Annotated in this window: 210 protein-coding genes, 1 tRNA gene, 2 other RNA genes and 2 pseudogenes (1 of these 215 cut by a window edge); 120 read left to right on the top strand and 95 right to left on the bottom strand. The window is 50.8% G+C overall.

What is annotated here, in order from left to right; all coding sequences use genetic code 11:
* Positions 1-77: 77 nt before the first annotated feature.
* The 5 genes from C0081_RS01930 to C0081_RS01910 all read right to left on the bottom strand — a co-directional run bounded on the left by C0081_RS01930 (position 78) and on the right by C0081_RS01910 (position 4,283).
* Complete coding sequence (locus C0081_RS01930; RefSeq protein WP_101532097.1) at positions 78-662, bottom strand: DoxX family protein; 585 nt, start codon at positions 660-662, stop codon at positions 78-80.
* Between the two features lie 33 nt (positions 663-695).
* Entirely contained in the window at positions 696-1,508 is an 813-nt protein-coding gene (locus tag C0081_RS01925) for an HvfC/BufC N-terminal domain-containing protein (RefSeq protein WP_180966715.1), read from the bottom strand.
* Complete coding sequence (gene bufB, locus C0081_RS01920) at positions 1,498-2,391, bottom strand: MNIO family bufferin maturase (protein WP_245417827.1); 894 nt, start codon at positions 2,389-2,391, stop codon at positions 1,498-1,500. The genes C0081_RS01925 and bufB overlap by 11 nt, the downstream gene beginning before the upstream one ends.
* A gap of 46 nt (positions 2,392-2,437) precedes the next feature.
* On the bottom strand, positions 2,438-2,737 hold the full coding sequence (locus tag C0081_RS01915) for a BufA1 family periplasmic bufferin-type metallophore (protein WP_180966714.1): 300 nt from the start codon (positions 2,735-2,737) through the stop codon (positions 2,438-2,440).
* Between the two features lie 634 nt (positions 2,738-3,371).
* Positions 3,372-4,283, bottom strand: coding sequence for an N-formylglutamate amidohydrolase (locus C0081_RS01910; protein ID WP_101532096.1), 912 nt, complete (start codon positions 4,281-4,283; stop codon positions 3,372-3,374).
* A 291-nt stretch (positions 4,284-4,574) separates the two neighbouring features.
* Here C0081_RS01910 and cpdR point away from each other — a divergent pair, with 291 nt between their 5' ends.
* From cpdR to C0081_RS01890, 4 genes and pseudogenes are all read left to right on the top strand, one after another.
* Positions 4,575-4,934, top strand: a complete 360-nt coding sequence (cpdR, locus tag C0081_RS01905; protein WP_101532095.1) for a cell cycle two-component system response regulator CpdR — start codon at positions 4,575-4,577, stop codon at positions 4,932-4,934.
* Between the two features lie 159 nt (positions 4,935-5,093).
* Positions 5,094-5,168: transfer RNA gene (locus C0081_RS01900), tRNA-Val, on the top strand.
* 212 nt (positions 5,169-5,380) lie between these two features.
* A pseudogene (locus C0081_RS23800) lies at positions 5,381-5,645 on the top strand (transposase); the annotation flags it as partial.
* Between the two features lie 29 nt (positions 5,646-5,674).
* Positions 5,675-6,067, top strand: coding sequence for an IS3 family transposase (locus C0081_RS01890; protein ID WP_101532093.1), 393 nt, complete (start codon positions 5,675-5,677; stop codon positions 6,065-6,067).
* Positions 6,068-6,113: 46 nt separating this feature from the next.
* On the opposite strand, the gene C0081_RS23150 is transcribed toward C0081_RS01890, so the two are convergent.
* Positions 6,114-6,275: a hypothetical protein gene (locus C0081_RS23150; RefSeq protein ID WP_180966713.1), complete on the bottom strand. Its 162-nt coding sequence runs from the start codon at positions 6,273-6,275 to the stop codon at positions 6,114-6,116.
* Positions 6,276-6,870: 595 nt separating this feature from the next.
* Between C0081_RS23150 and C0081_RS01885 the strand changes: the two genes are divergently transcribed.
* Entirely contained in the window at positions 6,871-7,080 is a 210-nt protein-coding gene (locus tag C0081_RS01885; RefSeq protein WP_101532092.1) for a helix-turn-helix domain-containing protein, read from the top strand.
* A 248-nt stretch (positions 7,081-7,328) separates the two neighbouring features.
* Here the strand turns inward: C0081_RS01885 and C0081_RS01880 are convergent, their stop codons facing one another.
* Positions 7,329-8,393: a helix-turn-helix transcriptional regulator gene (locus C0081_RS01880; RefSeq protein ID WP_101532091.1), complete on the bottom strand. Its 1,065-nt coding sequence runs from the start codon at positions 8,391-8,393 to the stop codon at positions 7,329-7,331.
* A 237-nt stretch (positions 8,394-8,630) separates the two neighbouring features.
* On the opposite strand from C0081_RS01880, the gene C0081_RS01875 reads away from it, so the two are divergent.
* The 4 genes from C0081_RS01875 to C0081_RS23345 all read left to right on the top strand — a co-directional run bounded on the left by C0081_RS01875 (position 8,631) and on the right by C0081_RS23345 (position 11,713).
* Positions 8,631-9,800 (top strand): SH3 domain-containing protein, encoded by a 1,170-nt coding sequence (locus C0081_RS01875; protein ID WP_180966712.1) that lies wholly within the window; start codon positions 8,631-8,633, stop codon positions 9,798-9,800.
* Between the two features lie 233 nt (positions 9,801-10,033).
* Complete coding sequence (locus C0081_RS01870; protein WP_101532089.1) at positions 10,034-10,312, top strand: hypothetical protein; 279 nt, start codon at positions 10,034-10,036, stop codon at positions 10,310-10,312.
* Between the two features lie 252 nt (positions 10,313-10,564).
* On the top strand, positions 10,565-10,993 hold the full coding sequence (locus tag C0081_RS23145) for a hypothetical protein (protein ID WP_180966711.1): 429 nt from the start codon (positions 10,565-10,567) through the stop codon (positions 10,991-10,993).
* 543 nt (positions 10,994-11,536) lie between these two features.
* Complete coding sequence (locus C0081_RS23345) at positions 11,537-11,713, top strand: DDE-type integrase/transposase/recombinase (protein WP_210200358.1); 177 nt, start codon at positions 11,537-11,539, stop codon at positions 11,711-11,713.
* Between the two features lie 299 nt (positions 11,714-12,012).
* On the opposite strand, the pseudogene C0081_RS23795 reads toward C0081_RS23345, so the two are convergent.
* Positions 12,013-12,410, bottom strand: a pseudogene (locus C0081_RS23795) (IS5/IS1182 family transposase); the annotation flags it as partial.
* A 199-nt stretch (positions 12,411-12,609) separates the two neighbouring features.
* Positions 12,610-13,989, bottom strand: a complete 1,380-nt coding sequence (locus C0081_RS01840; RefSeq protein ID WP_210200357.1) for an SLC13 family permease — start codon at positions 13,987-13,989, stop codon at positions 12,610-12,612.
* Between the two features lie 70 nt (positions 13,990-14,059).
* Here C0081_RS01840 and C0081_RS01835 point away from each other — a divergent pair, with 70 nt between their 5' ends.
* The 3 genes from C0081_RS01835 (at position 14,060) to C0081_RS01825 (ending at position 17,020) form a co-directional block, all read left to right on the top strand.
* A complete protein-coding gene (locus tag C0081_RS01835; protein ID WP_101532084.1) occupies positions 14,060-14,884 on the top strand; it encodes a helix-turn-helix domain-containing protein in 825 nt (274 codons plus the stop codon).
* Positions 14,885-15,191: 307 nt separating this feature from the next.
* A complete protein-coding gene (locus C0081_RS01830; RefSeq protein ID WP_180966710.1) occupies positions 15,192-16,391 on the top strand; it encodes an Lcl C-terminal domain-containing protein in 1,200 nt (399 codons plus the stop codon).
* Positions 16,392-16,474: 83 nt separating this feature from the next.
* Entirely contained in the window at positions 16,475-17,020 is a 546-nt protein-coding gene (locus tag C0081_RS01825) for an RICIN domain-containing protein (protein WP_101532082.1), read from the top strand.
* Positions 17,021-17,425: 405 nt separating this feature from the next.
* Here the strand turns inward: C0081_RS01825 and C0081_RS01815 are convergent, their stop codons facing one another.
* The 3 genes from C0081_RS01815 to C0081_RS01805 all read right to left on the bottom strand — a co-directional run bounded on the left by C0081_RS01815 (position 17,426) and on the right by C0081_RS01805 (position 19,512).
* Complete coding sequence (locus tag C0081_RS01815) at positions 17,426-18,271, bottom strand: NAD(P)H-binding protein (protein WP_101532080.1); 846 nt, start codon at positions 18,269-18,271, stop codon at positions 17,426-17,428.
* Positions 18,272-18,298: 27 nt separating this feature from the next.
* Positions 18,299-19,135, bottom strand: a complete 837-nt coding sequence (locus tag C0081_RS01810) for a glutathione S-transferase family protein (RefSeq protein ID WP_101532079.1) — start codon at positions 19,133-19,135, stop codon at positions 18,299-18,301.
* A 68-nt stretch (positions 19,136-19,203) separates the two neighbouring features.
* Entirely contained in the window at positions 19,204-19,512 is a 309-nt protein-coding gene (locus C0081_RS01805) for a DUF2218 domain-containing protein (protein ID WP_101532078.1), read from the bottom strand.
* Between C0081_RS01805 and C0081_RS01800 the strand changes: the two genes are divergently transcribed.
* Together C0081_RS01800 and C0081_RS01795 are read left to right on the top strand one after the other, a co-directional pair.
* Entirely contained in the window at positions 19,469-20,500 is a 1,032-nt protein-coding gene (locus C0081_RS01800) for a LysR family transcriptional regulator (protein WP_101532077.1), read from the top strand. The two genes, C0081_RS01805 and C0081_RS01800, sit on opposite strands and share 44 nt — an antisense overlap.
* A gap of 82 nt (positions 20,501-20,582) precedes the next feature.
* Positions 20,583-21,140: an SIS domain-containing protein gene (locus C0081_RS01795; RefSeq protein ID WP_101532076.1), complete on the top strand. Its 558-nt coding sequence runs from the start codon at positions 20,583-20,585 to the stop codon at positions 21,138-21,140.
* Positions 21,141-21,464: 324 nt separating this feature from the next.
* On the opposite strand, the gene C0081_RS01790 is transcribed toward C0081_RS01795, so the two are convergent.
* From C0081_RS01790 to C0081_RS01765, 6 genes are all read right to left on the bottom strand, one after another.
* Complete coding sequence (locus C0081_RS01790) at positions 21,465-22,451, bottom strand: polysaccharide pyruvyl transferase family protein (RefSeq protein WP_101532075.1); 987 nt, start codon at positions 22,449-22,451, stop codon at positions 21,465-21,467.
* Positions 22,442-23,155 (bottom strand): glycosyltransferase family 29 protein, encoded by a 714-nt coding sequence (locus C0081_RS01785; protein WP_180966708.1) that lies wholly within the window; start codon positions 23,153-23,155, stop codon positions 22,442-22,444. The genes C0081_RS01790 and C0081_RS01785 overlap by 10 nt, the downstream gene beginning before the upstream one ends.
* The gene (locus C0081_RS01780) at positions 23,152-23,922 is read right to left on the bottom strand and encodes a hypothetical protein (RefSeq protein ID WP_146006382.1); all 771 of its coding nucleotides are present in this window, start codon (positions 23,920-23,922) and stop codon (positions 23,152-23,154) included. Before C0081_RS01780 ends, C0081_RS01785 begins: the two co-directional genes overlap by 4 nt.
* Positions 23,923-23,929: 7 nt before the next feature.
* Positions 23,930-25,021 carry a glycosyltransferase family 4 protein gene (locus C0081_RS01775; protein ID WP_101532072.1) on the bottom strand — a complete coding sequence of 364 codons (1,092 nt, stop codon included), beginning with the start codon at positions 25,019-25,021 and terminating at the stop codon, positions 23,930-23,932.
* Positions 25,022-25,499: 478 nt separating this feature from the next.
* Positions 25,500-26,207: a type 1 glutamine amidotransferase gene (locus C0081_RS01770; RefSeq protein WP_101532071.1), complete on the bottom strand. Its 708-nt coding sequence runs from the start codon at positions 26,205-26,207 to the stop codon at positions 25,500-25,502.
* A gap of 65 nt (positions 26,208-26,272) precedes the next feature.
* Complete coding sequence (locus C0081_RS01765; RefSeq protein ID WP_101532070.1) at positions 26,273-27,274, bottom strand: permease; 1,002 nt, start codon at positions 27,272-27,274, stop codon at positions 26,273-26,275.
* A 440-nt stretch (positions 27,275-27,714) separates the two neighbouring features.
* On the opposite strand from C0081_RS01765, the gene C0081_RS01755 reads away from it, so the two are divergent.
* Positions 27,715-28,104: an ArsR/SmtB family transcription factor gene (locus C0081_RS01755; RefSeq protein WP_101532068.1), complete on the top strand. Its 390-nt coding sequence runs from the start codon at positions 27,715-27,717 to the stop codon at positions 28,102-28,104.
* Positions 28,105-28,497: 393 nt separating this feature from the next.
* Positions 28,498-29,196, top strand: a complete 699-nt coding sequence (locus tag C0081_RS01750) for a GntR family transcriptional regulator (protein WP_210200356.1) — start codon at positions 28,498-28,500, stop codon at positions 29,194-29,196.
* A 215-nt stretch (positions 29,197-29,411) separates the two neighbouring features.
* On the opposite strand, the gene C0081_RS01745 is transcribed toward C0081_RS01750, so the two are convergent.
* A complete protein-coding gene (locus C0081_RS01745; protein ID WP_101532067.1) occupies positions 29,412-29,795 on the bottom strand; it encodes a YciI family protein in 384 nt (127 codons plus the stop codon).
* A gap of 103 nt (positions 29,796-29,898) precedes the next feature.
* On the opposite strand from C0081_RS01745, the gene C0081_RS01740 reads away from it, so the two are divergent.
* From C0081_RS01740 to C0081_RS01715, 6 genes are all read left to right on the top strand, one after another.
* Positions 29,899-30,780, top strand: coding sequence for a fumarylacetoacetate hydrolase family protein (locus C0081_RS01740; protein ID WP_101532066.1), 882 nt, complete (start codon positions 29,899-29,901; stop codon positions 30,778-30,780).
* The gene (locus C0081_RS01735; RefSeq protein ID WP_101532065.1) at positions 30,777-31,442 is read left to right on the top strand and encodes a malonic semialdehyde reductase; all 666 of its coding nucleotides are present in this window, start codon (positions 30,777-30,779) and stop codon (positions 31,440-31,442) included. Before C0081_RS01740 ends, C0081_RS01735 begins: the two co-directional genes overlap by 4 nt.
* Before the next feature lie 197 nt (positions 31,443-31,639).
* A complete protein-coding gene (locus C0081_RS01730; protein WP_101532346.1) occupies positions 31,640-32,716 on the top strand; it encodes a C4-dicarboxylate TRAP transporter substrate-binding protein in 1,077 nt (358 codons plus the stop codon).
* An 18-nt stretch (positions 32,717-32,734) separates the two neighbouring features.
* Positions 32,735-33,292 carry a TRAP transporter small permease subunit gene (locus C0081_RS01725; RefSeq protein WP_101532064.1) on the top strand — a complete coding sequence of 186 codons (558 nt, stop codon included), beginning with the start codon at positions 32,735-32,737 and terminating at the stop codon, positions 33,290-33,292.
* Positions 33,289-34,596 carry a TRAP transporter large permease gene (locus C0081_RS01720; protein WP_101532063.1) on the top strand — a complete coding sequence of 436 codons (1,308 nt, stop codon included), beginning with the start codon at positions 33,289-33,291 and terminating at the stop codon, positions 34,594-34,596. Before C0081_RS01725 ends, C0081_RS01720 begins: the two co-directional genes overlap by 4 nt.
* 9 nt (positions 34,597-34,605) lie before the next feature.
* The gene (locus C0081_RS01715; RefSeq protein ID WP_101532062.1) at positions 34,606-35,472 is read left to right on the top strand and encodes a dioxygenase family protein; all 867 of its coding nucleotides are present in this window, start codon (positions 34,606-34,608) and stop codon (positions 35,470-35,472) included.
* Positions 35,473-36,687: 1,215 nt separating this feature from the next.
* On the opposite strand, the gene C0081_RS01705 is transcribed toward C0081_RS01715, so the two are convergent.
* Both C0081_RS01705 and C0081_RS01700 read right to left on the bottom strand, forming a co-directional pair.
* Positions 36,688-37,002: a hypothetical protein gene (locus C0081_RS01705; protein WP_101532060.1), complete on the bottom strand. Its 315-nt coding sequence runs from the start codon at positions 37,000-37,002 to the stop codon at positions 36,688-36,690.
* A 136-nt stretch (positions 37,003-37,138) separates the two neighbouring features.
* Positions 37,139-38,467 carry an anaerobic C4-dicarboxylate transporter gene (locus tag C0081_RS01700; RefSeq protein WP_101532059.1) on the bottom strand — a complete coding sequence of 443 codons (1,329 nt, stop codon included), beginning with the start codon at positions 38,465-38,467 and terminating at the stop codon, positions 37,139-37,141.
* 544 nt (positions 38,468-39,011) lie between these two features.
* Here C0081_RS01700 and ykgO point away from each other — a divergent pair.
* A complete protein-coding gene (ykgO, locus tag C0081_RS01695; RefSeq protein WP_097153051.1) occupies positions 39,012-39,137 on the top strand; it encodes a type B 50S ribosomal protein L36 in 126 nt (41 codons plus the stop codon).
* Between the two features lie 202 nt (positions 39,138-39,339).
* On the opposite strand, the gene pyk is transcribed toward ykgO, so the two are convergent.
* Both pyk and C0081_RS01685 read right to left on the bottom strand, forming a co-directional pair.
* Positions 39,340-40,782: a pyruvate kinase gene (pyk, locus tag C0081_RS01690; protein ID WP_101532058.1), complete on the bottom strand. Its 1,443-nt coding sequence runs from the start codon at positions 40,780-40,782 to the stop codon at positions 39,340-39,342.
* A 10-nt stretch (positions 40,783-40,792) separates the two neighbouring features.
* Positions 40,793-41,251 carry a DUF1036 domain-containing protein gene (locus C0081_RS01685; RefSeq protein WP_101532057.1) on the bottom strand — a complete coding sequence of 153 codons (459 nt, stop codon included), beginning with the start codon at positions 41,249-41,251 and terminating at the stop codon, positions 40,793-40,795.
* A gap of 494 nt (positions 41,252-41,745) precedes the next feature.
* Here C0081_RS01685 and C0081_RS01680 point away from each other — a divergent pair, with 494 nt between their 5' ends.
* The 5 genes from C0081_RS01680 (at position 41,746) to metH (ending at position 48,371) form a co-directional block, all read left to right on the top strand.
* Positions 41,746-42,042, top strand: a complete 297-nt coding sequence (locus tag C0081_RS01680; protein ID WP_101532056.1) for a DUF1244 domain-containing protein — start codon at positions 41,746-41,748, stop codon at positions 42,040-42,042.
* A gap of 146 nt (positions 42,043-42,188) precedes the next feature.
* Positions 42,189-42,446, top strand: a complete 258-nt coding sequence (locus C0081_RS01675; protein WP_101532055.1) for a DUF2312 domain-containing protein — start codon at positions 42,189-42,191, stop codon at positions 42,444-42,446.
* Between the two features lie 180 nt (positions 42,447-42,626).
* Complete coding sequence (locus tag C0081_RS01670) at positions 42,627-43,607, top strand: ArsR/SmtB family transcription factor (protein ID WP_101532054.1); 981 nt, start codon at positions 42,627-42,629, stop codon at positions 43,605-43,607.
* 94 nt (positions 43,608-43,701) lie between these two features.
* Positions 43,702-44,601 (top strand): methylenetetrahydrofolate reductase [NAD(P)H], encoded by a 900-nt coding sequence (gene metF, locus C0081_RS01665; RefSeq protein ID WP_101532053.1) that lies wholly within the window; start codon positions 43,702-43,704, stop codon positions 44,599-44,601.
* Positions 44,602-44,672: 71 nt separating this feature from the next.
* Positions 44,673-48,371, top strand: coding sequence for a methionine synthase (gene metH / locus C0081_RS01660; RefSeq protein ID WP_101532052.1), 3,699 nt, complete (start codon positions 44,673-44,675; stop codon positions 48,369-48,371).
* Positions 48,372-48,983: 612 nt separating this feature from the next.
* Here metH and C0081_RS01655 read toward each other — a convergent pair.
* Positions 48,984-50,282 (bottom strand): amidase, encoded by a 1,299-nt coding sequence (locus tag C0081_RS01655; RefSeq protein WP_180966707.1) that lies wholly within the window; start codon positions 50,280-50,282, stop codon positions 48,984-48,986.
* A gap of 77 nt (positions 50,283-50,359) precedes the next feature.
* Here C0081_RS01655 and C0081_RS01650 point away from each other — a divergent pair, with 77 nt between their 5' ends.
* From C0081_RS01650 to C0081_RS01640, 3 genes are all read left to right on the top strand, one after another.
* Complete coding sequence (locus C0081_RS01650; RefSeq protein ID WP_101532050.1) at positions 50,360-51,061, top strand: extensin-like domain-containing protein; 702 nt, start codon at positions 50,360-50,362, stop codon at positions 51,059-51,061.
* A gap of 115 nt (positions 51,062-51,176) precedes the next feature.
* On the top strand, positions 51,177-51,887 hold the full coding sequence (locus C0081_RS01645) for a molecular chaperone DjiA (RefSeq protein ID WP_101532049.1): 711 nt from the start codon (positions 51,177-51,179) through the stop codon (positions 51,885-51,887).
* 108 nt (positions 51,888-51,995) lie between these two features.
* Positions 51,996-52,739 carry an N-acetylmuramoyl-L-alanine amidase gene (locus C0081_RS01640; protein ID WP_180966738.1) on the top strand — a complete coding sequence of 248 codons (744 nt, stop codon included), beginning with the start codon at positions 51,996-51,998 and terminating at the stop codon, positions 52,737-52,739.
* Positions 52,740-52,808: 69 nt separating this feature from the next.
* Here the strand turns inward: C0081_RS01640 and C0081_RS01635 are convergent, their stop codons facing one another.
* From C0081_RS01635 to C0081_RS01625, 3 genes are all read right to left on the bottom strand, one after another.
* A complete protein-coding gene (locus tag C0081_RS01635) occupies positions 52,809-53,237 on the bottom strand; it encodes a glyoxalase superfamily protein (RefSeq protein ID WP_101532047.1) in 429 nt (142 codons plus the stop codon).
* Entirely contained in the window at positions 53,234-54,658 is a 1,425-nt protein-coding gene (locus tag C0081_RS01630; protein WP_101532046.1) for an MATE family efflux transporter, read from the bottom strand. The genes C0081_RS01635 and C0081_RS01630 overlap by 4 nt, the downstream gene beginning before the upstream one ends.
* Positions 54,659-54,879: 221 nt before the next feature.
* Positions 54,880-55,554, bottom strand: a complete 675-nt coding sequence (locus tag C0081_RS01625; protein ID WP_101532045.1) for a pyridoxamine 5'-phosphate oxidase family protein — start codon at positions 55,552-55,554, stop codon at positions 54,880-54,882.
* A 134-nt stretch (positions 55,555-55,688) separates the two neighbouring features.
* Here C0081_RS01625 and pdxR point away from each other — a divergent pair, with 134 nt between their 5' ends.
* From pdxR to ligA, 22 genes are all read left to right on the top strand, one after another.
* Positions 55,689-57,203, top strand: a complete 1,515-nt coding sequence (gene pdxR / locus C0081_RS01620) for a MocR-like pyridoxine biosynthesis transcription factor PdxR (RefSeq protein ID WP_180966706.1) — start codon at positions 55,689-55,691, stop codon at positions 57,201-57,203.
* A 32-nt stretch (positions 57,204-57,235) separates the two neighbouring features.
* Positions 57,236-57,623: RNase P RNA component class A (gene rnpB, locus C0081_RS01615), an RNA gene on the top strand.
* Between the two features lie 415 nt (positions 57,624-58,038).
* A complete protein-coding gene (locus C0081_RS01610) occupies positions 58,039-58,509 on the top strand; it encodes a division/cell wall cluster transcriptional repressor MraZ (RefSeq protein WP_101532043.1) in 471 nt (156 codons plus the stop codon).
* Positions 58,506-59,540, top strand: a complete 1,035-nt coding sequence (gene rsmH / locus C0081_RS01605) for a 16S rRNA (cytosine(1402)-N(4))-methyltransferase RsmH (protein WP_101532042.1) — start codon at positions 58,506-58,508, stop codon at positions 59,538-59,540. The genes C0081_RS01610 and rsmH overlap by 4 nt, the downstream gene beginning before the upstream one ends.
* A complete protein-coding gene (ftsL, locus tag C0081_RS01600; protein WP_101532041.1) occupies positions 59,537-59,908 on the top strand; it encodes a cell division protein FtsL in 372 nt (123 codons plus the stop codon). The genes rsmH and ftsL overlap by 4 nt, the downstream gene beginning before the upstream one ends.
* A gap of 10 nt (positions 59,909-59,918) precedes the next feature.
* Positions 59,919-61,640: a peptidoglycan D,D-transpeptidase FtsI family protein gene (locus C0081_RS01595; protein WP_210200355.1), complete on the top strand. Its 1,722-nt coding sequence runs from the start codon at positions 59,919-59,921 to the stop codon at positions 61,638-61,640.
* Between the two features lie 48 nt (positions 61,641-61,688).
* Positions 61,689-63,185, top strand: a complete 1,497-nt coding sequence (locus C0081_RS01590) for a UDP-N-acetylmuramoyl-L-alanyl-D-glutamate--2,6-diaminopimelate ligase (protein ID WP_101532040.1) — start codon at positions 61,689-61,691, stop codon at positions 63,183-63,185.
* On the top strand, positions 63,182-64,585 hold the full coding sequence (locus C0081_RS01585; protein WP_101532039.1) for a UDP-N-acetylmuramoylalanyl-D-glutamyl-2,6-diaminopimelate--D-alanyl-D-alanine ligase: 1,404 nt from the start codon (positions 63,182-63,184) through the stop codon (positions 64,583-64,585). The genes C0081_RS01590 and C0081_RS01585 overlap by 4 nt, the downstream gene beginning before the upstream one ends.
* A gap of 45 nt (positions 64,586-64,630) precedes the next feature.
* A complete protein-coding gene (gene mraY / locus C0081_RS01580; RefSeq protein WP_101532038.1) occupies positions 64,631-65,716 on the top strand; it encodes a phospho-N-acetylmuramoyl-pentapeptide-transferase in 1,086 nt (361 codons plus the stop codon).
* A gap of 73 nt (positions 65,717-65,789) precedes the next feature.
* Positions 65,790-67,217 (top strand): UDP-N-acetylmuramoyl-L-alanine--D-glutamate ligase, encoded by a 1,428-nt coding sequence (gene murD, locus C0081_RS01575; protein WP_101532037.1) that lies wholly within the window; start codon positions 65,790-65,792, stop codon positions 67,215-67,217.
* Positions 67,214-68,356, top strand: a complete 1,143-nt coding sequence (ftsW, locus tag C0081_RS01570) for a putative lipid II flippase FtsW (RefSeq protein ID WP_101532036.1) — start codon at positions 67,214-67,216, stop codon at positions 68,354-68,356. Before murD ends, ftsW begins: the two co-directional genes overlap by 4 nt.
* A 45-nt stretch (positions 68,357-68,401) precedes the next feature.
* Positions 68,402-69,508 (top strand): undecaprenyldiphospho-muramoylpentapeptide beta-N-acetylglucosaminyltransferase, encoded by a 1,107-nt coding sequence (gene murG, locus C0081_RS01565; RefSeq protein WP_101532035.1) that lies wholly within the window; start codon positions 68,402-68,404, stop codon positions 69,506-69,508.
* Positions 69,505-70,914 (top strand): UDP-N-acetylmuramate--L-alanine ligase, encoded by a 1,410-nt coding sequence (gene murC, locus C0081_RS01560; protein WP_101532034.1) that lies wholly within the window; start codon positions 69,505-69,507, stop codon positions 70,912-70,914. Before murG ends, murC begins: the two co-directional genes overlap by 4 nt.
* A gap of 1 nt (position 70,915) precedes the next feature.
* A complete protein-coding gene (gene murB / locus C0081_RS01555; RefSeq protein ID WP_101532033.1) occupies positions 70,916-71,872 on the top strand; it encodes a UDP-N-acetylmuramate dehydrogenase in 957 nt (318 codons plus the stop codon).
* 306 nt (positions 71,873-72,178) lie between these two features.
* Positions 72,179-73,102: a D-alanine--D-alanine ligase gene (locus C0081_RS01550; RefSeq protein WP_101532032.1), complete on the top strand. Its 924-nt coding sequence runs from the start codon at positions 72,179-72,181 to the stop codon at positions 73,100-73,102.
* Positions 73,099-74,022 carry a cell division protein FtsQ/DivIB gene (locus tag C0081_RS01545; protein WP_101532031.1) on the top strand — a complete coding sequence of 308 codons (924 nt, stop codon included), beginning with the start codon at positions 73,099-73,101 and terminating at the stop codon, positions 74,020-74,022. Before C0081_RS01550 ends, C0081_RS01545 begins: the two co-directional genes overlap by 4 nt.
* A gap of 26 nt (positions 74,023-74,048) precedes the next feature.
* Entirely contained in the window at positions 74,049-75,344 is a 1,296-nt protein-coding gene (gene ftsA / locus C0081_RS01540; protein ID WP_180966704.1) for a cell division protein FtsA, read from the top strand.
* Between the two features lie 203 nt (positions 75,345-75,547).
* Positions 75,548-77,509: a cell division protein FtsZ gene (ftsZ, locus tag C0081_RS01535; RefSeq protein ID WP_101532029.1), complete on the top strand. Its 1,962-nt coding sequence runs from the start codon at positions 75,548-75,550 to the stop codon at positions 77,507-77,509.
* Between the two features lie 297 nt (positions 77,510-77,806).
* Positions 77,807-78,772: a UDP-3-O-acyl-N-acetylglucosamine deacetylase gene (lpxC, locus tag C0081_RS01530; protein ID WP_101532344.1), complete on the top strand. Its 966-nt coding sequence runs from the start codon at positions 77,807-77,809 to the stop codon at positions 78,770-78,772.
* A gap of 287 nt (positions 78,773-79,059) precedes the next feature.
* Entirely contained in the window at positions 79,060-79,878 is an 819-nt protein-coding gene (locus C0081_RS01525) for an outer membrane protein assembly factor BamD (protein WP_101532028.1), read from the top strand.
* 189 nt (positions 79,879-80,067) lie between these two features.
* Positions 80,068-81,747: a DNA repair protein RecN gene (gene recN / locus C0081_RS01520; RefSeq protein ID WP_101532027.1), complete on the top strand. Its 1,680-nt coding sequence runs from the start codon at positions 80,068-80,070 to the stop codon at positions 81,745-81,747.
* 3 nt (positions 81,748-81,750) lie between these two features.
* Positions 81,751-83,871 (top strand): NAD-dependent DNA ligase LigA, encoded by a 2,121-nt coding sequence (ligA, locus tag C0081_RS01515; RefSeq protein ID WP_245417826.1) that lies wholly within the window; start codon positions 81,751-81,753, stop codon positions 83,869-83,871.
* 26 nt (positions 83,872-83,897) lie between these two features.
* Here ligA and C0081_RS01510 read toward each other — a convergent pair whose 3' ends face one another.
* Positions 83,898-85,718, bottom strand: coding sequence for an aminopeptidase P family protein (locus tag C0081_RS01510; protein ID WP_101532026.1), 1,821 nt, complete (start codon positions 85,716-85,718; stop codon positions 83,898-83,900).
* 345 nt (positions 85,719-86,063) lie between these two features.
* On the opposite strand from C0081_RS01510, the gene C0081_RS23640 reads away from it, so the two are divergent.
* Together C0081_RS23640 and C0081_RS23140 are read left to right on the top strand one after the other, a co-directional pair.
* The gene (locus tag C0081_RS23640; protein ID WP_280952853.1) at positions 86,064-86,198 is read left to right on the top strand and encodes a hypothetical protein; all 135 of its coding nucleotides are present in this window, start codon (positions 86,064-86,066) and stop codon (positions 86,196-86,198) included.
* 275 nt (positions 86,199-86,473) lie between these two features.
* Complete coding sequence (locus tag C0081_RS23140; protein ID WP_180966703.1) at positions 86,474-86,641, top strand: hypothetical protein; 168 nt, start codon at positions 86,474-86,476, stop codon at positions 86,639-86,641.
* Positions 86,642-86,791: 150 nt separating this feature from the next.
* On the opposite strand, the gene C0081_RS01505 is transcribed toward C0081_RS23140, so the two are convergent.
* From C0081_RS01505 to C0081_RS01495, 3 genes are all read right to left on the bottom strand, one after another.
* Entirely contained in the window at positions 86,792-87,661 is an 870-nt protein-coding gene (locus C0081_RS01505; protein ID WP_101532025.1) for a 50S ribosomal protein L11 methyltransferase, read from the bottom strand.
* 178 nt (positions 87,662-87,839) lie between these two features.
* The gene (locus C0081_RS01500) at positions 87,840-90,179 is read right to left on the bottom strand and encodes an ATP-dependent helicase (protein ID WP_245417840.1); all 2,340 of its coding nucleotides are present in this window, start codon (positions 90,177-90,179) and stop codon (positions 87,840-87,842) included.
* A gap of 182 nt (positions 90,180-90,361) precedes the next feature.
* Positions 90,362-91,990: a chloride channel protein gene (locus tag C0081_RS01495; RefSeq protein ID WP_101532023.1), complete on the bottom strand. Its 1,629-nt coding sequence runs from the start codon at positions 91,988-91,990 to the stop codon at positions 90,362-90,364.
* A gap of 227 nt (positions 91,991-92,217) precedes the next feature.
* Between C0081_RS01495 and C0081_RS01490 the strand changes: the two genes are divergently transcribed.
* Positions 92,218-93,633 (top strand): FAD-binding oxidoreductase, encoded by a 1,416-nt coding sequence (locus tag C0081_RS01490; protein ID WP_101532022.1) that lies wholly within the window; start codon positions 92,218-92,220, stop codon positions 93,631-93,633.
* A 208-nt stretch (positions 93,634-93,841) separates the two neighbouring features.
* Positions 93,842-98,083, top strand: a complete 4,242-nt coding sequence (locus C0081_RS01485) for an AsmA family protein (protein WP_101532021.1) — start codon at positions 93,842-93,844, stop codon at positions 98,081-98,083.
* Here the strand turns inward: C0081_RS01485 and C0081_RS01480 are convergent.
* From C0081_RS01480 to ssrA, 4 genes are all read right to left on the bottom strand, one after another.
* Positions 98,067-98,315: a ribbon-helix-helix domain-containing protein gene (locus tag C0081_RS01480; protein WP_101532020.1), complete on the bottom strand. Its 249-nt coding sequence runs from the start codon at positions 98,313-98,315 to the stop codon at positions 98,067-98,069. The genes C0081_RS01485 and C0081_RS01480 overlap by 17 nt on opposite strands.
* A 12-nt stretch (positions 98,316-98,327) precedes the next feature.
* Complete coding sequence (locus C0081_RS01475; RefSeq protein ID WP_101532019.1) at positions 98,328-98,528, bottom strand: DUF4169 family protein; 201 nt, start codon at positions 98,526-98,528, stop codon at positions 98,328-98,330.
* Between the two features lie 44 nt (positions 98,529-98,572).
* Positions 98,573-99,148, bottom strand: a complete 576-nt coding sequence (locus C0081_RS01470; RefSeq protein ID WP_101532018.1) for an SspB family protein — start codon at positions 99,146-99,148, stop codon at positions 98,573-98,575.
* A gap of 129 nt (positions 99,149-99,277) precedes the next feature.
* Positions 99,278-99,648: a transfer-messenger RNA gene (gene ssrA, locus C0081_RS01465) on the bottom strand.
* A 306-nt stretch (positions 99,649-99,954) separates the two neighbouring features.
* On the opposite strand from ssrA, the gene C0081_RS01460 reads away from it, so the two are divergent.
* On the top strand, positions 99,955-100,788 hold the full coding sequence (locus C0081_RS01460) for a thymidylate synthase (protein WP_101532017.1): 834 nt from the start codon (positions 99,955-99,957) through the stop codon (positions 100,786-100,788).
* An 85-nt stretch (positions 100,789-100,873) separates the two neighbouring features.
* On the opposite strand, the gene fliQ (C0081_RS01455) is transcribed toward C0081_RS01460, so the two are convergent.
* The 24 genes from fliQ (C0081_RS01455) to C0081_RS01340 form a co-directional block, all read right to left on the bottom strand.
* On the bottom strand, positions 100,874-101,140 hold the full coding sequence (gene fliQ, locus C0081_RS01455; protein ID WP_101532016.1) for a flagellar biosynthesis protein FliQ: 267 nt from the start codon (positions 101,138-101,140) through the stop codon (positions 100,874-100,876).
* Positions 101,140-101,544 (bottom strand): flagellar hook assembly protein FlgD, encoded by a 405-nt coding sequence (flgD, locus tag C0081_RS01450; protein ID WP_101532015.1) that lies wholly within the window; start codon positions 101,542-101,544, stop codon positions 101,140-101,142. Before flgD ends, fliQ (C0081_RS01455) begins: the two co-directional genes overlap by 1 nt.
* A gap of 59 nt (positions 101,545-101,603) precedes the next feature.
* Positions 101,604-102,059 carry a flagellar biosynthesis repressor FlbT gene (gene flbT, locus C0081_RS01445; RefSeq protein WP_101532014.1) on the bottom strand — a complete coding sequence of 152 codons (456 nt, stop codon included), beginning with the start codon at positions 102,057-102,059 and terminating at the stop codon, positions 101,604-101,606.
* Positions 102,056-102,406: a flagellar biosynthesis regulator FlaF gene (gene flaF, locus C0081_RS01440; protein WP_180966702.1), complete on the bottom strand. Its 351-nt coding sequence runs from the start codon at positions 102,404-102,406 to the stop codon at positions 102,056-102,058. Before flaF (C0081_RS01440) ends, flbT (C0081_RS01445) begins: the two co-directional genes overlap by 4 nt.
* Before the next feature lie 65 nt (positions 102,407-102,471).
* Positions 102,472-103,521 carry a flagellar hook-associated family protein gene (locus C0081_RS01435; protein WP_101532012.1) on the bottom strand — a complete coding sequence of 350 codons (1,050 nt, stop codon included), beginning with the start codon at positions 103,519-103,521 and terminating at the stop codon, positions 102,472-102,474.
* 3 nt (positions 103,522-103,524) lie between these two features.
* Positions 103,525-105,012 carry a flagellar hook-associated protein FlgK gene (gene flgK / locus C0081_RS01430; protein ID WP_101532011.1) on the bottom strand — a complete coding sequence of 496 codons (1,488 nt, stop codon included), beginning with the start codon at positions 105,010-105,012 and terminating at the stop codon, positions 103,525-103,527.
* Between the two features lie 76 nt (positions 105,013-105,088).
* Entirely contained in the window at positions 105,089-106,396 is a 1,308-nt protein-coding gene (locus C0081_RS01425) for a flagellar hook protein FlgE (RefSeq protein ID WP_101532010.1), read from the bottom strand.
* Between the two features lie 248 nt (positions 106,397-106,644).
* Positions 106,645-107,112 carry a transglycosylase SLT domain-containing protein gene (locus C0081_RS01420; protein ID WP_101532009.1) on the bottom strand — a complete coding sequence of 156 codons (468 nt, stop codon included), beginning with the start codon at positions 107,110-107,112 and terminating at the stop codon, positions 106,645-106,647.
* Between the two features lie 70 nt (positions 107,113-107,182).
* Positions 107,183-108,508: a flagellar hook-length control protein FliK gene (locus tag C0081_RS01415; protein ID WP_101532008.1), complete on the bottom strand. Its 1,326-nt coding sequence runs from the start codon at positions 108,506-108,508 to the stop codon at positions 107,183-107,185.
* Positions 108,505-109,821 carry a chemotaxis protein gene (locus C0081_RS01410; protein WP_180966700.1) on the bottom strand — a complete coding sequence of 439 codons (1,317 nt, stop codon included), beginning with the start codon at positions 109,819-109,821 and terminating at the stop codon, positions 108,505-108,507. The genes C0081_RS01415 and C0081_RS01410 overlap by 4 nt, the downstream gene beginning before the upstream one ends.
* A 59-nt stretch (positions 109,822-109,880) precedes the next feature.
* A complete protein-coding gene (locus tag C0081_RS01405) occupies positions 109,881-111,233 on the bottom strand; it encodes a MotB family protein (protein ID WP_101532006.1) in 1,353 nt (450 codons plus the stop codon).
* Positions 111,226-111,936, bottom strand: coding sequence for a RasGAP domain-containing protein (locus C0081_RS01400; RefSeq protein WP_101532005.1), 711 nt, complete (start codon positions 111,934-111,936; stop codon positions 111,226-111,228). The genes C0081_RS01405 and C0081_RS01400 overlap by 8 nt, the downstream gene beginning before the upstream one ends.
* Positions 111,936-113,570, bottom strand: coding sequence for a flagellar basal-body MS-ring/collar protein FliF (gene fliF, locus C0081_RS01395; RefSeq protein ID WP_101532004.1), 1,635 nt, complete (start codon positions 113,568-113,570; stop codon positions 111,936-111,938). The genes C0081_RS01400 and fliF overlap by 1 nt, the downstream gene beginning before the upstream one ends.
* Before the next feature lie 188 nt (positions 113,571-113,758).
* Positions 113,759-114,688, bottom strand: a complete 930-nt coding sequence (locus tag C0081_RS01390) for a flagellin N-terminal helical domain-containing protein (RefSeq protein ID WP_101532342.1) — start codon at positions 114,686-114,688, stop codon at positions 113,759-113,761.
* Between the two features lie 240 nt (positions 114,689-114,928).
* On the bottom strand, positions 114,929-115,294 hold the full coding sequence (locus tag C0081_RS01385) for a hypothetical protein (protein ID WP_146006380.1): 366 nt from the start codon (positions 115,292-115,294) through the stop codon (positions 114,929-114,931).
* A 46-nt stretch (positions 115,295-115,340) separates the two neighbouring features.
* Positions 115,341-116,093 carry a flagellar biosynthetic protein FliR gene (locus C0081_RS01380; protein ID WP_101532002.1) on the bottom strand — a complete coding sequence of 251 codons (753 nt, stop codon included), beginning with the start codon at positions 116,091-116,093 and terminating at the stop codon, positions 115,341-115,343.
* Positions 116,094-116,099: 6 nt separating this feature from the next.
* The gene (flhA, locus tag C0081_RS01375) at positions 116,100-118,193 is read right to left on the bottom strand and encodes a flagellar biosynthesis protein FlhA (RefSeq protein ID WP_101532001.1); all 2,094 of its coding nucleotides are present in this window, start codon (positions 118,191-118,193) and stop codon (positions 116,100-116,102) included.
* Positions 118,194-118,325: 132 nt separating this feature from the next.
* Complete coding sequence (locus C0081_RS01370) at positions 118,326-118,781, bottom strand: hypothetical protein (RefSeq protein ID WP_101532000.1); 456 nt, start codon at positions 118,779-118,781, stop codon at positions 118,326-118,328.
* Positions 118,782-118,784: 3 nt separating this feature from the next.
* Positions 118,785-119,240, bottom strand: a complete 456-nt coding sequence (locus C0081_RS01365; RefSeq protein WP_101531999.1) for a hypothetical protein — start codon at positions 119,238-119,240, stop codon at positions 118,785-118,787.
* A 13-nt stretch (positions 119,241-119,253) separates the two neighbouring features.
* The gene (locus C0081_RS01360) at positions 119,254-119,718 is read right to left on the bottom strand and encodes a rod-binding protein (RefSeq protein WP_101531998.1); all 465 of its coding nucleotides are present in this window, start codon (positions 119,716-119,718) and stop codon (positions 119,254-119,256) included.
* 87 nt (positions 119,719-119,805) lie between these two features.
* Positions 119,806-121,239 (bottom strand): flagellar protein export ATPase FliI, encoded by a 1,434-nt coding sequence (gene fliI, locus C0081_RS01355; protein ID WP_101531997.1) that lies wholly within the window; start codon positions 121,237-121,239, stop codon positions 119,806-119,808.
* A gap of 3 nt (positions 121,240-121,242) precedes the next feature.
* On the bottom strand, positions 121,243-121,857 hold the full coding sequence (locus C0081_RS01350) for a hypothetical protein (protein WP_101531996.1): 615 nt from the start codon (positions 121,855-121,857) through the stop codon (positions 121,243-121,245).
* Positions 121,854-122,579 carry a flagellar basal-body rod protein FlgF gene (gene flgF, locus C0081_RS01345; protein ID WP_101531995.1) on the bottom strand — a complete coding sequence of 242 codons (726 nt, stop codon included), beginning with the start codon at positions 122,577-122,579 and terminating at the stop codon, positions 121,854-121,856. The genes C0081_RS01350 and flgF overlap by 4 nt, the downstream gene beginning before the upstream one ends.
* The gene (locus C0081_RS01340) at positions 122,579-123,361 is read right to left on the bottom strand and encodes a DUF1217 domain-containing protein (RefSeq protein ID WP_101531994.1); all 783 of its coding nucleotides are present in this window, start codon (positions 123,359-123,361) and stop codon (positions 122,579-122,581) included. Before C0081_RS01340 ends, flgF begins: the two co-directional genes overlap by 1 nt.
* A 217-nt stretch (positions 123,362-123,578) precedes the next feature.
* Between C0081_RS01340 and motA the strand changes: the two genes are divergently transcribed.
* The 23 genes from motA (at position 123,579) to C0081_RS01225 (ending at position 143,035) form a co-directional block, all read left to right on the top strand.
* Positions 123,579-124,487: a flagellar motor stator protein MotA gene (gene motA / locus C0081_RS01335; RefSeq protein WP_101531993.1), complete on the top strand. Its 909-nt coding sequence runs from the start codon at positions 123,579-123,581 to the stop codon at positions 124,485-124,487.
* 4 nt (positions 124,488-124,491) lie between these two features.
* A complete protein-coding gene (locus tag C0081_RS01330) occupies positions 124,492-125,418 on the top strand; it encodes a flagellar motor switch protein FliM (RefSeq protein ID WP_101531992.1) in 927 nt (308 codons plus the stop codon).
* A complete protein-coding gene (locus C0081_RS01325) occupies positions 125,399-125,881 on the top strand; it encodes a hypothetical protein (RefSeq protein ID WP_101531991.1) in 483 nt (160 codons plus the stop codon). The genes C0081_RS01330 and C0081_RS01325 overlap by 20 nt, the downstream gene beginning before the upstream one ends.
* A gap of 40 nt (positions 125,882-125,921) precedes the next feature.
* On the top strand, positions 125,922-126,344 hold the full coding sequence (gene fliN, locus C0081_RS01320; RefSeq protein WP_245417825.1) for a flagellar motor switch protein FliN: 423 nt from the start codon (positions 125,922-125,924) through the stop codon (positions 126,342-126,344).
* Positions 126,345-126,444: 100 nt separating this feature from the next.
* Complete coding sequence (locus C0081_RS01315) at positions 126,445-127,497, top strand: flagellar motor switch protein FliG (protein WP_101531990.1); 1,053 nt, start codon at positions 126,445-126,447, stop codon at positions 127,495-127,497.
* A gap of 47 nt (positions 127,498-127,544) precedes the next feature.
* Entirely contained in the window at positions 127,545-128,639 is a 1,095-nt protein-coding gene (flhB, locus tag C0081_RS01310; RefSeq protein WP_101531989.1) for a flagellar biosynthesis protein FlhB, read from the top strand.
* Positions 128,632-129,132 (top strand): hypothetical protein, encoded by a 501-nt coding sequence (locus tag C0081_RS01305; protein WP_101531988.1) that lies wholly within the window; start codon positions 128,632-128,634, stop codon positions 129,130-129,132. Before flhB (C0081_RS01310) ends, C0081_RS01305 begins: the two co-directional genes overlap by 8 nt.
* A 160-nt stretch (positions 129,133-129,292) precedes the next feature.
* Positions 129,293-129,868 carry a MotE family protein gene (locus tag C0081_RS01300; RefSeq protein WP_101531987.1) on the top strand — a complete coding sequence of 192 codons (576 nt, stop codon included), beginning with the start codon at positions 129,293-129,295 and terminating at the stop codon, positions 129,866-129,868.
* Complete coding sequence (flgH, locus tag C0081_RS01295) at positions 129,865-130,581, top strand: flagellar basal body L-ring protein FlgH (protein ID WP_180966699.1); 717 nt, start codon at positions 129,865-129,867, stop codon at positions 130,579-130,581. Before C0081_RS01300 ends, flgH (C0081_RS01295) begins: the two co-directional genes overlap by 4 nt.
* Before the next feature lie 50 nt (positions 130,582-130,631).
* Complete coding sequence (locus tag C0081_RS01290; protein ID WP_101531986.1) at positions 130,632-131,138, top strand: flagellar basal body-associated FliL family protein; 507 nt, start codon at positions 130,632-130,634, stop codon at positions 131,136-131,138.
* Positions 131,139-131,173: 35 nt separating this feature from the next.
* Positions 131,174-131,878 carry a flagellar type III secretion system pore protein FliP gene (gene fliP / locus C0081_RS01285; protein WP_101532339.1) on the top strand — a complete coding sequence of 235 codons (705 nt, stop codon included), beginning with the start codon at positions 131,174-131,176 and terminating at the stop codon, positions 131,876-131,878.
* Between the two features lie 260 nt (positions 131,879-132,138).
* A complete protein-coding gene (gene flgB, locus C0081_RS01280; RefSeq protein WP_101531985.1) occupies positions 132,139-132,522 on the top strand; it encodes a flagellar basal body rod protein FlgB in 384 nt (127 codons plus the stop codon).
* A complete protein-coding gene (gene flgC, locus C0081_RS01275) occupies positions 132,522-132,941 on the top strand; it encodes a flagellar basal body rod protein FlgC (protein WP_101532338.1) in 420 nt (139 codons plus the stop codon). The genes flgB (C0081_RS01280) and flgC (C0081_RS01275) overlap by 1 nt, the downstream gene beginning before the upstream one ends.
* Entirely contained in the window at positions 132,941-133,288 is a 348-nt protein-coding gene (gene fliE / locus C0081_RS01270) for a flagellar hook-basal body complex protein FliE (RefSeq protein WP_101531984.1), read from the top strand. Before flgC (C0081_RS01275) ends, fliE (C0081_RS01270) begins: the two co-directional genes overlap by 1 nt.
* 57 nt (positions 133,289-133,345) lie before the next feature.
* Positions 133,346-134,134, top strand: a complete 789-nt coding sequence (gene flgG, locus C0081_RS01265; protein WP_101531983.1) for a flagellar basal-body rod protein FlgG — start codon at positions 133,346-133,348, stop codon at positions 134,132-134,134.
* Positions 134,134-134,658, top strand: a complete 525-nt coding sequence (gene flgA / locus C0081_RS01260; RefSeq protein ID WP_101531982.1) for a flagellar basal body P-ring formation chaperone FlgA — start codon at positions 134,134-134,136, stop codon at positions 134,656-134,658. Before flgG (C0081_RS01265) ends, flgA (C0081_RS01260) begins: the two co-directional genes overlap by 1 nt.
* Positions 134,659-134,661: 3 nt before the next feature.
* Entirely contained in the window at positions 134,662-135,774 is a 1,113-nt protein-coding gene (gene flgI / locus C0081_RS01255; RefSeq protein WP_101531981.1) for a flagellar basal body P-ring protein FlgI, read from the top strand.
* A gap of 983 nt (positions 135,775-136,757) precedes the next feature.
* Positions 136,758-137,444, top strand: a complete 687-nt coding sequence (locus C0081_RS01250) for a response regulator transcription factor (RefSeq protein ID WP_101531980.1) — start codon at positions 136,758-136,760, stop codon at positions 137,442-137,444.
* Positions 137,445-138,005: 561 nt separating this feature from the next.
* The gene (locus C0081_RS01245) at positions 138,006-138,536 is read left to right on the top strand and encodes a dihydrofolate reductase (RefSeq protein ID WP_101531979.1); all 531 of its coding nucleotides are present in this window, start codon (positions 138,006-138,008) and stop codon (positions 138,534-138,536) included.
* A gap of 506 nt (positions 138,537-139,042) precedes the next feature.
* Positions 139,043-140,179 carry an FtsH protease activity modulator HflK gene (gene hflK, locus C0081_RS01240; protein WP_101531978.1) on the top strand — a complete coding sequence of 379 codons (1,137 nt, stop codon included), beginning with the start codon at positions 139,043-139,045 and terminating at the stop codon, positions 140,177-140,179.
* Positions 140,180-140,181: 2 nt separating this feature from the next.
* Positions 140,182-141,063: a protease modulator HflC gene (hflC, locus tag C0081_RS01235; RefSeq protein ID WP_101531977.1), complete on the top strand. Its 882-nt coding sequence runs from the start codon at positions 140,182-140,184 to the stop codon at positions 141,061-141,063.
* A 71-nt stretch (positions 141,064-141,134) separates the two neighbouring features.
* Positions 141,135-141,320: a DUF2065 domain-containing protein gene (locus tag C0081_RS01230; RefSeq protein ID WP_101531976.1), complete on the top strand. Its 186-nt coding sequence runs from the start codon at positions 141,135-141,137 to the stop codon at positions 141,318-141,320.
* A 152-nt stretch (positions 141,321-141,472) separates the two neighbouring features.
* Complete coding sequence (locus C0081_RS01225; RefSeq protein ID WP_245417824.1) at positions 141,473-143,035, top strand: Do family serine endopeptidase; 1,563 nt, start codon at positions 141,473-141,475, stop codon at positions 143,033-143,035.
* A 68-nt stretch (positions 143,036-143,103) separates the two neighbouring features.
* On the opposite strand, the gene serB is transcribed toward C0081_RS01225, so the two are convergent.
* Positions 143,104-143,997 (bottom strand): phosphoserine phosphatase SerB, encoded by an 894-nt coding sequence (serB, locus tag C0081_RS01220; RefSeq protein ID WP_101531975.1) that lies wholly within the window; start codon positions 143,995-143,997, stop codon positions 143,104-143,106.
* Positions 143,998-144,051: 54 nt separating this feature from the next.
* Between serB and miaA the strand changes: the two genes are divergently transcribed.
* The 7 genes from miaA (at position 144,052) to C0081_RS01180 (ending at position 151,602) form a co-directional block, all read left to right on the top strand.
* Positions 144,052-145,002 (top strand): tRNA (adenosine(37)-N6)-dimethylallyltransferase MiaA, encoded by a 951-nt coding sequence (gene miaA, locus C0081_RS01215; RefSeq protein ID WP_245417823.1) that lies wholly within the window; start codon positions 144,052-144,054, stop codon positions 145,000-145,002.
* 309 nt (positions 145,003-145,311) lie between these two features.
* Positions 145,312-147,069, top strand: coding sequence for an acetolactate synthase 3 large subunit (locus C0081_RS01210; protein ID WP_180966737.1), 1,758 nt, complete (start codon positions 145,312-145,314; stop codon positions 147,067-147,069).
* 86 nt (positions 147,070-147,155) lie between these two features.
* Positions 147,156-147,698, top strand: a complete 543-nt coding sequence (gene ilvN, locus C0081_RS01205) for an acetolactate synthase small subunit (RefSeq protein ID WP_101531972.1) — start codon at positions 147,156-147,158, stop codon at positions 147,696-147,698.
* A gap of 40 nt (positions 147,699-147,738) precedes the next feature.
* Complete coding sequence (locus C0081_RS01200) at positions 147,739-148,482, top strand: pyridoxine 5'-phosphate synthase (protein WP_101531971.1); 744 nt, start codon at positions 147,739-147,741, stop codon at positions 148,480-148,482.
* A 248-nt stretch (positions 148,483-148,730) separates the two neighbouring features.
* Positions 148,731-149,750: a ketol-acid reductoisomerase gene (gene ilvC / locus C0081_RS01190; protein WP_101531969.1), complete on the top strand. Its 1,020-nt coding sequence runs from the start codon at positions 148,731-148,733 to the stop codon at positions 149,748-149,750.
* Positions 149,751-149,937: 187 nt separating this feature from the next.
* The gene (locus C0081_RS01185) at positions 149,938-150,873 is read left to right on the top strand and encodes a PhzF family phenazine biosynthesis protein (protein WP_101531968.1); all 936 of its coding nucleotides are present in this window, start codon (positions 149,938-149,940) and stop codon (positions 150,871-150,873) included.
* A gap of 63 nt (positions 150,874-150,936) precedes the next feature.
* The gene (locus C0081_RS01180; RefSeq protein ID WP_101531967.1) at positions 150,937-151,602 is read left to right on the top strand and encodes an Asp/Glu racemase; all 666 of its coding nucleotides are present in this window, start codon (positions 150,937-150,939) and stop codon (positions 151,600-151,602) included.
* Positions 151,603-151,711: 109 nt separating this feature from the next.
* Here the strand turns inward: C0081_RS01180 and C0081_RS01175 are convergent, their stop codons facing one another.
* The gene (locus C0081_RS01175) at positions 151,712-153,400 is read right to left on the bottom strand and encodes a methyl-accepting chemotaxis protein (protein WP_180966697.1); all 1,689 of its coding nucleotides are present in this window, start codon (positions 153,398-153,400) and stop codon (positions 151,712-151,714) included.
* Positions 153,401-154,023: 623 nt separating this feature from the next.
* On the opposite strand from C0081_RS01175, the gene C0081_RS01170 reads away from it, so the two are divergent.
* The gene (locus C0081_RS01170; RefSeq protein ID WP_101531965.1) at positions 154,024-155,571 is read left to right on the top strand and encodes a 2-isopropylmalate synthase; all 1,548 of its coding nucleotides are present in this window, start codon (positions 154,024-154,026) and stop codon (positions 155,569-155,571) included.
* 179 nt (positions 155,572-155,750) lie between these two features.
* Entirely contained in the window at positions 155,751-155,987 is a 237-nt protein-coding gene (locus C0081_RS01165) for an HP1242/YdcH family protein (RefSeq protein WP_101531964.1), read from the top strand.
* A gap of 78 nt (positions 155,988-156,065) precedes the next feature.
* Here C0081_RS01165 and C0081_RS01160 read toward each other — a convergent pair whose 3' ends face one another.
* A complete protein-coding gene (locus tag C0081_RS01160) occupies positions 156,066-156,983 on the bottom strand; it encodes a DMT family transporter (protein ID WP_180966696.1) in 918 nt (305 codons plus the stop codon).
* 473 nt (positions 156,984-157,456) lie between these two features.
* On the opposite strand from C0081_RS01160, the gene C0081_RS01150 reads away from it, so the two are divergent.
* Positions 157,457-158,362 carry a DMT family transporter gene (locus C0081_RS01150; protein WP_180966695.1) on the top strand — a complete coding sequence of 302 codons (906 nt, stop codon included), beginning with the start codon at positions 157,457-157,459 and terminating at the stop codon, positions 158,360-158,362.
* A gap of 50 nt (positions 158,363-158,412) precedes the next feature.
* Here the strand turns inward: C0081_RS01150 and C0081_RS01145 are convergent, their stop codons facing one another.
* Complete coding sequence (locus C0081_RS01145; RefSeq protein WP_210200354.1) at positions 158,413-158,820, bottom strand: hypothetical protein; 408 nt, start codon at positions 158,818-158,820, stop codon at positions 158,413-158,415.
* 481 nt (positions 158,821-159,301) lie between these two features.
* On the opposite strand from C0081_RS01145, the gene C0081_RS01135 reads away from it, so the two are divergent.
* From C0081_RS01135 to C0081_RS01125, 3 genes are all read left to right on the top strand, one after another.
* Positions 159,302-160,582, top strand: coding sequence for an OmpP1/FadL family transporter (locus C0081_RS01135; protein WP_101531959.1), 1,281 nt, complete (start codon positions 159,302-159,304; stop codon positions 160,580-160,582).
* A gap of 213 nt (positions 160,583-160,795) precedes the next feature.
* Positions 160,796-161,605 carry a UDP-2,3-diacylglucosamine diphosphatase gene (locus C0081_RS01130; protein ID WP_101531958.1) on the top strand — a complete coding sequence of 270 codons (810 nt, stop codon included), beginning with the start codon at positions 160,796-160,798 and terminating at the stop codon, positions 161,603-161,605.
* On the top strand, positions 161,602-162,597 hold the full coding sequence (locus tag C0081_RS01125; protein WP_101531957.1) for a glycosyltransferase family 4 protein: 996 nt from the start codon (positions 161,602-161,604) through the stop codon (positions 162,595-162,597). Before C0081_RS01130 ends, C0081_RS01125 begins: the two co-directional genes overlap by 4 nt.
* Before the next feature lie 72 nt (positions 162,598-162,669).
* On the opposite strand, the gene C0081_RS01120 is transcribed toward C0081_RS01125, so the two are convergent.
* The 5 genes from C0081_RS01120 to C0081_RS01100 form a co-directional block, all read right to left on the bottom strand.
* Positions 162,670-163,413 (bottom strand): ABC-type transport auxiliary lipoprotein family protein, encoded by a 744-nt coding sequence (locus C0081_RS01120; protein WP_180966694.1) that lies wholly within the window; start codon positions 163,411-163,413, stop codon positions 162,670-162,672.
* A 65-nt stretch (positions 163,414-163,478) separates the two neighbouring features.
* Positions 163,479-164,876 carry an MlaD family protein gene (locus C0081_RS01115; RefSeq protein WP_101531955.1) on the bottom strand — a complete coding sequence of 466 codons (1,398 nt, stop codon included), beginning with the start codon at positions 164,874-164,876 and terminating at the stop codon, positions 163,479-163,481.
* 3 nt (positions 164,877-164,879) lie between these two features.
* Complete coding sequence (locus C0081_RS01110) at positions 164,880-165,692, bottom strand: ABC transporter ATP-binding protein (protein ID WP_101531954.1); 813 nt, start codon at positions 165,690-165,692, stop codon at positions 164,880-164,882.
* Between the two features lie 10 nt (positions 165,693-165,702).
* Positions 165,703-166,869, bottom strand: a complete 1,167-nt coding sequence (locus C0081_RS01105) for an MlaE family ABC transporter permease (RefSeq protein WP_101531953.1) — start codon at positions 166,867-166,869, stop codon at positions 165,703-165,705.
* Between the two features lie 185 nt (positions 166,870-167,054).
* The gene (locus C0081_RS01100) at positions 167,055-168,260 is read right to left on the bottom strand and encodes an MFS transporter (RefSeq protein WP_101531952.1); all 1,206 of its coding nucleotides are present in this window, start codon (positions 168,258-168,260) and stop codon (positions 167,055-167,057) included.
* A gap of 131 nt (positions 168,261-168,391) precedes the next feature.
* Here C0081_RS01100 and C0081_RS01095 point away from each other — a divergent pair, with 131 nt between their 5' ends.
* Positions 168,392-169,612: a protein phosphatase CheZ gene (locus tag C0081_RS01095; protein WP_180966693.1), complete on the top strand. Its 1,221-nt coding sequence runs from the start codon at positions 168,392-168,394 to the stop codon at positions 169,610-169,612.
* A 108-nt stretch (positions 169,613-169,720) separates the two neighbouring features.
* On the opposite strand, the gene C0081_RS01090 is transcribed toward C0081_RS01095, so the two are convergent.
* Complete coding sequence (locus C0081_RS01090) at positions 169,721-174,841, bottom strand: apolipoprotein A-IV repeat region-like domain-containing protein (RefSeq protein WP_101531950.1); 5,121 nt, start codon at positions 174,839-174,841, stop codon at positions 169,721-169,723.
* Positions 174,842-175,403: 562 nt separating this feature from the next.
* Here C0081_RS01090 and C0081_RS01085 point away from each other — a divergent pair.
* From C0081_RS01085 to C0081_RS01075, 3 genes are all read left to right on the top strand, one after another.
* Entirely contained in the window at positions 175,404-175,724 is a 321-nt protein-coding gene (locus tag C0081_RS01085; protein ID WP_101531949.1) for an Hpt domain-containing protein, read from the top strand.
* 111 nt (positions 175,725-175,835) lie between these two features.
* Entirely contained in the window at positions 175,836-176,156 is a 321-nt protein-coding gene (locus C0081_RS01080; RefSeq protein ID WP_101531948.1) for a 2Fe-2S iron-sulfur cluster-binding protein, read from the top strand.
* A gap of 223 nt (positions 176,157-176,379) precedes the next feature.
* Positions 176,380-177,027, top strand: coding sequence for a class I SAM-dependent methyltransferase (locus C0081_RS01075; RefSeq protein WP_101531947.1), 648 nt, complete (start codon positions 176,380-176,382; stop codon positions 177,025-177,027).
* Between the two features lie 17 nt (positions 177,028-177,044).
* Here the strand turns inward: C0081_RS01075 and C0081_RS01070 are convergent, their stop codons facing one another.
* The 5 genes from C0081_RS01070 to C0081_RS01050 all read right to left on the bottom strand — a co-directional run bounded on the left by C0081_RS01070 (position 177,045) and on the right by C0081_RS01050 (position 183,076).
* Positions 177,045-178,256, bottom strand: coding sequence for an MFS transporter (locus tag C0081_RS01070; RefSeq protein ID WP_210200353.1), 1,212 nt, complete (start codon positions 178,254-178,256; stop codon positions 177,045-177,047).
* Between the two features lie 124 nt (positions 178,257-178,380).
* Complete coding sequence (locus tag C0081_RS01065) at positions 178,381-179,559, bottom strand: vWA domain-containing protein (RefSeq protein WP_101531946.1); 1,179 nt, start codon at positions 179,557-179,559, stop codon at positions 178,381-178,383.
* 147 nt (positions 179,560-179,706) lie between these two features.
* Entirely contained in the window at positions 179,707-180,816 is a 1,110-nt protein-coding gene (locus C0081_RS01060; protein WP_101531945.1) for a YcjF family protein, read from the bottom strand.
* A complete protein-coding gene (locus C0081_RS01055) occupies positions 180,813-182,357 on the bottom strand; it encodes a YcjX family GTP-binding protein (protein WP_101531944.1) in 1,545 nt (514 codons plus the stop codon). The genes C0081_RS01060 and C0081_RS01055 overlap by 4 nt, the downstream gene beginning before the upstream one ends.
* 149 nt (positions 182,358-182,506) lie before the next feature.
* Entirely contained in the window at positions 182,507-183,076 is a 570-nt protein-coding gene (locus C0081_RS01050) for a SixA phosphatase family protein (protein WP_180966692.1), read from the bottom strand.
* A gap of 198 nt (positions 183,077-183,274) precedes the next feature.
* On the opposite strand from C0081_RS01050, the gene C0081_RS01045 reads away from it, so the two are divergent.
* Positions 183,275-184,567 carry an NAD(P)/FAD-dependent oxidoreductase gene (locus C0081_RS01045; protein WP_101531942.1) on the top strand — a complete coding sequence of 431 codons (1,293 nt, stop codon included), beginning with the start codon at positions 183,275-183,277 and terminating at the stop codon, positions 184,565-184,567.
* Between the two features lie 40 nt (positions 184,568-184,607).
* Here C0081_RS01045 and C0081_RS01040 read toward each other — a convergent pair whose 3' ends face one another.
* Complete coding sequence (locus tag C0081_RS01040; protein WP_101532334.1) at positions 184,608-185,450, bottom strand: AAA family ATPase; 843 nt, start codon at positions 185,448-185,450, stop codon at positions 184,608-184,610.
* 340 nt (positions 185,451-185,790) lie between these two features.
* On the opposite strand from C0081_RS01040, the gene C0081_RS01035 reads away from it, so the two are divergent.
* The 3 genes from C0081_RS01035 (at position 185,791) to C0081_RS01025 (ending at position 190,608) form a co-directional block, all read left to right on the top strand.
* Complete coding sequence (locus tag C0081_RS01035) at positions 185,791-187,167, top strand: flagellar hook protein FlgE (protein WP_101531941.1); 1,377 nt, start codon at positions 185,791-185,793, stop codon at positions 187,165-187,167.
* A gap of 68 nt (positions 187,168-187,235) precedes the next feature.
* Positions 187,236-189,092 (top strand): flagellar hook-associated protein FlgK, encoded by a 1,857-nt coding sequence (gene flgK / locus C0081_RS01030; protein WP_101531940.1) that lies wholly within the window; start codon positions 187,236-187,238, stop codon positions 189,090-189,092.
* Between the two features lie 16 nt (positions 189,093-189,108).
* Complete coding sequence (locus C0081_RS01025) at positions 189,109-190,608, top strand: hypothetical protein (protein WP_101531939.1); 1,500 nt, start codon at positions 189,109-189,111, stop codon at positions 190,606-190,608.
* A gap of 180 nt (positions 190,609-190,788) precedes the next feature.
* On the opposite strand, the gene flaF (C0081_RS01020) is transcribed toward C0081_RS01025, so the two are convergent.
* From flaF (C0081_RS01020) to C0081_RS00980, 9 genes are all read right to left on the bottom strand, one after another.
* Positions 190,789-191,157, bottom strand: coding sequence for a flagellar biosynthesis regulator FlaF (gene flaF / locus C0081_RS01020; protein WP_101531938.1), 369 nt, complete (start codon positions 191,155-191,157; stop codon positions 190,789-190,791).
* The gene (flbT, locus tag C0081_RS01015) at positions 191,114-191,533 is read right to left on the bottom strand and encodes a flagellar biosynthesis repressor FlbT (RefSeq protein WP_101532333.1); all 420 of its coding nucleotides are present in this window, start codon (positions 191,531-191,533) and stop codon (positions 191,114-191,116) included. The genes flaF (C0081_RS01020) and flbT (C0081_RS01015) overlap by 44 nt, the downstream gene beginning before the upstream one ends.
* A gap of 265 nt (positions 191,534-191,798) precedes the next feature.
* Positions 191,799-193,187 carry a flagellin N-terminal helical domain-containing protein gene (locus C0081_RS01010; protein ID WP_101531937.1) on the bottom strand — a complete coding sequence of 463 codons (1,389 nt, stop codon included), beginning with the start codon at positions 193,185-193,187 and terminating at the stop codon, positions 191,799-191,801.
* 297 nt (positions 193,188-193,484) lie between these two features.
* Positions 193,485-194,867, bottom strand: coding sequence for a flagellin N-terminal helical domain-containing protein (locus C0081_RS01005; protein WP_180966691.1), 1,383 nt, complete (start codon positions 194,865-194,867; stop codon positions 193,485-193,487).
* A 442-nt stretch (positions 194,868-195,309) separates the two neighbouring features.
* Positions 195,310-195,696 (bottom strand): hypothetical protein, encoded by a 387-nt coding sequence (locus C0081_RS01000; protein WP_101531935.1) that lies wholly within the window; start codon positions 195,694-195,696, stop codon positions 195,310-195,312.
* 160 nt (positions 195,697-195,856) lie between these two features.
* Complete coding sequence (locus C0081_RS00995; protein WP_101531934.1) at positions 195,857-197,782, bottom strand: tetratricopeptide repeat protein; 1,926 nt, start codon at positions 197,780-197,782, stop codon at positions 195,857-195,859.
* A gap of 56 nt (positions 197,783-197,838) precedes the next feature.
* A complete protein-coding gene (locus C0081_RS00990) occupies positions 197,839-198,345 on the bottom strand; it encodes a hypothetical protein (RefSeq protein WP_101531933.1) in 507 nt (168 codons plus the stop codon).
* A gap of 1 nt (position 198,346) precedes the next feature.
* Complete coding sequence (locus C0081_RS00985; protein ID WP_101531932.1) at positions 198,347-198,649, bottom strand: rod-binding protein; 303 nt, start codon at positions 198,647-198,649, stop codon at positions 198,347-198,349.
* Positions 198,649-199,758 carry a flagellar basal body P-ring protein FlgI gene (locus C0081_RS00980; RefSeq protein WP_101531931.1) on the bottom strand — a complete coding sequence of 370 codons (1,110 nt, stop codon included), beginning with the start codon at positions 199,756-199,758 and terminating at the stop codon, positions 198,649-198,651. The genes C0081_RS00985 and C0081_RS00980 overlap by 1 nt, the downstream gene beginning before the upstream one ends.
* A 308-nt stretch (positions 199,759-200,066) precedes the next feature.
* On the opposite strand from C0081_RS00980, the gene C0081_RS00975 reads away from it, so the two are divergent.
* Entirely contained in the window at positions 200,067-200,501 is a 435-nt protein-coding gene (locus C0081_RS00975) for a flagellar assembly protein FliX (RefSeq protein ID WP_180966690.1), read from the top strand.
* A 143-nt stretch (positions 200,502-200,644) separates the two neighbouring features.
* Positions 200,645-201,061 (top strand): RNA polymerase-binding protein DksA, encoded by a 417-nt coding sequence (gene dksA, locus C0081_RS00970; protein ID WP_101532332.1) that lies wholly within the window; start codon positions 200,645-200,647, stop codon positions 201,059-201,061.
* A gap of 220 nt (positions 201,062-201,281) precedes the next feature.
* On the opposite strand, the gene flgH (C0081_RS00965) is transcribed toward dksA, so the two are convergent.
* From flgH (C0081_RS00965) to C0081_RS00950, 4 genes are read right to left on the bottom strand one after another with little or no spacing between them, the layout of a single operon-like run.
* On the bottom strand, positions 201,282-202,034 hold the full coding sequence (gene flgH / locus C0081_RS00965; RefSeq protein WP_101531929.1) for a flagellar basal body L-ring protein FlgH: 753 nt from the start codon (positions 202,032-202,034) through the stop codon (positions 201,282-201,284).
* A complete protein-coding gene (gene flgA / locus C0081_RS00960; protein WP_101531928.1) occupies positions 202,034-203,071 on the bottom strand; it encodes a flagellar basal body P-ring formation chaperone FlgA in 1,038 nt (345 codons plus the stop codon). Before flgA (C0081_RS00960) ends, flgH (C0081_RS00965) begins: the two co-directional genes overlap by 1 nt.
* Before the next feature lie 10 nt (positions 203,072-203,081).
* Positions 203,082-203,867, bottom strand: a complete 786-nt coding sequence (gene flgG, locus C0081_RS00955; protein WP_101531927.1) for a flagellar basal-body rod protein FlgG — start codon at positions 203,865-203,867, stop codon at positions 203,082-203,084.
* Positions 203,868-203,894: 27 nt separating this feature from the next.
* Positions 203,895-204,635, bottom strand: coding sequence for a flagellar hook-basal body complex protein (locus tag C0081_RS00950; protein WP_180966689.1), 741 nt, complete (start codon positions 204,633-204,635; stop codon positions 203,895-203,897).
* A 279-nt stretch (positions 204,636-204,914) separates the two neighbouring features.
* Between C0081_RS00950 and C0081_RS00945 the strand changes: the two genes are divergently transcribed.
* The 5 genes from C0081_RS00945 (at position 204,915) to C0081_RS00925 (ending at position 211,892) form a co-directional block, all read left to right on the top strand.
* Positions 204,915-205,424, top strand: a complete 510-nt coding sequence (locus C0081_RS00945) for a flagellar basal body-associated FliL family protein (protein ID WP_101531925.1) — start codon at positions 204,915-204,917, stop codon at positions 205,422-205,424.
* Between the two features lie 8 nt (positions 205,425-205,432).
* Positions 205,433-206,602 (top strand): flagellar motor switch protein FliM, encoded by a 1,170-nt coding sequence (gene fliM, locus C0081_RS00940; RefSeq protein WP_101531924.1) that lies wholly within the window; start codon positions 205,433-205,435, stop codon positions 206,600-206,602.
* Positions 206,603-207,157, top strand: a complete 555-nt coding sequence (locus C0081_RS00935; RefSeq protein ID WP_101531923.1) for a DUF6468 domain-containing protein — start codon at positions 206,603-206,605, stop codon at positions 207,155-207,157.
* Complete coding sequence (locus C0081_RS00930; protein WP_101531922.1) at positions 207,154-207,873, top strand: MotE family protein; 720 nt, start codon at positions 207,154-207,156, stop codon at positions 207,871-207,873. The genes C0081_RS00935 and C0081_RS00930 overlap by 4 nt, the downstream gene beginning before the upstream one ends.
* 149 nt (positions 207,874-208,022) lie before the next feature.
* Positions 208,023-211,892: a tetratricopeptide repeat protein gene (locus C0081_RS00925; RefSeq protein WP_101531921.1), complete on the top strand. Its 3,870-nt coding sequence runs from the start codon at positions 208,023-208,025 to the stop codon at positions 211,890-211,892.
* Positions 211,893-211,927: 35 nt separating this feature from the next.
* Here C0081_RS00925 and fliP (C0081_RS00920) read toward each other — a convergent pair whose 3' ends face one another.
* Both fliP (C0081_RS00920) and C0081_RS00915 read right to left on the bottom strand, forming a co-directional pair.
* Positions 211,928-212,671: a flagellar type III secretion system pore protein FliP gene (gene fliP / locus C0081_RS00920; protein WP_101532331.1), complete on the bottom strand. Its 744-nt coding sequence runs from the start codon at positions 212,669-212,671 to the stop codon at positions 211,928-211,930.
* 77 nt (positions 212,672-212,748) lie between these two features.
* A complete protein-coding gene (locus tag C0081_RS00915; RefSeq protein ID WP_101531920.1) occupies positions 212,749-213,915 on the bottom strand; it encodes a flagellar biosynthetic protein FliO in 1,167 nt (388 codons plus the stop codon).
* Positions 213,916-214,251: 336 nt separating this feature from the next.
* On the opposite strand from C0081_RS00915, the gene flgB (C0081_RS00905) reads away from it, so the two are divergent.
* The 7 genes from flgB (C0081_RS00905) to cckA all read left to right on the top strand — a co-directional run bounded on the left by flgB (C0081_RS00905) (position 214,252) and on the right by cckA (position 220,530).
* Positions 214,252-214,629, top strand: a complete 378-nt coding sequence (gene flgB / locus C0081_RS00905; protein ID WP_425349440.1) for a flagellar basal body rod protein FlgB — start codon at positions 214,252-214,254, stop codon at positions 214,627-214,629.
* Between the two features lie 51 nt (positions 214,630-214,680).
* On the top strand, positions 214,681-215,091 hold the full coding sequence (gene flgC, locus C0081_RS00900; protein ID WP_101531917.1) for a flagellar basal body rod protein FlgC: 411 nt from the start codon (positions 214,681-214,683) through the stop codon (positions 215,089-215,091).
* 62 nt (positions 215,092-215,153) lie between these two features.
* Positions 215,154-215,474, top strand: a complete 321-nt coding sequence (gene fliE / locus C0081_RS00895; protein ID WP_101531916.1) for a flagellar hook-basal body complex protein FliE — start codon at positions 215,154-215,156, stop codon at positions 215,472-215,474.
* A 73-nt stretch (positions 215,475-215,547) separates the two neighbouring features.
* Positions 215,548-215,811 (top strand): flagellar biosynthesis protein FliQ, encoded by a 264-nt coding sequence (fliQ, locus tag C0081_RS00890; protein ID WP_101531915.1) that lies wholly within the window; start codon positions 215,548-215,550, stop codon positions 215,809-215,811.
* 34 nt (positions 215,812-215,845) lie between these two features.
* Entirely contained in the window at positions 215,846-216,607 is a 762-nt protein-coding gene (gene fliR, locus C0081_RS00885; protein WP_101531914.1) for a flagellar biosynthetic protein FliR, read from the top strand.
* Positions 216,608-216,741: 134 nt separating this feature from the next.
* On the top strand, positions 216,742-217,824 hold the full coding sequence (flhB, locus tag C0081_RS00880; RefSeq protein WP_101531913.1) for a flagellar biosynthesis protein FlhB: 1,083 nt from the start codon (positions 216,742-216,744) through the stop codon (positions 217,822-217,824).
* A 72-nt stretch (positions 217,825-217,896) separates the two neighbouring features.
* On the top strand, positions 217,897-220,530 hold the full coding sequence (gene cckA / locus C0081_RS00875) for a cell cycle histidine kinase CckA (protein WP_245417822.1): 2,634 nt from the start codon (positions 217,897-217,899) through the stop codon (positions 220,528-220,530).
* An 84-nt stretch (positions 220,531-220,614) separates the two neighbouring features.
* Here the strand turns inward: cckA and C0081_RS00870 are convergent, their stop codons facing one another.
* The 3 genes from C0081_RS00870 to C0081_RS00860 form a co-directional block, all read right to left on the bottom strand.
* Positions 220,615-221,538, bottom strand: coding sequence for a pseudouridine-5'-phosphate glycosidase (locus C0081_RS00870; protein ID WP_101531912.1), 924 nt, complete (start codon positions 221,536-221,538; stop codon positions 220,615-220,617).
* 59 nt (positions 221,539-221,597) lie between these two features.
* A complete protein-coding gene (locus C0081_RS00865; RefSeq protein ID WP_101531911.1) occupies positions 221,598-222,524 on the bottom strand; it encodes a carbohydrate kinase family protein in 927 nt (308 codons plus the stop codon).
* 171 nt (positions 222,525-222,695) lie between these two features.
* Complete coding sequence (locus tag C0081_RS00860; protein ID WP_101531910.1) at positions 222,696-224,198, bottom strand: CoA-acylating methylmalonate-semialdehyde dehydrogenase; 1,503 nt, start codon at positions 224,196-224,198, stop codon at positions 222,696-222,698.
* A 144-nt stretch (positions 224,199-224,342) separates the two neighbouring features.
* Between C0081_RS00860 and C0081_RS00855 the strand changes: the two genes are divergently transcribed.
* The 4 genes from C0081_RS00855 to C0081_RS00840 all read left to right on the top strand — a co-directional run bounded on the left by C0081_RS00855 (position 224,343) and on the right by C0081_RS00840 (position 229,272).
* Positions 224,343-225,224: a LysR family transcriptional regulator gene (locus C0081_RS00855; protein ID WP_101531909.1), complete on the top strand. Its 882-nt coding sequence runs from the start codon at positions 224,343-224,345 to the stop codon at positions 225,222-225,224.
* Between the two features lie 163 nt (positions 225,225-225,387).
* Complete coding sequence (locus tag C0081_RS00850; RefSeq protein ID WP_180966687.1) at positions 225,388-225,915, top strand: CBS domain-containing protein; 528 nt, start codon at positions 225,388-225,390, stop codon at positions 225,913-225,915.
* 74 nt (positions 225,916-225,989) lie between these two features.
* Positions 225,990-227,417 carry a cryptochrome/photolyase family protein gene (locus C0081_RS00845; RefSeq protein WP_101531907.1) on the top strand — a complete coding sequence of 476 codons (1,428 nt, stop codon included), beginning with the start codon at positions 225,990-225,992 and terminating at the stop codon, positions 227,415-227,417.
* Between the two features lie 178 nt (positions 227,418-227,595).
* Positions 227,596-229,272: an AMP-binding protein gene (locus C0081_RS00840; protein ID WP_101531906.1), complete on the top strand. Its 1,677-nt coding sequence runs from the start codon at positions 227,596-227,598 to the stop codon at positions 229,270-229,272.
* Positions 229,273-229,353: 81 nt separating this feature from the next.
* Here the strand turns inward: C0081_RS00840 and C0081_RS00835 are convergent, their stop codons facing one another.
* Together C0081_RS00835 and C0081_RS00830 are read right to left on the bottom strand one after the other, a co-directional pair.
* Entirely contained in the window at positions 229,354-230,415 is a 1,062-nt protein-coding gene (locus tag C0081_RS00835) for an ABC transporter ATP-binding protein (protein WP_101531905.1), read from the bottom strand.
* 64 nt (positions 230,416-230,479) lie between these two features.
* Positions 230,480-230,686, bottom strand: partial view of an IclR family transcriptional regulator gene (locus tag C0081_RS00830; protein WP_101532329.1) — the 3' end only. 597 nt of this gene lie beyond the right edge of the window; only the last 207 of its 804 coding nucleotides appear in the window; its start codon lies off the right edge, out of view — the gene reads right to left on this strand; it ends in the stop codon at positions 230,480-230,482.

Genomic DNA, 230,686 nt, shown 5'->3' with positions numbered 1-230,686 from the left:
GGTTCCTTGAGGCGGGACTGTAATTGTGTCCATACCACAGTCTTCTCGCTTCAAGGTCAAGTCTGAATTGTCGCGTTTCAGACTTGCTGCTCTGTCTGGCTTTTGACCCAGCGCCTCAGCAGATGGTCGAAGGAAAGTTTGCCAGGGCCTTTGACGATCAAAAACAACAAGGGAAAGAGCCACAGCAGACGCTGGTCGAGGATTTCGGAATTGTGTATTCGGTCAAACATCCGGCCAATGGTTGATGCATCAACCGCATGGAAATTTATATCAACAAAAGTCATGACCAAGATGAAGCCAATGAAGGCAACGGAGGCAAGGCGTGTTCCTAGCCCTAGGAAAATAAGCACTGGAAGGATAAATTCTGCTGCAGTGCCTAGAATCACAATAAGGGTCCAGGGGAAAAATGCGATCTGGCTTGCGTCGTAGCCAACAGCCTCGATGATTGGTGGCAGAATTTGCGCATAAGCCCCGACACTGGGATTGAAAATGCCGAATATCCCGTCGCCGATTTTGGTCAAAGCCGAATTGAAAAAATAAAACATCAAAACACTGGAAAAAATAAATCGGGCCGTTAATCCCAAAAACCATCCATCGAGTAGGCGCGACAAGCCATCAAATAGGCTGCTATGAAGGTGGTTCAGGGACTGAATTAAACGCATTTTTTCCTGCCTTTGGCGCGTGTGGTTATTGTTTTATGGATTATTCAAATGGACATTGGCTAAGGCGCCTGTTTCGAGTAGGCCACCAAGATTTTGGGAAAAATTGAATGCGCTGTCCGCTTTTGCCGCCTGAGTTGCGGCTTCTCCCAGGCTTTTGCCATCACTCAGCGCCTTGATAAACGCGTAACCGCCAGCAGGCAAAGAGATGACGGTAACGTCCCATTGGGGCCGCGTGATCAAAATGTCTTCCGGGTGATCTGTGAGGTTTGCCATCACCCCTGCGGGATCTTCCTGTTTATGCGCGGCCCAAATGCTATAGGCCGCATGGCTGCAAGACAATAGCTGACAAGCGGGGTGCATATCGAAGGTTAGGTCGGCCAAATGCTCGGGGTCGATGGTTTGCAAATTTTCTGGTGCAAGCGGCGCGTTGTCTTTTGCGTTGTAGGCGATAAGCCATGCAAACTCCAGCCTCGCAACATCACCCAAATAAGGCAGAGCGCTGACTGGTTCGAATGTATCCATAAATCCACCAAACCCCGCGCCATAATGGGCTAGTATCGCTGATTGTGGTGGATGTGCTGTCACAAATTCACGCGCCATTGCGCGGAAGAATTCTTCTCCCACCATCGCGAGAATGGTTGGATAGGTCGCCATAAGGGATTCGCTCAGACTCACGACAACATTGTTGCGATAGACCCCGAACCGCTTTTGTGCTTTTTTTGCCGTGGACGGACCAACAACATCTCCAGGCAGTGGGGCGTCTGGTTTCAACAGTGCGCTTGAGAAGGCCTCTTGCGATCGGTTGAGTGCTTTGTTGTCTTGAGTGGTTGGTAGCTTATCCTGCATTACGAAGGTCCGCCTTGGCTGTCGCGGCTTGTAGCTTTGTATCGGCGCGCATTGCTTCAGCGAAGAGCACATCCCAATGGGGAATGTTGGTGTCCCATTCGACAAGAGTGGGCACGGCCCCCGCGCGATCCAGTGCATGATCGTAAAGGGTCCAAACCGCGTCTGCGACTTCGCGGTCGTGCGCGTCGATCAGCAGGGGCTCACCTTCATCGTCTTCATCGCGTGCAAAACCGGCCAGATGAATTTCTCCGACATGCTCGACAGGAAAAGCATCGAGATAGGCAATAGGATCGTAATTCTGGTTGGTCGCCGACACATAGACATTATTGCAATCGAGCAGCAAGCCACAGCCGGTGCGCTCTACAAGGCGTTCCAGAAAGGCGATTTCGGACATGGTTGAGCTATCAAAGGCGACATAGACTGACGGGTTTTCAATCAGGACCTGCCGGTCTAAATGTTCTTGCAACTGGCTTACATGCTCTATCACACGGTCCAGACTGTCCTGACGGTAGGGAACAGGCAATAGATCATTAAAAAAAATCTCGTCATGGCTAGACCAAGCCAAATGCTCTGAAAAAAGACCCGGATTGTAGCGTTTGTTGAGAGCTTTGAGCCGTTCTATGTGGTCGAGCTTCAGTGGTTGATCTGCACCAATTGAAGCGCCCACCCCGTGCAGGGAAAGTGGATATCGAGAGGCAATTTCGGTCAGGTAACGGTGTGGTGGACCGCCTTCGCCCATATAGTTTTCGGGATGAACCTCAAACCAGCCGATGTCGGGATTTGTATCAAGGATTGTTTGATAGTGGGCTGCCTTGAGGCCGACCCCGGCGCGTGCCGGGATCGGTTTGGTAGCCAAGGCAGACATCTGATTGGATGATGTCATGAGGCTTTCCTCTTTATCTTTGCTCTGGGGGAGCGTGATCGCTGGATTATGACATGATCTCGGTGAGGCTGCCCATGCCATTTGGTGTTTTCATGGTGGTGCAGGTGCCTTTAGGGACCAGTTTCCATGCATTGCCCTGATAATCAGACGTGGATGTGCCCGCGCATGTGGTGCCGGCGCCAGCTTTACAATCGTTCTGGCCTTTAAGAGCAACACCGTAGCATTTTTCTTTTTCAGCAGCGTGTGCGCCTTCGGTGGTCAGTGCTGTCATTGCGCCTGCAGAAATAACGGTTGCAACTGCACCAGCGATAACTGCTGCGGAAAAGGATTTGGTGTTATTGGACATGAGAGTCTCCTAGGTGATGTTTTTTTAAACTGGCTCCGAGCGGGTGATGCCGTCAGCGGATGAGATGATAGTGTCTGCATTCCTGATAAATAGGAAATAAAATGGGCGTGACGTTCTGTACACTTTCGCTCACCGATGTGTGAGGTTGGAGTGTGCAGCCAATGATTGCGCGGCAAAACTATTAATCGAAATGCGGGGCAGGATTTGATCAAAAGGTCAATAATTAGGCAAAAAATAGATTATTGAAATTTAGCCCAAATATTATGCACAGGTATTTTGTTGTAAATTGGTGTGTTTGAGTTTTGTATATTACTCAATTATTTCAATAGTTTGTGTTTGTTTGTAGCGTTCCTGAAAACCTCCCTCGGGCGGGTTCGTTCGCGCGTTAGGGACGGAGATGGCGCTGCTGGTATTGAAAAATGGCCGTTGCGATGTCATTGTTGCGGTGCGGTATTATATCGTCGCCCTCACCGGGCGTTTCCTCCTTAGACTTCAAAGGCCGCTGATGCGGCCTTTTTTTTTGACATAAAGAAGGCGGGCATTCGTTGGGATTTGCCGGTAGTAAGGGGGCTGGTGGTTGTGATTGTCCGGCAGTCAACTGTATTGGCAAGGGGAGGGAGCCGAACTGGGGTCGTTATTCCGCTGCTGCGGCTGAAGGCAACATGGCATCGCTGGCGCTTTGCATCAATAGTTCTGTGAAGGTCCCAAACAATGTCACCAGCTCTTCAAAATGTGCAACCGGGGTTAATGTGTCTTCATCCATGTAGAGGCTTCGGTCAATTTCGATTTGCAACGCATGCAGTCCTTTGATTGGGCGGCCATAATGCTGGGTGATAAAGCCGCCCGCATAAGGGCGGTTCATGTCAACTTTGAAACCAAGATGGGTCAAGATGCCTTTGGCAGCACTTGTCAGGGACGCGTGGCAGCTGGTGCCATAGCGATCACCCAGAATAATGTCCGGCCGGATGCTGGGGTTGGCGTTGCGCAACACGCGCGATGGCATGGAGTGGCAATCGATCAGGCAGGCATAACCAAACTCCACGTGCGTCATAGCCATTTGGCGACGTAGGGCTTGATGATAGGGTTTGTAAAGACTGTCTATCCTGTCGAGACCCTCTTGCAGGCCGAGTTTCTCGCGATAGATTTCCTTCCGCTCTGAGACGATCCGAGCAATGGTGCCCAATCCGCTGCCTACGCGTGCGCCCGAGCTCTTGGCATAAGAGGGAAGGGGCTCTTTGAACATGGTTGGGTCAAGCTCATAGGGCTCGCGGTTTAGGTCGAGATAGGCTCGGGGGAAGTTGGCGGCCATTAGCGGGGCGCCGCATTCGGGGGCCTTGGAAAATAGTTTGTCGACAAAAGCATCTTCCGAGCTGCGTAGCTCGGCTTCGGTCAGACGGCTGGATTGACGGAATTCTTGCGTGTAGCAGCGTCCTGAGTGAGGTGCGTTGAATAGAAACGGAGCAAGGTGCTGCTCAGGCAGTTCAATCCGAAACGGGTCTTGCAGGATGTCAGTCGGTTTAAACGTCACGGATTTCAACTCGTTCATTTGGTTTTAAGGCCAGATTCGGGCTTGGCGCTTACGCGGCGGCGGTTTCTTGTCGACCTTGCTTCTCTCTTGTCGTAATATTGTAATGCTATAATATCGAAAATGGGAGTTCAACTTCCTAACAAATTTGTGGACCTTGCGAAATAGACTGAGGAGTAACTATCCACTTTTCGTCGAGTTCACCGGATCTTTACCCCTGTCTGTGTTTAATGCCGGATCAGTTAAACCCGGATTTCGGGTATAAGGCCAATTGGATTTATTCGCCCGTGATGGGCTGGAGACCGATGAGACATGTCGCAAATTTTGCTCGCTGAAGATGATAATGATATGCGCCGATTTCTGGCGCGCGCCTTGCAAAATGCAGGGTATGAGGTCGTCTCGTTTGACAATGGAAAAAGCGCCTATGATCGGTTGCGTGAAGAACCTTTCACGCTGTTGTTGACAGATATCGTCATGCCCGAGATGGATGGTATCGAATTGGCGCGTCGTGCAACCGAGCTAGACCCGGATCTAAAGGTGATGTTTATCACCGGTTTTGCCGCTGTTGCGCTCAACCCTGATTCTCAAGCACCAAAAGACGCAAAAGTCTTGTCTAAGCCTTTCCACTTGCGCGATCTTGTCAATGAAGTGGGTAAGATGTTGGTGGCCTAATGGCGGGTTATTCGGCTTGATATTCAATATTCGCTATTGTTTTTCACAGATTTGCAGCCCCATTGGGGCTGTTCGGTAAAAGGGGGTTGCATTCCTTTTGCCAGAGCGTTAGAAGCCTTTCACCGCAAGGGGTTATTGAATAGAATAATCCAACAGGATGGGCGTATAGCTCAGCGGGAGAGCACTTCGTTGACATCGAAGGGGTCACTGGTTCAATCCCAGTTACGCCCACCATCCTTTTCCTAAATAAATCAACGGCTTAACTTTCTAGATAACGGCGTTTGCGGAGCGGTCGCTGGTTCAAGTGAACCGGTATCCACGAGCTGAAAATCAATTTCAAGAGAAGACGCGGCGCCTTTTAAAATCTCTGGACTAAACTTGTGACCTGCGCCCCAAAAACTCGTCCATAATTTGATAGAGTCCGTCCCAACCAATGGAGACGGATAATGAAGCGTTCGCGTTTTTCAGAAGAACAAATCATAGGCATGATCAAGAAACAGGAAACTGGGATGCCGACAGCGGAAGTTTGCCGCAAACACGGGATCAGTTCGGCGTCCTTTTCCAAGTACAAAGCCAAGTATGGCGGTATGCTCTCTCAGTGATGCAAGCATCACCTGCCGGGTAACAGATGTATCTGATGCCCGTAAGCTGAAGGCGCTCGAAGAAGAGAACAGCAAGTTCAAGAAACTTTTAGCCCAACAGATGCTGGATATGCCGTGTAGAAGGATAGCGCTTCAAAAATGGTAACGCCTGTCGGCAAGCGAGAAGCTGTGGCTCATGCCTGCAAGGAGCATGGTGTCAGCCATCCACTGCCCGGCAGGCGGTTACACCGCCGAGAGGGGCGGGGGTGTGCCATTCTTCCAATCGATCGGTCCAGTGTTCGCTACAAGAACACTGGGGGTGATGACGCTGATCTTCGTGAAGCCATCAAGGCGGAGGCGGCCAAACGCCGCCGCTTTGGATATCGAAAGATTGCTGTCATGTTGGCTCGGCAAGGCATTCATATGAACCTTAAGAAGCTTAGAAGACTTTATCGGGAAGAGAAGCTAGAAGTTCGCAAATGCCCCTCTCGGCGGCGCTCCGCTTGCCTGCCGGTCAATGGGCGGCCGCTAACGTGTTCTGGCTATCATTGATGACTTCTCACGAGAGTGCCTGACGTTGGTTGCTGATACATCTTTGTCAGGCTACCGGGTAGCTCGCGAACAGGACAACCTGATCTTGCAGAGAAGCAAGCCCAAAACCATCGTCAGCGACAACGGCTATCAGGACTTCATGGCGCGCTTTCGAAATGTCAATAGCCACCAAAATTGCATCATTATGTGCCATATTGGGCTTGGTCATAGTCGGTCTCCTTTAAAGTGTAGATTGTCGTAAACCCACTATAGAGACCCGAGGCCCGGCTATGACCACCAGCTCCGCAATTGGGGAGCTACGCAGGTTGTCATAGCCTACTTAGAGACTTCTTTCCGAAGGTGTTATGGAACGGAATTCACCTCACCGGCAGCGCTCGAGAGGAGTGCTTAAACGAGGCCTTGTTTTCTTCGCTGGTGCACGTCAGAACATATATCCTTTGTCTCTGTTTGCTTCGATCAATGAAACGACCGCGTACATATCCTTTTCGCTGTTAACTGGCTCAATTGATGTTTCAATAATGCTGGGATGGCGATCTTTGAGTTTTTCTTATGCCTCTGCGTGGCAGCGTTTTGTGGCGATGTCTTTGACATCCGGAAAGAAATGTAAATCAAACCAATTTCTGCATAAAACTTTACGAAGTTGCTCCTGAGTAATGCATAGAGTGTTTTCATAGTTCTATCGCTCTCCGATTTGGACGAGTCGGATACGAGTGCTGATTGACGAGCGGAGAATATTCGGATTTCGAATGCTGTGTAGACTACAGTCCGTGGGAATATAATCGCAATGCGACCTTTATGTCCGTATGGACGATATACAGAATATACTGGCTCGAAATGTGCACCAGGCTCGCCAAGAGAAGGGGACTTCTCAAGAGGATTTGGCGGGCCTTACGGGCATTGATCGAACCTATGTGTCAGGAATAGAGAGGGGCATTCGCAACCCATCCATCAAGATCGTGGCTAAGATTGCGGACGTCCTGAGAATTGCCCCATCTGATCTTCTCGTCCTCTAAAATGACGGTGCTCACGCACAGCACTCTTAACTTTGGCCGCGGCTGTGGTCGGAATGCTGACTTGACGTAGTGCAGCATGACTTTTGATCACGTCAGTATTGCTGCCACTTACAGTGTCTTGTTCACGGGATTTGCATCGGTAACATTTAGAATGGGAAGCAGACCTTCGCTGTGCCGATCGCGAAGGAAGGGTGCCGTGAATTGCCATGCGAGCCGCAGATGAATGGCTCGCTAGCGGCTTCCGGGATCTAGAGCCCCCCATAGAGGGCGATGAGTTCCACTTGGCTATTCACATTGGTTTTTTCATAAATCCCTTTTAGGCGTTGACGAACGCTGGTCGATTTGAGGCTCATAATCTCGGCAATCATGGCGGGGGTTTTGCCAGATGCCAGCAAATCAACGGTCACGATCTCGCCTTCCGATAAGCCATAACCGTCACGCAGTTTCTTCTGCTTGACAGCACTGGTATCGCTGCATTCAGTGCGAATTGCGCAAACTTTGAAAGGCATAAAGAAATGTCTCAATTTAGGAGGGGCTTGGATAATCAGGATGTTATAAAGTTTGTTTTGGGCACGGAATTGATAAGCCCTGCTCAGCGACAAGCTCGCATCACTGGTGCAAACCTCGGCTAGTTCCTGGTGCAAAGAGCTGCTCATTTCATCGGGAAGAAGCGACGACAATTGATGCTGTTTTTTTATAGAACCGGCAGTGTCAATATCGATGCATTGCTCCCCGCCTCCATCAAAAATGAACACTTCAGAACCTGTCCCTTTAAAGAACTGGGCAAACTTTGCAATGCGTTGATAGGCGATTTTTTCAGCAGTCGCAATCGCTTGTTCGAACAGCGGCCGAACCTCTAGGATTAATGCTTTCTCAGCGTCAGATATTGGTGGGTGATCATTGTCGAAATGCAGCATAAGCCCCCAATAACCATTCGGCGTCAAAAGCCGTATTGCGATTAACACACCAAAATCGTGTCGAAACAAAAACTCCTTATAAAACGGGGTCTCCGCTTTGATCTCACGACTGTCAAAGATGTCGTCGTCGGTCGCATACCCCCGCTCAATCATCAACGGCATCACTTGCTCACGCGGGTCTTTCATGTGCCAGCCACCAGCTATGTATTCGGGCAAGGTTGCTCCCAGGCTGGTTGAACAAGACATCCAGACACCTCTGAATGAGGGATTTGTCGGAACAAGTATCGCGCCTAGGGCACCAAACAGATCAACGACGCAATTACAGACCTGATCCCAGTGTTGTGCGTCTTGCGTTGCCAAAGTCAGCAGGTTTTTCAACTCTTCAATTTGGCGCATCTTATCCTGTTTTCCTTAAGTCACGGCGAAGTCACACCTCACCATCATGATTTGGCAACCCCTGCGTACACTCACTGCAAGCAGGAGGTCTTGCACGACAAATCATTCCAACTTCGCAATTAATTCGCCTTAACTACCATATGGCACTTGGAGACGTCATTGCTTCCAAATAACAATTTTCCCTTATAAAATTTTGTGATGGGCGCGCATAATCTGACTTCAGAGAAACAATTTCTAATGATCCAAGTATTCAAACTTCTCGCTGTCATTGCGGCATTAACGGTGGCAAGCACCTGCATAACAACGAATGCTTCTGCACAAGGCAGAATGGTCGAATTCAAGCAAGTGGTAGGCATCGCTCAAAACGACAGCCTCAACATTCGCAGCGGGCCCGGGCACAAATTTGCAGACGTCGGCGACATCAGCAATGGCGCCATTCTCAAAGTGTTGGGATATGACCCCTCTGGTCGCTGGGCCAAACTGCGCCGGACGGGACGGGATGTTTGGGTTTCCAGTAAATTTTTAGCCGATATCCAGACCAATCCAAACACCAGTCCAAAACCCAATGCCCATCGACTCGGGGCCCATGTGGTTACAGGTATCTCGGCCAACGATCCCGACAGTGGGCTAAATGTGCGCTCCAAACCAGGCCGCTCCGGTCGCGTCAAAGCAATTCTTCAATTGAGCACACCGGTGGATGTCGACCGGATGAGCGCCGATGGAAAATGGTCCTTCATCCGCGGTTCCTTCGGCAAAGGCTGGGTGCAGAGTAAGCACTTGGTCAAAGCCTTGCCAAACAACGTCTCAGGCAATGGGCAAACAAGGCAGCAACCCACACAATCCAGTCAGGATGATCAAGGCTGGCACCTGCCTGCGGTTTACAGTGTGCCCGGCGTTGCACAAGGCGACAAGTTGTGGGTTCGCAATCAACCAAATACAAAATCTGCACCTGTCAACAATTTGGCTCCCGGAGCCGCTGTCTCTGTCTTGGCATGGCTCAGCAACGGTTGGGCTAAAGTCACAGTTGGTCAAAATACAGGTTATGTTAATGGAGGCTTTCTGCAACGCGGAAGCGGGCAGCAAATGCAAAACGGGTTCCCACTGGGGCTGATTTGTGCCGGCACAGAGCCATTTTGGTTGCTGGGCTTCAACACAAATCAAACAATAACGTTCAAACAAGCTGATCGCTCCAAACCAAGGGTCTCAAACCTTCAGATGACGGCACCTTCCAACAGCCCAGACGGATATCCCTACAGTTTTCGCGCTGCGCGTTTTTCCGGTTTATTGGACCAAAGAATTTGCTCAGATGGAATGTCGGATACCAAATATGGCTGGAGCCTGAAGCTTTCGCGCAACCGTCCCAACGGTACCTCTACAATAGTTTACGGATGCTGCAGACTGCGCTAGATGGCAAGCAGTAATGGAAATGGCGGGCTGAGCTGGCCCCTAGGCATGCTCGTGAATTTAGCACTCAAAATAATGAAGTGCGGTGTGAACCGATTGGCCTCTCGTCGCGACCAACGAATGGGCGCGAATAAATTCAATATTGGGGGCATAGATCAAGAACCCAACCCGGAATAAATCCGCGCCAACTCGGTTCGAACTATTTTCCTACAAGCGCATTTTTGAAAGGCAAATTTATGAAATTTACCAAACAGGCAATTCTGACGTGGATCGCCACTTCTACCCTCTGCATGACCTTGCCGGTAAGCACAAATGCGGCGGGCATCCAAGCCGGAGTGAGCAGCAAGGATGAGTGGTGTGGCCCTTGCAAAATGGTCGACGGCACAAATCAGACTGATCCAATCGTTGAAGAAAAAGTCCGCAGGCGCAAAGCTAAAAAGATTGTAATACTGCCTGACCCAAGAGCCAGAAGCACTGACTTGAAGATCGAAAGCACTCGCGGCAAAAACAATTAGGCCTCCTCGTTTTGTAATGACCATCTCACAATATGAGTTCTATCATGCGAATAAATCTATTCATGCTTATGATGCTTATGATGCTTTTGTCATGGCACACAGCTTGGGCGCAGATCCCACCCTCCGGTGCTGTCAGAGGAAAGTGGCTTGCGACGGGCGGGACGGTGACTTTTCCTCGTCGGATGATAAAACTCTCTCCATTTCGCACTTTCGAAACCAGCTCTGAGATCATTCGATTGGCTGTGATGATGTATGCCCGGTTTCCACGCCATCATCGCAACTGCTCAAAAATTACTTTCGATTATCTATGACACCCTCAAAAATGTTGGATATTTGAAAATTTCCCCACTTTTGAAATTAAACAAAATCAATGTCCTACTGGACAGCCATTATAGGAGAATAAGTATGAGAATTATGAATTCAAAAGCCATCGTGGGCGCAGGTGCTATCATACTGCTATTTACTGGTACATCTTTTGCGACAAAGTGGGATGATTACAAGGCAGCATGTAGAAGCAGCGGAGGCAGCCCTGGCGTCCATGAGGACGGTTCGTTTGGTTGTCATATGGGTTCAATGGCTAAACTACCTAAAGATTTTAAAGTTGAAGAAGTGTTGAAGAAGAAACCCATAAGAAAAGTACTTAAAGTGCCTGTAGAAAAAAGTCCGGTGCTAAAAAAATAATAAATTAAATCGGGAGAGTCTGATTGTTTGTGTATCTGTCCTGGCCATACGAGTTATGGTCGGGGCAGTGCCATGTTAAAAAATAAAGTCGCGCGAAACTGGTGAGCGCGACCAGGTCAGGCTGCCGCTATCTTTGTTTGCTATAGACGCATTGCTTTCTTGCGAAACTGGGTGCTGTCAGATGAACGTGGCTTGAGATGGGCATGCGGTGATTTACCCTCTAATGATGACAAAATGCTCTCCATTTCGCGCTTTCAAAACCAGCCCTGAGATCATTCGGTTGGCTGTGATGATGTATGTCCGGTTTCCAGTTTCTCTTCGGAATGTTGAGGATCTCTTGCATGAACGAGGCATCGGCGTGTGCCATGAAACCATTCTATTTTGGCGGAACAGGTTCGGTCCAATATTTGCGTCAGAGATCCGGAAGAAACGTGTTGAAGGATCGCGGCCTTGGCCACAATGGCAGCGTCATTTGGACGAGGTATTCGTCAAAATCAACGGTCAAACGCACTTTTGTGGCGGGCCGCTGATCACGAGGGCTAAGTGTTAGAATCCTATGTCACCAAGCGTCGCGATCGCAAGGCTGCGTTGGAATTCCTCAAGAAAACCATGAAACGTCATGGGCGCCCGCTTTCGATAGTAACAGACAAGTTAGGATCCTACGGCGTAGCGATGAAGGAGATCGGCAACTTCGTCGTTGGCCCCATTGGGACCTCGTAATCTCAGTCGCCTGAGACCCAATATACGTTTGAGATGGGCAAACAACATCTCAACCTTATTTCGCAGTTTGCATGAGATGGCATAGTCTTCGGTTTCGGCTATGTCACGCGCCATCTGGCGCCCCCCCTTCATATTTTGAACGCAGAAGCCTGCGCGGTGTCCCCTTTGGGCAACATTGTTGCTTGATGCTGCAGGCTTCGCTGTTTGCTTATGCTGCGCCATATTTGACAAAGTCGGGGTCCTTCTGGTCGGGGCGAATGGTTTGGAACTTTCTGCGACTTCTAAGCAGTTGCTTGCCTGCCGCGCAATGTATGACCGGAATATGCAGTGTCAGCGATCAAACGCTCTGGCCAAAGGCCAAACCGCTCATGCCGCGCGTTCAATCATGGTGCGCGTGGCATAGGTCTCTCCGGTTCGAACCGAGCGGCTGGCTTGAACATCAACAATGATCGCATGGTCTGTATCGATCAGATAATTGTTTGAATAGGCAAAGAAAGCTGGCCCATGATGAGCAGCAGTCTATTACCGGCAGGCGATTGCTTGCAATCGCTGAAAGGCATTGGCTTGATGGGTCTGAATGCGAGGTGAGTTTGGAAACAACCTCTGTTGCCGCGCCGAAAGCCTCATCATCTAGGGTAAAGAGATAGTCTTTGACCGCGCGGGAGGCCGTCTCCGGATTGATCCTGTCTCGGTCCCATCATCACGTTCACCCTCCGTCTCATTGGAAGATTGAATCAGCACTCTCGCCGCATTGCAACATTAGTTTTTCAACAAAAGGGCGGAAATCTGCAATTTTCTGCAGTTTGATCCAAAGCCGTCAGTGGTTGAAGTGATGATTTGCAGGTGCTCGCATTCAGCCATGCTAAACTACCTGCATGAGTAATTAGGATTTCACATCAAATCATGCCGAGCAATTTCCACCAAAGAAAGTCGATTGGCGCCAGAATGAGGATCGTGATTGCACATAGGGCTAAGGTCACCTTCATGAGCGGACGAATTGCTTCTCCTGCAAGCCCCATAGCGATGATGAAGGGGCCAACCTGATAAGGAAAGACAACTGTCGAGAAGCCGATCACTTGCGCCATTAGAACAGCTTCAAGAGAAAATCCGCTGGCAGTTGCAAATTCCGAGGCCAGTGGTGTCAATACGGCAGGAACGCCAGGCATTGTGGTGAAAATCGATGTGCCAGCACCAATCAATGTGAGCGACATGAAGTTGCGGAAATCGTTGCCAGCTTCCATGGGTAACCATTCAAAGGCCTCGCGCGCGATGATGTCCCCCAGACCGCTTGCATTGACCACAACGCCGAGGGCTAGAGCTCCTGCAATAAAGAATAAGGTACCAGCATCGATGGCCTTCTTGAAGGCAGGGGGGGGAATGAAGCCGAACTGCGGCACCATCAGCACAAATGCAGTTGCCAGTCCGATCCAAGCGGGATTAATGCCGTGTAACTGATCGGTGGACCACATGACCAAGGTCATCAACAGGATGGTGAGAAGCACAAGTTGTTTCCTGCCTGACGTTTGTTTCTTCTCCTGTTTTGTATCATGCACAGTCGAAAGCTTTGCCGGGAAGAAATAAAGCACCAATCCAACAATCACGGCCGACTTGAGAATACCGAGCACCGGATAATGCAAAAGCAAATAGTCGGTATAGCCGAAATGCAGACCAAAAAGCTGGTCTGCCAATCCCGACATCACGATATTGGGAATATTTGAGGGCAGAATTGCAAAGCTTGGCATGTTGGTACCAATAGCGATGAGTACTGCAATACCGGTGCGCCCGGGGGTGCCTGGTTTTAATCCAAGCACTTCGGCCAGTGCCATACCAATGGGTATCATCACGGCAGCACGCCCCACTGAAGAGGGCATGATGAAGCCAAGCGCCATTGAAAGCAGCATAAGCCCGCCAATCAATATCGGATAGCTTTTTGACAGATAAATTCGTGCAAATTCACCGATCCGCGCACCAAGGCCTGAATTGGTGATGGCGGCCCCGATAACAAAACCGGCAACGATCAACCACATTGCCGATGAGGTGAAGCCAGAAAAGACGATATCAGGTGTGCTTAAGCCTCCCAGAAGCAGAGCTGTGAAAAAGAAAGTCGAGGCAACATAACCAGGAACCAGCCCTGTGCCCCAAAGGCTGAGCGTGACCAGAACAATGCCAAAAATTGCGGCTTGATCTGAGGCCATGCCATTGGGCATTGCCAAGGCGGCCCATGTGGCACACAACAGGGTTACAATCACAATGGCTGGCTTGAAAAAATGAGCCAAGAAGGCCTCCTTTGACAGATCTCTCTTTGTCTTTGAGGTAGCAAGTCGCAGCAGATTGTGCGAGAACGACATGATGCCAAATTATGTCGATTTTCCGCCAATTGCAAAAAACCTTTCAGCTCCTCCTTCTTTCCTTGGTGAATCCGGTGATCTGGACCAGCCAATCGTGGCTTGGGCTGGCCATCTGGACAACAGCGTGCCCCTAGGTCCATGCAATCACCCGTGGGCCCATCTGGTTTTCTGTTTTGATGGGGGAATGCGGGTTGAGATTGGTGATGATCGATGGTTCATCCCCGACCGCCACGGTATTTGGATTCCACCAGAGACCCAGTGCCAGATAACCACGACCAGTCTGATAGAATTCCAGTCTTTTTACATCCATTCCCGCTATGCCGCTAATGTTGATATGCCGGAGCAACCAACAGTGGTGCGCGCCACTCCTTTGATCCGCGGCATTGCTCGCCGCTTGGCACCACAAGCCAAAGGCCTCCTCACAATGCCGGAACGGCAGCGTCTTGAATGGGTTGCTCTGGATGAGATCCCGCGATTGGAACAGTCTGATCTGTGCCTTCCTGGCGCACGAGATCCACGCGTGGCGGCTGCTATCACGCACTTGCTCTCAGATCCGGCGAATGCGGGCAATCTCGCGCGTTTGGCCGATCAAATTGGCACAAGTGAGCGAACCTTGGGGCGGCTGTTTCAAACCGAAACGGGATTGAACTGGCGCGAATGGCGAGACAGGATGCGCTTTCTTCTGGCTCTGGAAGGCCTGCAGAAAGGATTGAACAGCAAATCTCTGGCCGTCCGATTGGGATATTCCTCACCTAGCGCCTTTACCGCTGCATTCCGCCGTCGAGCTGGCATGTCACCGTCACAATGGCGCAGGCATAATTAGCGCTAAAGCAAAGAGTGCGAAGCGCCGAGTGACAGGATATATCTGGCCCAGATGGTGATGCTTCCGTTTTTCCATGCAATTGGACTGCGGGGTGTTAATACTCTTTATGTGCCGCTTTATTCGAACCTGAAAAAGGTACGAGATTAGCGGGGTGAGCGATTTTACCAAGATTTCTGCCAATCTTTCCTAGATATCATGTGGCGTTTGAGCGCACGTGATCCACCAATTCTACCGCCATCGCACTGCCGACAATTGCCCGAATGATTTTGTATGAAAGCGTGATATGGCACGAAACGAGGAAAGAAATATGAGACCAACCCCAATCGCACACCTTGCTTTGTCCCTTTTGCTTAGCGTTAGTGCATCCCGTTTTGCTTCGGCCGCTGAGCTGACTTACCCCATCGTCGATACCATGCAGGACAAATGCTATGACCTTTCGGTCAATGTTATCGACTGTCCCGCTGAAGGTGAGGCGCTGTACGGTCAGAATGCACAATACCCATATCTCGCCTCTTCCTACCAAGACAATGGGGACAAAACGGTCACGGATCTCAATACCAAATTACTGTGGCAGAAGACGCCGGATTATTCAAAATATCCATTCTATGAGGCAGATGCCTATTGTGCCTCGCTCGATTTGGGTGGACGTTCTGATTGGCGCCTTCCTACCCTTAAGGAGCTTTACTCTCTGGTGGATTCCCGCGGAGAACTGCTTAAGCCTGATGAAGGTGGCAAACCGCGGCCCTATCTTGATACAGAAGCCTTCGATTTTGAATATCCAAATCCGCCCTATACCGGCCAATATTGGTCTAGTACCCGCTATGTTAAAGGTCCCATCATCAATGATGAGATCGAAGGCGCATTCGGCATGAATTTTGCCGACGGCCACATCAAGGGATACCCGACCGGTGTCAGCTTTATCGATGGATCCGAGCTCGAGAATAAAGGCCCTGGAGGCGATGGCAAATATGTGCGCTGCGTTGCTGGTACTCCGAATGTCTATGGCGTCAACGACTATGTCAACAATGGCGATGGTACGGTGACAGACAAGGCAACCGCGCGCATGTGGCAGCAGGCTGATGATGGGGCTGCACGCGAATGGTCAAGTGCTCTTGCCTATTGCGAAGGCCTGGATCTTGCTGGTCATACCGATTGGCGTTTGCCAAATACCAAGGAGCTTCATTCCATCGTGGATTACGACAAGACGGAATTTCCGGCCATCAACACCGAGTTTTTTCCCCAGTCCGATGATAGCTCAGCATTCTGGACTTCCACCAACTTTGGTGACTTCAAAAACCACGCTGTCTACATTGCTTTCGGTAAGGCTCTGTCTCGCGCGCCCGACGTGGCAGAATATACCGATTGGCATGGTGCAGGTGCCCAACGCTCAACCTTCAAAACGAGCAAGGATTCTGGTCTCAGCGACGATGGCGCACTCTGTTCAGAGAATGCTTGTGACTATGCGCCAGCAGCTAATCTGGTTCGCTGCGTACGTTATGTCCAGTGACATGCAAATCGGCAAAACAGCCTTCCCTATTGTGAGGGCTGTTTTGCCGATATCGGAACTGACTTTGAACACCGGAGACTCAAATGAAAAACAAATTCTCCCGTTTGACGGCCTTTATCCTTGCCACAGGCATTGCCGCATCAACCGTGCTCGCAGATGATGTTGAAGTCACATTAAAAGATGACCTTGATGGTATGCTCAACGGCTATTGTCTGGACATTTCTGGCGGTGGTGATGGGGTTGATCCGTCCAAGGGACTGCAGTCCCACACCTGTTACAGCTACCGCGGCAGTTTGGGCGAGGATCAAGTCGTTGATTCTGAAAAACTCGCCAAGGGAACCATCTATCTGCCCCGCTTTGAAGTCTGCGCAACCATGACTGGCCTGGAAGCAGGAGCAACTGTCGCATTGAAGGCCTGTGATGGTGGCGCATTGCAAAGCTTTGACTTTACCGATGAAGGCTTGATCAAACCAGCTTCCACACCAGATATGTGTCTGACTCCAGGCAAAGAAACCCGACTTGGCCGAGGGGGGACCTCTCAGCATCAGATCAAGAGCCTGACCTTGCAGTCGTGTACCGATGCAATGGCCCCCTATCAGCTTTGGCATACTCGGAGTAAAGACGATTAAAAATGAGGCGTTAAACCAAAGCTGAAAACGGAACGGGACAGTGGCACGCTCCGTTCATTTGCAGTGATATGTTGGGATGCCTTCAGATCAGCGACTTGCATCGCAGACAATGTTGATTTGTTTATTCACCCACAGTCCCTTGTATCAAAATGCTGCATCTTGCATGAGCTGCTGGTTACAGAAAGCTGCAATGCTGCATATTTGTTGTGATCTGGTAAGTCCCAAGCGCACCAAGGGGCCTAAATGCCCAAGTGCGGCACAGCATCCAACGCGGCCTGCTCGCCCAAAAGACGAAGCGGTGGTTAAGCTGAGATCTTGAACGTGATCATGATCATGATCATGGCCCCAAAACATCTGGCTGTTCTAAGTTGCAGGATGTCTTTTCGTGGCAGTCAGATTGTCGCGCTACACCGATATCGAACGGAAATAAGCTTCCCAGCTCTGATGTGGTCTGCCGACCACCGCCTCAAAATTGCTTGGCTTGTTATAAATCCCTAAACGAATGCCTTCATAGATACCACCGATGATCGGACCTATGAACGCACCGAGTTCTGACGTGCGGTCGGCAATGAATTCGTCAGAGGTCATCTCGCGGTAGCTAAGGGTCGTTTTGAAGGCGCTGTTGAGGTAGCCGGCAAGTTGGATTTGGGTGATTGGTGTGCCGTAAAGATTAACGGTCCGGCCGTTGCTGTCGTTGCTGGTCAAAAGGCGTGCATAGGCATGGGCCAATTCGGAGCGGGTTGTGTAGCCGCATTTGCCATCGCCGGCACTGTTGGCGATCTCGCCTTTCGCCTTGTAGCTATCGATATAGTCTACGTCTGGCTCGATATAAATTCCGTTGCGCCCGATTGCAAAGTCGAGACCACTTGCACGCACGTCGGCCTCGGTCTGGCGGTTGCTTTGCACGACTGGGGAAAAGGCTGTGCCTTCCTCAACCCCTTGAATGCTCGTATAGACGATCTTTTGGACACCTGCCGATTTCGCGGCCTCGATCACGTTTCTGTGCTGCTGGATGCGGGCCTCGGGCGCATCCATTCCAGACACGAGCAAAAGGGTATCGACATCCGTTAGCGACGCACGTAGCTGTTCGGGTTGGCCATAGTCACCAAGACGCACCTCGATACCGAGGTCTTGAGCATTAGCGGGGGTTCTAGCGAGGCCAACAACAGCTTCACTCTCAGGCATTGCAATCAATTTGCGGACGATTTCGCCGCCCAATAGGCCGGATACGGCAGTCACTGCGATTGTCATGGAAATCTCCTGTTATCAATTTTCGATTTAGTTCTGGGGATGAGTGTGAGGCCGAGCCGTTGTCCACTTGCGAAAGGTCCGCATAATTTTGATGCCTGCACGTAGTGCCCATCCGGGAATTTTCGGCATCCAGTTCGAGATCGCTGCTTTATAAGCGGGACGTCTTTCTTGGCGCTTGGCCCATGCAATGATCGCTGGATAGGGGGCAAAATCGAAACCGAGCGTATCCAGCACAACATATTGTGGAAGCCACGCGATATCAGCAATGCTTTGTGCGTCTCCGACGAGATACTTGTGGTCCTCAAGGCGGGACTCCATCTTTCTAAAGGCATCGACAATCATCTCACGCGCCGCCTCGACCTCTTCCTTGCTAAATCCGTCGAGCGATTTTTGATGGAATGTGACAAGCTCTTTGTCGGGCTGGACCTCAGCATAATGGGCCATGTCTGATCGCCTTTTGGTGGCGCCGACAGTGCTGCTGTAGACCCAGGTTTTGATCGCCTTTATGTGCATAGATACGGCCAGATCGAACCATTTATTTGCTTCCGCAGCGAGGGTCTGATCGGTGGGGACAAGCGCGGGTTCAGGGAATTTTTCTTCCAAATACGCAAGGATGTCATCCGATTCTGTCACCGGAACACCATCATGTATGATTGAGGGAACCAACCCTTTGGGATTGATCGCCAGATACCAGTCCTGAATATTTTCTTGTTGGCCTAGATTGATCTCATGAGAGACCCACTCAAGCCCCTTTTCCTCAAGTGCTAGGCGAACACGCATGGAGCAGTTAGACATGCCTGCGTGATATAAGTGAATACCTTTGAGCGACGTGATGTCAGGGTTGTTGGTTGCAAGGATTGGCATGAGTCTCTTCCTGTTCAGATCATGTTAGTGCGTTTGGAGATGAAAGTGTCGTGATCAGGGTTTTGAGTTTAGGCAGTATCTATCGAAGATGTTGGGTAGGGGTGCCAAACAATTGTCGGGTTTTCGCGAAACGCGAAGCGCTCTAGATGGCTGGCAATTACACGAGTGGTTTTGGTCAGATCAGGCTGGGTGTCAGCTAACACTGTCATATCCAAGGCTGTATCGTCGGCTGAAAGGGCGCAAGTCCCGAAAGGGAATTTGATTTTCCCAGATTGCGGGTCAAACTGAACTTCAACTTTGTGTCCGAAGTGTTTGCAAAGTTGTTGCAAGTAGATGCTTGCGCGCGTGGTCGTGACATTTGCGGTGCTTTTGAACATTGCTGTCGCCTTTCTGTTGAACCTAGAAATAGACAGAAGTTGCCTTTTTGATTACCCTGTAATTCGAGAAATCATTTTTACAGGAATTAGAAAGATGATCGATGATTACCGTAGCCTCGCCGTGTTTGTTGCGATTGCCGATACAGGCAGTCTGAGTGCGGCTGGACGTCGGTTGAAGCTCTCAACCTCTGTCATCAGTCATCATCTCTCACGGCTGGAAAAAAGCCAGGGTGTGACTTTGTTTTTTCGATCAACGCGATCAATGTCGTTAACACCAGAAGGGCATCTTGCTCTTGACCCCGCCCGGCGCATGATGGCCGCTGGCGAAGAGGCGCTTGATGCGATCAATGCGGGCAATGAGGAACCTGTGGGTGCGCTGCACGTCGCGATGCCTGCCTTTGATGAACAAAGCCGCCTGCATTATACGCTGTGGGACTTTGCCAAGAGGCACCCGATGGTTGCAATATCGCTTCATTGCAGCGACGCTCCGGCTGATCTGGTGAAGGATGGGTTTGATCTGGCTATCCGTTTGGGGACTATGCGCAGCAGCAGTCTGAAAAGTCGACGTATCGCAGATTTTAAACGGCTTTTAGTGGCCTCGCCCGATTACCTTGCCGGGTGTGCGCCGATTGGGAGTCCGCAAGACCTGGTCGAGCATGATTTCATCGCAGTCACGCAAATTCCATCAATGATGACGCTGGAGCGTGCAGGGAAATCCTTTAGTTTTGAACCCACAAACATGCGTGTCGAGGTCAATACAGTAAATGCAGCCAAGGCCGCCGTGCTGGCCGGACTCGGCATTTGGCACCTCCCGCTCGGAGAGATTGAAAAGGACGTTGCCGAGGGGCGTTTGATACACGTGCTACCAGATTGGAACCTGCCTGTACTTGGCATTTACGCAGTTTGGCCCGACATCGGCCCGCAAAAGTCGCTAACTCGCCGCCTCATCGATCATTTCCTCGAGAACCGCACAGAACTGATGCTTTGATCTAGGCAAGCATGCGTCCTTATATCGAGGTGCTTGGAAAATGTGTAGCGTAGCTCTATCTGCCACATGAATAGGGAGAAACATGGTGAGGTATTTCGCGGAGAAAGCAATCTCAGAATTGAGTCATTCGATTTTGAATATTGATCCAGGTGCGGTCGATGCTGCGTGTAAGGCAATAGCATCTGCCAATAATATTGTGCTTTACGGCTGCGGTAGAGAGGCACTCCAAATCCGCGGATTTGCGATGCGATTGCACCATCTCGGGTGCTCCGTTTCAATGCAAGGAGACATTTCTGCGCCGCCGTTAGGGGAAGGGGACTTGTTTATTGCATCCGCAGGTCCAGGAGAACTTTCAATCGTATCGGCGTTAATGACTGTAGCTCATGAAGCCGGTGCTGATATTTTGTTCTTAACAGCGCAACCAGAGACGGCTTCCGCCCGACTTGCGAGTCTCGTCTTGCCTATTTCGGCGCAGACCATGGCCGATGACTTGGACAAAACAGATGCATCTGTCCTGCCTATGGGATCTCTATATGAGGGCGCCATGTTCATTCTTTTCGAAGTGATGGTCCTCATGCTCAAAAAACGCATTGGAGTAGATGCCGAAACCATGCGCGCTCGGCATACAAATATGGAGTGATGTGGGGAAGACAGTCGCTAAACCAAGCCACACCCACGGCAAGCTTACAGCTCGTCGTGGACCATCTGGCTAAGTCGCAAGTGGGGGAGTGTAAGCTTACCTAGTTGGTTGCATAATATGCGTTCAAAGGAGCGGCACAATGCGGTGGCAGGCCCGGGCTAAACCGATTGCTGCGTGGCACTCTGTTGCGCAAGGTTCACACCAAGAGATAACAAAAGAAAGCCTTTGATCATTACAGCCAGAAGGGCGTTAAGTTTTGAAATTTACAAGTAATAACAGCGAGAAGGTGCGCCCTTTGTTAAAGATTAGGCATGGGCGGGACCTTTAGCCTTGATGTGCAATTGTGACAAATTGGTCAAATTGGCTCCGTGCTTTTTCTATGTAAGCATTGATCATGGCCAATTCATCAACGCTGAAAGCAACATCACCATATATGGTTGTTTTGCTGATTTCTGTCAGAATGCGCTCTTGTCCGAGTCCGATATCATCAAGCATCCGTGAAATTTTGGGTATGTTGGACTCAATACCCAAAAAGGGTGTTCTGGTCATTAGGGAAATGCACACTCCATGAAACCTGCCCGTAATATGCTGGCTCGATTTGGATATGGCATCGATATAATCGGCATGTTGTTTTTTATAATTCCCTTGCCCTGAAAGTCTATTTGCGATCAGGCGGGATATGGTGCTGGTGCTGACATTGATGCGTCTTTTCAGACCGGTTCTTCCCGGAATGATGCGGATTGGCGACGACATGATGGGAAGAAAATCGGTATTGTCGGCTTGAGACCATGCCATTAGCTGCTCCGTAATGTCATCGATAACGGAATCGCCGCATATTGTTCCTTGTCTATTGGCTGTTGGCTGCGGCGAAAAGGGTTTCAGGAGCGACAGGTCCGGCATCCATGGGACCTCTTTACCAATCAAACGCGATATGTCATTGGCGCTCTGGCTGTCTCGTGTAAAAATCGCTCTGAACTTCGTAAGATATGCCGCCCATTCAGGGGGATTGTTGTAATAAGAGCTATTGATTAGATAGGTCGGCCGGTTGGTCAGATTGACAATCTGGAGCAGCCTTTCACCATAATTGGATTCATCGTGAAGCGTGCCTTCGCCATTGATGATAATCAAATCAAATTCATTGAGAGTTCGTGATAAGTCACGGTTCTTCCAGAATTTACAGCGGGTCGGAAAGCGCTTTGTTACTGAAATATTGTTCCGGCTCAATCCGGATAGCAAATTATTGACGACCAAATTACAGCCATGGTGATTCTCGTCACTTGTGTCGTTGAATAGGCAAGCCTTCAGATGCATATAGTGACCCTTGTATCCCGTTTGGCTCGTTCTGTGATGACCGCTTCTTCAGCGCTGAAATTATGCGGTGTTGTGGTTGCTGTGTGGTCGCCGCTGGTTGAGTTCGATTTGAAAAAATCAAAGCCATAGAGGGTGAGCATTTCGCAGTCTGATTCAATAGCGAGATGGAACATCATGAAGCCGGTCGATGGTCGGGCTAGCCCGGAACCAACACATATGCTGCGATATTCCTCTGCTGTGAGCAGGTGAGAGGAAAACTGTCTTTGGACCATCCAGAACGGCAAATATTTGCGATTTTGTGAAAACCAAAGTGCTCGTGAGGCGTTTCTTTGTTGAATCATCTCCAGATCGACATGCTGGCTAAGTGCAAACCAGTCTGTTTTTGTTCCATGGCTATCCGCCGCTTTTAAAACAGCGCGATTGCACCGAATGACGATGTCATGGCTATCAATCTGGCTGCCATATTTTTGCAGGGTCAGGGATTGGGCATTTCCCACCAGTGCGACTTTTTTCCCTTTTAGTGTTTGCAATGCATCAGCTGCGTTTGGCAGTGGGCTGATAGCCAATGACAACCGGGCCCATAACGCTTGGATTTTACTCGGCCTTGGTCGCCTGCGTGGGGGGATGGGGATCCTGTCGATCAGTTCGGTATGAGGTCGATTGCGGTTGCCAATGTCGGGAGGACTGGAGTTTTGATGGTTCATTGCCATTTCTTTTCATTGAGCAGAGCCGTTGCAAACGGTAGACGCGGGATGGCGTTCAGATTGCCGCCGATTCCACAATTGAATATTTGTCGGCCTTCAGCTGAAAAACGCTGATGGAGAATGCCAAACTCAGCATCAGTGTGGGCAATTGAGCTGCGTTTGTTTTTTGTCTCTTCATGAGCCTCAAGTGTTCGGTCTTTTTCACTCATCTCATAGGCATATTCATTGCCTTGCTGGTAGGTGAGATCACAGCCAATCACGTAGATCGTTTGAAAACCGAGATAGAAGCAGATTTGGGCTGCAAAGGACAAGACACTGGAATCATTTCCTATTCCCAGACGCATATCAGGTTGAAAGCCACGCTTCAGAATGCCGCCGTTGCGATAGGGTACCCAGGTTTTTTTATAAGTCAGATCGGAATTGGCAGAGGGATGTTGCTTCAAGAAACGCTTGCGATAAAAGCCATGGCCTATTTCATAATCGTTCCATGATTTGTAATTTTGGCCAAAGCAATCAATGTCGGAGACAATATGAAACGGGATAGGTCTGCCTTTGAATAATCTAATTCCGTTGTTCACGGCAACAAAGGGCAGTTCGGCTTTAGACAAGGCGTCGAGAGGTAGCAGATTCAAGGACGGTGCATTGCCTACAAGGAAGACGGACTTTCCGCTGTAGAGATTCTGCAGCTGGCTTGTTTTTGTGCTGGGCTGAATATCCAGCTGCATAGCGACTTGCTCGACCAAATTTCGAATGTCTCTAAAAGTCATGTTGCTATCAAGCCGCCAGCGTTAGATGTTTTTTGTTCATTGCTTTCACATAGATTTCATCTATCTGGGCGGCTTTCTTCTTGATGTCGAACAAGCTGCATGCGCGTTGTCGGCCAACCATTCCCAATCTGGTAATCTCATCTTTCTGACTGATCAGTTTCTGCAATGCGTCGGTGATCGACTGAATGGAAGTCGGAGTGATCGCTATGCCTATGTCGCCGGCTATTTCGCGGATTCCCCCCCTCATGGACGTGACCAATGCGGCACCACTGGCTAGACTTTCAAGGGCTGTACGCCCGAAAGGCTCATTGAAAATGGAGGGAACAATAGAGACCGAAGAGGCGTCAAATTCCTGCATGACTTGCCCGTGGGATAGGTCAAATTTGAGAGAAGCTTGTTCGGGATTAATGTTAGAAAATGCCTGTTGTATTGCGGCCAGATAGCTTTCGCTCATCCCAAGAGTGCTGAGTACGAAACTGGCTTTCCAGTCCCGATTTTGGTTCACAATGTTTGCTACTGCCTGGATCGCTTCAAGGGCGCCCTTTTCAGGCACAGCGCGCCCGGCAAACAAGATTTTTTGGGTTTTGGACAAGAATGGCTGCCGTTGGCTCACGTCTATTCCGTTATGGACAACATGCGTTTTTTCGCTAAGAGTTGGTTTTCGTTGCAAAAGTATGTTTCTGGAATATTCACTTACAAAGATCGTTTCGTCTATAAATCCGAAATCCATGGTTTCCCGGATGGATTTTATGAATGAGATGTTTTGCGCGGGATTGTTGTGTTTGTGCAGCACAAACGCTTTGTTTTGAAAGTGACTTTTGAGCTTTCTGGCGGTCGGCACATGTTGCTGTACAACGATCACATCCGGATCATATAGCTTCAGTTCCCTGACCAATTGATTGAAGCTGATGCCTTCGCCATGCTTGTGGATTGGCTGAAAAGCCAAGCCTTCAAATGGTGTGTCGATCTCTGCTCCGAAAATTTTGGTATCGGTTTTGAAACGAGAGTTAGAAACGAATTCCTTCACGCACAAATCGATCGCCGTCGCATATTGGGGACCAAAAAACATGTGGCGCGGGAGAATAATAGCAATCTTCATCGGAACCGTGCTCCATCTTTCCTTGCAAATCCAAAGTGGTTGGACAAGAGATAGACAGAGAAATTGCAGCCAGTATGTGCAAAGTGTGTAGGAAATGTGCGGTTAGCATGGCATGGAAAAGGCCACGCAATGTCCTAGGACACAGACAGAACCACGCCATAGGAAAGAACCGAAGGAATAGTTAGGAGAATTTGGTCTTCATTGATGCAAACTGATAATGCCTGCCTCCCAGCCATAAGAGACTGGTGGTGCCGAATTTATGAGTCTGTTGAGCTGCAACGAAGATCTCAAAACTCCTCGGGTTTGGTCTGTTAACGCAGTGTGTATGGCTGGAGGCCCTTCTTCATGGTTCAAACATGCCGCTCTTAGGCGGCGACGCAAAGCTAGAACTCTTGTCCAAGGTGGCATATGTATGAATTTTTTAAATGTGATACTGACATCCAACCGGATAGCAACCATATAGGAGATTACGTTGCTTTTAGGTGTTAGGTGAAAATATGAATTTATTCAAAAATTTATTACAAATAGATCTGTGTTCCTGACTGTTGTTATCTATCAAAGCCTGTTTTATCTCATCTTCTGAAAGACTATCTTTCCTCTGATTTAGTAGTGCCTCAAAAAATGAGTAATTAAATTCAGGATGACCTTGAACCGTTAAAACCTGATTTTGATATTTTGTGATATAATGTGGGCAGAAATCACTTCCGGCAACAATGTCAAAATTTTTGGCTGGCTTGATTACTTGATCTTGATGGATGGCGAGTAACGCCATGGTTTGTCCAACTTTCATTTCACCGAGATCTTGCTTAAAGAAGACATCATAAGTACCCAGTCCCCAACCACGCGCGGATTTTTCAACTTTTCCTCCAAGGGCATGATTGATCAGTTGATGGCCAAAACAGATCCCGATTAGCCTTTTGCGTGCATGAAACGCGTCGCGCACAAACCAAGCAAGCTCGTCAATCCACTCCAAACCGTCGTTTACACCAAAAGGGCTGCCGCCAATAATGTAAACATCACATCGGTCAACCGTATCGGGCAGCTGATGATTTTGGTACATATTCCATTCTAGGGGCCGCTCGTGTAAATTCAGAGCCAATGCTTTCTGCAAACAATCGGAATAGCTGCCGAATTCTTCTAATAAGTTAGTCGGCACGTCGCCGCACAATATAATACCTATTTTCATAGCAGTTTTCACAAGATCATCGTTGAAGAAGGCCTGCCTAAGCAGACCTTCAAAGGGGAGGGGTATTAGAATATATATTGGAAAAGGACGCCGCCAAGAATTGCCGTGGTCAATACCAGAGCAACAAAAGCAATGACTGCTTTTGGTTTTAGCACGGAAGAAACCAATGCAATTTCCGGCAGGCTTGCACCCGTGCCGCCAATGATGAGTGCCATTGCAGGGCCCAAGCCCATGCCTTTTACAATCAAAATATTGAGCAGAGGAATTGCCATTTCAATTCTCAGGTAAAGAGGCACCCCGATAACCGCCGCAATCACGATTGATAGCATGTTGTCGCCGCCAACATATTTCTCCACCAATTCCGATGGTAAATAAGCTGCTGAAAGGCCACTAATCAGTGCCCCTATTAGTACATAGGGTATGATTTTTTTGAATAGGGCGAGGGCAAAGCGAAGGGCATTTTGCGTCTTTGTCGGCTCAGCCATAGTCACTGAAGAGGTGTCGGGACAACCACACCCTGTGTTGACGTTTGCGGTTGTTGGTTCTGTGCAACAAGATACCGCAACGGGCTGTGCTGAACAGGAGGTTGGGGCTGGTGCAGAACAGCTCGGAGCATTTTTTTTCTCTAGTTCTTCTCCGCGTTTAATTTCGTTCCGCCAAGGCGTTTTTGTTATCAGCCAGCCACCAAATATTGCCGCGCTAAAGGTCAGCGCCAGATAGGTAGCTGTGATTTTAAAGCCAAATGTTGCATAGACCATGGCCAGCACAATGAAATTACAAAGGGGTGCTGACAGCAAGAAACTCAGCACGGTGCCTAGAGAAACGCCCATTGTCGCCATGCCCATAGATACAGGGACAACCGACGCGCTGCAGAATGGGGTTAACATGCCAAATAGAGCGCCAAACAGGGGTCCCCACTTTTCATGTTTGGTCAGCTTCTTTTGCAATTTGTCTTGCGGAATATACTCGCGCATAAATCCGGTAAGGATTGAAACGACAGCAATCACAATGACTAATGCGCCACCCACATGGATGAATTCATCCAGTGCAATTGTCAGTTTTTCCATAACAACGAAATCACCTTAATGTTGTGTATTAGTAGGGTCTTATTTTAGATCATGATGCGCATCCTATATACAAGTATGCACAAACGTGCAAGTGTGTAATTATTCAATAAAACATGATATTGCCAGTTTTGACAGCAAGCGGGAATTTGGAGGAACACAAAATGGTAAAGGCAGTTTTGGGCAACCTAAGCAAGTGGTGCGCATACAGTCACATGTTTAAGATATTTTCGATTTTGGTTCATGGAGGGGATATTTCCGACCAAACCCGGACTGGCAGGAACATTGCGCTCCTTGGATTTTTTTGCCCATTTTTTTGGTTCGCCCTTTTCTCCGGGGCTAGCGGGGTTGAATTGGCTTTTCATGCCACTCATTCTGGTATCGTATTCTTGGTTGGTATGGTTATAGTGGTGACCAGTCTACGAAAACGGAAACCGCGCTAAATGGACGAACAATTTCTTGACGCTTTAAAGGCTCTGGCCGAACCTCACCGCTTAAAACTGTGCTGGTTACTCATTCATGTCGACCAAAAAATTACTGTTGCCGAGGCCATGGATGTGACCGGTGAGACGCAATATAACGTCTCTCGCAACTTGAAAATGCTCTATAAAGCTGGGTTGCTGGCGCAGGAAAAACGTGGGAAATGGGTTTATTATACACTCAATCAACAAACAGAGCCTCATTGGAAGTCGTTGGTTCTTTCCGTGCGCCAATTGCCACCGGACGACTTTGGTGACGTATCCAAACGCTGCCAAATTCGTTTGGATATGAGAGTGGATAATGAATGTGTCGTTGGGCCGAATAGTGAAGAGTGGGTGAGCCGAGTTGAGTGATGGATCCTGCGTCCGGTAAATCTGATGGCAAGTGCGCAACTTGCAATGCGCCTTGTTTTCAAATCTGTTTTTTTGCCCTCCTTTGTTGTGAAATAGGGCGGGCAATGGAAATGATTTGAGAACAAGAGTAACTCCATAAGATGGAGTATTTGTGCGAGGCTTTTGCTTGCGACAAAAATCGATTATTATTATATAAAATTATTTAATCGATTATGGTTCGGCGTGTGGGCTGCTGATGATAGTATCTGAGATACAAAAAGATATGCTAAAATTCAGCGATATCTGATGGTTATGGACGAGATGAAGCTGTCGTAGCCCTTTGAAACTCTAAAAATTCAGCTTTCTATTGAATATAATTCTTGAAATTTTCGATATTTTCGATATTTTGATGGAATGAGCGCAAATACATTTTCCCGAACAGTCAATATGCCTACGGCCGGTCGATCGGCAACGCAGAATGCTTATATGGCGCTGTGGCGGATGATTGTCACCGGTGAGCTGAAGCCTGCCGAGCAACTGAAAATCGAGGTGCTTCGCGCCAAACTTGACACTGGTGCCTCTCCCATACGGGAGGCGCTGAGTTTATTGACTTCCGATCAGCTGGTTGAACGGCTTGATCAGAGGGGATTTCGTACCGCCAGTGCCAGCCGAGAGAATTTCGAGGAAATTTTGGGGTTGCGATGCTCGTTGGAGGATATGGCTCTGCGGAAAAGCATCGAACACCGCGATGAAAACTGGGAAGAACAATTGGTTCTCAGCCATCACAGGATGGTGCGTGAATCGCGCGACGACATTGATGCTTTTGAAGATCGGCACAAGGCATTTCATCTGGCTTTGCTGGCCAATTGTGGGTCACCTATCCTTTTGAAATTTTGCAGTCAGCTCTATGACTTGAATATTCGCTATCGTTATTTAGCTGGACGCTCGCTTAATTATCAAAGGCGTGATGTGGCAAGTGAGCATGATGGCATTCTTCAGGCCGCAATCGATGGCGACATTGATTTGGCGTCAGAGCGGCTTGTTAATCATTATCAGCAGACGGGTGCTTTTTTGACAGGGCTTTTGGCCGGGGCATCTAGGCAGCCTGAGTAATCGTCACTCTCTCTTTATATTTAAAGCAGCCGGCAATAGCGATATTGTCGGCTTTGTTGTTTTAGGCTTGGCCTGTCTTGGTGACGTCTGTCTGATAAGTGTCGCGCAAGGTGGGGGGGTGTTTTAATTCAGACAACTCTTTGCTTCGGCTCGAGGTCGTGCAAACAAAGTGCCTGGTTGGTCACTCAGGATCGCGGTGCCCGTCAACGAAATCTTCAATCAAGCTTGATGGTTTTGGTCGACAGGCCCACCGATAGGGACAGCGACCCTTCATTTATCAACCACTTCCGAATGGAATAGTGTCTGGCGTTCGACACATGCATCGGATCACTCTGAGCGAGTTGGTTGGCATGCAACAGCGACGTGGCGCGATAGACAATCATACCTTCGCCTTGCATCTGATCGCCTGTCTCATCGGACAAAGGTCCGGCAAAGGCCAGTAAGCCTGCTTCTTCCAGCTGGCGTTGATAGGCCAAGTGATCGGCCAAATTGGCCTTTACAGCTTGGGGATCATCGCCGGGTATGGAGCGCACGACATATAGCTCCAGTGCGAGGGCGCCGCGTTCTCTTGCTGCATTTCGATAATCATTCCATAGCATCTATAAATACCTCCTATTTTGATGATATCATAAAATAATCGATAATTATTGACAATAGTAAAAATTCCCGCCAATATCGACCAACAAAGACAGGATGGATAGAATGAAATTATTAGTTGGTCACATTGACGGAAAATCTGCGGTCTATGCTGTAAAGGGAGAGGCCGCCAAAAATCTCACCCGATTGATGCCTGAAGTGGGTGGAGATCTGATGCAGTTGATTGCCAATCCTGCTTTGCTTGCGGGCCTCTCATTTGACGGGATTGCGGGCGAAGAAATTGCCGTGAGCCAAATTACGCCGGCATTGCCAGTTGCAAATCCAGGCAAAATTATTTGTCTCGGCCTTAACTATATCGATCACATCAAAGAGGGAGGGTATGAGGTTCCTGACTATCCTGCTCTGTTTATGCGTTCGTTGGATTCATTGATGCCTGCCGGTGCCCCTATGGTGCGTCCTAGCTGTTCGGAAAAACTGGATTATGAAGTCGAGCTGATGCTCATTGTCGGTAAGGGCGGGCGTCATATTGCCGAACAAGAAGCGTTGGGTCATGTCTTTGGTTATACGGTTTTTAATGATGGCTCGGTGCGAGATTATCAACGCAAGACGCATCAATGGACACCGGGAAAGAATTTTGATCAGACAGGTGCGGTGGGGCCTTTTGTGGTCACTCCCGATGAATTGCCTGAAGGGGCGACGGGTCTGAAGATCGAAAGTCGTGTGGGAGATGAAATCCTGCAAAGCGCCAGTACCTCAGATATGATGTGGTCTGTGGCGCGCACAATCTCGACTATTTCTGAATATACCACATTGCGCGCGGGTGATTTGATTGCGATGGGCACACCTCCCGGTGTTGGCCATGCCAAAAAGCCACCGCGTTGGCTGCGCCCCGGTGAGGTTGTTGAGGCTGAAGTCGAAGGCATCGGCATTTGCTACAGCCCAGTTGTGGATGAGAAGGATCTCTCAACTGATGGGAGAGCATCATGACGGGATTGGCAGGCAGCGAACTTGAGCATGCCCGAGCACAAGCCCAACAGCTGGTGCGTGATCTCAGAGAGCGTAAAGCATCGTTGGATCAGGCGTCTTTGGATGTGATCTTGACCGATGCTCGGTCGCATTATGCTTGGCAGAAACGTCCTGTTTCTGATGACCTTCTGCATAAGATATATGACATCACGGCCAGTGGTCCTACCAGCATGAATTCTTGCCCAGCACGTTTTGTGTTTGTTACATCACGTGAAGGAAAGGAGCGGTTGGCTAAGTCGCTTAAGGATAAGAATGTCGACAAGATGATGGCGGCTCCGGTTACCGCGATTATTGCCCATGATTTGGAATTCTGGCGGGAACTGCCGTTCCTGTTTCCGCACGAGGATCGCAGACCGCATTTTGAAGGCAAGCCTGAGCATTCTGAAGTGACCGCGTTTCGCAATGGAACCTTACAAGGCGCTTATTTCATGATCGCGGCACGAGCGGTTGGGCTTGATGTTGGCGCTATGTCTGGATTTTCAAACGAGATCGTCGATAAAGCATTTTTTGCCGGAACGACATTGAAGTCGAACTTCCTGTGCAATCTTGGTTATGCCGATGAAAGTGCATTGTTCCAGAAGTTGCCACGCTTTGCGTTCGATCAGGCCTGTTCGTATGCCTGAGACTTAAGGCTCGTGGCAAAGGGAAGTCTCTTGCAAGAGAATAGAGAATAGACATCGCGCTAGGTTGGAGGACCGATAGTGCGGTGTCCGGAGGAGTTAAAAAAGTAATCCAGCTCACAAAGCTTATTGAAGGCAGTTAGATAATTTTGGGTCTGGCTTGGGTTTGGTGAGGGAAAAAGAAAATGGAGGAGGACAATATGCGTAATTTTTCAAAAGGTTTGGCCGTTTTTGCGGTCGCAGCAAGCCTATTTTCGGGCACGGCACTGGCAACAGAAACAATCAAGACAGTCGTCATCGATGGATATCCGGCGCGAGCGCTTTGGGTGAAAGAGTTTACGGGCTTCTTTATTCCCGAAGTTGATAAAAGACTGGCAGCAACCGGCAATTACAAAATGGAGTGGCAGGAGAGCTATGGCGGCTCAATCGTTAAGCCCAAAGGTGTTTTGGAAGGGATCAAATTTGGTCTGGGTGATATTGGTATCGTCACCACGATCTTCCATTCTTCCAAATTGCCCAGTCAGGCTTTGGCGGCGGTAACGCCATTTGTCACCACAGACGCACGCGCAGTTGCTAAGGCGATTGATGAAATTGCCCGCGAGTTCCCTGCCATGCAAAATGAATTCGCCAAACAGAACCAGGTCTATCTGGCGACCGGTGTTGTTCTTGATACCTATCAGGTTTTTTCAAGCAAGGAAGTTGCCTCGCCATCTGACCTCAAAGGCTCAAAGATCGCCGGCGCTGGAATGAACTTGCGCTATCTTGAAGGTCTCGAGGACGCGGCGGGCGTGCGTGGTGGTCTCACTGATTTTTATAGCATGCTGCAAACCGGTCTGGTGGACCAAGCCCTGCTGTGGCCGGAAGCTGCTAAAACCTTCAAAATTGCTGAAGTCGCCCCTTACATGCTGCAGGCCGACCTCGGTGCGGTTAACTCCAAAACAGTGACTGCCAATGCTGACTATTGGAAAAAACTTCCAGATGAAGTGAAGACTGTTTTGAAGGATGTGTCTATTCTTTATCGCGATCATTTGTCTGGTCTGGCAATGGAACGGGCGCAGGCCAGTCGTGAAGCCTATGTCGCCGCTGGTGGTAAAATCGTCGAAGTGGGCGAAGAAGACCGTAAAGCTTGGGCTATGGCCATGCCAAATGTTGCTGCTGAATGGGCCTCGACCCTTAATAAAAATGGCGAAGCTGGCGATGATATGTTGCGCGCCTATTTGGACAAGCTGAAAGCAGCAGGATACTCCGGTGTTCGCGATTGGGCTTCTGGCAACTGAGTTTGAAGGTTGAAGCAAATGCAGAAAACCTTTGAAACTTTGGTGGCAACGCTCACTGGAATGGCAAATCAAGTTGCCATCATCGCCAATGTCATCGGAACGCTCATCGTTTTGATCCTGGTGTTGATCGTTAATTTTGATGTTGTGGCGCGGGGCGTCTTCAATGCCCCGTTTCTTGGCGCTGTCGAGATCGTCCAGTTTTCAATGGTCATGATCGTTTTTATGCAATTGCCAGACGTGGCGCGGGTCAATCGCTTGACCCGCTCCGATGGATTTCTGGTTGTGCTGAGTAAGCGATACCCGAACCTGGCTGCTGGTGTCAGGCATGTGATTGACTGCGTGTCAGCTGTCTTTATGTGTTTGATTGCTATCGCCATTTGGCCCGAATTCCACGATATGTGGCAATCAAATGATTATTTTGGTGTGCCCGGAGTCTTCACCGCGCCTTGGTGGCCGATCAAACTGGTTATTTTCCTCAGTGCATGCCTCTGTACCGTAATTTTCATATTGAAGGTCTTGTCGCCAGCGGTCCAGCCGGAATTGATCAAAGCTCCCGAACATGAGGATGTGAAATGAGTCCTATTGATATTGGCCTGATATCAGTCGTAGCCATTGTGGCTTTGATTTATTTAGGCGTTTACATCCCTATTGCCTTGGGGGTTGTCAGTTTCGTTTCGATCTGGCTCATGCGTGACAATTATGATCTAGCGATAAATCTGATAAAGATCGCGGTCAGTGACAGCGTGATGGAATATACTTTTGCAACCGTGCCGCTCTTTACCTTCATGGGGCTGATTGTCTCCAAGGCAGGTCTAGGACATGATGTGTATGAGGTGATGAGTTCGGGATTTCGGCGCGTCAAAGGTGGTATTGGCATGGCAACAGTCGGTGCCAATGCCGTGTTTGCTGCTGTGACCGGGTCCTCGATCGCGTCTGCATCGGTTTTTTCAAAAGTTTCCGTCCCGCAAATGATGCATTACGGTTATAACCCGCGCTTTGCCGTAGGTGTGGTCGCCGGCTCCTCTGTACTCGGCATGATCATCCCACCGTCGGCGATGTTGATCATTTATTCGTTTGTTGCGGAGCAATCCGTCGGTGATATGTTTTTGGCTGGGGTCGTTCCAGGATTGTTGCTGGCTGCTGCCTATATCTGTGCGATCTGGTTTATGGGCCGGTTCACTCCCAACTTTGTTGGTGGGCGTCCCTCGACCGACTATGAAATGCTTCCTTGGAGAGACATTCTCTCAAAACTCGGGCCAACGGCAGGTTTGATCGCGGTGGTTCTGGGGGGGATTTATACCGGTTGGTTGACACCTGTGGAGGCCGGTGCAACAGGGGCTCTTGTTGCCTTGGGTATCGCTTTTGTGCGCCGGAGCATGACATTGCGGACGTTTTGGGAAGCTTTGCTGGAAACCGGGCATATCACTGCGGCCATTCTGTTTCTCATTACTGCTGCTTCCATCTACTCGCGTATGCTGGGTTTGGCAGGTCTGCCAAACGAACTGGGTGAGATGCTCCGCTCGTCAGAGGCCAGCTTCTTCCAGATTATGTTCATCTATGTGTTGCTGATGTTGTTTCTGGGTACGCTGTTGGATACCTCGTCTATCATTCTTATCGTCGTGCCGCTCTTTCTGCCCCTGATCGAGCCGATGGGCCTGTCGCTGGTCTGGTTCGGAATCGTGACTGTGGTCGGCGCAGAAATTGGTCTGTTAACGCCGCCCCTTGGTATTTCATGTTTCGTCATCAAAGCCACGCTCAATGATGACCGAATCCAGCTCAAAGATGTGTTTCTGGGTGCTCTGCCTTTCGCCGGGGTGATGCTTTTCATTCAAATCTTGCTCATTGCTTTTCCAAGCCTGAGCCTTGCTATCTTAAATTAGGAATTCGCTATGCGCACAGTAACAAAAGACAATATCACAGAGATATTCTCTGCCTATTTTGGTCCTGAAACTGATCCGCGTGTTCGCGAGCTTATGCTGGGATTGGCCCAACATATTCACGATTTCGCGCGAGAAACTTCCCTTACGCATGATGAGTGGCGCAAGGGTCTGGAATTTCTTGAATGGGCGGGTAGAATTACCACGCCGGAACGCAATGAATTTGTCTTGCTGTCCGATGTGTTGGGCCTTTCCTCCCTCGTTGATATGATGCATTCAGCGCCAGACTCTACCTCATCTTCTGTTCTGGGGCCGTTCCACGTTTCCAATCCGCCAGAGCTGGCTTTGGGTGGGGATTTGAAAGGCGACTTCGAAGGCGAGGTCTTGTTGGTTAATGGCACCATTCGCGGTGTTGATGGAGACCCCATTCCCGGTGCAAAGCTGGACATTTGGCAAACCGCACCCAATGGCTTGTATTCCAGTCAGGATCCAGATCAGGACATCCATTCTTTTCATGGTTTGATGACTGCCGATGAAAATGGCCGCTATACTTTCACCACGGTCCGGCCCGTCAGTTACACCGTACCTGACGATGGGCCTGTCGGGGAGATCCTGAGGGCGGCAGGCCGTCACCCTTGGCGTCCATCGCATCTGCACTATATTGCCTCTGCGGAGGGTTATAAAACATTGGTTACAGAAGTTTTTCCCGATGATGATCCCTATCTTAATGAAGATACGGTTTTCGGGGTGCGTGATGATCTGGTGATGACCTATGTGCCACAAGAAGCGGGGACGTTTCCTCAAGGATATGAATTGTCCGGAACCGTCAAGGATGCCTATTCCCGTGTGGATTTCGACCTTATTCTATCCCACGCTTAAATAGCAGGCCCTGATATGCACACGATCAGGGCATTTTGCTTGCCACGGCAGGAAACAAACCATGTGTTACTGATAAGGGTAACCAATGTATGGTTCCAGTGGCTGAAACTTTGGTTGAAGCTCGATATCTATTTCTGATGGTGCCATTATGGGTATGGGTATGGGTATGGGTTTGCTGGTAATCGCATTTCCTGATGATCGAGTTTCTGCTGTTTCTAAAGGTGGAAACCTTTCAATTTCATCCTTTTGACAATGATCATATTACAGCGATGCAAGCATCGGCGGCGATGGATATATGACAGTTTTTCGACATTCTTGGTTAAAATGTCAGTTGTGCGGTTTAATCGTGTGCTTTCTCGGCACCAAAGGCCCGTTTTGATTGAAATTTCTACTTATGGCTGATATTGAGATGGGGTCTGAAGGTAGGGGACACTCTGAAGACAAAACCAGCAAGAAGGGCTCAGGTGGCACAAAAGCCTGAGCTCTTCACTGTTGAGCTGGTGAATTCCATTCCTTGCAAGGCCATCATGCCAGTGTTTTTTGAATCTGGTAGCGTTTGAGTGTTGTTTCACCCAGCATGCGGTTCAAGTGATCGTCTATTTTTTGAAGGCCATTTCGCACTCTATCAAGCTTTTGGTTTCTTGATGAAACTCATGGCCTATTTCTGTCGCGTGCTTGATTAGGATTTCAAGGCATTTATCCAAGTCTGCTTCAACAAGTGAAGTACACAACGCTCTCCCTTTGTAAGGGAGGTTCGACTGGTCCGAGGAGTTTGTGGGGGCAGTGGGCTGGGTCAACGTCTTATCCTTCTGGTTGTATTTTTATTATACTCTATTCTTGAAGGTGCGTGGGATTTTTCTGAGCCTTTTGCTGTGGGCGTAGGGTTTTGTTTGTCGTTGATGTGGAAATGTGTGACCGCGTAACGTCACTGCCATATCCCGACTGCGCGTCTTCGTTGTGATTGGAGCGGCGGCATACAGACGCTGCCGCCTTCATCATCACTGAAGCTTTCTGTGGCCCATGCGGGCAAAATGATTCAACCAACATCTGCTGTTGCTACTCTGTCGTCTGAGGTTACTTGGCGTTTTCGGCCTATAGAAACAGAAATCAGATCTGCACAGTCTGGAGATTTAGGCTCAAGCCTGTTGCTTGTTCCGGTTTTTAAACTCCAAGGATGATTGATCTGTTGCTGGCAATCAGCATCGCGGTATTAGTTTAGGTGATGATCTCCCATTTGACCGTGCCAGCTGAATTGGGGTTGGATTGGTTGATCCGTCCTATCAGGCGGTCTTGTGGATCCAAGCTCACCAACACGTGCCCTCCGGCGCGACCTGAGACGACCAATATGTCTTCAAGCTTACCTTGAGACTGGCGGCTCAAGATGATGGTGGGGGCATTGCCCTGATGCTCTTCTTCCTCGAACTGTTTCATTTCGACGTGCATCACCATGGTTTTGTTGACCCATTTCAAGTCTAACAAGACCACTTCCTTGTGGTGCCAATTGAGATCGGCGGTGCCTCCAAATGCCATATTTATCCTCCCAGGATTGGTTGCAAAGTGTTTTAAGAAGCTAACTCGGTAATAGAATGCTGTCGAGGATTTTTTGTCCCATCAACATGAAGGTGTTCGTCAGACCCAATGGGCCTGACGAGATTATTTAGGGCTGTTAGCCAATCACGATTTGTGCAAGCAGATAGCCGACAACCGAACCGGTGATCACAGCAATCAATCCAACTGTCATGAAGGAATGGTTGAAGTAGAATTTGCCGATTTTGGTGGTGCCGGTGACATCAAAGTTCACGGTCGCGATGTCTGATGGATAGTTGGGGATGAAGAAATATCCGTATACAGCAGGCATTAAACCGATCAGGAGAGCCGGTTCCAAGCCGATGGCCAGGCCGACAGGTAACATCATGCGTGCCGTGGCAGCTTGAGAGTTCACAACCACAGAGACGACGAACAGCGCCAGAGCAAAGCTCCATGGATATAGTTCTACCATTTCAATGATGCCGGATTTGAACTGTGGCATTGCAAATTTGAAATAGGTATCAGACATCCAAGCAATACCAAAAATCGCAATGGCGGCGACCATGCCGGATTTAAAGACCACTCCGTCTGGCACGCTGCGTGGATTGGTTTTGGTAACTAGCAAGATGATGCCGCCAAAGCAGAGCATCATCATCTGAATGACAACGGACATAGAGATGGCTTTGTCCGTGCCTGCGATGGTTCTGACTTCGGGCACCATTGCGATAAAGACGATGGTGGCGATGGCAAGAATGAACAGCAGCACGGAATTGCGTGCCTTGGAAGGCAAGACTTCATCCAATGAGGTTGCCGTCGTGGATTCGATTTTGGCACGCCATTCGGGATCTTTCAGACGCTCTTGATAGGCGGGGTCATCGGCCAGTTCTTTGCCGCGACGCATGCTGTAAAGAGCCATCAATAGTGTACCGCACAAGGTGGCGGGGACGGTAACCATCAAAATGGAAAATAGCGTGATGTTTGGATTGATTTCGGATAATTGCGCCAGATAGAAGACCACTGCTGCAGAGAGGGGGGACGCGGTGATGCCCACTTGGGAAGCAACCGATGCTGCAGCCATAGGGCGCTCTGGACGAATGCCATTTTTCAGAGCGACGTCGCCAATGATCGGCATAATGGAATAGACAGCATGGCCCGTACCGAGCATGAATGTCATTGCGTAGGTTACAAAGGGCGCGATGAGAGTGACGCGCTTGGGATTGGCCCGCAACAGTCGCTCTGCGACTTGCAGCATGTATTTAAGACCGCCCGCAGCTTCCAATATAGACGCACAGGTGACGACGGCCAAAATAATCAGCATCACGGTGACGGGAGGGGAGGTCGGAGGCATTTGGAATATAAACACCTCAACGACGAGGCCAATGCCTGAAACAACTCCAAGTCCTATGCCGCCATATCGAGAGCCGATATATAGCATAACCAGAAGGAATAAGAATTCCAGATACAACATCTTACAGTCTCCTTGCGCAATCTGCGCTACGCCTCTGATTTTACCAGAGATCTCTGTGCTTTCCGTATTGGCTTTTACGGAGTGCTTGCCCAACAGTGGTAATGCGACTTGTTTTGAAGATATCGTTATTTATGCGCATTGTTTGATGATGCCTTGTCTAAGGTAGATAAGTGGTTTGCCATATGAGGCAGATCAACTCACCGCACCGTTCATGAGGTTTATCCCCGCAAGTGGATGCATAGCTCCTATGAAGTTTATCAAGAGATGTGATTCTGCTTTTCAGCGTCGGGCACCACACCGTTGATGTTCATAAATGTGCAAATTGGGTTGGATTATCCAAGATTGTCGTGTCAGGTGTGTGTATGCTTGTCAGATGCTGCGGATTCATCTGCTCTTCTTGCCGATTTTGCGCTGAAGTCATGAAATTGCTGGATTGGGGTGAATTGCCAGTTGACAATGCTCGATAGGGATCGTAGTTTCCGCTCGAATTTACGCGCGCTCTGGCGCGCTTTTTGTTTCGTTATAATGGCCGAGGCTTGGGACAATGAAAATCAAGAATTCGCTGAAAGCACTTGCCAAGCGTCACCGTGACAACCGCATGGTTCGCCGCAAGGGTCGTGTTTACATCATCAACAAAAAGAACCCTCGCTTTAAAGCTCGTCAGGGCTGATTAAGCGTTAGGCAACTCTTTGTTGGCTAAACATAAAAAACGCGCATGAGCGATTGTCTCATGCGCGTTTTTTATTGTCTGCTGTTTGATCGCAGTCACCGGATGAAGCGCATGTAAGATGGCAGCTTATGACAGGGCAAAGAAAAGGGCCGGTAAACCGGCCCTTTTCTGATTCTTACCGTTGGTTGGCTTGCTGGTGCGATTAGATGCCGCCAAGGCCGTCGCTGCCAACAAAGGCAATGCGCAGCATGTTGGTGGCGCCCGGTGTGCCCAGTGGGACACCAGCGGTGATGATCACACGCTGGCCGGGTTTGGCAAAGCCTTCCTGATAGGATTTGCTACAAGCGCGGTCGACCATTTGATCCAAAGTGCCCGCATCTTCGGAAACGATGCAATGCAACCCCCATACAAGAGACAGACGACGCGCTGTGGCGATGATCGGGCTCATCGTGATGATCGGTGTCTGTGGCCGTTCGCGTGCCGCACGAAGACCGGTGGTGCCTGAGGATGTGTAGCAAACGATATTGGCCAGATTCAACGTTTCAGCGATCTGGCGCGTTGCTGCGGAAATGGCATCAGCGGCAGTCGCTTCAGGTGCTGCTCGCTGAGCATACATGATGTTGCCATAGTAGGGATCGCATTCAACTTCTTGCGCTACACGGTCCATCATGGCGACGGCTTCTTGGGGGAAATCGCCTGCTGCCGATTCTGCAGACAGCATAACAGCATCTGCGCCTTCGAACACGGCGGTTGCGACGTCTGACACTTCTGCCCGAGTCGGCATTGGTGATGTGATCATCGATTCCAGCATCTGGGTAGCAACAACCACGGGCTTGCCGGCCTGACGAGCGGCGCGAGTGATTTGTTTCTGGGCACCAGGAACCTTTTCCAACGGCATTTCGACGCCCAAGTCGCCACGTGCAACCATGATGGCATCTGAAAGCTCAATAATCTCTTTGAGGCATTCAACAGCCTGTGGTTTTTCGATTTTAGACAAGATGCCTGTGCGCCCACGGGACAGCTTGCGCACTTCGGCAACGTCTTCGGGGCGCTGCACAAAGGACAAAGCAAGCCAATCGACTTCTGCTTCAACGGCTGCATCGAGATCGGATCGATCTTTTGGTGTCAACGCGGAGAAGGAAAGGGTCGAGTCCGGGAAGCTGATACCCTTACGGTCAGAAATGTCTCCGCCGGTGACAACCTCTGTGTGGATGGCGTCTGCAGCAACGCTGATTGTTCTGAGGCGTACCTTGCCATCATCGAGAAGCAGGATGTCGCCTTCTTTTACAGAACCGAAAATTTCGGGGTGTGGTAGCTGTACGCGGCTAATGGTACCTGGTTCATCGGAGCTATCCAAAGTGAAACGCGCGCCATTGATCAGCTTAACCTTGGTGTCGGCAAAGCGGCCTAGACGGAGTTTGGGGCCTTGCAGGTCGGCAAGAATGCCGATCGGGCGGCCTACTTCTTTTTCTACGGCGCGAATCTTTTTCACATAGTCGCGCAACATATCATGGCTGGAATGGCTCATATTGATGCGGAAAACATCGGCGCCAGCTAGAAATAGACCTTTGATCTGCTCTTGCTCTGATGAAGCCGGGCCCAATGTGGCCAGGATTTTCACTTTCCGGTTACGTCTTACAGTCACAACAGTTTTCCTATTCTTGATCGGTCAATTGAACCGTATAATCCTGTTTTCCGGCGGTGTCGATTTCGAAAAAGCCGGTTCTCTCAAATCCGCGTGCGACACATTCTTGTGTTCCCTTGATCTGGAATTGCAGATCTTGCGTGCACAAAAATGTTTCGCCATTCCACTGCCCACCTTTGTCATAGTCAATGGCGTGGATAAAGTAGCGATTTTTTACAAGAATACCTTTGAGGACAGTCTCGCATTTCTTTTGTTCTAGGTTCCACCAGCCTTCGCTGATCCATTCGCCCTTCAGTTCATAACCGATAGCAAGACCAATGGTGCTGCCTGTCTTGTTGCAGACACGCAAGTCAGCTAATGCGGGAACGCCGCTGAAAGCAAGAAATAAACCTGCGATGGTAAGTGCCTTGGCCGATGTTTGACCGAAGTGCAGGGTGGTGGTTCGTATTTTGTGTTTCCAAACAAACATAGGGCTCGATATCGTCTTTCAGAGTGCTGGGAAGCCGCCCTTTGTTTCGCGTTTCGTGCCCATAATGTCAATGACAGAATTCGACATTAGTCGAACTGGGTGTCGAAAATTACACGTTTTGAAGGCGTCTGTTGTGATTTTCAATCGATAGATGCGGTTCTGAAGCGTTTATTCGATTTGGCATGAACGAAGACTGCATTGGATCTGCTATTGGGTCTGGTTGCATAGAAATGTTGTTTTAATTGGCCGTGCGAGCATTTTAGCAAAACAGATGAACAGCTGTGTGAAGGTGATTTTGACACAATAGTAGGGCATAATCATGGTCTAACATCTTATGACTTTGGTCTAATTCTACAGAATTGTTGCATAGCCATGATTGTGTCAATTGGGGCGGTGAAAGTTTTAATTCTTTCTTGTTCCCAGCTGGAGACTGGCTATGATGTGCGCCTGCCCAAAACGGTGCATCATTCTATAGTGACGATTGTAGGGACCCTATGAACGAAGACCACAAAACGGCTCTTGAAGCTGCCGCGTTTCGTCGGTTGGTGGAGCATTTGCGTGAGCGCAAGGATGTTCAGAACATCGATATGATGAATCTTGCTGGTTTTTGCCGCAATTGTCTGTCTCGTTGGTATATGGAGGCGGCTCAAGAATCGGGCCTTAAAATGAGCAAAGAAGATGCGCGCGAAATCATTTATGGCATGCCATATGATGAATGGAAGAAAGCGCATCAGTCCGAGGCCTCAAATGAGCAGCTGCAGGCTTTTAAAGGCAGTCACAATCATGATTGATCCGTTGGTATGTTGTCTTTGTCGGTGTGCCTTTGGGAGATGTTAAGATTGTTGCAAGACTAATTTGGTTAGAGAGAGGTTAATTGTTGGTCCTTGTGCCAGCCGTTGTGTGGCATGGGCCCATTAACCGAAATTTGGAGTAAGAAATGTCAAATCCAGGTGGTGTTGCCGCTGATCAGCTTCGTGCGATTATCGAGCGGATTGAGCGTCTAGAAGAAGAGAAAAAAGCGATCGCAGACGACGTTAAAGACGTTTATGCGGAAGCCAAAGGCAACGGCTATGATGTGAAAGTGATCCGTCAAGTCGTGCGTTTGAGAAAACAGGACAGCAATGAGCGCGAAGAAATGGAAGCGCTGCTGGATCTGTATCTGCATGCATTGGGCATGGCGCCCAGCGCTGAGTAATAAAGAATAAACCTGCCGACAATTGGCAGTATATTATTATGAATCAAAAGCCCCGCTGTTTAGCGGGGCTTTTTGCGTCTACAGGCGATGTTGGGTCGCAAGCATGTGTAGATATAAGATTGGATCTTGCTATGTTTAAATTAATCGCATAAAGATATCTTTATATCTTTGAGGTGATGAATGTTGACGCTTGATGAAATGGTTGGATTGTTGAAGGCGAGTGGAGAGCCGACGCGTATGCGTTTGCTGTCGTTGTTGGCTGAAGGGGATTTGTCGGTCAAGGATTTGACGGCCATTCTGCATCAAAGCCAACCGCGGATTTCCCGCCATCTCAAATTGCTCTATGAAGCCGGGCTGGTCGAGCGTTTGCCGGAAGGGGCATGGGTCTATTATTGCCTCACAAGAGATGAAGCAAAAGGCGATCTGATTGCAGCGGCCTTGCGCCATGTCGACCAACAAGATGTCATGATCCGGCGCGATAGAGAACGGTTGGAGCAGATTCGTACCGCCAGTGCACAGCAAGCCGCTGATTATTTCCAACAGAATGCTGAACGCTGGGACGAGTTGCGTGCCTTACATGTTCCCGAAAGTGCTGTTGAGCAGGCGATTGTAGCCAGCTTGGGGGATAAGCCCATCGATCAATTGCTCGATCTGGGCACGGGCACGGGCAGTATTCTATCACTTTTGGCGCATCAATGCCGTTATGGTCTTGGTTTGGATGCGAACCGCTCGATGCTGGCAATTGCCCGTTCGCGTCTTGATGGTCCCAACCATGGTCACTTGCATGTGCAGCAGGGCAATATTCTCGATTTAGCATCGCTTGATCGCCAGTTCGATTTGGTGACATTGCATCAGGTTCTACACTATCTTGATGATCCTTCGGCAGCACTGGAAGAGGCGAGCAATGTCATTGCTCCGGGCGGGCGCATTCTGGTTGTGGACTTTGCCCCCCATTCACATGAATTTTTGCGAAAGGACCATGCGCACAGGCGATTGGGATTCTCCCACGATGCCATGCGCCGCTGGATGGCTGAAGCAGGCTTCAAACTGACCATCGCAAAGGATCTGGAACAAGAACGCCGATTGGTTGAGATGAGCGATACACCTTTGACCGTGACAGTCTGGGTGGCGACCAAGATGGCTGGCAGCGAGCCGATATGAATTCGGGAATTTTCTGACGGGGGCTTTGAGCTCTTGGTCATCGCAATTATCAAGCCTTGCCTCCCCAAGGCCGACAAACAATGAGTATCGAATTATGAACCACAATGCAGAGCGCAGCGGACGACGCAGCCAGACAGCCGAAAAACTGAATATCTCTTTTGAGTTTTTTCCGCCCAAGACACCTAAAATGGAAGAAAATCTTTGGGCCTGTGTCAAAAGGCTTGCGCCTCTTTGTCCCGATTTTGTTTCGGTGACCTATGGTGCGGGTGGCTCGACCCGCGAGCGGACCCATGCCACAGTTGAACGCATTATAACCGAAACCCATGTTCCTGCTGCTGCGCATTTGACGTGTGTTGGCGCGACCAAAGCCGAGGTGAACGAGGTTGTCGAGTCTTATGCCGCTTGCGGAGTGAAGCATATTGTTGCTCTGCGGGGAGACCCCGCCGACGGGGTGGGCAGTAAATATGTGCCTCACGCGGACGGGTATGTGAATGCGGCTGATCTGGTGGCTGGCATCCGCGATATTGGTGGATTTGAGGTCTCTGTGTCGGCCTATCCTGAAAAACATCCGGAAAGTCCCGATTTTGCTACCGATATCGAAATGTTGCGCCAAAAAGTCGACGCCGGTGCGACCCGGGCGATTACGCAGTTTTTCTTTGATAACGATTTGTATGAAGCTTATGTGGAGCGCGCCCGTCGGGCAGGGATTTTCATTCCCATTGTACCGGGTATTCTGCCTATTCACAATTTTGTCCAGATGGCAAATTTTGCCGGACGGACAGGCGCTAGTGTGCCGCAATGGTTGGCCAACCGGTTTGAGGGATTGGACAATGATCCTGAGACCCATCGTCTGGTCGCTGCGGCGATTGCTGCTGAACAGGTGAATGATTTGCATGAGCGGGGGGTGGATGATTTCCATTTCTACACCATGAACCGCGCCAACCTGTCCTATGCCATTTGTCATCTTCTGGGTATGCGTCCGGTTGCTGTCTAACCCATTGTTGAAATAGATCGAGACGCGGGATTGCCCGCAAAGCCAGTTAAGTGAGTGAAGGAAACCAAGTCATGTCGAGCCTGTCTTTAAGCCCATCGTTTGAGCTGCTGACCCGTCTGGCGTCTGAGCGCATTCTCATTCTTGACGGGGCCATGGGAACCATGATCCAACGTCTCGAACTGCAAGAAGATGATTTTCGCGGTGAGCAATTTGCCATGTGGAATCAGGATCTGAAGGGCAATAATGATTTGCTGTCCATCACGCGTCCAGATGCCATCCGCGATATCCATCGGCAGTATTTTGAAGCCGGTGCTGACTTTGCCGGTACAAACACCTTCTCCTCAACATCGATCGCGCAGGCTGACTATGCCATGCAGCATTTGGCCTATGAGTTGAATGTGGTCAGTGCCAGAATTGCCAAGGAAGCCGCGCTTGCCGTAGAAGCCAGCCAGCCGGGGCGCCATTGTTTTGTTTTGGGAGCAATGGGGCCAACAAACCGGACGGCCTCCATTTCACCCGATGTGAACAACCCCGGATATCGCGCGGTGTCTTTTGACGACCTGCGCATCGCTTACAAAGAAGCTGCCAACGGCCTGCTTGACGGTGGGGCGGATGCTCTGACCGTTGAGACGATCTTTGATACGCTGAATGCCAAGGCGGCACTGTTTGCCGTGGAAGAGGTTTTCGAAGAGCGTGGTATGCGTTGGCCGGTGATTGTATCTGGCACAATCACCGATAAATCTGGCCGCACCTTGTCTGGTCAGACAGCGGAAGCCTTTTATCATTCCATAAGTCACGTCAAACCCTTCGCTGTGGGCCTCAATTGTGCCTTGGGGGCAGCCGAGCTGCGTCAGCATGTCGATAGCCTGTCTCGGGTCGCCGAAACGCTGGTTTCCACCTATCCCAATGCCGGATTGCCGAACGAATTTGGCGAATATGATGAAAGCCCCGAGCATATGGCGGGCTTGCTGGAAGGGTTCGCCCGGGACGGCCTGATCAATATCGTCGGTGGCTGTTGTGGTACGACGCCGGATCACATTCGGGCTATTGCCGAGGTCGTGAAAAAGTATCCAACGCGCGAAGTGCCTAAACTTGCTCCCTATATGCACTTGTCGGGTCTTGAGCCCTTTACGCTGACGCCTGAGACCAATTTCGTCAATATCGGTGAGCGCACCAACGTTACGGGGTCGGCCAAATTTCGCCGTCTGATCACCGAAGGTGACTATGAAGCGGCGCTGGATGTGGCGCGGCAACAGGTGGAAAGCGGTGCCCAGATCATTGACGTCAATATGGATGAGGGCTTGCTCGATTCTGAAGAGGCAATGACGACATTCCTCAATCTGATTGTTGCAGAACCGGACATCTCGCGTGTGCCTATCATGGTGGACAGCTCCAAATGGAGTGTCATCGAGGCGGGGCTGAAATGCCTTCAGGGCAAGTCCGTGGTCAATTCTATCTCGATGAAAGAAGGCAAAGACGCGTTCGTCAAACAGGCCGAACTGGTCAAGCGCTATGGCGCGGCTGTTGTCGTGATGGCCTTTGATGAAAAAGGGCAGGCGGACAGCTACGAGCGCAAAATCCAGATTTGCAAAAACTCCTATGACATTCTGGTCAATGACGTTGGCTTCAGACCTGAAGACGTTATTTTTGATCCCAATGTGTTTGCTGTGGCAACGGGGATCGAAGAGCATAACAATTATGGTGTCGACTTCATCAACGCCACCAAATGGATCCGTGAAAATCTGCCAGGGGCGCATGTTTCTGGTGGCCTATCGAACCTGTCTTTTTCTTTCCGTGGCAACAATCTGGTGCGTGAGGCGATGCATTCAGCCTTTCTGTATCATGCCATCAAGATCGGGTTGGACATGTCCATCGTTAATGCCGGACAGTTGATGGTCTATGACCAAATCGACAAGGAATTGCTTGAGCGTATCGAAGATGTCGTGCTGAACCGCCGCGATGATTCCACCGATCGCTTGCTCGAAATTGCCGAACGCTTCTTGCATAAAAAAGGCGAAGTGCGTGTTGTCGATCTGTCTTGGCGGGAGTTGCCGGTAGAGAAACGCATCGAACACGCGCTGGTTAAGGGCATCAGCGATTATATCGAAGACGATGCTGAAGAAGCGCGCGTCAAATCTGTGCGTACTCTCGACGTTATCGAAGGACCGCTGATGGACGGCATGAATGTCGTTGGTGATCTGTTCGGTGATGGCAAGATGTTCTTGCCGCAGGTGGTGAAGTCTGCCCGCGTGATGAAAAAAGCGGTGGCCTATCTGTTGCCCTTTATGGATGCTGAACAAGACGGCGAGCGTCGCAGCGCGGGCAAGGTGTTGATGGCAACCGTCAAGGGCGATGTGCATGATATTGGCAAAAATATCGTCGGTGTGGTTCTGCAGTGCAACGGTTATGACGTGGTTGATCTGGGGGTTATGGTGTCTTCCGCCACTATTTTGGAAGCGGCGCGGCGCGAGAATGTCGATATCATCGGTCTGTCAGGCCTGATTACCCCATCATTGGACGAAATGTGTCATGTGGCTGCCGAGCTGGAACGTGAAGGCTTTGACAAGCCGTTGCTCATTGGTGGTGCAACGACTTCTAAAGTGCACACGGCGGTAAAGGTTGCGCCCAACTATGTGCGCGGGCAGGCGATTTATGTCACCGATGCCAGCCGGGCTGTCGGGGTGGCGACCAAATTGCTATCGCGTGAAAAAGACGATTATGTCGGGCAAATCAAAGATGATTATGTTCAGGTTCGCGTCAAGCATGAAGCGGCTCAGGACAAGAAAAAACGCCTTACCATCGATGCCGCTCGTAACAATGCTTTGAAGATCGACTGGGATGGGTATCAACCGGTCAAACCGCAGTTCACCGGCACAAAGGTGTTTGACAATTATGACCTTGCAGAGCTTGTGCCCTACATCGACTGGACGCCTTTCTTTTCGACGTGGGAAATGAAGGGGCGCTATCCTGCCATTTTGACCGATGATAAATACGGTGAAGTGGCAACAAGCCTGTTTAATGATGCGCAGGCAATGCTGAAGAAAATTGTCGATGAGAAATGGTTGACGGCAAGGGCCGTGATTGGTCTGTGGCCTGCCAATGCGGTGGGCGACGATATAGCAGTCTATTCTGACGATAGCAAAGGTGATGAGATCGCGCGGTTCTATTCCTTGCGGCAACAGATTGCAGGGCGTGCAGCGCGATCCAATGTGGCGCTGAGTGACTTTGTGGCTCCGATCGATACCCATGTTACCGACTATATTGGCGGTTTTGCTGTTTCAACCGGTTTTGGTGAAGAAAAGTATGTCGCTGCGTTTGATGCGGAAGGGGATGATTATTCCAAAATCCTGATGCAGGCGTTGGCGGACAGATTGGCCGAAGCTTTTGCCGAAGTGATGCACAAACGGGTGCGCCGCGAGTTCTGGGGTTATGGGGCACAAGAGGGGTTGAGTACAGAGGATCTTATTGCCGAAAAATATCAGGGCATTCGGCCAGCGGCAGGCTATCCCGCCCAACCAGACCATACAGAAAAACGTACGCTGTTTGCTCTTCTGGATGCCGAAGCCCGGACTGGCATTCGTTTGACCGAAAGCTGCGCAATGGTGCCGGGATCCGCTGTGTCCGGGCTGTATTTTGCGCATCCTGACAGCTATTATTTCGGTGTTGGCAAAATCGAAAAGGATCAGGTGGCTGATTATGCGGCGCGTAAAGGATGGGACATTAAAGTGGCTGAGAAGTGGCTGGCTCCAATCCTGAACTACCGACCATGAGCTGTTCAGTAGAGCTGATGTATTTGAAGTAATTCTAAAAGTAGAAAAACCGGGAGCAGTCCCGGTTTTTTTGTCCCAAATCTTTAAATAGGCCTGTCTTTTCAACGGCCTTAATCGTCAGCCTCTAACTGCAAAATGATGTCTGGCATTTTGTTGCTTAAATAATGCCAAACACAACAGCTGCTACGAATGCAAAGGCTGCACATACAAACATGAAATTCATAGACTTAATCATGTTATAGCTCCTCCAAGCCTTTTCTTCTGGACCTGAAGTCTAGGATAACTTGGGCGGATCAAAAAGTGAAAAATTATTCATACGCCTTAAAAATGGGCAATTTGGCAGCCTTTTTCTCAATAACCCTTTGTCTCGCCTCGATAAGCCCTGTGACAATTTGTGTCAGAAAACAGGGGATAGAAGGTGAAATTGTCATGCAATATTCATAAATTTTTCAAAATCGCGGCTGGTTATTGACTGTCCTTATCCCTGTCGATCTGGCTCGCTCATGAATATTGCCCATGGTCCCTGCTTGTCGTTCTGGTGCCAGCATATAGGTAGGCACCAGACGCAGGAGCCGAGCAAGCTGTCGGATCATACCTAAACCATGCTTGTAGCTATCTCTCTTGGTGACGTTTGATCGCCCCTTCCAGCCAATGGGCAATATGCAATGTTGCTTGATCGGCCATGTAGGGACCGATGATTTGCACACCCAGTGGCAGGCCATCTTGGGTGGTCAGGCCAGCTATGTTGATGGCTGGAAGTCCGAACAGGGTCCAGATGCGGTTGAAAATCGGGGAGCCTGTTGACGCCAATCCTTTTGGTGCAGGGCCGGGTGCAGAAAGACTTATCAAGGCATCGACATCTTCGAAATGCTCGTCCATTTCCTTGCTGGCATTTTCCGCGCACATGCGGGCTTCGTCATAGTCGGAGGGCTTGATGGTCTGGGCAAAGTCGAGGGTCTGCTTCAGCAAGGGGCTGAGTTGATCGGGGTGGGTCGAGTATTCCCATGCCAAAGCCTGCCGCGCTTCATAATCCTGAATAATCTGATGGGCATGAAAAGCTGCGATGTGGGTGTCGCTTGGTTCTATGTCTATCAAGTCAACGCCAAAGCGCTTGAGGCTTTTGATCAGGTCTTCAAACTGCTGGCGATAGCCGGGGTCTGCTTCCGACCAAGAATGGCTGCGCACGATGCCTAGTCTGGGCAGTTCAAACTGTGCTTCTGGGGCGATTTTGAGGGTGCGCCCTGTCAGCACAGACGCCGCAAATGCCACATCGGCGACGGTTGCTGTAAAGAGGCCTACAGTATCGAGAGACCAGGAAAATTCTTTGATACCAACTTTGGGCAACAGACCTGCGCTTGGCTTGAAGCCTGTGACACCGCAAAAGGCCGCGGGGCGAATGATCGAGCCACCGGTTTGTGTGCCCAAGGCCAAATGGGCCATGCCCGCAGCAACGGCTGCCGCTGACCCCGAAGAGGAACCACCGGGTGTATACTCCAGATTATGCGGATTGCGGGTGGTGCCGGGTTGGAGAAAGGCAAATTCTGTGGTTGCTGATTTGCCCAGCAAGGTGCTACCGGCCTTGCGCGCCTGCGCAACAATTGCTGCGTCCCGTCCGGACATGTGACCGTGATAGATAGGAGAATTGCACTCCGTTGGTAAATCGTAGGTGTCGAATATATCTTTAACGGCCATGCCGATGCCGCTCAATGGCCCGGATGCCTGGGTCGCGTCGTGCAAGGCGGTTTCGCTCAGGGATGAAAAGGCCATGATTTCTGCGTCATACGCTTCGATGCGCGACAGACAGCCTGCTATGGACTCTTGAGGCGTTAGTATGCCGGCGTTGATCGCTTTGAGACATTCCAGAAGGCTAACAGGTCCAACCGTCTCGGGTTTGGTTGGTGATTGTGTCATAACACCGTCCTCACTTTGTTTACCTTTTTCCATCAGAATGCACCCTTATTCCACGGGCTGCAAGCGGGACACTATATATGTTTAACGGTAAGGGCTTCCAAGCGCGCGTGATCTGTATTGTGTTCGGAATGCTGGTTCTTGCCGGCTGCGTCGGTCTTTCAGACATCGAGGAGATAGATCAAGCTCAGTTACAGCGCGATGCTGTGTTGCCTGATCCTGCAATTTCCCTGCAATCTTGTCCGGTTTTTGATCAAGGATTGGTCAAAGCCATGCCTTTGCCTCCAATTAATGACAGAGATGGATGTGGGCATCCATCGCCCTATTTGGTGCAAGGGTGGGATGGGGCATATCCTGTTCGCTTTAGCTCCGATGCCAAGCTCAATTGTGTGATGATGACCCAGCTTTATCGCTTCTTTACAGAGGAGGTCCAGCCGTTGGCGCAGAAGCATTTGGGCCAGCCAGTGAGTGATATCCAAGTGGCGGCGTCATATGCCTGCCGTACTCGCAATAGCAAAAAAGGAGCCAAAATCTCCGAACATGCTCGCCTCAATGCGTTTGATGTCAGTGCCATGACGTTTGCGGATGGCAAGGTTGTGAATGTTGAGGAAGATTGGCATTCCTATAGCAAAAAGGGCAAGTTTTTGCGCAGTTTCAACCGTGCGTCCTGTAAATATTTCACCACTGTTATTGGTCCCGGAGGCGATAAATATCATCAGGATCATATTCATCTGGACCATGGCAAGCACGGGCGAAAAGGCACATGGCGTTTGTGTCAATAAAGGGCTGCCAAAAGGCTGAACATTAAATTTTTGTTATACTTGCTCTCGCAATCGCTTTTGGACTCACCTAGATTTATGATGCGCGCGAAATGGTGGAAAGCGATCAGGAGAAAAAATGAGCATCTGGAGCCAGATTGGCAGTCTGATCGATGATATCCGACATAGCGAAACCCTTGCCTTCGTTGTCGAAAAGATGGCGTCTGCGGTTAAGACTGTGGGTGACCGCTTTGATCGCAAACAATTGACATTTACCGTTGCGATGATTGCCCTGTCTGCCAAAATGGCCAAGGCAGATGGTGTTGTGACGCAGGACGAAATCAACGTCTTTCAGACCATGTTCGAAATTCCCGAAGGGGAAGAGCGCAATGTGGTGCGCATGTTCAATCTCTTTAAGCAAGATGTGGCAGGGTATGAATCCTATGCCAAACAGATTGCGGCGTTGTATGAAGACGAGCCTGAAGCGTTGGAAGATATTATCGACGGGCTGTTTTTGATAGCCGGTGCAGACGGGGTCATGCACAGCCGCGAAATGATGTATCTGGAGCGTGTCTCGGAGATTTTTTGCATTTCCGATCGCAGCTTTCTTCGCATCAAGATGCAGCATGTAAAACCGGATGAGCAGGATCCCTATACCATTCTGGCTGCCGATCGGTCGATGTCTGACAAAGAACTCAAGAGTCACTATCGTAAGCTGGTGCGCGAAAACCATCCTGATAGTATGATTGCCCGTGGTGTGCCGGAAGAGTTTGTGCGCATTTCCACCGAAAAACTGGCTTCTATCAATAACGCGTGGTCGCTGATTGTGATTGAGCGTGGCTTGCGTTAAGAGAGACGCAATTCTGGCGATCTTTGCCTGAGTCTTAGCCCGAGTTTTCTGGGGCCAAACGTTTTTAGGGCCAAAGCGACCTATCCCGATCTTATGGAGTTAATGATGCTGTCAACTGTACAGACCCGATGTGCGTGCGATCTGAAGTCCTCTCCCAATTTTGGTGATCGTAAGGAGGGGCGCAAGGTCGATATGCTGGTTTTACACTATACCGGGATGGAAGATGACGAGCAGGCGCTCAATTGGCTGTGCAATGCGGAGAGCGAGGTATCATCCCACTATTATGTGCATCGGGATGGTTCAATCCTGCAACTGGTTGATGAAGGCGCGCGTGCATGGCATGCGGGCAAAGCCGTTTGGAAGGGCGATGCTGACATAAACAGCTGTTCAATTGGGATCGAAATTGCCAATGCGGGCAATGAAGACTTCCCCAAGGTACAGTTGGATGCGGTCATCGCGTTGGCCAAGGATATTATCGAACGGCACGAAATCGCGCCATACAGGGTGTTGGGCCATTCGGATGTGTCTCCAGGCCGTAAGATCGATCCGGGCAGTCTTTTCCCTTGGCAGGTGTTATCAAAAGCCGGTGTGGGCCATTGGGCTGAACCAGAAACCATTTCGGGTGGGCGTTTTTTCCAAAAAGGCGACGAAGGTCAACCGATCCAAGCTTTACAGTCTATGCTGGGTGTTTATGGCTACGGCATCGAGATAACCGGTGTGTTTGATGATCAGACAGAGACAGTGGTCAAGGCTTTTCAGATGCATTTTCGACCTGAAAAGGTCGACGGGATCGCCGATACGTCAACCATCACAACGCTTTACAAACTAAATGCGATGCTGCCTCAGCTTTAAGGTTAGTGGAGTAGCCGACAATGATAGCCTGCCGCTCATTAAGAGCGGCAGGTTTTGTTGTTTTGGGGGCTAGAGATCCAACACCAACTGAGGCTGGCCATTGGAAGTCTTTTCTCTGGTGGTGCCTTGCGGGCCAACTGTGGCGCTGACACGTTGGCGAAAGGCGGAAAAACTGTCAAATGTCACCACATCGACCGCTTCATCGAATTTGAATGTCAGGCGATACCAACCCTCTGTGACTTGTTTAACGGCAATGATCTCAGCCTCGAACGCTTGGGATAGATAGCGTCCCGAGACCCGATCTCCCACTTGCCAGACACGGCTTGTCTGGTTGCCAAAACTGGCGAACATGGCGTTCCAGTCGCGATGGCCTTGTTGTTGGGCAACCAATTCCAGCGATTTGCTGTGCGAGATCGCGTGTCCGTCTTCGCTCAGTTTGGCACGGAGCAGCTTGGCTTGTTTTTTTGCCTCAGCGAGGGTGCCGGGGTTTTGCGTCATGATTGCACCTCTTTCGGTGTGGCGAACAAGCCCCATTTGCGTTGGGTTTGTCGCGCTGTGTATGTCAGTAAAATGAGTGTTGTTGTGATCAAGAATAGATCTGCGATGGGCGCTGCCAGCCATATGCCTGTTTCACCAAACTGCAGTGGCAGGACAAAAATAAGCGGCAGTACAAACAGATAGCTTTTTGACAGGCTCAGGATCGCCGCACGCGGGGCGTCGCCGATGGCCTGAAAATAGGTAGCAATCATTAGCAAGGGACCGACGCTGAACATCAGGGTGACAATGATCGGCGCAATTCTGGCAACCTCCCCAACTACCATTTCGTCGTCAACGAACATCCGCCCGATGGGGGCTGCCGCTGTTGTCAGGATGAGCTGTGCCAACAGGCAATAGACCAGTGATATCGTCACGCCGATGCGCAGGCTGTTGTCAGAGCGATGCCATAGACTTGCACCATAATTATTGCCCGTGATGGATTGCAGAGCAAATGACAGGCCTAGTAGCGGCAGAAACACAAAGGTCATGATGCGAGTGACAATGCCATAAGCCGCAATGGTTTGCGCATAATGTGGCGTTGCTGCCATTTGCAACGCGGTGATGGTTGCTGTCGAGCCCAAAGCCATGCCGAGGAAATTAAGGCTTTGGGGGGCGCCAAGGGCAAGAATGGGCCGCCAGTTGGCCAATGGCGTGCTGTGCAGCAAATGACATGGTTTCAGCATTGATGGCCCATAAATCCTGAACAGTAAGATGATAGTCAAAGCAAGTGCTTGCGCTATCAAAGTGCCATAGGCCGAGCCTGCCACCCCCATATCAAATTGTGCGATGAGGATATAGTTGAACAGGATGTTGGCAAGGGACACCAACAGGCTCATACCTGCCATCATCATAGCAAAGCCTTCGTTTCTGAGAGCATCGGAATGCACCGACAATACAAACAGCATTGGCGTTGAAAAGATGGTGATGGCGAGATAGGTGTGTCCCATGGACGCCAGTTCTTCAACGCCACCGGCCACCAGAAAGGTGACCTGATGGCCAATGAACAAAAAGGCGATGATCAGCACAAGGCTCAAGGTGATTGCCAGCCCGTGCGCACTGGCAAAGATGTTGCGTGCGTCTGTTGTGAGTCCTGCGCCCAGATGGCGGGCCAGAATACTGGACATGCCACCGGCAACCAGTGTCGATAAGGCAACCACCAACATATAGATCGGGAACATTAAGGTGACAGCGCTGAGCGCATTGGGGCCGACATAGATGCCAAGAAAAATAGCATCCACGACGGACAAGAGGCCGTTCATGCTCATCACAAATACGATGGGCAGCGCGGTTTTGGCGAACAAAGCACCAAGTGGCCCGTTGGTGAAACCATTGGCGGGGGTGCGATGGAGCGCAGAATTGTTGGTAGAGCTGTCCGACGACATCTCAGCCTCCTAATCAAACGCATTTCTAGTCTTTGGATGGGGCTCGCATTGCCACCCACATGAAATGCATGAGGGGCAGGATGTGTCTTCAAATGCAAACCTTCACCGTGGCCTTGTGGCCTGCGAGCGGCAGGTGTCTGCAACCTATGGGGCGGGATATAGAGCGCTCCCATAGGGTCTGTCAAGGGGTGTTATTTCGGCTGTATCAATGCAGCGGATGCTTAACGCCTGTTGCTCAGGGCCTTGATGCTGTCGGCAACGGGTATGCCTTGCTTGAGGCGGGCGTCATCAATCGGTTGGCCATAGGCGGTGGTTATCGGCACGATTCCGGCCCAATGATCGGACGCATAATCCTCCTCGTCGTCTATGGGCATGCCAGAGCGGACCTTGGCGGCTGCGGTCTCAATGGTGACGGAAATAACCGTTGTGGCATTGGCCTCCTTGGTGGTCATTGCACGGGTCTCGTCCCAACGACCCGGGGCCAAATGATCGGTTACGGCAACGAGAGCGTCATATTTTTCCTGCTCATCCTCCACCAGTTTTGCGGTGCCGTGGATGTTGACCGAGCGGAAATTCATCGAATGGTGAAAGGCCGAGCGTCCGACCACCAACCCGTCAACCAATGTGACATTGAGGCAGACTGGTAGGCCTTTTTTGAGCTGTTTTAACAGCCGTGTAGCCTTGGCGCCGTGGATGTAAAGCTGATCGCCAATGCGTGCATAAACCATTGGCAAGACAATTGGATTGCCGTCTTGGACAAAGCCGACTTGAGCTATCAGACCTTCATCAAGGATGGCATGCACGGTGGCTTCGTCATAATGGGCGCGTTTTGCCACGCGAATTTTATTGGCCTCTGTGACGGGGAAGGTTTTTTCTTGGCAAGATGTCTGGGTCATTGGTTGGTCCTGAAATGTTTGCGGCTTGGGCGCATCGTTGCTTTGCTCGATTTTGGGGCTTCTCTGACTTGATAAAATCAAATTTATGGCTCTATATAAAGAACCATAAAGTGAATAATCATAGGGCCAAAAAAATGCTGGCAGGACACATTATGCTGGATCGCTCGTCTGATGATGGCTTGGTGCGGCAGTTGTTTGGGCAAATCCGACAGTTGATTGAACGTGGCGATCTGGTTGCGGGCTTCACGTTACCATCAAGTCGGCAGTTGGCGCTGGCTTTGGGTGTGGGGCGCAATACGGTCGTTATGGCCTATGAACAGCTTGAGCTGGAAGGATATTTGCAATCGGATGGCCGAAGGGGCACCTGTGTTAGTGAGGCGTCGCGCGGATTTTTAGGAGGAGCTCCGGATGCTCGGGATGATGTTGCGCGGGTGCGTACGGCTTCCGCGCCTCGGCTGTCTCGACAAGCTTTGCAGCTTATGTCTGTGGAGAGGCGATCCTTGCCAACACCTTCGACGTTCCAACCGGGGCTGCCGGATGTCCGTAGCTTTCCGCATAACCTGTGGGGGCGCATGCTGCGCCGTGCAGCACGGCACTTGCCGCTACATCCCGACATGGCCGGTTATGCGCATTATTCCGGCTTGCCTGCCTTGAAACAAGCCATCCTTGCCCATGCTGCGGCCAGCCGTGGTGTGATTGCCGAGGTTGATCAGGTGATGATCCTGTCTTCAGCGCAAGCTGCTCTTGATTTGGTGGCGCGGTTGTTGCTCAACCCCGGTGATATGGCCCTGCATGAGGAGCCCGGTTATGGAGGCATGACGGCTGCGCTTAAGGGGGCTGAAGCGCTGTGTCATCCGATTGCCGTGCATCAGCAGAATTCCTTCTCCCAGCTGCTAGACAGATTGCCCGAGGGGGCAGACCCGCGCCTTATCTATACTACGCCGTCGCATCAATTCCCTTCAGGGCAGGTGATGGCTCTACAAGACCGGCTGGCGCTGCTGTCCCAAGCGGACGCCTTGGGTGCGTTTATACTGGAGGATGACTATGATAGTGAGTTTCACTTTTCTGGTGCGCCCATCTCCTGTTTGCAGGGGTTGGATCGGCGGGATGTGGTCATCTATATGGGGACTTTTTCCAAGTCTCTCATGCCCTCGCTGCATGTGGCTTATTTGATTGTTCCCAAGCGGTTGGTGGCTGCAACGCAATTGAGTTTGCGCAACGTTGGGGCGGTGCCCTCCGTTGTGGTGCAACAGGCGCTGGCTGATTTTATGGCCGATGGCCATTTAAGGGCACATGTGCGTGAAATGAATAAGCTTTATCATGCGCGCCGCGATGCTCTTGTTGCTGGTTTGAACCGGCATTGCCGGCCGTTCCTAGCGCCCGTTGTGCCTGATGGGGGTATTCAATTGCCTGCCTATTTCACCGAGCATGCGCTGGGGCGGGGCTTTGACGACAAGACCCTTGTGCCGCTTTTGCGTAAAGACGGTGTGGAAAGCTCTGCATTGTCTTCGCTCTATTGGTCATCCCAATCGAAGGGGTCGTCAAAGGTTAAACAGGGGTTGTTTCTGGGGTATGCGGCTTCAAATCTGGAAGAAATCGAGGCTGGTGTGACGCGCATTGCAACGCGTCTTGATGCGATGGCCTCTTGACCTGTGCGGCGTTAGGGCTTAGGTCCGTGGGACCAGTCGGTCGGGCAGCCGCACCTGTGTCGCGAAAGCAATCAGGTGAGGAAAGTCCGGGCTCCAAGAAAGCACGGTGCCGGGTAACACCCGGCGGAGGCGACTCTAGGGAAAGTGCCACAGAAAGCAAACCGCCTGACCTTGGTCAGGTAAGGGTGAAAGGGTGAGGTAAGAGCTCACCGCGTCTTCAGCAATGCGGACGGCAGGGTAAACCCCACCGGGAGCAAGACCGAATAGGAATGGCGTGGGCCTCGGCCCGGCTTGCTTTCAAGTCAGTCATTCGGGTGGGTTGCATGAGGCATTCAGCAATGGATGCCCCAGATGAATGGTTGCCACGCAAAGGCTTTGGCCTTTGCCGTACAAAACCCGGCTTACAGACCGACTGGTATTTTCTCCTTTTTTAAAAGACAAATATGCCGCTTCGTTTCCAGAGATATGATGCGGGTTTCTCCCTGTTTTTCCGTGAATTAGCCCGAAAATGGACCTGCTGAGTTGGCGTGCCTGACGGCTCTCTTGTCGGGTTTTTATGGCTGTATGTTTCCGAAATTTTCAAAGCCGCAATTCCACTCTTTTTGCTGGAGAGTGCAACCCTTTGTTAACGCTGATTTTCTTACAATAGGGGGCTGGTTATGCCCTATGGACTCCATCAGAATCCATTGACGCCCATATAATCCCATGATATCCCATGAGGATGCGTTTGGAGATTGTGTCTTTAGAAATGACTCGTTTCTTTTTGGCGATATTGGCAGGTGCCGCATTGTGCGGGCGATTTAGTATCTGAATTGTGTTTTCGAGGCGGGATTGTATGGGCGACTTTGTGTCCAAATATGTGAATCGGCTGGATTCAAAGGGACGGGTTTCTATACCTGCGCCTTTTCGGCAGATTCTCACCCGTGAAGGGCAGGAGATGCTGTTCTGCAGTCCGTCTCTGGATTTGGAAGCGGTTGACGCTGGCGGTTTGCGATTGCGCGGTGAAATAGACACCCATCTAGAAAGCTTTGAAGCCTTCTCTGATGAACGAGAAGTCTTGGCGACCGCTTTGCTTGGCGAAAGTGAAACGCTCAAAATTGATAAGGATGGTCGTGTGGTCCTGAGTGACACCATCAAAGCGCATACTGATATAACGGATTCCGTGGTGTTTGTCGGGCAGGGGTTCAAATTCCAGATTTGGCAACCGGACCGTTATGAAGCCTACAAGGCGGAAGCGACGGAACGGGCGCGCGCTATGCGCAAAGCCAAAGCTGCACAAAAACAGCGCGAAGGGGTAGGGCAATGATTCCACCATCCCAAGTCGTGCAAGAGGCCGATTCCGATCGTCATGTTCCCGTTCTGTTGTCGGAAGTTATAAATGCGCTTGATCCCAAAGAAGGCCAATGGATATTGGATGGCACCTTTGGTTTTGGAGGTTATTCCTCTGCGATCTTGCAAGCTGGCGCCTGTGTGCTCGGGGTCGATCGTGATCCGGAAGCCGCTGGACGAGCCGCTGCGATGCAAGAGGAATTTGGCGGGCGTCTCGAATTTGTCGCGGGCTGTTTTGGTGAATTGGCTGACCTTGCCGAAGGGGCAGGGCATGTGCCGCTTGATGCTGTCGTGCTGGACATCGGTGTGTCGTCCATGCAGCTGGATGAAGCAGAGCGCGGGTTTTCCTTTATGCATGACGGGCCGTTGGACATGAGGATGTCACAAAGCGGTCCAACTGCTGCCGACATCGTTAACCAGCATGACGAGTTTGAGCTGGCAAAGATTTTTCGGCAATTGGGCGAAGAAAGTCAGGCTCGGCGCATCGCTGGTGCTATTGGCTCACGGCGCGCGGAAAAGCCCTTTGAAACCACACTTGATTTGGCCAATCTGATTGAAAAAACCATTGGGCGTAATCCCAAGAAAAAGACACATCCGGCGACCAAGGTTTTTCAGGCTTTGAGGATTTATGTCAACGGCGAGTTGGATGAGCTGGTTGATGGGCTTGTTGCTGCGGAAAAATGCCTCAAACCGGGAGGGCGTTTGGTGGTGGTGGCTTTCCACTCCCTTGAAGACCGTATTGTGAAGCGCTTTTTTGCCGAGCGCTCCAAGACCCATTTCGGCGGTTCTCGTCATATGCCGGAACAGGACCTTGCTGCCCCCAGCTTTACGATGCTGGTCAAGGGCGGTGTTGGGCCTGGGGATGAAGAATTGGCGCGGAATCCGCGTGCGCGATCAGCCAAGTTGCGGGCTGGCGTGCGCACAGAGGCCGCTCCTCACGATCTAGATGCGCGCGGGCTTGGGTTGCCCAAAATGCTGGCGGAGAGCCGCTCAGGAGGCCACAAATGAGCAGACTCACAAACTTTCTTCTCTTCTTTTTGGTTTTGATCGGGGCTTTCTGGCTCTATCAGGTCAAGCATGAGGCCCAAGAAGAAGAGAAGAAAATCGCCACATTGGAAAAGCAAATCTCTGCTGAGAATGAAGCACTGCTTTTGCTCAAAGCCGAATGGAGCTACCTCAATCGGCCGCAACGGGTGCAGAGATTGGTTGAGCGTTTCTCGGACCAGTTGCACCTGAAGGCTGTCGACCCGCATCAAATAGGAAGTGCCGCCGATTTACCTGAGCGGATTGAAGGTCCTGCTTTGACGGGTGATGATAAACAGGGACTTGATGCATTTTTAAAAAATGCTCAGCCAGTCCATGCAAGGGTAGAATAGAGGGATGGATATGATGGATACATCCCATGAAAATGTAACGGGTTCGACCTTTCGTCATAGATTTGATTTTGAAGGTGCCAATAAGGTGCGGTCAGAAGGGACCTGCGGTCGCATCCGGCTTTCTATTCTGGTTTTTGTTTGCTGCTTTGCAGTCATGACCGGAAGGCTGGTTATGTTGGGTTTTGCTTCTCCAGCCGTCGCGAGCAGTCGATCCGGCGCGCAAGACGCTATGGATGCTGCCCGTCCGGATATCATTGATCGCAATGGAGAAATTCTGGCGACTGATATCAGAACGGCCTCGATTTTTGCCGAGCCTCAAAAGATCGTTGATATTGATGAAGCCGTTGATGCCCTGACCGGTGTTTTTCCCGACCTGAAATCAACCTGGTTGCGTAAGCGTTTGGCAGGCAAGGGCAGCTTTACCTGGATTAAAAGGGAAGTTACACCGCGCCAACAGCAAGCGGTGCATGAAGCCGGCATTCCCGGTTTGGGTTTTCTGCATGAAAACCGCCGCTTTTATCCTGCCGGAAATACCGCGTCGCATATTTTGGGATTGGTCAATGTCGACAATCAGGGCATTGCCGGCATGGAAAAATATATCGATGATTCCGGCCTGTCGGTGTTACACGACACCGGGTTTGCACGCTCGCGTGATCAAGAGCCCGTACAGCTGTCGGTAGACATTCGCGTGCAACATGCTCTGCGGGATGAACTTTCCAAAAATATGAAAAAATTCAAAGCAATTGCTGCTGCCGGTATCGTGTTAGATGTCGAGACCGGTGAAGTGATTGGCATGGCCTCATTGCCCGATTATGATCCCAATGATCCGAAAAATGCGCAAAAGCCTGACCGATTGAACCGGATGACAGCCGGTGTTTATGAAATGGGATCGGTGTTTAAAACCATTACCATGGCGATGGCTCTTGATTCCGGGCAAGTGACTATCAGCGACAGTTTTGACGCCCGCCAGCCTCTCAGGGTCAAGGGCGCGACGATTAATGATTTTCATGCCAAAAAACGAATTCTATCTGTCCCCGAGATTTTTATTTATTCATCCAACATCGGTACAGCCAAAATGGCATTAAAGGTGGGGCGCGAAAACCACAAGGCCTTTTTGAGAAAAACGCATTTGCTGGATCGGCTTCAGACCGAGTTGCCTGAAAGCCGGTCGCCATCCTTCCCGAAAAAATGGACTGATTTGTCGACGATGACCATTTCATTTGGTCATGGGTTGACTGTTGCGCCTATTCAATTGGCCGCTACCGCTGCTGCCTTGGTCAATGATGGCATGTATATCGGCCCGACTTTCCTGAAACGGGACAAAACGTCAATTAAGGGCGAAACCGAACGGTTGGTGAGCACGGAAACCAGCGCCGCGATGCGATATCTATTGCGATTGAATGCAGAAAAAGGATCTGGCAAGCGCAGCCGGGTTGATGGATATTTTGTGGGTGGCAAAACTGGTACCGCCGAAAAAGTCGTCAATGGCAAATATTCTCACAACCGGTTGCGCAACTCATTCTTGGCGGCTTTTCCCATGGATAAACCCAAATATGTTGTGTTGGTTATTCTGGATGAGCCAAAAGGACTGAAGGAAACCTACGGTTATGCAACTGCTGGTGTGAACGCGGCACCGACTGTTGGCTCGATAATTCGACGTGTCGGTCCTATTTTGGGGGTTATGCCCCGATATGAACAAGAGTTTGTTCCAACAGTGGCTGCGTCTTTTTAAACCTGTAGCCAAAATCAGGTGACAACAAACAAGCCGGAGTGCTGGTGGATGAAACTGTCTGAATTGTTAGGTGTTCTAGACGAGCCCATTGAAGACTTTCTCTTGGCGAACCTCGGCGAGGCTGTTGTTGCCGGGGTCACATCTGACAGCCGGTCTGTTGAGGCCGGCTTTGTTTTTGTCGGTATTCCGGGCCTTCAGGTTGATGGGACTCAATTTGTACCGCAAGCGCTGGAAAACGGTGCGGTGTTGGTCGTTGTTTCCGACCAGTCCGATTTTCCTCCGGATTTTGACGCCAGAGGCAAACCGATCCTGCGCATTCAAGACCCGCATTTGGCGTTGGCGCGTTTGGCAGGAGCCTATTTCCCCGCCCCGCTTGAGCAAGTGGCTGCTGTGACGGGCACCAATGGCAAAACATCGATTGCATCTTTTCTGCGGCAGATCTGGGCAAGCCAAGGCATTGCGGCAGCCAATATTGGCACCATCGGCATCGAAGGCCCGAAGGGCACCCGATATGGTGGTTTGACCACACCGGACCCTGTCGGGTTGATGCAGAGTGTGCAGGGGTTGGTTGCAGAGGGTGTCACACATTTGGCGCTTGAGGCTTCCAGCCATGGTTTGGAGCAAAAGCGGCTTGATTGTTTGTCCGTCGATATTGGCGCCTTCACCAATTTGACCCGTGATCATCTGGATTATCACGGCACGTTTGAAGCCTATCGGGCTGCAAAAAGTCAGCTTTTCAGCCGCCTCGTCCGTGATGGCGGCACGGCGATTATCAATCTGGATGATCCCAGTGGTGCGCATTTTCTTAAAGTTGCCAAGGCCCGTCGCCTCACCTGTCTTACCGTGGGCCGTTCTTCGGACGCCGATCTTATTGTGCGTTCGATTGATGTTGAGGGTTTTGATCAACGCGTGCATTTGGGTGGGATTTGGGGCGAGATTGACTGTTTTGTGCCGCTTGTTGGGTCGTTTCAGGTATCCAACGCGTTGGTTGCCGGTTTGATGGCTTATGCTGGCGGGCTGAAGCCACAAGACATTATTGATGCTATCTGTGGTTTGACGGGTGCCCGCGGACGCATGGAACTGGTGGGGCAGTCTGGGGCTGATACTGCCATCTATGTTGACTATTCGCACACACCGGATTCGCTGGAGGTGGCGCTTAAGGCGCTACGGCCGTTTGTTAAAGGGCGGTTGATATGTGTGTTTGGCGCGGGTGGAGATCGTGATACCGGCAAGCGGCCGTTGATGGGGCAGGCAAGTAACAATTTTGCTGATTATTCGATTGTCACAGACGACAATCCTCGGTCAGAAGATCCTGCTTTGATCCGTGCCGCTGTGATGGAAACGGTTACCAATGGTGTTGAGGTGGCTGGAAGGCAAAAGGCTATTTCGCTTGGTGTGGACATGATGACATCAGGAGACATTTTGCTCGTTGCGGGAAAAGGTCATGAAACAGGGCAGACAATCAAAGGCGAGATACTGCCATTTTCTGACCATGAAGCCATCGCCAAAGCATTGGCCGAGATCGAAAAAGGGGCGGCTCTATGACCCCATTGTGGACGGCTTCTGATTTTGTTGCAGCTGTGTCTCCATCGTTTCAACCTGGGACCATTGATGATGTGATGAGCATATCGATTGACAGTCGTACGGTTGTTAAAGGGGATGCTTTTTTCGCCATCAAAGGTGACCGGTTTGACGGTCACGGGTTTGCGCGGGCTGCGCTCGATAGCGGTGCTTCTGTTGTGGTTCTGGACGATGCACAACGGTCTGAATTTTTAGATATCGCCGAGCGCGTTGTTTTTGTAGATGATGTATTGAGCGCTCTGGAGCGCTTGGGCAAAGCGGCAAGAGCAAGGGTCGCAGGGCGGGTGATTGCTATTACGGGCAGTGTGGGCAAAACCAGCACAAAAGATGCTTTACGGGCTGCCTTGGCGCCAAGTGGTTCTGTTCATGCTGCGGTTTCTTCCTTCAATAATCATTGGGGAGTGCCACTCACTTTGGCAAGAATGCCAAAGGAAATTGAGTTTGGTGTGATTGAAGTCGGCATGAATCACCCTGGCGAAATCCGAAACCTGATTGCGATGGTCAAACCGCATTTGGCAGTAATCACCACCATCGTCGCGGCTCATATTGGCAATTTTGATAGCATCGACGAGATCGCAGCGGCAAAGGCCGAAATATTTGAAGGTGTTGTGGCCGGTGGCGCTGTGCTGATCAATGGTGACAATAGATTTAGCGATTTTCTTAGCGGGGTTGCAAAAGCCCAGGGCATTGATGCTATTCATCGCTTTGGTCGGTCTCAAGACTGCGATGTTCGTTTGTTGGATTTGACGCTGGCTGCGGATGGGTCTGATCTGTCCGTTTCCCTTTTTGGTAATCACGTGCGTTGCCATGTGGCCGCGCCGGGTGAACATCTGGCCCTGAACGCCCTGTCTGTTCTGGGGGCTGTGTCTTTGTCTGGTGGCGATGTTACCAAAGCTTGTGAGGTGCTCGCCCGGCACGGAGCGAGTAAAGGGCGGGGTGAGCGGCACAGTTTGGCGATTGAAGGGGGGACCGTTCAGCTGATTGACGAGAGTTATAATGCCAATCCAGCATCGGTCTCTGCTGCTCTCGCAACGCTGGCTTTGTCTCAAGGGAGTGGCCGTAAAATTGCCGTACTAGGCGATATGCTAGAGCTTGGTGACGATAGCATTGAAATGCATAAAGGGCTTGTCACCTCTTTGGAAAATACTGGTTTAGATCGGGTTTATTTATGTGGGCCGATGATGGCTCATTTGTGGGAAATTGTGCCTATCGCAATGCGCGCCACCTATGCTAATAGCTCTGCGGACCTTATTGCCCCTCTTGTTGCCGATATCTGCGATGGAGATGTGGTAATGGTAAAGGGATCGCTTGGGTCGAGGATGGGACCGATTGTTGCTGCGTTGCTGGGTGAATGCAAAAGATAAGCGGGCCATTTTGTTGGCGCCGCGTTGGAAAGGTCAGACAAACAGATGCTGATGTATCTCGTTGAATTCTCAGATCAATTTTCTGTTTTTAATGTGTTTCGATATCTTACCTTTCGAACGGCTGGTGCGATTATCACGGCATTGTTGGTGGGCTTTTTGTTTGGACCTGCCATTATCCGGTCGCTGCGTGCGCGGCAGGGAAAGGGGCAACCTATTCGCGAGGATGGACCTCAGAGCCATTTGCTAACCAAAACCGGCACGCCCACGATGGGGGGATTGATGATCCTGACCGGCTTGATTTCGGCAACCTTGCTGTGGGCTAATCTGTCTAATCCATATGTCTGGATCGTGTTGGCGGTGACCGTCGGGTTTGGCCTTATCGGTTTTTATGACGATTATCTCAAGGTTTCGCGGTCTTCTCATAGAGGGTTTTCAGGTCGCTTGCGCTTGTCCATCGAGGCCGTCATTGCCGGTTTGGCGTGTTTTGCGGTGGCAAAACTGGGAGAGACTTCTTTCTCCACCTCCGTCACATTCCCGTTTTTTAAAGATACGCTTTTGGATTTGGGTTGGTTTTTTGTACCTTTTGGCTTGTTCGTTATTGTCGGCGCGGGGAATGCGGTCAATCTGACTGATGGCCTTGATGGCTTGGCAATTGTTCCGGTTATGATCGCCAGCGCCACATTTGGTGTTATCGCCTATCTGTCTGGTAACGAGATTTTCGCGGAATATTTGCAAATTCATTATGTGCCGGGCACCGGTGAGCTGTTGGTTTTGTGCGGTGCTATGGTCGGGTCCGGTTTGGGCTTTTTGTGGTTCAATGCTCCTCCGGCCGCGATATTTATGGGCGATACCGGATCTTTGGCGCTGGGCGGTATGTTGGGCGCGATTTCTGTGGCGACCAAACATGAGCTTGTATTGGCGATTGTGGGTGGCTTGTTTGTTCTAGAGGCGGTTTCAGTCATCATTCAGGTTGCCTCGTTTAAACTGACTGGGCGGCGTGTGTTCCGAATGGCACCGATTCATCACCATTTTGAACATAAGGGATGGACCGAGCCTCAGGTGGTGATCCGCTTTTGGATCATCGCGGTTGTGTTGGCTCTTATCGGTCTGGCAACTTTGAAATTGCGCTAATAAAATGTGATGGGGTAGGTGGTCGTCTGGCGTGCCTGCTCGGGTTTAGACAGGCTGCGACTGAGAGAAGACAATGATCCCGATTACCATTTTTGACGACCAAACAGTTGCGGTGTTCGGACTTGGCGGCAGCGGGTTGGCGACATTGGAAGCGCTTGCTGCGGGCGGTGCGCGCGTTGTTGCTTATGATGACAATGAAGCCAGCCGTACCAAAGCGGCTTTGATTGAAGGTGTTGAGATTGTTGATCTGCGCGAAGCAGATTGGTCTTCTTTTGCTGCGCTGGTGCTGGCGCCCGGTGTACCACTGACCCACCCTGAGCCGCATTGGAGCGTCAAACTGGCGCAACAGGCAGGGGTTGAGATCATCGGTGATGTTGAGCTTTTCTGTCGTCAGCGGCGGCATAGCGGCATTGATTGTCCGTTTGTTGCTATTACGGGCACCAACGGTAAATCCACAACCACTGCCTTGATTTCTCATATGCTGAGAGATTCTGGTATGGATGTCCAGATGGGTGGCAATATAGGGACGCCCGTTCTGGCTCTGGAGCCACTTGCGTCAGACCGCATTTATGTCATCGAAGTCTCGTCCTACCAAATCGATCTGGCTCCTAGCATTGATCCGTCCATTGGCCTGTTGCTCAATATTTCCGCCGATCATTTGGACCGGCATGGGGATTTGATGAGTTATGCCAAAATTAAAGCCCGAATGGTTTCGTCTTCGGGCCTTGCCGTTGTTGCGCTGGATGACCGGTTGTCTGCCAATGTCGCATCAAATTTGCGCCTCAAGGGACGGACCATTGTAACAATTTCGGGCTTTGGCAACAGCCGTGCAATGGTGGCTGCCCCTGATGGGGTTTTGCAAAGCATGGAAGGCGATTTTCTGTTCAATCTGGATCAGGCGCGCGCCCTTCGTGGCACTCACAATGCGCAGAATGCTGCTGCGGCGATTGCGGTGGTGCGGCAGTTTGATCTGCCGCCTGCTGCTCTCTCTCGCGGGCTTATCTCTTTTGGTGGTTTAGAGCACCGTATGGAAGAGGTCGGGGCTGCCGATGGTGTGCTGTATATCAATGATAGTAAAGCAACCAATGCGGATGCCGCTGCCCGCGCCTTGGCCTCATTCCGGTCTGTGCATTGGATCGCAGGCGGATTGCCCAAAGAAGGGGGTATTGAGACGCTTGTTGATCTTTTGGATCGCGTTGAGCACGCCTATCTGATTGGCGATGCTGCCGATGAATTTGCGAGAACACTCAAAAAGAACGGCGTTTCCTATAGCATTTGTGCGCATATGGATTTGGCGCTCGCTGCGGCAATAGATGCCTGTAAAGCGGCTGGAGCCGGTGCAAAGGAGCGTGTTGTTCTTCTCTCTCCAGCCTGTGCTTCCTTCGATCAATTCCCCAATTTCACGGTCCGTGGTGATAAGTTTCGCGAGGCGGTGCATGCCTATCTGGAAAGTGGAACCGTACCCATCGATCCAAGCCATTCGTCTGACGAGGGGTTATAATGCGGCGCACGCGCAAGAATATTCTGACCGAATGGTGGTGGACCATCGACCGGCCCATGCTGCTGGCGCTGGTCTTGATGCTGTTCTCCGGTCTTGTTTTGTCTATGGCGGCCAGCCCTGCCGTGGCCGAACGGTTGAATTTGAATTCCTATCATTTTGTCATCAGGCACGCGATTTTTTTGCCTATGGCGCTTGGTTTGATGGTCGGTGTCACCTTTTTGAACCCTCGTACGGTCCGACGCATTGCGTTGGTGGTGTTCGTGGGTGCCTTGCTGGGAATGGTTCTAACGCTGGTTTTGGGCTTTTCAGCCAAAGGGGCACAGCGCTGGATTAGTTTCGCCGGATTTTCGATACAGCCTTCCGAGTTTTTGAAGCCGGCTTTTGTGGTGCTGTCTGCCTGGTTGTTTGCAGAGAATGATCGTCGACCAGAGATTCCGGGCAATCTGTTTTCCATTGTTTTGTTCATGGTTGTGGTTGCGCTGTTGGTTGCGCAGCCCGATATTGGCCAGACTGTTTTGCTCAGTGTGGTTTGGGCTGGACTGTTTTTTATGGCGGGAATGCCGCTTTTTTGGATATTCCTGCTGATGGGGCTCGGGGTTGGTGGACTGACAATGGCTTACATGTTTGTTCCGCACGTTACGGGCCGCATCAATCGGTTCCTTGATCCAGCCACTGGTGACACGTTTCAGGTGGACACAGCAATGGATTCCATCATTCGTGGTGGCTGGTTGGGCACAGGGCCGGGCGAGGGTATGGTCAAGCGTATTTTGCCTGATTCCCACACCGATTTCATTTTTGCGGTGCTTGCAGAGGAATTCGGTATTCTGGTTTGCCTGTTGCTCGTGGGGGCCTATGTGTTCGTGGTGATCAGGGCATTGATGCTGGCATTAAAGACGCAAGATCTGTTTAAACGATTGGCGATTGCGGGCCTTGCACTGCTGTTTGGCCTACAGGCCGTGATCAATATCGCTGTTAACTTGCAGTTGATGCCTGCCAAGGGTATGACGCTGCCATTCATTTCTTATGGCGGGTCGTCGCTCCTGTCTGTTGCTCTGGGAATGGGATTCTTGCTGGCGCTCACACGGCGAAGGCCTGAAGTGGGGCTGGAGCAGGGGCAGTTTTATCAAAATTTTGACTGAGCCGAGTGACGTGCAATAGGAGCCATCCATTGGGTGGGATGCTTAATGACAAAAGTAGTTTTGTTGACCGCTGGCGGGACCGGTGGACATTTGTTTCCGGCACAGGCGCTTGCTCATGTTTTGATTGAGAGGGGCTGGGTTGTGCATTTGGCGACCGACGGTCGCGCAACGCAATATGGTCATGATTTTCCTGCGCAAAGCATTCAGATTATTCCTTCTGCTACACCGTCGGTGAAAAATCCGGTTGTGATGGTCAAAGCGGCACTCAAACTAGCCAAAGGCTATTTTGCAGCACGCAATGTGATCAAAGATCTGAAGCCCGACATTGTTGTCGGGTTTGGTGGCTATCCCACCGTGCCCCCTATGTTGGCCGCGCGTACCATGGGAGTGCCGTCCTGCTTGCATGAGCAAAATGGTGTTATGGGGCGGGCAAACCGGTTTTTGGCCAAAGGGGCCAGCGCGATTGCTGCCAGTTTTCCCATTCTAAAAGGGGCTGAAGGGTTCGACAATAAGCTCACACTGACTGGTAACCCGGTGCGCCCGATGGTGCATGAGGCTGCCAAGACGTCTTTTGCGCCGTTGACCGCTGAAGGCGAAATCCGGTTGGTGGTTTTTGGTGGATCGCAAGGCGCCCGGTTTTTCTCGGAATATATGCCCGGTGCCTTGGGGCGCTTGCCTCAAACAATGCGTGACCGCATTCGGCTTGTCCAGCAATGCCGCACTGAAGATTTGCTGAAGGTGAAAGTTGCCTATCGTGAGTTGGGCATGCAAGCCGATCTGGCACCGTTTTTTGCGGACATGCCGCAAAAGATTGCTGATGCACATTTGGTGATTTGCCGCTCTGGTGCTTCATCCGTCAGCGAGCTGGCTGCGATCGGTCGCCCATCGATTCTGGTTCCCTTGCCCGGTGCGTTGGATCAAGACCAGAAGGCCAACGCTTCGGTTCTGGTCGATGCCGGGGGCGCTTGGGTGTTGGAACAGCGCGGCCTAAGGCCCAATGATATTTCGGATTTGATTGAAGATTTGATTGCCAATCCAGACAAGCTCAGCGCGGCAGCAGAGGCAGCGCGGGGGCAAGGCAAACTGGATGCCGCCAACCAATTGGCGGATTTGGTCGAGGGATTGGCGAAAAACTCAGGAGTTGCCAAATGAAGATGCCACAAAATATCGGTCCAGTGCATTTTGTCGGGATCGGCGGAATCGGGATGTCCGGAATAGCCGAGGTTTTGCTCAAATTGGGTTACACCGTTCAGGGCAGTGACATTTCCGAAAGCGCCAATGTTTTGCGCCTTCGTGACAAAGGCATCAAAGTTGCGATTGGGCATGCTGCCGAGAATATCGTCGATGCGCAGGTTGTGGTGGTCTCCTCGGCTATCAAGTCAGAGAATCCCGAGCTGAAAGAAGCCCGTGCGCGGCAGTTACCTGTTGTGCGCCGTGCCGAAATGCTGGCAGAGCTGATGCGCTTCAAATCGGCGATTGCAATTGGCGGCACCCACGGCAAAACCACCACGACGTCTTTGGTCGCGGCTTTGTTGGATGCGGGCGGCATGGACCCCACCGTGATCAACGGCGGCATTATCAATGCTTATGGCACCAACGCTCGCATGGGTGAGGGCGACTGGATGGTGGTGGAAGCGGACGAGTCCGATGGCACCTTTGTCAAGTTGCCTGCCGACATTGCGGTTGTCACCAATATTGATCCTGAGCATTTGGACCATTACGGAAGTTTTGATGCTGTGAAGGCCGCTTTTGGGGCCTTTGTTGAAAATGTGCCCTTTTACGGTTTTGCAGCCATGTGTCTGGATCACCCTGACGTGCAGGCGCTGGTGGGGCAGATCGAAGACCGCCGGATCGTTACCTATGGTGCGAACCCGCAAGCGGACGTGCGCTACACTGATTTGCGCAATGAAGGCGGGATAAGCCGTTTTTCCATTGTCATCCAAAACCGTAGTAGCGGCGAAAGCGAAGAGATTTCGGGCCTGTCCCTTCCTATGCCGGGGGAACATAATGTTGCCAACGCAACTGCCGCCATTGCCGTGGCACATGAGTTGGGCATTTCGGCGGATGCGATTCGGCGTGGCTTGTCTGGTTTCGGGGGGGTGAAACGTCGTTTTACGCGCACTGGCAGCTGGAATGGCATTGAGATCATCGACGACTATGCACATCATCCGGTGGAGATCGCCGCTGTCATGCGGGCGGCCCGTCAAGCCAGCCAGAATAAGGTGATTGCCGTCATGCAACCGCACCGCTACAGCCGTCTGGAAGATCATTTTGAAGATTTCTGTACCTGTCTGAATGTGGCCGATCATGTGTTGGTTGCCGATGTTTATGCCGCCGGTGAGCAACCGATTGAAGGGTTCAATTCCGAGACGCTTGTTGAGGGTTTGAAAAACCACGGACACCGCAAAGCCGAAATTCTGGGTCCTTCAGAAGGACTTGCGGCCCGCATTCGCGAAATTGCAGAGCCGGGAGATTATGTCGTCTGCCTTGGCGCTGGCAGTATATCCGGTTGGGCCAACGCCTTGCCAGCTGAGTTAAAAGCATTGGCCGGAGAATAACATGGCATTTGAGGATCTTCTGAGCCGTTTTGGCGACTGGACCGATGATGTGCGTGGTCGGCTCAATAGCAATTTTGATATTGCGCCCTATACGTGGTTTCGGGTGGGCGGGCCTGCGCAACTGTTTTTCAATCCGGCAGATGAAGCCGATCTTGCGTATTTTCTAAAACATCTGCCAAGTGACATTCCTGTCACGGTCATCGGGCTTGGCTCTAACATGCTGGTGCGTGATGGAGGGGTTGAAGGTGTCGTTATTCGCCTGTCTGGCAAAGCTTTCACCAGCATTGAGGTGGAGGACGACCTAACGGTGTCTGTTGGTGCTGCGATGCCTGACATGCGCTTTGCGACTCAAATAGCCAAACAGGGGATTGCTGGGTTTTCCTTTTACAAAGGCATTCCTGGCGCCATTGGTGGTGCCTTGCGGATGAATGCAGGAGCCCATGGTGCTGAGACCAAAGATCGGTTGATCGCCGCGCGCGCTGTGGATCGTGCGGGTGTCATTCACGATTTGACACCAGATGATCTGGGCCATGGCTACAGAACCTGCGCAGCGCCTGCTGATTATATCTTCACCAAAGCGATTTATCGTGGTGAAGCGGGTGATCCAGAAGCTTTGAAGGTCGAGATGGGGGAGGTTTCGGCTTACCGCGAAGACAATCAGCCCACCAAGGAACGCACGGGCGGTTCCACATTCAAGAATCCTGACGGCAAAAGCGCTTGGCGCCTGGTGGATGAAGCCGGGTTTCGCGGATTTGAGTTGGGTGGGGCGCAAGTGTCAGCCAAACACACAAATTTTTTGATCAACACCGGTGACGCAACCGCGCAAGACATTGAACGGTTGGGCGAAATGGTGCGGGGCAAGGTGCGAGAGATGACCGGAATTTCACTGCATTGGGAAATCAAGCGCATCGGGTCTTTTGAGGATGACGTGCAGATTGTGCCGTTTCTTGACAGTTAGACACTGGTGTTTTGAAGTGTTTGTTTCATTTTACTAGGTATATATTTACGCGTTTTTGGGCCGCTTTCAAACATTGAAAGCGGCTCTTTTATTTGTGCATTTTTTGTAAACAGGCTTGGGAAAACGCAGATTGTCAGATTCTGCTTATCATTTGTTAGGCATTTTTAACCATAAATGGAGGGGCGTAATGCAAATTGCATGACCTGCAAGGGCTGCCACAGTGTGGGCCAGTAACCATGCAAGTGTCGGTCAGAACGGATGCTGTTTTTGAAAATAGCTTGGTTCTGGCTTGAAAGGTTTAGTTAAATGGCAAAACATGTTGCAGTTCTGATGGGTGGATGGTCGACGGAACGTCCGGTTTCGTTGAGTAGCGGTAAAGAATGTGCGGATGCACTGGAAGCCTCTGGCTTTATGGTCAGCCGTGTGGATGTCCAGCGGGATATCGCCTCCGTTTTGTCAGACTTGAAGCCTGATGTTGCCTTCAATGCCTTGCACGGTCCCTATGGTGAGGATGGGTGCATTCAAGGACTACTGGAAGTGCTGGGTATTCCCTATACCCATAGTGGTGTTATGGCCTCTTCCGTTGCGATGAATAAGGAAAAAGCCAAAGATATCATGCGTGCCGCTGGCGTTCCGGTTGCAGAATCAAAAGTCATGCACCGTCTAGATGCGGCAAAAGAACATGCTTTACCGACGCCATATGTTATCAAACCTGTCAGCGAAGGGTCGAGCTTTGGTGTCTTGATTGTGACCAAAGATCAGCAACATCCGCCAAAAGAGCTTTATTCTGCTGATTGGCCCTACGGGGACATTGTGATGGTGGAACGCTACATTGCCGGACGCGAGCTGACCTGTGCAGCGATGGGGGATCGTGCGCTCGATATTATCGACATCGCGTCTGACGATCACATTTTCTATAATTATGACGCAAAATACGCTCCGGGGGGGTCTTCCCACACTTTACCTGCCGAACTTAAACCGAATGTTTACGAATATATACAATCGTTAACCATATCAGCGCATCATGCGCTTGGTTGTCGAGGCATCTCGCGCGCAGACTTTCGATATGACGAAAGCGTTGGTGATGAGGGCGAATTGATCTGTCTGGAAGTGAATACCCAGCCGGGCATGACGCCAACCTCTCTTGTGCCAGAAATGGCTGCAAAAGCGGGCTTCGATTTTGAACAATTGGTTACTTGGATGGTGGAGGACGCTTCGTGCGACCGATGATAGGCAAATTGGCAAAAGATAAAGGTGAGCGGAGGCGCGCTGCAAAGCAACGCGACTCATTGGCTCCCCGCGCCTATGCCTATGAGCAGCGTCGCCTGCCGTTTTATAAACGTATTATCCCGATCGCAGAAACCTGGCTGCCCCGCGGTGTTGGCTGGGGACTGTCCGTGGGCTTTCTTGCTGTCACGGCCTTGTATGGCTCTATGATCGGTGGAGAAAACCAAACGGCACTGGAACGCGCCTCGACCGTTCTGGGGCTTAAAGTTGAAGCCGTGCTGATTACGGGTCAAAAAGAAGTTACGGAAGCCGAGATTCTGTCAGTCCTTGGGATCAATGAGGACAGCTCCCTGCTGACCTTTGATGCCTATGTGGCGCGCAAGAATCTGGAACAAGTGAGCTGGATTGCCGAGGCATCCGTCCAAAAATTATATCCGAATAAACTACAAGTCGTGGTTCGCGAGCAAAAGCCATTTGCCCTTTGGCAGCGAGGGCAATATGTATCGCTGATTTCCTATGATGGTTCGGTGTTGTCCGATCACATTGACCCAGAGTTTGCTGATTTGCCTTTGGTCGTTGGCCATGGGGCCCAACGCAAAGCGTCAGAATTATTTGAAATACTGGCGCAGTATCCATCACTGGCGCGCAAGACCCGCGCGGTCGTTTATGTGTCGGAACGGCGCTGGGATCTTTATTTCAAAAACGGTGTGCAGGCGAAGTTGCCGGAAATCGATCTGCAGGATGCGTTGGATAACCTGCTGGCGTTTGATGAAGACGGCTCCCTGTCTCGCAAGGATATATCTCTGGTGGATATGCGGTTGTCCGATCGGACTTTTGTACGTATGAGCAAAGATGCCGCCGAAAGACGACGTCAAGCCCTGCGTGATCTTGGGGCCAACGTGGCCAAAGAGGTGGAGACATGAGGGGTTCGCCTTGGAATAAGCGGGAGATGCGCGGTCGTTATCTCACGCAAAAACGGTCATCGGTCATCACCATTCTGGACGTTGGGTCTACCAAGGTTTGTTGCGTGATTGCACGGTTGGTGCCGCGCCCCTTTGGTGAGGCGCTGCGCCATCGCACTCATACCATTCAGGTTCTGGGCTTTGGTCTGCATCAGGCGCGTGGCATCAAATCCGGTGTTGTTGTCGATCTGGATCAGGCCGAAAACTCGATCCGCCTTGCTGTCGATGCGGCAGAGCGTCAAGCGGATATCACGGTTGAATCCTTGATCGTCAATGTATCGTGCGGACGTATCAAAAGTGACACGCTGAGTGCCACAGTTTCGCTGCATGGTCATGAAGTCGATGAAGCCGATATTCGGCGTGTTCTGCAAGCCGGGTCTGAGCATTTGCTGACCATGGATCGCAGTGTGGTGCATTCTATGCCCATCGGCTATTCGCTGGATGGTGGCAAGGGCATCAGTGATCCTCGCGGTATGCTGGGTGATGACCTTGCGGTTGATATGCATGTGGTCACGGCACAAAGTGCGCCTTTGAAAAATTTGGAATTGTGCATCAATCGCTGCCACCTTGATGTCGAAATGATGGTGGCGACACCCTATGCCTCGGGTTTGGCGTGTCTGGTGGATGACGAAGCGGAATTAGGTGTTGCCTGTGTCGACCTCGGTGGTGGGACGACGTCGATCTCCATTTTTGTGGACGGGCAATTTGTGCATTCGGATGCGGTCGCCATGGGTGGTCATCATGTAACGATGGATCTGGCCCGTGGACTTTCAACGCGTCTGGCCGATGCCGAACGTATCAAGACCCTTTATGGCAGTGCGCTGTTGTCCCTGTCTGATGATCAGGAACTGGTGGCCATTCCGCCGGTGGGTGATGACGACAGGGATTTGTTGAATCAGGTGCCGCAGGCGTCCTTGACACGCATTATCCGGCCAAGAGTTGAAGAAATTCTCGAAGTGGTGCGGGATCGCATCGAAGCATCCGGTTTTTCCGGCCATGTGGGCAAACGGGTTGTTTTGACCGGTGGCGGAAGCCAATTGACAGGGATGGCTGAAACCGCGCGTCGGATTCTAAGCCGCAATGTGCGCCTTGGTCGACCATTGGGTGTTGCTGGTCTTCCCGATATTGGCAAGGGGCCTGCCTTTGCAACCGCCGTGGGATTGTTGATTTATCCTCAAGTTGCCCAGATTGAGCAATTTGAGCGTATGACGGTCAAGCCAAGATTGACCGGTACAGATGGCTATCTGGCCCGCATGGGGCAGTGGCTGAAAGAAAGTTTCTGATGCTGATTGGATTTATGCTGTGAAACATGCGTGAATCGTTGATCAGAATCAAGGGGTTGGGTTATATTGCTGAGAAGTGATTCGCCCTGCTGCCCCGATCGGAAAAAGTTGAGTTTAAACGGAGCTACGCATTAGGCGGCGGCTTTTACAGAAGCGGATTGAGATCGGTAATAGTTCGATCCATGCAGTGAAATGAGGGTACAATGACCATCAATTTGAGGATGCCCGACATTACCGAATTGAAACCGAGAATTACGGTGTTCGGCGTCGGCGGTGCTGGCGGTAACGCAGTCAACAACATGATCGAAACCGGCCTTGAAGGTGTCGACTTTGTGGTTGCGAATACAGATGCGCAGGCACTCACCTTGTCCAAAGCTGAACGTATCGTTCAGATGGGCATTGCCGTGACCGAAGGTCTTGGCGCCGGTTCCCAGCCTGAAGTTGGTCGAGCCGCAGCGGAAGAAGTGCTCGACGAAATCAACGATCACCTTAACGGGTCTCACATGGTGTTTATCACGGCCGGTATGGGCGGTGGTACAGGCACCGGTGCTGCGCCTGTGATTGCCCGCACAGCCCGTGAACAGGGTATCCTGACCGTTGGTGTTGTGACCAAGCCGTTCCACTTTGAAGGCCAACGCCGTATGCGGTTGGCGGAATCCGGAATTGACGAACTGCAAAAGAGTGTCGACACACTGATCGTCATTCCAAACCAGAATCTTTTCCGTATTGCCAATGAGAAAACAACCTTCGCCGATGCCTTCTCTATGGCCGATGAAGTGTTGTATTCCGGCGTTGCTTGTATCACCGATCTGATGGTCAAAGAAGGCTTGATCAATCTTGACTTTGCTGATGTGCGCTCGGTTATGCGTGCAATGGGCAAAGCTATGATGGGCACAGGCGAAGCGTCTGGCGAAGGCCGTGCGTTGGCTGCAGCGGAAGCCGCGATTGCCAACCCGCTCCTTGATGATATTTCCATGAAGGGTGCTCAGGGGCTGCTGATTTCTATCACTGGCGGACAAGATCTTACCTTGTTTGAAGTCGACGAGGCGGCCACACGCATCCGCGAAGAAGTGGATGAAGATGCCAACATCATTCTCGGCGCGACGTTTGACGAGAAAATGGAAGGCATGATCCGTGTTTCCGTCGTTGCAACCGGCATTGATCAGGTTTTGCATGAAACCGTGATGCCTGCCGATCAGCGTATGAAAGAGTTGAACGAGCGTCTGCGGACCGTTGCTGCTCCAACCTATGACGTTGAAGCCGATGCACCAGCTGAGGCTGTATCTCTTGAAGCGTCTGTTTCCGATCAGGCAAGTGCTGCTGTGGCTGAGGCCGTGGAAGCGGTCGAGCGTGAAATCAAGCTTCCTGAAATGCCAGTTTCCCGCCCATCACAGCAGGATCCTGAAGTTTCCATCGCGCCCTTTAAGCCTGAAGCTGTGATTGAGCCGGTGAACGAAGAAGAATTTGAAGCTCCAAAATCAGTCGTTGAGGCGCCTGTCGTTGCGGAACAACCTTTCATTCCTGCGATGCCTGAAGTGCCCGAAAATTTGCGCCGTGCAATGCCGAATGTGGATGAATTGCCACCCATGATCCAACGTGAGCTCGAAGCTCTGCGCAATCGTGAAGAATTGGGACATCAGGATGATGAAACGCGTCCTATGAGCCTGTTGAAACGCCTTGCTGCTGTTGGTCTTGGTCGTCGTGAAGACGAACTTGAACAGGCTGCTGGTGGTCATGCACCACAGGCAGCAAAGGCAGCACAGGCTGCTCCGCAAGTGCAGCAAGCCGCACCTGTGCAACAGCCAATGCAGCCACGTGTTCAGCAGCCACAGGCACAACAGCATTATCAGCCCCAGCAAGCGCCTGCGCCTCAAGCCGCTCAGCGTCCTGTGCAAAATGAATTGCCTGCCATGCCGCGTATGAATGCACCTGCTGCACCTCATGCGCCACATTCTTCTCAGCCAGGCATGCCTGCTGCAGGATCGCCTTTTAATGAGTTTGCACCGCGCCAACAACGGCCTACGCAAAACAGCATGTATCAGCCACAGCAGGGTCAGCTGGACCCGCATGGCCGCTCTGTACCAACTGCTGCGCCACAGGCTCAGGGAATCAGCGAAGAAGAACAAGTTGAAATTCCTGCCTTCTTGCGCAGACAGGTGCGGTAACACTCTGTTACATAAACTATAATAAATAGACTGCCAGAAGCCGGGGTTGAGCCAACTCCGGCTTCTAATTTATTGAAATATATGTGTTTTTATTGACGGCTCTATTATCAGTGCGTCGGGATTATTTTCGTAACATAGGGTAAGAAAGCGTGATTTGGTAAACAGATCATTCACACGTTATGTTCGGCTCAAGAAAAGCATAAAGCGTATCATGCGTATCGTTGGCGAAAGAGATTCCACATCTGGATGTGGGCGGCCGACACTGAAAAAACGATAGATACGATTAGGGGCATAAATATGGCAAATTTGCTAAACGCTAAACAGACCACTTTGCGCGAACGTGTGGTGGTGTCGGGTATTGGTGTGCATAGCGGTAAGCCCGTCGAGATGATCTTGCATCCGGCAGACCCCAATACCGGCATTAACTTCCTGCGTGTTGATCGTGAAAATGGCACCGAATTGGAGATCAAAGGATCTTTTTCTTCGGTCATTGATACCCAGCTTTGCACGATTATCGGGCATCCTCAAAAAGGGATGATTGCCACCATCGAGCATTTGATGGCGGCATTGGTTGGCTACGGTGTCGACAATGTTCTGGTTGAAGTTGATGCGGATGAAGTGCCTGTTATGGATGGCAGCTCTCGTGCTTATATCGATGCAATCGATCAGGTTGGCTTGACAGAATTGTCAGCACCGCGCCGCTATATCCGTGTGTTGAAGCCTGTGCGTGTTCAGAATGGTGAGTCCGTCGGCGAATTGATGCCTTATGATGGAACACGGTTTGATGTCACCATCGACTTTGATTGCGATTCCATCGGTGTTCAGACTTTCGACTCTGAAATGACACCAGAGGTGTTCAAACGTGATGTTAGCTTGGCTCGCACGTTTGGGTTTATGTCCGATGTTGAGCGCCTTTGGGCCGCAGGGTATGCGCTTGGGTCTTCCTTGGAAAATTCGGTTGTCATTGGCGATGATCAGAAAATCGTCAATCCTGATGGATTGCGTTATAGCGATGAGTTTGTGCGTCACAAAACACTGGATGCCGTTGGAGATCTTGCATTGGCTGGTGCTCAGCTTCTGGCGCATTTCCGTTCATTCAAAGGTGGCCACAAATTGAATTTCAATATGCTGGAAGCTCTTTTTGCAGATGACAGCAATTGGGAGTGGGTGGAAGCTGCTGCCAGCAAACGGAATTCCATGCGTGTTGGCGTGTCCCATACCAGCCCTGCTATTCAGGCAGCGATGGGCCCTGAAACCAACTAAGCTTGCATTTGTTTTGATAAATTTGGGGTGGCGCAAGTCACCCTTTTTGTTTTAACACTCTATTGGCGGCAAAAATCTTGGGATTGTGGGTGCGATTGTCTTAGATTGTGCGTATAAGTGACTTTGCTGTGAAGATATAGCGAGCAACTTGGCGGTAAGACACATTTTTTCCTAAATTGTGATGACACTGTTGGAAAATTCTACTGCTTTCTTGTAAAGACAAGATAGACGTGGCCTGCGCGGCCGGGCGGATGGATCTGCTTCCTGATTGAAGGGTATGAGTAACGATGGGTTTTCTTTCTGCAAAACGCGGCCGGTTTGGGCTCGCTCTGGTGTTGGCTACCGGCTTGGCGGCTTGCTCCAGCACCGACCCTTCCGAGTTGGCTTTTGAAGAGATTCCAGCCGAGAAGCTCTATGCAGAAGGCCTTGTGGCTATGGAAACCGGCGATGCAAAAGAAGCCAAGAAGAAATTCGAGGAGCTTGATCGCCAGCATCCCTATTCCAACTATGCTCGCAAATCCATGATGCTGACCGCCTATACGCATTATAAAAGCGGTCAATATACAGAGTGTATCTCGGCAGCAAAGCGATTCATTGCACTATATCCCGGTGATGACGATGCGCCATACGCCTATTATTTGATTGGGCAGTCCTACTTCAAACAGATTCCTGATGTTACACGCGATCAAGAATCGTCAGAGCGTGCGATGCAGGCGATGAACGAGTTGATCCAGCGCTACCCCGATTCTGAATATTCCGATGACGCCCGCCGCAAAATCCGTATTACAATGGATCAATTGGCAGGTAAGGAAATGCAGATTGGTCGTTACTATCTCGAGCGCAAAGAGTATATTGCGGCGGTCAACCGGTTCAAAGTGGTGGTAACTGACTTCCAGATGACACGTCAGGTGGAAGAAGGCTTGATGCGTTTGGCTGAGTCCTATCTCGCCATGGGCATTACCCATGAAGCACAAACCGCAGTCGCTGTTTTGGGCCATAACTTCCCGCAGAGCAAATGGTACAAGATTGCCTATGGCATGCTGAATAAGGATGGTTTGGCCCCCAAGGTCAATCGCGGCTCTTGGATGGCACGCCTGTTTCGCTGATAGGCAGTCAAGTTTGCCCCGCACGATAGAAATGTCTCGTCGCATAGAATTGTCTTGTGGGAATGATCTTGTTTTGTTCACGTTTTTGCGCATTGCCTGATTGCTTTTAGATGGCGAATTGTCATAGCATGGCTCGAAATCCGAGTCAGTGAACTGACCAGTTAAGCTCGTCTGATCCAAGAGGAAACCATGCTCGCCTCGCTTTCCATCCGTGACATTGTGTTGATTGATCGCCTGGATCTGGAATTCGGCGATGGCATGACTGTGCTGACCGGCGAAACCGGTGCGGGCAAGTCTATTTTGCTGGATTCTCTGTCGCTTGCACTCGGCGGGCGGGGAGATGGTGGGTTGGTGCGTGCTGGCCAAAAACAGGGCCAGATTGTCGCCAGCTTTGACCTTACGCCCAGCCACCCCGTTTTTTCCCTTTTGGAAGAGCAGGGACTGTCCAGTGGCAGTGATCTTATTTTGCGCCGTGTGCAAAATGGTGATGGCCGCACGCGAGCCTATGTCAATGATCAACCCGTCAGTGCCGGTATGCTGCGCCAGATTGGCGACGGTCTTGTCGAGATTCATGGGCAGCATGATGATCGTGCTTTGGTGGACGTTTCTGTGCATCGCAGTTTGCTGGATGCTTTTGGTGGATTGCAGGGCCAAGTTGCCAAGGTGGGTAAGCTATTCAAGGATTGGCGCAAGGCTGAAAAAGATCTGGCGCATCTGGAACACTCGATTGAAGAAGCACGCAAGGAAGCCGACTATCTCAATGCGTCGGTCGATGAGCTCTCCGCATTTGGCCCCGTTGAGGGGGAAGAAGATGAACTTGCCGCTAAACGCACTGTGATGATGCAATCGGAAAAGATTGCTGGCGATCTGAATGAGGCTTTTGAGGTGCTGGATGGCAATGCGTCGCCCATCCCAACCTTGTCTGGAATGATGCGGCGACTTGAGCGCAAAACCGAACAAATGCCGGGTTTGCTCGATGAAACTTTGCAGCATTTGAATGTTGCGTTGAATGCCTTGGAAGAAGCTCGTGGCAGCCTTGAAGAAGCTCAACGGCAAACGGATTTTGATCCGCGTGAATTGGAACAGACCGAAGAACGGCTTTTTGGTCTGCGGGCGTTGGCTCGAAAACACAAGCTAACCGGCGATGCCTTGGTTGGTTTGTTGGCAAAAATGCGCGAAGAACTCGATACGCTTGATCATGGCGAAGAGCGTTTGGTTGCGCTGCGTCAGGCCGCTGTCAGCACCAAAGCCCTTTATGATAAAGCGGCTGTCGATCTGAGTAAAAAACGCAAGAAAGTAGCCGATGCACTTATTAAAGAAGTGATGGCAGAACTGCCGTCCCTGAAGCTGGAGGCCGCTCGCTTCTTGGTCAATATGACCAGTGATGGTGAGGCGCGCAGTGAAGACGGCATTGATCAGCTTGAGTTTTGGGTTCAAACTAACCCGGGTACCAAAGCCGGGCCGATGATGAAAGTCGCATCCGGTGGGGAGTTGTCTCGCTTCCTATTGGCACTGAAGGTTGCTATGGCCGATAAAGGCTCTGCGCCGACGCTTGTTTTCGACGAGATTGACACCGGCGTTGGTGGTGCGGTGGCCGATGCTATTGGGCGCCGATTGGCGCGCCTTGCTGGCAATGTGCAGGTGTTGTCAGTCACCCACGCGCCACAGGTTGCTTCTCGTGCTGACGCACACATGCGGATTGCGAAAACTGCTGTTAAGGGCGAAAATAGGGTTGCCACGGGGGTCTCTGTTATTGATGGCGATCACCGAGAAGAAGAGATTGCGCGAATGTTGGCGGGCGATGTTGTTTCCGACGAGGCACGGGCGGCTGCTCGCCGTTTGATGTCTGATGAAAAAGCGAGGGCATAAGGCGTGGATCGGCAAACTTTGCGGGACTTGGCCGTTGATCAATTGAACGGTACGCAAGCCGAGCAAGAATTGGCCCATCTGGCTGAAGATATAGCCGAAGCTGATAAACTCTATCACGGTGAAGATACGCCTCTTCTGACCGATAGCCAGTATGATGCCCTGCGTAGACGAAATCGGGCTCTGGAGTTGCGGTTTCCTAATCTGCGGCGTGCAGACAGCCCTACTTTACGCGTTGGTTCTGCGCCTTCCGAAAAATTTTCAAAGATCACACATGCGGTGCCTATGCTATCCTTGGACAATGCGTTCAATGATGAAGATGTTGCTGAATTTGTCATGCGGGTGCGCCGGTTTCTGGGGCTTGCCAGCAGTGAGCCTGTTGCTATCACCGCCGAGCCCAAGATCGATGGCTTGTCTGCATCCTTGCGCTATGAAGATGGCGCGCTGGTGTATGGTGTCACACGCGGCGATGGGGCCGTTGGGGAAGACATCACTGCCAATGTCAAAGCCATCGCTTCTATCCCGCAGCAGCTGCATGGTTCCGAAATCCCCAGTGTGGTTGAAGTGCGTGGCGAGGTCTTTTTCCCCCGCTCGGAGTTTGCGGCGCTCAATGCCCGACAAGAAGAAAAGGGTGGCAAGACATTTGCCAATCCGCGCAATGCAGCGGCGGGCTCCTTGCGCCAGTTGGATGCGGAAATTACTCGATCTCGAAATCTCGCGTTTTTTGCCTATGCTTGGGGTGAGGTCAGTGAAGAATTGGCTCCGACACAATATGAAGCTGTACAGCGTTTTGATGCTTGGGGATTTATGGTCAATCCGCAAATGCGCTGTCACACCACTGTCGAGGCATTGCTGGCACATTACCGCGCGATTGAGGCACAACGCTCGTCGCTGGATTATGATATTGACGGGGTGGTCTATAAGGTTGACCGGCTGGATTATCAGCGCAGGCTGGGCTTTGTATCGCGTGCACCACGGTGGGCCATAGCACATAAATTTCCAGCTGAACGGGCCACCACAAAGCTGCTGGATATTGAAATTCAAGTGGGCCGCACCGGCGCACTCACTCCCGTTGCCAAGCTTGAGCCTGTCACTGTGGGCGGTGTTGTGGTGTCGAACGCGACGCTGCATAATGAAGGTGAAATTGAGCGCAAAGGCGTGCTCATCGGTGATGTGGTCACGGTGCAGCGGGCTGGAGATGTGATCCCTCAGGTTATCGGGCCTGTGCTGGAATTGCGCCCCGAGGGCTTGAAGCCTTTTGATTTTCCGACGAAATGTCCTGTTTGTGGGTCTCATGCCGTGCGGGAAAAAAAGGAAAACGGTGAGTTGGACGCCATCCGTCGCTGTACAGGCGGGCTTATTTGCGCGGCGCAGGCTGTAGAGCAGCTGAAACATTTTGTCTCGCGCAACGCTTTGGATATAGACGGATTGGGTGAACGGCAGGTCACTGCTTTCTATGAAGAAGGCATGATCCACAATGCCGCAGATATTTTCCGATTACGAGAGATTGATGCGGGCAAGAATCGTGGCGAACGTCTTCGAGATCGTGAAGGTTGGGGCCCAACATCGGCACGCAATCTGTTTGATGCGATTGACGCACGGCGGTCGGTTGCTTTGCACCGATTTATATTTGGGCTGGGGATCCGCCATGTGGGTGAGACCACGGCCAAATTGCTGGCGCGGCAGTATGATACCTTTACCGCGCTGCGTCAGGCTATGATCAAGGCAGGGGACGCGGACAGCGATGCCTGGCAGGATCTGTTGGGGATCGACGGGATCGGGGCTATTGTGGCTCGTTCGGTTGTTGAATTTTTCAACGAACCCCACAATGAAGAGGTGCTCGATGCTTTGTTGGCTGCGGTCACCCCTCAAGAAGCCGAAGCTGTACAGACGGATAGTTCTGTTTCGGGAAAAACCATTGTCTTTACGGGCAGCCTTGAGCGCTTGAGCCGATCGGAAGCCAAGAATCAAGCCGAGAGCCTCGGGGCCAAGGTATCTGGATCAGTGTCAAAGAAAACCGATATATTGGTTGCCGGACCGGGGGCTGGGTCCAAGCTGAAAAAGGCGCAAGAACTGGACATCATCATCTATACCGAGGATGAATGGATCGACCTGATTTCTGGTTAGCCGATCCATTTCGTTTGCTGGGTATTTTATGATTTGTGCAATGGCTTGGTTGCTTCAGCCAGCCATGCACGGGTTTTTTCATCCAGATCACCTGACAATTCTGCAAAGACCCTTTCGTGATAGTCGTTGAACCAATCCAGCTCGGACTGCGTCAACAGGCGCGCATCGACGAGTCGGTGATCAATTGGGCACAAAGTCAGGGTTTCAAAGGCATGCATGGCGTCTTCGCCGTCTTTGATTGTTTCTGGCTCTGTGACCGCAAGCAGATTTTCGATCCTGATTCCCCACGCTCCGGTTTTGTAATAGCCGGGCTCATTGGACAGGATGTTGCCGGTTTCCAGAGGCACCGCGCCTGCTTTTGAAATGCGTTGGGGGCCTTCATGCACACACAGATATGACCCCACGCCATGCCCTGTGCCATGGGCATAATCAAGTCCGGCTTGCCACAAAGGCATCCGCGCCAGAGTGTCCAGCTGCGCGCCGTTGGCCCCTTTGGGGAAACGCGCCATAGAAACGGCAATCATGCCTTTGAGAACCCGCGTAAAGCGGTCTTTCATTTCTGTATCGGGTGTACCGATGGCTATCGTGCGTGTGATGTCGGTGGTGCCGTCTGGATACTGGCCTCCTGAATCAACGAGGAAGAGCGAGTTTTGATCAAACTTTCGGTTGCTCGCTTCACTGACGCGGTAATGCACAATCGCGCCATTGGGGCCGGCGCCGGATATTGTCTCAAACGAGATGTCTTTTAAGCAACCAGACGCAGACCTGAAGTGTTCGAGCGCCGAAGCTGCCGCGATTTCATCCAGGCTGTCTGTCGGTGCCATTGTATCAAGCCACGCAAGGAAATTACACATGGCGATGCCATCACGGAGGTGCGCGGTTCGCATTCCTGCCAGCTCAGCCTTATTCTTGGCAGATTTTGGTTTGAGGCAGAGATCCTGGCCAATAACAACTTCAGCACCTGTGGCTTCGATGATGGTTCTGACGGCGAATGGCACCAACTGATCATCCAGCATCCAGTTTTTAACCGAGGCCGCAAGATTGCTGATGATTGTCGGTAAGTTGTCCAGCGGTTCAATTGTGATGCTGTCAGGCAAATGCGCTCGTGTTTCAGCGGTCAGTTTGGATGGATCAATCAGGAGAATGGCTTTGGAGGCCGCCGTAACGATTGCAAAGGCCAGGGGAAGCGGTGCCCTTGGTACATCACTGCCGCGAATGTTGAGCAACCAAGCAATGCTATCACCTTGGGTGATGAATGTTGCATCGGCTTTGCCTTGCAGTTGTTTTGAAATTTTGTTCAGTTTTTCTTCTGCGGTTTGACCAGCCAAACTCATCGGGTGGGGCACAATAGGTGCTTTCGGGCGCTCTGGCTGATTGGTCCAGATCGCGTCAATTGGGTTGGTTTCACAAGCCTTGAGCTCGGCTCCTGCCTTTTCGCAGACATCTTGCAAACGCGCCACGTCTCTGGATCCATGCAGCCACGGATCAAAACCGATCACGTCGCCAGATGACAGATTGGCCTCTAGCCATTTGGAGACCGAGCTTTGAGGAACAGAGATCGGGGTCAATAGCTCTGTGTCGACTTGATCCCGCACTTGCAGGGTGTAGCGCCCGTCGATGAAGACTGCGGCCTTGGTTTTGAGAATGACAGACGTGCCAGCGGATCCGGTGAAGCCCGTCAACCAGCTTAAGCGCTCAGCATAGGGGGCCAGATTCTCACCACCATATTCATCGGCTCTAGGCACAATGAAGCCCGATAGGCCCTGTTCTTGTAATTCCTCCCGCAATAGAGGGAGCCGAACGCGGCCTTGCTCTGGGCAAGCTTGATCGCTAAATTCTTGGAACATGGACGAAATCCTCTGGGATTCATAATGACATTTATTGATTTCTAATGGAAATAGGAGTGGATTGGCAAAGGTTTTTGCAACCACCGACACATCGATGGGGCGCTTATCTACATAGGGCTAAAGTGGCAAATTTGGTCCGGTCTCGCAACCGAATGCAGGTGTTCTAACCTGATATATATCACCTAGGTCTTAACCCGTATTTGCGTTTAACGCGGAGCTCATATTTTCGATATGCAATATTCGCATGGCAGTCTTGAGCAATTGGCTCTTTTTCAAATCACCGCAATGCACCATATTGTTGATGTAAGTCAAGCATGACTGACAGAAACCAAAAGGAAAAACATTATGAACTTCTTTAACCGCGCTTTCGATCGTTACATCCAGTCCCGTGAAGAACAGGCAGAGCGTTTTGTAAGTACTTACATGGCTGACCACGGTATCGACACCATGCTCGAAATTTCTACAGATTCAAAAGATTAATGACTTGGGGTGCTTTTAACGGCTCCAGCTGCTGAAGGGAGCAGGATGGAAGCCGATCAAAGCGCCGGACGGAAGGAATACCGTTCAACAAATTAGTTCCAAGGAAACAAGCGGGTTACGACCCGCTTTTTTCGTATCTGGTCTTCATATTTGATAGGCATGCATTTTTTGAATGGCTGATTTGAAGAAACGTATATTTAATCATGGGTTAATTTCGACCTATACTAAAGTCATAGAGTCCGGATGTCGGGGTCTGATGATAAAAGGATGATGAAATGTCTATCGTTAGCCGTACACTTGGAAAAATATTTGCTGCACGTGAAGAAGAAGCGCGCCGTCACCTACAAATCTATCTACGCACTGCCGACCGCGATTTGCTGGAAGCAAACGGCTTTGATGCAGATGAGTTGAAACTTGGTGACCCTAAATATCTTCCGTTCTGATAAAGATACGCATCTCAGGCCGATTGGGTGATTTGTATCGGCTTGAACAGCTGTTTCCTAAGTTTCTCATTTTCTAAATGGTCTTGGGGCATAGTCTGGAAATTACTAAAAAGAAAAGCGGGCCTTTGGTCCGCTTTCTTTTTTGGTGCTTTACCCGAGCACCAAAACCAGCCATCCATCTTGGGTGATGGAACGGATGAGCCGCATACCTTGTGTGCGATAGGCAGCAATCACTCTTGCGCGTTGATGAGGAAGCAGACCAGACAGAATGATGCGGCCACCAACGCTGGTGTGAGCGGCAAGTTCTGGAGCCATTTGGCATAGAGGACCGGCCAGAATATTGGCAACGATCAGGTCAAATGGGCCTTTTTCCTTAAAAATTGAATGTGAGAAGCCCGTAGCTACCGCTGTTTTCACAAGGGGATGTACCCCATTGATACGGATATTTTCATTTGTTGTTTCAATGGAAATAGGGTCGATATCCGTGGCAATCACTTCTTGCTTTAGCAATTTTGCCAATGCGATAGCCAAAACGCCTGACCCCGTGCCAAGATCGAGTATCCGGCAAGGGCTATAGCTGCGCAGCTCTTCGCTGATGATCTTCAGACAACCGGCTGTGGTGCCGTGATGTCCCGTGCCAAAGGCTTGGCCTGCATTGATCTGAATTGGTATCCGGCCTTTGGTGTTCAGGCCCTTGTCGTGGGAACCATGAACCACAAAGCGCCCGGCCTCAACGGGGGAGAGCCCTTCAAGCGATTTGCTAACCCAATCTTCGTCTTCTAGTTCTTTGATTTTGAGCGGTATTTGCATGGAAAGAGCAGATAATTCAGCCAGTGCAATCTTGTAGGTGTCGGTGACACCCTCTTCGGCAGGATAAAGTGACAAAGCCCAAAGGCCGTTGTCTTCATCAATCTCGAAATTGGAGACTGCAAAGCCGTCTTCTTCAAACACGTTTTCTAGATGTTTGGCGGCGGTTTGAATTTCTTCCAAGTTGCCTTCGGCATAAAGATATTGGGGCATGGCTTTGTCTCACAATCCAAGCCTTTTCTGTTTTACGAAATCAGACAAGGCCGAAATATTGGGTGGGTGCGTAGATTCATGGCCAATTTTTTAGTGGTCATGGCAACGCTTTGGCTTTTGTCAGTCGATAAACCGTCTGGGCTGCAAAGGCAAGCAGGTGCCTTGGTGTGTTTGGTTTTTAGTGCTTTTCTACAAACGAATCGACAACGCGTTTTTGACCTGTTTGGAACTGGATGGTCAGTTTGTTGCCTTCAACAGATTTGACCTCACCATAACCGAATTTGATGTGAAAGACCCGTTCGCCGACTGCATATTTGGCGGGGCCATCTGAAACGCTTTTGGCAACAAGTTCGCCCTCGATCAGGTGAGAGGTGTGGCTGCCATGTGAGGACCCACTTTTTGATCGGTTGGCTTTGTTGGCTTGTGCGCGTTTCCAGCCCGGGGTGTCGTAAGAGCTTTCAAACGGGTCGGATTTATCAAACCGGCTTTTGCCATAGATAGAGCCGCCAACACCGGATGCGCCATAGCCGCCATAGGTGGATTGGGTTTCTTCGATTTCGACATGTTTGTTGGGCAATTCATCCAGAAAGCGCGAGGGAATGGAGTTTTGCCATTTGCCATGAATGAGGCGGTTCTGGGCGACATAAATCTTGGCGCGTTTTTTAGCGCGGGTGATTCCGACATAGGCCAACCGGCGTTCTTCTTCCAGACCCTTGTTGCCGGTTTCATCCAACGCGCGCTGATGGGGAAAGAGACCTTCTTCCCAACCGGGCAAGAAGACGGAGTCAAACTCAAGACCTTTGGCGGAATGAAGGGTCATGATAGAAACTGCTTCGTTGGTCTCGCCGGAATCCCGATCCATGACAAGAGCGATATGTTCCAAAAAGCTGGGCAGAGACTCATATTCTGCAATGGACCGAACAAGCTCTTTCAGATTTTCCAGTTTGCCGGGCGCGTCAGGCGATTTTTCCTTCTGCCACATTTCGGTGTAGCCGGACTCGTCTAGAATGACTTCAGCCAATTCAGAATGTTTCATGGTCGACAGCATCGTGCGCCAATGGTTGAATTGACCAAGCAACCCCTTCAATGAACTGCGTGCACGCGGTTTGAGGTCTTCGGTGCCAACCAGCTCGGCTGCCGCTTCCATCAACGGGATTTCTTGATGCCGCGCCAAAGCGTGAATTTGGCGCACGGTTGCATCACCCAAACCGCGACGCGGTGTGTTGACAATCCGTCCAAAGGCAAGGTCGTCAGCTGACTGCACAACAGCACGGAAATAGGCAAGAGCATCGCGGATCTCGGCGCGCTCATAAAAGCGCGGGCCGCCGATGACGCGATAATTGAGGCCCATGGTGACAAAACGGTCCTCAAACGACCGCATTTGGAAAGACGCACGCACCAGAATGGCGATCTCATTGAGATTGTGGCCATCGCGCTGTTGCGCTTCGATTTGATCACCGATGGTGCGGGCTTCTTCTTCTGAATCCCAGATGGATGTGACTGTAACCTTTTCGGCCTCATCGTCTTCAATCTGATGATGCAGGGTTTTACCCAGGCGGCCTTGGTTGAAGGTGATCAAATGAGACGCCGCGGCCAAAATATGTTCGGTCGAGCGATAGTTGCGCTCTAGGCGGATGACCTTTGCGCCGGGGAAATCTGCTTCAAAGCGCAGGATATTGTCGACTTCGGCGCCGCGCCAGCCATAGATGGATTGGTCATCGTCGCCAACACAGCATATATTGTGGTTGGATTGGGCGAGGAGGCGCAGCCAGAGATATTGCGCTACGTTGGTGTCTTGATACTCGTCCACCAGAATATAGCGGAATTTGTTATGGTAGCTTGAGAGAACATCGGGGTGTTCGCGGAAAAGACGCAGACATTCGAGCAAAAGATCACCAAAGTCGCAGGCATTGAGAATCTTGAGTCGCGCTTGATAGGCGGTGTAAAGGATGAGGCCGCTGCCTTGCGCGAATAAAAAGGCTTCGTCTTGTGGCACTTGCTCCGGCGAAAGGCCGCGGTTTTTCCAGCCATCAATGAACCCGGCAAGCTGGCGCGCAGGCCAGCGTTTTTCATCAAGGCCTTGTGCCTGAATGAGTTGTTTCATCAAGCGGATTTGGTCGTCACTATCGAGAATGGTGAAATTGGACTTGAGGCCAACCAGTTCGGCGTGACGGCGGAGAATTTTAACGCCGATGGAGTGGAAGGTGCCCAGCCATTGCATGCCTTCAACCGACCCACCGATCAGCCGACCAATGCGGTCTTTCATCTCACGCGATGCTTTGTTGGTGAAGGTCACCGACAGAATTTGCCAAGGTGCTGCGCGGCGTGTGGCCAGTATATGACCGATGCGTGTCGTTAGAACCCGTGTTTTTCCTGTGCCTGCACCAGCCAGAACCAACAGGGGACCATCAAGGCTTTCAACGGCTTCTTTTTGTTCCGGATTGAGGCCTTCAAGATAAGGCGTCGGGTGCATGCGTGCTAGTTTGGCCCGAATCCCTTCCTGATCGTCCTCCTGCATTTCATGAGACGGAGGTGCAGAGTTGTTGGCAAAAAGGTCTGGCATGGAGACAATCTGGTCCAAATTAACGGTTCAAGAGGGATGCATTCGGTTCTAATGGTGGCGGGGCCTTGCCGAATCCAGCATTAGAACATTATAGCAACAAATGTGGTTTGTCAGGCGCAAAATATGCCAAACTGTCATCAGCGGTGCTCTTCGACATTGGTGCTGATGAGCTTGTCGTTGAAATAGCGTAACGCTTGGACCTGTTGAGCCCAACCGATGATCCGGCCTTTGTCTTCAGGATCGAGAACCGCGATATCCTCTCCTCCTACAGCGTCAAAGGCTTTGAGAGCCTTTTCCAATGTGTCCATGAGGCGAATGGTTGGTGCGCCTTGAGGCAAAAGCTGTTGCTCTTCTTTGGCATTTTCTGGCAGGGGTTTATAGAATTGGGCGACCTTGACTTCTTTGACAAGAAATTTGTGCGCACCTTCTTGCAGGAAGATGCCGCGCATTTCCAGTTGCCAATGGAAATAGGAGCGGCCATGCAGTGCCAAAGTGATGCCTGTGGCGATGGAGACTGTGAGCAGCAGGGCGATAGACAAGGCATAGCCGCCGGTTAGCTCAAATACAATCATAGTGGTGGATACGGGCGCGCCCAAGACCGCTGCGGCAACCGCGCCCATGCCCAAAATGGCATAGAGGCCGTGGCTTGAAGCCATATCGGGGAAAACTTGTGCAGCGATCAGTCCAAAGGTGCCGCCCGTCATGGCACCGACATAGAGAGAAGGAGAGAAAATCCCGCCGCCAAAACGCGACGCTAGTGTGATCGCGGTGGCTGCCGTTTTGGCAATGATCAGACCAAACAGCATCGCCAGTGGCAATTGTTGGTGCAGGGCTTTGTCGGTTGCTTCATAGCCGACTCCGAGTATTTCGGGATAATAGAGAGCTATGCAACCAATCAGAAAGCCGCCTATCACTGGGCGCAAGGGCAGGGGCATTTTGACGTGTCGAGCGACCCAGTCTGTGCCCATCAAGGTGAACTGGAACAGAACTGCGACAAATGCGCATGTCAGGCCAAGCAGCGCAAAGGCAGGCATTTCCCAGTAGGATGTGATTTGATAGGCGGGAATATCAAAGGCTGCGATGTCGCCAAAGTAAAGGCGTGAGAGCATAGTGCCCATGGCAGAGGCGAGCACAATGGGCACAAATGCCGTCAGGGCATAGTGGCCGAGAATGACTTCATGGGCAAACAAGACCCCTGCGATGGGGGCGTTAAAGGAAGCCGAAACAGCACTGGCGACGCCACAGGCCAGAAGCGTTTTTTTGGACGCCGGTGTGAGAGAAAAAGCCTCGCAAAGCATTTTGGCAAGGCTGGCTCCCAAATGCACAATGGGCCCCTCACGGCCAGCACTGGCACCAGCTCCCAGTGAAATGATGGTCACCGCTGCGCTGTCTAGCCCTTGCCAGAAGCGAAGCCCCTTGCCGCCATGGGCACGGGCCTCGATAACATCGGCCACGGCTTCTGCTCGTTTGATCGGGTGGACATATTCCAGAAACAAACCAACAACCAGTCCACCGATTGTGGGGGCAAGGATAACCACCCATGCAGGTGTGTTTTGCACCGCTGTCAGAATACTTTCGCTATTGGTTCCAAGCCAGAGCCACTGCACCGCACCAATGCCGAGACGAAAGACAATTGCCGCACATGAAACCAACATGCCAATGACAATCGCAAGAAACCACAATTTGGGTTGTTGTGTGGAAAGATAGACACGCCAGTTGGGTTCAATCCAGCTTTTTGACAGTTGCAACGGGTTTAACCAACGCATAAGTCTTGTCTCAGTCCTTCTTGCTGCTGCAACAATTGAATCAGATGGCTCAGTCTGGCGATGGGGGCAGTATAGGCAATGTTGGATAAATCCCAAGCCCTCTTTCAAGGGGATCGTTGAAAATTGCATTGCAGATTTGCTATGCGGCAGTGCGGTAAGCGGTTTTGTTTTCGAAATAATTTTGCTAGGTTCGGTTTTATGCAAGGGCTAAAGAAGAAAGATAAATAATGGTGACCGAACCTCATTTCAGCCGGGTTAGAGATGATGCTGCAACCGCTGCTGTGTGTGATCTGCTTAAGCAGCGTTTTGACGACCGCTTTACGACGGGTGCGTCCTTTAGAGAACAGCATGGCCATACGACCACAAATTTGAAAAATCAGATGCCGGATGGGGTGGTTTTTGTCAAAAACACCCAAGAGGTTTCTGACGTTGTGACGCTGTGCAACGAGCATGACGTGCCAGTGATTGCGTTTGGTACGGGGTCTTCGCTTGAAGGCCATCTCAACGCTCCGTTTGGCGGCATTTCTATTGACTTGTCCCAGATGAATGCGGTGGTTGAAGTGCATCCCGAGGATCTCAATTGTACGGTTGAAGCGGGGGTGACGCGCAAGCAATTGAATGATTATTTGCGCGATACAGGTTTGTTTTTCCCTATTGATCCCGGTGCCGATGCTTCGTTCGGGGGGATGGCTGCGACACGTGCTTCGGGCACCAATGCGGTGCGTTATGGCACCATGAAAGACAATGTGGTTTCGCTGAAGGCTGTTATGCCTGACGGTAAAATCATCACAACGGCGAGCCGTGCCAAAAAAAGCTCTGCTGGTTACGATTTGACCCGTCTGTTGGTTGGATCCGAAGGCACGTTGGGCATTATTACCGAAGTGACGCTGAAGCTGTCGGGCATACCGCAAGCCATTGCTGGCGGAATGTGTGGATTTCCTGATTTGGAAAGTGCTTGCAACGCCACGATCATGACCATTCAGTGCGGGATTCCCATTGCGCGGATTGAATTGCTTGATGTGATGCAAATACGGGCGTGTAATCTCTATTCCAAACTGGATCTGGTCGAGCGACCAACCTTGCTGGTGGAATTCCACGGTACAGAAACGGGTGTGGCGGAACAGATCGAATTATTCGGCGAGATCGTTGCCGATTGCGGCGGATCCGATTTTCAATCCGCGTCTCGTGCTGAAGACCGAACCAAGTTGTGGACGGCGCGCCATGATGCCTATTGGGCATCGCATGAGTTGCGGCCAGGTGCCAAGGGCATTTCGACAGATGCTTGTGTGCCGATTTCCCGACTCGCTGAATGTGTGACGCAAACGCAGCAGGATTTGGAAGACAATGGATTTGTCGCCACAACGGTCGGTCATGTCGGGGATGGCAATTTCCATGTGTTGTTGTTGCTTGACCCCGAAAGTCCCGCTGAGCAAGAAAAAGCAGATGCCTTTTTGTCGCGCCTGGCCCATCGCGCCATTTCAATGGGCGGGACCTGTACAGGTGAACATGGTGTCGGTCAGGGCAAAATGAAGTATATGTTGGAAGAGTTTGGGCCTGCGTTGGCCTATATGGTGGCTATCAAAAAGGCCATTGATCCAAAGAACATCATGAATCCGGGGAAAATGCTACCAAATCTGGGGTAAGGACAACTCCTGATTTGCGGTCAACGGGTTCATTTTGCTAGCGTTTGTTGTGGCTTGATATGGCGTTATGTGTTTGATGCCGTTATGCGAAAGATAAATCCGCGCTGGTCGGATTTTGATGTATGTCCGTTGGCTTGTTGGTTGCTGGTCATGGCCTTAAGGAGACAAGGTTCTGAATAGTCTGTATTTCACCATTGGTGGTACGCTTTTGCTGGCGTTGATCGTGGCGCTGGTTGGGCCGCTTTTTGTCGACTGGACTTCTTATCGCGCAGCATTTGAGCGAGAAGCGACGGTTGTCTTGGGTCAGCCGGTTCGTGTTTTGGGGGCGGCGGATATGCAAATCCTGCCGTTGCCGCACTTGCATTTTGAAAGTGTGCATGTCGGGCCAGACAATGAAGCGCCCATTCTGGTGGTTGATACGTTTGATATGCGCATCGAATTGCTGCCGCTGTTGCAGGGCAAAATTGAAGTGGTCGACATGACATTGCGTTCGCCCATATTGCGGATGCAGCTGGATGAACAAGGGCAATTTGCATGGCGGCAGGACAAGGGCAAGCTTTGGGATATCGATCTGGAGAAAATCAAGCTCAATGATGTGCGCGTTGAAAACGGGCGGATTGCCTTTGACGATAAAAGCACCGGCCGTTCAAAGAACATCACGTCGCTGAATGCGACATTGCAAGCCCGAAGCCTGATCGGACCTTACAAAATCGAGACCTCCTTCCAAATGGATGGAGAACCATATTCCCTGATGCTTTCGACTGGTTCTGCCAGCGAATCCGGCCTTCATCTCAAGAGCTTGTTAACGCCGGTCAACCTGCCCGTCACGCTTGCCATGGATGGCAATGTGAAAGAACAGGAAGATGGTCGTTATCATTATGTCGGCACGACCAGACTAACCAATCAAATCGATGGATTGGAGGAACAGTCTGTTCCTTGGCTGCTCAACGGCGAAAGCGATTTGACCGCATCCTCCTTGGTTCTGCCCAAGTTTGAATTTTCCCACGGTCCTGTTGATCAGGCCTATCGCCTCAATGGGGCGGGGACCATTGATTTTGGCGTCAATCCGCGCTTTGACGTTGTCGTTTCCTCTCGCCAGCTTGATTTGGATCGAGCACTAGGGGAGGGCCCCAATGCGCCAATTGATTTGAAACATGGCATCAGTGTGCTTGCGGATGGTTTGACTAAAATGCCTATTCCACCGATGCCGGGGCGTGTCGGTTTTGATGTGCCCGGTGTCATTCTGGGTGGTGGTATTATTCGCAATCTGCAACTGGACGCCAGTTTGGTGGACAATGGTTGGCAGATTGAAACATTGGAAGCTGATTTGCCGGGGCAAACCCGGTTTGCAATGGCGGGGCTGTTTTCACAGCGCATGGACAGCGTCAATTCCCAGCATGTATTTGAGGGAGAGGCGCGCGTTCGGTCCGATCAACCCTCGGCTTTTGCCAAATGGTGGCTTAAGGATGTGCCCCCAGGCGGGCGCCTTGAACCTTTTGATTTGAGTGGTCAAGTGGTGGTCAAGTCTGATCAGATTTCGATTGCGTCATTGGATCTGGATATAAATGGCGATCGCGCCAGAGGGCAGATAGATTGGTATTTGGGCGATGGCACCGCCGAGAAATCAGGTGCGTTGACCATGCAATTGAAGGCAGATCAGGTCAATCTTGATGTGGTGCAGGGGATCGGGTCTTTGCTATTGGCCAACTCCAGTGGCAAGGCCGCGCCGTTGAGCGATATTAGCCTCGATATTGAAACAGACCGTTTGCTGGCAGGGGACTTTCAAGGCAAAAAAATGGCTGCCAAACTCCGTCTTGCCAATGGTGACATTCGTATTGACCAACTCGTTGTCGACGATTTCGCTGGTGCGTATCTTTCCACGTCAGGCAATTTGCAGAATTTGACAGGAACACCGCGCGGCCGTCTCGAAGGGCAAGTGCGCGCTGATGATCTGAATGGTCTCGCTGATCTTGTTGCACGCTTCCTGCCCGAGCAACCCGTTGCTGACTGGTTTGCCAAAGCGCAAGGGGCTTTGTCTCCTGCAGATGTTACTTTTTCGATCGATGGCGGCACTCAAGGCAGCGGGATTGAAGGAAAGCTCTCTGGCTTATTAGGCGGTGGCGATGTGTCTTTTGGCGGCCATTTGGACGGGTCCTTTGCCAATTGGGCCGATCATGATTTGGCGCTGGATTTGCAAGTGAACAATCCCGATGGCGAAAAGCTGCTTGGCCTTGTCGGGCTGGGGAGCAATGCTATTGCCTTGCCTGCACTTGCTTCTCGGGTTGTTGTTAAAGGGGTGCTTGCAGAAGGCGCGTCATTGGCCCTGTCTCTGCAACCTGAGCAAGGGTCGCTCACGTATGACGGCACGGTGCGTTATAGCGCCAAGGAGGGTGTCGGCACCAAAGGCAAGCTTGCTTTGGACATTGATGATTTGGCTCCCTATTTAATGGCGTCGGGTATCTCGCTAAGCAATCCCGGTCTCGCCTTGCCAGCTAAGCTGATGGCGGATTTGGATCATGCCGATGCCGTGAGCAAGATCAACAACCTTGAAGGTCAGTGGGATGGACAGCCGGTTGTGGGGCAACTGACCTATGAGACAACCATCACAGACAGGCTTTTGAAAGGCCAGTTGGAACTGGGTGATCTGGACGGGATATGGCTTGGTGAAAGTGTGGTTGGTGCGGGCCGCCTTACATCGCTGGATCGCAGTTGGCCCGATACCGCTTTTCTTGCGCCATTGGCAGATGCCGATGCCCATCCGGTCAAGATTGTGCTCGGGGTCAAAGCCCGCAGTTTGGAACTTGCCGCGCCCTATATTTTCCAACAACCAAAGTTTGACCTGATTTGGCGCGATAATGAAGTTGTCGTCAGCAATTTTGACGCCCTTTTGGAAGGGGGCGCAGCTATAGGTGGCTTGCAGCTTGAAAATGTAAATGGGGAAGCTGTTCTGAAGTCGCATCTGCGTGTCACCGATATGGCATTGGCACCCTTTGTTTGGGAACGCGATGGTCGCGCTGTTGCCAATGGGCAGATGGATGTCAATTTTAATGTCGAGACACAGGGGCGGTCTTTGGCGGGGCTTGTATCGGGATTGTCTGGCAATGGCACATTCACGCTTACAGACGGGGTGTTGAATTACATCAATCCGCAGGCTTTTGAGCTGGTGGTGCGGGCCGTAGATAAAGGCTTGGAGCTGAAAAACGATGATATAGCCAAGGCATTCACGGCGCATATGGATGCAGGTTCAACGCGGGTATCCAATCTTGCGGGTGCCTTTCGCATTGCGGGGGGGGCCCTGCGTGCAAACAACATTCAGGCCGATGCGGACATACTGCAATCCCGTGGCAATCTGATGATTGATTTATCGGCTCAGACGATCAATGGCGATTGGTCCATCAAGGTTGAGCCCAATGAGGAGGATGCCGTGACAGGTGCCCAGCCTGAAGTTGGTTTGGTCTTCTCTGGGGATCTTGATGCGCCAAGTCGTGTTGTCGATGTTGCGCCCTTTACCGGCTATCTCAGCATTCGGGCCTTTGAACGCGAGGTTGATCGCGTCGAGCGGTTGCAAGCGGATATTTTGGAAAAAGAACGAATGCGCCGCCTATTGCGTCTGTATCGTGAGCAGGCAAAACACCGTCAAGAGGCTGCTTTGGCCGCTGAACAAGCGGTTGAAACTGCGAAACAAGAAGCACTCCGTCTCGAAGCACAACGCAAGGCCGAGGCCGCTGCCAAGCGGAAACAATTGCAAGAGTTGTTGGCAAAGCAAAAAGCTGAACAAGCCCGCATAGCGGAAGCGGCACAAAAGGCGGCTCTTGAAAAAGCGCGTCTGGATGAAGAAGCGGCCCGCAAAGCTGACGCCGCACGTCAAGCTGACGCTGAACGCAAGGCCGCCGAAGAAAGGGCCCGACGCGAAGCCCAAGCAGCGCTGCGCGCAGAGAATGAACGAAAAGCCGAATTGGAATTCAAAGCCGCTCAAGCGCGCAAAATTGCGATAGAAAAGGCTCGTTTGGCAACCGAAGCGCAACGTAAGGCTGACCAAGAGGCAGTCCGCGTGGAGGCTGCGCGCGCTGAAGCTGAACGATTGGCTGCCGAGGCGCAAAGAGCCGAGCGGGATGCTCAGCGCATTCAGCAACAATCACAATCGGATGATGGCAATGGGCGGGTGCAAAATGGCATCGAAATCCGGCCGCTTCAAGAGCTTAAGCCCGATGCTGATGGTGCAACTCTTTTGGGCATTGATGGGCTTTTGGGCGATGCGGCTCAAGACCCTATCCTGATACAACCGCGGGTGTTGCCTGAAGCTCTGTTTACGTTGCCACAGATTAGAACCGTTCGCCCAACGCAGCAGGAGACAACGAGCCCAGAACAGAACCGCGTTGATCCTTCGGTTCATAATGATTTGATTGAAGAATTGCTCAATTCTCCCGACAGGATCATTCAGTTGGATTAGTGGGTTCTGTCAGATCCGTGTTGTCAGGGATCTGAGCCTTGTAATGATCGAGTACGGAAATGCGAATGGCTGATGAGAGGTTGTTTGCACCGCGATCACGGTCGATTTGGCGGATGATGTCAGCCAGTGATTTATTGCGGCTGGCCGCCAGCGATTTCAGTCCGGTCCAGAACTCGTCTTCCAAAGAAATGGATGTGCGATGGCCTGCGATAGTGACTGAGTGCTTTTTCATGAGGGTGCCAGATTAGCTGCCGTCGCTGTCTGCGGGGGCTGTCGTCAGTTTGTGACCGTCCAAATGCCGATTGAGTTTATCGGATTCTGAGTTTTGTTTGGCCTTCTCCGCCTTGGTGCGGCCAAATTTGGCACGATTGGACTCGGCTCGTTGTTCTTTTTCAACGCGAGCCTTGCTTTTGCGTGCTTGGCGGAGATTGATAATGCTGGCCATTGCTTCTAACAGGTGCCTTTGGCGGGATGATCCCTGAAAAATGTCTATTTCTTGCGAAAAGCATCCAATGACACCACTTCAGCGCCATCTGACTTATCATCCTCTTCTTTTGAGGTCGATGTGTCTGATGCGGTCTGGGCTTCTTCGGCAGATTCTGCTGTTGTGCCTTCGTCCCGCTCCGACGTGGGCGCCATTACGGTGATGATTGCCTCGGATCCTTCATCTGTTTCAAGATCAAGGCTCTCCAACTCATCTTCGACGTCTGTTTCAACTTCGAACTGCAATGAAAAATGGACGCTGGGATCAATGAATGTGATGATTGCGGAATAAGGGATATAAAGTTTTTCCGGGATGCCATCAAAGGAGAGGCCGATTTCAATGGCCTGCTCGTGGGCTGTCATGTCCCAAAACTGATGCTGCAATACGATGGTCATGTCTTCTGGGTATTTTGCCAAAAGCCGCGGCGAAATGCGTACGCCAGTTCCATGGGTGTTAAAGGTGATATAAAAGTGGTGTTCGCCGGGAAGGCCGGTGCGTGACACTTCGGTCAAAACCGTTTTCACCACACCTCGCAAAGCGTCTTGTGCAAGGATATCATAGCGGATCAGGTCTTCACTCATGGGGCCTCCGAATTCTGGAAGATTTGCCGTTCTATTGTCAGTGGCTGCTGCTCAAAGTCAAGCGAGGCAGGCGCTCAATACCTATTCCAGCGGCAGATATCAACCATTGTCAAAGGATTGTCGAAATTAAGTGAAGGCTTCTGTTGCCAGGTGCCTCCGAACCCCGCCTAACCGAGCAAACCGGTTAGGGCTTAAGTGGCTTGTCGCACTGCTTAAGCAGCAGCGAGACGTGAGCCTGCATAGTTGTCATTTGCAACTAAAATATAGCCCGATAACGGCGGTACAATGCCGAGCAAAAACACGATCTTTACACCCTCGTCGATCCTATTTCGCCCCCAGCAAAAACACCGCTTTCTGACGTTGCATTCGCAACGGTGCTTGTGGTGGAGGCGCCGGGTACCGCCCCCGGGTCCGATAGGCTTATTACAAAGGCCATTTATTGCCATAGTCACCGAAGTGACAAATTGAATATAGGGACTAGTCGGTGGGATTAAAAGAGGGAATGATAGCGAAGGCACGGAATTATGCCGCGCTGTGAATGGATTGCAGAATCAGCTATCAGAACACAAAATATGGCATGACGGTTGGGGCATAGACGCAAGGATATCCGGATTTGTTGCAATATAGCCTGATTATGAGGCAGTCAATGGAGACTGCACCGCTACTGGATCTGTGTTTGGCATTTTGCAGAACTGGTCGAGCCGTATTGGCAGCGTAAACAATTCATTCGTAGAATGTTTCTATGAAAACGGTTCAAATTACACATACTCTCTGCCAATTTATTTAGGTAGAGTCAGGGGCGCTCAATGAAGACTTATTTAGACTTGCTTTCAGACGTGATGGAAAGCGGAGTTGATAAAGGCGACCGTACTGGGACAGGGACGCGTTCGGTGTTCGGGCGGCAGGTTCGGTATGATCTGACCGAGGGGTTTCCGCTGTTGACGACCAAAAAGCTCCATTTTAAATCGATTGCTATCGAGTTGTTGTGGTTCTTGCGTGGCGATACCAATACCAAGTTTCTCAAAGAGAATGGTGTCAGCATTTGGGATGAATGGGCTCTTGAAGATGGAGAATTGGGTCCCGTTTATGGAGCGCAATGGCGTGCTTGGCAGGGACCTGATGGTAAATCCTATGATCAAGTGCAAGCGCTTATGGATGGTTTGAAAAACAATCCGAACTCACGCCGTCATATCATTAGCGGCTGGAATGTTTCTGCTCTGCCCGATGAAACAATGACGCCGCAGGAAAATGCTGCAGCCGGTAGAATGGCGCTTCCGCCTTGCCACGCTTTCTATCAGTTTTATGTGGGCGGTGGGCGGTTAAGTGCATCCCTTTATATTCGAAGCAACGATTTGTTTTTGGGCAATCCGTATAACACTGCCAGCCTTGGGTTGCTTACCCATATGCTGGCTCAGCAATGTGACTTGGATGTTGGTGAGATTGTTATTAGCATCGGTGATGCCCACATCTATTCCAATCATTTTGAACAAGTGAAAATGCAGCTCACACGCGAGGTGCGCTCATTGCCGCAATTGAAAATCAAGCGCCGACCCGACTCGATTTTCGAGTATGGTTTTGATGATTTCGAGATTGTTGGATATGATCCGCATCCCCATATCCGTGCACCTATTGCGGTATAGGGTATGTGGCATGACGGACTTTGTTGCTGCATCCTGAGGATCTAGCGGGTGCTGCTTACGACGATCCAACAATCTTGGTATCCTATCAAAAGCCGTGTTCGATCCGGTCATAAACCACCTCGGTGAAGCTGGCAATTTGGGAACCGATAAAGGTACCACTGGCGATCAGTGTTAAAAAAATCACGAGGATCTTGGGAATAAAGGTCAGCGTCATTTCCTGAACCTGAGTCAGTGCTTGGAACAGGGCAATCGCAACGCCGACGACCATGGCTGCGCCAACCGCAGGGCCAGAGCTGACTATGATCGTCCAGAATGCTGCTCGAACCAAATCGAGTGCGTCCATTTCATTCATCAGGAGATTGTCACTCCGGGACCTATAAGAACGTCTGTACCATCTTGCAGCTTTGCCACAACACCATCGGAATAAATGCCGACGGATTCGATTTGTCCCGAAATATTATTGGTGGTGGTGATTGTTTTACCAATCAGGCTCGCCGACTGATTGACGTAAAGTTGGGAAAGCACCGCATCCAGCTTATTATTGGTCTGAATATTTTGCTCGACGTTGGAGAAAGACGCGAGTTGCCCCATCTGCTCGCCCATGTCGGTTGGTTCCGTTGGATCCTGATTCTTCATTTGCGTCACCATTAATTGCAGAAATGAATCATAATCCATGGTTTGGGTTTGCATGGCTGATGAGGTTGAACTCGATGTCGTATCAACAGAACTCGACGGGGTGACGGTAGAGACGCTCATTGTGGGAAATCCTCTGAATTTGCTGTGGATCGGAAGATGTTTCAGTTCGGATCGGAGGGTTAGAGATAATTGGCCGCGGCCGCTGCTTTTTGGGGTTGCACCAGTGATTCCGTCGTGTGAAGCGCGGAGCCATCCAGAATGCTGGCTTCCAGGGGGTAGAGCGCACGGATTTTTTTCATGGCTTCGTAGGTGCTGCCAGCATTCACCATGTCGACAACTTCCTGTACACCAGCGCAGAGGCGATAGTGCTTCAGGGTCTGGGCCAGACTGCGGGAGAAATGCATAAATGTCGCATGCGCGTCATCTGTGTTGCTGGGGGACGTCAGCAACATCTGTGCGACAAAATAAAGCTGGCGTAGAGGAGTGGTTGTTTCGCTGATCTGCATGATCTGGCTTTCGAGCAGAAACTCGACATTGTTTAACAACTCAACCGTGGTTTTCTTTGGAAACCTGATCACAGCGCCGTTGACATAGAAACGCTCGCCAGATTTGAAGGTCAATTGCAACGGTTTCATTGGTTCAATCCATCCCTTATGGTTGTGTTGATGTCGATTAGGCCGTCAATCTCGGCTGTTTCCGCCTCGCGCAAACGCCCCACTTGCTTAATGACAAAAATGCCTATGGAAATGAGGTCTGCGCGCAATTGCGCAGGCAGGTCATTGTCACTGTTGCTCAGGTCTTCTAGCAGGAAGCTCCAGACCATCATCGTATTATGCAGAGCCTGTTTCCCTTCAGAGGATACAAGCCCGTGCTCTTTTGCTGTCTTTAATGCCGTGACCACTTGATCCAAAGCAGACCATTCGTGGTTGCGATTGAACTCGCACGACAGTGCCGTGCTTTCCGCGTAATAGGTGTTATACATTGTGACCCTTGCTACAAAGGAGTTAGCCAAAGACATGCCGTTGGACCACCGGTCAAACGGGGTGTTTAAAGATAGTTCAACAAGCTCATTCCCTGCATCCGGCTGGTGACGGCATAGGTCACCTCTAGCTGGGTTACAGCGTTTGAAAGCAGGACGGAAACTTCTGTTGTGTTCACATTCTCCAACGCCAGAATGCGCTCGTTGATAAGATCGGTTTGCAGGGACAACTTGTCTGATGCCCGTGCCACGCGTGCCTGCGCATTGCCGACCTGCCCTATGCTGGAGTTGAGCTCACCAATAGCCTCTCCGAGCATAGAAACGGCCTTGTTGAGCACCACATCAAAGGTGTTCTGTGTCATATTTTCACCGCCAAGATCGGCGACCATGGTAAAGGCCATAGCAAGTTTGCGCATGGGATCAATATTGGCACTGATGGACGTCTCGATGGTTTCGGACGTTGAAATCCGGTTGACCATTTCCTGATCTGTGGCTGTTGACCAATTGGCATTCCAGTTGCCCGGACTGTCAAATTCATTGGCAAATGCGCCATCCAGATAGCTTTGCATTTGCGCCGCCGTCACGCTGTTCAGTCCTGCATTGTTTTGTGCCATGCCGAACTCGGCCATAAAGGTGGTGTCAACTGCTGTTTTGTTGGCTGAACCCGTGGCGTAATAGTCGGTAATCGGTGTTTCTCCGACATTGATTCCAGCAAAAAGATAGGTGCCGCTGAAGGAGGTGTTCAATGTCGCGACAAGCTGTTCGAGATTGTTTTTTGCTTCGGCGATGGTTACTTCACGACCTGTTTCGCTACCAATGCTGGATACGAGTGTTGCCAGCATTGTTTGCGCGCTGTCGCGTACATTCAGCATGCCGGTCTCGGTGACATCCAAGCGGCTTTTAACCAGCCCATTGGTGTCAACAATGGTGTTGAGGTTTTCGAACTCGCTGCGCATGGAAATGGCTTCGCCGGTTCCTATGCCGAGATCGAGGCCGACATCATATTTTCGCCCCGAGGAAACTTCTGTTTGCAGTTTGGCCAACGCCACACTCTGCTCCATAATGGAGCCACGCGAGGCGGAGGTCAGGGACAATGTAGATATAAAACCGGTTTTCATGACTTACCCCGCGATTTGAAGAAGTTGATCAAGCATTTGATTGATCGTGGTGATGAGTTTGGCGGTCGCTGCATAACTCCGCTCTATTTCCAGCATCGACTGCATCTCGTCATCAATATTGACGCCCGTGATATTGGAAAGGGATTCGGCCGTCCGCGTGACAACCACAGTGTGTTGTTCATTGATGGTGGTGGCCTGTTTGCGTTCTCCTTCGAGCCAGCTGGCCGAAGAGGAAGCAAAAGCGGTGAGTGAATTGCTGGTGTCCACCTGCGTTGCAGGATCAAAGGTCATCGGCGTATCGACATTGGTGATCAGGTCTTGCAGGCGTGTCACATAGCCGGCTTCACCGCCCGTGTTATAGACATAATCGCTGTCAAACGGTTCGGATATGCCACCGTCGCGCAGGCGATTGATATCGCCCCCTTGATCGGGGTCAACGGAGGCGGCAATGGAAATGGACCCTGCCAGACCTGTAACCAACGTACCTGAAGCGGGAACCGTAGGGGAGCCGGAGTAAGTGAACAGACCTGTGCGGTCCGGATTGGTGCCGACCTGATCTGATTCTGAAAAGGCAGTAATCAGGCCGCGGGCTATTTCATCAAGCTGGTTTTGATAGGTTACCGTTACCTCGTCACGGATCTGCATCAGGCCGACAATCTTGCCTTCTTTCAGCTCCATGTTGGCTCCGGGACCAGAAACTCTGACGCCGTCTACAATCAATGCGTTGCCGGTGGTTCCTGCGACATAGCTGTTGGTCGCTTCAAAATTGACCGATCGGGGTGTTGTTTCAAACAGCATGACGCCGCTGTCGGTGGTTACCACAAGGTCGTTGTTGGCACGTGTCTCTGTCCTGATACCCATGAATTCGGACAGTTGCAGAACGATTTGATCCCGTTCATCGAGGGCATCCGTAATGTCCGTGCCTGCTTGCGTGCCGCGGATCACCTCCTTATTGACGTCTTCCAGATTGGATAGCAGGGAATTGATTGAATTGACCGAGTCTGCAATCAAGGCATCGGCCCGCTCTCTCTCGGTCTGTACAGCACTGGTTGCTGTGTTCAGTGTGTTGACCAGATCCTGTGCTCCCGTCAAAACAGCACCGGCAAGAACCGTATTCTGTGGCTCAGCACTATATTGCTGCAAAGCATTGGCAAAGCGGCCCAAGGTTGCGCTAGGGGATCGGGATTCCTGGGGATCGCCAATTGTTTGTGAAAGGCGGGTTACGCCATCAAGAAAGATCTCACTGGTCATGCCCGCTGATGTGGAGCTGATCAAATTGCTGAACAAAGCACTATCGGTGGCTCGATCAATGGCGCTGACATAAACACCACCACTTTGACCATCCTCTGAGCGCAGGGAAGAGATAAGAGCTGTCTTGCGACTGTATCCTTCCTCCGTCGCACTGGTGATATTCTTTGACAGAATTGCGGTTTCTCGCTGACGGGTCGTTAAGGCAGATTGAGCGACCTGCAGGGCAACTGAAAGACTCATGACACGAACCTGTATAAATGGAAGGCGGCTACGCGAGCGACAAAAGGGAAGGGTCGCGTAGCCTCGTTAACCGGAGCTATCTGGAGAGGTTGACCACTTCGGTCAGCAAATCAGATCCGGTCTGAAAAACTTTGGAGTTGGCTGAAAAGGACCGCTGTGCAACCACCATATTGGTCAATTCGGTTGCCAAATCGACGTTGGAGTTTTCAATGGCCATGGAGCGCATCGTGCCTAGTCCGTTTTCTCCGGCAAAGCCAACGACCACATCGCCACTGTCGCTAGAGGTGCGGAACACTTCACCACCCATAGGATCGAGATTGTCCGGGCTGGCGACGTTCGCCAGAGGGATTTTGAAGCGTGCCTCGCGGTTGCCATTCTCATAAACCGCATAAAGCGTTCCATCACTATCGATGGATATGCTTTCGACGGCTTGCGGCGGATTGCCGTTCATTTCAGGATTCACGCTGCCGAACTCTTTGGCCAGCTGGGTCATTTCCGAGAGTGAAAAATTTACACCGGTTTGCCCATCGGGAATGTCAAACAGCACAAAATCGGTGCCAGTGATATCTCCCGTGGTATTGTCAAAGGTCAGGTCTGTCGTGCTTAGCGGGTTGGTGTAAGGGGTGCCAAGGGGGCTTGTCGGAGCCGCAGCGTAGGGGAACCCACCGGTTGCCGGATCTGCATCAGCTTGATTGAATACGGATACTTCCCAGACAGAGCTGGCCGGAGAAGCACTCTTTTTGGTAAAGTAAATATCGACGGTTACTTCGTTACCTAGGTTGTCATAGGTGACCATTGATGTTTTGGCTGTAAAATCAGAGCCCGCAACGTTATCACTTGGCCATGAGCCGGCCAAAACTGCCGTTGCATTTGATGGCAGGTTTCCGCCCATTGAGCCTGCGGTTGTCGGGTCGGCATCTAGCTGCATCTGGGCGACATTAACAGTGGTCATACCGGCCATGGAGTTGGCGACAACAGCGGGTACCCCGCCCGTTCCCAAATCATAACCTTGTAAATAATAACCAGCTGTATTGATTAGATCGCCGGTGTCATCAGCAACAAAACGTCCTGCACGCGTCAAAGCTGGTGTTCCATCGCTATCAGCAACCACAAAGAAGCCATTGCCTTCAATCGCTAGGTCCGTGACACTGGTGGTGAAATCAAGGTTGCCTGCTGTTGAAATCGCGTAACGGGAGCGGGCTTCAACGGCACCCGAATTATAAGTGCCTGACCCCGAAGGCATTGTGATGGAGCTGAATTCGGTCTCCACACGTTTGTATCCAACGGTTGCCGAGTTGATAATATTGTCTGAGACCGCACTTAATTTGCTGGACTGGGCAGACATGCCTGAAACGCTTGAACGCATAACGCCGTATAGGCTCATGATTGCTCTCCTGTCGAATGTAGGGCCCACTCTCCTGATAACAGCGAGCAGAACGCCACCAAGTCCAAAACGGACTGTGAGATGATTACAAACAGAAGATAGACGTGCAGTCTTGCGCGAAACTGATCTCAAAAATTATAGCCATTGATTGAGCTGATTTGGTCGGACAGATGGGGCGGTGGGGGAAGGTGAGGTGAGGTGAGGTGAGGTGAGGTGGGGGGAGTTAACGGTCGGAAACGCCGCCAATATTACTTGCAAAATGTGCGGGATGAATTGGTCCATTTGCCAAAACCGCTTGCAACAAGATTGCCGATGACCGCACAGACATAGCGTTTTTGAGCAGGATTGTTGTTGGGGCCTGCGTGATAGCGAGCCACAGCCATCGTCCAACTGCCTTGCCGATGTTTCAACCGTTTGAGGAATTTGGCGGCGTACATAACGTTGGACTTAGGATCAAACATCTGATCCAGCGAGGAAAATTCTTTGGCATGATAATGGTGATTGATCTGCATACAGCCGATATCTATCAGCTTTTTACCGTTCTTTTGTGCACTATGAAAATGCTTGAGGGCATCCGATTTCGAGGTGGCGAATATAGATTTCCCTGCCACATTCAGGGCATAGGGATGGAGTTTTTTGCCGCGGCCGGTTTCTGTCAATCCGACCGCATACAAGATCCCCAAAGGTACGCTCTCTGCTTGGGAGGCGGCGCGCATTTCCCGTTCGCAAACAGGGTCAAAGGCAGCCTGTCCGGCACAGGCTAGGCTGCTTGTCAGGGCAGCTGAGCTAAAGAGTAATGCCCCTAGACAACGTTCTGTGCGCTTCATGACTTTCCTCATCAGATCCATTTGCAGAGGGATGATCAGACATCAGATTGATGTCGTCTGATTGGCCCGTTGCCTGACCATCGTCTTCATTGCCGCCTTCGCCGGAGTGAGCCTGGTCCCCTGTGCTGAAGCTCGCACCATCTTCCTGCGCGGAGTTTTGACTTTGAGATGAATTGGCGGTCGAGGGGGGGGCGATTTGGCTGCCACTTTTGTCGTCGATGGCGACAATTGAGATGTGATCGGCGCGGTATCCCGCTTTTTGCAGCAGTTGATCCAATGCTTGTTTGTTGCCTTCTAAAATCTTGGCAGTCGCAGCGTTTGATGCTTCCACTCGCACATCAACAGATGTGTCATTGAGCCGGATCGAAAGGCGCACTTTGCCCAGATCTGCAGGATGCAGTTGAATATCGAGAACCCGCAGGGCCTCACTGCCGTTATTGATGCGGAAACTGCCGGTGTCAGGGCGGGGAGCGGTGGCTGTTGTTTGTGGTGTGCTTCCCTGTTGCCCAAAAACCGAAGGCGACAGCTCCTTACCGATCGCTGTACCAACCTGTTGGATGATTGTTCCCGTTGCAGCTATGGTATTGGTCTCCAACGTTGCTGTCGGGGCAAAGTGGGTTTCTTGCCGTATAATAGAAAAACCGTCTTTCATGGCCCTTTGTGTCGGGGTTAAAATCGTCTCTTTGACAATGGGGACGATTTTGTCGAAAGCAGATGCAGGGCGAACGTCAACAGCATAAGCATCAAACAGGCCTGCCGCAGCGTTTGCCATCTGGCTACCCTTAGCGTGCGTTGAAGCATGGTTCTGTGACTGAAGCAAAGGAGAGGATTCCTTTTGCATTCCCTCATTGGCCAAGGAAGCTGTCTCTACCGCAATTTTTTCGGGTGCAACTGCGCTCAAAAGACGCGCGAAAGCAGATTCTGATCCGGTCTGCTCACTCGTGGTAGGCTTGCTGTCCTGGGCGGGCGTGGAACCGTCGCTTTGGAGGTCAATAGCATCAGAAGTGGCAGTCTCACCCTTCTGGGTAGACTTTGACTTCTGTGCATCGATGCCTTCAAAGACTTTGTCAAAATCGGTCTTTTGCTCATCGGTCTCGGTCAGGCTCGTCTCTTTTGAGACAGTCGCTCCGTCCTGTTGCTCCACGCAGCCCTTGAAGGGATGTTGTCCCCGCTGATCGCCTTTTTTACCGATCCCCTGTCCAGAAGATTGATCTTTGGAGCCAATCGGTGATGGCGTTGTGCTTTGCTTCATCGTGCCCAGAGTTTGAATGGCTTGATCCGTCATCGTGCCCCCCCCTGCATCGGTTTGTCAGCAAAAGTCAAAAGCTGGTCCGATGCTTCAAGTTCCAGATGTGCTTCCGAAATTGTCCCTTCATCCCAATCTTCATTTTCCGGTTTTACCAGTGCTTTGTGCGATATAAAGCTTCGGGAATCCGGCCCAGATTGGGGCCAATGGCGGATATTATTCAGGGTTTCTGACACCTGTTCCGCTAGGGCCTGATCTCGTTGGGTCAACAGGTCTCGTTTGACGGCCCAAAGATGCTTTAGCGCAATATCCAATCTGTCTGCCTTGAGTATAGAGCCTGCAAGATAAAGACGTGCGCGGGATCGGTCTGGGGTGTTGTCCATACTTAAAGGCAAGGCCGAACGGGCTGCTTTTTGCGTCAAATCCAAATTGCCTTCCACCAAGCTCGAGTAGGCAAGTAAAAGATAAAATTCGCGGCGGGTGTCCATATCAAATTCAGTGATGGCCCCATCGAGATAATCGAACGTTTCTTCCGACCTGTTGTCACTGAAATGACGCATGGCGAGACCAAAACGACGTCGAAAATCTTCGTTATAAATGGAACTGCGATAATGCCGGATATATTGCAAGGCGTAGGTTTGGAATAAATCCGGTTGGTTCAGAGCAGCAGCGATGGAGACCCCACGGCGCAGGGCTGCTTCCTCGATCAGGGAGCCCGGCATCAGCAGACGGGCTTTGTCTATGGCGACCAAGGCATTCTTTAAATCATGGGGCAGATATAGAACCGCTTGCACCAAGGCGATCTGACCGCCCAAGCTTGGCTCAAGATCCAGTGGTTCGAAAGAGGTCAAATTTGCGTAAGCATCCTCTTTACGGCCCTCTATATAGTCGAGTGCTCCTTGCATCATCGTCATGTCTGCTTCCACGGGTAGCCCAAGAGAGAGCAGATGATGACCGACAGAAGGATGGCCTCCAGACAACAGCAGCAACACCGCTGCTCGTATGTTGCGATGATCGCTCCAATAAACAGGATCGAGGCTTTTAAAATATTCATTCATGCGGCCGAGCAGTCGACGCTGCGCTTTCAAAGCATGAGTGGATCCTTTTGCTGTCTGGCTTTGCAGACCCTGAAGAATACGAATTTGCATAAAGGGTTTCTTTTCTTTATTGGAATCCGGCTTCAGAATCCGGTCTAGCTCTGGGGTGGAATATGGTGAATTGGCCAAATCGACAGCTTCTGCCTGATCAGCATGTTTGGCCGGAACCACTGCGGCGCCCCCCACTACCCGGATTGGGCTTGGTTTTGGCGGTGGGACTGATGCCGCCTCTTGCGCCAGGGTGACTGTTGTCATTTGGGGCACCCCGAGACAGGTGGCAAGGCAGGCAAGAGGCAATAAATTGCGTAATGGTTTCATTGTCCTGCCTCCTCATCGGGCTGCACCAAAATCTCGATACGCCGGTTGTTGGCTGCCTCTGGCTTATCGGGTTGTTTCAACTCTCGATCCGCATAGCCTTCGACCCGCCACAGGCGTGTTTCATCCAGACCACCACGAATGAGCATGTGACGTGCCATATGTGCCCGTGCTGTCGAGAGGCGCCAGTTATCGTTGCCTTTGTTACGGAATGGCCGACTGTCGGTGTGACCCCTGATAATAATCTTACCCTTGACCGTCTTGAGGCTGTTGGCAATTTTTTCGAGCAGTGCGATGGAGCGTGCGGACGGTTCGGATGACCCCACAGCAAACATGCTCCAACTTGGTTTATCGGTGACATCAATCAACATGCCATCTCCCTTCTGGGTGACCGTCAATTCATTGCCAATAACCAAACGGGGAGACTTGCCGAGTTCTTGGGCAAGGCGATCTTTATAGAGCGCGAGCTTCTCCGCTTGTCGTTTCTGTTGAGGTTTGGAAGTGGTTTTTGGCCCGCTGGCATTGGTATCTGTCGGCTCTAGGGAGGCTGCATCCTCGGGTTCTTCTCCCGAGGACGCATGTCGGGTTCCCATCGGAGGTTCAGGAGTAATCTCGGTTGCGGGATCGTTGCCGGTGATAATGCCTTTTACGATTGATGTGTCGCTCAACATCGGATTGATACGCGGCAGTTGGGTCTGAAAGACCTTGCTTTCAATCACTTCAACTTGCAGGTTATCCTGCTCAATCTCCGGTTTTTCAGGTTTTAATTGCCAGTAAAGCGGATCGAATGGGTCCCGCAGCGCAGCCCCTCCCTTATTGCCGATTTTGCCGTCGTTGTCGGAAGCTCCCTCGCTTGGAGACTCTTGCTTTTCCATCTGTTGTGCCGACGCCATAATGCGATTTAGAATGCCATAAGGGTCAGAAAAGATTTCGGCTTCCGAATAGGTCGGCAAATTCTTGAAGTTCGTGGTGCCAGTTTTCTCTACACGCCCGCCATCTGCGCTGAATTTGCGCGGAGTAGATGGGGTGTTGCTTTTGCCGTTGAATTTCTTCCCTTCTTCATTGGCAGTGTCGTCCGGTTTGGGTGCTGCCTCTTCGGGATCTTGCAGCCCCTTTTGATGGGGCGTCATTTCTGCCAGTTTCACCGGGTTGAAATATTGCGCAATATCTTTGCGCGTTTCTTCATCTGTCGCCGAGGCGAGCCACATAACCAGAAAGAAAGCCATCATTGCCGTCATGAAATCGGCATGTGCAATTTTCCAAACGCCCCCGTGCGGGGCATCAAGGTCAGCATCATAGCGTCTGCGTACAATAATGAGCTCGGGTTCACGTTCGGTGGATTCTTCAGCCATGCTGTACGGCCTCCCTGAGTTGAGCCAAATAGGCCGTCAAACGGGTCTCGAAAACGGTCTTGTCCAACTGTAAAGACAGTTCATTTTTTTGGGGCAAGAGGGCCTTGGTCGGATCGTCTTTGGACAGTTCATCTATGGCCAGTTGATCTCTGGCCAATGCATCGACCTTGGCATTTTGGCAACAAGTCGATAGCTGCTGTAAAAGCTCTTTTGATCCCTTGAGCATAGGCGTCTGGGCAACCGATTCATTCAGCGCCGAGGCGGCCACTTCAGCAAATCGGGCGACCATGACTTTGCGCCCCTGTTCGGCCATTAATGGTTCCAAAAGTTCCGCAAGCTGATCAGCAAGTGCTGTTTTGATTTCTTCGAATTGGTGCTCAATATGCCCAGTCAGAGACTCGTATAACAAGTCGGCTAGCTCGTCTTTTTCCTGCTGCAGAGCCCGCCTTGCAGCTTCGCGCTCATGTTCTTGTTTCTCGTTCCAAAGCGTTTCAGCATCGGACAGGCCCTGTGACCACGCCTGTGTTCTCAGGCTCTGTTCATCCATTTTCAGAGTTGCTTGCTCTTCCCGATGGGCTTTTTGAAACAAAATATCAAGCCCACCAAACAGGACCCTTTCCGGGTGCTTTTTCTGTGTTGATGCGCTGGGCAAAACCGGCGTTTCATCAACCAAAGGCAACAAGTCTTTCAGCGCACTGGCCATTATGCATGCTCCGTCTGATAGAACCATTGTTTGAGGATTGCAGCAGACTGTTCTTCATGAAGCTCAACAACCTGTTCCAGTTTGCGCACGGGTGACGCTTCCAGTTTGCGTGACAAGTCTTCTAGCAAGGCCCCGTTGATAGAGGCTTCCGGCGCATCCAGAGCGATGGCGGCTTCTTGCAGATCTACTTCTTGCGGTGCGGCATTGTCATTGGCTATGAGTTTGGGAATTAAGGAATTGACGGCAGGACGCAAGCCAAACCAGATCAGCAGGCCGGACACCAGCAAGATGCTGATGGCATTGATTATGTCGCTCGATTGGCGAAGCAAGACCTGAGAGAATGAATAGGGCTCAAGAGGCGCAAGATCACCTGTACCAACTTCAAAATTGACTGTTGCAACCTTGATCTGATCTCCGCGGGTTTCATCAAAACCGGCTGAGGAAGCTGCCAACTGGCGGATTTCTTCGACATGTTTGTCAAGGGCTTCATTGATGGCGGTTTCTTCGATGCCTTCTTCCAGGGTTTGTACCAAATGCTGGCGGTTGACCAACACAGCAATGGAAAGCCGTTCGACATCATAACCTTCACGTGTTTGTTCTATTTTTTTCGAAGAAATTTCATAGTTGACGGTTTCTTCGCGTCGGTTGTTTTCTTCTATTGATTGATCTTCACCGCCCGCATCAACCTTGCTGTCTGGCAAGTTTTGTTCAACGGTCGTCGGCTTTTGCGACGTTGCATTTTGGGCACTCTCGCTGGCCCTAACCGTTTGAACCGAGCGTTCAATCCGACTGTTGGGATCAAAGATTGTTTCTGCAACACGCTGCTTATCCGTATTCAGCTTGGCAGCGACGGAAACCTGAAAGTTCGACAATCCAAGATAGGGCGTCAGGGTTTTTCTAATGTTTTCCTGAATGCGGTTTGATACACGATCAGCCAGCCCTTCCATTTCACCGGCTGAAGTGTTGTGCTCGCCTTGTCCGGACGCAAGCAGGGTACCACTTGAATCAAGCACCGTTACTTTATCGGGGACCATGCCGGGAACTGCGGCGGCAACAAGAAAGCGCACCGCTTGAGCTGTGTGGAAATTACCCGCCCCCGCTGTTTTGATGACCACAGACGCAGAAGGCGGTTGATCCTTGCTTCTGAAAGAGCCTTTTTCCGGTAAAACAATATGAACTCGCGCCGCCTGTACATCTTTCATGGACTGAATGGTTCGGCCTAACTCACCTTCGATCGCACGAACCCGTGTGATTTCTTGCATGAACGATGTCAAACCCAGAGAACCAAGGTCATCAAACAGTTCATAGCCGGCGCTTTTCCCTCGGGGGAGCCCCCGCTCTGCCAGCAACATGCGAGCCCGCTTGGCCGACGCATGACTCACCAAAACTGCAGAGCTTTCGGTATTGACGTCAAATTGAATACCAGAATCTTGTAAAGCGGATCCGATACGGGTGATGTCTTCCCGATCCAATCCGGAATAAAGAGTGGTCAATTGCGGACGGGAGAGGAGATAGGCTCCACCGCCGACAAAGAATAACGTCAGCACTCCGATTATGCCTAATGCCATCAGGCGTTTTGGTCCCAGTTCTTTGAGGTTGGACCAAATTTTCTCGGCTTGTTCACTACCTGGCATCGAAATTGAAACCCCTTGCACGACTGAGAATTAACTGGGGCCACTATGCGGGCTAAAACTTGCGCGAAGCATGCGTGGGAATTGGTTCGTCCAACTGAATTGCAATCACCCAAAACAAAAAAGCACGCCCCACAAGGGGCGTGCCTTTCATGTCTGTCGCAACATCAAAAGTCTTGATCTGTCTTGCCTTAACGGAACAGTGACAGAATGTTCTCGCTGTTGGAGTTGGCAATCGAGAGAGCCTGAATACCCAACTGCTGTTGAACCTGAAGAGCTTTAAGACGTGTTGATTCCTCGTTCATATCCGCATCAACCAACTGGCCGATACCGCGGTCAAGAGCATCTGTCAGAGCGGACACGAAGTCCTTCTGAAGATCGATACGCTTTTTCACAGAACCCAACAGAGTAGCCGAGTCGGTGATTTCAGCCATTGCAGCGTCGACGTCGCTGATTGCCGCATCAAGGGCTGCTGTATCGGCTGCATCATCAGTAATCGCACTGATGTCGATGGTAGCAACACTGTCACCAATCATGTTGCCGGCAGCGGCTGTGCGGGCTTTATCGAGAACACCAGCCTGAGTAGATGCTTCAAACAACTGCGTAGCAGTGGTATCGATGTCGATGGTGGAGATTGTAATGGCACCACCGGCACGACTGAAGGAAGAAACAACACTTTTTGTTGCGGAGTAGCCAGTTGCTGAGGCATCAGTTGACAGCCAGTTTTCAGAGTTGAACACGGCGGAGTCTGCGATGGTCTGAAGCTGGTTTTGCAGCTCAGAAATATCAGACTGAATTTTGCCACGGTCAACGCCAGGCTGTTTGGCAGCAACGAGTTTTGCCTTGATTTCGTCAACAACTTCAACGGTAGAGTTCATGGCTGTATACATGGTGTCAACCGTTGCAGCACCGAGACCCAGAGCATCCTGTACGGCGGACAAAGCTGAGTTGTCCGAACGCATAGTGGTTGCAATAGACCAGTAGGCCGCATTGTCTTCAGCGGAAGAAACGCGCTGGCCAGTAGAAATGCGGTTCTGAACTTCCGACATATTGGCGTTGGTTGCGTTCAGGGTCTGCAAAGCTGTCATTGCAGATGCATTGGTCAGAATACTGTTAGACATGATGATGTCCCTTTCAATGATAGTCAAATATGGGGACATTCCGGATTTTCACCGGGACGACAGGGCGGCGTCATGCCTTTGGACCTTTTTGGTTGTTGTCCAACCTGCCGTACTTCAGACCTTAAAGTTGCAAACTTGCCTGAAGCTGACCTCTACGAATGTTTTTTGAAAAAAAAGAAAACCCCTCAGGAAAAGGGGTTTTCTGTCGCATTGCGGTTGGTTTTTGTGATGCTTAAGTTTTTAAAAAGATTGATTTTTCTGAACTGACTGATCAATCAACTCAAGTTGATCTTTTTTTTCCTGCATCTTGGCCTGGGCCTCTTCCTGCACAGAAATAAGCCGTTTGACGATTTCCATTGATACACCGTGTTTGCGGGTTTGTTCCTTCATCTCCTGTAAGGCAGCATCTATTTTCTTTCTGTCCTGGGAGACGCGTTTGATTTGTTTTGTGTGCGAATGCATCAAGCTGTTGACCAACATGGGGTCCCCTTCTGACATAAGCAGCAACAAGGTTTTTTCTTTTTGACGTAGTTGATCAAGCTGAGTCTTCATCTGCGTGACAGCGCGCTGGGCATTCTTTTGTAGATGCTCTTGCGCGCGCAACAAGAGACGGGTTTTCTTGAGACGGTCAGACATGGGGCCTCCAAAAAAATTAGCGATTAATCACTTGAGAGAATTGATCAATGAATATCCCTATCATTTCGCTGAATACGAACATGACGAGAAAAAGTCCTCCCGCGATAACAAAGGGCATGGCAATGAAGTATATCGGAATTTGTGGGGTCAATTTGTTGGCAAGACCCAGCGCCAGATTGACGACAACCGCATAAATTATGAAGGGGCTGCTTATGCGCAAAGCCAGTATGAAGGCTTCTTTCAATGCATCTGTCGCCTGTATCAAACTGTCCTGTACTGCAAATGACATAGCGGGAGGAACCACCTGATAGGAATCAATCAGTCCTGAAATCATCTGCCAATGAAGCCCGGAAATAAAAATCAAGACAACGGCTGTCATAGTCATCAGATTGACAAGGGCTGGAACCGGTTCCCCCCCTTCAATCGGCGTCCCTGCCATGGGGGAGAAACTCATCGACATTGCGGCAAAAGTTCCCAGCGTTTGTAGGGCCGCCAGAAAGGCTCGGCCAATGAAGCCTATGGTCGCACCTATGAGCAATTCAGAGGCGATCAACAACAACAAACTGGCAGGTGATACATCAGGAATGATCTGCATGACTTGCTTCAAAAGCAAGGGCGCAAGTGCCAAAGAGATGGCAAGGGCAATGAACAGACGGATCTGAGCGGCAATCCGTGCACTGCCGAAACCCGGCACAATCATTAAGCAGGCCCCGATACGACAATAGATCAGGAATATCGCGACCAACACATTGGTTTGAAGCCAGACCATGAGCGATCAGGACACGCTGCCGACGGTGATCAAATCGACCCCGCGAACGACTTCAAGATGGGACAGGACCGGCAATGTCGGAAACAGACGTTCGACAATCATGCGCACATAACTGCGGGCGTCCGGCGTTGTTAAAATCGCGTAACTTTGATGATTTGCCGATTTATCCCTGACAAGTTTGGTCAATTGTTCGCCAAACTGTTCCACCAAATGCGGGTCAATGTCGAATTCGATCACTTCACCTTTGGGGTCGCGTTTGAGGGCGTCATGGAAGGCCAAATCCCATTGGTTACCAAGCCGGATAACGGGCAGTTTCCCACCGTGGGCCAAATCGCCACAAATCTGTTGGCCAATCCGGATACGAACATGCTCCACCACTTGTTCTGATCGGCGAACATGGGGGGCAATTTCGGCAATTGCTTCCAGAATGAGATGCAGGTTACGGATCGAAACGCGCTCGGCGAGCAATAATTTAAGAACGGCTTGCAAACCAGAATAAGAAATATGTGCCGGACAAATGTCGTCAATCAGGCGCTTATATTCCTTATCAAGACGATCCAGCAAAGATCGCATATCCTTATAGGATAACAATTGTGGCAGGTTGTTGCGGATTACTTCGCTCAAATGGGTCAAGACAACCGAGGTGTTGTCGACGGCATCCATGCCAATGCGTTTGACTTCGTCGGCATAGGCAGAAGGCACCCAAATGCCTGGCATGCCAAAGGCGGGTTCGCGCGTCGCCTCACCGGGTAGTTTGTTGGTGTTTTCTGGACCTGAAAGCACCAATAGCTCACCAACCCGAAGTTCATGGCTGGCAACGACCGTGCCATGGATACGAATTTCATAGCTCTTGGGATTGATGGTCAGGCTGTCGGTCAAATGAATGTCGGGGACAACGAAGCCATATTCCTCAGCAAATTTGCGACGCATTTTGCCGACCCGATTGGCCAGATCATCACGGGATGTCAGCATTTGAGCCGTGAGTTGCTTGCCGAGGCAGAGTTCAATCTCAGCTGATTTAAGTGTCTGTTTGACCGATAAGCGCTCTTCCTGCTCTTTTTGTCGGGCAATGACGGCAGCCTTTTTGTCTCTTACATCTTGTTGCTCTGCGAGTTTGCGTGGAATGGTATAGCCGGTGAAAGCCATGATGCCGGCAAGAATGGCGAAGGGGAGAACGGGCAGGCCGGGCATGATGGCGAGAATGACCATCAAGCTGGATGCCACAAACAGAGCACGTGGGTATTTGCCCAGTTGGCTCATGACCGCTTTTTCTGTCGATCCGCGTGTTCCTCCTTTGGAGACAAGCAAACCGGCGGCAAGCGAGACAACCAATGCCGGAATCTGTGAAACCAGACCATCGCCAACCGACAGTTTGGTGAATACATCCGAAGCTTCCGACAGGCTCATGTCATAGCGGGTCGCCCCGATAACAATGCCGCCAAAAATGTTGACGGCTGTAATGATCAGACCGGCGATGGCATCGCCGCGCACAAATTTGGAGGCCCCGTCCATTGCGCCGAAAAAAGAGCTTTCCTCTTCCAGTTCACGCCGGCGCGACTGTGCCTCCTTCTCGTCAATCAATCCGGCATTCAGGTCGGCATCAATCGCCATCTGTTTGCCAGGAATGGCATCCAGTGTGAAGCGTGCGCCAACCTCTGCAATCCTTGTTGCCCCCTTGGTGATCACCAGAAAATTCACGATGACCAGAATGGCGAACACTATAATACCGATTACAAAATCGCCGCCCATCACGAATTGTGAAAATCCATTGATGATACCGCCAGCGGCATCCATGCCTTCGTGCCCGCGAGACAAAATCATGCGGGTTGTTGCGATATTCAATGACAGGCGCAACATCGTGGCAATCAGCAGGATCGTTGGGAAGGACGAAAATTCCAGTGGTTTCTGGATCCACAACGAGACCATCAAAATGAGGACGGACAAGGCAATAGATAAAGACAGGCCGATATCAATTAAAATCGCTGGAATTGGTAGGAAGAGGATCGTCAGAATAATGACCATGCCAAAAGCGAAACCGATATCTCGGCTATTCTTTTCGGGATTTAGGCCAACACTTGCAACAACGTTGCTGTCGGTCATGTCGCTCTCCATTGCGTGAGTTTTTCTGTCACGGGATTTTGGCCCAGCAAACTTGCGCTGGGCTTGCGAGGCGACCGTCAAGAACCTTAAATGGGTTCAACGGTGTCAATGCTCTTTAGACGGAACGCGGTCTTATCCCGCATGCGCCATGGATTTTGGAAAGAAGCTGAATTCCTCAACCAAAATGTCGTGCACCAAATCTCCCTTCATGCGGGCATTGACATTGTCTTTGATGCGCTGGGTCAAACCGTCTAGATCATATTTTCTGAGGTCAGAAAAATTGATGTCAGGGTCATTGAAGATGGCCCTAAAGGCTTCGTCAATAATGTAAGGATTGGGCGGGACAGACAGGGATTGCAAGGCTTCGACTTCAATGGTGAAGACAAATTGTGCCACCACATATCCATGCACCTTACCATCTGCGATCATAGGAACACTGATCGCGCGGGTCTCTTCATAATCCATGCCTGTATTTTGAGGGGTTTCGGCGATTTCGATCAAATTCTGCTTATTCATCCAGAGACCCGAGAAATAAGCAGACAGAATGGCGACAGCACCAATCCAAAAACCCAGCAAGATGTAACGCATCGTTTATCTAGGCTCCAGATGATCAGCGGTGTATGTGCCGTCAGACTCTTCTTTCATCATCGTCGATGACAACAAGTCCGTGATCTCACGAACCGCTTCAAGATGGTTGGAAAGAAGCTGTTCATTGTCAGTAAGAATATGCCTCAATATGCGCAGTTCGTTGACCACAGACTGGGGTACATCCTTGGTAGACAGATCACCCATGATGCGATTGAGATCAAGAAGAGCCCGTGATTTTGCATCAGCGTGCGGACGCAAGTCGACGATGACATTTTCGCGCAGGGCACGTGTTTCATTTGACACGACATCTATTGCCCGGTCGACAGAGGCAAGCATTTTCTCTTCAAGATAGATGACGGTGCCTTTCTCATCTGATGGCTGCGCTGCGTTGGACAGAACCTCAACAGGCGGGACCGCTGTGGGGACGTCAAAATGAGATAGCTCAAGCTCGGTTGTCATGGGTATTCTTCCCTTATGTTGCAGGATTGCTTTGTTCAGGAATTTTGAGATAGGAGGCCAAACCAATTGCCTTTGTTCTGGCCATTTGCGCGCCCACCTGTTCAGCCAGCATGGAGCGCCAGATTTCCCCCGCAGTGCCTTTGCCAAATACGGCTTCGGACTCGCGTGGCAACATGGTTTCCAAAAACTGGTGTAGCAGCATGGCTTCGAATTTCTCACCAACGGGGGTGGATACCGGGGCCATTTGATAGCGGGACAAGCTGCCTCGGGCATCTGACAACACAGCAGGCTGCGCGACGGATGAAAAGGTTTGCTGGAAAGACTCGTCATCTAAGGATGCGTTTTGCAAAGCGCTTTCAGAAGGCTGCGCCCTGACACCATTTGATGACCCCAACGCGATGGTTGCATGCTGTTGCGCGACCGGATCGGCGGCCTTCACAACATCAAGAACCAAATCTGAGGGAATGGATATAGCCATGCATAGTACCTCGGTTTGTCTTTGTGCACCAATGTTGCGATAATATTAATGCACGTGGCTTGCTTGAAACTTGCCTGACGAGTTGTGCTAGTCCTTTATTTCTTTTGCGGTGAGGGCATCCGAGAGCTCGCGAAATGGGTCGTCAATCTCATTGGCTGGAACCATCTCATGAGGTGTTTGGCACAAAATGTCATAGATGCTTGGGATTAAAAGCATGGCATGATCAAGTTCTGCATCAGCACCTTTGGTGTAACCGCCCAGCAAGCGAAGATCGCGCGTTTCTTCATAGCGTGTAATCATGCTTTTTAGTTTCATGATCAGCTGCGCTTCATTTTTGTTCCAGGCTTTGTTGGCCATACGAGACACCGACGACAAGACATCAATGGCGGGATAACGCCCCTGATCTGCAATCGCTCGATCCAAAACAATATGTCCATCCAGAATACCGCGAATGGAGTCGGCAACCGGATCATTGTGATCATCGCCATCAACAAGAACGGAAAATATTCCGGTTATCGCCCCACAAGGCTCTGACTCATGCTCTGGCACCCGTCCTGGGCCGGCCCGCTCCAACAGGCGCGGTAATTCGCTGAACACACTGGGCGTATAGCCACGCGCGACTGCGGGTTCCCCCGACGCCATTGCCACATCTCTTGCGGCCTGAGCAAAGCGGGTGGCTGAATCCATAATCATAAGAACAGAGAGGCCCTGATCGCGGAAATGTTCCGCAATGGCCATGGCCGTTTTAGGGGCCTGTCTGCGCATCATGGGACTCTCGTCACCGGTTGCGACGACAACCACAGATTTTGTGAGCGCCTCTCCCAGGGTTCCTTCAATGAATTCGCGGACCTCTCGTCCCCTCTCGCCAACCAGCGCGACAACTACGACTTCAAAATCAAGAGCGCTGGCCAACATGGCGAGTAATGTGGATTTGCCAACGCCTGACCCTGCAAATACACCGATCCTCTGGCCAACACATAAAGGGGTAAATAAATCAATGGCCCGCACGCCGGTGCGAATAGGTTTTTCGATCATGGACCGTTCCATGGCGGGAGGCGGGTCCCCTTCAAGGGAAACACTCAATCGACCGGGCACAAGCATACCCCTGTTGTCGATTGGTCGCCCTAGGGAGTCAATCACACGCCCCAGCCAGCTGTTGTCCGGACTTAGCTGAACCGGGCCCATGCGCATGACACGGGTGCCAATGCCAACATCCAGATGCTGGCTGTAAGGCTTGGCATAGACCTTGCCCTCATCAATGCGGATGACCTCGGCACGAGCGGGTCCGCGACCATAGGGACGCATCACATCCAGCTCAATGCAATCGCCAATGCAAACATGCTTTTCCAGTCCGCTGATGCCGTAATATCCGGGTGTGATCTGGGAGACCGTGCCGCAAACGCGCACAGACGTATTATGCTCTTGCAGCAAGCGGACCACGCCATGCAGTTTATCAAGCTTGTTGGCAGATTTTGCGCGTGCGGGTGCAGAGGCGGCCCGGTGAGGGGGGGCTTTCTTCATAATTTATCCCTCCTTGGAAATCTTGGCCATATAGCGATCCTGCAGCAATTGTAATGTTTCTGCCGGAAGCAAGTTGGATGGATGTTTTGCCAAACCGGAAATCGATCGCGCGGCGTCCGGCGTTGCCGTTAGCGCATCGGGAGCAACATCATCGTCGGGCAGAAGATTTATTGGAGCAGGGGACAATCCTTCGAGACTGGGCAATAGAGCGGACAGATCGTTTGTGCTTGCCATCTTCTGGCTGTCGCTTTGGGAAAATTGGTTTGCAGAGGCCGAAACATCTCTGTTTGCAATAGTCCTATTGCTGCGGTGATAGGCAACTTCACTGGTCTGATCTGTTGCCAATGATGACGACCCGTGGGTGGAGGAAAACAAATCAGAGACGAGGGACAAAAAATCTCCAACCAGCGGAACTTGTTCCAATGAAAAGTCAAACTTCAACAAAGAGACGTGACCATCACGCGCACTGCCTGCGTTGCCTGCTTGGGCCGGAAAATGCGACGAGAATGTCTCCGTCACCGCACCGGACTTAAGGCTGGTGCTTTGAAATGAGACTCGGGATAAGTCGAGCGGTTTTAGACTGCTGATGCTTTGTGTGGCGGAAATTGGTCCGGTCATGACGTGCTCCCAAGTTCTCGAATAGCTTCGCTTTGGGCATTTTCAGTTGTTTCCATTGCTTTTGCAGCGCTTTCAAAAGCCCGGCTGATCATGATCAATTTGGTCATTTCAGTCATCGCATTGACATTGGAGCCTTCAACAAACCCTTGCACGATGCGTGCTTTGGTGAGGTCTTGCAGTGGAAAGGCTATACCTTCAGGCAGGACGGCAGAGCCGCCATAGCGGGTTAGCTTTTCACCTTCATTCAACTCAAAAAGCCCAATTCGACCGACATTCTGCTCCCCTTGCACCACTTCGCCATCCGCTTGCACATAGGGGCTATCGCCTTCGGGGTCCATTTGGATCGGGGTGCCATTCGCAGATAGTATGGGCTCTCCATTCACCGTCGTCAGAGTGCCGGTCTGGTCCAGATTCAATCGCCCGTCACGGGTGTAGGCCACTTCATTGCCGCGCTGGATAGAAAACCAGGCCTCACCTTCAATCGCCAAATCCAGTGCATTGCCCGTTTTTGTGATCGCCCCTTGCTGGCGCGAAATATAGGTTTCTCCCATCGAGACGAAGCTGACCGGGGCTTTGCTGACATCAGACATGGTTTCGGAAAAACTGATTTCTTCGGCCCGATATCCAGCGGTATTGATGTTGGCGACATTGCGGGCAATGGAGTTCATACGATTTTCCATTGCCACCTGCGCCGAAAGAGACACATAGGTAGAAGAGGGCATTACACTCCTCCCAGTCGGAGCCCTTGCAGGCTCATAAGCAGATCTTGATCAATGCCAGCGCTGAGCGGGTCAGAGATCAAAACATTGGGAACAGTCTGGGTTGCGGTTCCATTCTCCAAATCCCAAAGAGCGGAAAACTGGACCAGCATTTCTTTGACCTTGTCAGGATCCTGCAAATCTTCGATGTTGATGCGCTCATCAATCATACTTGCTTGCAAGTCGAGGTCAGCTCCGGCTGCTTCAGAAGGAATGCCCGCCAAGGTGCGCGCCACCTCGGCCATCGCATTGTCGGCAAGCAATTCCATGCTGGTGGTGATTGTTGAAGCCTTGCGCTGGAAATAAAGGGCTAGTTTGACACCTGTGTTGTCTTCCCCTTCATTGTCTTCCAAAGTCTGCCGGACATACATATCGACTATCGGTTGCTGGGTTTTACTAAAGGTCGTTGTTGTTTCGCCAAACTGTTCGAAATTGAAGGTTTCGGCAAAGGCCTTAAACCGTTCATCTGTGATCTGGTTGGCAAAAGAGTCGCTGTCGCTCACCCCTTCAACCAGCACCTTGCGCATATAAGCTTTGGCGTAGGTCATGTCTTCCAGCCCCATGGCTTTCATGGCAAAACTGAAGACTTCGTAATCATCAATGAACTCATCGACGGTTTTAATGTCTTGAATTTTCTCGAGATAGTTTTGACTCAACCGGTCGACAAGGGGATCCTTGCTGACCGTATCAAGCGACTTGCTCATATTGTTGTTGAGCATGGTCAGTCGTAGTGACGTATCAATCATGACGGCGCTCCTGGCGTTTCTAACCAGAGTTTGCCCTGCGCAGCTTGCCTCAGGCTGACCTGTCTTCACCGATGTCTTAACCTAGATCCGTGCTGTGACGGTGTCCTTATATACTGACGAGTGGTTCGCCTTTGCCGTCCAAAGCGGAAGGTCAGGTTCGCGCAAGACAGGCAAATTAGATTGGCTCCAACGAAAATTTAAATCGGGAGAGCCGATCTTGAGTGTATTTCTTGGACTTACAATTTCTTTGGTCTCGCTGTTGGGTGGGTTTGCCGCCATGGGGGGGCATGTCGCTGTCTTGTTTCAACCATGGGAGTTTCTGATTGTCTTCGGCGTGGCTTTGGGCACGTTCGTATTAGCCAATCCGTTGAAAACCGTTAAAGACACGGGCCAGTCTATTGGTGAAGCCTTGTCCAATTCCGTGCCAAAGAAAACCGACTATCTAGACGTTCTGGGATTGCTCTACACGCTGATGCGTGAATTGCGGGCCAAGGGTCGAAACGATATTGAACCTCATATTGAAGAACCGGAAAACAGCGCGATTTTTGCTGCTTATCCTTCTATTTTACGCAACATAGCTTTGCGGGATTTCATTTGTGACTATTTCCGTCTGTTGATTGTCTCCAACGCCCGCCCGCATGAGATTGAAGCCCTGATGGACGAAGAATTGATGACGCGTATGCGTGATCAGATGAAACCCTATCTGGCTTTGAGTGCACAGGCCGAAAGCCTGCCCGCTATCGGCATTGTTGCTGCCGTTTTGGGGGTGATCAAGGCGATGGGGGCGATCGATCAGAGCCCCGCTATTCTGGGTGGTCTCATCGCGGCTGCGTTGGTTGGCACATTCGCCGGTATCTTTGGGGCCTATGCGTTGGTAGGTCCACTGGCAAACAAGGTCAAAACCATCCGTGAGAAACGCAGTCGGCACTATGTGATTGTCAAGCAGACCTTGCTGGCTTTCATGAATGGCGCTGCACCACAGATTGCGCTTGAACATGGCCGCAAAACAATTTCCGAACTGGATCGCCCCAGCATTGATGAAGTGGAAAATCAGACGATGAATGCTGGTCCGATTTCTTCTTCTGATGGCAGTGTTCATGAGTTTGCCCAGAAGGGAGCTGCGTAAGGTCATGATGCAATCACATCATTCACCCATCACAGACCGATTGTTGGACGCGGCGGGTACGTCGATCGAAAGACTGCCGATGTTGCCGATCATCTTTGATCGGATGGCCCGGGTGTTCGCTGATACCATGCGCCAGCGCGCAGCCTCTCCATGTTATGTTTCAGTCAGCTATATCGGCAATGACCGCATTGGTGATGTGCTGGATGCCAATGAGGCAAATGCCTTGGCTGCTGTGGTTTATACTCCCGAATGGGATACCCGCCTGCTGATCGGCTTCGACCGTGACTTCATTTTTTCGATGATGGAAGTCATGTATGGTTCAGACGGCAGCGAACCGCCGATTGATGACGAGCGGCCTTTTTCCAACATTGAAACCCGCGTTGCCCGCTCACTTTTTAACGACGCCATCAAATGCCTTGAAGATGCTTTCAAGTCGATTTCGGACATTACTTTGAAATTCGAGCGCATTGAAACCCGCATGGACTTTGCGGTCATTGGACGCCGAAACAACACAGCAGTGGTCGGGCGATTGTTGATGCAAGCCATCGGGCGTGGTGGTGAAATGTTTGTCATGGTTCCTCATACCGCCCTCACACCCTTGCGCCAGAATCTGGCTCAGGTCGTGTCGGGTGAAGGCAACCACCGGGACAAAGGCTGGACCCAGCAGTTTCAGGCAGAAATTCAGCGCACCCATGTGGATCTTGAAGCCGTGTTGGAAGAGAAATCCATCACGTTGGATGAGCTTGCCAACCTCAAAGTTGGTGATGTTTTACAACTTCAAGCCACACCACGAAGCAAAATCACCCTGCAATGCAACGACCAGTCATTGTTTACCTGTTCGATTGGACAGGCGGATGGATCTTATTGCCTCAAGGTAGATGATTTCATCCATCAAGAAGAGGATATATTCGATGATATCTTATCTAGCTGATGGCGTATTGATGATCGCGCTCATCGTGACTTCTATTTGGGTCATGAAAATGAATACTCGACTACAAAAATTGCGTGACAATCAGTTCGAGTTTCGGCGCATCATGGAGCAGACAAATCTGGCTCTTAATGGCATCGAGGTCTCCATTGATGAGATCAATGTGCGCGGCAAACAGGTTCTTAATGCACTGGGAAGCCGCATCGACGAAGCCCGCGATATTGTGACCGATATTGATCGAATGACGCGGGAGGTCCGCAAGCAGCAGAAAGAATTGCGTCTGGAAATGGTCGCCTTTCAAGATGAAATAGGCAAGGAATGCGCCAACCAGGTGGATCTGCTCAAGCGCGTGAGTGACGCCGCAGATCGGGCAATTTCGCCCAATGGCAATGCGTCAGAACCACACTTTCAACGCCTTGAGAACCAGTTGCCGCAGATGCTGCGCAAAGTGCGCCTCAAGTCCTGACACCCCTTTGTAAATAAGTTCACGACAAGGAATTTGACCCATGATTGATGATATGGAATTTCAAAAGATCGAGCGGGAAGATTTGCCAAAACCTCCTTTGGAACAGCCCGTCGAAAAAGAGGCAAAGCTGGAAGATTTCACTCAAACGGTCGAAGCCAGCGAAACCCTCGGGGCGACTGTGAACACGGATCGCAACCTTGATGCCATTCTTGGTATCTCCGTTGATATCCAGGTTGTACTCGGGTCTGCTTCCATGCTGGTATCCAACCTCCTTAAACTTGGGCGCGGCGCCGTTATTCCGCTCGACCATCGGGTCGGAGAGCCTGTGGAGGTGGTTGTCAACGGCCGCGTTGTGGCCCGTGGTGAAGTGATCGTCGTTGAAGACGACAGTTCTCGCTTTGGTGTCTCGCTGACCGAAATCGTTGGTGCCGGAACATCGCCTTCACCTGAAGCTTTCAACTAATGTTGCCTACGGTTTACGCTTTCGCATAGAGAGAATTCCATCATCTCATATCGAAGCGTAAACCCTCAGTGCCACCAATTATATTCGACAGAGGTAAGTCATGACGACAGCATTGGCTCCGGTTGGGAACGAAATTCAACTTCCACAAGCCCCCGTACGGAAGTTTCGCGGCATTGACAAGGTCGCTGCGCTCATGCTCGGCATGGGGCAGACCAATGCCGCAAAAATGCTTGGTCATTTTGATAGCGACGAGATCAGACTCATCACGCGTGCTGCGGCACAGCTTGGCAGTGTCGACGCTAGGGAAATGGAAGGCATCATAGAAGAGTTTGTCGAACAATTCTCCGATGGTTCCAGTCTTTTCGGCTCTGTCAATGAAGTCCAGAAACTGTTGGCCGGTGTTTTGCCTGAGGATGAAATATCAGACATCATCGCCGATGTTGCCGGATCATCCAACTGGTCTATCTGGGACCGGATCTCATCCATTTCTGAAACGGCAATTGCCAACTATCTCAAAAAAGAACATCCTCAGACAGCCGCCTTTATTCTGTCGCGTAGCAAACCGGCTGCGGCGGCCAAGATCATGAATCAACTGCCCACGGATTTGCGAAACCAACTCATGCGCCGCATGTTGTCCATCAAGCCTGTGGTGCAAGACACTGCCCGGGACATTGAAAAAGCCCTACATGAAGACTTCCTGTTGAATTTCTCTGGTAATCTGGAAGCCGATACCTTCTCCAGAATGGCCAGTATCCTGAACCAGATGGAACGGGACCAGATGGAAGCCGCGCTAAACAACCTGGAAGAACGTCAGCCAAAATCTGCCGAAGCGCTCAAGAGCCTGCTCTTCACTTTTGACGATATTGTCAATCTTACGCCGCGAGCACGTATGGCTATCTTTGATCAGGTTAATTCCGAACAGATTGTTATGGCGCTCAAAGGCACTGAAGCGCCCTTGCGTCAGGCTATTCTGGCAACGCTCGCCAGCCGCACGCGCCGTATGGTCGAACACGAATTGGCCAGTGGCCAGCCTGCTGCTGAGCGCGATGTTCTTATTGCAAGGCGCGAGATCACGGATCTTGCCCTGGAAATGGCCGGCAAAGGTGAGATTGATCTGAATCCCAAACAGGACGGAGGGGGCTTTTTGCAATAGGCCGATAGCCCCAAGCCTTCAAACTTGATTTAAATGCGAAGCGGTCCATGTCAGAAGAAAACAAAGACAGTCAGACAGAAGAGCCGACGGAGAAGAAAATCCGGGATGCCATCGAGAAGGGGAACCTTCCCCTATCGAAGGAAGTAAACACATTCTCCGGCTTTTTGGCACTGCTCATTATCTTAGGGTATTTCATTAACGGCCCGACTGCAAAGTTATCAATTGTTCTGGCTCGTTTGCTGGATGGAGTGGGAGATATAAGAATTGAAAATGAAGCCGACTTCATACAGATTTCGAGTGCTGTGGGTCTTGAAATGGCAATGTTTCTTGTCGTTCCGGTCTCTGTCTTGCTGGTGTTTGGACTTGCTGCAACATGGTTCCAGCATCCGCCGCAGGTCTCCTTTGACAGGCTCAAACCAGAGCTTTCCAAAATCTCCCCCGGCAAGGGCTTCAAACGCATGTTTGGCGCACAAGGTGGCATCGAGTTTCTTAAAGCCCTTGCCAAATTCATCATTCTTGCAGTCGTTATTGGCATCCTTTTGTCAAATGAACGTCAAACGTTGGCCAATCTGATGTTTACTGACCCCTCATTGTTGCCAGAAGAGCTGTTGTCGATCACCGTTCGTTTGGTCTCGGGCATTTGTGTTGCCATCATCACATTGGTGGCGCTAGATGTGATTTGGGTTCGTGGCCATTGGCGCCGCAATCTGCGCATGAGCCGCAAGGAATTGAAAGACGAATATAAGGACACCGAAGGCGATCCGGCGGTCAAAGGGCGGATGCGTTCGCTTGCTCGCGATCGGGCGCGCAATCGCATGATGGCCTCAGTCCCGAAGGCAACCGTGGTTATTGCCAATCCGACACACTATTCGGTGGCTGTCCGCTATACACATAATGAAGATAAAGCGCCGTTGGTGATTGCAAAAGGTCAAGATCTTATTGCGTTGAAAATCCGTCAAATAGCGGAAGATAACGACATTCCAGTCATTGAAGACATCCAGTTGGCACGTGCCCTCTATGCACAATGTGAAGTAGACACACAGATTCCCCCGCAGTTTTTCCGTGTCGTTGCAGAACTACTTTATTATGTGTATACTGCGAAGGATGAGAACTTTAAACCGGCTCTGAGGGCATATGAATAAAAACAACCAGAATGCTACAGGAATAAATACATATAAAACCATGAAAACCGGTAGTAATGAAGAATCTTTGACTAGGGCCCTCATTTGGGCCCTAAGTGATTTTGGGGCAGAGTTAAGGCTTGTTGATGCAAGTCATATGATTTCTTATGTCTTAAGGGATTCTCACGATAGTATTCAGGATATTATTTCATCTTCTACAGAGCTTCTTTTTAAAGAAGATACTCTAGTTTATTGCCGCGCGGCCGAAATGTCTGTTGATTGGGATCATTCTCCCCTCATTATTCTCGGTATGGAGTTCAACAATAATGGTGTCATAGCAAGGTTCGATTTGTCACTCGTCGGCAATGTGACGGACATCACATTGCGTGAGATCCAGTTCAACGTGCCAGAGGCACCTGATATGGAGCAAATCGATCATTTGGTTTATGCGCTGGTTGACGCGCGCCTCAAACCAATGGCGACAAAATGGTCAAGCCGAGCAATGCTCAACTAATCTGTTGCTCTACGGGTCTTCATCTAAGGCTCCTTTTTTAAAAATAAATCAGTTTATTGCCTTCGTAAAATTCTATACAGCCTGACACAAGTTTGCGCCTGCAAACTGCCTCCAGTTATCAATTATACCGCATTCAAATGCGTAAAATTGCGAGGCAAACATGATCAGCTTGTCAGGTTTGATGCTGAACTCTTCCCCCGACCACCCCTCCTGTAAGGCGGGTATTCGATTGGCTTTGTGCGCCTTGCTCGGGCTTGCTATGGCGAGCGGCGCTCACGCAAAGAGCCCCGCTGTGATTAAGCAATCCGAACAGGCAACCAATGTAGCCAGTGAAACGGATGCCAAAAATTATTGCGCCAATATTGCCAACGTTGCCAAAGAGCAGCGCATCGCTTGGCAAATTCACAATCTTGTTGCTCTGCAAACCGATATCGATGAACGCACCCAAAAGCTTTCCCAACTGAGGGCGGATGTCCGAAGCTGGATTGAAAAACGGGACAAGATTCTTCTGGATGTGAAAGCGCACATCGTTTCTGTCTATGAGCGGATGCGGCCTGATGCGGCCGCCGAACGCCTGGCCAAACTCGATAATGACATCGCGATTGCGCTTCTTACCAAAATGCAGCCCCGCATTGTTGGCGGTATTCTCAATGAAATGGATCCGGACAGAGCGTCCGTCTTGACACAAGGCATGGCCTCTCTCGTTGAACTGGAAACAGGGGAGGACATAAAATGACACCACATAGGGCCAAACCAATCCTGACAATGCTCAGCTTATTTATGCTGGCGGGCTGCTCCGATGTCATCAAGGAATTCAGGGATCCACCGGGGCTTTCGCCTGTGGGCGAGGGGCTTAATCGCAAAGATTTGCACCCGCCTTTGGCGCAATATCAGCCGCAACCATACAAAAGCTATCAATCCATGTGGGATCAAAGCCGAACCGAATTCTTCAAGGAACCGCGCGCCAAATCCGTCGGAGATGTTCTGACGGTCAGCATCGATATTTCAGATGAAGCAAATCTTGACAATGAGTCCGGTCGTAGCCGCAGCTCGAACAACGATTTTGGCATGGACCTCGGATTTGGTTTGTTTGGTATGAACGAAGAAGGCGAGGGCGACCTCGATATATCTTCGAACAGTGGATCCAACGGCAAAGGGGCCATCAATCGAAGTGAGAATATCAACCTTCAGGTGGCTGCTATCGTCACGCAACGCTTGCCCAACGGAAATATGGTTATTTCGGGCAGTCAGGAAGTGCGCGTCAACTTTGAAGTGCGGGTCCTAAGCGTTGAAGGCATTGTGCGCCCTCGAGATATAGGGCCGAATAACGTCATTACTTACGACAAGATTGCAGAGGCACGCATTTCCTACGGCGGCCGCGGACGTGTCAGTGAAGTTCAGAAGCCAGCTTGGGGCCAGCGGATTTACCAAACTTTGACGCCATTCTAGAGCAATCAAAGTCCTTTTTCGAAAATCGTTTATCAGAAAAGCCGCTTAAAATGAGTGATCCTGTCTCCCCAAGCCTATCGTCTTCCTCTGTTTCAAGTTCGGGTAATGACCGTAGGCTATTTATTAATATATTTATTCTGACGATGCTGACCGCTGGAGCAGGCGCCTTTGCGGGCATGAATTTGGTGGATCAAACCCGCCTCGCAGTGCTCAAGACCGAGCGGGTGCAAGCCAAAATCAATGTTAAGCCGCTCTATCATGCAGCCAGCTATGCAAAATCAATCAAACCTGTCGTCGCCAATTTGGCCGAACCTAGAAATGTGTTTGTTCGTGTGCAAGGCACTGTCATCTTCCAAAAAGATGCGATGGAAGAAGCGTCTGTCCTGACCAGCAAGATCGAAAGTGATATTTCCGCCTACATCCGCACACTCACGCTCGCCGATCTGGAAGGGGCGGGAGGGCTGGTGAACTTGCGTGAAGATTTAAATCAACGGGCCAAAATCCGCTCCAAGGGCAAAATCAACGAGTTTATTCTTGAAACAATGGTGGTCCAATGAAACGTATTTTTTCAGCGGCTGCTTTTTGCCTGATTATGGCAGTACCGGCTTACGCGCAAGTCCCCGATCTGAGCAGTCTACTGCCAGCCGGTGAGGGAGCGGCAACCGGGCGCATGGTGCAGATGGTTGCCCTGCTAACGGTTTTGTCACTGGCACCTGGGCTGCTCATCATGGTGACAAGTTTTATTCGCTTCTCCGTTGCATTTTCTTTTCTTCGGTCAGGTCTTGGCTTGCAGACAACGCCATCCAACATCGTCTTCATCAGCCTTGCGCTGTTTATGACTTTTTATGTCATGGCGCCAACCTTTGACCAAGCTTGGAAAAATGGCCTCCAACCGCTGATGGAAAACCAAATATCGGAAACAGAGGCTTATGAAAAGGTGGCTGCACCATTCAAGGAGTTCATGCTTGATCATGTCAGGGAATCGGATTTGGCTCTGTTTAATGATCTGGCTGCCTCTCGCATGCAAGGCAGTGAGGCTGATGATCCCAATTTGGTTGAAATGCGCGTATTGATACCCTCTTTTATGATTTCAGAATTAAGACGCGGCTTTGAGATCGGCTTTTTGGTCGTTCTGCCTTTTCTTGTCATTGATTTGATTGTTGCGACACTCACCATGTCTATGGGTATGATGATGCTTCCTCCGACGGTCATCTCGCTTCCATTTAAAGTGCTGTTTTTCGTTTTGCTTGACGGCTGGAATATTTTGGTAGGAGGATTGGTTCGTTCATTTTTCTAGAGACTACACAGTAATACAGCCCAAACTGCCGTCATTCACTTATGTGTTTGGCGGCTTTTTTTGTCAACTCGCCCAATATTCGATCCGGATTTTTTTGCTTTGCCGGTGCTCTCGTCCTCTTGGGAGCAATGAAAATACGTAAAAAATTTGAATAAAATTAAAAATTATATAATTATTTCAAATAGATAGTGAGGCTTCGACAGCTTCAGGCAAGTTTGCCTGATTATGAATGAACTATCAGAACCAGTCGGAGAGAATTTATGGAACCTGTCTATTTCATGAAACTTGCGAGCAAGCATCAAGACTGGCTCGCTGCGCGCGAAGCCACCATTGCCCAAAATGTGGCTAATGCCAACACGCCTGGGTATCGGGCAAAGGATGTTGAATCTTTCAGTGCACTCTTTGACAAAGCCCATATCCAAATGCGTAGCACACAAGCAGGTCATATGACTGCCTCTGCTGCTGTAAAGCAGGGGCAGGTTGTCGAAAAGAAAGACAGCTGGGATGTGACCTATTCAGGCAATTCCGTGTCCCTTGAACAAGAAATGATGAAGGCCAATGAAGTCGCCCGCTCTCATGCCCTTACAACCAATTTGATGAAATCTATGCACAGCATGATGCTGTTGAGCACGAAGGTACAATGATGATTGATCCACTCTCCGCAACCTTCCAGATCTCGGCCAATGGCATGTCTGCACAATCGCAGCGCTTGCGCGTGATCTCGGAAAATCTTGCCAATGCCCACTCTACGGGGGAAACCGCAGGCTCAGACCCCTATCAACGCAAAACTGTTACTTTCAAAAGTGAAATGGATCGCGCACTTGGTGCTGATCTCGTTTCGATCAAGGATGTTGGTTTCGATAAAGCCCCGTTTCAAGTCGAATATCAACCTGGGCACCCTGCTGCCGATGCAAATGGCATGGTCAAGCTGCCTAATGTGAATGCCATGATTGAATTGTCCGACATGCGCGAAGCCAACCGCAGTTACGAAGCCAACCTCAAAGTCATTTCCCAAACCCGCAGCATGGTGTTGCGTACAATTGACCTTCTAAGGAGCTCATAATGATTGACGCACTCAACGCTACGTCCAGTCTTTCGTCCCCCACCACGGGCATGAATAATGTATCGGAAAGTCGCTTTGTCAACACCGATAGGGCTGCGGTCAATGTAACCGGAGATGTCGACGAAACCGGTCAATCCTTTACGGACTATTTTGCCAAAGTGTCGACAGATGCGATCCAAACCATCAAGCAGGGTGAAAGCGCCTCGATCGCGAGTATTCAGGGCAAACAATCTGTCCAATCTGTTGTGGAAGCCGTGATGAATGCGGAGCTGACATTGCAGAGCGCGATTGCGATCCGCAACAAAATCGTAACGGCCTATCAAGAAGTCAGCCGAATGGCCATTTGATTGGGCATTTTCCTGCTCTTTTGTTCTGACCTTTGAAACAACACAAGGATTGCAATCATGAAGTCCCTTGCTATTGCGGCGACCGGCATGAGCGCTCAACAGCTCAATGTTGAAGTGATCGCCAACAATATTGCCAATATGAATACGACCGGTTTCAAACGCGCCCGCGCTGAATTTACCGACCTTCTTTATCAGGCCCATCGCTTGCAGGGCGTTCCCAACCGGACCGGTGAAGATCCTATTCCGGAAGGTGCTCAACTGGGGCTTGGTGTTCGCACCGCAGCCATTCGAAATCTACACACCCAGGGCAATCTGGACAATACGACCAATAGTTTTGATCTCGCCGTTGATGGTCGAGGCTGGTTTGTCGTCTCCAATGCAGATGGCGAAACTCTATACACCCGCGCAGGGGCCTTTAACACAAACGGGGAAGGGCGCTTAGTGACAGCGGATGGTTATCCAGTAGAGCCTGCCATTCTGTTCCCCCAAGACACTGTTGCTGTCGAAATCAATGAAGATGGCGAGGTCTATGCCAAGCTTGACAGCCAACCTGCACCGCAGAGACTGGGGCAACTGCAACTGGCGATTTTTGCCAATGACGCTGGCCTCGAAGCAAAGGGCGGCAATCTGTTTAAAGAAACCGAAGCGTCAGGTGGGGCCGTAGACGGTGTTGCTGGCAACGCTGGTTTTGGTCGTATCCGGCAGGGCTATCTGGAAACCTCGAACGTTGATCCCGTAAAAGAAATTACGGCTTTGATTAGTGCTCAGCGCGGTTATGAAATGAATTCCAAGGTCATCCAGGCTGCCGATGACATGGCTGGTGTTGTGACCCAAGGAATTCGCTAATGGCATATCGGTCTGACACTTCTGGGCGACCTGCAGAAACGGCGGGATCGCCAAGGCATCTGGGGGTCGCATTTGCGGCATGCCTGCTGCTATTGGGGGGGGCTTTTGTACAGACAGCAAGTGCGGCCTCGGGACATGTTGTCTCGTTGCCAGTCCCTAAGGTGACGCTGAAACCCGGCGATGTCATCAGCTTGGCGGTGTTGGAACAAAAGAGGTTCCAGTCCTTCCGGATCGACCGATTTTCCGTGGTGCCGAAAAGTGCCGAGCTTATAGGCAAAGAAGTTATTTATACATTGCCCCCCGGGCAGCCGATCAGTCGCTCATCCGTTTTCCATCGCAACGTTATTAAGCGCGGGAATCCGGCGCAACTGATCTTCAAAGAGCAAGGGCTCAGTATCATTGCGCATGTCGAACCGCTGGAAGATGGAACCGTTGGCGATATCGTTCGCGTGCGCAATATGGATTCTGGACTGATTGTTCGTGGACGGGTGCAAGCCAATGGCACCATCTCTATAGGGCCGTAGAAAATGCAACATCTCTTCAAATGGTTTTTAGCTGGTATTCTGTGTTTGACGCTCTCAATTCCGGGTCATGCGGCGGTTCGCATCAAAGATATTACCTCCTTGGAGGGGGTGAGGGATAACCAACTCGTCGGATATGGCTTGGTCATCGGCTTGCTCGGCACCGGAGACACCCTGCGCAACGCGCCTTTCACAGAACAGTCCTTACAGTCGATGCTCGACAGCATGGGCGTCAATGTTCGTGATGCACGCCTTAGAACACGCAATGTCGCGGCTGTTGTCGTAACGGCAAATTTCCCTGCCTTTGTACAAAAGGGAACGCGTATCGATGTGACGGTCTCCTCTTTGGGGGATGCGAGTTCACTCTCGGGTGGCACACTCATCGTTACTCCGCTGATGGGGGCTGATGGACAGGTGTATGCCATAGCGCAAGGGTCCCTTGCTGTATCCGGTCTCTCTGCCAAGGGAGATGCGCAAAGCTTGCAAGTGGGCACAGCAACATCAGGTCTTATCTCGAATGGTGCCATCGTGGAGCGCGCGTTAGGGGATTCCTTTGCCAATCTACCAAACTATGTGCTGCAGCTTTCCAACCCAGATTTCAAAACGGCGGTTAGGGTCGCAGATGCAATCAATGCCTTTTCGAGGGCCCGTTATGGAGTGAAATTGGCCAAGGAACGAGACTTCCGGTCTGTAATCCTGAGAAAACCCAGCAATATCACCCCAACGCGGTTTATCGCAGAAATTGAGGGGTTGGCAGTTCAACCGGATACACCTGCACGCGTCGTCGTTGATGAGCGTACCGGTACCGTTGTGATCGGCAGCCAAGTGCAAATATCAACGGTCGCTGTGACCCATGGCAATCTGGTGGTGCGCATAACAGAGCAACCTGTCGCGAGCCAACCGCAGCCCTTCTCGCGAGGGGGGGAGACTGTTGTTCTGCCGGAAACCAATATTGAGGCAGCTCAGAGTGGTGGCCCTTTGAAAATCATCGGCGGCACCGATCTGCAAACATTGGTCAGTGGTTTGAATCGCATTGGCTTGCGCCCGTCGGGAGTTATTTCCATCCTGCAAGCGATCAAGACAGCGGGCGCTCTTCAGGCCGAACTGGTAATTCAATAGGCCGGTCTGTTTATGCAAATTATATGGAGCCTCCAATGTGCCCAATTGCGGGATGGCACTCTTCCAAACCAAACAGGCGATCAGAGCCTATTTGATGTTAGTCGGTGCGATATGTCTCCCGCGTTGCCCAGTTGTCGTTTTTTAGCCTGTCCTTATGTGGGTAATGATTTGTGTCTTTGATCCAATTGTTGCCCACGAACAGGTTTGGAGAATAACTCTAAGGTTTGCTCCTGTTGGCCAACCTACGCAGGTATCAGAGCCAGGTGGCAGCCCGAAAAAACGGATAGTGTCAATTATGACAGCTGTTTATTATTCTGGTGGTATCGGTTTGTTTGGGCAAGGACGCCCTGCTTCACAGCAACGGGTTAATCTATCCCACCAAGCCTAGGCCATATATCCATGTCGAGTTAAGGCTCAATGTTTCCAAATATATCTTGAGGTCTCGTTTTTCGGTGGCGGGCAGTTATTCGTTTTAGCTGCGGCAGGCTGAGGCCGAGATGTTAAAGGGTGGGCACCCTCAATCATAAAGCCCGGTGGATTTGAACGATAAATCTACCTCAGATCAACTGACGCTTGTTGGTACAACTTGATCTGGAACCGTGCTATCTCCATTTGTTAACACTTTCAATAATTCTAAAATACTATAATCCATTGAATTGTATAGCAAATCTGGATCGCGATTCTTATTCATCAAATGCCGATTTACCAAGTACAGTCTCCATTCTTGAAATCAAACGGAACTGGGAATATAAAACTCTTGGAAAGTCTGGCTATAAATTTCGCTTAATTATTGGCTATCGAGAAGTTAGTTTAAATCTTTCGCTATATTTATGCATATCTATTCATAATTCAGCTAAAAATTTGCTTCCCAAGTTTTAAATTTATTTCCAGAGATTTCTATTTCCCCTCTATATCTATCAGATTTGTAATGACGCTTGCGCCGATTTGAAATATTCCTATTGGCAGCAAGAGGGAGTATTACGATGATAGTTATAATTGATAATCGTGGTATTGTAGCTGAAGGATACACTTCAGGATTTGAGCGCGAAGGTGTGGCATCTATTGGGATCATGCCGCAAGAATTTGATAGCTGGGTGACCAGTATATCAGAAACAGATATTGGATCTGTGGAAGCCTTTCTTTTGGGGGATTGCGAAAGAAGGGTAAATTATCCGGGGTTGATACGAAAAAGATGCAAGAACACTCCGGTAATTGCGCTCAACGATACATCATCACTTGAATTAACGCTTAATCTATTTGCCGCTGGAGTAGACGATGTTGTGCGTAAGCCTGTTCACGTCAGGGAAATTCTGGTGAGAGCTGCTGCTATACGTCGCCGAACAGGAGAGCTGAAAGATATGCTGCCGGAGGGAAATATTCGTGTATTTTTTGATGGAAGAGCACCTGAAATCGGTGGTGAGATTCTTGAACTCCCGAGACGTGAACGGCGCATCTTAGAATTTTTGTTTAAAAACCAAGAACGCCGTGTCAGTCGAGCCCAGATCTATAACGCCGTCTATGGTCTCCTCAACGAGGGGGTTGAAGAAACCGTCGTTGAAAGTCATATCAGCAAGTTGCGCAAAAAACTGAAAGTGCGTTTGGGATATGATCCGATCGATTCCAAACGGTATCTTGGCTATATGTTCAAAAGCGGATTGGAAAATGCCTAAAGCGAGTAAAGAAAAACGGCTTTCATTAAAAGCCTTGCCCTCAACAGTCTGCATTGAAAGCATTCTTTCGTTTCATAGATATATATACAAACCTGAGTATTTTCGAAACTAACGCTATGATAATAGCGCCCTACCTGCCAAAAGTTTACCCGTGAGTTGATCAACAATGGCCATGATGGCCGAAGGTGTGGCTCCGCTATCGCCAAAACGAAATGAGATGGTTCATTATTCGTATGGGTGGGCGTTGGCGTGTGTAACCTATGCGTAGGGGGCCGCGCGGTCGAGGTCGGTTTGATATTTGGTGGTCTCACTCGATCTTTGCTGCGACAAAGCCAGATGTCCCGCACTTATGGATGTTTTTTTCGTCGCGATCTTACGCCGATGATGATATTTCAGTCCGTGAATGGACTTTGGGGTAATCTCGGCTGTTTGATATTGCGGAGGCTGTGCCCATGAGGGTGGCGCAAATCAGCGCTTTGGAACTGGCGACTTTGAACTCACTAACTGTGTCTCTCATCCGTGTGTTGCGGGTGTTGTGGCTGTCTGATTGCAGGTATTGGCATGACTTTGAACGATGAACCCAAACTGGTGTTTCACTATGCGGTCGCTGACAATGGCGTCATTGGCAAGGACAATGGGATGCCTTGGCATGTTTCGAGCGATCTCAAACGTTTCAAGGCGATGACGATGGGCAAACCAATCATCATGGGGCGCCGCACCTTTCAATCCATTGGGCGCGCTTTGCCCGGAAGGGTCAATTTTGTGGTCACAGCCGATCAAGCTTTTTCTGCTGATGGTGTTGTCTTGGTGCCATCTGTTGAAGATGCACTGTCGCAATCCCGAGCTCAGGCCTTGCTGGATGGTGTTGATGAGATCGCTGTTATCGGTGGTGGCACGATCTATAACGCTCTTTGGGACAAAGCCGATCGCTTGTATGTGACGCATATTCATGCAGAGCCTCAGGGTGATACGCATTTGCCGGCCATTGATGAAGCCATTTGGCACGAAACGTCGCGCCAAGAGGCCGTGCAGGGCGAGAATGACAGCGCTGCGATGAGTTTTGTCGTGTATGAACGTCAGAGGCGTTCTTAAGGCTTGGTCTTGTCTATCTAGATCCGCTTTTCCTGCGTTAGGGAAGGCGCATCTACTTTACCAGAGAAGCAGGAGATGGTGCCTCTGGCAATGCATGGCATGTCATGGTACCGCGTGTGGGGCGGGGGCTTCAGTGTGCGTAATTGATGCTGTTTTGTTGCAAACAGTGGGGCTATAGACATCAAATTGCCGATTGAAGCGTGCTTTCCTCAGGTAAATCGAGTTTGCGCGCAGAAAAGGCCAGTTAGCTCTTGATTTTGCGGCGCTTGCTTCCCACCTTGTCATCAAAGTGGCGTTTGCGACTTGTGTGGCCGATGCCATATTAATTTAAGACCTGTTTACGGTCATGTTACGGTTTGTGGGCTAAAAGCAGCTCAACGGGTGTCTCGGGCAATTTTGATGGGCGAGAAATCGCGAAAATTGCTGCAACCTATTGAAACATGGCGTTCCCTTGTCGTCTTGATAAGTCAAGACAGTATGGAAACGCTCAAGAATAAGGATAGACTATGCCTTGGAGCAATCAGAACGGTGGTGGCGACGGCGGTGGCCCTTGGGGCAACGGCGGCGGCAAGAATGGCGGTCCATGGGGTCAAGGCCCTCAAAATCAGGGTCCCAATGCTCCTGATCTGGAAGATTTGATCCGAAAAGGCCAAGAGCGCCTGCGTCAGGTTTTCCCTGGCGGCGGTGGATCCGGTGGCGGTTCTCTGGGTGCCAAAGGTATTGGCCTTTTGGCTGCCGGTGCCGTGGCAATCTGGATGGTAACTGGTTTTTACACCGTTGCTCAGGAAGAGCTTGGGGTTGAATTGTTGCTCGGCGAAGCGGTCGGCGTTTCTAGCCCGGGTTTGAACTATAATTTCCCATATCCAATTGGTCGTGTTGAAAAGGTCAATGTGACCCAGATTCGTGATATTACCATTGGGACGCGTGAATCTGCATCCCAGCGCGGCATTCGCAGGCAGGATGTGCCTGAAGAAAGCCTGATGTTGACCGGTGATGAAAACATCATTGATGTTGATTTCAAAGTGCAGTGGAACATCAAGGATCCAGAGCAATATCTTTTCAATATTGACAATCCTGAAGTGGCCGTCAAACAAGTGGCTGAAAGCGCCATGCGTGAGATCGTTGGTCGCAACAATATGGATGAGATCCAGACCGGTGACCGTGTTGCCGTTCAGCGTGCTGCAGAAGAACTGACGCAAGCCATGCTCGATAAATACCAATCGGGTATTGCGATCGTGCAGGTTCAGCTTCAGGGCGTGGAGCCCCCAGAACAGGTGATTGATGCGTTCCGTGATGTGCAGGCTGCCAAGGCGGATAATGTGCGCATGCAGAACGAAGCTCAAGCTTATGCCAACAAGGTTGTGCCAGAAGCAAAAGGTCAGTCTGCTCAGATTTTGGAAGCTGCCAATGCGTATCGTGAGCAGACCGTTGCAGAAGCCCGCGGTCAAGCAGAGCGTTTCTTGAACGTTCTTGGCGAATATGAAAAAGCGCCAGAAATCACACGCAAGCGTCTTTATCTGGAGACCATGGAAAAAGTTATGGGCAATTCCGAGAAGATCATTCTTGATAGCAAAGGTGCCGGCTCCCAAGGTGTCGTGCCGTATTTGCCCCTTAATGAACTGACGAAAAAGGCGGGGAACTGATTATGTCCGGTAAAGCAATTCTTTCCCTTATCATCGCAGCTGTTGTTGCTGTGGTGGGGCTTAGCTCGGTGTTTATTGTCTATCCATATGAGCAAGCTGTGATTACGCAGTTTGGCCGTATTGAGCGGGCCGTGCAAGAACCTGGTCTTTATGTAAAAGTGCCTTTCATCCAGAACGTGGAATATATCGACAAACGCGCACGCTATCTTGAAGAGTCTGCACGCGAAGTCATCGCGTCTGATAAAAAGCGCCTGCTGATCGATTCTTTCACGCGTTACAAAATCACAGACCCCATCCTGTTCAAACAGAAAGCCAAGTTCATTCCGAACTTTGAAAGCCAACTCAGCGGCTTTATGGGCTCGTCCCTGCGCGATGTGGCGGCCGATTTTGATTTTCAGGAAATCGTTCGTGACAAGCGTGATCTGTTGGTGGAAGCCATTCGTGTTGCTGTGAATGACAAAGCTGCCCGTCTTGGTGTTGAAGTGGTCGATTTCCGCGTGCGTCGCGCAGATCTGCCAAAAGAAAACTCCGAAGCGGTGTATCGTCAGATGCAGACAGAACGCCAACAGGAAGCCAACGGTATTCGTGCTGACGGTGAGCAGTTGGCTTTGCAGATCCGTTCGATTGCTGATCGTAACGCAACGGTGATTGTTGCTAATGCGCGTCGCGACTCAGAAATCACACGCGGTGAAGGTGATGCGGAACGTAACGGTATCTTTGCTGCAGCCTATGGCAAAAACACGGGATTCTTTGAATTCTATCGCACGATGCAGGCCTATGAGAGAAGCCTTTCCAATGGAGACACACGCCTTGTGCTGTCGCCCGATGGAGAGTTCTTCAACTACTTCAGTGGATCTGTTCCTTCGGAAAAAACTGCCCAATAATGCTGAAGCCTCCTCTCTCCGCCTAAGGGGAAGGGGGCTTTATCAGCTGCATAGGGAGAAAGTGGGCTTTGATGTCTGATTTCCTAGCGGCGGTTGGTTTGGTTCTTGTCATCGAAGGGTTGTTATATGCCCTCCTGCCAGAGTCGATGAAACGGATGATGATTGAGGTTGCCACAATACCGGGAAGCAATTTGCGTGTCGGTGGTTTGCTGGCAATGGCGATCGGTGTCGGTATTGTCTGGATGGTAAGAGCCTGATCATCTTGCAGATTTGTTGTTTAAACGCCCCTTTGTCATCTTGCACAATGGGGCGTTTTTTATGCCTACTACGCGCAATATGTTAGTTTGTGTATGCTCTTGCTTTTTGAGTTGAGAAATCACGCCTTTGGTGTCGGGAGAGGAAAGCCGAAATGTTGATGTTGGTTTTGGAGCGATTGTCACATTGCGCTCATGGTCTGCGACGCTTTGGCCTCATAGGTGGTACCATTGCTCTTGCGGTGATGGCTGGCCTACCGTGCGATGTGGATGCGAAAGATGCAGAGCAGGGGCAGGCCGCGTCCGGCCAAATGCCTCATCAGACATCTATGGGGCCTAAAAGTGTGGCCGACCTTGCAGAGCGGCTGATTCCAGCGGTGGTGAATATTTCAACCCGATCATTGGTGGACAGCAAAGACAGTATACCTCTACCCAAAGTGCCTGACGGGTCGCCTTTTCAGGATTTTTTCGAAGATTTCTTTGAGAAAAATCAGGAAGAGGGGGGACGAAAGCGCAGTGTACAGTCACTCGGCTCAGGGTTTGTTATCGATGCGTCTGGCCTGATCGTCACCAACAATCATGTGATTGCCGGAGCGGATAAGATCCGTGTTAAATTTTCTGATGGAGGCCAGTATGACGCCGAAATCGTAGGTCGCGATACCAAGACCGATCTGGCTCTGCTTAAAGTGGATACGCCGAAGCCGCTGTCCACAGTTCCCTTCGGTTTGGAAAAGGACGTGCGTGTCGGCGATTGGGTTATGGCCATTGGTAACCCGTTTGGTTTGGGTGGGTCTGTCTCTATTGGTATTGTTTCTGCGCGCAATCGTAATATCAATACCGGGCCGTATGATAGCTTTATTCAGACCGACGCTGCCATCAATCGCGGCAATTCTGGTGGCCCGTTGTTTGACATGTATGGCAACGTGGTCGGGGTGAATACCGCAATTATTTCCCCAAGTGGGGCCTCAATTGGACTGGGCTTTGCCATTCCTGCCGATATTACCAGCCGTGTTGTTACACAATTGAAAGAGTTTGGTGAGACGCGGCGTGGCTGGCTTGGTATCCGGATTCAACAAGTGTCTGAAGATCTGGCTGAAGGGCTGGGATTGAGTGATGCGCGTGGGGTGTTGATTGCTTGGGTGAATGAGGCCGGTCCTGCAGAGAAAGCCGGTTTGAAGCCCGGCGATGTTATTGTCCGGTATGGGGGGGAAGCTGTCAGTGAGGTGAGGGATTTGACTCGCTTTGTTGCCGAGACGACTATTGGTGCCGAGGTTGAGGTTGAGTTTTACCGTAAAGGTCAGCTTATGGCCTTGTCAGTGGTTGCAGGCCATTTGGAAGCCAGTGAAAGCAAGGTGCCAATCGCCAAAAATGCGGATAAACTAAGCCGCTTGTTTGGAATGTCTTTGTCTGAGCTGACACCCGCTGAACGCAGAAAACACAATCTTGGAGACAGCGTTGAAGGCGTTGTTGTGCATGAAGTAGAGCCGCACAGCCTCGCAGGTCAAAAGGGCATCCAGACCGGAATGGTAATCGTTGAGATCAATCAGGAAATAGTCTCGACACCTCAGAGCGTTGTGAAACGCGTAGAAACGCTCAAGGCAGAAGGCAAAAGCACCATAGTGTTTCTTTTGGCAAGACCGGATGGGGGCGAATTGGTGTTCGTGCCGATCAAGCTTGATGACAGTGCCCCTGAGGGGGGCTTGCCTCCTAAAGATTGATCCGATCAAAGCCCAACAGGGTTGAAGGGGCTTGTGGCCCCTTCGTCATTTTGTTCGTTGGATGGCGTCTAGCCCAACACAAATTCCTCGGCCTTATATCCCTGCAAAAACAAAAGTCCGGTCAGATCGCCATGATCAATCACGAATTCAGCCTGTGCGGCGACTGCGGGTTTGGCATGTAGGGCCACGCCAGCGCCAGCATCCATGATCATGGCCAAATCGTTGGCCCCGTCACCGACAGCCATTGTTTCGGACAGGTTCAGTTTGAGCTCTTGGGCCAAAGCGTGCAGACGATCGCGTTTGGCTTCTTTGCCCAGAATGGGCATGCCGACCTTGCCGCTCAGAGTACCGTTTTCTTCCAACAGGAGATTGGCGCGGTCTTCATCAAACCCCAGTTTCTCGCGAACGCGGGACGTGAAATGCGTGAAGCCACCCGACACCAATGCACAATAGGCACCATGAGCTTTCATTGTCTGGACAAGGGCCATGCCGCCATGCGTATAGGTGATCCGGTCGGCGAACAATTTATCGACGATGGACAAGTCCAGCCCTTCAAGTAGCGAGACGCGCTCTTTAAGGGCTGGTTCAAACTCGATTTCTCCGCGCATGGCACGTGCGGTGATGGTAGAGACCTTGTCTTTGAGGCCCACTTCGTCGGCCAGTTCGTCAATGCATTCTTGCTGGATCATGGTCGAGTCCATATCCGCGAGAAGCAGTTTTTTGCGGCGTCCTTGGCTGGGTTGTAGTGCTATGTCGACTGGAATGTCCGCCAGAAGGCTGCGCAATTGGGCATATAAATTGTCTAGGTCGGGATGGTTCGGGATGATAAAATCGCAAGCGACCCCTTCCATAAGCCAAACAAACTCTGTATCGACCTTGATGGCGGCCTGGATTTTGGCCACAAGATCGGCGCTAACGGCAGGATTGGCGGGTGCGCTGATAATGGTCAAGGTGAAGGACATGGAACCCCCGAAGGATAAATGCCTCTCGTGCGAGGCTGTAAAGACCGTATGATTATGGACGGAACAAAAAATTCTTGTGCACCGACTGCGGTGTTGATAGCGGGGCCAACGGCCAGCGGCAAGTCTTCTCTTGCGGTTAAGTTGGCGCAATTGGTCAATGGCGTAATTATCAACGCTGACTCCATGCAAATTTATGATCAAATGTCGATCTTGTCTGCGCGTCCGACCGCTGACGAGATGGGAGACGTAGAACATCGCCTTTATGGCTATGTTAGCCCGTCTGAGCGTTATTCGGTTGGCCGTTGGCTGGATGATGCGGTTGCTGCAATAAAGGATGTGCGCAGCAAAGGGCAATGTCCTATTCTGGTGGGTGGAACCGGACTTTATTTTAAGGCGCTGCTTGAGGGGCTGAATGCGATGCCCGATATCCCGCAACAGGTGCGCGATTTCTGGGCCGCTGAATTGGTGCGCCTGGGGAGCCCTGAAGCGCTGCATGCCATTTTGACCGATCGAGACCCCGTGGTGGCATCGACACTGAAGCCGGGGGATGCGCAACGGACTTTGCGCGCTTTGGAAATTCTGGATGCCACTGGCAAGTCTTTGGCGCAATGGCATGCTGGAGACGATATGCGCCAAGATCCGGCCATTGCGCAAGATGCGCTGTGTCTGGCGCTCAATCCACCCCGCGCTCAAGTGTATCAAAAAATAGAAAATCGCTTTGATCAGATGGTGGAGCTGGGCGGCATCATCGAGGCCGTTCATCTAACGGGCCTTGGTTTGTCTCCAGACTTGCCTGCCATGAAAGCGATTGGGGTCGCCCATCTTTCGGCTTTTGATCGTGGGGAAATGCCTTATGAAGAGGCGATCAGATTGTGCAAGCGCGATACGCGTCGCTATGCCAAAAGACAGATGACGTGGATCCGAAATCAAATGGGCGAATGGTCGCAGTTTGAAACAGCTGAAGCCGCAATTGCTCAATTTTTGATAGAAATGGAAAAAAATTAGGTGGGAAACTAGCTTAAAATTGCGTCTTGACCGGAGAATCTTGTTCCTTCCGGGTTGACCTGCCAGTTTGGAGCGATTAACGTCCCTCTCGAAACAAACGGAAAAGCTGTACTTGTGATGAAAAATATTGTTGTGATTCTAGTGGGAAGGCGCGCTGCTGCGATGGTTGAGTAACCGTTGCAAATGGTAGTGCGCATCTAGGGCCTTTCAGGGGCCCTTTTTTATTGCTCGCAAGAATGGCAGCTTTGGACAGGCAATTGGTTGGTTTGAACCAATGTCAATTTAAGGAATGGATAAATGACACGGCAGATGACAGGTGCTGAAATGGTTATCCAAGCTCTGAAAGATCAGGGCGTAGACCATATATTTGGCTATCCTGGAGGAGCTGTCCTCCCAATTTACGACGAAATTTTCCAGCAGGAAGATGTTCAACATTTTTTGGTGCGCCATGAACAAGGCGCAGGGCATGCGGCCGAAGGGTATGCTCGGTCAACGGGCAAAGTCGGCGTGATGTTGGTGACTTCAGGCCCTGGTGCTACCAACGCTGTGACCGCACTTGCTGATGCTTTGCTCGATTCCATTCCTCTTGTCTGCATTACAGGGCAGGTCCCGACAGCCCTGATCGGCTCTGATGCTTTTCAGGAATGCGACACATCCGGCATCACACGGCCCTGCACCAAGCATAATTATCTGGTTCGCGATGTTGAGGATTTGCCGCGCGTTCTGCATGAGGCTTTTTATGTTGCACGCTCTGGTCGTCCGGGGCCGGTTGTGATCGACATCCCGAAAGATGTGCAGTTTGCCACAGGTACCTATCAGGGACCATCTAACATTAGTCACAAGACCTATCATCCGCAGGTTAAGGGCGACCTTAACTCTATTCGGCAAGCGGTCGAAATGCTCATCAACGCCAAGAAACCGGTGTTCTATACGGGTGGTGGAGTAATCAACTCTGGCACGGAAGCCTGCCAGATGTTGCGTGAACTGGTTGCATTGACCAATATTCCCATCACGTCGACCCTGATGGGGCTGGGTGCTTATCCTGCGTCTGGTGATAATTGGCTGGGCATGCTGGGTATGCACGGCACCTATGAAGCCAATATGGCGATGCATGATTGTGATGTCATGGTTTGTATCGGAGCACGTTTCGATGACCGGATCACAGGGCGTCTGGATGCTTTTGCGCCAAACTCTAAGAAAATTCACATCGACATTGATCCTTCATCGATCAACAAAATTGTGCGGGTTGATTTGGGCATTGTGGGTGACGTCGGGCATGTGCTTGAAGATATGGTGCGCATTTGGCGCGCCAGTGGGCAGGAGCCTGATCGTTCGGCGCAGGCTGACTGGTGGGAGCAGATCAAGATTTGGCGCAAGCGCGAGTGTCTGGCCTATCGTAAGAATGCCGATATAATCATGCCTCAATATGCTTTGGAGCGTCTGAGCGCCAAGATCAAGGATAAAGACAGCTACATCGCGACGGAAGTGGGGCAGCACCAGATGTGGGCTGCGCAATATCTTGGATTTGAAGAACCGAACCGCTGGATGACGTCCGGAGGATTGGGTACCATGGGATATGGATTCCCTGCTGCGCTCGGTATTCAGGTTGCGCATCCAGAGAGCTTGGTCATCGATATCGCAGGTGATGCTTCGATCCAAATGTGTATTCAGGAACTGTCGACAGCTATCCAGTATAATTTGCCGGTCAAGGTCATGATCCTGAATAATGAGTATATGGGGATGGTGCGTCAGTGGCAGCAACTGTTGCATGGCAATCGGATGTCTAATTCCTATGTCGAGTCTCAGCCGGATTTTGTGAAATTGGCTGAAGCCTATGGAGCACATGGCATTCGGTGTGATCATCCAGATAATCTGGATGCGGCCATTGACGAGATGATTGCCCATGACGGACCTGTGCTGTTTGATTGTCGCGTTGCTAAACTGGCCAACTGCTTCCCCATGATCCCATCAGGCAGAGCCCATAATGACATGTTGTTGTCGGATGAAGCCGAAGATGAGGGCAAGATTGCAACGGCCATCGGAGAAGCTGGCAAGAAGCTGGTTTGATCCGCGTATCATTGATGTGCGTGTGTGTTTCTATTCAATTACTGAGATGAAGCACCCCGCAATATGCAAATATAAGGAACGGCAAGATGCAACACGGATCTGCCTATTTCATCGAAGAAGTGTCGACAGTGGAAGAAACTCATACTTTGTCTGTGCTCGTTGATAACGAGCCGGGTGTTCTAGCACGAGTGATTGGCCTTTTCTCCGGACGGGGGTATAACATTGACTCGCTGACTGTGTCGGAGACCTCTCATGAGGAGCATATTTCCCGCATTACCATCGTAACGACAGCTACGCCGCAAGTCATTCAACAGATCCGCTCCCAATTGGGGCGCTTGGTGCCAATTCATGAAGTGGCGGATTTGTCGATTGATCAGATTGCTCCGCTGGAACGTGAATTGGCTATGATCAAAGTATCTGGTACAGGTGAGAAACGGGTGGAAGCCTTGCGTCTTGCTGATGCTTTCCGGGCCACTGTGATTGATGCCACTGCGGAGCATTTTGTGTTTGAGATGACCGGACGTCAGCAGAAAATTGAGCAGTTCGTCAGTATTATGCAGCCTCTCGGTTTGGTTGAGGTTTGTAGAACCGGTGTGATTGCTCTGCGACGTGGTCCGGAAAAAACCTGATCCGTTGCTTGATTTGCTCTGATATTGGATTGAAAAATCTATGAAAACACGACTGAGTGTGAATGTGAATGCGGTGGCGATGTTGCGCAATCGGCGGGACCTGCCATGGCCGAGTGTCACCGGGCTTTCTGCAATTGCATTGGAAGCGGGTGCCAAAGGTATAACTGTGCATCCGCGTCCGGATCAGCGGCATATTCGCAGACAAGATGTGCGAGATCTGGTGGCAATGATCCGGAAGGATTTTGCTGGCAAAGAGCTTTGCCTCGAGGGATATCCTGACAAAGGATTTTTGGCCCTGTGTCAGGAAGCCAAACCTGATCAGGTGCTGTTTGTGCCAGATGCTCCGGCTCAGACGACTTCAGACCATGGCTGGGATTTCGAGGTCAATGAGGTATTGTTGCGTGATGTGATCGCCTTGATGAAACGATCCGGTATTCGGGTTTCTGTTTTTGTCGATCCCGACCCAACCCAACCGGCAAAAGCTGCTGCTGTGGGGGCCGACCGGATCGAGATTTTCACAGGGCCCTATGGTGCCTGTCAGGTTGATACAAAGGAAGCCAAAAAGCATTTGGCAGATGTTGTGGCAACCGCTCATGCCGCCAAGGCCGCTGGTTTGGGTGTCAATGCCGGTCACGATCTGACACCGGAGAATCTGCCGGCTCTGATGAAAGAGGCGGGCTTTATCGAAGAAGTATCCATTGGGCATGGTTTTACTGCCGACGCCCTGCTCCATGGCTTTGCCGAGAGCGTAAGACGTTTTCAGCGCGCGATGGGTGAGATTTGATTTTTACGCTTCACTGAAGCGTTGAATCCTTGTTTGGACTTGACCTTGGCTTTGTCATCTTTTAGGCCCTGTTCAAACATTTTCGGTTTCTGTTGTTTCAGAGGCTGATCGAGAAATTTTATGAGCTGACATAAGAGCAATTTTCGCAATTGTTGCATTGCGGAGTGACTTAAGTCTTTGTTTGACGCGTATCCTTATCCAAAATGTGAAATCATTTTCGGGATACGCTCTAGGAAAAGGAAGAAATAATGCGCGTATATTATGATCGCGATGCTGACATCAATCTGATCAAAGGCAAAAATGTCGCTATCGTCGGCTATGGCTCCCAAGGTCATGCTCATGCTTTGAACCTGCGCGATTCTGGCGTGACCAATCTGGCCGTTGCCTTGCGTGAAGGCTCATCGTCCGCCAAGAAAGCTGAAGCTGAAGGTCTGAAAGTGATGACCGTTGCTGAAGCTTCTAAATGGGCAGACGTTGTCATGATGTTGACCCCGGATGAGCTGCAGGCTGACATCTATTATGCCGACATGCATGACAACCTCAAAGAGAATGCTCTGCTTCTGTTTGCTCACGGCTTGAATGTGCATTTCAACCTGATCGAGCCACGCGCTGACCTTGATGTCGCCATGGTCGCTCCAAAAGGTCCTGGTCATACCGTGCGCGGTGAATATTTGCGTGGCGCTGGTGTGCCAACTCTGATTGCGATTGCGCAGAATGCTTCTGGCAATGCACATGATGTGGCTCTTTCTTATGCCTCTGCCAATGGTGGTGGTCGTGCCGGTGTCATCGAAACATCCTTCAAAGAAGAATGCGAAACTGATTTGTTCGGTGAACAAGCTGTTCTTTGTGGTGGTGCTGTTGAGTTGATGCGTGCCGGTTTTGAAACACTGGTAGAAGCCGGTTATGCGCCTGAAATGGCTTATTTCGAGTGCGTGCATGAAATGAAGTTGATCGTGGATCTGATTTATGAAGGCGGCATTGCCAACATGAACTACTCCATTTCCAACACGGCTGAATATGGCGAGTATGAAACCGGTCCTCGCATTATTACTGCTGAAACCAAAGCGGAAATGAAAAATGTTCTGACCGACATTCAGGATGGCACTTTCGTGCGTAACTGGATGCTGGAAAACAAAGTTGCCCAGACCTCATTCAAAGCGATCCGTGCTCGTAACGATGCACACCAAGTGGAAGAAGTTGGCGCAAAATTGCGCGCAATGATGCCTTGGATCAAAGAAAAAGCAATGGTAGACAAAGAGAAAAACTAAGCTCATCTTTTTCGTTGACTTGATCGAAATCCCGGCCAATGGCCGGGATTTTTCGTTTAGGGGATTATTAAGAGTAATTTGTGTTTACCGAGCGTTGTGTGCTGTTCCTGTATCGGCAATGCGCTTATAGTGGACACCCGTTAGTGAACACCCGTAATTTTGCCTGTCAGTTTGAGGATTTTGCCAAATGTCTAAGTCAGAGCGCGCCTACTTCATTCTCGATGTATTCACACATGAAGTTCTCGCGGGTAATCCTCTGGCAGTGGTGCTCGATTCTGACGGGTTGAGTGATGGTGAGATGCAGAAAATCGCACGAGAATTCAATCTCTCCGAAACGGTTTTTGTTAGTCCTCCAAAAAATCCTGCCCACAACGCCGCCTTGCGGATTTTTACGCCATCATGTGAATTGCCTTTTGCAGGGCATCCCACAGTCGGTGCTGCCGTCTTGCTCGGTTCTCAGCGCTTTCCTGACCTTGAACGTGATATGGACAGTGTGATGATGCTGGAGGAGAAGATCGGACTGGTTCGCGCACGGGTCAAGCTCTATGCCAATGGCGCAGGAGGTGGGGCAGGGGATGCTGTATTTGATGTGCCTAGCCTGTCAAAGCCATTTGATATTCAATTGGGATCGAAAGACGAGATTGCCGCCGCTTTGGGGCTGCATATCAAAGACATCGGGTTTGAAAATCACGTGCCGACTGTTTTTGCCGCCGGAGTGCCTTTTGTTATGGTGCCGATCCGAGATATGGAAGCGATCGGACGGGCCAGCCCGGTGTTGCCCAGTTGGAACACTGCCTTTGGGTCGCACGACCACAATGATGCCTATCTTTATACACGCGAGACCGTGCGCCATGGGTCCAGCTTTCATACACGAATGTTTGCCCCAACGATGGGGATCGTAGAAGACCCGGCAACGGGGTCGGCTGCGGCAGCTTTTGCCGGTTGTATTTGCCGATTTGATCAGCCAGGGAAAGGGACGCACAGCTTCGTTATTGAACAAGGGTTTGAGATGGGGCGTGCCTCTATCATCAATTTGGAGTTTGAAGTCGCTGATGGACGTTTGAGCGCGGAACGCATTGGCGGGAAAGCCGTGATTGTGGCCTCGGGAGTACTTTATATCTAGTTATTTTACTGTTCGCTGATCCTGTCGCTAACAGGTCTTCTCCATTTGTAATTTGAGGCTCATTTGACTTTTTCATTTCTCCATAGTTCCCAGAGTTTGGTGCCTTTGTTTGAAGACGCAATTAACGGCACTAATTTATCACCAAAAGCGCATTATGTTCGTGCGGACCTGTTGGATAAAGCCACTGCACAGGGCGGCATCGATGAGGCGCTGTCGGTGGAAATTGCTGACGCTCTTCACTCTTACGCTTTGGATGTTGATCTGTTGCTGCTCACCTGTTCAAGTCTCAGTTCGGTGGTTGATGGTGTCAAGGCGAGCGGAGTGCCGGCTGAACGAACGGACCGGTTACTAGCAGAGGCGGTTTTTGCGGGTGCTATGAAGACCCCGGGGGCGCAGAGTGTTGCTGTTCTTATTGCAGCCCCGACAACCGTTGTCCCCACGCGTACGCTATTTGAACAATGCCGAGTAGAGATGGGGGCAGAGGCTGTTGGTCTTAAGGTCATTCTTTTGCCTGATGTCTGGTCTTTGTTCCTGTCTGGTGATCTTGAGGCATATCGTCAGGCTTTGGCCAAAGCGATTGATGCTTTTCTGACTGGAGCTGATGCTTTTAGCCATGTTGCTCTGGGGCAGGCGTCTATGGGGCCTGCTCTGGCCTTTTGTCAGTCACCACGCGCCAACTCGGTTTGGACTATCACTGGTGCAACACGTGCTTATCTGGCTGCCATGTAGGGAGGCCTCTTGGTTTCAATATATTTGATAAGGCATAAAAAAACCGCGGCCCCATTGGGACTGCGGTTTTTGTCTTTTGGCAATCTTGGAATCCAAGCAATTTTGAGGGTTATGCTGCCTGTATCTCTTGCAGGAATTGCTCAATTTTCGAACGCAAATCTTTAGCCTGTTCTGCAGATGAACGAGATGCATTGAGCACCTGAGTGGCTGATTGTTGGGTATCGGTGACAGAATCGCTAACCGCGGCGACCCGCTGAGTGACCAACGAAGTCCCCTGAGATGCCTGCTGAACATTGTTGCTAATTTCGGAGGTCGCAGCCCCTTGTTGTTCTACAGCGGATGCAATTGAATTGGTGTATTCATTGACCTCATCCATCGTTTGGGTGATTTTAGCAATGGCTGACACAGCTTCTTTGGAAGAGCTCTGAATGCCTGAAATCTGGCTTGAGATTTCTTCCGTCGCTTTTGATGTCTGGTTAGCCAACTCTTTCACTTCGGCCGCCACAACCGCAAAGCCTTTGCCTGATTCACCGGCTCGGGCCGCTTCAATGGTGGCATTGAGTGCGAGAAGGTTGGTCTGCTCGGCGATGGCCTGAATGAGGCTAACCACCTCACCAATTTTTTGGGCAGCAAGGTCTAAACTGGAGACTTTTTCGTTGGTTGCTTGTGCTTCATTGGTGGTGGTGGAAACAACTTGCTGGGTGCGTCCAAGCTGGCTGGAGATTTCCTCGATTGACGCTGTCAATTCTTCGGCTGCCGAGGCGACCGCTTGCACGTTGGTTGCTGCATCATGGGAAATTTTGGAGGCGTCGTTGGTCTGAGCTGTGGTGTTCAGCGCGATCTCGTTCAAACGTTGCGCCGTGGCTTCCATGGTGCGGGAGTTCTCTGCAGACTCCTCAAGAACCGATTGAATGCCGCCTTGGAACGCATCAATAATTCGTTGTGTATTGGTATGCCGCTCGATATTTGCTCTATCTGTTTCTGCCTTCTGATGCTCCAACTCGCGGCGTTGCGCGTTGTGTTGGTTCAGGACATTGACAGAACGGGCAATATCGCCAATTTCATCTTTGCGTTCTTGATAGTCAATCTTTTCAAGCTGCTCGTCTTTTGCGATCAGTGTGAGCAAGCCGGTAATCACGGGCAGTGGTCTCATCATTTTGCTGACGATTGCGAAAGCCAAGGCTAGAATAATGACAGATACTATCGACGCCCAAAGAAGCATTTGGGAGGACACGTCACCCAACACAGCTTCAACGTTGGAACGCTCGATACCTACATAAAGAATGCCTACAACGTCATTAGACGGTGAGAATATCGGCTGATAGAGTGTGTAGTAAGGTATGCCGAGAATAACAGCTTCGCCAACGAAGCTTTTGCCACTGGCTATAATCGGATAGACCGCGCCTTTCTGGCCAAGCGGTGTGCCGACTGCTCGTTCTCCATTGGGTTTTACGATGTTGGTTGTTTTGCGCCAGAAATCCTTGGTCTTCTCATCCCAAGCAAAGATTGTTGCGGTTTCGTTGGTTATACCACCAACTCGGTCGATCAATGTGTGGTTTTCAAAAGCGGGAATGGTCTGCATTGTCAAGCGGCTGATGTCGCCATCGCCGGTGCGATCGACTCCCACACCTTCGATGGACGTTTCCAACACCTGGGCGGCTACACGTATGCTTGTAGACTGTTGTATTATAACGTCCTGTCTGACTTTGTTGCTGACAGTGATCCATGCAACAGTTGCCAATGACACCATCGAAACCACGACAGAGGCGACGATTAGAAGCGTGACTTTCTGTGTCATCTTCATCTTGGACAAGAAATTCATTTTTGTAAACCTTCGGTCCTATTATGCTGGTCGCGTATAATTTCTAAAGTTCATTACTGTACAAAAAGAGTTAATAAATTGATTTTATTTTCGGAAATATAATTAATTACTTGAATTCTTATATTTAATTATCGTCATAGTTTTTATTTTTCGGTTTATGTAATTTTTATTCTATTAGAATATTTCTAATATTGTTTGTTATACTTCTATAATTAAAATTTATTGTTTTTGTCGGGTTCAAAAAAATTGAAAATTCGGCCTTGTGGAGTTGGTATTGATCGTTTATGACAAATGGATCGAGATATGAAAACCATCTTAGGTTTTTCTTTTATTATATGCGAGAGACGGAAATGACCGCTCCTTTGAGCACAATTGGTCAAGTTGTTACGGTTGAGCCCAAAGCTCCCGCCACAGCTGCACGTCTAAACTCCGCTCTACTACTCCTAATCTGCCCCTGAACATCGACAGGCGTTGACTTCGGTTTACGGCGGATCTTCAGGGGATGACATTTCAAAGCAGCCAGAGACATTCTTGCCGTGTGACTAGCCTTGACCAATTTTCATTTATTGGCTGGAACGGCCAAATTCAGGATAAATCCCATGACCGACAATATCATTATCTTTGACACCACCTTGCGCGACGGCGAACAATCTCCCGGAGCATCCATGACCTTGGAAGAAAAAATTCAAGTCGCTAAATTGCTGGATGAAATGGGTGTGGATGTGATTGAAGCGGGTTTTCCGATCGCTTCCAACGGAGACTTTGAAGCTGTTTCCGAGATTGCCAAAGTGGTCAAGAACTCCACTGTTTGCGGCTTGGCCCGTGCTGGCAATAAGGATATTGATCGCGCCGGTGAGGCGGTTAAACATGCCAATAAAAGCCGGATCCATACTTTTATTTCCACCAGCCCGTTGCACATGAAATTCAAGCTGCAAATGGAACCTGAAACTGTCTATGAAAAAGTGATCTCTTCGGTCACACGGGCGCGCAACTGGACCGATGACGTGGAATGGTCCTGCGAAGATGGCACCCGCACCGAGTTTGACTTTATGTGTCGCTGTGTCGAAGCAGCAATCAACGCCGGTGCGACGACCATCAATATCCCTGACACCGTGGGCTATACAACACCGGATGAAATCGAATCCCTGTTCCGCCGCGTGATTGAAAATGTGCCCAATTCTGACAAAGCCATTTTCTCGGCGCATTGTCACAACGATTTGGGCATGGCAGTAGCCAACTCTTTGGCCGCGGCCAAGGGTGGTGCACGCCAGATCGAATGCACCATCAATGGGCTGGGTGAGCGTGCCGGGAACGCGGCGTTGGAAGAAATCATCATGGCGATCCGCACACGCAATGATGTGTTCGCCTATACAACCGGCATCAATACCAAGATGCTGACCCGTGCCTCTAAGCTGGTCTCCGCTGTGTCTGCCTTCCCTGTGCAGTATAACAAAGCCATCGTGGGCAAAAACGCGTTTGCCCACGAGTCCGGTATTCATCAGGACGGCATGTTGAAAAATGCTGAAACCTACGAAATCATGCGGCCTGAAGATGTGGGTGTGGGTGGTACAGATTTGGTTATGGGCAAGCACTCGGGTCGCCATGCGTTTAAAGAAAAGCTGTCAGACTTGGGGTATCAGTTGGGCGAAAATGCCTTGCAGGACGCGTTTACCCGTTTCAAGGATTTGGCTGACAAAAAGAAACATATCTTCGACGAAGACATCGAGGCTTTGGTTGACGACGAGGTCTCTAATGCTTCCGAGAAGATTAAGGTAATTGCCATGACGGTGATTGCCGGTACTGGCGGTGTACAGAAAGCGATCGTAACGCTGGATATGGATGGCGCCCATGTAACCAAGGAAGCCACTGGCGATGGCCCTGTCGATGCGATCTTTAATGCGATTAAAGAAATGTTCCCGCATCGCGCTCGGTTGCAACTGTATCAAGTGAGTGCCGTGACGGCTGGTACAGACGCACAGGCTGAGGTCTCTTGCCGTTTGAGCGAAGATGAGACCACTGTAACCGGTCGTTCTGCTGATACCGATACGATGGTGGCGTCAGCCAAGGCTTATGTGTCGGCCTTGAACAAGCTGGTGACGCGTCGCGAAAAGCAAATTCAGAATGCACAGACCAGCGCTGCTGAGTAAGCTTTGACGGTTTGAAATGTGAGATATGAAGGGGGCGGATTTTAATCTGCTCCCTTTTTTTATGCGGTGGTTTGTGGGTTTTGTTTTAAGTGTCTTTTGGTTGTGATTTTGATCTGTTTCATGGTGTCAGGGTTTTACCAGATGCAGACTGAAAATGTGTTCCACGGGAGGAGAGAGCAATGTTTTACGAAACGCATAAATTGCGCGAGGAGTTTCCTGATGCCATTGAGAAACTGCAAGCTTTGATGATTGATGATGAGGATTTTTTAAAGCTTGCTGCGCGCTACACCGAGGTTAACCGCGAAATAATCCGGATAGAGCATGAGGAAGACCATGCTTCCGATTTTTATCTCGACAATCTAAAGAGGCAACGATTGGTTTTGAAGGATCGGGTGGCGGTAAAACTCAGAAACTGAGGCTCGGAGACCAAGTTTGAAAAGTCAGGCTTTGGCCTGACTTTTTGTCTGTAGTGTCCTGATTTCTGATAAACCACTCTATTCGACGGTTTGCGGTGTGGTTGACTTTTTGAGCTTGGCTTCCCGGCGCATGATGTAGAAGGTCGAAGCAAAAATGACCGCTGCCCCCAGCCAAGTATAGCCGTCGGGGAACTCATCAAACAGGAACCAGCCAAAGGCGGTCGAGAAAAGCAATCGCATATAATCAAACGGCGCGAGTGTTGTCGCTTTGGTCCATTTAAATGCATGCACCATCAACCATTGGGCAAAACTTGCCAAAGCGCCGGTTAGCGCAATCAGGCCGATCTGCTTCCAACTGGGCGTTGTCCAGTAAAGATAGGCGAGGGGTATCATCGCCAATCCGATGAGCAGCGCTTGGCCAGTTACCATGACGGTTGGTTGGTCATAGCGTGTGTGAATGCGAATGATCACTTGATTGGCGGCGATGGTGGCGGCAGCAACCATTGCAAAGATGATATTGTTGTCTAGAGCGGCCAAGCCACCACTGAACATATCAAAGGGGCGCGCGATAATCAGGATACCGGTAAATCCGACGACAAGAGCGCCAATGCGTCTGATGCCAACGGTTTCTTTCAGGATCACCACAGCGAAAACCGTAATGAAGAAAGTCCGCGTGAAACTCAGTGTGGTCGCTGTGGCTAGTGGCAGATTGATGATCGCTGTCAGCCCACCAAGTATGCTGAAAAATGTCAAAAAAGCACGCAACAAAAACAGGTCTTTTCTTACAATTCTTATCTTGCCTTTGCTAGATTTTAGCAAGGGTGGCACGAGGAATAAGACCATGAAGCCTTGTCTAATGACTATGATTACGGTGACGTGAAGCGATTGCCCAAGCTCTTTGATCGTTGCGGACATTGTTGAAAAGCACATCATTGCAATGAACATAATCAGGATTGCGCGGATGTTCAGGGGCAGTCTTTCAAATACTGCCGTCATTTTCTGTATGAATTGAGGCACAGAAGTCATAACGCGGCCGAATCTCTGCAAAAGGCGGGGGGCTTTTTTGACAAGCCAATGAGGTTTGTCAGTAGAGCGATGAACGCTGAAGTCGGTTGGAAGATCTTTGCCAATCTATCAGTGATCAATTCAGTATGTAAAGATCCAAGGTGTTCTAATCAGTCGTTTGCTGCCTCTATTCATCGGGCAGCCAAGCCTGTTTTTGGAGCAATCGGATTTGGTGTCATAAGTGCGGCGGTGGTTAATGAGCATTTTTTTTGCTTACCGCTTGATCTTTTTGTCAAAGCGTGAAGAATTGTAAATCTTCCTTTGGTCAAACTGATTTCACATCTATGGGTTCATTTTGATGTTTCAAATTTTAATTCGGGTTTGATTAGGCTCGTTCAGCCGACTGTGGCGGAACGAACGGAATGTTGGTGCTTTCACACCATGATGATTGGAAAGATCGCGTCATGAATTCCCTTGTTGGCATTGTTTGGAAACTCGCTGCGACCTGTTTTTTTGCAGTCATGATTGCAATCATAAAATATGCATCGGCAACGGTTCCTACGGGGCAAGTTGTCTTTTATCGCTGTTTTTTCGCTCTATTTCCGTTGTTGATTGTTGCGATAATGCAGGGGAAATTACGCGACAGCCTTCGAACAGCACGGCCTTGGTTACACTTTCGGCGCGCTCTTGTTGGGGCTTCGGGCATGTTTTGTTGGTTCTCTGCGGTGGGGTTGATGCCATTGCCTGAAGCCACCGCGATATCTTTCTTATCACCGTTGATGGTGGTGGCACTGGCTGCAATATTTTTGAAGGAGAAAGTGCGGTTTTATCGCTGGACCGCTGTGGCAGCGGGATTTATTGGTGTGTTGATCATTCTGTGGCCGCGCTTGTCCCAATCGGATGGAGACGTTGCGTTGTTGGGAGCCTTTTTTGCTGCGATTTCGACTATCTTCATAGCATCCACATCAATCATGGTTCGTCAAATGACACGCAGCGAGACGAACGCTGCAATCATCTTTTACTTTTTTGTTGCGACATCTTGTTTCTCGCTCGTCAGCCTTATTTGGGGCTGGGTGTTGCCGGATTGGCAAATCATTGGTTTGTTGGTTTTGGCAGGTGTGATGGGTGGGCTTGGCCAAATGCTGATGACACAGGCTTTTCGCTTGACCGAGGCTTCGCTTTTGGCCCCGTTTGATTATGTGAATATGATTTGGGCTGTGATCATCGGGATTTTGGTATTCGATGAATATCCCAGTATGCCTGTTATCATTGGAGGCACGATCGTTATTCTCGCTGGCATGTTTGTTGTCTATCGCGAGCGCGCCCTCGGTTTGGCCCGTAAGGCTGAATTGCGCGTGAAGCCGCTCTAGTCAAACGGCAATAACGCAACCTGCTGACAGTCTGCCCTCTGACTAGATGGTTATGGGGCTTTGAATTCAACGATCTCGCTGTCTGTTTGGTCAATGAAGGTAAGCTTTAGCTTAATGCTTTTTACATGTCCGAGCGGGAAGGCCAGATAGGGGCGCTCTTTTGTGACTTGGTTGGGCTGCTTTTCGTCGCATTTTGCGAGTGGCCAATTGTTGTTGAGTGGTTGATCGTTGAGACCATACTGCACTGTGGTTAGTCCGCATTTCCAGCTTTCTAGATGTGTGAAATAGACGAGCTGTTGACCATTGTAGTTTCGGTAGGCAACCCAATTGGCTTTCGTTAGCTTTAGAATAGATTTTATTTGCTCGGGCGGAAGACTTTGCGCCTGACTTGTTCCCGATACAAAGTTTGACGCCAGCAAGCAGGCGGCAAATGTCAGCTTTATGAATGTTTTGTTCATTGAATAGATGCTCACTTGGTTTGAAAATTGTGCGTAAATATACGGTGTCAAGAGTAAGGCAATTATTACTTGAAAAGATTCGAAAACAGTAAGATTTTTTCCAACTCGTTGCATTCGATCGTGCAGATCAATGCCTGGTTTTCAAGTTATCCCCTTATTTTCATAATAAAGATAATGAAATCAGTGACGTAAGGGTATTCCCTAAGGTCAGCTCTGTGGGGCTTAGTTATGTAATCTCGAATGTTCTTTGGTAAGTATCTGATTGTTTTCAAAAAAATATACTCATTTGCGACTGCTACAAATTTAACGAATGAACACTTGTTAGTTTTCATTGTGTCGATAGAGCGCGATATGGCGACAATTTGACACCTTTGGACAAAGGCGCCCGTTTGGAGGGCTTGATTTGATAAAATTGCGTATGTGAAGTTCATTTCCAATTGTCAAAAACATGGCAAATGTCTTTAAGATGCTGGAGGAATGAGTGTCCGAAAATCGCAGCCAAAAAACCTTAAAATTAAGCGTTGCCTCTGTCGCCGTTTTGAGCGTCATGGCCGCAGCTTCCGTTCCGGCCGCGCAGGCAGGGGGCTTTGCTCTGCGCGAACAAAGTGCCATTGGTCAGGGATCTTCGTTTGCAGGTGTAGCTGCGGGTGGTGCTCTGTCTTCGGCGTTCTGGAACCCAGCTACGCTCACACAGATAGACGGTGTGAACACCGAAAGCGTATTGACTGCTGTTATTCCCAAAACGGATGTTAGTTTGCTCAGCGGGCCATATGGCACTGCGGACCCCGGCGATGTTGGGTTGGATGCTCTCATTCCTGCTTCCTATTCCGCAATGCAACTGATGAATGATTTGTATGTTGGTTTGAGTGTGAATGCACCTTATGGCATGGCGACCAAGGCCAAAAACCCGTCGGGTTCTGCCTATCATGCTGCCACATCCGAAATCTTCACAACTGATGCAAAAGCGAATATCGCCTATCGCATCAGTGATGCCTTCAGTGTCGGGGTTGGTGTGGGAGTAACTTATGCAAAGGTTCGCATGACTGCAGCACAAGTGGGTGTTTATGATCATGAGCTAAAGGGTGATGCGTGGGCGCCGACATTTAGTCTTGGCGCTACTTTTAAGCCATTTGAAGGAACTACGATCGGTGTTGGTTATCGCTCCGAGACAAATTTAAAACTGTCCGGAACCCAATATCTGACATCGGTTGGATCAGCTCGGACGCCGATTACTGCGGATTTAAACCTTCCATCGAGCATTACGGTGGGGCTGCGCCAGGATATATCAAAACGGTTTGCACTGCTGGCGGGCTTTGAATGGTCCGATTGGAGCACGCTGAAAGATCCGATTGTGATTAATGGTAGCCTCGCTGGAACAACGTTGCATTTCGGTTATGAAGATGGCTGGTTTGCATCGCTTGGCGGTGAATATGCCTATGATGACAATCTGATGTTGCGTGCCGGTGTCGGTTATGAAAAATCGCCTATTCCGACCGAGCATCGCAACCTGCGCCTCCCTGATGCAGACCGTGTCTGGGCAAGTTTGGGTGCCTCCTACAACGTGAGTGAGAAGCTGTCCGTGGATGTCGGATATAGCCATTTGTTTATCAAGGATGATGTTCAAGTGTCTGGAAGTAATGGTCTTGGGAGTTATACGGGCAGGGCCGATTCCAGTGCCGACATCATCTCCGCTTCTCTTCGTTATCAGTGGCATCCAGCCCCCTTGTTTGCAGGTGATGAGCCGTTTGAACGAAAATACTGAATTTGATCGGAAATCAGACGCATGATTGAAGGAGAGCCAATGGCTCTCCTTTTTTTATTGGCTAGGTTTCTCTGTGAAAAAGACCGCTATCTTGCTCTAACTTGGGGGCTGTTTTGCATTTGAACTGCTTTTTTTCTCGCTGTCACAAAAGTGAGACGCGGGGTTCTTAAAAAGTGTCACAAATGTTTGCCGCCTCCAATTCAGAGCAGATCTATGACCCAGACCAGTGACGAAGGACTTTTTAAACACCGCACGCTCTTTTTGTCCGATGTTCACTTGGGCACGCGCGGATGTCAGGCCGAAATGCTGCTTGAGTTTCTAAAATATCATGATGCCGATACGATCTATTTGATTGGCGATATCGTTGATGGGTGGCGGTTGCAAAGCCGTTGGTATTGGCCGCAGCCCCATAATGATGTGGTGCAGAAATTGCTGCGTAAAGCGCGTAAAGGGGCCCGCGTGGTATATGTGCCTGGCAACCACGATGAGTTTTTGCGCAAATATGTCGGCGCGCATTTTGGCGATGTTGAACTGCTGGCACATGACATTCATGAAACGGCAGATGGTCGCCGCCTGTTGGTGATCCACGGGGATCAGTATGACATGGTGGTGCGCCATGCTAAGTGGCTCGCCTACTTGGGTGACTGGGCCTATGGGCTTGCGTTGGCTATCAATACAGGATTGAACGCGGTGCGTCGCAAGTTAGGGTTTGGCTATTGGTCATTATCAGCATGGGCCAAGTTGAAGGTGAAAAACGCTGTCAATTTTATTGGTACGTTCGAGGAAACCCTGTGTCAGGAAGCCAAAAAATTCGATGTCGATGGAGTGATCTGCGGACATATCCATCATCCAGAAATGCACGAAAAATTTGGCATTGCTTATTATAATACAGGTGACTGGGTCGAGAGCTGTACCGCGATTGTCGAGCATGGTGACGGCCGGTTTGAACTGATCCGATGGGGTGAAACCGTCGGTGCTATGCCAAAATTGACAGGCCCTGTGCCAGCCAAGGCTCTTGCATGACCCGAATTTTAATCGTGACAGATGCGTGGCACCCGCAAGTGAATGGTGTGGTGCGTTCTTTGGACCGTTTAGGTCTGGAATTAAAAAAACAGGGCCGAGATGTTCACTACTTAACGCCTCTTTGTTTCAAGACCCTGCCATGCCCGACCTATCCGGAAATCCGCCTTTCCTTAACCCTTGGACATGGGGTGGCCAAGAAAATCAATGCGATTAAGCCTGACTATGTTCATATCGCGACGGAAGGGCCGCTGGGGTTTTGGGCGCGGCGTTATTGTATGCAGCGTCATGTGTCTTTCACCACGTCCTATCATACCCGCTTTCCTGAATATCTCGCAGCACGCTTTCCTGTGCCGGTTGCATGGACCTATGCGGCTTTGCGTTGGTTTCATAACGCAGGTCGCTGCTGCATGGTTGCAACACCCAGCTTGAAGCGCGATCTGGAAGATCGAGGTTTCACCGATCTACATTATTGGGGGCGTGGTGTTGATTTGGAGTTGTTTCACCCTCGGAATGAAAAGATTTTGGACGATGCCAAGCCTTTGTTGTTGTATGTCGGGCGTGTGGCGGTGGAGAAAAATATCAATGCTTTTCTCGAACTCGACTGTCCAGGCACCAAAATAGTTGTTGGCGATGGTCCCCAGAGGCCCGAGCTTGAAGCAAAACACCCTGAGGTGTACTTTCTTGGATTGAAAGAAGGTGAAGAGTTGGCGGCCATTTATGCGTCGTGTGATGTATTTGTCTTTCCATCCAAGACAGATACTTTTGGTATCGTGTTGTTAGAGGCTCTGGCGTCCGGCCTACCGGTTGCTGCTTATCCTGTCATGGGACCGCTTGATGTGATTGGTGATAGCAGCGTGGGTGCGCTGAACGACGATTTAGCAACCGCTGTGCGAGAGGCCTTGAAAATCGATAGACAGGCCTGTGTTGATTATGCTGCCGGTTTTAGCTGGGAAGCCAGCGCAAAGCAGTTTCAGAGCAATATTGAAATCTGATTGGCTTCTAACAATGTATGTGGGTCGGTGAAGTGTGCCTGTTGGTCTATTTGGTCGGGCCTTTGGGCATCATCAAATCGTGTCTAGCACCCAAACCAAGATGTCACGTAACACTACATCCATGGCACGATCGATGGCCTCGACACCCTTTTGAGAGTTGCTCAGATTGGCTGGCGATGTAGCGTTGAATTGCTTGGAAGCGCGGACGCGACCATTGCGGTCATTGATGATTTTGACTGAAAGAGCCACGTGAGCCGAAGCTCCAGCTTCATCGCTTAGCTCAAATGCACGAATGGATGTGACGATTTTGTAATCGACCACAACACCATCGCCCGGTTTGGCAACAGAACGCACTCGGTGGGAATTTTCAAACGTTTGAACCAGCTTTTCCTGAACAACACGAGGAAGACGGTCACTCCACTGGGCATCACCAAAATAGGTTATTTCCGATCCACCGGGGCGGACGACAATCATCTCACTGTCCAGAGACTTCAGAGCGGTCGGAACTGCGACTAGAATTTGCGCATTTGTCCGCCCTCGCAAATTGGAGAAATTGTCCGGCGCGCTGAGGTCATAGGTGGTTAGTTCCTTGCCACCTGTGAGGGACGAGCAGGATGCCAGTATGGTGCACGCACCGATGATGGCAAAATACCTTGCATATGACCGAAAACCAAACAAACGCAGAACCTCAAATACCCGAAACCCAATGGCGCCTACTCTAACCATGTGGCCGGACAAACCAACTTCTTTTTGACGTTTTGGGCGGATTTTTGATGGATTTATGCGATTTTGCCACATATTTGCAGAAGACTTCATCGTGCCACCCGAGATGATCTCAACGAGGCATCTCCACATCACGCTGCAGTGAGCGTTGGGACGGGTTAGTGGCGACGGTTGAAGGTTTTGACTTTGTTGCCACCAAAAATCAGGCTTGACGGGTCGTCTTCCAGCTTCCCAACAGCTCCTTCAAGGCGCCGAAGTGTTTGGCGCGCCTCCGAAACCATGCCTTCCACATCACGCAGGCCCTTGCCCGAGAAGCGGGCCAATCCGCTGGCAATTTCATCAGCGCGCGATTCAAAGCGTTCTGCGACGATGCGAATCGAACGGGCTGCCAAGGTGGCTTCTTGTACCAAGCCTTTGCCACCTTCTTCATCCGACAGGATGCCATCAACTTTGCCCAGAATCCCGTCGACGCGCTTGGATGCGGCGTTAAGGCGAGATGCAAGCTGTTTGGCATCGGTTATGATCGTATTGAAGTCTTCTGTGCGTGACGACATTGTTTGGGAAAAGGTATTGATGTTGCCGGCAGCCAGTTTGGCTTCGGACAGGATGGCGTCAATATCGCTGGAAGAAGTCTCGAGAGACTTTGCAAAGGTTCCCAAAGAAGCCACCGCAGTGCGGACCACATTTGGATCAACGCTTTCAACCAATGTATCGACTTTGCTCAATGAGGTGGTCAGGCTTGCCGAGAATTGGTTGATGCCTTTTGCCGCTTCAGACGCATCTTCGACAACCACATCAAACTTTTCGGATGCACTTGCCAGCTTTTGGCTGAATTTTTCGACATTTTCGACGCTGTTCTCAATGCTTTTGGGGTCAACTGCGGCCAGAAGCGATTCCGCTTTGTCGCTGAGTGTTTCAAGACGGGCGGATAAAGACGTCAGGCCTTTTGCTGCTCCAGAGGCATCTGCAAGAAATGTATCTATGTTGCCGGCATTGTTTTTCAGGGCAGCGGTGAAGGTCTCGACATTGCTGATTGAATTTTTGATACTGCTTTCATTGGTATCAACCACGTCTTCTACTTTGGCCAGAAGAGTGTCGGCGCGTGTTAGTATTTGCCGTGCACCGGACATCAAGTCCTGCATGGCAGAATTGGTGGCGATCAATTGTGGCACTTTCTCCTGATCCAGCAGATCTGGAAGCTCTGGTGTGCCTCCTTTGATCTCGACATTGCCAACGCCAGTTAGGCCGCGAAAGGCAAGCTCGACTTTGCTGTCTTGTTTCAGCGGGATCTCTGAATCCACCAGCAGATGGGCTTTTACATATTTTGGATTGATAGGATCATAGTTGAGATTGGAGACTTCACCGACTTTGATGCCGTTAAACTGAACCTGCCCTCCCTTGAAAAGCCCTGCTACAGAGCCTTCAAAGCGCACAATGACTTCTTTCATTGGCTTCACGTCATCATAACGTGCGATCCAAAAGACAAAGCCGAAGCCGACTGCGGTCAACAGCAGGGTAAACAGGCCAATGAGTATAAAGTTGGCTTTGGTTTCCATGTGTCAGTTCCTGTCCCACTGTCGGATGGCGCGCTTGCCGGTGAAATACTTCCGGATCCAGGGGTGATCATTGTTTTGCATTTGGTGCATGGTGCCTGTCGTCAGGACCCGACGTTCTGCCAAAACGGCAATACGGTCGCAGGCTTGATTCAGGCTGTCTAAGTCATGAGTTACCATAAAAACAGTCAGGCCCAAAGTGTTTCTGAGTTTGGATATGAGGTCATCAAACTCTTCGGCGCTGATTGGATCTAGACCGGAGGTTGGTTCATCCAACAACACCATGTCGGGATCGAGCGCGAGCGCGCGGGCTAGGGCGGCTCGTTTGATCATGCCGCCTGACAGCTCTGACGGGTGCTTGTGGGCTGCGTCAGGGGACAGTCCGACCAGTTCAAGTTTGGAGATTGCCAATTCATCCATGAGGCGCTTGGGCAACGAAAGATATTCGCGCATTGGCACCTGAATATTTTGCAACACTGACAGCGAAGAAAAAAGCGCACCATGTTGGAACAATACGCCCAGTTTGCGCTCAATCTTCATGCGTTCAGCCGTTTTGAGCTGGTCTGTATTCTGACCGAACAGAATAAAGGTTCCACTCTGTTTTGGGGTGAGGCCAAGGATGGCGCGCAGAAGGACCGACTTACCGGTGCCGGAGGCGCCAACAATGCCGATAATCTCGCCTTGTCTGACGTCCAAATCCAGATTCTCAAGGATCACCCGATCACCAAAGCCGACCGTTAGGCCGCGCACAGCAAGCAGGATATCGTCCTGATTGCCTGCTCCGGGTTTAGAATGCTGGTGAAGATTATTTACGGTCATGCAATCTTCCCTAATATCCAATGGCTGCGAAGAAAATGGCAAAGACGCCGTCGACAAGAACCATCAGGAAAATGGATTTCACGACCGCTGCTGTTGTGCGACGACCTAGAGATTCTGCACTGCCTCCGACTTGAAGACCTTCTGAACAGGAGATCAGCGCGATGATCAAAGCCATGAAAGGCGCCTTGATAACGCCAACCATGAATGTGTTGACAGCGATCGCTTCTCGCAACCAGTTGATGTAGGCAATGGGCGTTATATCTGAATAAACCCAAAGCAATATCCCGCCACCAAACAAGGCAGAGAAGTTGGCCACCACCCCCAACAAGGGCAGAGCAATAACAAGGGCGATCACGCGTGGCGTGATGAGCACTTGCGTTACATTCAGACCCATGACGCGCATGGCATCAATTTCTTCGCGCATTTTCATGGAGCCGATTTCTGCCGTAAAAGCACTACCGGATCTGCCCGCAACGAGAATGGCCGTTAGCAAAATACCGACTTCGCGCAACACCAGAATGCCAACCAGATCAATCACAAATGGCTCGGCCCCAAACTGGCGAAGTTGGAATGCCCCTTGCTGAGCAACAATCGCGCCGACGAGAAAGGACATCATTGCAACGATAGGAACAGCTTTCAGACCGGTTTGTTCGAGATGATGCACAATGGCGGTTATGCGCAGCTTACGCGGATTAATCAGACTTTGCACCAAACCAGCGATCACGCTGCCCATCAAAAAGGTCAGAATTTTGATGTCTTTATAGATTTCGAATACATCACGGCCTGTTTGTTCGGCGGCTTGTATAAACATATTGGGGGGAGGCTGGGTTTGGGGCTGGACGCGGTTGGTTTGCCACACGGCATCAAACAGAATGCGGTGGTCAGATTGGATTGGGCTTGTCGCGAAGAGTTCTAGATTTAATCCGCGCATAAGGCGCACAATCACCCAAGCGCCCGATGTATCCAGGATTGATAGATCCGAGAAATCAATAGCAGTGGGATGTAACTGTTGCTGAAAGGCATCGGAGACAAGTTTGTCGGCGTCCTTGATGGTCTCAATCGTCCAGTCACCTTTGATAAAAAGGGTGCCTTCGGCGCCAGCGTTCCCCAACACGATTTGTGGTGTTTGAAAGACCGTTGTGATCTGTGCTCCTTGGTCGATCTTGTCTGGAGTCATGTTCGGTCTCACGCTTCGGTCACAGGTCCTGATTTTAGCCAGCTCCTTGGGATTGATGCTTGCTTTATAATGACGCAAGAATCTGTCGATAGGAAGGCTTTTCTCATGTGTTACATGCCCCACATCCTTACTGTGAGGCAAGGAAAGATCGATGGTTTCGTCACGATTTTATGGTGCTCGGTGTTTTAGTCTCTGTCTAGAGGCACTGTGTCGGCATTGATATGACCGAGTGAGAACATAGGCGCGATGAGGAACAGCACTAGTCCGAACAGGCTGATCCCAGCCATTATGTAAAAGGCATCGCCTTCCAGAAGTGAATAAAGGTAACCGGACAAAAAGGTCGCGATGGCCATTAACAAGCCCGTTAACATGGTAAAAAGTCCTTGAGCGGTGCCTGACAATTCATCATCTACCATTTTGGTGAGGAAGAACATCATGCCAAGATGGGTGCAGGCGAAGCTTCCAGCATGTAGTATTTGCAAGAGAAAATAGCCACTAACGGGCAGTTCTAGCGGGAACAGAAGCCAACGTAATGTCGCCAAACATGCCCCGACTATAAGCAAGGATTTCCAGCTAAGTCTGCCTGAAATCTTTTTGGAATAGAAGAATAGCGTTACCTCAGCCAGAATGGAAACCGACCAGAAGATTCCAGTCATGTTGGCCGAAATGCCGATTTTTTGCCAAAAAATTGTCGCAAAAGCATAGAGTACGCTGTGTGAGGCTTGTACAAAACTGGCGGCAAATAAAATGATCCAGAAACCTAACTGCGCAAATTGTTTAAGTTGAGCCCAGTTTAAATTTGCACCTTTGGACAGATTACGGTTGTCATTTAACCTTGGATCTGAGGGTAATGTCATGGAAAAGATGATGTGCAGCATATTTCCGATCACCATAACCCAAATAATATTTGCAGCACCAAAGGCATCAAGAACCACCCCGCCAATCAAATTGGCGACCATGAAGGCGAGGGATCCCCAGCTGCGCATCCGTCCGTAATCCAGATCAAAGCGTCTTGTTCCTGCCATGGCTAGAGAGTCAGATACGGGAATAATGGCACTCTGGGCGATGTGGGATACTGCCATGACCAGCGCGATCCATAGGAGATTGTCGCTGATTGTGATCATGGCAAAAGTAACTGCAAAAACAACACAATAAATTTGCAATGTCAGCCGGCGGTCTCCAATTTTATCAGCGATTCCTGCCATGAAAGGGGTGAAAATCACGCGCGTTGCCATTGGAATGGTCAGTATGAGACCAATTTCTTTTGGTTCCACGCCGAGGCTGTTTAGCCAAACGGCAAAAAATGGAATATAAATGCCAAGTGGAAAGAAAAAGGCTCCAAAGAAAGCCGACATGCGGAGCGCATATCCCTTTGGTGATGGTGCTTGCATTTTGGGCCGCCTGATGAAAAGTAAAAAAACGTTAAGGATTCGGCTGTAGCATCTGAGTATGAATATGCGTAATCCAGACGCTGATTCGAGCCAATTACTATAGGATTGTGGTCAAACAGATGAGCAAGCCCATGCCACCAACACCTCTGAGACAAGAGGACTATCTGGCAATTGAAGCCGCTGTGATGGAGACCGCTCGAGGTCGGTGGTTCTTGTCGGAATATGCGAGACGAAATCGGAATGCTGATACAGATACTCTATTAAACGCGATAGATAAACTGGAAAAATCAGTTGTTCGTGAGCGTGCTCCTGCGTCTGTGATGAACCGGGTTAAGCTGGATCTGGCGGATATGGCGGCCGCCATTGAAAAAACCAAACTGGAAATTGCTCAGATCAAGCACGAAGACAACGATGGTGCCGAGCGCTTTGAGCGAGCAACCGTCGAACTGGATGCCATTGTTTCCCAGACTGAAAACGCGACCAGTGAAATTCTCGGTGCTGCTGAAAAGATTCAGGAATATGCTTGGACTTTACGTGAACAGGGCGCCAATGAAGAAGATTGCAATGCGTTGGATGGTGAAGCAACAAATATCTATATGGCTTGTTCATTCCAGGATTTGACAGGGCAACGTATCAAGAAAATCGTAGATGCGATGAGTTATGTTGAAACCCGCATCAATTCCATGATCAACATCTGGGGATTTGAATCCCAAGGTGTTGAGATTGATCATACACAGGCCAAATCTCAGGATGCGCGCCCTGATTCCCACTTGCTTAATGGCCCTTCTCTGAATGGTGAAGGTGTTGAGCAGAGTGATGTGGATGTGATCCTGAGTCAATCTGCGGAACAACATGATTCCAGTCAAGATGATGTCGATGCTCTTTTTGATCAGATGTCAGATGTTGCGGATGCAACTGATGTGTTTGACAATGCATCGATTGATATTGATTTTGACTCCATAGAAACCGAAACCGATTCTGAAACCTCCGTTACCGCTGATGAGCCGATCTCGGAATTGACTGCTGAGACCGTCGAGTTTGCCACTCTTGACATGAACGATCTCGATTGGGCGACTGAAACGGTAGATGCTGTCGCTGTGTCGTCAAACGACAAAATGGAAGAGGCGGATGTTTTTGCTTCTGCCCTTGTTGAGGAAACAGGTCAGCAGAATGAAGAGGCTTCTGCGCAAGCAAAAGTTCTCACTGGTTCTGATGTGCACAGCGCTGATGCAGATGTATTTGCTTCTGCTAAAGCGGATAAGTCTGATGCTAAGGCTGAGCGGGATGTCATGGTCGGAGACATGGAAATGCGACTTGCTGATTTAAGAGACCGTGTTGCTGATTTCAGTTAAGTCCAATCTTTAACGTCTCTATTTAGAGCACCTAAAAGAAGTGCGAATAAAAAGGGTGCCATTTGGCACCCTTTTTTGTTTTCAATCGTTGCTTAAATCGCCGCTGGTTTAGCCCAAGCGACCACTTGCATGAGCCAGCATGGTGTAGACCTTGCCCGTCTCGGAGGTGAGATAGTTCATCGTCGCCGAGCCATCACGGTCTTTTCTGGAAATGTCATCGAGAATGCGCTCATAGTCTGCAACATAACGATTCACCGTTGTGCGGAAGTCATTGTCACGCTGATAGCGGGTGCGAATATCCTCAAACGTTTGTTGGCCTTTCAAAGTGTAGAGCCTACGAGTGAAGCTTCCCCCTTCGCCGCGACGATAGCTTTCCCAAGCTAGAGACTGATTTGACCCATCGATTCCTCTGACAATGTCATTGCTCAGCGGGGCTAGAGCGGCAGCGTCGCCGGGTTGTGGCATCGAGTCTTCCTGGGACGCTCGGCGCAGTAAGTCGGAAACCCATCCACCGGACCGATTGTCGTCGTCGTCATGATGTGCCGGTGCGGTATAGCTGCTTGGAGCAGGGGCTACAGGCGCTTGCGGCTCTGGATGACGGGTCGGTTGTTGCACAGGGACAGGAGGCAAGGTGCGTGCCGCTGGTGCAGGGCGTTGGGCAGGCCTTTCAGCTGGCACTGTATCGAAGCTGTTACCGTGGCGTTGGACCACACGCGACAGTTCTTTCAGAGCGTCTATCTGCTCTGATACAACGCGGCGCATTGCGCCTGTTGCTTCCCGCGTTTCGCCGGGTAGTTCCGCAAGACCATGTTTGAGCTCAGCCCGTGTGGCATCTAGATCTCGTTTCACTTCTTGTGTGATTGAGCGAATGTCGTGAGTTGCCTTTTCAAAGCGCTCGTTGGCTTCCGCCATGGACTGAGCCATTTCTTCGCTCATTTCACGCTGAACTTCACGGATGGATTCCGCTGCGCGGCGTCCCTCGGAAGAGGCGCTGATACGCAGTTGCTCGAGTTGATCCATCACTTCTTTTGAAACACCTTCGGTGCTTTGGCTGAGCAACATGCCTACATCGCGTGCGCGGCCTTCCGCAGTGGAAAGGGTGCTTGCAATGATTGAGGTGAAGTTATTAAGCACAGCCTCGATAGATTCGGTGCGTCGTGTGAGGTCGTCCGTCATGGACGCCAACATGGCGCGGCGTTCCTCAGTCGTTCCTTCCAGGCGATGGTTGGTGGATTCCATCAGTTGGGTGGTATTGACCAATGCAGAGGCCTGTTCTTCGAATTTGTCGGTCAGGGATGCGACTTGCCCAAGAATACCACTGGAGACGTTGCGCAAATCGTGAACATGACTTGTGAGCTGCTGTGTTGAGTTGCCTGCTTCCGCAACCACTGTTTCAACAACATCGCGGAACTGTCCGGTCTGGGCTGACAGGCTGGTCTCTATGGTCGACAAGCTGCGTCCAGCATTGAGCAAGAGCTCGGACAAGGTGTCGTTGGCATTTTTCAGGCGCTCTACGATTTCGGTTCCGTCCGAGCGCAACAACTCGTTGGTGCTGTTCATCGACTGCGATGCTTCCTCGGCAGAGGTTCGGATCGCTTCAACAAGACGCTTGTTGGAGGTGTCCAGATCGATGATGGCATCATGGCTGCTCTGGGCGATTGCTTTAACCAGATTACTGGAAGACGCTTCCAGAGCGGCTTTGGCTTGCTCGGAACTGAGGTTCAGGGCATTGACCGTACGCTGCGAACTTTCATTCATTGCAGAAAGTGTTTCGCTGGAGCTTTGGCTGAGAGATTCTGCTGCCTGCTGTGCACTTGTCGCCAGTGATTGCTGGGTACGGTTGGTGCTCTCTTCAAGTGCCTGAACCGCAATTTGTGAGCTGGCAGACATTGTTTCTTGCGTGCGGGTGGTGGTCTCTTCCAAAGTCTGTACAGCTTGATGAGAGGTTGCGACCAATGATTGCTGGGTCCTGTTGGTGCTTTCTTCCAGCGTTTGTACCGCCTTTTCGGAACTGGCGATCATCGTTTGTGCTGCACGCTCTGTGCTGCTGGTTAGGGAACCGACAGAACGATCTGAGCTTTCTGTGATTGCCTGAACTGCTTTGCTGGCGCTTAGATCCAGTGTTTCTGTTGCACGTGTGCTGTTCTCGGTGATGGCTGCGACCAGATTCTCTCCGGTTTGAGCCAGAGTCTGAGAAGCGCGGGCACTTTCCTGAGCCACAGCTTTAGCAATCTCACCACCGCGGCTTGCGAGACTATGAATGATGCTTTCACCCGCTTTTTGGAATGTGCTGGTGATATTTTCTGAACGACTGTCCAGAGCATGCACAACCGCATTGCCTTTTTCATCCAAAATGGAGGACAATTCGGCAGACCGGGAGCCTAGAACTGCATTGAAGTTTTCTGTTTTCTCGGTGATTTCGGCGCTGGCGGTGGTGAGGGTCGAAGCCAGTGAATCGCGCGCTTTGGCGCTCTCTGTCGCGAAATTGGTCGAAATGGCGTTCATGCGATCATTGAGAATAGCCTCGATTTGAGCCGAGCGGCTATCAAGGGTTTCGGCCACTTCAAAGACTTTGCTACCGAGTGAGACATTGATCTCGGCAACACGATCAGAAAGTGTTTCCGTAAGCTCGTGGGCTTGACGGGACAAGGTGTCGCCAACCATCGTGAGACGGTTGTCCATACTCTCGTTGATGTCTTTCTGCCCTTTGGAATAGGCCGCGGCAATGTCGGTGGTGCGTTCCAACAGCGTTTCGTTGATCTGCCGTGCACGATTATCCAAAGTATCGTCGAGTTTGGATGTGCGTTCGTCCAATGTCGTATTGAGTGTGTCTGCCTTGGAGGCAAATGTCTGCGTTAGGCTGGAGATATTTTGTTCGAACCCGCCCAAGCGTTCCGAGATACCTTTTTCAAATCCGGTGGTGTGGCTGATAAGAGTGCTGGCCACTTCCTGTGCTTTGGTTGAAACACTGACAGAGAAGCCTTCCAGACGGGTGTCCAGCATGCTTTCTATTTCGCCAGCACGGGCAAACAGGGTTTGATCCAGCGTATTGATGCGCTGGTCCATGGATTGGCTGAGCGTATCCAGTCTGTCACCCAGGTGGCTGACCAGATTTGTGCCCTGTACTCCAATGACGTCATCAAAGGCTTTGACCCGTTCTTCCATAGCTTGGCGTATTGCCTCGCTCTGGCCTTGCAGGGCGTCCGTGAGTTCGCCACCGGTCGTCTCGAACAGCTCTTTAACTTTGTTACCACGTTGCGCTATGACTTTGGCGATTTCGGTGCCAACCATTGCGAGACGTTCGGTCACTTCCATTGAACGGCTGTTGAGGGCCTGACTTGCTTTGCCTGCCGCTTCATCGAGACGTTCTGTAAGATTGTTGGTCTGGCCTTCGAGCAAAGTGCCCATGGATTGTGAACGCTCATCGAGGATTGCGCCCAGATTGGTTGCATGGCCTTCAAGCTGCTGGTTGAGCTCGGAGCCTTTGACCGTAACGGTCTGATGTATACGGTCTGCCGTTTGGTCCAGCTTGCTTGTGAGGCTGTCGCCCTGACTGGAGATGGTTTCTGCAATGCGTGTACCGGTTTCGGTCATATTCAAGGTGAGGCTGTCGCCAGCACCGGAAATGGTATGGGCAATGTTGCTGCCCGTTTCATCCAGTTTTTCGTTGATTTCGTTGCCGCGCAAGGACAAATCGACCAACAATGCGTCGCCTGTCCCTTTGAGTGCTTCGGAAACATCGGCAGAGCGTTCGGTGATCGCCGTAACAATCTGGGTGCCTTGCTCGCGGATGTTTTCGGCAACCGTTGAACCGGTCTCCGACATGGTATTGGTCATGTTGGCGCTGATTTCGGTCAGGCTGGTGGTCACATTGGTGCTGATCTCGGTCAGGCTACCGGTAACATTGGCGCCGATTTCTTTCAGCTCGTGCGTCAGTGCGCCGCCGGTGTTGGCCAAATTCTCGGTGACTTCGCTACCGATGGACTTCAGATTGGCATTCAGGCCATCGCCGACTTGCGAAATATTCTGTGTAACATTGGCTCCGGTTTCGGACAATGTTGTGGTCAATTCCTGACCCGCTCCGATGAAACGGTCCGTGACTTCATGGCCAATGCTTGCGAGTTGGCTGGTCAGATCACTACCGGTGAGTTCCAGTTTTTGGGAAATGTCGGTGCCGGACATGTTGAGCTGATTGGTGATGCTTTCACCGGCTGTCGAGAGCGACTCAGTAACGTTTGAACCGGTTGAAGAGAGGCGGTCAACCAGATCGGAACCACGGTTGGACAGGACATTGACCATGGTCTCGCCTGCATTGGCCAGAGCAATGGTGATTTGCTCGCCTTTTTCAGCCAAAGACAAGGTAACGCGTGACCCTGCGTCCGAAACACTTTTGGAGATAGATTCGCTTGATGTGCTCAACTCGTCGGTCAGGCTTGTGTGGGCGCCAGAGATTGATGCACGCACACGCTCGGAGTTGGTAACAATGGCTTCGCGCTGGGTGATCAATTCTTCGATGAGTGAGCGGATGCGCAATTCATTTTCTGAATAAGCGCGCTCCAGTGAAGACACTTCATTATGCACCATCACCTCCAGTTCGGAAGCGCGGGCCAATGCCCGTTCGATGCCATCACTCATGGAAGCCACTTCGCGGCGAATGGCTTGTCCAACGTTAACGACAGATTCTTTGGCGACATTTTCCGGCTCAACCAGACGCATGGCAACTTCGGTCATGGTATAAGAGACCTGACGCATTTCATGCGAGCGGACAATCATATAAGCCATCATAAAGAATAGGATGACGGGCAGGACGACCCCTGCAAGCGATGCCAATGCGGTGGGAGAGGTCAAAAGGGCATCCATGCCTCCCGTGGCGAGGAGGTCCTTGGCCAACCCAAAATAGAAAGCTGCACCGCCAATGGCGAACCAGGCACCAGAGAGCAGGGTTGCAAACCAATAGGGTGTTGAGCTGGGTGGTTGCTGCAAAGCATGAAGCAAATGGCCGACCGACTGCTGATCGTCGTTGGCAGGTCTTGGTTTGACCCTGTTGCTTCTCGCATCAGACGTGGCTGAGCCATTGTCTGATAGGGAATCGCGTGAAGTCACAGCGCTGTCTGTGGATTTGCTTTCGCCAGTCTCTTCTGAGACATCGAAATCCAGTTTCAAAGCATCTTCAACTGCCGACAAAGCCGCTTCTGTCGGGTCCTGAATCTTTGGAGACTTTCTTACCATGTCGGTTCTAGCCTTATTTACTCGATACTCGCCAACTCATTGTCGTTTCTAACCCCCGATGTCATCCATCGGGTTTCTGCCTCATAGAGACAACAATGCCACCCTTGCGGGAATTTTTTGATATCACCACAGTCGATCAATCCAACAACAAACTTCTTTTTAGCGCTATTCTGACTGTAACAAAGTTAGGCAGCGAAAAGAGCGAAATTGTGCAAATGCCGATTGGTCGCAGATGTCCGATATATAGAGGAGCATCGTACAAGGAGAGGAAAGGCAAAGAAACCATAATTTTCCGACCCTTGTCGCTATTTGTTAACCATTCGGCGATCAAAGGTTTGACATCGCCAGATTGTAGCCCAGATTGCCGTCATTAAGAGCTTGGAAAATTTGATTATTTTGCCTCTGTGCATGCCTTCATTGGCTTTGCTGCCGACGGCTTTGCTTGTCTGCAAATTAATTGCTTTGGTTTGCGGCAAAATAGGGTTTTATGGTTAACAGAGGTCGTTAAAATTGGATTTTTCAAAATTGGAGTGGTCTGTTGAGGCTGGGCAGTGAGGGCGGAATGCAAAGTCAGACGGTGATATTAGATCGCGATCATTTGGCGCGGCAAACGATGGAAGATGAAGATCTCCAACGTGAGGTTTTGCAATTGTTCACCGATCAAATGGTGTTGAAACTTGGCCAATTGGATGTGGGAGTGGTTGATCGCAAAGAGTATGCTCACAGTATCAAGGGAGCGGCCAAAGGCATAGGGGCTTGGCAAGTGGCCCATGCCGCGGAGGCGTTGGAAGCTGGTAAAGGTGATACTCAAAATCTGGTGCAAGCGCTGCGGCTGGCTGTCGATGAAACCTTGCTGGAGATCCGCTCGATTCTAAACACTTAAGGGTGCCTAGGATTCGAAACGATACTTTACGATACAATCTGCTTCTTTGCCTTGTGGGCGAATTAGGGTATAGCGAAGGTCATCAAACCTTTTATTAGAGAGCCTAATTCAATGCCTAAGATTACGTTCGTCACGTTTGACGGAACCAAATATGAAGTTGAAGCCCAAGATGGCGCAACCGTGATGGAAGCCGCCGTGAAAAACGGCGTTCCGGGAATTGAAGCCGAGTGCGGCGGTGCTTGCGCCTGTGCGACCTGTCATGTGTATGTCGATGAGGCATGGACCGATAAGACCGGCGAACCTCAGGCCATGGAAGAAGATATGCTCGATTTTGCTCAGGATTCCAACGAGACCAGTCGTTTGTCCTGTCAGATCAAAATGACCCAAGAGCTTGATGGTGTGGTTATTCGTATTCCCGAATTTCAGGCTTGATACGACAACCGCGCACGTGAGTGGATCCGGATTTGCATTCGGACGGGAAAAGCTGGCACCGTGATGCCGGCTTTTTTTTAACAAGATGTATCTTCCCATCAGGCGATCTCTTGTTCTTGTGTCTCTTGCAACGGGCCTTCTCAAAAGCGTGGGTTGACCTATGTGTTGGAAGTCGCAATATGTAGTTTCGATATATCGAATATATCAATTGCATTGGTGAGACATGACGCACAGCTGCCAAGATAGTAAGCCTGACACTCTTTTAGGCCGTATTATGCCGTCGGGCGTGCATCTGGTTTGTGGCTTACCTATGGTGGCGCGTCAGCGTCAGAAGGTCGTGCCTTTTGCCTCTGGTGATGTGGTGGAGATCGGTTTCGGTTCTGGGCTCAATCTCCCGCACTATGATCGGTCATTGGTGCGCAAGGTAATTGGTATCAACCCCGATGACGGCCTGCCGCGCTTGGCGCGACGGGCGATTGCGCAACAGGATATCCCTGCCGAGCTGTTGGTTGAAAGCGCAGAAGCGATGTCACTGTCCTCACACTGTGCTGATTCTGTGGTGGTGACCTATTCGCTTTGTTCTATACCCAATGTGGCAGCGGCCTTGTCGGAAGCCCATAGAGTGCTCAAGCCGTTTGGGCGGCTGTATTTTTGTGAGCATGGTCGGTCCGAAACACACCATGTATCCCGATTGCAGGATGTTCTAACGCCACCGTGGCGGTGGATGGCATCGGGATGCCATCTTAATCGCGATGTGGGTGGGCTGATCCAAGCGGCAGGGTTTGAGCTTGAGCGCTACGATATTTATGATTTGGGGTTCGGCTCTCGCATTATCGGTACCCACCATGTGGGCGTCGCCCGCAGAGGATAGGCTTTTGGTGCAGCCGTTTATTCAGCGGGCTGTTGTGGTATTGTGACTTTGCCGATCCATTCTCTTCCTTCAATCGGGTCTGTTGGAATGAGCCGCGCCAAAACAAGCGAAATGCAAGCAAGGCCCGCACCGATCAGGAAGACCGCTGACGGATGCGCCAACCATATCAGACCAAAGACAACCGGAATGATCACTGCAGCGATATGATTGATCGTGAATGCCACACCGGCAGTGGGAGCAATGTCTGCAGGGTCGGCAATTTTCTGGAAATAGGTCTTTGTGCCGATCACCATGGCAAAAAAGGCGTGGTCTATCACATACAGGCCAGCTGCCATCCATGGATTTGATACAAAGGCATAAGACAGGAAGACAACAATCAGTCCGGTATATTCGATTGTCAGCATTCTGCGTTCGCCGAATTGGCCAATGAAGCGACCAATAACGGGAGCAAAGAACATGTTGAACAGGCAGTTGATCAGGAAGAGGGCCGAAATCTCGTGCACCTGATAGCCAAACCGCTCAACCATCATAAAACCGGCAAAGACTGTGAAGATCTGACGCCGAGCGCCGCTCATAAAGGTGAGGGCATAATAGAGCGAGTAGCGTTTGCGCAGCACCAAATGTTTGCGCTGTGGTGTTGTTGCTTCAAATTGGGGAAAGGCACGCCAAAGGAAGATCACCATCACAATGGTTAGGCTTCCTGCGATGGCAAACACCAGTTCAAAGGAAAGATGCAGGGTTTGCCATGTGATGAAAATCACTGCATAGGCGACCAATTGCGCCATGGCTGCGACGGACAGGATGCGCCCCATCATCGCGGGGGCTTTGTCTTTGGGTAGCCATTGAAGGCACAGCGATTGATTGGTCGTTTCGTAATAATGAAAGCCAATGGACATGATGATGGTTGTGAAATATAGCCCCCAAGTTGATGGCATCATGCCTGTCAGGCTCACACCTATGCCGAGCAGCAGCAGCGCCAAGAGTGCAAAGGTCTGTTCGCGCAGGATCAACAAGACGAAAATTGCAGTAAAGGCCAGAAAGCCGGGGACCTCGCGCAGTGACTGTTGAATGCCAATCTCTCTTCCGGTGAAGCCGATCTCATTGACCGCAAAATTGTTCAACAGGTTCCACCAACTGGCAAAAGACAGCTGCATAGCGGCGCTCATAAGCATGAGCAACATAAAGGGAGTGCGCCAGCTGCTGGCTGTCTGGGAATTTGTCGCGGTCATTTCGGGGGCCTGTCAGATCAGGGAAGGTAGCCTTGATTTAGCAGCTAAGGCCGTTTTACGTCAAATAAAGAAGATGGATTGCAGACATGCAACAACAGGATGGGCACAAATGTCAGGGCTGAGGTCACCGCATCAAGGTGCGCATGGCCTGATCAATGCCTTCCAACGTGAGCGGATACATGCGTTTTTGCATTAAGTCTCGGATCATTCCGATAGAATAGGTATAGTCCCAGTGCTGTTGCGGTGTAGGGTTGAGCCAGACCGCATGGTCATAAATAGTCTGAATGCGAGAAAGCCAAACATGGCCGGCCTCTTGGTTCCAATGTTCAACTGAACCACCGGGGTGGGCGATCTCATAGGGTGACATGGCAGCGTCACCGACGAAGATAATTTTATAATCGGAGCCAAATTTATGCAGCACATCCCATGTAGGGATGCGCTCTGCATGGCGGCGCGCATTTGTCCTCCAGACATATTCATAGGGGCAATTGTGGAAGTAGAAATATTCTAGCTGCTTGAACTCGGTGCGTGCAGCCGAGAATAGCTCTTCGCAAATGCGCACATGGTCGTCCATGGATCCGCCAATGTCGAAAAACAGCAAGACCTTGACCGCATTGTGCCGCACCGGACGCATCGTGATGTCGAGATAGCCTTTGTGGGCTGTGCTGTTGATGGTGCCCGATAGGTCCAACTCTTCTGTGCCACCGGTGCGGGCAAATTGTCTGAGGCGACGCAGCGCGACCTTGATGTTGCGGGTGCCAAGCTGCAAATCTCCATCCAGATCTTTGAATTGGCGCTTGTCCCAGACTTTAACCGCGCGGCGATGGCGGGACTCACTCTGTCCGATGCGAACGCCTTCGGGATTGTAGCCATAGGCTCCAAACGGAGATGTACCTGCCGTCCCGATCCATTTGTTGCCGCCCTGATGACGCTTTTGCTGTTCTTTGAGCCGGTCTTTCAGCGTGTCCATCAGTTTGTCAAAACCACCCAGAGCCTGAATTTCCGCCTTTTCTTCTTCTGTCAGATACTTCTCGGCTAGTTTTTTGAGCCATTCTTCAGGAATGGGTGCCTCGTTTACCGCATCGCTCAAGCTTTCCAAGCCTCTGAAGGTGGCACCAAAGACTTGGTCGAACCGGTCTAGATTGGCTTCGTCTTTAACCAGAATCGCACGGGAGAGATAGTAGAAGTCCTCCACTCTCTTTTCCGCAAGGTCGGCTTGGAGTGCTTCCATCAGCATCAAATATTCGCGCAATGAAACGGGGACCTTGGCAGCGCGTAATTGTGTGAAGAAGTGGATGAACATATCGGTACATCTCAAAGTCAAAGCGGGCCAGATTTAAAGCCCTGAGAAGATGGGGCGTTCGCTTCAGTTAGGCGCGCTTGGATGGTTGGGGCAAGTGGTCCTTAGCAGGATGCGTGATGCCGGACCCAATAGGGCGCGGGGCCAAACTCAAGTTTTGGCTTTCTTGTTTTTAACCGGCTCGCCTTCCATCTCGTCAGATGTGGCGCGCAAGGTTCTTATGACCGCGCCCAGCTTGGGTTGTTCTTGCGTGACAAAGGGCATAGGGCGACACAGAGCGATGGTTGCCAGTCCGATCCGCGCGGTGAGGATGCCGTTTAACAACCCTTCTCCCAGCTTGGCAGAGAGGCGCGCGGCAAGGCCGTGACCGATGATTTGCTGCATCAGGGTTTCACCGGCTGCCATGCCGCCGGTGACGGCTAGATTGCCTGCGATATGGCCCGTTAGCCGAAGCATGGCAACAAAGCCCGGGCGGTTGCCATAGGCCTCGGCAATGGCGCGGACCATACGGACGGTTTCGACCAGAACAACAATGATATCGAACAGTGCGCGCGGGCTGAGGGCTGTGACGACGGCGACGCGCTTGGCGGCTTGATGTACCCGATGGGTGGCGGCCTGATCGACCGGCGGCATCAAGGTCTGTTCGGTTTGGGCGAGAATATCTTCGGGGTCAAACAGGTGGGGAAGATCCTGTTTTAAGGACTGACGGGCGCGAAACAAGGAGGGTTGTGGCTCATAGAGGTGCAGCAGATCGTTGGCGATTTTCATCGCTTGTTTGCGGTCTCCGTCTTTATAAAGCTCTGCAACTTTTTCGCGTAGGTGGTCCAAATGTGATAAACGTCGCAGGGCCAGTAGCTCTCGCAGAAGGAAGAACAGCAGGGATAAAACTGCCATGCTAACCAGTGCGATTCCGAACCATCCCAGATATTGCCAGCGAGCAAAAAGTTCTCGGATCAGGGTGTCCAGCCAGAGCCCAAGCGCCAGCATCAAGACCCCTGTTAGGGCGCTCCAGAATAGTGAGGCCAAAGACCAGCCCTTCTTGCGGATGGGCTTGTAGGCCGGTTCTTCCTCCAGAGCGGTATTGTCAAAATAATCGCTGCCGTTGGCGTTTGAACCTGATCCCATGGAGATTGTGGCACCAGTGTCTGGTGTGGGGCGTGCAATATCGTCACCATAGGCCCCGCGGTCAAGGCGGACTGCACGCGGAGCACGCCTGCTGTGGGAGGGTGTTGAGCCAGATTTTGGGTCTTTTTTGCTCATTTCAAAATATCTCCCAGCAGGAATTCAAGGGCGCGGTCAAGGCGGATATGGGGCAGCGAAAGCGCCGTTCCACTTGAGGATTTGTCAAGTTCGGGAGGCCGGAATCGCACAAACCGTAACGGGTCCTTGAAGTGGAGCGGCGGTGCGGAAACCGAAATCGCTTTGCTGCTGGTTTCTTCATCCCTAGTGTTAGATTTTTTTTGAGATATTGAATCAATTGGTTCAAAAAGTGATTCAAAATTTGTCGGTAAGTCTCCGGGGAATAAGGCAAATTCTGATATTCCGTCAAATTCGTCTTCACCTAAAGATTCACCGGCCATCGGGATTCCGACCAAGGACGGTAGATCTTCACCATCTACATTAAGTGTGGCTTCACGGGTGGCGCGGACGGCGGCAATGGCCATGGTTTCATAGTCGGCACCTGCCGATTCCAGCCGCTGTGCGGCGCGCTCAACGAGGCGATTGAGAATGCGCTCCAAACGGTCGTGGGAGGTGTGGTGCAAATGGTCTGCTTTGGTGGCGGCAAACAGGATTTTATCGATCCGGCGGGAGACTAAATTGCGAAGCCAGAAACGAGAGCCGGGGCGGAAGGCGCGGAGAATTTCGGTGATGGTTTCTTCCAGCTCGGCCAGCGTTTCAGGTCCTTCATTAAGAGCGGCAAGAAGGTCAATCAGGACAATCTGTCGATCAAGTCTGGCAAAGTGATCACGATAGAAAGGCACAATGATCGAATTTTTATAAGCCTCGAACCGGCGTTCCATCATGGCCCAAAGGCTCTTGCGGTCTTTGCTAAACAGATCGTCGGGCAAGGGAGCAAATGTTAGGGCAGGGCTGTCTTGTAAATCGCCGGGCATAAGGAAGCGGCCAGGGGTCAGGAGAGCATAGGCTCCGCGGGCCTTTTTTGCCTCAAGTAGATACGCGGTAAAGTTGTTTGTGGTCTCGCGGGCGATGGTCTCCAACACTGGTTCGTCGCCTTGCAGCTGTGTGTCCAGCTTACCATGGATGCCCTCGGCGAAGGCCCGCCATAGGTGCGAATGGGTTTTGTAAAGCGGTTTGTTGGCTTGTTTGAAGGACCGTGCAGACCACGTGCGATAGTCCTGATCCATCAAGGTCAGATCGAGCAACCACTCACCGGGGTAATCGACAATATCGAGCGCCAACCTGTCCGATTGGAACGTGCGTTTGAAGCTTCCTTTGGATTGGTATCGAAGGGAGAGACGGACCTGGCTGGTTCTGCTGGTGGAGGAGGGCCAGACGCGGGTGTCGGTTAGATCTGCGATATGATCTTCATACCGAAAGCGCGGAATGAGGGTGTCTGGATGGGGGCTGATTTCTGCGGTGCCGATGCGTCCTGTCGCATGGGCTTCAAAGCGTGGCAAACGCCCCCCATGGATGATGTTATGCAGACTGGAGGATATGAAAATGGTTTTGCCCGCACGCGCCAATCCCGTGACACCCAAACGCAAGGTGGGCTCTGCCAAGTCGCTGGCAAAATCCGTTAGATTGGACGTTGCGATCCTTACTTCATCGAATAGTTTCATAGCTTCGCCTGTCTTTGGTCGCTTGAAACGGCGCAACCACGCTTATCCATCATGCTCTAGCATGCTTATGGATGTAAGCAAGGCACGGCGAGAATGCAAATATAACGCAGGCGTTTTATCAAAGTGAGCGGCTGTTGCGCCTCTGGTGCTTAGCGACGAAAGAACGCGGGTGCCGGATTTTCCAGAAGGATTGCGTGCATATCAATTGCTATATCTCGTGGTTTTATAAAATCGATCAGCTGACCACTCTGGGCCGTTACCATGTTCCAACTGTCACAATCAAAGTCGATCACGGCCAGAGCCGAAGTTGGGAACTTTATTTCCATGTCGGTAGCCAACGGTGTGTTGGTGTTGGTGATCAGCCGAAGGGCTATTTCGTGCAGGCCGGTGTTGTGCCCGACGATCATCAGGTTGTTGCTGTCTTTGGCATGGGCCCGCATGATCACAAGATAGTCGGGGGCATGGCCTTCATAGAGATCATCCAGCAGCTTCAGGCTGACGTCGCCTTGTAAACCGGGAAGAATGCCGCCCAGTGTTTCTTTTGTGCGCATGGACGATGAACAGAGAATGCGGTCGGGACAATACCCCCGTTCTTTCATCGCGAGGGCGATTTTGGGCGGGTCCTTCTTGCCGCGTTTGTTCAAGGGCCTGTCAAAATCATGCAGGTCTGGATCAGACCATGATGATTTGGCGTGGCGCAGCAAAAAAAGTCTGAGCATGAATGCAACTTCCTTCGGGTCCATGACGCGCACTTCAGTTGCACTCATCATTGATTGAACTGTGAAAACGAAGCTACACATCAGGAAAGAGGCTGGCATGCAGCACGACAAGGGCATATCTTTGGCAAGACATTTATAGTGTAGCCGCGATGAACGCGACGCAAGTCCTGATATTTTACTCAAAGATACTGCAATTGCATGACACATATTGACTATATTGACAGTTTTTATAAGCACACAATGGTGCCAGCTTTAAGTCCTTTGACCCTGAATGGTCTAGTGCAGGTGGATGTTTGTATCATCGGGGCGGGGTTGGCAGGCCTCACTGCTGCTCGTGAGTTGCTAAAAGCCGGTAAGTCAGTGGTGCTGATTGAAGGCAATCGGGTTGGCTGGGGTGCCTCTGGCCGCAATGGCGGTTTTGTCTCTGACGGCTATGCGCAAGGGCTTGGTGCGCTGGAGCGGCAGCTCGGGGTGGCGCAAACCAAGGCGCTGTTCGATGTCTCCAGATTGGGGACCAATTATGTTCAGCAAGCTGTCTCAGAGCTGGGCGCGCGCGGTGTGCGCCCCCAAGAAGGCTGGCTTCGGGTGTCTCGCTATAGCAATGAAGACCGGTTGCAACGAGACATCGATTATTTCAATTCGGTGTATGGCACCGCCTATGGCTATTGGCCAAAGGAACGCGTCCGCGAGCATCTGGTCTCAGAACTCTATTTTCAGGGCATGGAAGATCCTGAGGCTTTTCATATTCAACCTCTCAATTATGCATTGGCCTTGGCTCAGGATATTCGGCAGCGCGGCGGGCAAATATATGAAGGCCAACAGGCCCGTTCGTTGGAAAAGTCCAGTGGGCATTGGACTGTGCGCTGTGAGGGCAATGGGCATGTGCAAGCCGGTTCGGTTTTGCTGTGCGGCAGTGCCTATATGCAAGATCTTTATCCCAAGCTCGAACGCGCGGTTCTGCCTGTTGCGACCTATGTTATGACTTCTGAGCCGATGGCGCACCAGTTAAGCCGTGCCATTCGATACGCGGGGTGCATTGGGGATACGCGTCGAGCAGGGGATTATTACCGCCTCGTTGAAGATAGCTCGCGGTTGTTGTGGGGTGGTCGCATGACGACCCGCCGGTCGCAGCCTCAGGCGCTGGCATCAATGCTGAAAAAAGACATTCTTTCGATCTATCCGCAGCTTGGCGACTTCGGGGTGGATTTTGCCTGGGCTGGTTTGATGGGCTATTGCCTGCACAAAATGCCTGTCTTACGCGAAATGGAGCCCGGACTGTGGTCTGCGACTGCGACGGGCGGGCATGGGCTCAACAGCACGGCAACCATCGGCATGCTGGCAGCGGAAGGGATCGCGGGGCTTTCAGACCGGCATCGCCTGTTTGAGCCTTTTGATGCGCAATGGGGCGGTGGTCCTATCGGACGTATGGGGACGCAGCTTGTCTATTGGGGACTGCAAATGCATGACTGGTGGGATGAGTGGCGCAGTTAAGCGCCACTGTCTTGGGTGTTGGGTCTAACGTTGTCCTGTTTTAACGTTGCCCTCTGGCCATAAAAGCAAGGCGTTGGAACAAATGCACATCCTGCTCATTCTTGAGTAAGGCACCGTGCAGAGGCGGAATTGTCTTGGTTGGGTCGGTTTCTCGCAAGGTTTCCAGATCAATATCCTCGTTGAGCAATAGCTTGATCCAGTCGAGCAATTCAGACGTTGACGGTTTCTTTTTCAGGCCGGAGACATCACGCACAGAATAGAAGATAGACAATGCCTGATTCAATAACCGGTTTTTGATACCCGGATAGTGAACTTCAACAATGTCGCGCATCGTTTGTTCATCGGGGAACTGGATATAGTGAAAGAAGCAGCGGCGCAAAAAGGCGTCGGGCAATTCTTTTTCGTTGTTCGAGGTGATGAGAATAATCGGGCGCTGTTTTGCTTTGACCAATTGGCCGGTTTCATAGACATGGAATTCCATGCGATCCAGTTCCTGCAAAAGATCATTTGGAAATTCAATGTCCGCTTTGTCGATCTCGTCAATCAGCAACACTGGCCGTTTGGGAGATTCAAACGCCTCCCAAACCTTACCGCGGCGAATATAATTGGCGATATCCTTGACCCGTTCATCGCCCAATTGGCTATCGCGCAGGCGTGAGACAGCGTCATACTCATACAGGCCCTGTTGCGCCTTGGTGGTTGATTTGATGTTCCATTCTATCAAAGGGGCATCAAGGGCGTTGGCAATCTCTTGCGCCAGAACTGTTTTTCCGGTGCCCGGCTCTCCCTTGACCAGAAGGGGGCGTTGCAGTGTTACCGCCGCATTGACCGCAATTCTGAGATCCTCTGTGGCGACATAATTTGATGTGCCTTCAAAGCGCATAACATTCCCCTGTGGTTTTTTGGATTGGCTGGCCATTTTAAGGTCCGAGCACTTGAGGTTGCTCATCTTCGCAGTGCGACTATATCGGCCAGAATGAGGCGTGCAATCAAATTTCACCGGGCGCGAGCCAATTTCAGAACCAGAACCGCGACTCAAATGGCCTCGTTCCTACGGGCAAATATTTCCGCTTGCCCTCTCGATAAGGTCAAAACTTCCTGCTTAATAAAGGGTTAATATTGATAAGTATTTGATTTTATTGAATTTAAAAATTTATCAAAACTGGCCCGAAACTTGCTGATGTAAAGGCAATCTGATTTGTATCTCTTCAAAGGGAAGTACCATGAGTCTTTATTCAGCGCTAACGACCTCCGTCGCAGGAATGAGCGCGCAGTCAACTGCAATGCAAAACATTTCAGGCAACATCGCCAACGCTTCTACCACGGGCTATAAACGCGTTGATACGGCGTTTGTTGATTTGGTAAGCAACTTTACCTCTGATAAAAGCGCTCAGAAATCTGGCTCTGTGTTGACCAGTTCACGCGGCACCAACACAGTGGCTGGACCTGTCGGTGCGTCGGATACTTCGACACATATGTCGATCAGTGGCGATGGCTATTTCGTGGTTTATAACAAAATCGGCGAAGTGGATGGCTCCCCAATTTTTGATGGCACACCGCTTTATACCCGCCGAGGTGACTTTACGCTCGATCAGGATGGCTATTTTGTCAATGACGCCGGCAACTATCTGGCCGTGATTGAATTGGATGATGCGACCGGAAACCCCGTTAGTTCTGTTCCCAAGCCGACTACTTTTGAAGAAGGCTTTATGGCGGCCGAGGCAACAACGACCATTACCTACACCGGTAACTTGCCAGCAACACCATCTACCACAGATTCAAGCGGTTCTGTGTTGACCCCGGGATCAGGATATACCGTAGATCCAACCACGGCTGGTACCGGTACGGTTCAGGCTCAGGATGAAACAAATTTCCTGTCCCAGTCCATCTCTGGTGGCGCAATCACTGCTTATGTCGCTAATGGTGAAAATGTCAGCGTACAGCTGCGTTGGGCCAAAACCCTTGAAGGCGACGCATCTGCGGTGCCCGCGACAGAAGATACGTGGAACCTGTTTTACAAAAGCGATTCTGAGGCCACAGGGACTGCAACCAAATGGACCAACGTAGGGCAGGATTATACGTTTAACGTTGCAGGTGACATGACGGCTCCTACGGCTTCGGTAACTGTGCCTGCTATGACGGTTGATGGCGATAATCTGGGTAATATCGTGCTCGACCATGGTGGCAACGGCATCACCGGCTACTCCACCAACACAGGTGTGGCCAATATGAATTTGTCACAGGATGGTGCAGCTGCCGGCGAATTGACCAATATCAGCATCGACTCTTCCGGGTATGTGGTTGCTAACTATTCCAACGGCAAATCAAGCAATATGGCGGAGATCATTCTGGCGTCGTTTGATGGTGATAACTATCTGGCGCGAGAAAGTGGCGGCGCTTTCCTCGCATCTGAAGATTCGGGCGAAGCTATTTTGGGAGCGACCGGTTCGATTCGCGGTTCCTCACTTGAAGCCTCTAACGTTGATATTGCTGATGAATTTTCCAAGATGATCGTGTCTCAACAGGCCTATACCGCCAATACTCGCGTGTTGTCGACCGCACGAGATATGCTTTCGGAAGTCATGCAGGTCATTCGTTAGTTTATGGAAATTGATCCTAGTCTCCCGATCCTTTGTGGATCGGGGGGCTGCGATCAGGAGGAAGTCAAATGGCTCTGAGTACAGCATTGACGATTGCGCAATCCGGATTGCGGGCGACCAACCGCGAGCTGGAGGTTGTGTCCTCCAATATTACCAATGCCAATACGGTTGGTTACACTAGAAAGACAAGCAACCGCGAGGATCTGGTTCTCAATGGGCAAGTCACCAGCGTAGTCAATACGACTATGCAGAGGACGCTCGATGAAGTTGCGCAGAAGCAATTCTGGTCGGAAACCGCTGCCACCGGTTATGCCAGCACCCTCAACCAATATCTCGGTCAGGTTGATGCCCTATTGGGGCAACCGGGTGGGTCGAACGCACTCGATACTCTGGTCAATGAATTTGGCAGTTCATTGCAGAAACTACAGACAAGTCCAGATGACGAGGCAACGCGGCTGGAAGTGTTCAATGAAGCTGCGGTTCTGGTCCAGAAACTGAATGAAACCTCTGAAGCCATTCAGGGACTGCGTCAGAACGCGGAGTTTGAAATTGAGGAAACTGTTGCAAACCTCAATGGATATTTGCAAAATATTGATAGCATTGACAGCAAAATTCAGGAAATGACGCTGAATGGCGTGGATCCGGTGGGATTGATGGATCAGCGAGATATGCTGATTACACAATTGTCTGAACTGGTGCCAGTTCGCGTCGAACATGGCGAGAATAATTCTGTCAAGATTTCTACGACCAATGGCGTGTCACTTTATGATCAAGCTGCTTCAGAATTTGAATTTACAGCCTATGGCACCGTCAGTGCCGAGACCGAATGGAACGCAGATCCTGCACAAAGCATGTTGGGTAGTATTTCTCTGAAAAACTCCAATGGCGGTCTGTTGGACATGACGTCGTCGGGTGGTTTTGATGGCGGTACGATTGGTGCGTTGATCGAATTGCGCGATGACGTTTTGGTTGAAGCGCAGAACCAACTCGATAGTTTGGCCGACGGCATGGCCGATGCGTTCAGCAAGTTTGATGTTGAGGGCGTTGCCGCAACATCTGGCGCGCAAGCCGGATTTGATCTTGACCTGAGCGATTTGCAATCGGGTGATGTCTTCACCTTTACGTATCAGGATGTCGGAACAGGAGATACCAACACAGTATCATTCGTGCGGGCCGAGACTGCTTTGTCTTTGCCATTGGTTGATGATGTAACCGCGCGCAATGATGATCGAGTTGTCGGCATTGACTTTTCCGGTGGCATGGCCAGTGTTGCAGCGCAGGTGCAGACAGCTCTTGGAGCGGCTTTCACAGTCAGCAATCCATCTGGTAATTCTTTGCGTGTTCTGGATGATGGCGCAGCAAATACGGTCGATATTCAGTCTTTTGATGCCAAAGCCACTGCAACCGGTTTGCAGCAAGAGGCAACGGCGTTACCGTTTTTTGTCGATAGTGGCACAGGACCGGGTATCTATTCAGGTGAAGTGGAAGGTATCCCTCAGCAAGTGGGGTTTGCTGGACGCATTGCCATCAATTCGGCTCTTGTTGACGATCCGAGTTTGCTCGTTAAATATGACAGTTCTGCAGGGGCATCGGATCAGACGCGTCCGAGCGCATTGTATGATGCGCTGACCAACACTGAACTGCAGTTCACCTATCAGTCAGGCGGCGCCCCGGTGACGATGACGGTGGATGAATTTGCGAGACAGATCATTTCCTATCAGGCCGAACAGGCTAATACCGCACAGACCCGACTAGAGGGCCAGGAAATTGTGATGAACAATGTTCAGGCGCGGTTTGAATCAACCTCAAATGTCGACATTGATATCGAATTGGCCAATCTGCTGGAATTGCAGACAGCCTATTCCGCAAATGCTCGTGTCATGACCGCTGTTAAGGAAATGATGGACGCGTTGATGCGTATTTAAAGAGAGATGGCTTATTATGATCACTGGACCTAATGGTTACTCCTCTTCTGTGCTTATGAATATCCTCAGCGGCAATTCCAACAAACTGGAAGATTTGACCGTCCAGCTCAGCACGGGCAAGAAGTCTCTAACCTATAGCGGGTTGGGTGGGGACGTCGGACAGTCTCTGGATCTACGTGCGCAGATTTCGTCAATCGATGGATTTCGTTCCACGATCGATCAAGCACAACTTCAGATTTCCATGATGGATGTATCGTTGCAGCGTCTGGTCGATATTGGCTCTGAGGTCAGTGGTTCGGCGACGTCAACCCAATATGATATCACCGCCGAGAACCAGTCTGTTGGTCAGATGACGGCTGCGACTTTGGTGAAAGAGGCCTTGGGGCTTCTTGATACTGAGGTCGATGGTGATTTTGTGTTTTCAGGCACGACATCCGATGTTCAGCCGACAAGGAGCTACGATCAGATCGTCAATGGTATGACTGGTCAGGATGGTCTGATCACTGTGACCGATGAACGGATGCGTGCCGATGCTGGTAGTGACGGGCGTGGTCGATTGGACCTTTCAACCACCGGCTCGATCATGACAATGTCGGAACAGGTTACCGATTTTGGTTATAAGCTGAGCGCGGTCTCAAGCACTCTGAGTAATGCGACCGTTACGGGCCCTACGGGGAGTCCCGCCAGTATCTCAGTGGCTCTAACGGCGGCGCCTTCGGCTAATGAGGCCATGAGTTTTACCTTTGAACTGCCTGATGGATCGTCCAAAGTGGTGCGTTTGGTTGCTGCCAATGGCATAACGATGCCGGGTGAGGGGAATTTCTCTCTAAATGGCACACCCGATGATATCGCCGCTGCAATCGAAGTTGAGTTGGCCTTTCAGATTGAGCAAAGTGTTGCGACAGAGGGAGAGGCGGCTTCTCGAATACAAGCCGCGCAGGACTTTTTCCTCACCGGAAATGGCGGGGAACCCAAACGCGTTGTTGGTACCCCTGAAACAGCCACCACATTGGATACTGCGACTGCTGCGGGCAAACCAACCGTGAATTGGTATGTGGGAGACAATAGTATCGGAAGTGCTCGTGATACGGCCGTGGCACAGGTCGATAGTCGGCTGGATATATCCTACGGAGCGCGAGCAAATGAAGACAGTATCGCGCGGCAGTTGGCCTATATGACCGCCTTCTCACTGCCTACCTTTGATGAGAATAGCAGCCTGGATAAGAACCGCTACGGTGCTCTTGCCGATGCAATTTCGTCCGGCCTTTCAAGCGTCAATCAGGGTGACGTGGTCAAGACCATTCAAACCCAACTCGGTGTTGCAAGTAAAGTGATGAAGGACGCGGATACGCGGCATATGACGACTACGAGCATGCTTCAGACGGTTTCAGACAATATCGAGGGCGTTGATACGGAAGAGGTCGCGGCGAAAATCATGACCCTGAAAAATACCATAGAAGCCTCCTATCAGGCAGCGTCTATGATGTATCAGTTGACCTTGACCAACTATATTTAGCCTGTTGTGAATAGCACTGGAGCAATTGAAAATGGGTGGCTTAACAGCTGCCCTTTTTGTTCGGTGTCGGTCTGCTTGTGGTTCCTTTGGTGTCTTGATTTATAGGAACTCCACAAACAAAAACTGCGCCGGACCCGTTTGGGCGGCGCAGAAAAATGCGATCATCTGTTTGCGTCTCGCCTAGTTGTTGGCGCGCAGACCTTCAGCAATATTGCGGTTGATATTGATCAGGCTATCCACTGTCTTGGATTGGGGATCCGTCATGATTTCCAAGGTATGGTTGAATGTAAACAGTCCCAGATTGACTAAGTTTTCGCGCAACGGTTTGGGCATTTCATGGTTTTCATCAAGCAGTTCACCAACAAACATAGTCCAGATTTTGCGATTGAAAGTCAGGGCATAATCAAGATCGTCGGGTGTCGATGTTTCCAATTTGGTGCGTTGCAGATATGCGGCTGCCTTAATCAAAAGCGCAGCTTCTCGCTCACGTGGATTTCCTGCCTGGTTACCCGTGTTCTGGTAGGCTTTCGCTGCGGACTGGCTGTACATCCCGGAGTAACTCCTCTTCATACCTAATAAGAGCTTTGGCTTCTTTCAAAGCAGGGTAGAGAGAATTAGTTAATATTTTACTATTTATGGTGTCTACAATCGTTAATGCACTGGGGGCGGCCTGTAAAAAATCGTTGATAAGAGTAAAGTAGGTTTCTTTATGCTTGGAGAGATCCTGGCCCAAATACATCAGCTGAATGCATAGATAAATGCGCCGAGCTGGACTGTTGGCGGTATCGCTCGTCAGGATGTCTTTTTCGCGCAAAATAGGGGCTGTGCCATCGACATATAGTTTGGCGCGATTGTCTCCGTTGGTGATGACGCTGTTGCCAATAATGATGCGCTCGGCGGGGCGAAGTTCTATTTTCAAAGACATAGCAAATCCTGTGTTTTCGCAGTTAGGCCAGCAGCCCACCTTTTTTCCCAGAGCGGTTCCAACGATCCTCATACTGTAGGATGCTGAAGTCTTTCTTTAAACGAGATCACTTATCGCAAAAACCTCGCAATGTTATATGGATAGGCTCTAGTCTAGTTAAAGCGGTATGCAAAGGTCAAAAGGCAAGGGCTGATAAGCTGCTAACCGTAAAAATGAAAAAAGGCGGGGATTTCCCCGCCTTTTCGTATTTTTGTAACGGAGCTTATTAGGCCCGAAGGAAGCTTGTAACGGCTTGGTCTGCTTGAGATGCCAGAGACAGGGCTGTTGTAGACAGCGTCTGACGGGTCTGCAAGGCCAGCATGTTTGCGCCTTCTTCGTTGCCATCGGCCAGAACCAGAGCATCCGCACCGGTTTGAAGGGTGTTGATGGCTTCCTTGGTGTAGTCCTTACGGATCTGCACTGTAGAAAGGTTGGAACCGAAGGTTGATGCCTGCTTGCGCAGTGTTGTTAGAGCGTCTGACAAGGAATCCAGTTTCAGGTTGGATTCATCAGCGCTGAGGGACGTGGCATCGGTCAGGTTCAGACCATCAGAGGTCAGATCGGCAGATGAAATGGTTAGTTCAGATTTGCCTTCATCACGTTTCTCGTTGAAGGCCACAGTCAAGTCATTGCCGGTACCGTTGATCAGGTTGATACCGTTAAAGCTGGAGTCTGCCGCAAGTTGGTCAATTTGATCAAGGATTTCATTGAACTGGGTGACCAGTTCAGCATTGTCCGAGTCAGAGCTAGACGCAATGTTTGAAACTGTAAATATATCCGCTGCACCAGCAGAAGCACCGTTGGTGAATTCTACGTCGGTACCACCTGCGCCGGTTACTGTGGCGCCTTCACCATCGACATCAGCCGAACCGCCAAAGCCGAAGACTGCTGCTACAGAGTCGGACGCAGCTTGAGAAGCACCACCAATCGATTGTAGTGTCAGATCCAGTTTTTCGTTGCCATTTGCTTTCAGATCCAGACGACCATCGTCAGTAATGGATGCGGTAGCAACACCAGAAGCATTGATGTCATCGACAAGATCAGAGATGCTATAGGCATCACCTGTAGTGGTGTCACCGTTGGCATCGTCCAGCGCTTCGCCGGTTGCTGTGAAGTGCTCAGCAAGATTGAATGTGCTGGTGACACCATTTGCTGAGGTTGATGTCAGTGTAATGTCCGCTGCAGAATCAATTCCAAGATTAGTAAGTGTCTGATTTTCAACACGTTCTTGTACGGTTGAACCGGAGGGGGACGATGTGGTGTCTATGGCAGCATCGCCCTGAATGTGGGTACCTTCGCTGGCGCTGTTTGCAGACTGAGCCTGACGGACAGTTGCTTGAGCTGATTCAACCAGATCGGTGATCGCGGTGATACCGTTATCAGCAGATTCAATCGTTTTAATGGAATTTGAAATGCCATCCAGAAGGTTGCCCAAGTCGCTTGCACGGCTGGAAAGACTTTGTGAGGTAAAGAAGTTTGTTGGATTGTCCAACGCAGAGTTCACTTTTTTACCTGTTGCCAGACGGTTCTGCGTGGTGGACATCAAGTCCGCAGTATTTTGCAGGGAGAGGAGGTTCTGGCGCACGCCAGCTGAGAGAGTGATATCCGACGACATGAGATTACCTTTCTGGGTACTCGAATACAAATTGTTTTTGCGCCTCTTTCTGAGGCTTAGTCGGATTTTCGCGAATAATCACTAATTTAGGGTTAATCAAACGTGTCGTGTTAACCTTAATACGTTGTTACCGATTCAAGCTTGAAACTTGGGTAAGTGGAAAGAGTATTTATCTCAAGGGGTTACTCGAGTATAAGGCGATGTTTCCTAAGAAAAAATCTGATATGAAATCGCAGTTTTATGGCCCAAAAAAAACGGGGCCCTGAGGCCCCGTTTCGGCTGTAAATTTGGTTTTGATTAACGAAGGAAGCTAAGCACTGCCTGGTCGGCGGAAGAAGCCAGAGACAGAGCCGTGGTGGACAGAGACTGACGAGTTTGCAGAGCCAACATATTGGCGCCTTCCTCGTTGGTATCTGCCAAAACCAGACTGTCAGCACCGGTTTGAAGAGTATTGATGCTGTCTTTGGTAAAGTCCTGACGAATCTTCACCGTGTTCAGATTTGAACCAAAGGTAGACCCCTGTGTGCGAAGTGTACTCAAGGATTCTGACAAGGCATCAAGTTTCTCGTTGGCTTCATCAGAGCTGAGAGACGTTGCGTCACTTAGGTTCAGACCGGAAGAGGTAAGATCTGCAGACGCAATGGTCAATTCAGACTTGCCTTCATCACGTTTCTCGTTGAACGCCACCGTCAAGTCGTTGCCCAATCCATTGATCAAGTTTTGACCATTGAAGCTGGAGTCAGCCGCAAGCTGGTCGATTTGATCGAGAATTTCATTGAACTGGGTGACCAGATCAGCGTTATCTGAATCAGTGGAGCTGGCAACGTTTGACACTGTAAATGTATCCGCTGCACCAGCAGAAGCACCGTTGGTGAATTCTACGTCGGTACCACCTGCGCCGGTTACTGTGGCGCCTTCACCATCGACATCAGCCGAACCGCCAAAGCCGAAGACTGCTGCTACAGAGTCGGACGCAGCTTGAGAAGCACCACCAATCGATTGTAGTGTCAGATCCAGTTTTTCGTTGCCATTTGCTTTCAGATCCAGACGACCGTCGTCAGTGATGGATGCGGTAGCAACACCAGAGGCATTGATGTCATTGACAAGATCTGAGACGCTATAGGCGTCACCTGTGGTGGTGTCACCGTTGGCATCGTCGAGCGCTTCGCCGGTTGCTGTGAAGTGCTCAGCAAGATTGAATGTGCTGGTGACACCATTTTCTGATGTCGATGTCAGTGTAATGTCCGCTGCAGAATCAATTCCAAGATTGCTAAGCGTCTGGGCTTCGACGCGTTCCTTGACGGTGGTGCCGCTAGGAGATGATGTCGTGTCGATGGAGCCATCACCCTGAATGTGGGTACCTTCGCTGGAGCTGTTGGCAGATTGGGCCTGTTTGACAGTTGACTGGGCACTTTCGACCAGATCAGTGATCGCTTTGATGCCGTTGTCTGCAGCTTCCAGAACCTGGGTGGAGGTGCTGATATTGTCCAGAAGGTTGCTCAGCTCGTTTGCCCGCGTGCCGAGACTCTGTGATGTAAAGAAGTTGCTTGGATTGTCCAGCGCAGAGTTGACTTTCTTGCCGGTAGCAAGACGGTTCTGCGTGGTGGACATCATGTCCGCTGTGTTCTGCAGGGAGAGAAGATTCTGCCGTACGCCGGCGGAAAGAGTAATATCTGACATTTTCCCAAAACCTTTCTGGTTTGTACTCGTGGCCATTACTTGGCCTTCAGGACCATCCTTGGTCTGGGAGAACAATGCGCTTTAAACCAGAATCATTAGTAAAATTATATGGTTAACAGGCGTCAGGGTTAATGCAGGGTTAGTACGGGCAAGGTATGATTAATCAATGATTACTGGCCGCTTGAATTTGCAGAATAGCGTTTGTTTCATGCCTTTGGTGCAATCAAGATGGGTCTGATTGTTGCAGAATGCGGTAGGGACTTTGGTAAATAAAGTGTTCCTCTTGGCAAGACTGAGGCTTTGCTGGATCACAGGGGAGAGGAATTTATTTAAATTTGTCCGATTGAATTATGATTTGCTGAATTTGTGGAAATCTAATGTGCACAACAGCAATCGATTTTTGCGCCAAAACGGAATTCAGACGAGACTCAGGGTTGAGACGCTAAATATTGACTTCAAAATGGGGGCGTTCGTCTTCTTCCGTCTCAGAAGGTTGTGCCTGATAGGCGCGCATATTCATCAGTCCGTCAGCCGATTGGTCGGCTTGCTGTAATTCTTCCAGAGATGATGTGAGTTCACTCAAGTCTTCGCGCGAGAGCAACTGTCTGTTTTTGCGCCGCCGCTTGCGTTCATGTGTTTCTGGCTGTCTGGGATGGCAATCGTCTGCATCGATCTCATCGTAACCGGTGTTGCCATGGGCAAAACGCGTTTTTTGGTCACGGCTAACATCATCTACCGCGTCATCGCTGCTGCCGGGACTTGTTTTCTTGGCCGCCGATTTGCCTTGTACGCTGGCAGGCGGCTGCATTTTCTGGACGGATAGATCCATATCAAGCCTCAAATCGCCATGCTTAAGTAGAAACATTATAGCAGAATTGAAACTTCTTGTCATTTTTGACTGGATTATAGAGCTAATGCTTTGTTACTGAAGTTTATTGCATTGAGAATAGGGGCGTTGTTGGTCGAAAAAGACTACACTGCGCTGTTTGTCAGAGTGAGTGATGCTTGCCGCGATGATCTTTGTTGACCATCAACCAATCTTGCATTTGAGGTAGATAGTCTAATACCGTGCGACCCCATGGAATTCTTAGGCATTTTTGGTCTTCATACCAAGGCACATAATCTTTTCCTAGGCTCTCAGGTAAATGAATCAGATCTGTTCTATGGCTTTTGACACCCATGGTTCCTGCTATATCGCAACAGGTATTGGCTGGGCTTATGAATAGATCCATGCAGGATGTAAAAGCTGCTGTACCTAGCATGTCATCCATCAAATCTAGACCGGGTGCGTGATGGAGCGGAACTGAATGCTTTTTGCTAAACGCCTTTATCTCGTCTTCTTCAGCACTGTATTGAAGATTATAAAACTCAAAACCGGGCATTCTGAGGATCGGGAGCAAGTCTTCTAGTGTAAGATAATTCCGTTCAACCATTGGGTTCTTACTCTTGCTGGACCATGCTAACCCAACCTTGGTGGTTTGAGGATTTTTCATGCAGTCCAGTTGTCGGTAAGGTTCAATGATTGCTTCAGGCAGCGAAAAGGCGCGCGTTAAGTGCTTGAATGAAGCCATATCTGGTCGAAGGATTGTATAAAGGCCAGCCAGTGGCATGTGATAATCGAAATCTTCTTCAATTGGGTCGAAGGTTGCTATTCCTGTCGTATTGGCATTGATATTGTGCAGATTTATTCGATTGTTGGCCATTGTTAGTTTTTGTTTGGGTATGTCGCGCATTTCGATTTCAGGCAGTACTGTTTTTAGAAAAGCCAGGGTTTTGGGCTGTGCAGCCAGAATGATGTGACCGTCTTTTGATAACTCTCTGATAAGCGGTGTATATTTAAATGTGTCTCCAACACCCATGTCCGACCATATGAAAAGTCGCTTTCCAGTCAGAGGTTCGCCGTTCCAAATTGGTTTTTCAAAGTCGAACGTCGCATGTTTGTTATCCATTTTTAAGCGCGCAAATTCGTCTTGTGCTGCTGCGCCAATATTGCCGAGGCATTTGTTCGTAAGGCATCGATTGTGTCGTGCATCCAGAAAATCAGGTTTGGCTTTAAGAGATTTACTGAGGTCTTCCAAGGCCTCGTTGAACTTGCCGAGATAGAAATGGACCCGACCTCTTGCTGCGAGGTATTCGTTGGTCCGTGGAGCATTGTTGGTGCAAAGACCAATGGCAATGTTTAGACGTTCAAGGGCTTTGTCGAAAAATCCCAAATTTTCGAGAGAAGCTGCAATGGTGCGTTGACAGAGAGCATCTTGTGCTACCACCTCACCATGTTCGCTATCATAGGCCAAAATTGCTTCGTGATCGAGTGCTTCAAGATGAAGTTTCAACCAGTTGTGATGCGCCGCGGGGATATAGGGGCGTGCAGAAAGTGCTTGATGGAAGCAGTTCTCAGCCGCATCTACTTGGCCATTCGCGAGATAAATCTCGCCGATGAGTGCGATCATCTTTAGGGCTTCAGGGAAATTATTCTGAAGCTTTTGGGCTAGTTGAACAAGGTCGGCAGGAACCGTATGGTGCTTGTCTTTGGAGTTTGGACGGGTTGGGTTGAGGATGTCCGATGCCATGCCTGAAAGCAATGCAAACCAGGCGTTGGAATTGGTGGGTTGTGCTGTTACGGCACGTTCCAAAAATGGTTGCGCATCTTCAAACATACCGACACGGTTTAGCATCTCTCCGGCTGCCATTTGCAATTGGGTCTGGGAGGTGTCGTGATTTGCTGCTTCAGCCATAAAGAGGGCTGCATCTTTAAGGCGGTTTTGCTGTGTCATGACCTTTGCCAACAACAGCCGAACCTGTAGATAGAGGGTTTTGTCCTTGAGCAGTTTCCGACAGTGTTTTTCTGCTCGAACCGCATTGCCTTTTTGCAGGTCCGCTTGCGCTTTTTTTAGAAGACTAATCGCATTGTTCATCGGGCAGCAGGCTCTGTCTTTTGGATTTTGACGTGTGGCCAAGATTTATGTCTATGTTAGGAAGCGGTATCAATGGACAAGCCGCGACGTTGGGTTACATGCTGAGGCAATTGACCCGACTGTCCGTAGGTGTTGGCTTTGCCGCCTTTTTGAACTTGATCATTGATGTCATGGACAAGCTCAGAGGATACTTCTCGCACTGTGGCGATGACCGCCAGATTGGCTTGCAAAGTGCTTTGGAACATATGATGGCGCCTGGTTAGTTGCTCACTGTCCTGCGGGGCCATTTGTTTCACCAGCGAGGCATTGGCGGTTATGGCTTTTTGCAAAAGCATATACTGGATGGACAGTTGGTTCTTGGCTTCAACCAGATCCAAGGCCTGTTTGACCTTGCCTTCTTTCAAGAGCTTGGTTTCTTCGCCCATAACGTCGTCCAGCGCATCCATAATATGCTCTATAGCGCCAACTAGGCGACGCACATCATCGGGCGAAGCAATGGGAGATTTGGCCAACGTTGCTGCCTGTGTGACAGGACTGGTGGCCTTGTTTTCTTGCTCACTCATATTATTGCTCCACTTCCTGAAGGCTGATCAATTCGCGCATGATGGAATCGGCGATGCCCATGCCACCAGACTTGGTGATGGTATCGGCGTAGGTTTCTGTCAGCAGGCCGCGATAGGTGTCCTCGGCGTAAGAGCCACCAAACGCATCATCTTTTCCGATGCCTTCAAACATAGATGAAAGCATTTGGGTGAGGTAGACACCTTCAAATTGTTCGGCAACCTGTCGGGCTTGTTCCTTTCTGCTGAGATTCTGAAGCGATCCTTGCTCCGTAATCGAATAGGGTGTGGCGTTAACGGTGGTCATTACATCACCTCTATTTCTGCCTGAAGGGCGCCTGAAGCTTTGATGGCTTGAAGAATAGAAATCATATCGCGCGGACCAACGCCAAGGGCATTGAGACCTGAGACAAGATCACGAAGGGGGACACTGCCTTCCAGCAATGCCAGTTTCTTGTCGGTATCGGTGGTGACATCGACTTGCGTCCGCGGCACGACGACTGTCTGCCCGTTGGCTAATGGATTGGGCTGTGCAACCTGTGGAGCCTCAGTGACTGATACGGTCAGATTGCCTTGCGCGATGGCGACAGTGCTAACGCGCACTTCTTGTCCCATAACGATGATACCGGTGGACTCGTCAATAATGATCTTTGCCGGAAGATCCGGTTCTATATTCAATTGTTCAATATCAGTAATCAGGTCGACGATGTTGCCGTTAAAATCCCGTGGTAATGTTAGGCGAACGCCGGAGGGGTTCAGTGGTTCGGCAACCGGTTGTCCAATCAGGTCATTGATGGACTGTGCTATCCTGCGAGCGGTGGTGAGATCTGGATTGCGCAAAGACAGGCGCAGTGTTGACATGCTTGCGAGTTTGAAAGGCAATTCACGCTCCACAATGCCACCGTTGGCAATGCGACCAGATGTTGGAACGCCTTTGGTGACGGCCGCTGCATCGCCTTGAGCCGAGAAGCCTCCAATTGCGACAGGCCCCTGTGCGATTGCATAGGCTTCACCGTCTGCACCCATAAGGGGCGTGACGAGCAATGTGCCGCCTTGCAAGCTATCGGCATCACCCAAGGCGCTGATGGTTACATCGATACGTGATCCTTGTACGGAGAAGGGAGGCAGACTTGCTGTGACCATGACGGCTGCGACATTCTTGGTGTTGAGAGTGACGCCCGAAATGTTGACCCCCATGCGTTCCAACATGGCTTGCAAGCTTTGTTTGGTAAAAGGCGCGTTGGTCAGCGAGTCGCCAGTTCCGTCAAGGCCCACCACCAAACCATATCCAATCAATTGGTTGTCTCTGATGCCTTCAAAATCCACGATGTCTTTTATACGCGACGAGCTATGCGCCGGCATGACAACCAAGAGGAGCGTTGCAAATGTCATCAGGACTAGGGAACGGAATGACATTGAATTAACCTTTTTATACCAACTGATGCAATTTGAAATTCTATCTAATTGTTTTGCAAAGACCGTGCCAATTGTAAAAGGAAGCGTTTATCACTCTATCTCATTGAAAAAAATGTGTTTTACTGTGAAGTGTAGTTCTTCCTTTGCTGCTTGGCAGATCGTGCGCTGCAATAATTGCCCAGTGTATTAACGGCTTGTTAACCGAATAAGTTAATCTTTTCCTTAACAGTTGGTGGCCGATGTTTCGCCAGACAGCATGCCAGTCGCGCATCTCTTGGATGCGACGGGCAATTTTAAGGGATGGTATAATGCGAATTCTGGGTGGTAATGGTGCAAACCAAATCGGTAAAGCCAGTGGCGGTAAGCGCGCACAGAGCACATCCAGTAGTTTTTCTGTGCCTCAGGAGACTGGCGGCGCAAAACAGACGTCAGGGACGATGCAAAGCAGCGCCCTGCATGACGTGTCTTCGCTGCTTGCTCTTCAGGGTGTTGACGATGCTCTTCATGGACGCCGCAAAAAAGCGGTGCGGCGTGGTAATAAAATGCTGGACCTGCTGGAAGAAGTCCGCATGGGCCTGTTGGCCGGCACTCTACCGCGATCAGTTTTGACGCAACTTGAGCGTTTGGTGACTGAGCAGGAAAAAAGCGGAGATGCCCGAATCGATGAGTTGCTTTCGGAAATTGGTTTGCGAGCGCAGGTGGAAATCGCAAAATTGGACCAGAATCGAAAGGCTATGGGATGATATAAGGCGCAAAATTAGCCTAATTGCTGAATTTCACCCAGTTAAATTAAGATCAATTCCAATTATTTTGAATGGATAGTTGTTTGATTGGCTTTGCGCCTTTATATAAAACTCGTCTTTTTATGGGGAACAAGGGGTATCCCATGTCGATCGAGATAGATGATGACTATCGTCCCTCGGACGGTGAGCCTTTCATGAATGAACGGCAGACAGAGTATTTTCGGCGCAAGCTGAAACAGTGGCGTGACGATATCTTGCGGGAAAGCCGCGAGACGTTGCAACATCTTCAAGATGACAGCTCCAATCATCCGGATCTGGTGGATCGGGCGTCATCTGAATCTGATAGATCCATTGAGTTGCGTGCTCGGGATCGTCAACGCAAATTGATTTCCAAAATTGATTCAGCGCTCAAGCGGATTGACGATGGATCCTATGGCTATTGCGAAGCTACGGGGGAGCCCATTGCGCTGAAGCGTTTGGATGCCCGGCCAACAGCAACTCTGTCGGTTGAAGCGCAAGAACGTCATGAGCGTCGGGAAAAAGTCTATCGGGATGATTGAGTCTTGATCGGCAGTCCTGCTTGTTTTAAACATTTATAAGAGGCGCGGATCCCAGAGTTGGATCCGCGCCTTTTTTTGTGCCAAACCAATGTGGGAGCGAAGGTCTGGCAGCTTGGTGGGGAGGCGTTACGGGAATAAGCCTCGCCCGATGTCGGGCCCGGTGGTTGTCGGGCCAGACGGGGAGCGTTGTTTCGTGTCGGTTTCGGGAACCGGAGCGACGTTAGAATGGCAAGATAATATCCATCACCTGTTGGCCATAACGTGGTTGCTGGACATCTGTGATTTGGCCGCGTCCGCCATAGGCTATTCTGGCTTCCGCGATTTTAGCCGACTCGATGGTGTTGTCCGATGAAATGTCCTCTGGTCGCACGATGCCAGCTACAAGCAGCTCTCTGACTTCGAAGTTAACCCGAATTTCCTGACGTCCTTCAATCACCAGATTGCCGTTTGGCAACACTTGCAAAACAACGGCGGCAATCGTGGTTGTGATGCTTTCAGAGCGATCGATTTCGCCACTGCCTTCCGATGATGAAGCAGATGAAGCTTCCGCTAAGGAAGACGCGTCTCCCGTGCCTATCAGTTCGTTGGGAATCACGCTGGCAATACGGGTGCCTATGCTTCCAGCCAAGCCGACATTGTCCGAACCGGAGCGTGAGCGTTTGGAGGTGTTATCCAATTTTGCTGAGTCGGTAATTTCAACCTCGACCGTCAGAATATCACCAACCCTGTTGGCGCGTTGATCCTTGAAGAAGGCGCGCGACCCTGTTTGCCATAAAGAGTTAGGGCTGTAGCTGGCAGGTTCGGTGCTGGTTGGCATGGGCATCTGGACCGGACGGTAGCCTTTTTGCGCTGTCGGGTTTTCAATCGCGGACAAGGCGGGTTGTTTACCGATGTTGCGGAGCCTGTCGCCAGCACCGCAGGCGGTGAGGGAGGTTGCGACCAGACAAAGTGCGAGCACTTGGGCGTGTTTCATTACTCATTGGCTCCCAGGGCCGCAATGATGTTCATAGGCTTGTTGATCTGGAGCAGTCCGGCTCCGACAATTTCACCTCTGATTATTCGACTGGTTTGCAAGTTTTGAACTGTAATCACATCACCCTTGGCGCCTGCCATCAGGGCTTTGCCGCGCATGCTGAGCTTTAGCGCTCCGGTTTGAAACAGGATGGTAACGACGTCTGACCGATTGATGATATCGGGGGCTGTGAAGTAGGAGCTATTTGCGATCATGCCTGCACGCAGTGCCTGACGAGCAGCCATGCCGATGACGTTGGCCATCGGGGCGGGTTTTGACAATAAAACTTCCCGTTTGGGCATGGGTGTCAGAGTAATATCGGAGTCGGTGATAATATCTCCACGGCGAATGTTGCGTGTCATGACTGGAGTGAGGACTGTTTCTGTTGCTCTGCCTGCAATGCGCATGGCGCTTAGGTCTTGACGACCACCAATCTTGAGGCTGGCTGTGAACCGGCCGCTATTTCTGTCAAACCGCAGACTTCTGATATCGAAAGCGCGGGCAGCGCTGGATGCTGCATGCTGGTCCACATAATGGGTGGAGAGCTCGACATTCACTTGGTCTATCGCGGAGACATATCCCTTGGCACGCAGTTGGGTGATCAGGCTGGCAACGATATCACTTTCTGATACCAGCTGAGAATCGCGCAATACTTTTACAGATTGAATGGTCGTGGAAGCAATGTTTGACAGGCCTGCACGTCGCGCGGCTTCGATGACGCGGGATGCACTGATTGTACCGCTTTGTCCGATCGACGGTGCGCGAAAGACGGCCTTGTGAGAAACGTCACCGGCATTATCAAACAGATCGCCAAGGGTTACCAGTTTGCCACTTACGACCACATGGCCTTGCAATTTAGCAGGGTCTTGGTTGATCCCGTTGGTTTGGGATCGTGCATTTGAGGTGGTGGCGGCGGCGAATAGCAGAATGGCGGCGAGCAAAGCACCTGCTGTTCTTGCCCATTTGTAAAAAAGTGTTTTGTTGAGATCGGTTCTCATATCAGCGTCCCTATCTCAGATTAGTGGTTGAAGAGAGCATCTCGTCGGCGGCGCTGATGACGCGTGAATTCATCTCGTAGGCGCGCTGAGCGGCGATCAAATCCGAAATTTCGGACACTGAATTGACGTTGGCCAATTCAAGGTAGCTTTGAAGCAATGTGCCGTATCCGTCATCCGCTGGCGTGGCAACTTGTGGTGTGCCGCTTGCTCCGGTTTCGAGATACAGATTGTCTCCAATGGCGTCGAGACCGGCTTTGTTGACAAATCTTGCCAGCGTCAGTTGCCCCAAAGTCTGTGTCGTGGTGGAGTTTCCTGTTGTCACCTGAACCTCACCATCCGTGCTGATGGTGATGTCGCGGGTATCATCGGGGAATGTAATGCCGGGTTGGACTGTGTAGCCGTCTACTGTGACAAGTTGGCCGGTACTATCAAGTTCAAATGAACCGTCACGGGTGTAACCGGTTCTGCCATCAGGTAGGCTGATTTGGAAAAAGCCTTCTCCACGAATAGCCACATCCAGTTCCTTACTGGTGCTCTCAACGGATCCTTGCGACATAACACGGGCCGTGGCAGCAAGCCGCACGCCTGAACCAATCTGCACGCCGACTGGAACAGTGGTGCCTGATGCTGACGTTGACGATCCTGTGCGGCGCAAATCCTGATAAAGCAGGTCCTGAAACTCGGCTCTCTGCTTTTTGTAGCCGGTGGTGCGCATGTTGGCGATGTTGTTTGATGTGACTTCGACGTTGCGTTCCTGTGCGAGCATGCCTGTGGACGCAATATAAAGAGCTCTCATGGTTCGTCTTCCTTATCTATTGTTGCGTCAAGCAGAAAGCTTGCCCAGAGTATCAATTGCGGTCTGGCGCAATTCCGATGTCTGGCTGAGTGACTTGGCAAGGCTGGCATAGGAGCGGGTGACTTCAATCATTCTCGAGATTTCAACAACACCCTTGACGTTGGATTGTTCAATCCTTCCACCCAAGATGTTGGGTTGCTCTACAGGCGTTGGGTTCTCTCCCGCAAACAAGGAACGGCCTTCTTTTTTGAGGGCTTGCTTGTCTGCAAAGGTCACAACGCTGAAGCGCCCTACATCCCCTCGGTCAGAGGTGATCTGGCCATCTCTTGTGATGTTAACATTGGTGTCTTCGGTTGTGAAAATGATCGGGCCGTCCTGTCCCATTACGGGATAACCGTCGGTGGTTACCAGTTGGCCTTGGGCGTTTATGTCAAATTCGCCGTTGCGCGTGTAGCGGTCTCCGCCGGGCGTTTGGATCGTGAAGAACGAATCCGTGTCGTTGAACGCCGCGTTGACCGGATTGCCGGTGTCAATTACAGATCCGGCTGAGAATTGGTGGGCGATGCGATCGTCATGTACATAAGACAATTCCCGGTCCGAGGGTCGAAATTCGTTCATGCGAGCAACTGGCATGACATATTCTTCAAACATGAGATTGTCGGCCTTATAGCCGGATGTGTTGATGTTTGCCAGATTGTTGGCAATGACATCCATCTTGCGCTGCAAAACCATTTGCCGCGATAGACCTATGAGTTGTGAGTTATCCATAACCGTTAACCACTTTGTTCCCGAATGATGCGCACGCTCGCTCCCCAGCATGGTGCGTTCATGGTTTATTAAGCATGATCCGTGCCAGTTGAAATTCATTATATAAATCAACGATCCATGTCCTCGTTACCCCGCAAGATGGCAGAAAATGCGTGGGTAATACTGCCCAGTGGGAAAAATGTGCCGAGTGGGAATTTGAAAGGTTTTGTTAACTATTTCTGGGCTATTTATTAATAAGCATTAACCAAGATTGATGAATCGTAACTGGACTGGATCCGGATGGCGGACGAAGTAGAAACTGATCAGGAAGAAGGCAGCGAAACCGGCGGGCGTTTCGGCGGCAAGATGAAATTGATCCTCATTGCTGTCGTGGTGTTGCTGGTGTTGCTGGGTGGCGGAGGAGTTGCCTACTATTTCTTGTTCTCTGGTGCATCGGAAGATGTGATTGAGCCTGAGAATGATCCAAATGCCGATCCTGCATCTAAAGCTTACTTTTATGATTTGCCAGAGATGACGGTGAATCTGAATTCGAAGAATCGTAGGGCGCAATATCTGCGCATCAAGGTGTCTCTCGAAATGGTGAGCCATGAACAGGCTCAGAAAATCGAACCTTTTATGCCGCGGGTGCTGGATGCATTTCAAGTGTATTTGCGCGAGTTGAGAACTGCTGATCTGGAAGGGTCAGCCGGGCTCTTCCGGCTCAAGCGGGAACTGTTGAAACGGATCAATGACTCGATTTATCCGGTCAAGGTGAATGATATTCTGTTTAGGGAAATCCTTATCCAGTAGGGTGTGCGATGGCTGATGAAGACGAAGATGAAGGCGTAGATCTGATGGCCGATTGGGGCGCTGCTCTTGAAGAGCAGGGTGCCGGTAATGCTGATGAGATGGCCGCGCAATGGGCCGCGATGATCGACGAGCCTGCTGGTGGAGAAGAAGGCTCCACCCGTGGTGCCGACCGTGTGCTCAATCAGGAAGAAATCGATAATCTACTCGGTTTTAGTCTTGATGACGGATTTGCAGGTGAGCGCAGTGGTGTGCGCGCCCTGATCGATTCCGCCATTGTTTCTTACGAACGTCTGCCAATGCTTGAAATCGTCTTCGACCGTTTGGTTCGGATGACGACGACCAGTTTGCGTAACTTTACTTCTGATAACGTCGAGGTCTCTCTTGATTCCATCACTTCAATTCGGTTCGGAGATTATCTAAACTCAATTCCATTGCCTGCTATTCTGACTGTTTTTAAAGCCGAGGAATGGGATAACCTTGGTTTGATTACTGTTGATTCGAGCCTGATTTATTCGATTATCGATGTTTTGCTTGGTGGAGGGCGCGGTACGTCAGCCATTCGTGTGGAGGGGCGTCCCTACACCACAATCGAGCTTAATCTGGTGCGCCAGATGATTGAAATTGTTCTGGAAGATGCAGAGGCAGCATTCGCACCTCTTTCTCCGGTCAATTTTACGCTGGAACGGCTAGAGACCAATCCGCGGTTCGCTGCTATTTCGCGTCCAGCCAATGCTGCGATCTTGGTTGAATTGCGGATTGATATGGAAGACCGCGGTGGCAAAATTGAAATGCTGCTGCCGTATGCAACGATCGAGCCGATTCGTGACATGCTGTTGCAGATGTTCATGGGCGAAAAATTCGGTCGTGACCCTATTTGGGAAGGGCATTTGGCGACAGAAGTCCATGCGTCTGAAGTGCAGGTTGATGCTGTGCTGTTTGATCGGCAAATGTCTTTGAATGACGTAATGAAATTGGATGTTGGGCAGACCTTGATGCTGGAAAGTGGCCCGAATGATCCGATTAATATCAAGTGTGGTGGTGTTCATTTGACCAACGGGGTTATGGGACAGCACAACGGAAATATTTCAGTTCAAGTATCAAGCAAATTGGCAAAACCAAAAATGTCGTTAGCTGCATTTGAAAAAGCCGCGCAAGGCGGAACCGGGAAGGGTGAGTAAATGACTGTAGGGATGATGATTGAATTGCTCGTCGCATTTTTGCTCGTTCTGACGATCGGTTATTGCATGACGTTGAATAAGCGATTGAAGCGGCTGCGCAACGATGAAGAGGCGTTGCGTGCGACTATTGCCGAGTTGATCACTGCGACCGAAATTGCAGAACGTGCCATCTTGGGCCTGAAGGCCACGGCTGGCGATTGTGATAAAAACTTGACTCATCGGTTGATGGAAGCGGAACGTCTGTCTTCTGATCTACAATATTATGTGTCGCAAGGTGATGGTGTTGTTGGCCGGTTGGTGAAGATATCTGATGCCGTCCGTGGCGCTGCGCCCAAACGGCAGTCCGTGGGTCGACAAGCCATTGAGCGCGATTATAATTATGAAGTCTCCGACGCTCATTATCCACCAGTCGATGCTCCTTATCCGGACTATGAGCGCTCTGTCTCTGCGCCCGTGGTAGAATCCGTGGAAGGTCCCCGTCGTCTCAAGGATGTGGCGGCCGCCACGTCAGAACGCTTGATGGCTATTCGGCAAAAAAGAGGTGTCGCGGCATGACCAGTGTTCGCCTCCTTCCTGTAGTCTTGATTGCGGTCATTGGCTTGTTCTTTGTTAAGATTACACATTTGGTTGCCAACAGTGATACATTTAGCGGCTCAACCACGCAGGCTTTGGCACAAGAAACGCCCGGTGTACAACAGGCTGAACCTACTGCAGAAAGCGAAACCAGTGCCGCTGTTGATAATGCTGATGTGCAGCAAGACACAAGTGCGGAAGAGCCCACTGGATTTGTTGATGGCATGAAGGTCGATCCATCGCGCAGTTCCCGCTCGGAATTGGCTCTGTTGGAACGTCTGGCTCTTCGCAGGGACGAATTGACAGAACGCGAAAAGAGCTTGGAAATGCGTGAGGCGCTTTTAAAGGCAGCTGAAAAGCGCCTTCAACAACGCGTTGATGAACTCAGGTCATTGGAAGACTCAATCAAGCTTGCGTCTAACAAACGCAATAAAGAGCAGGAAGAAGATCTGGGCAAACTGGTCTCGATGTACCAGACAATGAAACCAAAGCAGGCTGCAAAGATCTTTGAGGTTTTGGAACCGAATGTCCTTCTCGAGATTGTGAAGATTATGAACCCGCGTAAAATGTCGGCCATTCTGGGACAGATGAAAGCCAGTTCAGCCAGTGCCCTCAGTCTTGCGATTGCTCAGGGTAACAGTTTGGAAGATGACGTCGAGTCCATGGGCATGGATGCGCTTCCTCAGATCGGCAATTGAGTTTGCCAATTTAGGGTGGATTTCTTTATTGGTCTTGGTAAGTGACGATAAAGCATTTGAGCTTATAGTGGTCTCCAATGTCGTCAGGTTGGCCTTTCCATGTGCCCAATCTTTCCAGGATCAGAGATCTGTTGATGCGGATACAGTATATGTCGATACCAGCTCAGCGAAGCAAGTTGACCCAGCGAGGCTCTCAAAGCCGCGCGGTTGATGTTGTGTGTCGGGCTATGATTTTGATGCTTTTTACCGCTGCTTTGATCTTTGCCAGTGGTATGACCGGTTCTCAAGTGGTCCATGCCCAGCAGTCTCCGGCTGATGTTGGCGAACTGATCATCAGTCCATCTCAAGAGAATGGTTTTGGCCGCGTTGTCCTGAATTTTTCGGGTCGAAATTTGCTGCCCGGTTACTCGATCAAGCAAGATAACAGCATTTTTGTCATTCGCTTCGACGAACGCATGAAGTCTGGCGCGGTGACGGCCTTATCTCGTGCATTGTCCGATTACATTTCGATTGCGCGTCTGGATCCCGATGGCAAAGGCATTCGCATTGCACTCAAAGAGAATGTGCGCGTCAATACGATGGAAGCGGGCGAACGTTTGTTCATCGATCTATTGCCCCGAAACTGGGCAGGATTGCCGCCTTCTTTGCCGTCTGAAGTCGTGACTGAGCTTGCCAATCGGGCCGAGGAGGCGTTGCGGCGTGCTCGCTCTTTGGAGCAGGCAAGCAAAGCAACTCGCATTCAGCCTAAACTTGATATCCGTATTGGGGATCATCCTACCTTTTCTCGGTTTGCTTTTGTCTGGAACATTCCTTTTGATTCAACATTTGAACGAGAGGGAAAGCAGGTAAATCTGTTTTTCAATCACGCAACGAATGTTGATTTGTCCGAGATCCGTGCTTCTTTGCCATCGCTGGTGCAAGATATGCGGATGATTATGGAGAATGGGCGGGCCAAATTTACCCTTGAAGTGGCGAAAAATGCCGATGTGCGGGCTTTTCGCGAAGATAATGCCTATATCGTTGATATTACGGGTGACAAGGACTTGTTCGCGGCCAAGAGTGTTGAGGATCATATCACGCGGGCTGTATCCAAACCCGGAGATACTGGCGTATTGGTCGCGCGTGGTGTTGACCTGATTGCCGCTGATGGTTCCCTTCTGCCTCAAACTAATATTGATGGTGTTGGCGAGCGCATTGGTGGTTCTTCCAAGGAAACGCGGCTCATTATTGGGCCCGGACCCAATAAACCGGACGAAAATGCCTCGCTCTTTACCAATGCACAGGTTACCAAGCCGATTGTTCCGACCCAAGTGACCGGGCAAACGACAAGTCAAGCGCCTACTCAACAGCAAACTCCTGCTATGGGAATGCCTCAGCCCAAGCCTGAAGCCAAGGTTGAGACGCCATTGCCAGTTGTGAATGAGGTTATCCCGGCTGCGGATACCGTGCTTGTTACATCGGCAGTTCAAGATGTTCTTCAGCCGGCACCTGCGCCTGAATTCACACCAGCTCCCGCTCCCGAACGAGGCAATGCCGAGCGCATGAATGGCACGGGAGAGGACCTGTCTTCGCAAGCCTTGCATGTGGAAGCCAAAACCTTTGGTCGTTCCGTAAGACTGTATTTTCCGTTCAAGAACCCCACAGCCTCAGCTGTGTTCCGCAAGAACGGCGTGATCTGGGCCGTGTTTGATACGACGCTGGATCTGGATGTAACTGGTGCGAAACAGTATCTGGCGTCCATGGCGGATGATCTGGAAGTCTGGCGATCTGGTAACATCGCGGTCTTGAGAGTGCCGTTGAAAAATTCCCGGTTGGTGACATTTTCGCCAGAGGGCTACGGTTGGTTGCTGACGATCGGAGATCTGGTCGTCGAGCCGACAAAGCCCTTGCATATGGTCAGAACAAAGATAAGCGGTGGCCGCACTGCTATGCGCGTCAAGTTCGATACTGTTGGCTCTTTATTGCAGTTGCGCGATCCAGAAACGGGAGAGACGTTGCATGTTGTTACGGGGCTTGGGCCTGCACGCGGTTTTGTTAAAGCGCAACGATTCGTCGATTTTTCAACTTTGATATCTGCTCACGGGATTGCTGTTTCCCAGCATGTGGATGATTTGCAAGTCGCACGTGATGAGGGTTTTGTCTATATCAGTTCGGTTAGTGGACTATCCTTGTCCAATTCTGAAGTCAGTAAAATTGATGTCAGTTCCCTAACAAGCAATCAGGGCAAAACCAGAGAAACATTTCTGGATTTGGACAAATCCGTCGCAAAGACCCCTGTAATCTTTATTCGCCAACGTCAAGAATTGGAACGTAAATTGTCCAAGCTTGATGATCTGATGGCAATCCAGAGCCAAATGGCCTTGGCCAAATTACTGGTCGCCAACGGGTATGCGTTTGAGGCACTGGGCCATCTTCAGATGATTGAACAGTCTGCACCTGAATTTGCACGAGGGAAGGAATTTCGTACGCTTTTCTCAGCCGCCGAAGTGTTTGCGGGGCGACCAGATTCGGCCTATCGACGCTTGAACCATCCTGAATTTCTTAATGACCCCGATGCTTCTGTCTGGCGAGGGTTGGCTGCAGCGCGTTCTGGTCGCTGGCGAGAGGCCGAGGATGCGCTGGATTTGGCATCAACGGTTGCCAGTGACTATGGCAACAAAGTGCGCCAAATGTTGCTGCTTGATGGTGTGGAAATTTCTCTTCTTGACCAACAGTTTGACCGTGGTTCGGCTGCTTTGGCTGAGATCAATCCGACTTATCTCGATAAAGAAGGCATCGCCCGCTTTAATCTGTTGCGCGGGAAAATTGCCGTTGCCCGTAACCAGCCAAAGGAAGCCTTTGAATCGTTTAACGCTGCGCGGGAAACAAAATATTTGCCCATTGCCAACGATGCTTGGTTGCAAGATATCAAACTGCGGCAGCAGGAGAATGTGATCGATGTTGACGAGGCTATTGATGAACTTGAAAGCCTGACTGCGATTTGGCGAGGCGATGATGTCGAGCTGAATGCTTTGCGTTCGCTTGCCCATTTTTATGTCGATAAGGGCGCGTTTCGCAGTGCCTTTGAAACCTTGAAGTCTACAGCGAGTTCCAATCCCAACTCCGATATCTCGCGTGTTCTGCAAGAAGAAATGAATGCGGTTTTTTCTTCTCTGTTTTTGGATGGAGAAGTCAAAGGTTTGTCGGCCATCAAGGCGCTTTCCCTCTATTATGATTTTCGTGAGTTGACGCCAGTTGGTCGGCGAGGCGACGAAATGGTGCGTCGTTTGGCTGATAAGCTGGTGGAAGTTGATTTGTTGGATCGCGCCGCAGATCTTTTGAAGCATCAGGTGGAAAACAGGTTGAAGGGTGCAGCTCGGTCACAGATCGCTGCGGATCTGGCATTGATCTATTTGTTGGATAGCAAACCCAATTTGGCTCTGGATACGTTAAGACGAACCCGTCAATCGCAGTTACCATTGTCTCTTGAAAGACAGCGGCGTTTGGTGGAAGCCAAAGCGCTGGCTGAGTTGAACAAGGTCAGTCTTGCGTTGGATCTTCTCAAGCCGCTGGAAGGGGAAGATATTGATCAGCTGCGGGCTGACATCATGTGGCGAGCAAAACGGTGGCAAGATGCAGCAGAGCAAATAGAATTGATGCTTGGTGAACGCTGGAGCAGTGCCAACAGCCTTGATCAGGGTGAGCAGACCAATATATTGCGAGCCGGGATTGCTTATAGTCTGGCCGACGACAAGCTTGGGTTGGATCGTTTGCGGCGTAAATATGCTGAACGTATGTCCAACACCTCGGTGTCTGGGGCGTTTGATGTTGTGACCCTGCCAATCCAACGCGATGGACAGGAGTTTCAGGCCATTGCACAGGAAATTGCCGGTATCGACACGATGGAACGGTTTTTAAAAGAGTACCGTGCGCGTTATCTCAACACCGGCAACAGTTCGGATAATGCTGACGCCGTGACCAATGCTGATCCCGCTGGTTTGGCACCAAAATCTGATGCACCGACGACGCCTCAAGTCTGATCTTGTCCAAATACTATCGCGGGCTGGTGCAAAGTCTATGAGCCCAAAAAGCTTTTCACCAGTGACCCTGTGATCAGGTTCCAACCATCCACCAAAACAAAGAAAATCAGTTTGAACGGCAGAGAAATCACGACAGGTGGCAGCATCATCATGCCCATAGACATCAAGATCGAAGCGACAACCAAATCGATAATGATGAACGGTAGAAAGACAAGAAAGCCAATTTCAAAAGCGCGTCTCAATTCGCTGATCATGAATGCCGGAACAAGCACGCGCAGGCTGATGTCCTCTGGAGTTTCTGGTGTTTCCTGTCTTGCGATATCGAGAAACAGTGCCAGATCATTTTCTCTCACATGCTGCCGCATGAAAGTGTGAAACGGCTTTGCTGACAGTTCAAAGGCTTCCGGTATTTCGATGCTGCCAGCCACGAGTGGCTCAATACCGGTGGTGTAAGCCTCTTCGAAGGTGGGGGCCATAATAAAGGCCGTCAAAAACAGCGCCAGACTGACCATGACAGTGTTTGGAGGCGCAGTTTGCAAGCCTATTGCGGAGCGAAGAAGGGACAAAACCACGACAATGCGCGTGAATGAAGTCACCATTATTAAAATCGACGGAGCCAGTGATAGAACCGTGATCAGGGCGACCAATTGCATGGCGCGTTCGGTGAGCGTGATGTCGTCACCAAAGCCGATGGTCATTTGTTGAGCCATGGCTGGATTAGACAACAGTGTTACCAAACCTGCTATACCCACCAGCAATAGCCAGCCGCAAATGCGCATGCTACGCGACAGGCGCTTGGTTCGTGGCGCCCTATGCGGCTCGTCCGTTTCGTGACGAGCGGTCAAAGTTGCTTTGGTCATCTTTTGTTGTCGCCTGACAGTTCACTGAGCAAACGATTGATTTCGTCATCATAGGATTTTTCAGGCGCTGCTTGGGAGTTTGGAGATTTTTTCAGGTTTGCTTCACTATCGCTCTGAGAGAGCTTTGGTTGTTGTGGCTGTTGTGGTTGAGCAAACTCGCCTGATCCACTGGTCGTGCGCGGCGCATCAACTCCACCGGTTCTGGCATCGGGTCTGGCATCGTTAGACGAGGCAGACTGGACTTTGCTTTCTGTTCTCACTGCGGGGGCCGCCGGTTTGCTGTTCTGCTGATAGCTCTCTGGTGCGGTCCACTGTGGCTCATTCTGCATTTGTGGAGGAATTGCCGGCGCTTTGATCTGTGTTGGCGCAGGTGTTTCTATTTGATTGTTGTCGGCTGTTTTGCTGTTTGTTTGGTCGTTTTCTTTGGAGGCCGCTTTAGGGGCTTCAGGCTGAGGTGGATTGCTTTGTGTTGCCTGTGGCGCCGTGGCTTTAGCAGGGGTCTCAGCTTTGGTGTCGGTCGAGTCTGTGTCATTCGAGCGGCCTCGGCCAAGCAGAGAGGATGAGGCTGTCGTTGCCAGTATGGCTGCACTCTTGGCAAGTGTAGGTTTCTCGGGCTGTTCATCGCTCATGCTCGCCTTGACCGCAGGTGCAGGGCGTGCGGTCGAGGCGGTATTGGCTGAGGTTGATGCTTGTGGTGTCTGTGGCCGGAGTGATGTCTGGGATTTTGCTAACGGCGTACCTGGCACGGGTCCTGCGGCTGATTGCGGGGGAAGCGGTCTTTGAGGCTGAGCGACTGTGCGTGGTTGTGCTGGATGTTGGCCAAAGGGGAGTTGAGATGTGGGCTGCTGTGCTGCCGGGCTCTGGACTGCCGGGCTCTGGGCAAAAGGCTGCTGCGGAATGTGATGCTCCACGAGGAGATCATTCTCTCCACCGATCAGGAGCAAATGTTCAACTTGATCACGGCGAACCAAAACCAAGCGCCTCTTGTGGTCAACCTGTACGGCTTCCCTAATGGAAAGGCGAGGATCTTCACCGTCTCTGGCAATGCGTGCGGACACGACGCTGACTTTCTTGAGCACCCACGTTAGGGCAAAAATCAGCAAAAGGACGACTCCAAGTCCAAAAACAACGAGTACAAGATAGTTTAGATTATCTTGGGGCATGGGTGCTTCCAATCTTCATTTCTCGCTGGCCTCGCTTGGTCGGTGAGGTCCGGCATGTCTGCAAGCGAATCTCTTTTCGCACGGTCATTTTAACCTTATTGAAATAATTTGCTCGGTCTTTACAAGGCATTTTGCAATTTTTGCCTATCGGTGTGCGCAACAAAATGGCGGCTTTTTGCCGATTGCGGATAAAGTTTCTGCGGCGTTAATAACTCGTTAACCATATGGTAGGCAAAATTTGCCTTAACGACTATGACGACATCTGGCAATACACTGATTTTTCGCACGAATTGAAGAGGCAAACCGTTGGCACTCGGGGACATGAATTTCTTTTCCATGCTACGCAATAAGATGCATTGGCATCAAACGCGTCAGCGTGTGCTTTCAGAAAATGTGGCCAATGCTGACTCGCCTAACTATAGGGCGCGGGATCTGAAAGAATTCAAGTTCAATCAGGCTTTGAAACCATTTCAAACCGGCGGATTGGAAACGCGGGTTACCAATTCTCACCATCTACAGGGCAAATCGATTTTCCCGGATGGATCGTTGGCAGGCAAAAAAGTGGATGGTTTTGAGATTACGCCAGAGGGCAACACTGTGGTGCTTGAAGAGCAGATGATGAAAGTGACAGCCAACCAATTGGACTATCAAGCTGCAACAAGCCTTTATTCGAAGGGCCTGGGCCTGATCAGGACAGCGGGTCAACGCCGTTAGTACACGTTTTAATGCGCTTCTTGAGCGGTGGCTGAGAGCAAAGGAAATACAATGGACTTTCTGAAATCGATCATGATTGCAGCTTCCGGCCTGCGTGCCCAAAGTGGGCGAATGCGGGTGATTTCGGAGAATATCGCCAATGCTGATTCCACTTCCCGTAATCCGGGCGGTGACCCTTACCGGCGGCAGATTCCCTCATTTGAATCCCACTTTGATCGCAAACTAGATGCGAAAACCGTGGAAATGGGGCGAGTCCTGCCGGACAAATCTGACTTCCGCACACGGTTTGAACCAGGGCATCCTGCTGCCGATCAAAACGGCTATGTCAAGTTGCCCAACGTCAATTCTCTGGTTGAGATGACGGACTTGCAGCAGGCCCAGCGGAGTTATCAAGCGAACTTGAATGTGGTGAGTTCCACCCGTTCCATGGTTTTGAAAACCCTCGAAATTCTCAAGGCCTGACTTTGAGGTCAGCTCTTAATCCTTTTTGACATTTGCCCGCTTAGGGCCAGAAGAGAAATATCATGCTCAACACATCTCTGACAGCCGCCAATGCATATAATCTAGCCCAGCGGCTTACGAATCAGGCACAATCGGATAACACACTGCAAAAGGCAGCCGATACCAACACTGACTTTGGCGCAATGGTCAAAGAAGGGGTGATGGGGGTTTTGGACAAAGGGCAGGTTGCCGAAAAGACAACTTCAGCCATGGTTCATGGCAAAGCCGATGTAGTGGATGTTGTAACGGCCGTTGCCGAAACTGAAGTGGCTCTGGAAACGATGGTTTCCGTTCGGGACCGCATGATTTCAGCTTATGAAGAAGTTATGCGTATGTCGATCTGAATCGAGTTGCTTTGCATGTGGTGTATTAGGCCAATGGCGGCAGTTGCCGCCAATGCTGTGAAGGAGGCCTGATATGACGGGTCCTGAGGTGCTTGACTTAGGTCGTGAAGGGATTTGGGTTCTGATCAAGGTGTCCGGCCCTATTATGGTTGTGGGCCTTCTTGTCGGTGTTGTGATTGCGTTGTTTCAGGCTTTGACGCAAATTCAGGAAATGACATTGGTGTTCGTTCCCAAGATTATCGCGATTTTTATAATGATCTTGCTCACCATGCCCTTTGTGGGAGAGACGCTCAGTTCTTATACGCGCTTGTTGATGGAGCGGGCCATTACAGGTTAGAGGCGCAACGTCTCTCGCTGGCTCGTAGCCAATTATGCTGTTCGATGTTCTTCCGCAGACCGCCTATATTTTTATTCTGATATTTTCGCGTATCGGTACGCTTTTTATGTTGATGCCCGGCTTTTCAGAAAGAGCGGTGTCTGTGCGTATGCGTCTGATTCTCGCTGTGATGGTCACCTTAGTATTTTTCCCTATGGTTTCGAGCAATTATGGCAGCATTCCTGTGACGCTCGTCGGTATTGTGGCGGCTATGGTCAAAGAAATGCTGATTGCGGCGGTGTTGGGTCTGTCGGTTAAATTCATCATGGCGGCGCTGCAAATTGCCTCAACAATCATAGCGTTCCAATTGGGCTTGAGTTTTGCCATGGGGCCTGATCCCAGTACAGGACAACAAACGGTTCAGCTGAATACCTTTATGAGTACATTGGCGATCACGTTGATTTTTGTCACGAATTTGCATTATTTGATGATTGCCGCGATGTATGACAGTTATGAGATGTTTCCGGTCAATCAAATGTTGCCGCTTGGAGACATTGCTGAATATGCCACCCAGATTTTGGGCGATGCGTTTATAGTTGGCCTCAAATTGTCATCGCCGTTTATCGCCTATGGTCTGGTGTTCTATTTTGGGTTGGGGTTGTTGTCGCGCTTGATGCCGCAGTTGCAAGTTTTCTTTATTGCCATGCCTGCCAATATTTTGGTCGGGACCGTGCTATTTATGATGCTGCTGGTCTCAATGATGAGCTGGTATATGGGGCATATAGAAGCTGTTCTCGGCAGGTTTATTGTGCGATGACTATACTGGAATCAGGGGACGTGCGAAGGTTTCTACGACAGACTGATGTGCCAAGTTGACGGCACCTGTCTGGTTTTGAAAGATTGCAGCCTTTCTGCGATGAAGGATCGTTGGAATAGCTTTAGGGGGCTGACTTGGCCGAAGAAAATGACGACTCTGAAAAGACAGAAGAGCCCACGCAAAAGCGTCTGGATGACGCACACGAAAAAGGTGATGTGGCAAAAAGTCAGGAAGTGTCGGCCTGGTTCTCGATGATGGGCACAGGCCTTGTTGTTGCGGTACTTGGTACCTATGTCGCCAAGGGCGTAGCCTCCAACCTGAGTGGCTTTTTTGAAAATTCCTATCAGTTGTCTTTGGATGGAGGGCTGTTGGCGCAAATTTGGACCGAGGTTGGATATGCCCTGTTGGGGGTGCTTATTTTGCCTATGCTGGCGCTGCTGGCGATGGCGGTTGCGGGCAACGTTATCCAGCATAAATTTGTCTTCTCCACCGAGCCTCTAAAGCCAAAATTGTCCAAGATTTCACCTGCCAGCGGGTTCAAGCGGCTGTTTTCCAAGGAGAGCCTTGTCAACTTCATCAAAGGGTTGGCCAAACTCAGCGTTGTGACCTTGCTGATGCTGCTTATTCTCTATCCCCAACGAGACAAGCTTGATCTTGTGATGGGGCTGGATCCGATTGATTTGCTACCCTTCATTCAGAGCTTGTCTTTGCAATTGGTGATCGGTGTGATCGTTGTGATGACCGTTATTGCTGGCATGGATTTTCTCTATCAGAAAAACCGCTGGCACGAAAAACAAAAGATGTCGATCAAGGAAATCAAAGAGGAATTCAAGCAGCAAGAAGGTGATCCGATCGTCAAAGCCAAGTTGCGTCAATTGCGCATGGAGCGGAGCAGAAAGCGTATGATGTCCGCGGTGCCAGACGCATCTGTTATATTGACCAACCCCACCCACTATTCGGTTGCTCTGAAATATGAGCAAGGGATGGGGGCTCCCTTATGCCTTGCCAAGGGTATTGATGATACAGCGATGCGTATTCGCGAGATTGCCAAAGAGCACAGTATTCCGATTGTGCAAAACCCTCCATTGGCGCGGGCGCTGTTCGCAACGGTGGATATCGATGCCGAAGTACCCGAGGAACATTATAAGGCGGTGGCAGAGGTGATCAGCTATATTATGAAATTGAAGAATCGGACAAGCTGGTCTAATCGCAAATAGACCATAGCTGTAATTTTAGGCGTTTTAGACCAATCAAGAGCATAGCCGTTACGCAGGGCAGAGGATTTCTAAATGAGCAAACAGGCGAGTCAGGAAGGACTTACACCTGCCATGATCGATCAGGTGGAGCGGTCGGGTAGTGTTAAGTGGCTGCTTTTGTTGGCTTTGTTCTTGGTATTGGCAGCCGCCGCACTGGTGTTTTTCAAAGGCCAGTTGGGTGGGCAGCTGCAGTTAATCTTTCTCAGCGTGCTTGCCGGAATTGGGATTCTGTCTTTGCTCGGATTTGCCGTTGGATTGGTGAAGCTTGGCAATTCGGCTCCTGCACCGCATTTGACCCGTCAATTTGTGGATAGTATGAGCGATGGTGTTTTGGTATGTGATGCCAAAGATCGCATTGTTTATGCCAACGCAGAATATGCACGCTTGACCGGTGCCGACAGTGCAGAGTCTATTCGGTCCATTGAACGCAGCTTTGCCGGCGAACCGGATGCCGCTGAGGCCATTTTCCGGTTATCTGAAGCCATTCGGAGCGGTCGCCCGTCAATGGAGGAGTTTCGCCTTCTGAAAAGCCCTAGCGGGCTTGATGCTGAAGATGGGGCGCCGCAGGCTCGGTGGTTCCGTATTAAAGTGAGAACTCCCGACGATAGTGTAAACGGTGGCGCGCGCGAGGGTTACTCTGTCTGGCAGGTGTCGGACATTACGCGAGATCGTGAACGTCAGGAAAATATTTTTCAGGAATTGCAGCTTGCGATCAATTATCTTGATCATGCCCCTGCCGGTTTCTTTTCGGCCGAGCCTGACGGGCGTGTGATCTATATGAACGCGACCTTGGCTGATTGGCTGGGCTATGATTTGGCTCAGTTTGAACCGCGTCTTCTCAATCTGAATGAGCTGGTTTCCGGTGACGGAACAGCGCTGTTGTCTGCTTCCAATAGCGCTCCGGGTGCGCCCAAGACGGAAATGATCGACCTTGATCTGGTCAAGCGCAATGGGCAAGGTTTGCCCGTTCGCCTGATGCATCGCGTACCCATGGCGTCAGATGGCACGCCGGGTGCCTCTCGCACACTGGTGATCAACCGCAGCCCCGGTGAGGATGTTTCCGAGGCATTGCGGGTCGCGGAAGTGCGCTTTGCCCGTTTCTTCAACAACACGCCTATCGCCATTGCTGCGATGACCGGCGAGGGCCATGTGGTGCGCACCAATGCACCGTTTGCCCGCATGTTCTCTTCGGTGGTGCCGGGTGAAATAAGCAGCGACGGCGAAGAGCCCACACCAACCATTCATGATTTGGTTTCGGAGAAAAACAGGGCTGGCTTGTCGGCTGCAATTGAAGAAGCACTCAGTGGAAAAAGCAATATTCTGCCAGTGGAGTGCGACTTGTCAGAAGATGAGACCCGCGCCGTTCGCTTTTATTTCTCCGGTGTGGAAGACAGTGAAGGGGATGACGAACAGGTCATTGTCTATGCGTTGGAGACCACCGAGCAACGAGAACTTGAAGTCCAGTTTACACAGAGTCAGAAAATGCAGGCTGTTGGCCAGTTGGCTGGTGGTGTGGCCCATGATTTCAACAATGTTCTGACCGCGATTATCGGCTTCTCCGATCTGTTGTTGGCAAGCCACAGGCCCAGTGATCCCGCTTTCCAAGATATTATGAATATCAAGCAAAATGCCAACCGTGCAGCGTCTCTGGTACGGCAATTGCTGGCCTTTTCTCGCCGCCAGACCCTGCGGCCACAGATTTTGGCTCTTGGGGATGTGTTGGCAGATTTGTCAATCTTGCTGGATCGATTGCTTGGTGAAAAAGTGGATCTGGAGCTGGTTTACGGCCGAGATTTGTGGCCGGTGAAGGCAGATCTCAACCAGCTCGAACAAGTGATTGTCAATCTTGCTGTCAATGCGCGCGATGCGATGATTGATGGTGGTCAGTTGACCATTCAGACACGCAACCTGTCTGAAGATGAAGCGGCGGAAATGCCCTATAAGCATCTTCTGGCTGCGGAATATGTGCTGCTTGAAGTGCTGGACAGCGGTACGGGCATTCCACCTGAAATTCGCGATAAGATTTTTGAGCCTTTCTTCTCGACAAAGGATGTCGGTAAGGGGACCGGGCTGGGGCTGTCGACCGTTTATGGCATCATCAAGCAGACCGGTGGGTTCATTTATCTGGAAAGCGAAATGGGGCAGGGCACAACATTCCGCATTTTCCTACCGCGGTATGTTGAAGATGCCAAAACTGTTGAATTGATTGAAGGCAGCGATGACACCGTCACTGTCGTGGATGTCGTCGGTGGGCCTGCAAAAGATGTTGTTGTTGAAGAGCCCGTGGCTGATTTGACCGGCAGTGCCACGATCCTGCTTGTGGAAGATGAAGAGGCCGTGCGAGCCTTCGCCGCACGTGCCCTAGCTTCGCGTGGCTACAGTGTGCATGAAGCCGGATCAGGGGTGGAAGCGCTTGAGCTGATAGACCAGATCGACGAAGAGATTGATCTTGTGGTCTCGGACGTGGTGATGCCGGAAATGGATGGCCCAACCATGTTGGGCGAATTGCGCAAAGTGCGCCCCGATTTGAAGGTGATCTTCATGTCAGGATATGCGGAAGAAGCTTTCCGCAAAAATCTGCCCGACAATGTGGAATTTGGCTTCCTGCCCAAGCCTTTCTCGCTCAAGCAATTGGCGACAAAGGTCAAGGAAATGCTGGAACACTAGGGTTTTTAACCGACTGGTTTAGCTGAATATAGAACCGCCACAGATTTTTGCGATCCGTGGCGGTTTTTGTCATTTGTGGGTTGTTTAGGCGCCGACCGAGAGGGCTATTTTTGCAGCCAAACGGGCGTTGTTTTTCACCAAGGCAATGTTGGTGACAAGGCTTTCGCCATCAGTGAGGTCTTTGATGCGCGATAATACAAAGGGTGTCACATTCTTGCCTGAAACGCCGCGGCGGTTGGCCTCGTCGATGGCTTCGATGATGTCGGATTCCATTTCGTTGCGCGGAATTTCAGCAGCTTCAGGCACTGGATTAGCAACGATCATGCCACCCTCTATGCCCAGCGTTGCGCGCATTTTATACAGCGCAGCGATGTCATCTGCGGTGTCCAGGCGCAACGGGCATGTCTCGCCACTCTCACGCGACCAAAAGGCAGGAAACTCGTCGGTCCCATAGCCAACCACCGGCACGCCGAAGGTTTCTAAAACTTCCAGCGTTTTTGGTATGTCGAGCAAGGCTTTGACACCGGCAGAGACAACAATGACGGGTGTTTTGGCTAGCTCTTGCAGGTCTGCAGAAATATCAAAGCTTTCTTCTGCGCCGCGATGTACACCGCCGATACCACCGGTGGCAAAGGTGGCTATGCCGGCTTTGGCGGCGCAAATCATGGTTGCAGCCACGGTGGTGGACCCGCTCTTGCCGGACATCAGTGCATAGGCCAGATCTGCGCGGGAAAGCTTGAGTATATCGTCCCGCTGGGCCAAATCTTCAATCTGGGTTTGGCTGAGACCGATGTTAATGATGCCGTCAATGATGGCGATGGTGGCTGGGCAAGCCCCTTCCTCGCGGATGATCTGCTCCACACCCAGTGCCGTCGATACATTTTCCGGATAGGGCATGCCGTGGGTGATGATGGTTGATTCGAGCGCTACGATGGGCTTGCCTGCATCGCGAGCGGCCTGAACTTCGGCGCTGTATGTAATGGGCAGGTCTTGCGGCTGAATGCGCATGATGTGTCTTTCTATTTGGTGCCTGACATTTGAGTTGTCGGATCGTTTTTAGGAGGAATTCACTTTGGAATGTCGGCTAGACAGGAGTCCAGCATGGGCCGGTTCAACAGATCTGGTACGGCTTGATCGCTCATCAGAGCAAGACTGGCGCCTGCCATACCGTAGGTGAGCGCTTCATCAAACGGGGTCCCCAGCAACAAGCCATGCAGGATACAGGCGGTCAGGCAGTCTCCGGCACCGTTGGAGGACGTGACTTTGACCGGAGGTGCAGGCCGGTGCCAGATGGTCCCTGCCTGCCAAGCGGTGATGCCTGCATCTCCTTTGGTGATGATCCCTGATGTGACGCCTTCATCCATCAGAATACCCGGAAGAGCGGATAGGTCTGCATATTCCTGAGCCAATATTGCGGCTTCTGCTTCGTTGCAAAAGAGCAGGTCTATTTTGTCTAACAGACTAGCGGCGCGGTTTGCTTTCGGACCGGATACTGCACATATCGCCAGTTTGTGGGCGCCCTTGTTTTCGGCTAGTGTTTCAAGAGCTTTTGGGGGCAGATTGGTATCAGCAACGATGCGGGTCTGTTGGGGAATTTCTGACAGGCAACCCATGATTTCTTCCGATGGATAGCTGTCGTAAACACCCATGTCAGCAATCGCTGCGATCAAGGAACCGTTACGATCTTCAATCGCTGTATAGCTGGCACTTGTTTTGTCAAAACTGGTGGTAATCAGAGATAAATCAATGCCCGCTGCCAACAGCTTTTCGCGCAGCAGATCGGCGTCTGAATCCTGTCCGGTAATGGTAGAAAGGGCAACATGCCAATCCAGTTTTGCCAATGCCTGGGCAATGTTTCCTGCAACGCCTCCGACGGTACGGTGCAGAGATCCGGGGTTGGATTGACCCGGCTCAAGGCGGGCCGTCGATCGACCAATACGATCGATATGGGCACCGCCAATGACAAGGATATCTGGGGTAAAGAGGTTTTTCATGGGCTCTTTGCTTTGGGATTAAACTCACTTTACCTTAGTTTGGCGGCGTGGCTTTTGCCAGAAAAAAGGCTTGGTCTTGAACGGATTACATAAACAGAAAAACCGCCGCCCTTGGGGCGACGGTTTTTGTATGTGTTTGAGAGGGGGGTCTCGATCCGAAGGAATGGGAGATTATTCCATGACTGGGATTGAAAATTCTCCGCCTTCCTTAATGCCGGAAGGCCAACGGGCCGTGACTGTTTTGGTGCGGGTGTAGAATTTAAACGCGTCGGGGCCATGCTGGTTCAAGTCACCAAATCCAGATTTTTTCCAGCCACCAAAGGTGTGGTAAGCCAGCGGCACAGGAATAGGCACGTTGATGCCGACCATGCCGATGTTGATGCGTTTGGCAAAATCGCGTGCAGCATCCCCGTCACGGGTGAAGATTGCGGTGCCGTTACCATATTCATGATCCATGGCATACCCAAGAGCTTCTTCGTAGGTTTGGGCGCGGACGCATGACAGGACTGGACCAAAGATTTCTTTTTTGTAGATGTCCATGTCAGTGGTCACCTTGTCGAAAAGATGCGGACCGACAAAGAAGCCGTCTTCATAGCCTTGCAGCGAGAAACCGCGGCCATCGACAACCAGTTCAGCCCCTTGCTCGACGCCGGTTTCAACCATGCTCAGGATGTTTTCTTTGGCCGCTCCGGTAATGACCGGACCGTAATCGACATCGGCACCAGCGGTGTAAGGGCCGACTTTGAGCTTTTCGATGCGTGGCACCAGTTTCTCAATCAGCTTGTTGGCGGTTTCTTCCCCCACAGGCACAGCAACAGAGATGGCCATGCAGCGTTCGCCTGCGGCACCATAACCGGCACCGATCAACGCATCTGCGGCTTGATCCATGTCTGCGTCAGGCATGATGATCATGTGGTTTTTTGCACCGCCGAAGCATTGGCAACGTTTGCCGTTGGCTGTGGCGCGAGAATAGATGTAATGCGCGATCGGTGTGGAACCAACAAAACCGACAGCCTGAACGGTTTCGTTGTCGAGGATAGCATCAACGCTGTCTTTATCGCCGTTGATGACCTGCAAAACGCCATCTGGCAGGCCGGCTTCGGTGAGCAGTTCTGCCAGCATCATTGGCACAGAAGGATCGCGCTCGGATGGCTTGAGGATCATGGCGTTGCCGCAAGCCAAAGCTGGGCCCATCTTCCAAAGCGGGATCATGGCAGGGAAGTTGAATGGTGTGATACCGGCAACCACCCCCAGCGCCTGACGCATGGAATAGACGTCGATGCCAGAACCCGCGCTATCGGTGAATTCGCCTTTGAGTAATTGTGGTGCGCCAATGCAATATTCGATCACTTCCAAACCGCGCTGGACGTCGCCTTTGGCGTCCGCAAAGGTTTTGCCATGCTCGGAGGACAGCACTTCGGCAAGCTTGTCCATGTCGCGATTGAGTAAGGTGACAAATTTCATCATCACGCGGGCGCGTTTTTGCGGGTTGGTTGCTTCCCAACCAACCTGGGCTTTTGCTGCGGCGGCAACGGCAGCGTCCAGCTCGTCTTTGGTGGCCAGAGATACTTTGGCTTGCACTTCGCCAGTTGCGGGGTTGAAAACATCTGCAAAGCGGCCCGAGGTGCCTGCAACTTTTTTACCGTTGATATAATGTCCGATTTCGCGCGTCATACTATTCCCCTCCCATGGATGAAAATTATCTTTTGTTGGCGCTATTTTTGCCTTAACAAAAATAAATATCAATACTCGCAATAACGCATCTGTTGTGCAAAAATTAAAGTCGCAAGGCGAGCTGGAGTTTGGAGGTGCCGTGATATGAATTGGGATGATGTTCGGGTTTTCTTGGCGGTGGCACGTGCTGGCCAACTTTTGCAGGCGGCGCGAAGGCTTGGTGTCAATCATGCCACCGTGGCCCGACGCATCACGGCACTGGAGGATTCCTTGCGGGCAAAATTGTTGGACAGGCGCACGACGGGATGCGTTCTCACCCCGGAAGGGGAAGAGTTTCTGCTGGCTGCCGAGCGGATGGAAACCGAGATGATCGCGGCGCGGGCCAGCATCGGCGAGACCAATATCGAAGTGTCCGGCGTGGTGCGCATCGGTGCGCCGGATGGCTTTGGTGTGGCTTATCTGGCGCCTCGCTTGGGGCCGCTGCTGGATCAATATCCCGACTTGACGGTGCAGCTGGTGCCGGTGCCACGCACATTTTCGCTGGATCGACGCGAAGCGGATATCGTGATCACGGTGGATCGGCCCGTTCACGGGCGGCTGGTGGCGCGCAAATTGGTCGATTACAGTCTCGGGCTGTTTGCGTCGCGGGCTTATGTTTCGAAATATGGCATACCGGAAAAACGGGACGATCTGTCAAACCATCGTCTTGTGGGGTTTGTCGAAGATCTTATCTACAGTCCGTCCCTGAATTATGCCGGAGAAATGATGCGTGGTCACAGGGCGCAGTTCGAATGTGCCAGTGCGTTGGGGCAAACCGAAGCGGTGAGAGCTGGTTTGGGGATCGGCATTCTGCATGGATATTTGGCTCGAGAAGATGCCGATTTGGTCGAAATCTTGCCGCAACACAACATCCAGCGGGCTTATTGGGCCGTATATCATGAGAGTACGCGTCGTTTGGGGCGGATATCAGCGGTGTCTGACTATATCTATCAGTTGGTGGAGCAGGAACGGATCATATTTCGTTGAAGCCCTGGCGATTTTTACTTCTGATCACCTGCTGTTTCGTTTCTGGGCTAAGGGTGGATTGCCTTTTCATGCTTTCCTTTGCTAAGCTTTTTAAAATGATTAAAAACCCTGATGGATGGCGAGTGGCATACAGGGGATCGGCGGCACTCGCAGGAGAAGGACTATGGCACCAAGTTCCTATCAAGCCCCGCGCTCAGATGGCGAAGGCAAGAAAAATATGTCTCAAGATGCGCGCCTGGCCTTTGAAAAAGCTTATTCAGAAACAAAAGTCGGCGAAATCCTCAATGAAAAAGGCCATCAGATTTTTGCGATTACCAGCAGCATGACCCTATCGGCGGCTGTGGCTGAATTGGCGGCCAGAAAAATCGGCAACATGCCGGTGATTGATACCAATGGTGGTCTGGTGGGTGTTCTTTCTGAACGTGACATTGTTCGCGCCACAGCGGAAATTGGCGAAGAGGCACTGACGCATTCGGTTAGCGCCTATATGACCGAAAACCCCAAAACCTGTTCCAGCGATGCGCTTATTGTCAATGTGATGCAGGAGATGACGGATGGCCACTTCCGCCATATGCCGGTTGTGGACGGCACTCGTTTGGCTGGTGTGATTTCCATTCGTGATATTGTTTTGCATCGGGTGACTGAAGTGGAATATGAAAATCTCCGCCTAAAACAATTGATGGTTGGCTAAGTCGACTGGTCATCACAACCGATTGAAAGGCCCCGTGTGGGGCCTTTTCTTTGTTCTGTCTAAGAGGGCATTCCATGAGTGTTGTTTCAATCCATTGGTTCCGACAAGATTTGCGTCTGGGGGATAATCCCGCATTTGAGCGGGCGGCGCGTAGTGGTGCGATCCTGCCGATTTATATCCTCGATGATGATGCCGCTGGAGAGTGGGCTATGGGTGGAGCCAGTCGTTGGTGGCTTCACAAGGCCTTGCAGTCCCTCAATGCACAGTTGGGCGGGCGCTTGCGGCTGTATCGCGGTAAGGCAACTGAGATTGTGCCCCGTCTTGTTACTCACTATCAAGCAAACGCGCTGAGTTGGAGCCGTTGCTACGAGCCATGGCGCATGGTGCGTGATTCCGAGATTGCCAAACATGTCGAGGAAATGGGGTGCGAAACCATCCGGCTGAATGGCTCGCTCTTGTGGGAACCTTGGACCATCAAGAAAAAAGATGGTGGACCTTACAAGGTCTTTACACCCTATTATCGCAAGGGCTGCCTGCAATCGGCTGCACCTGCTGTTCCCATTGCCGTGCCTTCAGAGCTATCCTTTTGTTCGGCGCTTGAGGATGATGGTTCTGTAAGCCTTGATGCCTTGGATCTGTTGCCTGAGGTGCCGTGGCATCTGTCGCTAGAAGCGCACTGGGATGTGAGTGAAGACGGTGCGCAAAAGGCTCTGGCTGCCTTTATGGATGGCGGGCTTGGTGGCTATAAAGCGGGGCGGGACTTTCCGTCAAAATTCCATATGTCACGGCTATCGCCTTATTTGCATTGGGGGCAGATATCACCCAATCAGGTCTGGCACGCGGCCAATTTTGCCCAAGACGCTGGGGGGCTTGATGTCGACGTGGATCACTTCCGCAGCGAATTGGCGTGGCGGGAATTTTCCTACAGTCTGTTGTATTACAATCATGATCTCCCCAAACGCCCGCTTCAGGCTAAATTTGATGGGTTTGACTGGCGTGAAGATTTTGATGCTTTGACCGCTTGGCAAAAAGGCCAGACGGGTATTCCGATTGTCGATGCAGGCATGCGTGAGCTATGGCAGACCGGTTACATGCACAATCGCGTGCGGATGATCGTGGCGTCTTTCCTCGTCAAAAACCTGCGGTTTCATTGGCGGCATGGTGAGGAGTGGTTCTGGGATACGTTGGTTGATGCCGATTTGGCCGCCAACAGCGCCAGTTGGCAGTGGGTGGCGGGGTGTGGAGCCGATGCCGCACCTTATTTCCGTATATTCAATCCGGTGTTGCAGGCCGAGCGGTTCGATCCGGACGGGGTGTATATTCGCAAATATGTGCCTGAATTGGCGGCGTTGCCGAACAAATATCTATTCAAGCCATGGACGGCACCCAAGGATATTCTTGATCGCGCCGGTGTGCAGCTTGGCCAGAGCTATCCCGAACCCGTTGTTGATCTCAAGCAAAGCCGCGAGGGTGCTCTCGCTGCTTTCAAAGCCTTATCTTGAGGCAAGGTTGGTGTTGATTCACAAGCTCATGTCTGCCAACCGGAAGATGCGTTGTTCTGGGTTTTGTGAGGTCGTCTTTGATGAACCATCCGTATTTCAGGCATTGAACTAAGGGCATCTTTCTGCCTGCCAACGGTTGGTGTAGCTTGCGCGCAATCATCGGGGTGGGGAGGACGCTATGCTGGAAAAGAAACAAAATTACCAAGAGACCTATCAAGCCTATCGATGGGACATCCCTCAAAGTTACAACATGGGGGTAGATGTTTGTGATAAATGGGCACTGGTTGAGCCGGACCGGTTGGCTATCGTTGAGGTGTCTGAAGGCGGTGCATCGCGCGCGCTTAGGTTTGCTGCGATGCGGGATCTTTCCAATCAACTTGCCAATGCGTTAACCCGCCATGGGGTTTCGGGCCTATCGGTACCTGGTGAGGTTGGGGATCGGATCGGTATTTTGTTGCCGCAATGCCTTGAGACCGCCATTGCGCATGTTGCTGTCTGGAAAATGGGCTGTGTATCCTTGCCGCTGTTCACATTGTTCGGCCAAGATGCGCTGACGCACCGCTTGCAGGATTCGGGTGCCAAAGTGGTTATCACCAATGCAGAAGGGGCCAAAAAGCTTGCCGCATTTCGGCATGAGTTGCCCGACCTGCAATTGATTGTATCGATTGATGGTGCTGGTCAATATGGCCTTGATTTTTACACAGAGGTTGAGAGCGAAAGCACCCAGTTTGAAGCGGTGCAGACCCGCGCAGATGATCCTGCTTTGCTGATTTATACATCCGGCACGACAGGCAATCCCAAAGGGGCATTGCATGGGCACAGGGTTTTGCTGGGGCATTTGCCATGTGTCGAAATGCATCATGATTTTTTCCCTCAACCCGGTGACAAGGTCTGGACGCCAGCGGATTGGGCATGGATCGGTGGCTTGATGAATGTGCTGATGCCATCGCTTCATCACGGGGTGCCTGTGGTGGCCTGCCGTGTGGCCAAATTTTCGGGAAAATGGGCCTTGGATTTCATCAAAGCGCAAGGCATCCGTAATGCTTTTTTGCCGCCGACTGCGCTTAAACTGATGCGTCAGGTGCCTGATGCTGACAAGTTGGGCATTCAGATGCGCTCGGTTGGCAGCGGTGGGGAGGCTTTGGGCACCGAATTGCTGGACTGGGGACGGAGTGCCCTTGGTGTGACGATCAATGAGTTTTACGGGCAGACCGAATGTAATCTGGTGATTTCATCCTGCTCTGCGCTCGGCTGTAATCGCACGGGCATGATGGGGCTGCCTGTTCCGGGCCATGTTGTCGAGGTTATTGACGAGATGACTGGTGCAATTTTGGCCGTAGGCGAACAGGGGGCGATTGCGGTGTTGTCGCCTGATCCGGTGATGTTTCTACGTTATTGGAACCGGCCGGACGCTACCAAGGACAAATATGTTGAAGGCTCTCAAGGACGCTGGCTATTGACCGGTGATCAGGGTGTCAGAGATGCGGAGGGCTTTTTCCAGTTTGTCGGTCGCGATGATGATGTCATTGGTTCTGCTGGGTATCGCATCGGCCCGTCAGAGGTCGAGGATTGTCTGTTACGTCATCCTGCGGTGCAGATGGCCGGGGTCGTTGGAAAACCGGATCCCGTGCGCAATTCTGTCGTCGCAGCTTATATAACTTTGACCGATGAGTATGAACCGTCCGAGGCGCTCGCCGATGACATTGCTGATTTTGTCAAACATCGCTTGGCGGCCCACGAATATCCCCGTGTGGTGCGGTTTGTCGATGAAATGCCAATGACGACGACGGGAAAAATCATCCGTGCGCAGTTGCGGGCTATGGCTCAGTCAGAAGCGGAAGACGAAAGTTCATAGCTGTTTTGGCTTTGCACATAGCAAGCAAAAGGTGGCAAGCAACAGGCTGGCACTCTGCTGTCTGTTGCTTGATTGATTGTGCTAGCGGATGCGGGCTTCTGTATCACCATCAAAGACCATGGCACGGTCAATTTCAATGTCCAGACCGACGCGGTCTCCGTTGGAAGCTGGCGCTGTTTCTCCCGCTTCAACCGTGAGGCGATCTCCCGAGTCAGCCCGCAAGTAGACGTAAGACACGCCGCCCAGAGATTCAGAATGTTCAACCGTATGGGTGCTGCCATCCGGATTGATTTTAATATGCTGGGGGCGAACACCGACGGTGACCTTTGATGTGCCCGCCGTCATGCCTTGCGGTGGAGCGAGAGCGTCGAGCCCAAAGCCGGGAACTTCGATTGATCCATTTTCAACGGTGGCATCGCAAAAGTTCATGGCAGGAGAGCCAATGAAGCCTGCTACAAATTTGTTGTCCGGGTCGCGATACAGATGCATCGGTGCTCCGACCTGTTCGATTTTGCCTGCGCGGAGCACGACAATTTTGTCTGCCAATGTCATGGCTTCAACCTGATCATGGGTCACATAGACCATGGTTGCACCGATTTCCTTGTGCAGGCGGGCTATCTCGACGCGCATTTCGACACGCAATTCAGCGTCGAGGTTGGAAAGGGGTTCATCGAAAAGAAAAACTTCAGGGCCGCGTACAATCGCTCGGCCAATGGCGACACGCTGTCTTTGTCCACCGGACAAAGCCTTGGGTTTGCGGTCTAGATAGTCGTCCAGCTGGAGGATTCTGGATGCTTCGGAGACCTTGCTTTTGACTTCTGCCTTATCATGGCCGTTCATTTTAAGTCCAAAGCCCATGTTTTCGGCCACTGTCATGTGTGGATAGAGGGCATAGGTCTGGAACACCATAGCAACGCCGCGCTCGGCAGGGTCCGCATTGGTAACGTCACGATCACCAATGCTAATGGCGCCTGATGTTGTTTCTTCCAGCCCTGCGATCATGCGCAATAGAGTGGACTTGCCACAGCCGGAAGGGCCAACAAAGACGCAAAATTCACCATCATCGATGTCGAGATCCACCCCGTGGATGACTTGAATTTCGGCGAATTTCTTGACAACATTTTGAAGCGTCAATCCTGACATATTTTATTCCTCCTGGTCGGCAGGGCCAACGAATATTGATTTTGTGATGATACAATCGGAACGGTTAGTGTTCCGGAAAATACCAATGCTTGGCTTCTTGCGCGATTATTCGGGCTGTTTTTTTGAGTTCTGGAGCCAGTCTTGCCAGCTCATCAATATTTGCGTGTTGGGATGATTTGGTAACAGATAAGGCTCCGAACAGAGTGTTCTGTTCGGTTGCGATGGGAGCGGCGATGCAGATGACGCCCGGTTCATGTTCTTCTCGATCAAA

This window comes from Cohaesibacter celericrescens, from assembly GCF_002866925.1.
Lineage (GTDB): Bacteria > Pseudomonadota > Alphaproteobacteria > Rhizobiales > Cohaesibacteraceae > Cohaesibacter > Cohaesibacter celericrescens.
This window is presented reverse-complemented; position numbering and strand designations above follow the sequence as displayed.

Bases quoted from the DNA above. Each gene is read 5' to 3' on its own strand.
- flbT (WP_101532014.1), bottom strand. From the start codon at position 102,059: ATGAAACCGTTGCAATTGACCTTCAAATCTGGCGAGCGTTTCTATGTC.
- C0081_RS01150 (WP_180966695.1), top strand. From the start codon at position 157,457: ATGAATTCCCTTGTTGGCATTGTTTGGAAACTCGCTGCGACCTGTTTT.
- C0081_RS01435 (WP_101532012.1), bottom strand. From the start codon at position 103,521: ATGAAAACCGGTTTTATATCTACATTGTCCCTGACCTCCGCCTCGCGT.
- fliP (WP_101532331.1), bottom strand. From the start codon at position 212,671: ATGCGCATTTGCGGCTGGCTATTGCTGGTGGGTATAGCAGGTTTGGTA.
- C0081_RS01350 (WP_101531996.1), bottom strand. From the start codon at position 121,857: ATGACCGGACCAATTTCCGCCACACAAAGCATCAGCAGTCTAAAACCG.
- fliE (WP_101531916.1), top strand. From the start codon at position 215,154: ATGCTCAACACATCTCTGACAGCCGCCAATGCATATAATCTAGCCCAG.
- C0081_RS01475 (WP_101532019.1), bottom strand. From the start codon at position 98,528: ATGGCCAGCATTATCAATCTCCGCCAAGCACGCAAAAGCAAGGCTCGC.
- C0081_RS01740 (WP_101532066.1), top strand. From the start codon at position 29,899: ATGAAATTATTAGTTGGTCACATTGACGGAAAATCTGCGGTCTATGCT.
- fliN (WP_245417825.1), top strand. From the start codon at position 125,922: ATGATTGATGATATGGAATTTCAAAAGATCGAGCGGGAAGATTTGCCA.
- C0081_RS01160 (WP_180966696.1), bottom strand. From the start codon at position 156,983: ATGACGGCAGTATTTGAAAGACTGCCCCTGAACATCCGCGCAATCCTG.
- metF (WP_101532053.1), top strand. From the start codon at position 43,702: ATGAACCACAATGCAGAGCGCAGCGGACGACGCAGCCAGACAGCCGAA.
- ykgO (WP_097153051.1), top strand. From the start codon at position 39,012: ATGAAAATCAAGAATTCGCTGAAAGCACTTGCCAAGCGTCACCGTGAC.
- C0081_RS01725 (WP_101532064.1), top strand. From the start codon at position 32,735: ATGCAGAAAACCTTTGAAACTTTGGTGGCAACGCTCACTGGAATGGCA.
- C0081_RS01170 (WP_101531965.1), top strand. From the start codon at position 154,024: ATGACCGACAATATCATTATCTTTGACACCACCTTGCGCGACGGCGAA.
- C0081_RS01105 (WP_101531953.1), bottom strand. From the start codon at position 166,869: ATGACTCCAGACAAGATCGACCAAGGAGCACAGATCACAACGGTCTTT.
- murC (WP_101532034.1), top strand. From the start codon at position 69,505: ATGAAGATGCCACAAAATATCGGTCCAGTGCATTTTGTCGGGATCGGC.
- C0081_RS01930 (WP_101532097.1), bottom strand. From the start codon at position 662: ATGCGTTTAATTCAGTCCCTGAACCACCTTCATAGCAGCCTATTTGAT.
- C0081_RS00855 (WP_101531909.1), top strand. From the start codon at position 224,343: ATGAATTGGGATGATGTTCGGGTTTTCTTGGCGGTGGCACGTGCTGGC.
- C0081_RS00990 (WP_101531933.1), bottom strand. From the start codon at position 198,345: ATGAGTGAGCAAGAAAACAAGGCCACCAGTCCTGTCACACAGGCAGCA.
- C0081_RS01060 (WP_101531945.1), bottom strand. From the start codon at position 180,816: ATGAGCAAAAAAGACCCAAAATCTGGCTCAACACCCTCCCACAGCAGG.
- C0081_RS01720 (WP_101532063.1), top strand. From the start codon at position 33,289: ATGAGTCCTATTGATATTGGCCTGATATCAGTCGTAGCCATTGTGGCT.
- C0081_RS01315 (WP_101531990.1), top strand. From the start codon at position 126,445: ATGACGACAGCATTGGCTCCGGTTGGGAACGAAATTCAACTTCCACAA.
- C0081_RS01085 (WP_101531949.1), top strand. From the start codon at position 175,404: ATGCAAAGTCAGACGGTGATATTAGATCGCGATCATTTGGCGCGGCAA.
- flgG (WP_101531927.1), bottom strand. From the start codon at position 203,867: ATGAGAGCTCTTTATATTGCGTCCACAGGCATGCTCGCACAGGAACGC.
- C0081_RS00915 (WP_101531920.1), bottom strand. From the start codon at position 213,915: ATGCCCCAAGATAATCTAAACTATCTTGTACTCGTTGTTTTTGGACTT.
- C0081_RS01090 (WP_101531950.1), bottom strand. From the start codon at position 174,841: ATGGTAAGAAAGTCTCCAAAGATTCAGGACCCGACAGAAGCGGCTTTG.
- flhB (WP_101531989.1), top strand. From the start codon at position 127,545: ATGTCAGAAGAAAACAAAGACAGTCAGACAGAAGAGCCGACGGAGAAG.
- C0081_RS01705 (WP_101532060.1), bottom strand. From the start codon at position 37,002: ATGGCATTTGGAGGCACCGCCGATCTCAATTGGCACCACAAGGAAGTG.
- C0081_RS01145 (WP_210200354.1), bottom strand. From the start codon at position 158,820: ATGAACAAAACATTCATAAAGCTGACATTTGCCGCCTGCTTGCTGGCG.
- C0081_RS01115 (WP_101531955.1), bottom strand. From the start codon at position 164,876: ATGGAAACCAAAGCCAACTTTATACTCATTGGCCTGTTTACCCTGCTG.
- flgC (WP_101532338.1), top strand. From the start codon at position 132,522: ATGATTGATCCACTCTCCGCAACCTTCCAGATCTCGGCCAATGGCATG.
- C0081_RS01625 (WP_101532045.1), bottom strand. From the start codon at position 55,554: ATGACCCAGACATCTTGCCAAGAAAAAACCTTCCCCGTCACAGAGGCC.
- C0081_RS01780 (WP_146006382.1), bottom strand. From the start codon at position 23,922: ATGACTTTTAGAGACATTCGAAATTTGGTCGAGCAAGTCGCTATGCAG.
- C0081_RS01875 (WP_180966712.1), top strand. From the start codon at position 8,631: ATGATCCAAGTATTCAAACTTCTCGCTGTCATTGCGGCATTAACGGTG.
- C0081_RS01365 (WP_101531999.1), bottom strand. From the start codon at position 119,240: ATGACAACCGAGCTTGAGCTATCTCATTTTGACGTCCCCACAGCGGTC.
- C0081_RS01675 (WP_101532055.1), top strand. From the start codon at position 42,189: ATGTCAAATCCAGGTGGTGTTGCCGCTGATCAGCTTCGTGCGATTATC.
- flgD (WP_101532015.1), bottom strand. From the start codon at position 101,544: ATGAGCGTCTCTACCGTCACCCCGTCGAGTTCTGTTGATACGACATCG.
- C0081_RS01080 (WP_101531948.1), top strand. From the start codon at position 175,836: ATGCCTAAGATTACGTTCGTCACGTTTGACGGAACCAAATATGAAGTT.
- C0081_RS01910 (WP_101532096.1), bottom strand. From the start codon at position 4,283: ATGAACGAGTTGAAATCCGTGACGTTTAAACCGACTGACATCCTGCAA.
- C0081_RS01730 (WP_101532346.1), top strand. From the start codon at position 31,640: ATGCGTAATTTTTCAAAAGGTTTGGCCGTTTTTGCGGTCGCAGCAAGC.
- C0081_RS01300 (WP_101531987.1), top strand. From the start codon at position 129,293: ATGATCAGCTTGTCAGGTTTGATGCTGAACTCTTCCCCCGACCACCCC.
- mraY (WP_101532038.1), top strand. From the start codon at position 64,631: ATGCTGATGTATCTCGTTGAATTCTCAGATCAATTTTCTGTTTTTAAT.
- C0081_RS01815 (WP_101532080.1), bottom strand. From the start codon at position 18,271: ATGACAATCGCAGTGACTGCCGTATCCGGCCTATTGGGCGGCGAAATC.
- C0081_RS23150 (WP_180966713.1), bottom strand. From the start codon at position 6,275: ATGACCAAGCCCAATATGGCACATAATGATGCAATTTTGGTGGCTATT.
- C0081_RS01010 (WP_101531937.1), bottom strand. From the start codon at position 193,187: ATGTCGTCGGATATCACTCTCTCAGCTGGCGTGCGCCAGAACCTCCTC.
- C0081_RS01830 (WP_180966710.1), top strand. From the start codon at position 15,192: ATGAGACCAACCCCAATCGCACACCTTGCTTTGTCCCTTTTGCTTAGC.
- C0081_RS01500 (WP_245417840.1), bottom strand. From the start codon at position 90,179: ATGCAGGAGGACGATCAGGAAGGGATTCGGGCCAAACTAGCACGCATG.
- C0081_RS01525 (WP_101532028.1), top strand. From the start codon at position 79,060: ATGGGTTTTCTTTCTGCAAAACGCGGCCGGTTTGGGCTCGCTCTGGTG.
- fliM (WP_101531924.1), top strand. From the start codon at position 205,433: ATGGCTGATGAAGACGAAGATGAAGGCGTAGATCTGATGGCCGATTGG.
- flgH (WP_101531929.1), bottom strand. From the start codon at position 202,034: ATGAAACACGCCCAAGTGCTCGCACTTTGTCTGGTCGCAACCTCCCTC.
- ilvN (WP_101531972.1), top strand. From the start codon at position 147,156: ATGCAACACGGATCTGCCTATTTCATCGAAGAAGTGTCGACAGTGGAA.
- bufB (WP_245417827.1), bottom strand. From the start codon at position 2,391: ATGACATCATCCAATCAGATGTCTGCCTTGGCTACCAAACCGATCCCG.
- C0081_RS01125 (WP_101531957.1), top strand. From the start codon at position 161,602: ATGACCCGAATTTTAATCGTGACAGATGCGTGGCACCCGCAAGTGAAT.
- C0081_RS01735 (WP_101532065.1), top strand. From the start codon at position 30,777: ATGACGGGATTGGCAGGCAGCGAACTTGAGCATGCCCGAGCACAAGCC.
- C0081_RS01785 (WP_180966708.1), bottom strand. From the start codon at position 23,155: ATGAACCATCAAAACTCCAGTCCTCCCGACATTGGCAACCGCAATCGA.
- C0081_RS01360 (WP_101531998.1), bottom strand. From the start codon at position 119,718: ATGGCTATATCCATTCCCTCAGATTTGGTTCTTGATGTTGTGAAGGCC.
- C0081_RS01700 (WP_101532059.1), bottom strand. From the start codon at position 38,467: ATGTTGTATCTGGAATTCTTATTCCTTCTGGTTATGCTATATATCGGC.
- C0081_RS01790 (WP_101532075.1), bottom strand. From the start codon at position 22,451: ATGCATCTGAAGGCTTGCCTATTCAACGACACAAGTGACGAGAATCAC.
- serB (WP_101531975.1), bottom strand. From the start codon at position 143,997: ATGTCCTTCACCTTGACCATTATCAGCGCACCCGCCAATCCTGCCGTT.
- fliE (WP_101531984.1), top strand. From the start codon at position 132,941: ATGATTGACGCACTCAACGCTACGTCCAGTCTTTCGTCCCCCACCACG.
- fliI (WP_101531997.1), bottom strand. From the start codon at position 121,239: ATGAAGAAAGCCCCCCCTCACCGGGCCGCCTCTGCACCCGCACGCGCA.
- C0081_RS01835 (WP_101532084.1), top strand. From the start codon at position 14,060: ATGATGCCAAATTATGTCGATTTTCCGCCAATTGCAAAAAACCTTTCA.
- C0081_RS01925 (WP_180966715.1), bottom strand. From the start codon at position 1,508: ATGCAGGATAAGCTACCAACCACTCAAGACAACAAAGCACTCAACCGA.
- C0081_RS01745 (WP_101532067.1), bottom strand. From the start codon at position 29,795: ATGCTATGGAATGATTATCGAAATGCAGCAAGAGAACGCGGCGCCCTC.
- C0081_RS00925 (WP_101531921.1), top strand. From the start codon at position 208,023: ATGTCGATACCAGCTCAGCGAAGCAAGTTGACCCAGCGAGGCTCTCAA.
- C0081_RS01425 (WP_101532010.1), bottom strand. From the start codon at position 106,396: ATGAGCCTATACGGCGTTATGCGTTCAAGCGTTTCAGGCATGTCTGCC.
- C0081_RS01185 (WP_101531968.1), top strand. From the start codon at position 149,938: ATGTCTAAGTCAGAGCGCGCCTACTTCATTCTCGATGTATTCACACAT.
- ftsL (WP_101532041.1), top strand. From the start codon at position 59,537: ATGAGCAGACTCACAAACTTTCTTCTCTTCTTTTTGGTTTTGATCGGG.
- C0081_RS01650 (WP_101532050.1), top strand. From the start codon at position 50,360: ATGTTTAACGGTAAGGGCTTCCAAGCGCGCGTGATCTGTATTGTGTTC.
- murD (WP_101532037.1), top strand. From the start codon at position 65,790: ATGATCCCGATTACCATTTTTGACGACCAAACAGTTGCGGTGTTCGGA.
- C0081_RS01410 (WP_180966700.1), bottom strand. From the start codon at position 109,821: ATGACAACAGTCACCCTGGCGCAAGAGGCGGCATCAGTCCCACCGCCA.
- fliP (WP_101532339.1), top strand. From the start codon at position 131,174: ATGGCAGTACCGGCTTACGCGCAAGTCCCCGATCTGAGCAGTCTACTG.
- dksA (WP_101532332.1), top strand. From the start codon at position 200,645: ATGTCGATCGAGATAGATGATGACTATCGTCCCTCGGACGGTGAGCCT.
- C0081_RS00865 (WP_101531911.1), bottom strand. From the start codon at position 222,524: ATGAAAAACCTCTTTACCCCAGATATCCTTGTCATTGGCGGTGCCCAT.
- C0081_RS01050 (WP_180966692.1), bottom strand. From the start codon at position 183,076: ATGCTCAGACTTTTTTTGCTGCGCCACGCCAAATCATCATGGTCTGAT.
- C0081_RS00930 (WP_101531922.1), top strand. From the start codon at position 207,154: ATGACCAGTGTTCGCCTCCTTCCTGTAGTCTTGATTGCGGTCATTGGC.
- C0081_RS01165 (WP_101531964.1), top strand. From the start codon at position 155,751: ATGTTTTACGAAACGCATAAATTGCGCGAGGAGTTTCCTGATGCCATT.
- flaF (WP_180966702.1), bottom strand. From the start codon at position 102,406: ATGTATAACACCTATTACGCGGAAAGCACGGCACTGTCGTGCGAGTTC.
- C0081_RS01645 (WP_101532049.1), top strand. From the start codon at position 51,177: ATGAGCATCTGGAGCCAGATTGGCAGTCTGATCGATGATATCCGACAT.
- C0081_RS01290 (WP_101531986.1), top strand. From the start codon at position 130,632: ATGAGTGATCCTGTCTCCCCAAGCCTATCGTCTTCCTCTGTTTCAAGT.
- C0081_RS01670 (WP_101532054.1), top strand. From the start codon at position 42,627: ATGTTGACGCTTGATGAAATGGTTGGATTGTTGAAGGCGAGTGGAGAG.
- C0081_RS01635 (WP_101532047.1), bottom strand. From the start codon at position 53,237: ATGACGCAAAACCCCGGCACCCTCGCTGAGGCAAAAAAACAAGCCAAG.
- C0081_RS01630 (WP_101532046.1), bottom strand. From the start codon at position 54,658: ATGTCGTCGGACAGCTCTACCAACAATTCTGCGCTCCATCGCACCCCC.
- flgK (WP_101532011.1), bottom strand. From the start codon at position 105,012: ATGAGTCTTTCAGTTGCCCTGCAGGTCGCTCAATCTGCCTTAACGACC.
- flbT (WP_101532333.1), bottom strand. From the start codon at position 191,533: ATGTCTTTGAAAATAGAACTTCGCCCCGCCGAGCGCATCATTATTGGC.
- C0081_RS01225 (WP_245417824.1), top strand. From the start codon at position 141,473: ATGTTGATGTTGGTTTTGGAGCGATTGTCACATTGCGCTCATGGTCTG.
- C0081_RS00860 (WP_101531910.1), bottom strand. From the start codon at position 224,198: ATGACGCGCGAAATCGGACATTATATCAACGGTAAAAAAGTTGCAGGC.
- C0081_RS01885 (WP_101532092.1), top strand. From the start codon at position 6,871: ATGGACGATATACAGAATATACTGGCTCGAAATGTGCACCAGGCTCGC.
- C0081_RS00995 (WP_101531934.1), bottom strand. From the start codon at position 197,782: ATGAACAATGCGATTAGTCTTCTAAAAAAAGCGCAAGCGGACCTGCAA.
- C0081_RS01210 (WP_180966737.1), top strand. From the start codon at position 145,312: ATGACAGGTGCTGAAATGGTTATCCAAGCTCTGAAAGATCAGGGCGTA.
- C0081_RS01750 (WP_210200356.1), top strand. From the start codon at position 28,498: ATGAGCGCAAATACATTTTCCCGAACAGTCAATATGCCTACGGCCGGT.
- flgC (WP_101531917.1), top strand. From the start codon at position 214,681: ATGGACTTTCTGAAATCGATCATGATTGCAGCTTCCGGCCTGCGTGCC.
- C0081_RS01070 (WP_210200353.1), bottom strand. From the start codon at position 178,256: ATGACCGCGACAAATTCCCAGACAGCCAGCAGCTGGCGCACTCCCTTT.
- C0081_RS00945 (WP_101531925.1), top strand. From the start codon at position 204,915: ATGGCGGACGAAGTAGAAACTGATCAGGAAGAAGGCAGCGAAACCGGC.
- C0081_RS01420 (WP_101532009.1), bottom strand. From the start codon at position 107,112: ATGCGCGCCGCCTCCCAAGCAGAGAGCGTACCTTTGGGGATCTTGTAT.
- C0081_RS01685 (WP_101532057.1), bottom strand. From the start codon at position 41,251: ATGTTTGTTTGGAAACACAAAATACGAACCACCACCCTGCACTTCGGT.
- flgB (WP_101531985.1), top strand. From the start codon at position 132,139: ATGGAACCTGTCTATTTCATGAAACTTGCGAGCAAGCATCAAGACTGG.
- C0081_RS01510 (WP_101532026.1), bottom strand. From the start codon at position 85,718: ATGTTCCAAGAATTTAGCGATCAAGCTTGCCCAGAGCAAGGCCGCGTT.
- C0081_RS01120 (WP_180966694.1), bottom strand. From the start codon at position 163,413: ATGAAGTCTTCTGCAAATATGTGGCAAAATCGCATAAATCCATCAAAA.
- C0081_RS01610 (WP_101532043.1), top strand. From the start codon at position 58,039: ATGGGCGACTTTGTGTCCAAATATGTGAATCGGCTGGATTCAAAGGGA.
- C0081_RS01245 (WP_101531979.1), top strand. From the start codon at position 138,006: ATGACTTTGAACGATGAACCCAAACTGGTGTTTCACTATGCGGTCGCT.
- C0081_RS23145 (WP_180966711.1), top strand. From the start codon at position 10,565: ATGCCCGGTTTCCACGCCATCATCGCAACTGCTCAAAAATTACTTTCG.
- C0081_RS01470 (WP_101532018.1), bottom strand. From the start codon at position 99,148: ATGAGTGAAGACCTGATCCGCTATGATATCCTTGCACAAGACGCTTTG.
- cpdR (WP_101532095.1), top strand. From the start codon at position 4,575: ATGTCGCAAATTTTGCTCGCTGAAGATGATAATGATATGCGCCGATTT.
- C0081_RS01025 (WP_101531939.1), top strand. From the start codon at position 189,109: ATGATCACTGGACCTAATGGTTACTCCTCTTCTGTGCTTATGAATATC.
- C0081_RS01770 (WP_101532071.1), bottom strand. From the start codon at position 26,207: ATGAAAATAGGTATTATATTGTGCGGCGACGTGCCGACTAACTTATTA.
- C0081_RS00850 (WP_180966687.1), top strand. From the start codon at position 225,388: ATGGCACCAAGTTCCTATCAAGCCCCGCGCTCAGATGGCGAAGGCAAG.
- C0081_RS23140 (WP_180966703.1), top strand. From the start codon at position 86,474: ATGTCTATCGTTAGCCGTACACTTGGAAAAATATTTGCTGCACGTGAA.
- C0081_RS00975 (WP_180966690.1), top strand. From the start codon at position 200,067: ATGCGAATTCTGGGTGGTAATGGTGCAAACCAAATCGGTAAAGCCAGT.
- C0081_RS01755 (WP_101532068.1), top strand. From the start codon at position 27,715: ATGGACGAACAATTTCTTGACGCTTTAAAGGCTCTGGCCGAACCTCAC.
- C0081_RS01405 (WP_101532006.1), bottom strand. From the start codon at position 111,233: ATGGCTGAAGAATCCACCGAACGTGAACCCGAGCTCATTATTGTACGC.
- fliQ (WP_101531915.1), top strand. From the start codon at position 215,548: ATGACGGGTCCTGAGGTGCTTGACTTAGGTCGTGAAGGGATTTGGGTT.
- C0081_RS01230 (WP_101531976.1), top strand. From the start codon at position 141,135: ATGTCTGATTTCCTAGCGGCGGTTGGTTTGGTTCTTGTCATCGAAGGG.
- flgH (WP_180966699.1), top strand. From the start codon at position 129,865: ATGACACCACATAGGGCCAAACCAATCCTGACAATGCTCAGCTTATTT.
- rsmH (WP_101532042.1), top strand. From the start codon at position 58,506: ATGATTCCACCATCCCAAGTCGTGCAAGAGGCCGATTCCGATCGTCAT.
- C0081_RS01655 (WP_180966707.1), bottom strand. From the start codon at position 50,282: ATGACACAATCACCAACCAAACCCGAGACGGTTGGACCTGTTAGCCTT.
- C0081_RS01390 (WP_101532342.1), bottom strand. From the start codon at position 114,688: ATGTCTAACAGTATTCTGACCAATGCATCTGCAATGACAGCTTTGCAG.
- C0081_RS01095 (WP_180966693.1), top strand. From the start codon at position 168,392: ATGCCACCAACACCTCTGAGACAAGAGGACTATCTGGCAATTGAAGCC.
- C0081_RS00950 (WP_180966689.1), bottom strand. From the start codon at position 204,635: ATGGATAACTCACAACTCATAGGTCTATCGCGGCAAATGGTTTTGCAG.
- C0081_RS01550 (WP_101532032.1), top strand. From the start codon at position 72,179: ATGGCAAAACATGTTGCAGTTCTGATGGGTGGATGGTCGACGGAACGT.
- flgI (WP_101531981.1), top strand. From the start codon at position 134,662: ATGCAACATCTCTTCAAATGGTTTTTAGCTGGTATTCTGTGTTTGACG.
- C0081_RS01880 (WP_101532091.1), bottom strand. From the start codon at position 8,393: ATGCGCCAAATTGAAGAGTTGAAAAACCTGCTGACTTTGGCAACGCAA.
- C0081_RS01595 (WP_210200355.1), top strand. From the start codon at position 59,919: ATGATGGATACATCCCATGAAAATGTAACGGGTTCGACCTTTCGTCAT.
- lpxC (WP_101532344.1), top strand. From the start codon at position 77,807: ATGGCAAATTTGCTAAACGCTAAACAGACCACTTTGCGCGAACGTGTG.
- C0081_RS01765 (WP_101532070.1), bottom strand. From the start codon at position 27,274: ATGGAAAAACTGACAATTGCACTGGATGAATTCATCCATGTGGGTGGC.
- C0081_RS00870 (WP_101531912.1), bottom strand. From the start codon at position 221,538: ATGCGCATTCAGCCGCAAGACCTGCCCATTACATACAGCGCCGAAGTT.
- C0081_RS01110 (WP_101531954.1), bottom strand. From the start codon at position 165,692: ATGACCGTAAATAATCTTCACCAGCATTCTAAACCCGGAGCAGGCAAT.
- C0081_RS01505 (WP_101532025.1), bottom strand. From the start codon at position 87,661: ATGCCCCAATATCTTTATGCCGAAGGCAACTTGGAAGAAATTCAAACC.
- metH (WP_101532052.1), top strand. From the start codon at position 44,673: ATGTCGAGCCTGTCTTTAAGCCCATCGTTTGAGCTGCTGACCCGTCTG.
- C0081_RS00980 (WP_101531931.1), bottom strand. From the start codon at position 199,758: ATGTCATTCCGTTCCCTAGTCCTGATGACATTTGCAACGCTCCTCTTG.
- C0081_RS01800 (WP_101532077.1), top strand. From the start codon at position 19,469: ATGCTTGCGCGCGTGGTCGTGACATTTGCGGTGCTTTTGAACATTGCT.
- C0081_RS01305 (WP_101531988.1), top strand. From the start codon at position 128,632: ATGAATAAAAACAACCAGAATGCTACAGGAATAAATACATATAAAACC.
- C0081_RS01045 (WP_101531942.1), top strand. From the start codon at position 183,275: ATGACACATATTGACTATATTGACAGTTTTTATAAGCACACAATGGTG.
- miaA (WP_245417823.1), top strand. From the start codon at position 144,052: ATGGACGGAACAAAAAATTCTTGTGCACCGACTGCGGTGTTGATAGCG.
- C0081_RS01000 (WP_101531935.1), bottom strand. From the start codon at position 195,696: ATGGATCTATCCGTCCAGAAAATGCAGCCGCCTGCCAGCGTACAAGGC.
- C0081_RS01490 (WP_101532022.1), top strand. From the start codon at position 92,218: ATGGTGACCGAACCTCATTTCAGCCGGGTTAGAGATGATGCTGCAACC.
- cckA (WP_245417822.1), top strand. From the start codon at position 217,897: ATGAGCAAACAGGCGAGTCAGGAAGGACTTACACCTGCCATGATCGAT.
- flgG (WP_101531983.1), top strand. From the start codon at position 133,346: ATGAAGTCCCTTGCTATTGCGGCGACCGGCATGAGCGCTCAACAGCTC.
- hflK (WP_101531978.1), top strand. From the start codon at position 139,043: ATGCCTTGGAGCAATCAGAACGGTGGTGGCGACGGCGGTGGCCCTTGG.
- C0081_RS01415 (WP_101532008.1), bottom strand. From the start codon at position 108,508: ATGACGGATCAAGCCATTCAAACTCTGGGCACGATGAAGCAAAGCACA.
- C0081_RS00845 (WP_101531907.1), top strand. From the start codon at position 225,990: ATGAGTGTTGTTTCAATCCATTGGTTCCGACAAGATTTGCGTCTGGGG.
- C0081_RS01035 (WP_101531941.1), top strand. From the start codon at position 185,791: ATGAGTCTTTATTCAGCGCTAACGACCTCCGTCGCAGGAATGAGCGCG.
- C0081_RS01870 (WP_101532089.1), top strand. From the start codon at position 10,034: ATGAAATTTACCAAACAGGCAATTCTGACGTGGATCGCCACTTCTACC.
- C0081_RS01915 (WP_180966714.1), bottom strand. From the start codon at position 2,737: ATGTCCAATAACACCAAATCCTTTTCCGCAGCAGTTATCGCTGGTGCA.
- C0081_RS00835 (WP_101531905.1), bottom strand. From the start codon at position 230,415: ATGTCAGGATTGACGCTTCAAAATGTTGTCAAGAAATTCGCCGAAATT.
- pdxR (WP_180966706.1), top strand. From the start codon at position 55,689: ATGCTGGCAGGACACATTATGCTGGATCGCTCGTCTGATGATGGCTTG.
- C0081_RS01370 (WP_101532000.1), bottom strand. From the start codon at position 118,781: ATGCGTTACATCTTGCTGGGTTTTTGGATTGGTGCTGTCGCCATTCTG.
- C0081_RS01380 (WP_101532002.1), bottom strand. From the start codon at position 116,093: ATGGTCTGGCTTCAAACCAATGTGTTGGTCGCGATATTCCTGATCTAT.
- C0081_RS01460 (WP_101532017.1), top strand. From the start codon at position 99,955: ATGAAGACTTATTTAGACTTGCTTTCAGACGTGATGGAAAGCGGAGTT.
- C0081_RS01545 (WP_101532031.1), top strand. From the start codon at position 73,099: ATGATAGGCAAATTGGCAAAAGATAAAGGTGAGCGGAGGCGCGCTGCA.
- flgK (WP_101531940.1), top strand. From the start codon at position 187,236: ATGGCTCTGAGTACAGCATTGACGATTGCGCAATCCGGATTGCGGGCG.
- C0081_RS01795 (WP_101532076.1), top strand. From the start codon at position 20,583: ATGGTGAGGTATTTCGCGGAGAAAGCAATCTCAGAATTGAGTCATTCG.
- recN (WP_101532027.1), top strand. From the start codon at position 80,068: ATGCTCGCCTCGCTTTCCATCCGTGACATTGTGTTGATTGATCGCCTG.
- C0081_RS01680 (WP_101532056.1), top strand. From the start codon at position 41,746: ATGAACGAAGACCACAAAACGGCTCTTGAAGCTGCCGCGTTTCGTCGG.
- flgB (WP_425349440.1), top strand. From the start codon at position 214,252: ATGCTACGCAATAAGATGCATTGGCATCAAACGCGTCAGCGTGTGCTT.
- C0081_RS01325 (WP_101531991.1), top strand. From the start codon at position 125,399: ATGATATCTTATCTAGCTGATGGCGTATTGATGATCGCGCTCATCGTG.
- C0081_RS00985 (WP_101531932.1), bottom strand. From the start codon at position 198,649: ATGACCACCGTTAACGCCACACCCTATTCGATTACGGAGCAAGGATCG.
- flgA (WP_101531928.1), bottom strand. From the start codon at position 203,071: ATGAGAACCGATCTCAACAAAACACTTTTTTACAAATGGGCAAGAACA.
- C0081_RS01340 (WP_101531994.1), bottom strand. From the start codon at position 123,361: ATGATTGATACGTCACTACGACTGACCATGCTCAACAACAATATGAGC.
- fliF (WP_101532004.1), bottom strand. From the start codon at position 113,570: ATGCCAGGTAGTGAACAAGCCGAGAAAATTTGGTCCAACCTCAAAGAA.
- C0081_RS01590 (WP_101532040.1), top strand. From the start codon at position 61,689: ATGAAACTGTCTGAATTGTTAGGTGTTCTAGACGAGCCCATTGAAGAC.
- fliQ (WP_101532016.1), bottom strand. From the start codon at position 101,140: ATGAATGAAATGGACGCACTCGATTTGGTTCGAGCAGCATTCTGGACG.
- C0081_RS01805 (WP_101532078.1), bottom strand. From the start codon at position 19,512: ATGTTCAAAAGCACCGCAAATGTCACGACCACGCGCGCAAGCATCTAC.
- flhA (WP_101532001.1), bottom strand. From the start codon at position 118,193: ATGACCGACAGCAACGTTGTTGCAAGTGTTGGCCTAAATCCCGAAAAG.
- C0081_RS01040 (WP_101532334.1), bottom strand. From the start codon at position 185,450: ATGCGCTTTGAAGGCACATCAAATTATGTCGCCACAGAGGATCTCAGA.
- C0081_RS01200 (WP_101531971.1), top strand. From the start codon at position 147,739: ATGAAAACACGACTGAGTGTGAATGTGAATGCGGTGGCGATGTTGCGC.
- C0081_RS01005 (WP_180966691.1), bottom strand. From the start codon at position 194,867: ATGTCAGATATTACTCTTTCCGCCGGCGTACGGCAGAATCTTCTCTCC.
- hflC (WP_101531977.1), top strand. From the start codon at position 140,182: ATGTCCGGTAAAGCAATTCTTTCCCTTATCATCGCAGCTGTTGTTGCT.
- C0081_RS23640 (WP_280952853.1), top strand. From the start codon at position 86,064: ATGAACTTCTTTAACCGCGCTTTCGATCGTTACATCCAGTCCCGTGAA.
- ftsZ (WP_101532029.1), top strand. From the start codon at position 75,548: ATGACCATCAATTTGAGGATGCCCGACATTACCGAATTGAAACCGAGA.
- C0081_RS01775 (WP_101532072.1), bottom strand. From the start codon at position 25,021: ATGAAGATTGCTATTATTCTCCCGCGCCACATGTTTTTTGGTCCCCAA.
- C0081_RS01495 (WP_101532023.1), bottom strand. From the start codon at position 91,990: ATGCGTTGGTTAAACCCGTTGCAACTGTCAAAAAGCTGGATTGAACCC.
- C0081_RS01400 (WP_101532005.1), bottom strand. From the start codon at position 111,936: ATGGCCAGTGCGCTGAAAGACTTGTTGCCTTTGGTTGATGAAACGCCG.
- C0081_RS01075 (WP_101531947.1), top strand. From the start codon at position 176,380: ATGACGCACAGCTGCCAAGATAGTAAGCCTGACACTCTTTTAGGCCGT.
- C0081_RS01330 (WP_101531992.1), top strand. From the start codon at position 124,492: ATGATGCAATCACATCATTCACCCATCACAGACCGATTGTTGGACGCG.
- fliR (WP_101531914.1), top strand. From the start codon at position 215,846: ATGCTGTTCGATGTTCTTCCGCAGACCGCCTATATTTTTATTCTGATA.
- C0081_RS01810 (WP_101532079.1), bottom strand. From the start codon at position 19,135: ATGCCAATCCTTGCAACCAACAACCCTGACATCACGTCGCTCAAAGGT.
- C0081_RS01250 (WP_101531980.1), top strand. From the start codon at position 136,758: ATGATAGTTATAATTGATAATCGTGGTATTGTAGCTGAAGGATACACT.
- flaF (WP_101531938.1), bottom strand. From the start codon at position 191,157: ATGTACAGCCAGTCCGCAGCGAAAGCCTACCAGAACACGGGTAACCAG.
- flgF (WP_101531995.1), bottom strand. From the start codon at position 122,579: ATGCCCTCTTCTACCTATGTGTCTCTTTCGGCGCAGGTGGCAATGGAA.
- flgA (WP_101531982.1), top strand. From the start codon at position 134,134: ATGGCATATCGGTCTGACACTTCTGGGCGACCTGCAGAAACGGCGGGA.
- murB (WP_101532033.1), top strand. From the start codon at position 70,916: ATGGCATTTGAGGATCTTCTGAGCCGTTTTGGCGACTGGACCGATGAT.
- C0081_RS01825 (WP_101532082.1), top strand. From the start codon at position 16,475: ATGAAAAACAAATTCTCCCGTTTGACGGCCTTTATCCTTGCCACAGGC.
- C0081_RS01100 (WP_101531952.1), bottom strand. From the start codon at position 168,260: ATGCAAGCACCATCACCAAAGGGATATGCGCTCCGCATGTCGGCTTTC.
- murG (WP_101532035.1), top strand. From the start codon at position 68,402: ATGACAAAAGTAGTTTTGTTGACCGCTGGCGGGACCGGTGGACATTTG.
- ilvC (WP_101531969.1), top strand. From the start codon at position 148,731: ATGCGCGTATATTATGATCGCGATGCTGACATCAATCTGATCAAAGGC.
- C0081_RS01130 (WP_101531958.1), top strand. From the start codon at position 160,796: ATGACCCAGACCAGTGACGAAGGACTTTTTAAACACCGCACGCTCTTT.
- C0081_RS01715 (WP_101532062.1), top strand. From the start codon at position 34,606: ATGCGCACAGTAACAAAAGACAATATCACAGAGATATTCTCTGCCTAT.
- C0081_RS01585 (WP_101532039.1), top strand. From the start codon at position 63,182: ATGACCCCATTGTGGACGGCTTCTGATTTTGTTGCAGCTGTGTCTCCA.
- ftsA (WP_180966704.1), top strand. From the start codon at position 74,049: ATGCGCGGTCGTTATCTCACGCAAAAACGGTCATCGGTCATCACCATT.
- C0081_RS00840 (WP_101531906.1), top strand. From the start codon at position 227,596: ATGCTGGAAAAGAAACAAAATTACCAAGAGACCTATCAAGCCTATCGA.
- C0081_RS01175 (WP_180966697.1), bottom strand. From the start codon at position 153,400: ATGACACAGAAAGTCACGCTTCTAATCGTCGCCTCTGTCGTGGTTTCG.
- C0081_RS00935 (WP_101531923.1), top strand. From the start codon at position 206,603: ATGACTGTAGGGATGATGATTGAATTGCTCGTCGCATTTTTGCTCGTT.
- C0081_RS01055 (WP_101531944.1), bottom strand. From the start codon at position 182,357: ATGAAACTATTCGATGAAGTAAGGATCGCAACGTCCAATCTAACGGAT.
- C0081_RS01065 (WP_101531946.1), bottom strand. From the start codon at position 179,559: ATGTTCATCCACTTCTTCACACAATTACGCGCTGCCAAGGTCCCCGTT.
- C0081_RS01890 (WP_101532093.1), top strand. From the start codon at position 5,675: ATGGTAACGCCTGTCGGCAAGCGAGAAGCTGTGGCTCATGCCTGCAAG.
- C0081_RS01480 (WP_101532020.1), bottom strand. From the start codon at position 98,315: ATGAAAAAGCACTCAGTCACTATCGCAGGCCATCGCACATCCATTTCT.